The sequence below is a fragment of the Mycobacterium sp. GA-1199 genome (assembly GCF_001500045.1).
Taxonomy (GTDB): Bacteria; Actinomycetota; Actinomycetes; order Mycobacteriales; family Mycobacteriaceae; genus Mycobacterium.
The window spans coordinates 115,344-343,263 of sequence record NZ_LQIX01000001.1 but is presented as its reverse complement, the minus strand read 5'-3'; the positions used below and the strand labels follow the sequence as shown (position 1 = coordinate 343,263).

General features: G+C 67.0%; 227 protein-coding genes, 1 tRNA gene and 1 pseudogene (1 of these 229 running past the window's edge). 65 read left to right on the top strand and 164 right to left on the bottom strand.

The features are described 5' to 3' along the window. Positions 1-69: 69 nt before the first annotated feature. Positions 70-2,679 carry an FHA domain-containing protein gene (locus AU198_RS01660; RefSeq protein WP_064345709.1) on the top strand — a complete coding sequence of 870 codons (2,610 nt, stop codon included), beginning with the start codon at positions 70-72 and terminating at the stop codon, positions 2,677-2,679. 13 nt (positions 2,680-2,692) lie between these two features. On the opposite strand, the gene AU198_RS01655 is transcribed toward AU198_RS01660, so the two are convergent. The 9 genes from AU198_RS01655 to AU198_RS01615 all read right to left on the bottom strand — a co-directional run bounded on the left by AU198_RS01655 (position 2,693) and on the right by AU198_RS01615 (position 10,183). Beyond that, positions 2,693-3,067 carry a nuclear transport factor 2 family protein gene (locus tag AU198_RS01655; RefSeq protein ID WP_064345708.1) on the bottom strand — a complete coding sequence of 125 codons (375 nt, stop codon included), beginning with the start codon at positions 3,065-3,067 and terminating at the stop codon, positions 2,693-2,695. Positions 3,068-3,120: 53 nt separating this feature from the next. Then, positions 3,121-4,344 carry a globin domain-containing protein gene (locus AU198_RS01650; protein WP_064345707.1) on the bottom strand — a complete coding sequence of 408 codons (1,224 nt, stop codon included), beginning with the start codon at positions 4,342-4,344 and terminating at the stop codon, positions 3,121-3,123. Next, positions 4,341-4,826, bottom strand: a complete 486-nt coding sequence (locus tag AU198_RS01645) for an RrF2 family transcriptional regulator (protein WP_064345706.1) — start codon at positions 4,824-4,826, stop codon at positions 4,341-4,343. The genes AU198_RS01650 and AU198_RS01645 overlap by 4 nt, the downstream gene beginning before the upstream one ends. A 99-nt stretch (positions 4,827-4,925) precedes the next feature. Further along, complete coding sequence (locus AU198_RS01640) at positions 4,926-5,489, bottom strand: pentapeptide repeat-containing protein (protein ID WP_064345705.1); 564 nt, start codon at positions 5,487-5,489, stop codon at positions 4,926-4,928. A 4-nt stretch (positions 5,490-5,493) separates the two neighbouring features. Beyond that, on the bottom strand, positions 5,494-6,060 hold the full coding sequence (locus tag AU198_RS01635) for a GTP-binding protein (protein WP_064345704.1): 567 nt from the start codon (positions 6,058-6,060) through the stop codon (positions 5,494-5,496). Beyond that, a complete protein-coding gene (locus tag AU198_RS01630; RefSeq protein WP_064345703.1) occupies positions 6,041-6,412 on the bottom strand; it encodes a DUF742 domain-containing protein in 372 nt (123 codons plus the stop codon). Before AU198_RS01630 ends, AU198_RS01635 begins: the two co-directional genes overlap by 20 nt. Positions 6,413-6,419: 7 nt before the next feature. Continuing rightward, on the bottom strand, positions 6,420-6,839 hold the full coding sequence (locus tag AU198_RS01625) for a roadblock/LC7 domain-containing protein (protein WP_064345702.1): 420 nt from the start codon (positions 6,837-6,839) through the stop codon (positions 6,420-6,422). Next, on the bottom strand, positions 6,836-9,364 hold the full coding sequence (locus AU198_RS01620) for a HAMP domain-containing sensor histidine kinase (RefSeq protein ID WP_064346004.1): 2,529 nt from the start codon (positions 9,362-9,364) through the stop codon (positions 6,836-6,838). The genes AU198_RS01625 and AU198_RS01620 overlap by 4 nt, the downstream gene beginning before the upstream one ends. Positions 9,365-9,577: 213 nt before the next feature. Further along, entirely contained in the window at positions 9,578-10,183 is a 606-nt protein-coding gene (locus AU198_RS01615; RefSeq protein ID WP_064345701.1) for a class I SAM-dependent methyltransferase, read from the bottom strand. Positions 10,184-10,232: 49 nt separating this feature from the next. Between AU198_RS01615 and AU198_RS01610 the strand changes: the two genes are divergently transcribed. Next, positions 10,233-10,697: a tRNA (cytidine(34)-2'-O)-methyltransferase gene (locus AU198_RS01610; protein WP_064345700.1), complete on the top strand. Its 465-nt coding sequence runs from the start codon at positions 10,233-10,235 to the stop codon at positions 10,695-10,697. On the opposite strand, the gene AU198_RS01605 is transcribed toward AU198_RS01610, so the two are convergent. Further along, on the bottom strand, positions 10,698-11,345 hold the full coding sequence (locus tag AU198_RS01605) for a nitroreductase family protein (protein WP_064345699.1): 648 nt from the start codon (positions 11,343-11,345) through the stop codon (positions 10,698-10,700). Between the two features lie 22 nt (positions 11,346-11,367). Between AU198_RS01605 and AU198_RS01600 the strand changes: the two are divergent. Next, positions 11,368-11,784, top strand: a pseudogene (locus AU198_RS01600) (TIGR03667 family PPOX class F420-dependent oxidoreductase). Positions 11,785-11,791: 7 nt separating this feature from the next. Here AU198_RS01600 and AU198_RS01595 read toward each other — a convergent pair. Both AU198_RS01595 and AU198_RS01590 read right to left on the bottom strand, forming a co-directional pair. Beyond that, positions 11,792-12,940 carry an MFS transporter gene (locus tag AU198_RS01595; RefSeq protein ID WP_064345698.1) on the bottom strand — a complete coding sequence of 383 codons (1,149 nt, stop codon included), beginning with the start codon at positions 12,938-12,940 and terminating at the stop codon, positions 11,792-11,794. A gap of 17 nt (positions 12,941-12,957) precedes the next feature. After that, the gene (locus tag AU198_RS01590) at positions 12,958-16,254 is read right to left on the bottom strand and encodes an error-prone DNA polymerase (protein WP_064345697.1); all 3,297 of its coding nucleotides are present in this window, start codon (positions 16,252-16,254) and stop codon (positions 12,958-12,960) included. A gap of 155 nt (positions 16,255-16,409) precedes the next feature. Here AU198_RS01590 and AU198_RS01585 point away from each other — a divergent pair, with 155 nt between their 5' ends. Both AU198_RS01585 and AU198_RS01580 read left to right on the top strand, forming a co-directional pair. Further along, complete coding sequence (locus AU198_RS01585) at positions 16,410-17,780, top strand: HNH endonuclease signature motif containing protein (protein ID WP_231744536.1); 1,371 nt, start codon at positions 16,410-16,412, stop codon at positions 17,778-17,780. A 226-nt stretch (positions 17,781-18,006) separates the two neighbouring features. Continuing rightward, on the top strand, positions 18,007-18,801 hold the full coding sequence (locus tag AU198_RS01580; protein ID WP_082690811.1) for an SDR family NAD(P)-dependent oxidoreductase: 795 nt from the start codon (positions 18,007-18,009) through the stop codon (positions 18,799-18,801). Between the two features lie 130 nt (positions 18,802-18,931). On the opposite strand, the gene AU198_RS01575 is transcribed toward AU198_RS01580, so the two are convergent. The 3 genes from AU198_RS01575 to AU198_RS01565 are packed head-to-tail and all read right to left on the bottom strand — an operon-like array spanning position 18,932 to position 22,074. Next, on the bottom strand, positions 18,932-20,251 hold the full coding sequence (locus tag AU198_RS01575; RefSeq protein ID WP_064345696.1) for an adenylate/guanylate cyclase domain-containing protein: 1,320 nt from the start codon (positions 20,249-20,251) through the stop codon (positions 18,932-18,934). A gap of 11 nt (positions 20,252-20,262) precedes the next feature. After that, positions 20,263-21,147 (bottom strand): universal stress protein, encoded by an 885-nt coding sequence (locus AU198_RS01570; protein ID WP_064345695.1) that lies wholly within the window; start codon positions 21,145-21,147, stop codon positions 20,263-20,265. A 57-nt stretch (positions 21,148-21,204) separates the two neighbouring features. Further along, positions 21,205-22,074, bottom strand: a complete 870-nt coding sequence (locus AU198_RS01565) for a MaoC family dehydratase (RefSeq protein ID WP_064346003.1) — start codon at positions 22,072-22,074, stop codon at positions 21,205-21,207. Positions 22,075-22,129: 55 nt separating this feature from the next. Between AU198_RS01565 and AU198_RS01560 the strand changes: the two genes are divergently transcribed. Further along, positions 22,130-24,124 (top strand): SDR family oxidoreductase, encoded by a 1,995-nt coding sequence (locus AU198_RS01560; protein WP_064345694.1) that lies wholly within the window; start codon positions 22,130-22,132, stop codon positions 24,122-24,124. A 14-nt stretch (positions 24,125-24,138) separates the two neighbouring features. After that, positions 24,139-25,176 (top strand): nucleoside hydrolase, encoded by a 1,038-nt coding sequence (locus AU198_RS01555; RefSeq protein WP_064345693.1) that lies wholly within the window; start codon positions 24,139-24,141, stop codon positions 25,174-25,176. On the opposite strand, the gene AU198_RS01550 is transcribed toward AU198_RS01555, so the two are convergent. The 6 genes from AU198_RS01550 to AU198_RS01525 all read right to left on the bottom strand — a co-directional run bounded on the left by AU198_RS01550 (position 25,169) and on the right by AU198_RS01525 (position 30,150). Beyond that, positions 25,169-25,399 carry a DUF6480 family protein gene (locus tag AU198_RS01550; RefSeq protein ID WP_064345692.1) on the bottom strand — a complete coding sequence of 77 codons (231 nt, stop codon included), beginning with the start codon at positions 25,397-25,399 and terminating at the stop codon, positions 25,169-25,171. The two genes, AU198_RS01555 and AU198_RS01550, sit on opposite strands and share 8 nt — an antisense overlap. Positions 25,400-25,429: 30 nt before the next feature. Beyond that, positions 25,430-26,995: a DNA polymerase Y family protein gene (locus tag AU198_RS01545; RefSeq protein WP_064346002.1), complete on the bottom strand. Its 1,566-nt coding sequence runs from the start codon at positions 26,993-26,995 to the stop codon at positions 25,430-25,432. Between the two features lie 27 nt (positions 26,996-27,022). Continuing rightward, a complete protein-coding gene (gene imuA', locus AU198_RS01540; RefSeq protein WP_064346001.1) occupies positions 27,023-27,706 on the bottom strand; it encodes a DnaE2-dependent mutagenesis accessory factor ImuA' in 684 nt (227 codons plus the stop codon). 128 nt (positions 27,707-27,834) lie between these two features. Continuing rightward, complete coding sequence (gene guaA, locus AU198_RS01535) at positions 27,835-29,394, bottom strand: glutamine-hydrolyzing GMP synthase (RefSeq protein ID WP_064345691.1); 1,560 nt, start codon at positions 29,392-29,394, stop codon at positions 27,835-27,837. Positions 29,395-29,422: 28 nt separating this feature from the next. Then, positions 29,423-29,830 (bottom strand): DUF2752 domain-containing protein, encoded by a 408-nt coding sequence (locus tag AU198_RS01530; protein ID WP_064345690.1) that lies wholly within the window; start codon positions 29,828-29,830, stop codon positions 29,423-29,425. Then, positions 29,830-30,150: a CD225/dispanin family protein gene (locus AU198_RS01525; protein WP_064345689.1), complete on the bottom strand. Its 321-nt coding sequence runs from the start codon at positions 30,148-30,150 to the stop codon at positions 29,830-29,832. Before AU198_RS01525 ends, AU198_RS01530 begins: the two co-directional genes overlap by 1 nt. Before the next feature lie 151 nt (positions 30,151-30,301). Between AU198_RS01525 and AU198_RS01520 the strand changes: the two genes are divergently transcribed. Next, entirely contained in the window at positions 30,302-31,054 is a 753-nt protein-coding gene (locus AU198_RS01520; protein ID WP_231744535.1) for a beta-phosphoglucomutase family hydrolase, read from the top strand. After that, on the top strand, positions 31,051-33,408 hold the full coding sequence (locus AU198_RS01515; RefSeq protein ID WP_064345687.1) for a glycoside hydrolase family 65 protein: 2,358 nt from the start codon (positions 31,051-31,053) through the stop codon (positions 33,406-33,408). Before AU198_RS01520 ends, AU198_RS01515 begins: the two co-directional genes overlap by 4 nt. Before the next feature lie 10 nt (positions 33,409-33,418). On the opposite strand, the gene phoU is transcribed toward AU198_RS01515, so the two are convergent. Genes phoU through guaB form a run of 5 tightly spaced genes read right to left on the bottom strand, consistent with a single transcriptional unit; the run spans position 33,419 to position 38,853 of the window. Next, positions 33,419-34,078, bottom strand: coding sequence for a phosphate signaling complex protein PhoU (phoU, locus tag AU198_RS01510; protein ID WP_064345686.1), 660 nt, complete (start codon positions 34,076-34,078; stop codon positions 33,419-33,421). Between the two features lie 29 nt (positions 34,079-34,107). Further along, positions 34,108-35,844 (bottom strand): GMC oxidoreductase, encoded by a 1,737-nt coding sequence (locus AU198_RS01505; protein WP_064345685.1) that lies wholly within the window; start codon positions 35,842-35,844, stop codon positions 34,108-34,110. A 41-nt stretch (positions 35,845-35,885) separates the two neighbouring features. Then, positions 35,886-36,092, bottom strand: coding sequence for a zinc-ribbon domain-containing protein (locus AU198_RS01500; protein ID WP_064345684.1), 207 nt, complete (start codon positions 36,090-36,092; stop codon positions 35,886-35,888). A 24-nt stretch (positions 36,093-36,116) separates the two neighbouring features. Beyond that, entirely contained in the window at positions 36,117-37,244 is a 1,128-nt protein-coding gene (locus AU198_RS01495; RefSeq protein WP_197416007.1) for a GuaB3 family IMP dehydrogenase-related protein, read from the bottom strand. A 55-nt stretch (positions 37,245-37,299) separates the two neighbouring features. After that, positions 37,300-38,853, bottom strand: coding sequence for an IMP dehydrogenase (gene guaB / locus AU198_RS01490; protein WP_064346000.1), 1,554 nt, complete (start codon positions 38,851-38,853; stop codon positions 37,300-37,302). Between the two features lie 177 nt (positions 38,854-39,030). Here guaB and AU198_RS01485 point away from each other — a divergent pair, with 177 nt between their 5' ends. After that, positions 39,031-39,435 carry a DUF5319 domain-containing protein gene (locus AU198_RS01485; protein ID WP_064345682.1) on the top strand — a complete coding sequence of 135 codons (405 nt, stop codon included), beginning with the start codon at positions 39,031-39,033 and terminating at the stop codon, positions 39,433-39,435. On the opposite strand, the gene AU198_RS01480 is transcribed toward AU198_RS01485, so the two are convergent. From AU198_RS01480 to AU198_RS01470, 3 genes are all read right to left on the bottom strand, one after another. Further along, positions 39,436-40,572, bottom strand: a complete 1,137-nt coding sequence (locus AU198_RS01480) for an anti-sigma-D factor RsdA (protein WP_064345681.1) — start codon at positions 40,570-40,572, stop codon at positions 39,436-39,438. Further along, on the bottom strand, positions 40,565-41,143 hold the full coding sequence (locus AU198_RS01475; protein ID WP_064345680.1) for a sigma-70 family RNA polymerase sigma factor: 579 nt from the start codon (positions 41,141-41,143) through the stop codon (positions 40,565-40,567). Before AU198_RS01475 ends, AU198_RS01480 begins: the two co-directional genes overlap by 8 nt. Positions 41,144-41,231: 88 nt before the next feature. Next, positions 41,232-42,014 carry a hypothetical protein gene (locus tag AU198_RS01470; RefSeq protein ID WP_064345679.1) on the bottom strand — a complete coding sequence of 261 codons (783 nt, stop codon included), beginning with the start codon at positions 42,012-42,014 and terminating at the stop codon, positions 41,232-41,234. 367 nt (positions 42,015-42,381) lie between these two features. Here AU198_RS01470 and AU198_RS01465 point away from each other — a divergent pair, with 367 nt between their 5' ends. After that, complete coding sequence (locus tag AU198_RS01465; protein ID WP_064345678.1) at positions 42,382-42,672, top strand: WhiB family transcriptional regulator; 291 nt, start codon at positions 42,382-42,384, stop codon at positions 42,670-42,672. Positions 42,673-42,685: 13 nt separating this feature from the next. Here the strand turns inward: AU198_RS01465 and AU198_RS01460 are convergent, their stop codons facing one another. The 16 genes from AU198_RS01460 to glmS all read right to left on the bottom strand — a co-directional run bounded on the left by AU198_RS01460 (position 42,686) and on the right by glmS (position 60,722). Next, positions 42,686-43,741 carry a 3-deoxy-7-phosphoheptulonate synthase gene (locus AU198_RS01460; RefSeq protein WP_064345677.1) on the bottom strand — a complete coding sequence of 352 codons (1,056 nt, stop codon included), beginning with the start codon at positions 43,739-43,741 and terminating at the stop codon, positions 42,686-42,688. A gap of 232 nt (positions 43,742-43,973) precedes the next feature. Further along, the gene (locus AU198_RS01455; RefSeq protein ID WP_064345676.1) at positions 43,974-44,333 is read right to left on the bottom strand and encodes an Rv1352/Rv1906c domain-containing protein; all 360 of its coding nucleotides are present in this window, start codon (positions 44,331-44,333) and stop codon (positions 43,974-43,976) included. Between the two features lie 232 nt (positions 44,334-44,565). Continuing rightward, positions 44,566-45,708, bottom strand: a complete 1,143-nt coding sequence (gene nagA / locus AU198_RS01450; protein ID WP_064345675.1) for an N-acetylglucosamine-6-phosphate deacetylase — start codon at positions 45,706-45,708, stop codon at positions 44,566-44,568. A 43-nt stretch (positions 45,709-45,751) separates the two neighbouring features. Beyond that, positions 45,752-47,152, bottom strand: a complete 1,401-nt coding sequence (locus tag AU198_RS01445) for a sugar porter family MFS transporter (RefSeq protein WP_064345999.1) — start codon at positions 47,150-47,152, stop codon at positions 45,752-45,754. A gap of 100 nt (positions 47,153-47,252) precedes the next feature. After that, the gene (locus tag AU198_RS01440) at positions 47,253-48,773 is read right to left on the bottom strand and encodes an adenylate/guanylate cyclase domain-containing protein (RefSeq protein ID WP_064345674.1); all 1,521 of its coding nucleotides are present in this window, start codon (positions 48,771-48,773) and stop codon (positions 47,253-47,255) included. A 53-nt stretch (positions 48,774-48,826) separates the two neighbouring features. Further along, positions 48,827-50,455: a chaperonin GroEL gene (gene groL / locus AU198_RS01435; protein WP_064345673.1), complete on the bottom strand. Its 1,629-nt coding sequence runs from the start codon at positions 50,453-50,455 to the stop codon at positions 48,827-48,829. Between the two features lie 94 nt (positions 50,456-50,549). Continuing rightward, positions 50,550-50,852 (bottom strand): co-chaperone GroES, encoded by a 303-nt coding sequence (gene groES / locus AU198_RS01430; RefSeq protein ID WP_041310041.1) that lies wholly within the window; start codon positions 50,850-50,852, stop codon positions 50,550-50,552. A gap of 181 nt (positions 50,853-51,033) precedes the next feature. Next, entirely contained in the window at positions 51,034-52,059 is a 1,026-nt protein-coding gene (gene tsaD, locus AU198_RS01425) for a tRNA (adenosine(37)-N6)-threonylcarbamoyltransferase complex transferase subunit TsaD (RefSeq protein WP_064345672.1), read from the bottom strand. Continuing rightward, positions 52,056-52,508, bottom strand: a complete 453-nt coding sequence (gene rimI, locus AU198_RS01420) for a ribosomal protein S18-alanine N-acetyltransferase (RefSeq protein WP_064345671.1) — start codon at positions 52,506-52,508, stop codon at positions 52,056-52,058. The genes tsaD and rimI overlap by 4 nt, the downstream gene beginning before the upstream one ends. After that, on the bottom strand, positions 52,505-53,140 hold the full coding sequence (tsaB, locus tag AU198_RS01415; protein WP_197415985.1) for a tRNA (adenosine(37)-N6)-threonylcarbamoyltransferase complex dimerization subunit type 1 TsaB: 636 nt from the start codon (positions 53,138-53,140) through the stop codon (positions 52,505-52,507). Before tsaB ends, rimI begins: the two co-directional genes overlap by 4 nt. Next, on the bottom strand, positions 53,119-53,586 hold the full coding sequence (gene tsaE, locus AU198_RS01410) for a tRNA (adenosine(37)-N6)-threonylcarbamoyltransferase complex ATPase subunit type 1 TsaE (protein WP_064345670.1): 468 nt from the start codon (positions 53,584-53,586) through the stop codon (positions 53,119-53,121). The genes tsaB and tsaE overlap by 22 nt, the downstream gene beginning before the upstream one ends. Further along, positions 53,579-54,700 (bottom strand): alpha/beta fold hydrolase, encoded by a 1,122-nt coding sequence (locus tag AU198_RS01405; RefSeq protein ID WP_156431444.1) that lies wholly within the window; start codon positions 54,698-54,700, stop codon positions 53,579-53,581. Before AU198_RS01405 ends, tsaE begins: the two co-directional genes overlap by 8 nt. Further along, the gene (gene alr, locus AU198_RS01400) at positions 54,700-55,887 is read right to left on the bottom strand and encodes an alanine racemase (RefSeq protein WP_502689257.1); all 1,188 of its coding nucleotides are present in this window, start codon (positions 55,885-55,887) and stop codon (positions 54,700-54,702) included. The genes AU198_RS01405 and alr overlap by 1 nt, the downstream gene beginning before the upstream one ends. Before the next feature lie 30 nt (positions 55,888-55,917). Next, the gene (gene gad, locus AU198_RS01395) at positions 55,918-57,300 is read right to left on the bottom strand and encodes a glutamate decarboxylase (RefSeq protein ID WP_064345668.1); all 1,383 of its coding nucleotides are present in this window, start codon (positions 57,298-57,300) and stop codon (positions 55,918-55,920) included. A gap of 26 nt (positions 57,301-57,326) precedes the next feature. After that, complete coding sequence (locus AU198_RS01390) at positions 57,327-58,748, bottom strand: NAD(P)H-hydrate dehydratase (RefSeq protein ID WP_064345667.1); 1,422 nt, start codon at positions 58,746-58,748, stop codon at positions 57,327-57,329. Positions 58,749-58,853: 105 nt separating this feature from the next. Next, entirely contained in the window at positions 58,854-60,722 is a 1,869-nt protein-coding gene (glmS, locus tag AU198_RS01385; RefSeq protein ID WP_064345666.1) for a glutamine--fructose-6-phosphate transaminase (isomerizing), read from the bottom strand. Between the two features lie 55 nt (positions 60,723-60,777). Here glmS and AU198_RS01380 point away from each other — a divergent pair, with 55 nt between their 5' ends. The 3 genes from AU198_RS01380 (at position 60,778) to AU198_RS01370 (ending at position 64,199) form a co-directional block, all read left to right on the top strand. Next, the gene (locus AU198_RS01380) at positions 60,778-61,623 is read left to right on the top strand and encodes a dienelactone hydrolase family protein (protein WP_064345665.1); all 846 of its coding nucleotides are present in this window, start codon (positions 60,778-60,780) and stop codon (positions 61,621-61,623) included. A 36-nt stretch (positions 61,624-61,659) separates the two neighbouring features. Further along, the gene (locus tag AU198_RS01375; protein WP_064345664.1) at positions 61,660-62,712 is read left to right on the top strand and encodes an LLM class F420-dependent oxidoreductase; all 1,053 of its coding nucleotides are present in this window, start codon (positions 61,660-61,662) and stop codon (positions 62,710-62,712) included. 200 nt (positions 62,713-62,912) lie between these two features. Then, on the top strand, positions 62,913-64,199 hold the full coding sequence (locus tag AU198_RS01370) for a DEAD/DEAH box helicase (RefSeq protein ID WP_064345663.1): 1,287 nt from the start codon (positions 62,913-62,915) through the stop codon (positions 64,197-64,199). A gap of 247 nt (positions 64,200-64,446) precedes the next feature. Here the strand turns inward: AU198_RS01370 and AU198_RS26040 are convergent, their stop codons facing one another. From AU198_RS26040 to rplM, 8 genes are all read right to left on the bottom strand, one after another. Then, positions 64,447-64,587, bottom strand: a complete 141-nt coding sequence (locus AU198_RS26040) for a hypothetical protein (RefSeq protein ID WP_156431442.1) — start codon at positions 64,585-64,587, stop codon at positions 64,447-64,449. Further along, positions 64,584-65,978 (bottom strand): hypothetical protein, encoded by a 1,395-nt coding sequence (locus tag AU198_RS01360; RefSeq protein WP_064345661.1) that lies wholly within the window; start codon positions 65,976-65,978, stop codon positions 64,584-64,586. Before AU198_RS01360 ends, AU198_RS26040 begins: the two co-directional genes overlap by 4 nt. Before the next feature lies 1 nt (position 65,979). After that, complete coding sequence (locus tag AU198_RS01355; RefSeq protein WP_064345660.1) at positions 65,980-66,276, bottom strand: DUF7162 family protein; 297 nt, start codon at positions 66,274-66,276, stop codon at positions 65,980-65,982. A 40-nt stretch (positions 66,277-66,316) separates the two neighbouring features. Beyond that, the gene (gene glmM, locus AU198_RS01350) at positions 66,317-67,654 is read right to left on the bottom strand and encodes a phosphoglucosamine mutase (RefSeq protein ID WP_064345659.1); all 1,338 of its coding nucleotides are present in this window, start codon (positions 67,652-67,654) and stop codon (positions 66,317-66,319) included. 145 nt (positions 67,655-67,799) lie between these two features. Further along, on the bottom strand, positions 67,800-68,447 hold the full coding sequence (locus AU198_RS01345; protein WP_156431441.1) for a hypothetical protein: 648 nt from the start codon (positions 68,445-68,447) through the stop codon (positions 67,800-67,802). Positions 68,448-68,850: 403 nt separating this feature from the next. Then, positions 68,851-69,267, bottom strand: a complete 417-nt coding sequence (locus AU198_RS01340; protein WP_064345657.1) for a hypothetical protein — start codon at positions 69,265-69,267, stop codon at positions 68,851-68,853. A gap of 237 nt (positions 69,268-69,504) precedes the next feature. Then, positions 69,505-69,984, bottom strand: coding sequence for a 30S ribosomal protein S9 (gene rpsI / locus AU198_RS01335; protein WP_082690808.1), 480 nt, complete (start codon positions 69,982-69,984; stop codon positions 69,505-69,507). Next, the gene (rplM, locus tag AU198_RS01330) at positions 69,981-70,424 is read right to left on the bottom strand and encodes a 50S ribosomal protein L13 (protein WP_064345656.1); all 444 of its coding nucleotides are present in this window, start codon (positions 70,422-70,424) and stop codon (positions 69,981-69,983) included. The genes rpsI and rplM overlap by 4 nt, the downstream gene beginning before the upstream one ends. Before the next feature lie 308 nt (positions 70,425-70,732). Here rplM and AU198_RS01325 point away from each other — a divergent pair, with 308 nt between their 5' ends. After that, a complete protein-coding gene (locus AU198_RS01325) occupies positions 70,733-70,924 on the top strand; it encodes an excalibur calcium-binding domain-containing protein (protein ID WP_064345995.1) in 192 nt (63 codons plus the stop codon). A 104-nt stretch (positions 70,925-71,028) separates the two neighbouring features. On the opposite strand, the gene AU198_RS01320 is transcribed toward AU198_RS01325, so the two are convergent. The 4 genes from AU198_RS01320 to eccCa form a co-directional block, all read right to left on the bottom strand. Further along, a complete protein-coding gene (locus AU198_RS01320) occupies positions 71,029-71,325 on the bottom strand; it encodes a WXG100 family type VII secretion target (protein ID WP_064345655.1) in 297 nt (98 codons plus the stop codon). 10 nt (positions 71,326-71,335) lie between these two features. Next, a complete protein-coding gene (locus tag AU198_RS01315) occupies positions 71,336-71,659 on the bottom strand; it encodes a WXG100 family type VII secretion target (RefSeq protein ID WP_064345654.1) in 324 nt (107 codons plus the stop codon). A gap of 67 nt (positions 71,660-71,726) precedes the next feature. Beyond that, positions 71,727-72,857: a type VII secretion-associated protein gene (locus tag AU198_RS01310; protein WP_064345653.1), complete on the bottom strand. Its 1,131-nt coding sequence runs from the start codon at positions 72,855-72,857 to the stop codon at positions 71,727-71,729. After that, complete coding sequence (gene eccCa / locus AU198_RS01305; protein ID WP_064345994.1) at positions 72,854-76,561, bottom strand: type VII secretion protein EccCa; 3,708 nt, start codon at positions 76,559-76,561, stop codon at positions 72,854-72,856. The genes AU198_RS01310 and eccCa overlap by 4 nt, the downstream gene beginning before the upstream one ends. 116 nt (positions 76,562-76,677) lie before the next feature. On the opposite strand from eccCa, the gene eccD reads away from it, so the two are divergent. Further along, on the top strand, positions 76,678-78,021 hold the full coding sequence (gene eccD, locus AU198_RS01300) for a type VII secretion integral membrane protein EccD (protein WP_082690807.1): 1,344 nt from the start codon (positions 76,678-76,680) through the stop codon (positions 78,019-78,021). After that, a complete protein-coding gene (mycP, locus tag AU198_RS01295; protein WP_082690806.1) occupies positions 78,018-79,370 on the top strand; it encodes a type VII secretion-associated serine protease mycosin in 1,353 nt (450 codons plus the stop codon). The genes eccD and mycP overlap by 4 nt, the downstream gene beginning before the upstream one ends. Here mycP and eccB read toward each other — a convergent pair. Continuing rightward, positions 79,338-80,729, bottom strand: coding sequence for a type VII secretion protein EccB (gene eccB / locus AU198_RS01290; RefSeq protein ID WP_064345651.1), 1,392 nt, complete (start codon positions 80,727-80,729; stop codon positions 79,338-79,340). The genes mycP and eccB overlap by 33 nt on opposite strands. A 44-nt stretch (positions 80,730-80,773) precedes the next feature. Then, positions 80,774-81,331 carry a CGNR zinc finger domain-containing protein gene (locus tag AU198_RS01285; RefSeq protein ID WP_064345650.1) on the bottom strand — a complete coding sequence of 186 codons (558 nt, stop codon included), beginning with the start codon at positions 81,329-81,331 and terminating at the stop codon, positions 80,774-80,776. A 78-nt stretch (positions 81,332-81,409) separates the two neighbouring features. Between AU198_RS01285 and AU198_RS01280 the strand changes: the two genes are divergently transcribed. From AU198_RS01280 to AU198_RS01265, 4 genes are all read left to right on the top strand, one after another. Beyond that, positions 81,410-82,426: an EamA family transporter gene (locus tag AU198_RS01280; RefSeq protein ID WP_064345649.1), complete on the top strand. Its 1,017-nt coding sequence runs from the start codon at positions 81,410-81,412 to the stop codon at positions 82,424-82,426. A 33-nt stretch (positions 82,427-82,459) separates the two neighbouring features. Continuing rightward, positions 82,460-83,209, top strand: a complete 750-nt coding sequence (locus AU198_RS01275) for a cutinase family protein (RefSeq protein WP_064345648.1) — start codon at positions 82,460-82,462, stop codon at positions 83,207-83,209. A gap of 27 nt (positions 83,210-83,236) precedes the next feature. Beyond that, positions 83,237-83,896: a cutinase family protein gene (locus AU198_RS01270; RefSeq protein WP_064345647.1), complete on the top strand. Its 660-nt coding sequence runs from the start codon at positions 83,237-83,239 to the stop codon at positions 83,894-83,896. Positions 83,897-83,959: 63 nt separating this feature from the next. After that, on the top strand, positions 83,960-84,655 hold the full coding sequence (locus tag AU198_RS01265; RefSeq protein WP_064345646.1) for a cutinase family protein: 696 nt from the start codon (positions 83,960-83,962) through the stop codon (positions 84,653-84,655). Here the strand turns inward: AU198_RS01265 and truA are convergent. The 9 genes from truA to AU198_RS01225 form a co-directional block, all read right to left on the bottom strand. Continuing rightward, complete coding sequence (gene truA, locus AU198_RS01260; RefSeq protein ID WP_064345645.1) at positions 84,652-85,521, bottom strand: tRNA pseudouridine(38-40) synthase TruA; 870 nt, start codon at positions 85,519-85,521, stop codon at positions 84,652-84,654. The genes AU198_RS01265 and truA overlap by 4 nt on opposite strands. A gap of 7 nt (positions 85,522-85,528) precedes the next feature. Then, complete coding sequence (gene rplQ / locus AU198_RS01255; protein ID WP_064345644.1) at positions 85,529-86,128, bottom strand: 50S ribosomal protein L17; 600 nt, start codon at positions 86,126-86,128, stop codon at positions 85,529-85,531. A gap of 63 nt (positions 86,129-86,191) precedes the next feature. Then, the gene (locus tag AU198_RS01250; protein ID WP_064345643.1) at positions 86,192-87,244 is read right to left on the bottom strand and encodes a DNA-directed RNA polymerase subunit alpha; all 1,053 of its coding nucleotides are present in this window, start codon (positions 87,242-87,244) and stop codon (positions 86,192-86,194) included. A gap of 75 nt (positions 87,245-87,319) precedes the next feature. Further along, positions 87,320-87,925, bottom strand: coding sequence for a 30S ribosomal protein S4 (gene rpsD, locus AU198_RS01245; protein ID WP_064345642.1), 606 nt, complete (start codon positions 87,923-87,925; stop codon positions 87,320-87,322). Between the two features lie 21 nt (positions 87,926-87,946). Beyond that, a complete protein-coding gene (gene rpsK, locus AU198_RS01240; protein WP_064345641.1) occupies positions 87,947-88,363 on the bottom strand; it encodes a 30S ribosomal protein S11 in 417 nt (138 codons plus the stop codon). A 6-nt stretch (positions 88,364-88,369) separates the two neighbouring features. Then, entirely contained in the window at positions 88,370-88,744 is a 375-nt protein-coding gene (gene rpsM, locus AU198_RS01235; RefSeq protein ID WP_064345640.1) for a 30S ribosomal protein S13, read from the bottom strand. A 142-nt stretch (positions 88,745-88,886) separates the two neighbouring features. Beyond that, a complete protein-coding gene (gene rpmJ, locus AU198_RS25635; RefSeq protein ID WP_003879483.1) occupies positions 88,887-89,000 on the bottom strand; it encodes a 50S ribosomal protein L36 in 114 nt (37 codons plus the stop codon). Between the two features lie 36 nt (positions 89,001-89,036). Next, the gene (infA, locus tag AU198_RS01230; protein ID WP_003418601.1) at positions 89,037-89,258 is read right to left on the bottom strand and encodes a translation initiation factor IF-1; all 222 of its coding nucleotides are present in this window, start codon (positions 89,256-89,258) and stop codon (positions 89,037-89,039) included. 218 nt (positions 89,259-89,476) lie between these two features. After that, positions 89,477-90,751: an alpha/beta hydrolase family protein gene (locus tag AU198_RS01225; protein WP_502689250.1), complete on the bottom strand. Its 1,275-nt coding sequence runs from the start codon at positions 90,749-90,751 to the stop codon at positions 89,477-89,479. A 301-nt stretch (positions 90,752-91,052) separates the two neighbouring features. On the opposite strand from AU198_RS01225, the gene AU198_RS01220 reads away from it, so the two are divergent. The 8 genes from AU198_RS01220 to mmsB all read left to right on the top strand — a co-directional run bounded on the left by AU198_RS01220 (position 91,053) and on the right by mmsB (position 100,329). Beyond that, on the top strand, positions 91,053-91,769 hold the full coding sequence (locus AU198_RS01220; RefSeq protein ID WP_231744534.1) for a hypothetical protein: 717 nt from the start codon (positions 91,053-91,055) through the stop codon (positions 91,767-91,769). Further along, a complete protein-coding gene (locus AU198_RS01215) occupies positions 91,741-93,408 on the top strand; it encodes an NAD(P)/FAD-dependent oxidoreductase (RefSeq protein ID WP_064345639.1) in 1,668 nt (555 codons plus the stop codon). Before AU198_RS01220 ends, AU198_RS01215 begins: the two co-directional genes overlap by 29 nt. Further along, the gene (locus AU198_RS01210; RefSeq protein ID WP_064345638.1) at positions 93,408-94,901 is read left to right on the top strand and encodes an ATP-binding protein; all 1,494 of its coding nucleotides are present in this window, start codon (positions 93,408-93,410) and stop codon (positions 94,899-94,901) included. Before AU198_RS01215 ends, AU198_RS01210 begins: the two co-directional genes overlap by 1 nt. A gap of 38 nt (positions 94,902-94,939) precedes the next feature. After that, positions 94,940-95,785, top strand: a complete 846-nt coding sequence (locus AU198_RS01205) for an LLM class F420-dependent oxidoreductase (RefSeq protein WP_064345637.1) — start codon at positions 94,940-94,942, stop codon at positions 95,783-95,785. A gap of 22 nt (positions 95,786-95,807) precedes the next feature. After that, complete coding sequence (locus tag AU198_RS01200; RefSeq protein WP_064345636.1) at positions 95,808-96,650, top strand: LLM class F420-dependent oxidoreductase; 843 nt, start codon at positions 95,808-95,810, stop codon at positions 96,648-96,650. Between the two features lie 83 nt (positions 96,651-96,733). Further along, positions 96,734-98,254 (top strand): CoA-acylating methylmalonate-semialdehyde dehydrogenase, encoded by a 1,521-nt coding sequence (locus AU198_RS01195; protein WP_064345635.1) that lies wholly within the window; start codon positions 96,734-96,736, stop codon positions 98,252-98,254. A 20-nt stretch (positions 98,255-98,274) separates the two neighbouring features. Further along, complete coding sequence (locus tag AU198_RS01190; RefSeq protein ID WP_064345634.1) at positions 98,275-99,441, top strand: isobutyryl-CoA dehydrogenase; 1,167 nt, start codon at positions 98,275-98,277, stop codon at positions 99,439-99,441. A gap of 12 nt (positions 99,442-99,453) precedes the next feature. Next, positions 99,454-100,329: a 3-hydroxyisobutyrate dehydrogenase gene (gene mmsB, locus AU198_RS01185; protein WP_064345633.1), complete on the top strand. Its 876-nt coding sequence runs from the start codon at positions 99,454-99,456 to the stop codon at positions 100,327-100,329. 7 nt (positions 100,330-100,336) lie between these two features. Here mmsB and AU198_RS01180 read toward each other — a convergent pair whose 3' ends face one another. Further along, positions 100,337-101,032, bottom strand: coding sequence for a nitroreductase family protein (locus AU198_RS01180; RefSeq protein WP_064345632.1), 696 nt, complete (start codon positions 101,030-101,032; stop codon positions 100,337-100,339). Between the two features lie 44 nt (positions 101,033-101,076). Continuing rightward, on the bottom strand, positions 101,077-101,889 hold the full coding sequence (locus AU198_RS01175; RefSeq protein ID WP_064345631.1) for an HAD family hydrolase: 813 nt from the start codon (positions 101,887-101,889) through the stop codon (positions 101,077-101,079). 126 nt (positions 101,890-102,015) lie between these two features. Between AU198_RS01175 and AU198_RS01170 the strand changes: the two genes are divergently transcribed. Both AU198_RS01170 and AU198_RS01165 read left to right on the top strand, forming a co-directional pair. After that, on the top strand, positions 102,016-102,678 hold the full coding sequence (locus tag AU198_RS01170; protein ID WP_064345630.1) for a response regulator: 663 nt from the start codon (positions 102,016-102,018) through the stop codon (positions 102,676-102,678). Next, positions 102,675-103,913 (top strand): GAF domain-containing sensor histidine kinase, encoded by a 1,239-nt coding sequence (locus tag AU198_RS01165; RefSeq protein WP_064345629.1) that lies wholly within the window; start codon positions 102,675-102,677, stop codon positions 103,911-103,913. Before AU198_RS01170 ends, AU198_RS01165 begins: the two co-directional genes overlap by 4 nt. A 6-nt stretch (positions 103,914-103,919) precedes the next feature. Here the strand turns inward: AU198_RS01165 and AU198_RS01160 are convergent, their stop codons facing one another. Beyond that, positions 103,920-104,396: a MarR family winged helix-turn-helix transcriptional regulator gene (locus AU198_RS01160; RefSeq protein ID WP_064345628.1), complete on the bottom strand. Its 477-nt coding sequence runs from the start codon at positions 104,394-104,396 to the stop codon at positions 103,920-103,922. Positions 104,397-104,484: 88 nt separating this feature from the next. On the opposite strand from AU198_RS01160, the gene AU198_RS01155 reads away from it, so the two are divergent. Beyond that, on the top strand, positions 104,485-105,441 hold the full coding sequence (locus AU198_RS01155) for an NmrA/HSCARG family protein (RefSeq protein ID WP_231744533.1): 957 nt from the start codon (positions 104,485-104,487) through the stop codon (positions 105,439-105,441). Between the two features lie 16 nt (positions 105,442-105,457). Here the strand turns inward: AU198_RS01155 and AU198_RS01150 are convergent, their stop codons facing one another. Continuing rightward, entirely contained in the window at positions 105,458-106,366 is a 909-nt protein-coding gene (locus tag AU198_RS01150) for a manganese catalase (protein WP_064345626.1), read from the bottom strand. 179 nt (positions 106,367-106,545) lie between these two features. Between AU198_RS01150 and AU198_RS01145 the strand changes: the two genes are divergently transcribed. Continuing rightward, positions 106,546-107,262 (top strand): hemerythrin domain-containing protein, encoded by a 717-nt coding sequence (locus AU198_RS01145; RefSeq protein ID WP_353612074.1) that lies wholly within the window; start codon positions 106,546-106,548, stop codon positions 107,260-107,262. On the opposite strand, the gene AU198_RS01140 is transcribed toward AU198_RS01145, so the two are convergent. The 8 genes from AU198_RS01140 to AU198_RS26520 form a co-directional block, all read right to left on the bottom strand. Further along, positions 107,259-107,771, bottom strand: a complete 513-nt coding sequence (locus AU198_RS01140) for a MarR family winged helix-turn-helix transcriptional regulator (RefSeq protein WP_064345624.1) — start codon at positions 107,769-107,771, stop codon at positions 107,259-107,261. The genes AU198_RS01145 and AU198_RS01140 overlap by 4 nt on opposite strands. Positions 107,772-107,810: 39 nt before the next feature. Next, positions 107,811-108,845 carry a pyridoxal phosphate-dependent aminotransferase gene (locus tag AU198_RS01135; protein WP_064345991.1) on the bottom strand — a complete coding sequence of 345 codons (1,035 nt, stop codon included), beginning with the start codon at positions 108,843-108,845 and terminating at the stop codon, positions 107,811-107,813. Continuing rightward, complete coding sequence (locus AU198_RS01130; RefSeq protein ID WP_064345623.1) at positions 108,845-109,855, bottom strand: 3-oxoacyl-ACP synthase III family protein; 1,011 nt, start codon at positions 109,853-109,855, stop codon at positions 108,845-108,847. The genes AU198_RS01135 and AU198_RS01130 overlap by 1 nt, the downstream gene beginning before the upstream one ends. Before the next feature lie 7 nt (positions 109,856-109,862). After that, a complete protein-coding gene (locus tag AU198_RS01125) occupies positions 109,863-110,528 on the bottom strand; it encodes a DUF8713 domain-containing protein (RefSeq protein ID WP_064345622.1) in 666 nt (221 codons plus the stop codon). Then, on the bottom strand, positions 110,509-112,215 hold the full coding sequence (locus tag AU198_RS01120; RefSeq protein ID WP_064345621.1) for a thiamine pyrophosphate-binding protein: 1,707 nt from the start codon (positions 112,213-112,215) through the stop codon (positions 110,509-110,511). The genes AU198_RS01125 and AU198_RS01120 overlap by 20 nt, the downstream gene beginning before the upstream one ends. 70 nt (positions 112,216-112,285) lie before the next feature. Beyond that, positions 112,286-113,011, bottom strand: a complete 726-nt coding sequence (locus AU198_RS01115; protein WP_064345620.1) for an anti-sigma factor family protein — start codon at positions 113,009-113,011, stop codon at positions 112,286-112,288. Continuing rightward, on the bottom strand, positions 113,008-113,523 hold the full coding sequence (locus tag AU198_RS01110) for a sigma-70 family RNA polymerase sigma factor (RefSeq protein WP_064345619.1): 516 nt from the start codon (positions 113,521-113,523) through the stop codon (positions 113,008-113,010). The genes AU198_RS01115 and AU198_RS01110 overlap by 4 nt, the downstream gene beginning before the upstream one ends. Positions 113,524-113,585: 62 nt before the next feature. Beyond that, positions 113,586-114,047, bottom strand: coding sequence for a MarR family winged helix-turn-helix transcriptional regulator (locus AU198_RS26520; protein ID WP_064345990.1), 462 nt, complete (start codon positions 114,045-114,047; stop codon positions 113,586-113,588). Between the two features lie 156 nt (positions 114,048-114,203). On the opposite strand from AU198_RS26520, the gene AU198_RS01100 reads away from it, so the two are divergent. Both AU198_RS01100 and AU198_RS01095 read left to right on the top strand, forming a co-directional pair. Continuing rightward, a complete protein-coding gene (locus AU198_RS01100; protein WP_064345989.1) occupies positions 114,204-114,635 on the top strand; it encodes a Fur family transcriptional regulator in 432 nt (143 codons plus the stop codon). 12 nt (positions 114,636-114,647) lie between these two features. Next, complete coding sequence (locus tag AU198_RS01095; protein WP_156431439.1) at positions 114,648-116,138, top strand: catalase; 1,491 nt, start codon at positions 114,648-114,650, stop codon at positions 116,136-116,138. Between the two features lie 15 nt (positions 116,139-116,153). Here AU198_RS01095 and map read toward each other — a convergent pair whose 3' ends face one another. Genes map through secY form a run of 3 tightly spaced genes read right to left on the bottom strand, consistent with a single transcriptional unit; the run spans position 116,154 to position 118,839 of the window. Beyond that, the gene (gene map, locus AU198_RS01090) at positions 116,154-116,948 is read right to left on the bottom strand and encodes a type I methionyl aminopeptidase (RefSeq protein WP_064345618.1); all 795 of its coding nucleotides are present in this window, start codon (positions 116,946-116,948) and stop codon (positions 116,154-116,156) included. A gap of 5 nt (positions 116,949-116,953) precedes the next feature. Then, entirely contained in the window at positions 116,954-117,502 is a 549-nt protein-coding gene (locus AU198_RS01085; RefSeq protein WP_064345617.1) for an adenylate kinase, read from the bottom strand. Further along, positions 117,499-118,839: a preprotein translocase subunit SecY gene (gene secY / locus AU198_RS01080; RefSeq protein WP_064345616.1), complete on the bottom strand. Its 1,341-nt coding sequence runs from the start codon at positions 118,837-118,839 to the stop codon at positions 117,499-117,501. Before secY ends, AU198_RS01085 begins: the two co-directional genes overlap by 4 nt. Positions 118,840-119,102: 263 nt before the next feature. Here secY and AU198_RS01075 point away from each other — a divergent pair, with 263 nt between their 5' ends. Genes AU198_RS01075 through AU198_RS01065 form a run of 3 tightly spaced genes read left to right on the top strand, consistent with a single transcriptional unit; the run spans position 119,103 to position 121,867 of the window. After that, positions 119,103-120,059 carry a class I SAM-dependent methyltransferase gene (locus AU198_RS01075; RefSeq protein WP_064345615.1) on the top strand — a complete coding sequence of 319 codons (957 nt, stop codon included), beginning with the start codon at positions 119,103-119,105 and terminating at the stop codon, positions 120,057-120,059. Next, positions 120,056-120,958 carry a class I SAM-dependent methyltransferase gene (locus AU198_RS01070; protein WP_064345614.1) on the top strand — a complete coding sequence of 301 codons (903 nt, stop codon included), beginning with the start codon at positions 120,056-120,058 and terminating at the stop codon, positions 120,956-120,958. Before AU198_RS01075 ends, AU198_RS01070 begins: the two co-directional genes overlap by 4 nt. 9 nt (positions 120,959-120,967) lie before the next feature. Then, positions 120,968-121,867 carry a class I SAM-dependent methyltransferase gene (locus AU198_RS01065; protein WP_064345613.1) on the top strand — a complete coding sequence of 300 codons (900 nt, stop codon included), beginning with the start codon at positions 120,968-120,970 and terminating at the stop codon, positions 121,865-121,867. Between the two features lie 71 nt (positions 121,868-121,938). Here the strand turns inward: AU198_RS01065 and sppA are convergent, their stop codons facing one another. From sppA to AU198_RS00990, 15 genes are all read right to left on the bottom strand, one after another. Beyond that, complete coding sequence (sppA, locus tag AU198_RS01060; protein WP_064345612.1) at positions 121,939-123,735, bottom strand: signal peptide peptidase SppA; 1,797 nt, start codon at positions 123,733-123,735, stop codon at positions 121,939-121,941. Between the two features lie 170 nt (positions 123,736-123,905). After that, a complete protein-coding gene (locus AU198_RS01055; protein ID WP_064345611.1) occupies positions 123,906-124,247 on the bottom strand; it encodes a DUF732 domain-containing protein in 342 nt (113 codons plus the stop codon). Positions 124,248-124,363: 116 nt separating this feature from the next. Further along, positions 124,364-124,807 carry a 50S ribosomal protein L15 gene (gene rplO, locus AU198_RS01050; protein ID WP_064345610.1) on the bottom strand — a complete coding sequence of 148 codons (444 nt, stop codon included), beginning with the start codon at positions 124,805-124,807 and terminating at the stop codon, positions 124,364-124,366. Beyond that, entirely contained in the window at positions 124,804-124,986 is a 183-nt protein-coding gene (gene rpmD / locus AU198_RS01045; protein WP_064345987.1) for a 50S ribosomal protein L30, read from the bottom strand. The genes rplO and rpmD overlap by 4 nt, the downstream gene beginning before the upstream one ends. Positions 124,987-124,991: 5 nt before the next feature. After that, positions 124,992-125,654 carry a 30S ribosomal protein S5 gene (rpsE, locus tag AU198_RS01040; RefSeq protein ID WP_064345986.1) on the bottom strand — a complete coding sequence of 221 codons (663 nt, stop codon included), beginning with the start codon at positions 125,652-125,654 and terminating at the stop codon, positions 124,992-124,994. A gap of 34 nt (positions 125,655-125,688) precedes the next feature. Then, complete coding sequence (gene rplR, locus AU198_RS01035; RefSeq protein WP_064345609.1) at positions 125,689-126,099, bottom strand: 50S ribosomal protein L18; 411 nt, start codon at positions 126,097-126,099, stop codon at positions 125,689-125,691. Further along, positions 126,100-126,639 (bottom strand): 50S ribosomal protein L6, encoded by a 540-nt coding sequence (gene rplF, locus AU198_RS01030; RefSeq protein ID WP_064345608.1) that lies wholly within the window; start codon positions 126,637-126,639, stop codon positions 126,100-126,102. It abuts the gene before it with no gap. A 21-nt stretch (positions 126,640-126,660) separates the two neighbouring features. Further along, a complete protein-coding gene (gene rpsH, locus AU198_RS01025) occupies positions 126,661-127,059 on the bottom strand; it encodes a 30S ribosomal protein S8 (protein WP_064345607.1) in 399 nt (132 codons plus the stop codon). A gap of 167 nt (positions 127,060-127,226) precedes the next feature. Beyond that, the gene (locus AU198_RS01020; RefSeq protein WP_059101363.1) at positions 127,227-127,412 is read right to left on the bottom strand and encodes a type Z 30S ribosomal protein S14; all 186 of its coding nucleotides are present in this window, start codon (positions 127,410-127,412) and stop codon (positions 127,227-127,229) included. A 3-nt stretch (positions 127,413-127,415) separates the two neighbouring features. Then, entirely contained in the window at positions 127,416-127,988 is a 573-nt protein-coding gene (rplE, locus tag AU198_RS01015; RefSeq protein ID WP_064345606.1) for a 50S ribosomal protein L5, read from the bottom strand. 1 nt (position 127,989) lies between these two features. After that, positions 127,990-128,310, bottom strand: coding sequence for a 50S ribosomal protein L24 (rplX, locus tag AU198_RS01010; RefSeq protein WP_064345605.1), 321 nt, complete (start codon positions 128,308-128,310; stop codon positions 127,990-127,992). Beyond that, positions 128,311-128,679, bottom strand: coding sequence for a 50S ribosomal protein L14 (gene rplN / locus AU198_RS01005; RefSeq protein WP_064345604.1), 369 nt, complete (start codon positions 128,677-128,679; stop codon positions 128,311-128,313). It lies immediately after the preceding gene. A gap of 308 nt (positions 128,680-128,987) precedes the next feature. Beyond that, on the bottom strand, positions 128,988-129,680 hold the full coding sequence (locus AU198_RS01000) for a hypothetical protein (protein WP_064345603.1): 693 nt from the start codon (positions 129,678-129,680) through the stop codon (positions 128,988-128,990). 46 nt (positions 129,681-129,726) lie between these two features. Further along, a complete protein-coding gene (locus AU198_RS00995) occupies positions 129,727-132,078 on the bottom strand; it encodes an arylsulfatase (RefSeq protein WP_064345602.1) in 2,352 nt (783 codons plus the stop codon). Between the two features lie 41 nt (positions 132,079-132,119). Continuing rightward, positions 132,120-132,803, bottom strand: coding sequence for a DUF2306 domain-containing protein (locus AU198_RS00990; RefSeq protein WP_064345601.1), 684 nt, complete (start codon positions 132,801-132,803; stop codon positions 132,120-132,122). 55 nt (positions 132,804-132,858) lie between these two features. On the opposite strand from AU198_RS00990, the gene AU198_RS00985 reads away from it, so the two are divergent. The 3 genes from AU198_RS00985 to AU198_RS00975 all read left to right on the top strand — a co-directional run bounded on the left by AU198_RS00985 (position 132,859) and on the right by AU198_RS00975 (position 136,025). Beyond that, the gene (locus AU198_RS00985) at positions 132,859-133,548 is read left to right on the top strand and encodes a TetR/AcrR family transcriptional regulator (RefSeq protein ID WP_064345600.1); all 690 of its coding nucleotides are present in this window, start codon (positions 132,859-132,861) and stop codon (positions 133,546-133,548) included. A gap of 89 nt (positions 133,549-133,637) precedes the next feature. Further along, a complete protein-coding gene (locus AU198_RS00980) occupies positions 133,638-134,354 on the top strand; it encodes a GAF domain-containing protein (protein WP_064345985.1) in 717 nt (238 codons plus the stop codon). Positions 134,355-134,561: 207 nt separating this feature from the next. Next, positions 134,562-136,025, top strand: a complete 1,464-nt coding sequence (locus AU198_RS00975) for a sugar transferase (protein WP_353612073.1) — start codon at positions 134,562-134,564, stop codon at positions 136,023-136,025. A gap of 59 nt (positions 136,026-136,084) precedes the next feature. Here the strand turns inward: AU198_RS00975 and rpsQ are convergent, their stop codons facing one another. From rpsQ to AU198_RS00915, 12 genes are all read right to left on the bottom strand, one after another. Next, positions 136,085-136,387 carry a 30S ribosomal protein S17 gene (rpsQ, locus tag AU198_RS00970; RefSeq protein WP_064345598.1) on the bottom strand — a complete coding sequence of 101 codons (303 nt, stop codon included), beginning with the start codon at positions 136,385-136,387 and terminating at the stop codon, positions 136,085-136,087. A gap of 2 nt (positions 136,388-136,389) precedes the next feature. Then, positions 136,390-136,623, bottom strand: coding sequence for a 50S ribosomal protein L29 (gene rpmC / locus AU198_RS00965; RefSeq protein ID WP_064345597.1), 234 nt, complete (start codon positions 136,621-136,623; stop codon positions 136,390-136,392). Continuing rightward, entirely contained in the window at positions 136,623-137,039 is a 417-nt protein-coding gene (gene rplP, locus AU198_RS00960) for a 50S ribosomal protein L16 (RefSeq protein ID WP_059101353.1), read from the bottom strand. The genes rpmC and rplP overlap by 1 nt, the downstream gene beginning before the upstream one ends. 3 nt (positions 137,040-137,042) lie before the next feature. Continuing rightward, positions 137,043-137,915, bottom strand: coding sequence for a 30S ribosomal protein S3 (gene rpsC, locus AU198_RS00955; protein ID WP_064345596.1), 873 nt, complete (start codon positions 137,913-137,915; stop codon positions 137,043-137,045). Beyond that, positions 137,915-138,505, bottom strand: a complete 591-nt coding sequence (gene rplV / locus AU198_RS00950) for a 50S ribosomal protein L22 (protein ID WP_064345595.1) — start codon at positions 138,503-138,505, stop codon at positions 137,915-137,917. Before rplV ends, rpsC begins: the two co-directional genes overlap by 1 nt. Next, on the bottom strand, positions 138,505-138,786 hold the full coding sequence (gene rpsS, locus AU198_RS00945; protein ID WP_007167837.1) for a 30S ribosomal protein S19: 282 nt from the start codon (positions 138,784-138,786) through the stop codon (positions 138,505-138,507). The genes rplV and rpsS overlap by 1 nt, the downstream gene beginning before the upstream one ends. Before the next feature lie 21 nt (positions 138,787-138,807). After that, on the bottom strand, positions 138,808-139,644 hold the full coding sequence (gene rplB, locus AU198_RS00940; protein WP_064345594.1) for a 50S ribosomal protein L2: 837 nt from the start codon (positions 139,642-139,644) through the stop codon (positions 138,808-138,810). 38 nt (positions 139,645-139,682) lie between these two features. Further along, positions 139,683-139,985: a 50S ribosomal protein L23 gene (gene rplW, locus AU198_RS00935; RefSeq protein ID WP_064345593.1), complete on the bottom strand. Its 303-nt coding sequence runs from the start codon at positions 139,983-139,985 to the stop codon at positions 139,683-139,685. After that, positions 139,985-140,653: a 50S ribosomal protein L4 gene (gene rplD / locus AU198_RS00930; protein WP_064345592.1), complete on the bottom strand. Its 669-nt coding sequence runs from the start codon at positions 140,651-140,653 to the stop codon at positions 139,985-139,987. Before rplD ends, rplW begins: the two co-directional genes overlap by 1 nt. Further along, complete coding sequence (gene rplC / locus AU198_RS00925) at positions 140,653-141,306, bottom strand: 50S ribosomal protein L3 (RefSeq protein ID WP_064345591.1); 654 nt, start codon at positions 141,304-141,306, stop codon at positions 140,653-140,655. Before rplC ends, rplD begins: the two co-directional genes overlap by 1 nt. An 11-nt stretch (positions 141,307-141,317) precedes the next feature. Next, a complete protein-coding gene (rpsJ, locus tag AU198_RS00920) occupies positions 141,318-141,623 on the bottom strand; it encodes a 30S ribosomal protein S10 (protein ID WP_003883485.1) in 306 nt (101 codons plus the stop codon). Between the two features lie 359 nt (positions 141,624-141,982). Next, positions 141,983-143,623: a carboxylesterase/lipase family protein gene (locus AU198_RS00915; protein WP_064345590.1), complete on the bottom strand. Its 1,641-nt coding sequence runs from the start codon at positions 143,621-143,623 to the stop codon at positions 141,983-141,985. 54 nt (positions 143,624-143,677) lie between these two features. On the opposite strand from AU198_RS00915, the gene AU198_RS00910 reads away from it, so the two are divergent. Together AU198_RS00910 and AU198_RS00905 are read left to right on the top strand one after the other, a co-directional pair. Further along, positions 143,678-144,928 (top strand): cytochrome P450, encoded by a 1,251-nt coding sequence (locus AU198_RS00910; protein ID WP_064345589.1) that lies wholly within the window; start codon positions 143,678-143,680, stop codon positions 144,926-144,928. Between the two features lie 113 nt (positions 144,929-145,041). Next, positions 145,042-146,304, top strand: a complete 1,263-nt coding sequence (locus AU198_RS00905; protein WP_064345588.1) for a cytochrome P450 — start codon at positions 145,042-145,044, stop codon at positions 146,302-146,304. Here the strand turns inward: AU198_RS00905 and AU198_RS00900 are convergent. Next, complete coding sequence (locus AU198_RS00900) at positions 146,270-146,923, bottom strand: TetR/AcrR family transcriptional regulator (RefSeq protein ID WP_064345587.1); 654 nt, start codon at positions 146,921-146,923, stop codon at positions 146,270-146,272. The two genes, AU198_RS00905 and AU198_RS00900, sit on opposite strands and share 35 nt — an antisense overlap. A 90-nt stretch (positions 146,924-147,013) precedes the next feature. On the opposite strand from AU198_RS00900, the gene AU198_RS00895 reads away from it, so the two are divergent. Then, entirely contained in the window at positions 147,014-148,663 is a 1,650-nt protein-coding gene (locus AU198_RS00895) for an MFS transporter (RefSeq protein ID WP_064345586.1), read from the top strand. Here the strand turns inward: AU198_RS00895 and mftG are convergent. From mftG to mftA, 7 genes are all read right to left on the bottom strand, one after another. Continuing rightward, the gene (gene mftG / locus AU198_RS00890; RefSeq protein WP_064345585.1) at positions 148,586-150,034 is read right to left on the bottom strand and encodes a mycofactocin dehydrogenase MftG; all 1,449 of its coding nucleotides are present in this window, start codon (positions 150,032-150,034) and stop codon (positions 148,586-148,588) included. The genes AU198_RS00895 and mftG overlap by 78 nt on opposite strands. After that, positions 150,031-151,443, bottom strand: coding sequence for a mycofactocin biosynthesis glycosyltransferase MftF (gene mftF, locus AU198_RS00885; RefSeq protein ID WP_064345584.1), 1,413 nt, complete (start codon positions 151,441-151,443; stop codon positions 150,031-150,033). Before mftF ends, mftG begins: the two co-directional genes overlap by 4 nt. Further along, positions 151,440-152,183: a mycofactocin biosynthesis peptidyl-dipeptidase MftE gene (mftE, locus tag AU198_RS00880; protein ID WP_064345583.1), complete on the bottom strand. Its 744-nt coding sequence runs from the start codon at positions 152,181-152,183 to the stop codon at positions 151,440-151,442. The genes mftF and mftE overlap by 4 nt, the downstream gene beginning before the upstream one ends. A 130-nt stretch (positions 152,184-152,313) precedes the next feature. Further along, the gene (mftD, locus tag AU198_RS00875; protein ID WP_064345984.1) at positions 152,314-153,504 is read right to left on the bottom strand and encodes a pre-mycofactocin synthase MftD; all 1,191 of its coding nucleotides are present in this window, start codon (positions 153,502-153,504) and stop codon (positions 152,314-152,316) included. Between the two features lie 2 nt (positions 153,505-153,506). After that, a complete protein-coding gene (gene mftC / locus AU198_RS00870; protein WP_082690804.1) occupies positions 153,507-154,772 on the bottom strand; it encodes a mycofactocin radical SAM maturase in 1,266 nt (421 codons plus the stop codon). Further along, complete coding sequence (gene mftB, locus AU198_RS00865) at positions 154,769-155,086, bottom strand: mycofactocin biosynthesis chaperone MftB (protein ID WP_197415984.1); 318 nt, start codon at positions 155,084-155,086, stop codon at positions 154,769-154,771. Before mftB ends, mftC begins: the two co-directional genes overlap by 4 nt. Continuing rightward, a complete protein-coding gene (gene mftA, locus AU198_RS25625) occupies positions 155,071-155,175 on the bottom strand; it encodes a mycofactocin precursor MftA (RefSeq protein ID WP_502689249.1) in 105 nt (34 codons plus the stop codon). Before mftA ends, mftB begins: the two co-directional genes overlap by 16 nt. Before the next feature lie 93 nt (positions 155,176-155,268). Between mftA and mftR the strand changes: the two genes are divergently transcribed. From mftR to AU198_RS00845, 4 genes are all read left to right on the top strand, one after another. Then, positions 155,269-155,868 carry a mycofactocin system transcriptional regulator MftR gene (gene mftR / locus AU198_RS00860; protein ID WP_064345581.1) on the top strand — a complete coding sequence of 200 codons (600 nt, stop codon included), beginning with the start codon at positions 155,269-155,271 and terminating at the stop codon, positions 155,866-155,868. Between the two features lie 59 nt (positions 155,869-155,927). Then, complete coding sequence (locus tag AU198_RS00855) at positions 155,928-157,586, top strand: NAD-dependent malic enzyme (RefSeq protein WP_064345983.1); 1,659 nt, start codon at positions 155,928-155,930, stop codon at positions 157,584-157,586. Between the two features lie 135 nt (positions 157,587-157,721). Then, positions 157,722-158,246 (top strand): RNA polymerase sigma factor, encoded by a 525-nt coding sequence (locus AU198_RS00850; RefSeq protein ID WP_064345982.1) that lies wholly within the window; start codon positions 157,722-157,724, stop codon positions 158,244-158,246. Continuing rightward, positions 158,243-159,523: a VOC family protein gene (locus AU198_RS00845; RefSeq protein WP_064345580.1), complete on the top strand. Its 1,281-nt coding sequence runs from the start codon at positions 158,243-158,245 to the stop codon at positions 159,521-159,523. Before AU198_RS00850 ends, AU198_RS00845 begins: the two co-directional genes overlap by 4 nt. Positions 159,524-159,575: 52 nt before the next feature. Here the strand turns inward: AU198_RS00845 and AU198_RS00840 are convergent, their stop codons facing one another. Beyond that, complete coding sequence (locus AU198_RS00840) at positions 159,576-160,754, bottom strand: FAD-dependent oxidoreductase (RefSeq protein ID WP_064345579.1); 1,179 nt, start codon at positions 160,752-160,754, stop codon at positions 159,576-159,578. A gap of 57 nt (positions 160,755-160,811) precedes the next feature. Then, the gene (locus AU198_RS00835) at positions 160,812-161,258 is read right to left on the bottom strand and encodes an Rv2324 family transcriptional regulator (RefSeq protein ID WP_064345981.1); all 447 of its coding nucleotides are present in this window, start codon (positions 161,256-161,258) and stop codon (positions 160,812-160,814) included. A 115-nt stretch (positions 161,259-161,373) separates the two neighbouring features. On the opposite strand from AU198_RS00835, the gene ddaH reads away from it, so the two are divergent. Together ddaH and rocD are read left to right on the top strand one after the other, a co-directional pair. Continuing rightward, complete coding sequence (gene ddaH, locus AU198_RS00830) at positions 161,374-162,225, top strand: dimethylargininase (RefSeq protein ID WP_064345578.1); 852 nt, start codon at positions 161,374-161,376, stop codon at positions 162,223-162,225. Further along, positions 162,198-163,433, top strand: a complete 1,236-nt coding sequence (gene rocD / locus AU198_RS00825; protein ID WP_064345577.1) for an ornithine--oxo-acid transaminase — start codon at positions 162,198-162,200, stop codon at positions 163,431-163,433. Before ddaH ends, rocD begins: the two co-directional genes overlap by 28 nt. A gap of 18 nt (positions 163,434-163,451) precedes the next feature. Here the strand turns inward: rocD and AU198_RS00820 are convergent, their stop codons facing one another. Continuing rightward, on the bottom strand, positions 163,452-164,303 hold the full coding sequence (locus AU198_RS00820; RefSeq protein ID WP_197415983.1) for a mycofactocin-coupled SDR family oxidoreductase: 852 nt from the start codon (positions 164,301-164,303) through the stop codon (positions 163,452-163,454). 157 nt (positions 164,304-164,460) lie between these two features. Next, entirely contained in the window at positions 164,461-165,300 is an 840-nt protein-coding gene (locus AU198_RS00815; RefSeq protein ID WP_064345576.1) for an SHOCT domain-containing protein, read from the bottom strand. Positions 165,301-165,380: 80 nt separating this feature from the next. Between AU198_RS00815 and AU198_RS00810 the strand changes: the two genes are divergently transcribed. Next, positions 165,381-166,790, top strand: coding sequence for an MFS transporter (locus AU198_RS00810; protein WP_231744532.1), 1,410 nt, complete (start codon positions 165,381-165,383; stop codon positions 166,788-166,790). Here AU198_RS00810 and AU198_RS00805 read toward each other — a convergent pair. From AU198_RS00805 to AU198_RS00770, 8 genes are all read right to left on the bottom strand, one after another. Further along, a complete protein-coding gene (locus tag AU198_RS00805) occupies positions 166,738-167,610 on the bottom strand; it encodes a cutinase family protein (RefSeq protein ID WP_064345575.1) in 873 nt (290 codons plus the stop codon). The two genes, AU198_RS00810 and AU198_RS00805, sit on opposite strands and share 53 nt — an antisense overlap. Before the next feature lie 204 nt (positions 167,611-167,814). Continuing rightward, positions 167,815-169,005 (bottom strand): elongation factor Tu, encoded by a 1,191-nt coding sequence (gene tuf, locus AU198_RS00800; RefSeq protein WP_064345574.1) that lies wholly within the window; start codon positions 169,003-169,005, stop codon positions 167,815-167,817. A gap of 82 nt (positions 169,006-169,087) precedes the next feature. After that, on the bottom strand, positions 169,088-171,193 hold the full coding sequence (fusA, locus tag AU198_RS00795; RefSeq protein ID WP_082690832.1) for an elongation factor G: 2,106 nt from the start codon (positions 171,191-171,193) through the stop codon (positions 169,088-169,090). 96 nt (positions 171,194-171,289) lie between these two features. Next, positions 171,290-171,760, bottom strand: coding sequence for a 30S ribosomal protein S7 (gene rpsG, locus AU198_RS00790; RefSeq protein WP_064345573.1), 471 nt, complete (start codon positions 171,758-171,760; stop codon positions 171,290-171,292). Then, positions 171,760-172,134 (bottom strand): 30S ribosomal protein S12, encoded by a 375-nt coding sequence (rpsL, locus tag AU198_RS00785; RefSeq protein WP_064345572.1) that lies wholly within the window; start codon positions 172,132-172,134, stop codon positions 171,760-171,762. Before rpsL ends, rpsG begins: the two co-directional genes overlap by 1 nt. A gap of 343 nt (positions 172,135-172,477) precedes the next feature. Next, positions 172,478-173,065 (bottom strand): TetR/AcrR family transcriptional regulator, encoded by a 588-nt coding sequence (locus AU198_RS00780; RefSeq protein WP_064345571.1) that lies wholly within the window; start codon positions 173,063-173,065, stop codon positions 172,478-172,480. A gap of 77 nt (positions 173,066-173,142) precedes the next feature. Continuing rightward, positions 173,143-173,670 carry a DUF3558 domain-containing protein gene (locus AU198_RS00775; protein ID WP_064345977.1) on the bottom strand — a complete coding sequence of 176 codons (528 nt, stop codon included), beginning with the start codon at positions 173,668-173,670 and terminating at the stop codon, positions 173,143-173,145. Positions 173,671-173,672: 2 nt separating this feature from the next. Next, positions 173,673-174,203, bottom strand: coding sequence for a DUF3558 domain-containing protein (locus AU198_RS00770; RefSeq protein ID WP_064345570.1), 531 nt, complete (start codon positions 174,201-174,203; stop codon positions 173,673-173,675). 86 nt (positions 174,204-174,289) lie between these two features. Between AU198_RS00770 and AU198_RS00765 the strand changes: the two genes are divergently transcribed. Next, complete coding sequence (locus tag AU198_RS00765) at positions 174,290-174,724, top strand: DUF3060 domain-containing protein (protein ID WP_064345569.1); 435 nt, start codon at positions 174,290-174,292, stop codon at positions 174,722-174,724. Between the two features lie 2 nt (positions 174,725-174,726). Beyond that, positions 174,727-175,134 (top strand): DUF3060 domain-containing protein, encoded by a 408-nt coding sequence (locus tag AU198_RS00760; RefSeq protein ID WP_064345568.1) that lies wholly within the window; start codon positions 174,727-174,729, stop codon positions 175,132-175,134. A 136-nt stretch (positions 175,135-175,270) separates the two neighbouring features. Here the strand turns inward: AU198_RS00760 and AU198_RS00755 are convergent, their stop codons facing one another. From AU198_RS00755 to AU198_RS00730, 6 genes are all read right to left on the bottom strand, one after another. Further along, on the bottom strand, positions 175,271-176,035 hold the full coding sequence (locus tag AU198_RS00755; RefSeq protein ID WP_197415982.1) for a crotonase/enoyl-CoA hydratase family protein: 765 nt from the start codon (positions 176,033-176,035) through the stop codon (positions 175,271-175,273). Then, positions 176,032-176,769, bottom strand: a complete 738-nt coding sequence (locus tag AU198_RS00750) for a PaaX family transcriptional regulator C-terminal domain-containing protein (RefSeq protein ID WP_502689248.1) — start codon at positions 176,767-176,769, stop codon at positions 176,032-176,034. The genes AU198_RS00755 and AU198_RS00750 overlap by 4 nt, the downstream gene beginning before the upstream one ends. Before the next feature lie 20 nt (positions 176,770-176,789). Next, positions 176,790-177,728 (bottom strand): crotonase/enoyl-CoA hydratase family protein, encoded by a 939-nt coding sequence (locus AU198_RS00745; protein WP_064345566.1) that lies wholly within the window; start codon positions 177,726-177,728, stop codon positions 176,790-176,792. Further along, entirely contained in the window at positions 177,725-179,380 is a 1,656-nt protein-coding gene (locus tag AU198_RS00740) for an acyl-CoA dehydrogenase family protein (RefSeq protein WP_064345565.1), read from the bottom strand. The genes AU198_RS00745 and AU198_RS00740 overlap by 4 nt, the downstream gene beginning before the upstream one ends. A 62-nt stretch (positions 179,381-179,442) precedes the next feature. After that, the gene (locus AU198_RS00735; RefSeq protein ID WP_064345564.1) at positions 179,443-180,672 is read right to left on the bottom strand and encodes a phosphatase PAP2 family protein; all 1,230 of its coding nucleotides are present in this window, start codon (positions 180,670-180,672) and stop codon (positions 179,443-179,445) included. A gap of 55 nt (positions 180,673-180,727) precedes the next feature. Beyond that, positions 180,728-181,483, bottom strand: coding sequence for a deoxyribonuclease IV (locus AU198_RS00730; protein WP_064345563.1), 756 nt, complete (start codon positions 181,481-181,483; stop codon positions 180,728-180,730). 80 nt (positions 181,484-181,563) lie between these two features. Here AU198_RS00730 and AU198_RS00725 point away from each other — a divergent pair, with 80 nt between their 5' ends. Next, positions 181,564-182,664 (top strand): YihY/virulence factor BrkB family protein, encoded by a 1,101-nt coding sequence (locus AU198_RS00725; RefSeq protein WP_231744531.1) that lies wholly within the window; start codon positions 181,564-181,566, stop codon positions 182,662-182,664. On the opposite strand, the gene AU198_RS00720 is transcribed toward AU198_RS00725, so the two are convergent. From AU198_RS00720 to AU198_RS00680, 9 genes are all read right to left on the bottom strand, one after another. Beyond that, positions 182,588-183,583, bottom strand: coding sequence for a calcium/sodium antiporter (locus tag AU198_RS00720; RefSeq protein WP_064345562.1), 996 nt, complete (start codon positions 183,581-183,583; stop codon positions 182,588-182,590). The two genes, AU198_RS00725 and AU198_RS00720, sit on opposite strands and share 77 nt — an antisense overlap. Positions 183,584-183,717: 134 nt before the next feature. Next, the gene (locus AU198_RS00715; protein WP_064345561.1) at positions 183,718-187,674 is read right to left on the bottom strand and encodes a DNA-directed RNA polymerase subunit beta'; all 3,957 of its coding nucleotides are present in this window, start codon (positions 187,672-187,674) and stop codon (positions 183,718-183,720) included. Between the two features lie 35 nt (positions 187,675-187,709). Next, positions 187,710-191,195, bottom strand: a complete 3,486-nt coding sequence (gene rpoB, locus AU198_RS00710) for a DNA-directed RNA polymerase subunit beta (RefSeq protein ID WP_082690831.1) — start codon at positions 191,193-191,195, stop codon at positions 187,710-187,712. A 400-nt stretch (positions 191,196-191,595) separates the two neighbouring features. Further along, the gene (locus tag AU198_RS00705) at positions 191,596-193,518 is read right to left on the bottom strand and encodes an alpha/beta hydrolase (RefSeq protein ID WP_064345559.1); all 1,923 of its coding nucleotides are present in this window, start codon (positions 193,516-193,518) and stop codon (positions 191,596-191,598) included. A 58-nt stretch (positions 193,519-193,576) separates the two neighbouring features. Next, positions 193,577-195,856 carry a molybdopterin-dependent oxidoreductase gene (locus tag AU198_RS00700; RefSeq protein WP_064345558.1) on the bottom strand — a complete coding sequence of 760 codons (2,280 nt, stop codon included), beginning with the start codon at positions 195,854-195,856 and terminating at the stop codon, positions 193,577-193,579. Positions 195,857-195,895: 39 nt separating this feature from the next. Next, positions 195,896-196,975: an ABC transporter ATP-binding protein gene (locus tag AU198_RS00695; protein WP_064345557.1), complete on the bottom strand. Its 1,080-nt coding sequence runs from the start codon at positions 196,973-196,975 to the stop codon at positions 195,896-195,898. Between the two features lie 216 nt (positions 196,976-197,191). Then, a complete protein-coding gene (gene rplL, locus AU198_RS00690; RefSeq protein ID WP_064345556.1) occupies positions 197,192-197,584 on the bottom strand; it encodes a 50S ribosomal protein L7/L12 in 393 nt (130 codons plus the stop codon). A 98-nt stretch (positions 197,585-197,682) separates the two neighbouring features. After that, positions 197,683-198,216, bottom strand: coding sequence for a 50S ribosomal protein L10 (gene rplJ / locus AU198_RS00685; protein WP_064345555.1), 534 nt, complete (start codon positions 198,214-198,216; stop codon positions 197,683-197,685). 350 nt (positions 198,217-198,566) lie between these two features. Further along, positions 198,567-199,004, bottom strand: a complete 438-nt coding sequence (locus AU198_RS00680; RefSeq protein ID WP_064345554.1) for an anthrone oxygenase family protein — start codon at positions 199,002-199,004, stop codon at positions 198,567-198,569. Positions 199,005-199,092: 88 nt separating this feature from the next. Here AU198_RS00680 and AU198_RS00675 point away from each other — a divergent pair, with 88 nt between their 5' ends. Then, complete coding sequence (locus AU198_RS00675) at positions 199,093-199,293, top strand: winged helix-turn-helix transcriptional regulator (RefSeq protein WP_231744530.1); 201 nt, start codon at positions 199,093-199,095, stop codon at positions 199,291-199,293. 1 nt (position 199,294) lies between these two features. Here AU198_RS00675 and AU198_RS00670 read toward each other — a convergent pair whose 3' ends face one another. From AU198_RS00670 to AU198_RS00655, 4 genes are read right to left on the bottom strand one after another with little or no spacing between them, the layout of a single operon-like run. Continuing rightward, positions 199,295-200,215, bottom strand: coding sequence for an ROK family protein (locus AU198_RS00670; RefSeq protein ID WP_064345553.1), 921 nt, complete (start codon positions 200,213-200,215; stop codon positions 199,295-199,297). After that, on the bottom strand, positions 200,215-200,871 hold the full coding sequence (locus AU198_RS00665) for a DUF7158 domain-containing protein (protein WP_082690799.1): 657 nt from the start codon (positions 200,869-200,871) through the stop codon (positions 200,215-200,217). Before AU198_RS00665 ends, AU198_RS00670 begins: the two co-directional genes overlap by 1 nt. Continuing rightward, a complete protein-coding gene (locus AU198_RS00660) occupies positions 200,778-204,953 on the bottom strand; it encodes a glycoside hydrolase family 38 N-terminal domain-containing protein (protein WP_064345551.1) in 4,176 nt (1,391 codons plus the stop codon). Before AU198_RS00660 ends, AU198_RS00665 begins: the two co-directional genes overlap by 94 nt. A gap of 42 nt (positions 204,954-204,995) precedes the next feature. Then, positions 204,996-205,763, bottom strand: a complete 768-nt coding sequence (locus AU198_RS00655) for an endonuclease/exonuclease/phosphatase family protein (protein WP_064345975.1) — start codon at positions 205,761-205,763, stop codon at positions 204,996-204,998. Positions 205,764-205,823: 60 nt separating this feature from the next. On the opposite strand from AU198_RS00655, the gene AU198_RS00650 reads away from it, so the two are divergent. After that, positions 205,824-206,375: a nucleotidyltransferase family protein gene (locus tag AU198_RS00650; RefSeq protein ID WP_156431435.1), complete on the top strand. Its 552-nt coding sequence runs from the start codon at positions 205,824-205,826 to the stop codon at positions 206,373-206,375. Here the strand turns inward: AU198_RS00650 and AU198_RS00645 are convergent. Next, entirely contained in the window at positions 206,365-207,321 is a 957-nt protein-coding gene (locus tag AU198_RS00645) for a helix-turn-helix transcriptional regulator (RefSeq protein ID WP_064345974.1), read from the bottom strand. The two genes, AU198_RS00650 and AU198_RS00645, sit on opposite strands and share 11 nt — an antisense overlap. A gap of 61 nt (positions 207,322-207,382) precedes the next feature. On the opposite strand from AU198_RS00645, the gene AU198_RS00640 reads away from it, so the two are divergent. Continuing rightward, positions 207,383-207,913 (top strand): DinB family protein, encoded by a 531-nt coding sequence (locus AU198_RS00640; RefSeq protein ID WP_064345549.1) that lies wholly within the window; start codon positions 207,383-207,385, stop codon positions 207,911-207,913. Between the two features lie 2 nt (positions 207,914-207,915). Then, positions 207,916-208,518, top strand: a complete 603-nt coding sequence (locus AU198_RS00635) for a DinB family protein (RefSeq protein WP_064345548.1) — start codon at positions 207,916-207,918, stop codon at positions 208,516-208,518. Here AU198_RS00635 and AU198_RS00630 read toward each other — a convergent pair. Together AU198_RS00630 and AU198_RS00625 are read right to left on the bottom strand one after the other, a co-directional pair. Continuing rightward, on the bottom strand, positions 208,513-208,863 hold the full coding sequence (locus tag AU198_RS00630; protein WP_064345547.1) for a hypothetical protein: 351 nt from the start codon (positions 208,861-208,863) through the stop codon (positions 208,513-208,515). The two genes, AU198_RS00635 and AU198_RS00630, sit on opposite strands and share 6 nt — an antisense overlap. 190 nt (positions 208,864-209,053) lie before the next feature. Beyond that, positions 209,054-209,650: a TetR/AcrR family transcriptional regulator gene (locus tag AU198_RS00625; RefSeq protein ID WP_064345973.1), complete on the bottom strand. Its 597-nt coding sequence runs from the start codon at positions 209,648-209,650 to the stop codon at positions 209,054-209,056. A 102-nt stretch (positions 209,651-209,752) separates the two neighbouring features. On the opposite strand from AU198_RS00625, the gene AU198_RS00620 reads away from it, so the two are divergent. The 7 genes from AU198_RS00620 to AU198_RS00590 all read left to right on the top strand — a co-directional run bounded on the left by AU198_RS00620 (position 209,753) and on the right by AU198_RS00590 (position 218,468). Beyond that, positions 209,753-210,751 carry an oxygenase MpaB family protein gene (locus AU198_RS00620; protein ID WP_064345972.1) on the top strand — a complete coding sequence of 333 codons (999 nt, stop codon included), beginning with the start codon at positions 209,753-209,755 and terminating at the stop codon, positions 210,749-210,751. A 151-nt stretch (positions 210,752-210,902) separates the two neighbouring features. Then, on the top strand, positions 210,903-212,270 hold the full coding sequence (locus AU198_RS00615; RefSeq protein ID WP_064345546.1) for an ABC1 kinase family protein: 1,368 nt from the start codon (positions 210,903-210,905) through the stop codon (positions 212,268-212,270). Next, the gene (locus tag AU198_RS00610) at positions 212,271-213,188 is read left to right on the top strand and encodes an alpha/beta fold hydrolase (protein WP_064345545.1); all 918 of its coding nucleotides are present in this window, start codon (positions 212,271-212,273) and stop codon (positions 213,186-213,188) included. 123 nt (positions 213,189-213,311) lie between these two features. Then, positions 213,312-214,181, top strand: a complete 870-nt coding sequence (locus AU198_RS00605; protein WP_064345544.1) for a cyclopropane mycolic acid synthase family methyltransferase — start codon at positions 213,312-213,314, stop codon at positions 214,179-214,181. Positions 214,182-214,326: 145 nt separating this feature from the next. Continuing rightward, positions 214,327-215,223: a cyclopropane mycolic acid synthase family methyltransferase gene (locus AU198_RS00600; protein ID WP_064345543.1), complete on the top strand. Its 897-nt coding sequence runs from the start codon at positions 214,327-214,329 to the stop codon at positions 215,221-215,223. 60 nt (positions 215,224-215,283) lie between these two features. Next, the gene (locus AU198_RS00595; RefSeq protein WP_064345542.1) at positions 215,284-215,583 is read left to right on the top strand and encodes a hypothetical protein; all 300 of its coding nucleotides are present in this window, start codon (positions 215,284-215,286) and stop codon (positions 215,581-215,583) included. Between the two features lie 119 nt (positions 215,584-215,702). Further along, positions 215,703-218,468: a helix-turn-helix transcriptional regulator gene (locus tag AU198_RS00590; RefSeq protein WP_064345541.1), complete on the top strand. Its 2,766-nt coding sequence runs from the start codon at positions 215,703-215,705 to the stop codon at positions 218,466-218,468. 3 nt (positions 218,469-218,471) lie between these two features. Here AU198_RS00590 and AU198_RS00585 read toward each other — a convergent pair whose 3' ends face one another. From AU198_RS00585 to hadA, 12 genes are all read right to left on the bottom strand, one after another. Next, positions 218,472-219,899, bottom strand: a complete 1,428-nt coding sequence (locus AU198_RS00585) for a sugar nucleotide-binding protein (protein ID WP_064345540.1) — start codon at positions 219,897-219,899, stop codon at positions 218,472-218,474. Positions 219,900-219,912: 13 nt separating this feature from the next. Then, on the bottom strand, positions 219,913-220,911 hold the full coding sequence (gene rfbB, locus AU198_RS00580; protein ID WP_064345539.1) for a dTDP-glucose 4,6-dehydratase: 999 nt from the start codon (positions 220,909-220,911) through the stop codon (positions 219,913-219,915). After that, positions 220,911-221,780 (bottom strand): glucose-1-phosphate thymidylyltransferase RfbA, encoded by an 870-nt coding sequence (rfbA, locus tag AU198_RS00575; protein ID WP_064345538.1) that lies wholly within the window; start codon positions 221,778-221,780, stop codon positions 220,911-220,913. The genes rfbB and rfbA overlap by 1 nt, the downstream gene beginning before the upstream one ends. A gap of 67 nt (positions 221,781-221,847) precedes the next feature. After that, positions 221,848-223,638, bottom strand: coding sequence for a PE-PPE domain-containing protein (locus AU198_RS00570; RefSeq protein ID WP_064345537.1), 1,791 nt, complete (start codon positions 223,636-223,638; stop codon positions 221,848-221,850). A 344-nt stretch (positions 223,639-223,982) separates the two neighbouring features. Then, on the bottom strand, positions 223,983-224,690 hold the full coding sequence (rplA, locus tag AU198_RS00565; RefSeq protein WP_064345536.1) for a 50S ribosomal protein L1: 708 nt from the start codon (positions 224,688-224,690) through the stop codon (positions 223,983-223,985). A 100-nt stretch (positions 224,691-224,790) separates the two neighbouring features. Further along, positions 224,791-225,219, bottom strand: a complete 429-nt coding sequence (rplK, locus tag AU198_RS00560; RefSeq protein ID WP_064345535.1) for a 50S ribosomal protein L11 — start codon at positions 225,217-225,219, stop codon at positions 224,791-224,793. 84 nt (positions 225,220-225,303) lie between these two features. After that, on the bottom strand, positions 225,304-226,128 hold the full coding sequence (nusG, locus tag AU198_RS00555; protein ID WP_064345534.1) for a transcription termination/antitermination protein NusG: 825 nt from the start codon (positions 226,126-226,128) through the stop codon (positions 225,304-225,306). A 42-nt stretch (positions 226,129-226,170) separates the two neighbouring features. Continuing rightward, positions 226,171-226,584, bottom strand: coding sequence for a preprotein translocase subunit SecE (secE, locus tag AU198_RS00550; RefSeq protein ID WP_064345533.1), 414 nt, complete (start codon positions 226,582-226,584; stop codon positions 226,171-226,173). Positions 226,585-226,660: 76 nt separating this feature from the next. Next, a tRNA-Trp gene (locus AU198_RS00545) sits at positions 226,661-226,733 on the bottom strand. A gap of 164 nt (positions 226,734-226,897) precedes the next feature. After that, entirely contained in the window at positions 226,898-227,464 is a 567-nt protein-coding gene (hadC, locus tag AU198_RS00540; RefSeq protein ID WP_064345532.1) for a (3R)-hydroxyacyl-ACP dehydratase subunit HadC, read from the bottom strand. 2 nt (positions 227,465-227,466) lie between these two features. After that, positions 227,467-227,895 (bottom strand): (3R)-hydroxyacyl-ACP dehydratase subunit HadB, encoded by a 429-nt coding sequence (hadB, locus tag AU198_RS00535; RefSeq protein WP_064345531.1) that lies wholly within the window; start codon positions 227,893-227,895, stop codon positions 227,467-227,469. Further along, positions 227,882-227,920, bottom strand: the 3' portion of a protein-coding gene (gene hadA / locus AU198_RS00530; RefSeq protein ID WP_064345530.1) for a (3R)-hydroxyacyl-ACP dehydratase subunit HadA. The gene runs 438 nt beyond the window's last position; the window shows 39 of its 477 coding nt (coding positions 439-477); its start codon lies off the right edge, out of view; it ends in the stop codon at positions 227,882-227,884. Before hadA ends, hadB begins: the two co-directional genes overlap by 14 nt.

Below are 227,920 nucleotides of genomic sequence, written 5' to 3'. Positions count from 1 at the left end.
CCGGACGACCGGCAAACTTTCACGGTCGGACCACCGGGCCCGCCGTGCCTACCGTTAGAGTTGGCGTCGATGAGCCGACCCGCCCCACCCGCGCTGACCGTTCGGTACGACGGATCGACCCGGACCTTTGCGGCGGGGAACGACGTCGTCATCGGCCGCGATCTCCGCGCCGACGTTCGCATTGCCCACCCCCTGATCTCCCGTGCGCATCTGGTGGTGCGCTTCGATCAGGGCCGGTGGGTCGCGATCGACAACGGCAGCCTGAACGGGATGTTCGTCAACAACCGCAGGGTTCCCGCGGTCGACATCCACGACGGGCAGACCGTCAACATCGGCAACCCGGACGGTCCGCGGCTGACTTTCGAGATCGGGCGTCACCAGGGCGCGGTGGGCCGCACACCGACGGTGGCGGTGCCGATCGCCAACCAGCGACCGGCGGGCAACTACCCGTCGGGTCCGCCCTCGGGTCCGCACACCGCGCGGCCATACGGGCCGCCGCCGGGACAATCGCGTCCGCAAGCGACCTATCCGAGCGCGCCTCCCCCGCCGCGGTATCCCAGCACGCCGCAGCCCGCGGCCTATACGAGCCCGCAGCAGCCGGTGCGCCAGCCGATATCGTCACCGGCGCTCGAATCGGCGACGATGATGGGACCGACCGCGGCTCCGCGCTCCAGCGAGGGCAACCTCGCCACGAGCATGCTCAAGATCCTGCGGCCGGGAAGCAGGCCCGCGGACAACGCTCCCGGCGCGGTCAAGATCGGTCGAGCCACCGACAACGACATCGTGGTACCCGACGTGCTGGCGTCGCGCCACCACGCCACCCTGGTGCCGACACCGGCCGGTACTGAGATCGTCGACAACCGCAGCATCAACGGCACGTTCGTCAACGGTGCGCGTGTGGAGTCCGCGCTGCTTCGCGACGGCGACAGGGTCACGATCGGCAACATCGACCTCGTCTTCTCCGGTGGGACGCTGGTCCGCGGCACCGAGACCGAGGCCGCCACCCGCACCGGCGGGCTGGAGGTGCACGGCGTCACGTGGACCATCGAGAACAACAAGACGCTGCTGGACAACATCTCGATCGCCGCGCGGCCGGGGACGCTGACCGCCGTCATCGGCCCGTCGGGCGCCGGTAAGTCGACGTTCGCGCGGTTGGTCGCCGGCTACACCCATCCGACGACGGGCACGGTCACCTTCGAGGGACACAACGTGCACGCCGAATACGCGTCGCTGCGCTCCCGGATCGGGATGGTTCCGCAGGACGACGTCGTCCATGGACAGCTGACCGTGCGTCAGGCGCTGATGTACGCCGCCGAACTGCGCCTGCCGCCCGACACCACGAAGGCCGACCGGGAACAGGTCGTCATGCAGGTGCTCGAGGAACTCGAGATGACCAAGCATCTGGAGACCCGCGTCGACAAGCTCTCCGGCGGCCAGCGCAAACGCGCCTCGGTGGCACTCGAGCTGTTGACCGGCCCGTCGCTGCTGATCCTCGACGAGCCGACCTCGGGCCTGGATCCTGCGCTGGACCGCCAGGTCATGACGATGCTGCGGCAACTGGCCGACGCCGGGCGCGTGGTGCTGGTGGTCACGCACTCGCTGACCTATCTCGACGTCTGCGATCAGGTGCTGCTGCTGGCGCCGGGCGGCAAGACCGCGTTCTACGGCCCGCCCAGCCAGATCGGCCCGTCGATGGGCACGACCAACTGGGCCGACATCTTCAGCTCGGTGGCCAGCGATCCCGAGGCGGCCAACGAGCGCTTCCGTTCCCAGCACGGACCGCCGTCACCGCCACCGCCGACCGAACAGCCGTCCGATCTGGGCAGCCCGACGAGTACGAGCGTGCGGCGGCAGTTCTCGACGATCGCACGCCGTCAGGTGCGGTTGGTGATCTCCGACCGCGGCTACTTCGCGTTCCTGATGCTGCTGCCGTTCATCATGGGCGTGCTGTCGCTGTCGGTTCCCGGCGACGTCGGGTTCGGTGTACCGGTGCCCGCCATGCAGGGCGGCGCGGCACCCAACGAACCGGGTCAAATCCTGGTCATGCTCAACGTCGGCGCCATCTTCATGGGCACCGCGCTGACCATCCGGGCGCTGATCGGTGAGCGGGCGATCTTCCGACGCGAGCAGGCCGTCGGATTGTCCACGACCGCATACCTTTTGGCGAAGGTATTCGTGTTCACGCTGTTCGCGATCATCCAGTCGGCGATCGTGACGGCGATCGCGATCATCGGTAAGGGCTGGGGCCCAGGCGCCGTGGACAGCGGTGCATTCATCGGTAACCGCAGTATCGAGTTGTTCGTCGACATCGCGGTGACGACGGTGGCCGCGGCGATGGTGGGTCTGGCGCTGTCGGCGTTGGCCAGGTCCAACGAGCAGATCATGCCGCTGCTGGTGGTGGCGATCATGTCGCAGCTGGTGTTCTCGGGCGGCATGATCCCGGTGACGGACCGGATCGTGCTCGATCAGATGTCGTGGTTCACGCCTGCGCGTTGGGGTTTCGCGGCTTCGGCCTCGACGATCGACCTGATCCGGTTGGTGCCCGGCCCGTTGACGCCCAACGACCGCCACTGGGAACACAGCGCTGGCACATGGCTGTTCGACATGGCCATGCTGGCACTGATCTGCATCGGCTACACCGCGTTCGTGCGCTGGCGGATCCGGCTCGCCAGCAGCTGACGGGCGCCAGCCCCTAGCGCACCTTGGGATGGACCGCGTTCAACTGCGCGCTGTCCCAATAACCGCGCTGGTGCGTGATCTTGCCATCACGCACCAGGAAGAATCCGCAGCCGCGGAACCCATCGGGATCGGTCCATTCGAGCGCGCCCCACTCGCCGTCGACGACCAGGTTTACAGGGGTGCAGGTCAAGGGGCCCGCCTCGAAAGTGTCGCGATGGAACCGCTCGATTGCCGCGCGGCCGACGACTGGTTGCAACGCGATCTGATGGTTGACCGCATCCTCGGCGTACAACTCCGAGATATCCGAAGCGTCACCGGCATTGAAGAGTTCGACCCATCGTTCGATGGTGCGCCGCGTCGTCCCGTGGCTTTCCCGTGTGGCGGCCATCTGCCTATTCTTTCTCCGGGCAGACGGCCGCGCGCGGTTTCAGCGCTACCGGCTCACGACAGCAGCCAGTCGTTGGGCGAGAACAGCTCGCTGTGCACTTGCGCGGCGGTCACGCCCCGGGCCAACAATTGGGTGCGCACCGCCTGCACGAACCCGTTGTTGCCGCACAGATAGACCTCCGCGGTCGGGGGCAACTCGATTCCGTCAAGCGTGAGCAGGCCCGGATGCACGCCGGTCTGCCCACCGGTCAGGCCGTCCTCGTACCAGACGTCCAGCGAGCCGTTCGTCAGTTGGGCCATCAGCTCGTGCTGCCGCTCCCGCAGCGGGTGGCTGGCATCGCTGCGGTCGGCGTGCAACACCTGCACCGGGGTGTCGGGCGCCTCGGCCGCGAGGTACTCCAGGATTCCGACCATCGGGGTGATGCCGATTCCGGCCGAGATGAGCACCAGCGGTTGATCGCCCGTGGGCGCGGGCAGATCACCGAACGGCACGGTGACGTCGAGGATGTCGCCGACGCAGACGTTCGCCGTGATCCAGGTGGACACCTCGCCGGCGGGCTGATCGCCATTCACGCCGACCGGCCTGACCGCGAACGTCAGCTCCTCTCCCGGCGCATTGACGAGGCTGTACTGGCGCAACTGACGCGCACCATCGTGCAACGTGACGCCGACCGAAACATACTGTCCGGGACGGAATTCCGGGAACTTCCCACCGTCTGGGCGGACGGTCAGCAGCACCGCGCCCGACGGATCGTCGACCCGGGAAACGACACGGGCGCGTCGGTAGACGTCACCGTCGGCGACTTCCACCTCCGAGTAGAGCTCGTGCTCGATCTCGATCAAGGTCTGCGCCATGATCCAGTAGACCCGATCCCAGGCGGCGGCCACCTCCTCGGTCACCGTGTCGGCGCCCAGGACCGCGACGATCGCGGCGAAGAGGTGCTCGTGCACGATCGGGTACTGATCTGCGGTGATGCCCAGTGACGCGTGCTTGTGCCCGATGCGGGAAAGCAGTTCGGCCGGGTGCGGAAGCTCCGGGTCGACGAGGTGGGCGGCGAAGGTCGCGATGGACGCCGCCAGGGCGCGCTGCTGGGCACCCTGGGCCTGGTTGCCGCGGTTGAACAAATTGCGCAACAGTTCGGGGTGGTTGGCGAACAGACCGCGGTAGAACTCAGTGGTGATCTCGTCGATGTGCGCACCGATCAGAGGGAGCGTGGCCGACACGATCTCGGCGTGCTGCGGGTCGAGGTCGGCGGCTGCGGGGGCAAAGGCGGTCATCGGGGGGCCCTTTCGGCGGGTTGGGTTGGAGGTTGCGAGTCGACGCCTCTGAGCGGCGGCCCATGAATCAGGAGAAGCCCTGCGTCCCTTGTCAAGTCCGCGATGGTGTGGCGGTCGAGCTCGCGGTAGAACGCTTCCTTGGCGTCGGCGAGCGCGCGGCGCAACCGGCATGCCGACACCAGCGGGCACGGGTCGGCGCCGTCGCAATCGATGACCTCCCGGTCACCCTCGAGGCGACGGATCAGCCAGCCCAGTGACGCCTCGCGCCCGGCCGCGGTCAGGGTCAGTCCGCCGACCCTGCCGCGCTGAGTGCTCACCACACCGAGTTCGGCCAACCGGGCGACCGCCTTGGCGACGTGGTTCTCCGAGGCGTGCGCACCGACTGCGATGGAGCGTGTGGTGACCCGTCGCTCCTCTGCTTCGCCGGCGGCGAGCAGCATCATCGTCCGAAGACCGAGGTCGGTGAACCGGGTGAGCTGCATACGACAGAACGTAGTAATTCGGTATTGCAGATGCGAGTTTCCCGATGTGGGCTTAAACACCACATACGCTGCGGTTTTTTGATCAGGCGATTCCTGAGCTCATTCCCCGTGAATGTTCAGTCCGTGCGCGGCGGCGAAGGCCAGCGCCTGATCGACGTCAATCCTCACGCCGGTGAGGCTGGCGGTGGTCCACAGTGACGCGTCGGTCCGGGCGCCGCGGAGGTCGGCCCCGTCCAGTCGCAGGTTCTGCACCCGCGCGCCGGTCAGGTCCGCGCCACGCAGCACCGCCTTGCGCAGGTCGGCGTCGACCAGACTGGTCTCGCGCATCCGGCATCCGGTGAGATCCACACCCCGCAGATCGCACCCGCCCAGGACGGCCAGCGTCATGTCGACGTCGACGAGCGTCAGCGGCCGCAACCGGCTTTCGGTGAACACCGATCCGAGCATGCTGCACTGCCGGAATATGCTGTGGTGCAGGGTCGCCCGCTCGAACCTGCAGTTCCGGAACGCCGAACCGGCATGCTCGGATTCGGTGAGGTCGACGCCGCGGAAATCACACTCGTCGAAGACGACGCGTTCGGTGCGCAGCCTGCTGAGGTCGTCATCGCGAAAGTCGCGACCACTGTAATGCTCGTCGCACCACAGTCTTTCGTCGGGACGCACTCGGTCAACCAGGCAGGCTCGCCAGAGCGTACTCGGTGATCGCGATCAACGCCGCCTTGGCCGACTGCCGGTCACGCGCGTCGACCGTGATCACCGGAACGTGCTCGCCCAGCGCCAACGCCTTACGCACCGCGGCGACGGGATGACTTGGTGCGCCGTCGAATTGATTGATCGCGATGAGGAAGGGCACGTTGCGCGCCTCGAAGAAGTCGACCGCGGCGAAGCTGTCCTGCAGACGCCGCACGTCGACGAGGATGATGGCGCCGATCGCGCCGCGGACGAGGTCGTCCCACATGAACCAGAACCGGCGCTGCCCGGGGGTGCCGAACAGGTACAACACCAGGTCGTCGGCCAGGGTGATGCGACCGAAGTCCATCGCCACCGTCGTGGTGTTCTTCTGCGGTGTGGCTTCCAGACCGTCGACGCCCGCCGAGGCGGTGGTCACCAAGGCCTCGGTCCGCAGCGGCATGATCTCGGAGACCGCGCCGACGAACGTCGTCTTCCCGGCGCCGAAGCCACCGGAGATGACGATCTTCGTGGAGGCGGTCTCCTCAAAGTGCCTTGAGACCACGCAGTGTCCTTCCTATCAGCGCACGTCTTTCGTCGACGTCGGCCGACTCGCCCAGGGTGCTGCCGACCGCCACATAACCCTGCGTCACGAGATCCCCGATGAGCACCCGCGCCACGCCGAGCGGCAACGACAACTTCACCGCGATCTCGGCAACCGACGGGTGCTCGACGCACATCGCCACGATCTGCCCGCGCACGTCGTTACCCGGCCACCGCGGCGGCTTGGCCGAGTCGACCGTCTCGATCGGTGCTTCCAGCGGTAACGAGACGCGGGAGTCGGTGCGTCCCGCGGTCAGGATGTACGGCCGGACCAGGCTCGGCTCGGCCGTAACGTCGCCCTCCCACTGGTCCATCGGCGGCTCACGAATGCTGGGGTGCGCGTCGTCGCGCGGACTGGACGACGGTGCCGACCCGCTCGACCAATACCGCCATCTCGTAACCGATCTGGCCGATGTCGCAGTTGCGTGCGGCCAGGGTGGCCAGGTTCGAGCCGTCGCCGACCCGCATCAAGAGCAGGTAGCCGTTCTCCATTTCGACCACCGACTGCAGCACGTGGCCCCCGTCGAAGAGTTGCGCCGCGCCCGTGGACAGGCTCGCCAGTCCGGAGGCCACCGCCGCGAGTTGGTCGGCCCGCTCGGTGGGGATGTGCTCGCTGGCCGCCATCAGCAGCCCGTCGGCCGAGACCAGCACCGCGTGGGTCACCCCCGACACTTCGCGCGCGAATTTGGAGACCAGCCAGTCCAGCGAGTCGCGCTGCGTCGAACGAGCCGGATAAGTCATTCGGTATCGGTTCCTCTGGTCTCTCGTGCGTGCGAGCGCCCGGCGTGCACCCCGCCGAAGTGGCTGCTGATGCTGGCGCGGACGGCTTCCGGATCGCGTTGCGAGGCTCCCGGTGGCGCGTCGAACTCAGCCGCCGATGCTACCTCGCCGATCCGCGCGGCTCCCGGCACGAGGCGGGCACCCGGCGTGCGCACCGGAAGACCCTCGTCGGTGACTTCGGTGACCGGGGCCTCGTCGGCGGCGGCCGCGACCGACCAGCCGTGGTCCCACACCGACTCCCAGTTCAGGTCCTCGCTGTTGGCGAGCTCGGTCGGGTCGACCAGCCATTCCGACAGCATGCTCTGGTAAATCGAGTCGTCGGCATCGGCCGTCTGCGTCCGCGCCGCAAAGAAACTCGACGTGTCCGTCGGCCGGTCGGCCGGTTCCGGCTCTCGGTCTTCCTCGGCCTGCGGGGTCGGCACGGCCGCGATTCCGCTGGCGCCGGGATTGCGCTGCGGCAAAACCGACTCACCGTCGTACTCGGGTTCGGCGTGATCCTCGTCGAGCGCCAACGCCGTCACGACCCCCGCATGGGCGTCGGCGGGCGTGGCGTACTCGGGCGCACTGAACTGGTGCGGCTCGCCCGGTCGCCGGAGCAGTTCCGCCGGCACGTACACACCCGCGGTGGTGCCCGAATCCGGCTCGCCGCCGATGGTGGACCGCAGCCGGACCACCAGCCCGTGTTGCGCGGCGAGGCGACCGACTACGAACAGCCCCATGTGCCGCGCGGTGTACGGGTCGACCTGTCCACCCGATTGCAGGCGGGTGTTGGCAACCCGCAGATCCGACTCGGTCATCCCGAGCCCGATGTCACTCACCTCGATGACCAGTCCGCCGTTGGCGGTATGCACGGCCGACACCCGAACCTGCGAAATCGGCGGCGAGTAGCGCAGCGCGTTGTCGAGCAGTTCGGCCAATAGGTGCACCAGGTCACCGGCTACCGCGCCGACGACCTCACTGTCGGGGACGGTAGCGGTGACGACCCGCGTGTAGTCCTCGACCTCGGAGGCCGCGGCGTTGATCACCGCGGACACCGGAACCGGCTCGGCCTGCTCGCGAGGCACTCTCGCGCCGGACAGCACCAGCAGGTTCGCGCCGTTACGTCGCATCCGGGCGGCCAGGTGGTCCAGCCGGAACAGGCTTTCCAGCCGCTCGGGATCCTCCTCGTTGCGCTCCAGCCGGTCGATCAATGCCAACTGCTGGTCGACCAGCGAGCGGCTGCGCCGCGAGAGCGTTTCGAACATGTCGGAGATCTGCAACTGCAACCGCGACTGTTCGGCCGCGAGGAAGACGGCCTGCTCGTGCAGTTCGTCGACGGCATGCGCGACCTGGCCGACCTCCTCGGTCGTGTGCACCGGGATCGGCCTGATCTGCGAGGCGTCACCACCGGCACGCACCCGCTCGATCTCCGCGCCGAGGTCTTCGTGGGCGACCTTGAGCGCACTGTCGCGCAGGCGCCGCAGCGGTCGCACCAGCGTCCGCGCCACCAGCACCACGATGATCAGCGCGAGCAGCATCGACACACCGACGATCACCGCGTCGCGGATCAGGGTGGTGCGCTGAGCATCGGCTCGGTCCCGCACGGCCGAGGTGACGGCTTCGGTGGTCCGCTCGATGATCTGGCGGGCGATCTGGTCGGTCGCGGTCACCGACCCCAGCAGTTCGGGGTTGTTGACCAGCGGCACCGCCGGGTCGGTCATCAGCGCCATCCGCTTGACGAACTCGGCCTGCAGCTTCTTCGCGTCGGGGGATCCGACCCCGAGCACCTGGTTCATGCCGAACAGCGTCGACGGCTCGGTGCCGGCAAGTGCGATCACCGCGGTGCGCAACTCCGGCTCGGGCAGTTCCGCACCGCGCGTGAGGGCGAGCGTCTGCATCGTCATCTGTCCGCGCGCCCCGATCGCCCGGGCCAGACCGACCGTTTCGGCGCGGATTCGTTCGTCGTCGACGCGCACCGATCCGGTCACCGCATCCTCGGCGGGCAACAGCAGCAGCGCATACGCCTGGATACTTTCCCGCAACCCGACGCTGTTCGAGGTGACCTTGTCCATCAACGCCTGACCGTCGTTGACCATCGTGGTGATGCCCTGGCGGACGTCGGGCGCGACGTCGGTGGCCTCCATCCGGAGCTCGAGCTCACGACGGCTGGTGTCGAAGCGGCTCAGCGCGGTCTGCATGTCGCCGTTGGAAGAGGTGGCCAGCATCGCCGCTTCCAACGCCTCCATGTAGCCCTCGATCGCGGGCACCATTTCGGCGCGCTCGGCGGCGCGACGCAGATCGGCCTCCGCGGCCACGTCGCCGTAGATGCGTAAGCCGCCGAACGTTGCGGCCACGATCAACGGCACCAGGACGATCGCGAGCACTTTCCACCGGACCGGCCAGTTGGACAAGGCCCACCGCGACGGCCGTTTGACCGGTGGCTGCGGTTCGCGTTCGAAGTCGATCAGCGTGCCGTCGGACTGCTTGAGTTGGGAGAACACGCTCATCGGCATACGTCCGTTCGGATACTTCCCACTGATTTCTACTGATATGCCCACCCGGCGGGCGCGTTCCGGCCCTGGCAATTGGACGAGTATGCCAGCGATGTGCGGCCGAATCCACCATTCTTACTGAACAGACAGAGTTCATAACCGCAGGTGGAAGGCGGTGTGAGGATACCGAGCAAATACCGGGACCCGATCGTGATACGGCCCGGCCGACTACGCCCGGCGGAGGATCGCGACGAGGAAGTCGGAGTCGTCGGTGAACGGCCGCAGGTCCCACGTGGACAACAGCAGATCCGGTGAGAGACCGGCGTTCGAGGCGTCGTCGAAGAAGTCGGCGAACGCGTAGTCGCGGCCGGCGCCGAAGCCGATCACGGCCCGCCCGTCGTCCTTCAGATGGGCGCGCAGCCGGGTGAGCACCTCGCCCCTGGTGCTCGGCGCCAAGAAGGTCATGACGTTGCCCGCCGACACGATGACGTCGAACCTCTCGGTGATGCCCCGTGCGGGCAGGTCGAGTTCGGCGAGGTCGCCGACGAGCCACTGCGGGCCGGGATGGTCCTGTTCGGCCGCCTCGATCAACGCGGGGTCGACGTCGACGCCGACGACGCGGTGACCGGCGGCGGCCAGGTAGCCACCCAGCCGGCCGGGTCCGCAGCCCGCATCCAGGATGTGGGCGCCGCGGGGAACCATCGCGTCGATCAGGCGCGCCTCGCCCACCAGATCGTCACCGGCTCGCGCCATCGCCCGGAAACGCTCGATGTACCAGTGGGAATGGCCGGGGTCGGCGGCCACCTTCTGCATCCAGAGGCTCTGCGCGACCATGCGAGCATTATCCCCTGGCCCGAAGCGCTGCCCCACCGAGAGGTCGTCGTTGTTCCATCTCTTGTTCTACTCACCGCGCATCGCGCCCAATACGGGCAACGCGATCCGGATGGTGGCGGCCACCGGCTGCGAACTGCATCTGGTGGAACCGATGGGCTTCGACCTGTCCGAGCCGAAGTTGCGGCGGGCCGGCCTGGACTATCACGACCTGGCGTCGGTCACCGTCCACGAAGATCTGGCCGCGGCGTGGGCCACCATCGCGCCCGAGCGGGTTTATGCGTTCACCGCGCACGCGTCGACGCCGTTCACCGATATCGAGTACCGGCTGGGTGACGTGCTGATGTTCGGGCCCGAACCGACCGGTCTGGACGAGGCGACGCTGGCCGATCCCCACATCACCGCGCAGGTCCGGATACCGATGCTGGCGGGTCGGCGCTCACTGAACCTGTCGAACGCGGCCGCGGTCGCGGTGTACGAGGCGTGGCGTCAGCACGGGTTCAGCGGCGCGCTCTGATCACCACGTGTTGAAGTGGGCGATCTGCTCGACGGGCAGCCGCTTAGCCGGGCGGAAGTCGGTGCCCTTGGTGTAGGCGATGGGGAAGAGCCCACCCTGGCTGTACTGGTCGTGCGGGATTCCGAGGATGTCGGCGGCCTGCTTCTCGCCCTCGCCCAGCAGGTGCAGCGTGGTCCACGCCGAACCCAGACCGCGCGAGCGCAACGCCAGCATGTAGCTCCACGCCGCGGGCAGCAGCGAACCCCAGAAGCTGGCGCTGACGGCGCCGGGCACACCGTCGCACCGCCCCTCGAGGCACGGGATCAGCAGCCAGGGCGCCTTTTCCATGTTCTCGGCGAGGTATTCGGCCGACGACACCACGGCCTGGCGTCGCTCGCCGCGGCTGTCACCCTCGGCGTACTCGGGCTCGGGCATCGTGCGGTAGAGCTTCCAGCTGGTGCGGTAGATCTCGGCGAGCGCCGTCTTCTTCTCGGGGTCGTCGACGAACATCCACTGCCAGGCCTGGCTGTTCGATCCGGTCGGCGCCTGGACGGCGAGTTCGAGACACTCCAGCAGCACCTCACGCGGCACCGGCTTGTCGAAATCGAGCCGCTTGCGCACCGAACGGGTGGTGGTCAGAACTTCGTCGGCGGACAGGTTCAAAGTCATTTTTCGAGACTACATTCGCGTCATGGCAGTCAATTTCACCCAGGAGGTAACCGACCGGCTCTCGTCGGACAAACACGGCTGGTTGACCACCGTGGCCAAATCGGGACAACCCGTGCCGCGCTTGGTGTGGTTTTACTTCGACGGCACCGACGTGCTCGTCTATACCGAACCGAACGCCGCCAAGGTCAGGCACATCCGTGCGCATCCGCGGGTCAGCCTCAACCTGGACTCCGATGGAAACGGCAGCGGGATCATCGCCGTCGGCGGAACCGCAACCGTCGACGCCGAGGACGCGAACCCGCTGCACGACGAGCGGTATCGCGCGAAATACGGCGAATAGGCGGCCGGCCTCGGTTTCAGCGACGAGTTTCTCGCCGCCTACGACACGCGGCTGAAGATCAGCGTCGACAAGGTCTGGACCACACCGACCGAGGGTTAGGGCTGGGCTAGGGCTGGGTCGCCGCCGGCACCGTCGCGGTCCGAATCGGCCGCACCGCAAGCGCACACAGGCCGACCGCGGCGATCGCACCGAACGCGGTCCGTCCACCGGCCAGGTCGATGAGCGCACCGGCCGCCGGCGCGCCCAGGGCTTGACCGGCCGCGAGCGTGAAGAACGACAGCCCGACACCCGTGGAGGTGCTGTCGGGATACAGCCGTGCGCCCCATAGCAACGCCAGTCCCGTCAACGCGATGTAGGACCCGCCGAACAGCGTAGCGGCCGCGACGATCACGCCGAGGTTCCACGGGGCGACCGCCAACAGCGCCGTCGCCGAGGCCATCGTGACGGTCGCGGCCACCCAGGCCCACTGCAATCCGATCCGCTGCACCGCATCGCCCGCGAGCGCCCCGGCGATGCCGGCTGCGCCGATGAGGATCCACAGCAACGACGAGCGGGTGGCGCCGGCCCCGCCGACCGTGGTGATCAGGTCGCGGCCGAAAGTCCACACCGCGACACTGCCGATGCCCGTCAGCAGGGATGCCAGCAGCAAGCCGAATGTGCCTGGGCGCCAGAGCCGATCGACCCGTTTCGCGGCGCGCTGCGTTGAGGCGGGGACGGCGTAGAACACCCAGATCGTCACCGCCGCCGACACCAGCGCGTACACCACCCACGCGGCGCGCCAGTGGCTCAGCAACAACAGTGCGATCGGCGCCGACAGCACGACCCCGATCCCGGTGCCCCCGTTGACCACGGTCTGCGCGCGGTCCGCCGTGTTCGGCGGCACGTGTTCGGCGACCGCCGCGGCCAGTGGAGGCGAGACGATGCCGGTGCTGCAGCCCGCGACCAGCACACCGACCGCGAGCACCCACGCCGAGGGCGCCAGCGCGATGAGGGAGATCCCCAGTGTGGCAACGACTCCGGCGGCGACCGCGACACGTCGCGGGCCGATGCGGTCGGTCAGCAGCAGGCTGGCGGTGATGGCCGCGCAGTAGCCGATGTAGCTGCCGGCGCCGATGACGCCGGTGATGGTGGAGCTCAGTGCGAAGGTCTCGCCGAACACCGGGGCGAACAGTCCGTAGGAGAACCGGCCGAAGCCGTAGCAGCAGGCGATCAGTGCGGTCCCCGCACCGACGAGGAGGTAGACGGGTCGCCGCACCGCTCAACCGTAGCGGGCTAGCGGAAGTCGCGAGATTTGGAGCCGATCGCCAAGGTGAGCTTGCCCATCCGCTCGGCGACGACGGTGACGGCGCCGGTGGCGTTCTGCACCTGACCGCGGATCAGCAGGGCCGGAGCCGTCTGCGCCAGCTTGCGGTACCGCGCCCACACCCCGCGCGAGCAGATGATGTTGACCATTCCGGTCTCGTCCTCGAGGTTGAGGAAGGTCGCCCCCTGCGCGGTTGCGGGCCGCTGTCGGTGCGTCACAGCCCCGGCCACCAACACCCTCGAGCCGTCGGGCACGTCCAGTAGCTTGCCCGCCGGGATGACACCGAGGTCATCGAGATCTCCACGGAGGAACTGCGTCGGATAGCTGTCGGGTGAGACCCCGGTCGCCCACACGTCGGCGGCGGCCAGCTCGAGTTCGGTCATCCCCGGCAGCGAGGGAACGTGCGACGACGCGCCCACACCCGGCAGTCGGTCGGGTCGCTGGCCGGCGGCCGCACCCGCCGCCCACAACCCTTCGCGCCGGGTGATGCCGAAGCAGCCCAGCGCCCCCGCGGTGGCCAGCGCCTCGGTCTGCGGCACGGACAGCTGCACTCGCTGCGTCAGGTCCAACAGAGAAGTGAACGCGCCGTTGGCCTTTCGCTCCTCGACGAGCTGCTCGGCCAGTTCGTCGCCGATGTGCCGGACCGCCCCCAGACCCAACCGCACTTCGGTGCCCGCGTTCTCCAGAGTCGCGTGCGCCAGGCTGGCGTTGACGTCCGGCCCGTGCACGGTGACACCGTGCCGGCGGGCATCGGCCACCAGGGTTTGCGGTGAGTAGAAGCCCATCGGCTGGGCCCGCAGCAGCGCGGCGCAGAACGCGGCGGGGTGATGCAATTTGAACCACGAGGAGTAGAACACCAGCGATGCGAAGCTCAACGAATGACTCTCGGGGAAACCGAAATTCGCGAAAGCTTCAAGCTTCTCGTAGATGCGGTCGGCGACTTCGCCAGTGATGCCGTGACGCTGGCGCATACCGTCGTAGAACCTGCTCCGCAGCCGGCGCATCCGTTCGGTCGACCGCTTAGATCCCATCGCGCGGCGCAGCTGGTCGGCCTCGGCGGCGGAGAAACCCGCGCAGTCCACCGCGAGCTGCATGAGTTGCTCCTGGAACAGCGGCACCCCCAGCGTCTTGTGCAACGCGGGCTCCATCGACGGGTGGTCGTAGGTGACGGCTTCTTCTCCGTTGCGTCGCTTGATGTACGGATGCACCGACCCGCCCTGGATGGGGCCGGGCCGGATCAGCGCCACCTCGACGACCAGGTCGTAGAACACGCGGGGTTTGAGCCGCGGCAGGGTCGCCATCTGGGCGCGCGACTCCACCTGGAACACCCCGACGGAGTCCGCTTTCTGTAGCATCTCGTACACGGCGGGCTCGGACAGGTCCAGTTTCGCCAGGTCGACGTCGATGCCCTTGTGCTCGCGCACCAGGTCGATGCAGTAGTGCAGCGCCGAGAGCATGCCGAGGCCGAGCATGTCGAACTTCACCAAACCGATTGCCGCGCAATCGTCTTTGTCCCACTGCAGCACACTGCGGTTCTCCATCCGGGCCCATTCGACCGGGCACACGTCGGCGATGGGCCGGTCGCAGATGACCATGCCGCCGGAGTGGATGCCCATGTGCCGGGGCAGGTTGGAGATTTGTTTGGCCAGGTCGACCACCGCTTCGGGAATGTCCTCGGTGTGCGGTGCCTCGGCGAGGTTGCCCCACTGACCAAGCTGCTTGCTCCACGCGTCTTGCTGGCCCTGTGAGAAGCCGAGCGCGCGGGCCATATCGCGCACCGCGCTGCGGCCGCGGTAGGTGATGACGTTGGCGACCTGCGCGGCGTAGTCGCGGCCGTAGTGGTCATAGACGTACTGAATGGCCTTCTCCCGCAGGTCCGATTCGATGTCGATGTCGATGTCGGGTGGGCCGTCGCGCGCCGGGGACAGGAACCGTTCGAACAGCAACTCGTTGGCGACGGGGTCGACGTTGGTGACACCGAGCGCGTAGCAGACCGCGGAATTGGCCGCCGATCCCCTGCCCTGAGCCAGGATGCCGTTCTCTTTGCAGAACCGGGTGATGTCGTGGACCACCAGGAAGTACCCGGGGAAGGTCAGCTGCTCAATGACTTTCAGCTCATGTTCGATCTGCGCGTATGCGCGCGGCGCCCGCTGCGGTGGGCCATACCTGTTACGGGCCCCCGCCATGACCAGGTGGCGCAGCCAGCTGTCCTCGGTGTGACCCTCGGGGACGTCGAATGGCGGCAACTGGGGTGCGATCAGGGCGAGCCCGAACGCGCATTGCTCACCGAGGTCGGCCGCGGCGGTCACCACCTCGGGCCGGTCGGCGAACAGTCGCGCCATCTCCGCGCCGGACCGCAGATGCGAACCGCCCAGCGGGGCAAGGTAGCCCGCGGCCTCGTCCATCGAGTGGCGGGCGCGGATCGCACCCATCGCCATGGCCAGGCGACCGCGTGACGGTTCGGCGAAATGGGCGGCGGTGGTCGCGACCACGCTCAGGCCGAACCGGGGTGCCAGCTCGGCAAGAATGTCGTTGCGTTCGTCGTCGCAGGGGTGCCCGTGGTGGGTCAGTTCGACGCTGACCCGGTCGCGGCCGAAGCGGTCGACGAGGTCGGCGAGCGCACGGCTCGCCGCCTTCGGTCCGTCCGCGGAAAGAGCTTGTCTGACATCGCCTTTGCGGCATCCGGTGAGGATGTGCCAGTGGCCGCCGGCCGCTTCGGTCAATGCGTCGTAGTCGTATTGCAGTTTGCCCTTCTCACCGCCGGCCAGGTGCGCCTTGGCGAGTTCGCGCGACAGCCGCCGGTAGCCCTCGGGGCCGCGCGCAAGCACCAGTAGGTGCGGGCCGGGTGGGTCGGGGTCTTCGGTCCGGTTCCCCCCGCCCAGCGACAGTTCGGCGCCGAACACCGTCGACATATCGAGTTCCTTGGCGGCTTCGGCGAAGCGCACCACACCGTAGAGGCCATCGTGGTCGGTCAGCGCGATCGCCCGCAGATCCAGTCGGGCCGCCTCCTCGACCAGTTCCTCCGGTGTGCTGGCGCCGTCGAGGAAGCTGTACGCCGAATGCGCGTGCAGTTCGGCATACGGGACCGAGGACCTGGGCCGCTGGAGGTCGAGCGGTTGGTACTCGCCGCGCTTGCTGGACCAGGCGGGGCTGTCACCGCCGTCGCCGATCTGCTCATCGATCGGCCAAGCGCCGGCGCGGCGCGGTTTGCCGTTGAGCACGCGCTCCATTTCCACCCAGCTCGGCGGCCCGGTATGCCAGCCCATGCCGGCAGTCTATCGAATATGTGTTCGATAGCTGGATTGACACCGCTTTGCCACAGAAGTCCTGGTTATCCCCAAGGCGAGGTTCATCCACAGCCGGTGCGACGGAGTGCGCCAGCGGCCGATCCGCGTCTGTCCGCGACACTAAATTCGCTTGTATGTTCGATCAGTTGGTACAGGCGGCCGACGGGGCGCGCGGCGCTGGGGCGGCCGGCGCGTGGGCGCGCATCGAGAACGCCGCCTGCGCGCGACGGCTCTCGGCGGCGGCCGATGTCTTGGATCGGATGTACGCCACCGACGGTTCGGCCGAGCGCGACCAATGGATCCTCGACAACTACGCCGCGGTCGCCGCCGAGATCGCCCCCGCCCAGCAGGTGTCGCTGGGAATCGCGGCGTCCCAGTTGGAGATCGCGATCGCCCTGCGCGACCGGTTACCTAGAACGAACGCGGTATTCCTGACCGGCGCCATCACCTACCGCGTTGTCGCTGCCATCGTGTTCCGCGCCTACCTGATTCAGGATGGCGACGCGCTGGCCGGCGTCGATTCCGCTATCGCCGCGCATGTCCAGGGATGGACCGCGCTGTCATTGAACAAGTTGCACAGCGCGATCGACTACTGGGTCGACCGCTTCGATCCCGCTGCTGTGCGCCGCGCCGAGAACAGTTCACGCAGCCGCTATATCGAGGTCAAGGACAGCGGAGACGGCTCCGGTGTCGCCCATGTCGAAGCTACGGTGTTCGCCCACCACGGCGAGTTCATCGACCAAAGACTTGACGCGTTGGCCGCCACGGTGTGCGAAAACGACCCCCGAACCCAGGAGCAGCGCCGGGCCGACGCCGTCGCTGCGGCCATGAGCGGGGCCCAATCACTTACGTGCGAATGCGGGTCTGGCGAATGCCCGTCCGCGGGTGTCACCGTGGGCGATGTGATGGTGCACGTCGTGGCCGGCGAAGACTCGCTGAATGATGCGACCTCGGCCGAATTGGACGGCGACAAGCCCGTCGAGCCGATCGAGGCCGACGATCCCACGCTGGGTGGGCCGGCCGCGGCGGGGCCGGGCTATGTGATCGGTCGCGGAGTGGTGCCGGCACCGATCGTGGCCGCCAAGCTGGCGGTCGCCAAGCGTCGACCCGTCAAGCATCCCGGGGATGCGCCGCCGGAGAAGAGTCGGGTTCCCTCGGCGGCGCTGGCGTGGTTCATTCGCTGCCGCGATCTGTCGTGCCGCTTCCCGAATTGCGACAAGCCGGCCACTCAGTGCGACCTCGACCACACGGTCCCCTACCCACGAGGCGCCACGCAGGCATCAAACCTCAAGTGCCTGTGCCGAACCCACCATCTCTACAAGACGTTTCTGGGCTGGCGTGATCGACAACATCCCGACGGCACCGTGGAGTGGCTCTCACCGGCTGGGCAGAAGTACACGACCCATCCGGTAGCAAGCTGCTGTTCCCGTCGCTGTGCCGACCGACTGCGCCCGCGGTCATCGACACCGACGTCGACCTCCTCGATGACGCGGTTCGTTGCTTGAAGATGCCGCGGCGCAAGCGAACCCGCGAACAGAACCGCGCGGCGGCCATCGAAGCGGAGCGTCAGCGCAACCAGCCCTACGCCGACGAGCGCAATAAGCCACCGCCGTTCTAGATGGCGACGGCCCGTGACTATTTGGTGTCACCACCTGCGGCAGGTTCTTCAGAAAGAGCCCTCGCCGATCGACCAAGGTCTACCGTCCTTCTTCGAAGGACGAGGAGGCGGGTATGGAGATCAAGGGTTCGGAAGCGGTGGTGACAGGAGCTGCCGGCGGCCTCGGTGCTGCGATCGCCCGCGCCCTGCACGCCCGTGGCGCTCGTCTATTCCTTACCGACAGGCGAAAAGAAGACCTCGAGTCTCTGGCGTCGCAGTTGAACGGTGCCGAGGCCTTCGTTTGCGATCTGGCCGACAGCGGTCAGGTTGCGGACCTGGCCGCTCGCTTGACCAGCACCGACATCGTGGTCGCAAACGCCGCGTTACCCGCCACGGGGAAGCTTGAGGACTTCACGCCAGAACAACTGAACCGCGCAGTCGACGTAAACCTGCGAGTGCCTATGCTGATGACAAAGCAGCTGCTGCCCGGGATGCTGCAACACGGGCGTGGGCATTTCGTATACATCTCATCGATCGCCGGTAAGCTGCCGAGCGCCCGCGTACCCATCTACTCAGCCACAAAGGCTGGGCTGCGCGGGTTTTGCGGGTCTCTCCGCCAGGATCTCCACGGATCTGGAGTAGGCGCATCGGTCGTGTTCCCGGGAACGATGACGGACGCTGGCCTCCTGGCCGATGCGGGCCTTCCATCCACGCCCGGCACAAAAGGCACTTCGTGCGACTTCGTCGCCCGGCGCGTCATCGCCGCCATCGAGAAGAACCTGGGCGAAGTAAACGCCGCCGAATTGCCGATTCGCATCATGGCGAGGTTCGGTGGCGTGGCGCCAGAACTAGCAGCCCGCCTCGCACGGAGGAAGGATTCCATTGCGTGGGGTGACCAGGTGACCGAAGGGCTGCGTCACCTCCGCTGAGCTGCAGTCTAGCCGCCCGAGCGTCGGATCTACACCACCCAACCGGGCAGCAAGCTGCCGTTTCCCGGATGGCTCGCCTCGCCCCGCGGCGCGCACCGGAAATGAGCAGGATGGATTGAGCGGCAGGCGTTTACGCCCTTGCGGCAAGCAGGTGCCATTCGCCGGGAACACCTTTGAGTTGATGCGTACCGCGATCCTCGAAATCGAGCCCTGACCCGATCACGAGGTCGCGCAGTGTGCTGGACACCAGAACCTCGTTAGCCACAGCCAAAGCGCTCACGCGCGCACCGATGTGCACGGCGATACCACCGATGTCATCGCCACGGATCTCGCACTCGCCGGTATGCAGACCGGCGCGCACTTCCACGCCGAGCGCCTGCACCGCATCGCGAATCGCCATGGCGCAGCGGATCGCCCGCTGCGGACCGTCGAATATCGCCACGAAGCCGTCCCCCGTGGTGGTTACCTCGCGGCCACGAAAACGGGCCAACTGCGCGCGGACCACAGCGTCATGAGCATCCAGCAAAGCGCGCCACTCGCGGTCACCCATCTCCGCCGCGCGGCGCGTCGAGTCCACGATGTCGGTGAACAGCACCGTCGCCAGCACGCGATCATCGGTCACTTCAACTTGGTCGCCGGTCAAAAACTCTGCGAGCGCCCGAAAGGACTCACGCCAATCCGGTTCATAGAAGTGTGTGACGTTACGTCCCTGAAGCTCAGAGTATTTCGCGCCCGGTATGCGATCGGCGATCTCTTTACCCCACTCGGGCAGAATGATCGGATCGTCGGCGTGATGGAGGACGAGTGTCGGCACGCGGACCGTCGGAAGCAACGCCCGCACGTCCATTTCGGCCACCAAAGGCATCATGAGTGCGACGGTCCCTGGACTGGCTGCGCCACGTTCCCAGCGTGCCGTCGCCGCCCGGATCTCCTCATTCCACGGCATATCCGGGTTCATCAGATGCAGATGCTCGCCGGTTCCCCAGATGGCGACCATGGCGGATGTGATCTGCTCGGGTGTCGGCCCGTCGGTGCGCTCAGTCATCGGATTCGCGTAGCCCTCTAGCACAACGAGAGCAGTGGTTCGCGACGGATGTGTCGCCGCATACAGCGCACCCGTCGCGACCGCGCCGACCTGTGCGAGCAGGACCGCTTCGCGACTCCCCAGAGCATCGAGGACTGCCGTGATGCTGTCGGCCCATAGCTCCATGGTGGGCAGCGCGCCGCCGTTGATGGGATCGGACGCTCCGGTGCCGGGTTGGTCGAAGATGATCAGGCGACCGAGCGACGTGATTGCTTGGAGCCATCCTTGAAGGACTGGTTGTTCGGAGACCTCCTCACAGTTACTGAACCAAGCGGGGACAAGCACTATGTCGCGAGCGCCGGGGGGCGACGCGCGATAGGCGACCCGCAGGCCACCGTTCATTGCATAACGCGTCTCCGAGAACATTGCCCGGAGGTTCAGGGAAGGTCTTCGGGTCCGAATTGCTCGCGCGGTACCACCACCATCGGCACGTCGAGCACCCGCAGCATCTTGGCCGCCTTCGAGCCGAGGAACAGTCGCCGCGGCGCGCCGAGCCGACTCGACCCGACCATGATCAAGTCTCCGTCGCGCCACTCCAGCTTGCCCACCGCCTCCTCGATCGTCGCACCCTCCACAATCGTCGACGTCACCGGAAAGCCCTCCGGCAGCTCTGATTTCGCCAACTCAAGAACGTGATGGGCGTGGGCGAGGGCATGCTCCCGCACCGCATCGCCGTCGCCGCGGAGCACTCCGAAGGTCGGATCCAGTGCCACCAGCGACACCAACCGTAGCGGTGATCCTGCTGCCTGGCTGAAGCGAACAGCTATGTCTAACAACGCATCTGCGCCTTCACGCTCACCGATCGCACACGTCGTCTCCCGCACACGGTCGACGGGTGAATTCCTGGTACCCCGAGGCGCTACAGCTACCGGCAACGGCGCCGAGTGCAACAGCCCGTTGACCACCGACCCCAGCGAAAAGCTGCCCGCCAGGCCGCCCGAGCCGCCGACGATGATCATGTCTGCCTCGACCCGCGCGGCTTCCTGGATCAGCCCCTCGGCCGCCGAGTCATCGACGCGGACGTGGTTGCGCGCCACGATCTCGGCCGGCACCGACGCGCGGGCCTCCTCCAACCACTGCTCGGCCTGCGCGACGAGATGCTTCTCGAAATCCCCGACCGGCTTGATGGACGGCACCACCCGGTCCGGCGGCAGCACCATGCACAGGTCGAGTTCGGCACCCAGCGTGCGCGCAAGCCGCACACCGAGCGCCAGCGCATCTGCACCGCCGGGAGTGGCCAGATATCCAACGACAAGCCTCATGGTCGATCATCCTTCCAACCTGAAGTGACGCACGCCCGTGGATCGACCAAATGCGCGTCAGTCGCGATACTCGGCGGCACCGTCCTCGAGGACGAGCCGTGAGTTCGACCCGTCGGGTTCGGCCGCTTCCGTACGGAACACCGCGCGACCCGCCTCGGTCCGCCAGATCGAGGTGCTCAGTGTCTCCCCCGGGAACACCGGCGAGGTGAACCTGGCGTCGATGGCGCTGACCTTCGTCGCGTCACCGCCACCGAGTTCGGCGACCAGCGCGCGACCCGCCACGCCGTAGCTGCACAGACCGTGCAGAATCGGCTTCGGGAAGCCGGCCAACTCCCGCGCGAACCATGGATCGCTGTGCAGCGGGTTCCGATCACCCGACAGCCGGTAGATCAACGCTTGATCTTCACGCGTGGACAAGGCAATTCGCGCGTCGGGCTCGCGGTCGGGTATCTCCGGAGCGGCAGGGCGCTGCCCCGGTTGCCCGCCGAATCCGCCCTCACCGCGGATGACCGCGGTGGTGAAGGTCTCGGCGACGACCTTCGATGTGTCGGGGTCGGTGCCCGTCGCCTTGAGCATGACGATCGCGTTCTTGCCCTCACCCTTGTCCTGGATGTCGGCGACCTCGGCCACGACGCTGAGCTTGCCCGCCGGCTTCAGCGGCTCATACAGCCGGATCCCCTGTGACCCGTGCAGCAGCATCGCGAAATTGAATGAGCCGATCAGGCCCGCCGCCGCGAACGGCAGGCAGGCGATCACCGCGTAGGTGGGTAGCACCTGCTGCTCGATGCCGTGACTGTTTTCGGTGGTGAACGCCAGATCAGCGGTGCCCGCGCCGACGCCCAGTGCGTACAGCAGCGTGTCGCGGTCGGTCCATTCGAACAGTTGTGGGTCGGTCTTGGCGCCGATGGCGTTGGGGTCGAGAGGCATACCCCGCACGATATCTGCATTGACGTCTCGGCCGCGGCGGTCCACGATGGCTCGCATGCGCTATGTCGTTACCGGCGGTACCGGGTTCATCGGCCGACGGGTCGTGACGCGTTTGTTGGCCCGCAGCAGCGACGCCGAGGTGCTGGTGCTCGTCAGGCGCGCCTCGCTGTCGCGGTTCGAGCAATTGGCCACGACCTGGGGTGACCGGGCGAAACCCCTGGTCGGCGACCTCGGCGAACCGGACCTCGGACTCACGCCTGACGACCTCACCGACATCGGCGCCGTCGACCATGTCGTGCATTGCGGCGCGGTCTACAACATCACCGCCTCCGACGCCGACCAGCGCGCAGCCAACGTCGACGGGACCCGCGCGGTGGTCGACCTGACGTTGCGGCTCGACGCGACGCTGCACCATGTGTCGTCGATCGCGGTCGCAGGCACTTTCCGCGGTGAGTTCACCGAGGACGACTTCGACGTCGGCCAGGACCTGCCCACCCCGTATCACCGCACCAAGTTCGAGGCCGAGGAGATTGTCCGGAGCACCCCTGAGTTGCGGTACCGGGTCTACCGCCCCGCCGTCGTCGTCGGCGATTCGCGCACCGGCGAGATGGACAAGATCGACGGCCCGTACTACTTCTTCCCGATGCTCGCGAAGCTTGCCAAGCTGCCATCGATCACGCCGATCGCCCTTCCTGACACCGGCCAAACCAACCTCGTTCCAGTCGACTATGTGGCTGACGCGTCCGTCGCACTGATGCACCTGCCCGACCGTGACGGCCAAACCTTCCACCTCACGGCACCGAGAACGATTGGGCTGCGCGGCATCTACCGCGCCGTGACCAAGCCCGCCGGGCTTCCACCGCTGCGCGCCTCCTTGCCCCGTTCCACCGCCACGCCCCTGCTGAAGGCCACCGGCCGTGCCAAGGTGGTGCGCAACGTGGTTGCCGCCCAACTCGGACTGCCCGCCGAGATCCTCGACGTGGTCGGCCTGATGCCGACGTTCACCGCCGAACGGACCTCAGAAGCCTTGCGGGGCACGGGGATCGCGGTCCCTGAGTTTGCCGAGTACGCCCCGGCGCTGTGGCGCTATTGGGCCGACCATCTCGACCCCGACCGGGCACGGCGCGACGACCCGGCCGGTCCGCTCGTTGGCAAGCACGTGATCGTCACCGGCGCATCGAGCGGGATCGGCCGGGCTTCGGCCATCACGATCGCCGAACGCGGCGCGACCGTATTCGCGTTGGCGCGCAACGCCGATGCGCTCGACGACCTGGTCGCCGAGATCCGGGCCAGCGGCGGACAAGCCCACGCGTTCACCTGCGACGTCACCGACTCCACATCGGTCGAGAGCACCGTCAAGGACATCCTCGGCCGGTTCGACCACGTCGACTATCTGGTGAACAACGCCGGCCGCTCGATCCGTCGCTCGGTGATCGCCTCGACCGACCGGCTACACGACTACGAGCGCGTGATGGCGGTCAACTACTTCGGCGCGGTGCGGATGGTCCTTGCGCTGCTGCCGCATTGGCGCGAACGGCGGTTTGGCCACGTGGTCAACGTGTCGAGCGCCGGTGTGCAGGCGCGCAATCCGAAGTACAGCTCATACCTCCCGACGAAGGCTGCGCTCGACGCGTTCGCCGATGTGGTCGCGACCGAGACGCTGTCCGACCACATCACGTTCACCACGATCCACATGCCGTTGGTACGCACGCCGATGATCGTGCCGTCGCGCCGGCTCAACCCCGTGCCCCCGATCAGCGCCGAACACGCCGCGGCCATGGTGGTGCGCGGGCTGATCGAGAAGCCGGCGCGTATCGACACACCGCTGGGCACGCTCGCCGACTTCGGCAACTACCTCACGCCGAAGCTCTCCCGGCGGGTGCTTCACCAGCTTTACCTCGGATATCCCGATTCTGCTGCGGCCCGCGGCATGCCGAGTCCCGCGTCGACCGCGCGGACACCGCGTCGCCCGAAGAAGCCCACGCGGCCTCTGCGCGTCCCGCGGCCGGTGAAGTCCGCGGCGCGCCTCGTCCCGGGTGTGCACTGGTAGCTATCGTTGGCAAGGTGACCCAGCCTGTCTTCGTCGACGTGGACACCGGCGTCGACGATGCGATGGCCCTGGCCTACCTTTTCGCCAGCGACGATGCCGAGGTGGTCGGCATCGCATCAACGGCAGGAAACGTTCCGGTACAACAGGTTTGCTGCAACAACCTCGGCCTGTTGGACCTGTGCCGAATGCCCGACATTCCCGTGTCCAAAGGATCCGAGCAGCCCGTCAGCTCTCCGTTGCGCACCGCAGAGGACACCCACGGGCCCGAGGGGATGGGGTATGCACAGTTGCCCGCCTCCGAGCGGGAGCTCACCGAGTACGACGCCGCCGAGGCGTGGGTGCGCGCCGCCCACGAACATCCCGGTGAACTGGTCGCGATCGCCGTCGGCCCGCTGACCAACCTAGCGCTGGCACTTCGCGCCGAGCCCACCCTTCCCACGCTGCTACGCCGGCTGGTCATCATGGGCGGCGCGTTCGACTACCGCGGCAACACGACCCCGGTCGCCGAATGGAACATCAGCGTGGATCCGGAAGCCGCCGCCGAGGTGTTCACCGGATGGACGGCGGCGTGGGGAGCCAAGAAGCCCATCCACCTGCCAATTGTGTTGGGCCTGAACCTGACCGAACACATCGCGATGACGCCGGCCCTGTTGAACCGGCTCGCGGAGGAGGCCGGCACGGGATCGGTGGCGATGAGCGTGTCCGACGACCGCGGTACCCGATCGACGTCAGGCAATCCGCTGATCGCGGTGCTTCAGGACGCGATGCGGTTCTACTTCGAGTTCCATTTCGACCAGGGCGAGGGCTATCTGGCCCATCTGCACGATCCGCTGGCCGCTGCCGTGGCGCTGGACCCCGACCTCGTCACCTACCGGCCCACCACCGTCGACGTCGAGTTGACGGGCACGTTGACCCGCGGCATGACCATCGCCGATTGGAGCAACCGGTGGGGCCGGGAACCCAACGCGCTCATCGGTGTTGACGTCGACCCGGGAGCATTTTTCGACCGGTTCATTGCGCGCGTCGGTGCATTGGCCGCAAAGCTCAGCTGACGAACACCCCGATCACGACGGCCAGGAACAACAGCAGGAAAATCGCGATCGCGATGACGCTGACGACGGCTGTCGGTGTCCACCGGTGCCGCGGCCGCGACTCGACGGCGCCCACACCGGAGATCTGGTCGGAGTCGGGCGGCGTTGACCCCGGCGGCACTCCACCACCGGGTTCGAGGTCCGGCGTATTGGACGGTTCTGGATCGGGCGGTATGGCGGTCATCGACGATACGGGTACCCCCTCACGCGGTCGTCATTCATAAATCCCTTCGACGTACCACCGCCGCTGCCGGTAACACAGCAGCAAGGCCTGCCCCGGCCGGGCATCGCGCGAGGACCCGTCGTCGAGCAACACCTGTGCGCGGGCGGTGCGGCCGGCTTTGCGGCCTTCCGGATCCCACCACCGTTCGTCGACCGGCCACGGCCCCGCCCACCAAGCCAATCTGCCCGCCTTGACGGCCTTGCCCGGCGCGTCCAACCGCGCCGGGTCGGTGGAGAACAGGCCCCGGGCGGTCACCCGCACCGGACGGCCGTCGGCGTCGAACAACTCGACCGGATCGTCGAGCAGCACGGTCGGCGACGGTTCGGGTAGCTGGCCGGGCCACGGCTGATGCGGATCGGCCCGCGGCACCTGCTCATCCCCCAGCGGTGTGAACGTGATGCGCTCGGCCGGGCCCCGACCACCGCTGAGCACCGGAACCTGCACCGCCTCCGGTCCGAGCAGACCCTGCACGCGCACCAGCGCGCGGCGGGCGCGCAGGCGATCCTCCTCACCGACCTCGCCCCACAGCGGCAGCTGCAGCGCCTCGGCCGAGACCACCTCCACCGGGCGCAACCGGATCACCGTGATGGGTGCGGTGGGCCGGTCGTTGGGGTTGCGCCTGTTCAGCCAGCCGTCGAGCTGCCAACGCACCCGGTCGGCGGTGGCGTCCTCGGTCAGCGGTTCGGCGCAACGCCAAACGCGTTCCAGCTCTTCACCATTGGCGGTGCAGGCGCGGATGGCCAGCCGGGTGCACCCTACACCGGACGCGGCCAGGGTGCGGTGCAGGTCGGCGGCCAGCGACCGGCCGGCGAAAGCGGCGGCGTCCACCCGGTCGATCGGCGGATCACAGTCCATGACGGCGTCGAGTTCGGGATCGGGGGCCCGGCCGGACGGACCGCGGGTGGGCTCGCCGCGGGCGAATTGGTGTGCGGCCACCGCGTCGACCCCGAACCGCGAGGCCACGTCGCTGCGGGACAGCACGGCGAACTGCCCGATATTACGAATTCCCATGCGCCACAGCAGATCCACCAGGTCTTCCCGACCCGGGGCGGCCAGGCTGGGCTCGGTGGCCAACTGGCGGATCGACAGCGCCGACAGGAACAGCGCATCTTGTCCGGGCTCTACGATCCGCCCCGCCCGCGCGGCGAAGACCGCAGTCGGCAACTGGTCGGCGACCCCCACCTGACATTCGGCTCCGGCGGCGGCCACCGCGTCGACCAACCGCTCAGCGGCGGTTTGTTCGGATCCGAAGTAGCGGGCCGCGCCCCGGACCGGCAGCACCAGCAGGCCCGGCCGCAACACCTCGGCACGCGGCACCAAGTCGTCCACCGCGATCGTGACGTTTTCGAAGTGGCGGGCATCGCGCGCCGGATCGGCGGTGGCCACATGCAGTTCCGGGCACCGCGCTTGGGCTTCCCGGCGACGTAACCCGCGTCGCACTCCCGCCGATCGGGCCGAGGCCGAGCAGGCGATGACCCGATTGGCCAGCGTGACCGCGACCGGGGCGGTCGGCGGCAGGTCGGCCGCGGCCGCCGCTGCGACGGCCGGCCAGTCCATGCACCAGATGGCCAAAACGCGCGACACTCATCCGCCTACCGCGCGGACGGAACCGAACGACCGCCCCCAGGCCCGGGTGGCCAGCCGTACCCGGCTGATCCGGCCGAACCCCGGACGGCCCCGCCCGGTGATCTCATAGCCGCGCACCGCGGCCTCCAACCGGGCCGACGCACCCTGCCAGTCGCCACCGGCGACCAGCAGCGTGCAGCCCTTCTGGCGGGCCCGGGCCACCACCGCCCGCGCGCGGGTGGCCGGCACCGACCGGCCGCCCAGGCCGAGCACCACCAGATCCATACCGTCCATCAGCACGGCGGCGACCTCGACCGGATCGGCGCCCGGTTCGGGGATGACCGCGATCCGGCTCAGGTCGGCGCCCATCTCCACGGCCGCCAGCAGGCCGACGTCGGGTTGGCCCACGATCGCGGCGTGCCCGCCCTCCGCCGTCACCGCCGCGACCATGCTCAGTGGCAGCGACCGGGCACCCGAGACCACCGCCACCGTCCCGCGCGGCAACGGCGCCGGAAGCAGCCCATCCAGCGATTCGGGCATCGGCAGCAAAGTTTCCGAGGCCGGAAGCGCCTCGCTCGTCGGCAACGTTCCACGACGGCTGCCGCCCACCTTGCTGGATACCGCCGCAATCTTGCGACGCAGGTGTTCTACCTGCTCAGCGCGGGTAAGCTGACGCTGATCCAGGTTCACGGCAGCTGTCACAACAGCACCTCCGGCATCGTCTGTCACATCAGTTTTTCGAACGCTTGTTCGATACTCCGAGTAAACACCCACCCACCGACAGCGTCAAGCGGGTTCAGTCGGTCACAGGATGGAAAGCAGAGGGAGAACTACTCCCACTCGATGGTGCCGGGCGGTTTGCTCGTCACGTCCAGCACCACCCGGTTGACCTCGGCCACCTCGTTGGTGATGCGGGTCGAGATGCGTTCGAGGACTTCGTACGGCACGCGGGTCCAGTCGGCGGTCATCGCGTCCTCACTGGAAACCGGGCGCAGCACGATCGGATGTCCATAGGTTCGGCCATCACCCTGCACCCCCACCGAACGGATGTCGGCGAGCAGGACGACGGGACACTGCCAGATCTGGTTGTCGAGCCCGGCGGAGGTCAGCTCCTCACGAGCGATCGCATCGGCGCGACGCAGCGTCTCCAGCCGCGCGGCAGTGACCTCGCCGACGATCCGAATGCCCAGCCCCGGACCCGGAAACGGTTGGCGCGCAACGATTTCCTCGGGAAGACCGAGCTCGCGACCCACCGCACGGACCTCGTCCTTGAACAACAGCCTCAGCGGCTCGACCAGTGTGAACTTCAGGTCGTCTGGCAGGCCCCCGACGTTGTGGTGGCTCTTGATGTTCGCGGTGCCCGACCCTCCGCCAGACTCCACGACGTCGGGATACAGCGTGCCCTGCACCAGGAATTCGACGTCAGGCCCACCCCCCTCGACAAGGCCCCGCACCGCCCCTTCGAACGCCCGGATGAACTCCCGTCCGATGATCTTGCGCTTGCCCTCGGGGTTGGTCACCCCGGTCAACGCCTCGAGGAACCGGTCGGCGACGTCGACGGTGACCAGGTTGGCGTGCGTGGCGGCGACGAAGTCGCGCTGCACCTGGGCCCGCTCCCCAGCCCGCAGCAGGCCGTGGTCGACGAACACGCACGTCAACCGGTCGCCGATGGCCCGCTGCACCAGTGCCGCGGCGACCGCGGAGTCCACGCCGCCCGACAGTCCGCAGATGGCCCGCCCCTCACCGATCTGCTCGCGGACCTGTTCGACGAGCGCGTCGGCGATGTTGGCCGGCGTCCAGGTCGAGTCGATCCCCGCGAACTCGTGCAGGAAACGGCTCAGCACCTGCTGGCCGTGCGGGGTGTGCATCACCTCGGGGTGGTACTGCACGCCTGCCAACCGACGGCCGCGATGCTCGAACGCCGCGACCGGGGCACCGCTGCTGGCGGCCACCACCTCGAAGCCGTCGGGCGCCTCGGTCACCGCGTCGCCGTGACTCATCCACACCGGCTGGGTGGACGGCAGATCCGAATGAAGCTCTCCGCCAGTGACTTTCAGCTCTGTGCGACCGTACTCGCGGGTTCCGGTCCGCGCGACGGTGCCGCCGAGCACCTGCGCCATCGCCTGAAAGCCGTAGCAGATTCCGAACACCGGTACGTCGAGATCGAACAGTTCCGGGTTCAGTTGCGGGGCGCCGTCCTCATAGACACTGGCCGGCCCTCCGGAGAGCACGATGGCCTGCGGGTCGCGCGCCTTGATCTCCTCGACACTGGCGGTGTGCGGAATCACCTCCGAATACACCCGCGCCTCGCGGACCCGTCGGGCGATCAGCTGCGCATACTGCGCTCCGAAGTCGACAACCAGTACGGGCCGGGGAGATCCTGATGTCACTCGGTCAGTCTAGTTGGCGGCGACGACGTCACACGTGCAGCGCGGTGAACGGCTCAAACGGCAAGTTGCGCACAACGAACCACGCCATTGTCAGCACCAACGCCACCGGCGCCGACCACCGAAGGTGCTGCCAACTGCGCACCGGTCTGCCTGCCAAGGACCCGTAGAGCCAGCTCCCGTACGCCCACAGCAAGAAGGCCAACCCGAGCGCGCCGAGCGCGTTGAACCGGACCGCCGCGGCGACGTCGAGATGCAGCAGCGAGTAGATCATCCGCAGGCTCCCGCACCCGGGGCAGTCGATGCCGAGCAGCGCCTTGGTCGGGCAAACCGGGAGTATCCCGCCGGGAACGGTCGGATCCGCCAACCAGATCGCCGCGCACCCGCCCACCGCGGCGGTGGCGACCGCCAACGGCGCGGCGAGCGAGCGCACGTGCATCACATGTAGGCCAGTCCGCCGCCCGCCACCCCGATGATGAGATAGATGACGATGACGATCGCGCCGGCGATCGCGCCCCAGATCGCCCACTTCTTGGCATCATCGGACGCCTTCTGCGCCTGGGCGTACTGGCCCTGCGCCCACAACCCGTTCACCTTGGCGGCGTTGATGATCGACACGATGCCAAACGGTAAGCAGCACAACACCGTAACGAGGATGCCCCACACGAGGTTGCTGTCGGGCTGCTGTGCCGGGTAGCCACCGGGCGGTGGACCATAACCCTGCGGCGGTGGTGGCGGAGGCTGAGGCGGATAGGTCATGGGGTCCCTTTTCTCGAGTAGCACCCTGTCGAACCGACAAGCTCGCTCAATATAAGGCAATTGTTTGCTGAGTGCGTCGATTTCAAATCGCTGCAGTAGGTTCATCGGTGCGCAGGTATGTCTGCGCGCAATAACGGGAATGGGTGTCTTTGTGCCTGAAACCGAAAGACTGGGTCTACCTCCTGGGATTCGCGCCGCACTGTTCGATCTCGACGGCGTGTTGACCGACACCGCCAGCGTGCACAAGAAGGCGTGGAAGGCGATGTTCGACGACTTTCTGCGGGACCGCGCCGAGCGGACCGGCGAGCCGTTCACCCCGTTCGACATCGAGGCCGACTATCTGACCTACGTGGACGGGAAGAAGCGCGAAGACGGGGTGCGGTCGTTTCTGTCCAGCCGGGGCATCGAGTTGCCCGAAGGCGATCCCGACGATCGGCCACCGCAAGCGACGGTTCACGGGCTGGGTAACGCGAAGAACGACTTGTTCCAACAGATCCTGCGCACCGACGGCGTCGAGGTGTTCGAGGGCTCACGCCGCTATCTGGAGGCGGCCTCGGCAGCGGGCCTGGGCATCGCGGTGGTGTCGTCCAGCGCCAACACCCGCGAGGTGCTCGAAATGACTGGGCTTGCGCGTTTCGTCCAGCACCGGGTGGACGGTGTCGTGCTGCGTGAGGAGAACATCGCGGGAAAACCCGCACCCGATTCGTTTCTGCGCGCGGCGCAGCTCCTCGGCGTGAAGCCCGAAGAGGGCGCCGTGTACGAAGACGCACTCTCCGGGGTGGCGGCAGGACGGGCCGGAGGATTCGGCCTGGTGGTCGGCGTCGACCGGGTAGGCCACGCAGACGCGTTGCGGCACAACGGGGCTGACATCGTGGTCACCGACCTTGCGGAAATGCTCACATGAGCCTGCACGACGACATCTACCCCGTGGAACCGTGGCAGGTGCGGGAGCGATCCCTCGATCTCGACGTGCTCGCACAATCGGAGTCGTTGTTCGCGCTGTCGAACGGCCACATCGGCTTGCGTGGGAATCTCGACGAAGGCGAACCGCACGCCTTGCCCGGCACTTACCTCAATTCGTTTTACGAATGTCGCCCCCTTCCGTACGCCGAGGCGGGATACGGCTGGCCCGAGGACGGGCAGACAATCGTCAACGTCACCAACGGCAAGTTGATGCGCCTGCTGGTCGACGACGAACCGTTCGACGTGCGTTACGGGGAGCTGCTCGACCACGAACGCATTCTGGATTTTCGGGCCGGCACGCTCACACGAACCGCGTGCTGGCGTTCTCCGGCGGGCAAGAAGATCAAAGTCGCTTCCACGCGAATCGTTTCGCTTACGCAGCGCAGTGTCGCGGCCATCGAGTACATCGTCGAGGCGCATGACGAATTCGCCCGTGTCACGGTGCAATCGGAACTGGTGGCCAACGAGGAGTTGCCGCCGTCGACGAATGACCCGCGGGTATCGGCCGTCCTGGAAAGGCCGTTGGAGCCGGTGCAGCACGAGCACAGCGAACATGGCGCGATCCTGTTGCACCGCACCCGTGGGAGCAACCTGATGATGGCGGCGGCGATGGACCACGACATCGAGGTTCCCGGTCGTGTCGAGGTGGACACCGGCGCGGGGCACGACTGGGCCAACACGACGGTCATCTGCGGTCTTCGCCCCGGACAGCGGCTCCGCATCGTCAAGTACCTCGCCTACGGATGGTCCAGCCTGCGGTCGCGACCGGCACTGCGCGACCAGGCGGCGGCCGCGCTCAGCAGCGCGCGCTACACCGGCTGGCAGGGGTTGCTGGATGCCCAGCGGGCCTACCTCGACGATTTCTGGGACGGTGCGGACGTCGAGGTGGAGGGCGACCCCGACTGTCAGCAGGCGGTGCGGTTCGCCCTCTTCCACATCCTGCAGGCCAGCGCGCGCGCCGAGCGCCGGGCGATTCCCGGTAAGGGTCTGACCGGGACGGGCTATGACGGCCACGCGTTTTGGGACACCGAGGGTTTCGTCCTGCCGGTCCTGACCTACACCCATCCCTCGGCGGCGGCCGACGCGTTGCGCTGGCGCGCCTCGATTCTTCCGCTGGCCAAGGAGCGAGCGACGCTGCTGGACCTCGGCGGCGCCGCATACCCGTGGCGCACCATCCGCGGCGAGGAGTGCTCGGCCTACTGGCCGGCAGGGACCGCGGCCTTTCACGTCAACGCCGCCATCGCCATGGCGTTCGAGCGCTACCGCATTGTCACAGGCGACCATTCGCTGGAAGTCGAGTGCGGGCTCAAGGTCCTCATCGAGACCGCGCGGCTGTGGGCGTCGCTCGGTCATCACGATCGTCATGGGGTGTGGCACGTCGACGGGGTGACGGGCCCGGACGAGTACACGGCCATCGTGCGCGACAACGTATTCACCAACCTGATGGCGGCAGCCAATCTTCGGGCAGCTGCCGACGCGTGTGCGCGCAACGTCGACGCCGCCCAGGCGGCCGGCGTCACCACCGAAGAGATGGCTGCCTGGCGCCACGCCGCCGACGCTGTCCACATCCCGTTCGACGAAGAACTGGGCGTGCATCCGCAGTGCGAGGGTTTCACGACGCTGCGCGAGTGGGACTTCACCGCCAACACGGTCTACCCCCTGCTGATGCACGAACCCTACGTCCGGCTCTACCCGGCCCAGGTGATCAAACAGGCGGACCTGGTATTGGCGATGCATTGGCAGGGCCATGCGTTCACCGCAGAACAAAAGGCCCACAACGTCGACTACTACGAACGGCGCACCACTCGGGATTCGTCGCTGTCGGCGTGTACGCAGGCGGTGATGTGCGCAGACGTCGGTCATCTCGAGCTCGCCCACGACTACGCCTACGAGGCGGCGATGATCGACCTGCGCGATCTCCACCACAACACCCGCGACGGCCTGCACATGGCATCGCTCGGCGGCGCGTGGGCGGCGATGGTGGCGGGATTTGGCGGGCTACGTGACGACGAAGGGGTGCTCGAACTCAACCCGCGGCTTCCCGACGGGATCTCTCGACTCCGATTCCGGTTGCGATGGAGGAACTTTCGTCTCACAGTCGATGCCGATCACGACGAGGTCACCTATACGCTGCGCGACGGCCCGCAGGGCGAGCTGTTGATCCGCCACGCCGGCGAGGACCTGCAGCTGGAATCACGGCAACCCACGACCGTTCCGGTCAACCACTGCCGGCCGCTGCTGCCGACTCCTGCGCAGCCGCCCGGGCGGGAGCCGTTGCGTCGGCGACCGACCTAGCCGGTGCGCTTCATGCCATCTGTTTGTGACCTGGCAGCCCGCCGGTCGCCTCGAACACCACGCGCTTGCCGATCTCGACGGCGTGGTCGGCGAACCGTTCGTAGTAGCGGCCGAGCAGCGCGACGTCGACGGCCGAACACACCCCGTCCTGCCACTTGTGGTCGATCAGCAGCGTGAACAGGTGCCGGTGCTCGGCGTCGACGGCGTCGTCCTCGTCGCGCAGCCGAGCGGCCTTGTCCGGGTCCCGCGACAGCAGCACCTCCTGCGCCGTCTTCGCCAGCTGCACCGCGCGCGAACCCATTTCGGCGAAGCTCGCGCGTACGTCGGACGGCAGCGCGCAATCGGGGTGGCGCAACCGCGAGATGCCGGCCACGTGGGCCGCCAGCGCACCCATCCGGTCGATGTCCGCGGCGATGTGAATGGAGCCGACCACGGTGCGCAGGTCACTGGCGACGGGCTGTTGCAGCGCAAGAATCCGCAGCGCGGCCTCCTCGGCCCGCCGGTTGAGCGCGATGATGTGCTCATGGTCGGCGATGACCTGCTCCGCGAGCGAGAGATCCGCATCGAGCAGGGCCTGCGTAGCGCGCTCGAGCGCGCTGACCGCCAGCCCGCACATGTCGCCGAGCTGAGCACTCAGCGCGGCCAATTGCTCCTGATACGCGGTCCGCACCGGCTTTAGTTACCCGGATCGGTCGATTCTCAACCGGCCGAGGTGACCGGTTGGATCGGCAACCAGCGCAGCGCCGCCGGCGCATGGGCCGGAACGACGGGGTTCTGCGGCGCAACCGGTTCCAACCGACGGTACGGCTGCCCCTGCTCCGGTCGCAGGTCCTGCTCACCCTTGTTCGGCCACAGCGACGCCGCGCGTTCGGCCTGGGCGGTGATCGAAAGTGACGGATTCACACCGAGATTCGCCGAGATCGACGCACCGTCGTGCACCGAGAGCGTCGGATAGCCGTACACCCGGTGATACGGGTCGATGACACCGTGCTGCGGATCGTCGCCGATGGCGGCGCCGCCGAGGAAGTGCGCGGTGAGCGGGATGTTGAACAACTCGCCCCAGGTGCCGCCCGCGACGCCGTCGATCTTCTCGGCGATTCGGCGGGTGACCCGATTGCCGACCGGGATCCACGTGGGGTTGGGCGCCCCGTGGCCCTGTTTGCTCAGATAGCGCCTGATCCCCAGTTTGTTTCGCTTGGTGAACGTGGTGATCGAATTGTCGAGGTGCTGCATGACCAGAGCGATCAACGTGCGTTCGCTCCACCGCCGGACGTTGAGCAACCGGATGGTGCCGCGAGGATCCTTGCGCGCGTTGATGAACAGCTGTTTCCACCGCGGCGTGTCCGAGCCTTCGGGTCCGTCACCGTCGGTCATCAGCGTCTGCAACAGGCCCATGGCGTTGGAGCCCTTGCCGTAGCGCACGGGCTCGATGTGGGTGTCCGAGGTGGGGTGGAACGACGAGGTGATCGCCACCCCGTGCGTCAGGTTCAGGTCGTCGGACACCTCGAAACGTCCAGCGCCGACGATGGATTCGGAGTTGGTGCGGGTCAGCACACCGAGCTTGTCGGACAGGTTGGGCAGCTTGCCCTTGTCGCGCATCTTGAACAGCAGCCGCTGCGTGCCCCAGGTGCCGGCCGCCAGCACCAAGTGCGATGCGGTGAAGGTGCGCTTCTGCTTGCGGACCCAGCGACCTGTCCGGACGGTGTGCACATTCCACAGCCCGTCGGGACGCTGCTCGAAACCGGTCACCGTGGTCATCGGGTGGATCTCTGTCCCGAACTTCTCGGCCAGGTACAGATAGTTCTTGACCAGCGTGTTCTTCGCGTTGTGCCGGCAGCCGGTCATACATTCGCCCACCTCGATGCATCCCCTGCGCGCGGGCCCGGCACCGCCGAAGTACGGATCGGGCACGGTTTCGCCGGGCGCTTTGGTGCCGTCGGGGCCGAAGAAGACGCCGACGGGCGTCGGCACGAACGTATCGCCGACGCCCATCTCCTCGGCGACCTCCTTGACCACGCGGTCGGCGTCGGTGAACGTCGGGTTGGTGACGACGCCGAGCATGCGCTGCGCCTGGTCGTAGTGCGGCATCAGCTCCGCGCGCCAGTCGGTGATGTTCTTCCACTGCGGGTCGTTGAAGAACGGGTCCGGCGGTACGTAGAGCGTGTTGGCGTAGTTGAGCGATCCGCCCCCGACGCCCGCACCGGCCAAGATCATCACGTTGCGCAGCAGGTGGATTCGCTGGATGCCGTACATGCCGAGTTGCGGCGCCCACAGGAACTTGCGCAGATTCCACGAGGTCTTGGCGAAGTCCTCGTCGGCGAAGCGCCTGCCGGCTTCGAGCACCCCGACGCGGTAGCCCTTTTCGGTGAGCCGCAGCGCCGTGACGCTGCCGCCGAACCCCGAACCGATCACCAGGACGTCGTAGTCAGGTTTCATGCGTCCAGTATGGCGTTACCGAGGGGTAACTTCCTAGCCGATCAGATCGCGACGGCGGTACCGCAGATGCCGCAGACCTCGAATTGGCGACGGTTCCAGCGCGCCACCGGGATGAAGAACAGCGAGAACTGCTTGAACTCGCGGACCCGCGACCATTGCGTGGTGTTGTGACAGCGTGGGCAGGTTCTGACCTCTCCCGCACCGAGGTGCTTCTGCTTGGTGCCGTAACTGAAGAGGAAGAAGAACACCTCGTCCAGCGTAGGCGCAAAAACTCAGCTCCCTACCGTCAGGCCGACCTTCTGGAATTCCTTGAGATCGCAGTACCCGGCCTTGGCCATCGAACGTCGCAGCCCACCGACCAGGTTCAGCGAGCCGAACGGATCGTCCGACGGTCCGGTCAGCACCTGCTCCAGCGACGGGCGTTCACCCATCGCGACCTGCAGCAACGCGCCCCGCGGCAGCGACGGATGCGCGGCGGCGGCGGGCCAGTACCAGCCCTCGCCCAGCGCTTCGGCCGACGTGGCCAGCGGCGTTCCGAGCACCACCGCATCGGCGCCGCAGGCGATGGCTTTGGCCAGATCACCGGAGGTGTGCATGTCGCCGTCGGCCAGGACGTGGACGTAGCGCCCGCCGGTCTCGTCGAGGTACTCGCGGCGTGCGGCGGCGGCGTCGGCGATCGCGGTGGCCATCGGAACGCTGATCCCGAGAACCTCGTCGCTGGTGGTGACACCGCTGGTCGAGCCGTAGCCGACGATGACGCCGGCCGCACCGGTCCTCATCAGGTGCAGCGCGGTGCGGTGGTCGAGGACGCCGCCCGCCACCACGGGCACGTCGAGTTCGGAGATGAAGGTCTTGAGGTTCAGCGGTTCACCGTCCGAGGCCACCCGCTCGGCGGAGATGATCGTGCCCAGGATGACGAGCAGGTCGATCCCCGCGGCGAGCAGTGTCGGCGTCAATGCGCGGGCGTTCTGCGGGCTGACCCGCACCGCCGTCGTCACACCGGCCTCGCGGATGCGGGCCACGGAGGCGCCCAGTAGATCCGGGTCCAGCGGGGCGGCGTGGAACTGCTGTAGAAGCCGGATCGCGGCCGACGGTTCCAGCTCTTTTTCGGCCGCCTCGATCACCTGCGCGATCTTGGCTTCGACATCCGCGTGCCGACCGATCAGCCCCTCGCCGTTGAGCACACCGAGCCCGCCCAGCCGACTCATCTCGATGGCGAACTCCGGGGACACCAGCGCGTCGGTGGGGTGGGCCACCACCGGGATCTCGAACCGGTAGGCGTCCAGCTGCCAGGCCGTCGAAACGTCCTGCGACGACCGGGTGCGCCGCGACGGCACGATGTTGACGTCGTCGAGTTCGTAGGTGCGGCGGGCGGTTCTGCCCATGCCGAGCTCAACCATGTCTCGCATGGCCAGTTTCTCCTGTCAGTACGTTCTGTCCTCGCGCAAGCGCTCGTCAGCGGGTGTAGTAGTTCGGCGCCTCGACCGTCATGGTGATGTCGTGCGGGTGGCTCTCCTTGAGACCCGCCGCAGTGATCTGAACGAACTGGGCCAGCTGCAACTGCTCGATCGTCGCCGACCCGGTGTACCCCATCGCCGCGCGCAGCCCGCCGGTGAGTTGGTGGATCACCGTCGCCAGCGGACCGCGGAACGGCACCCGGCCTTCGATCCCCTCGGGCACGAGCTTGTCCTCGCTGAGCACGTCGTCCTGGAAGTAGCGGTCCTTGGAGTAGGACCCGCGCAACGCCCCCGCAGCGCCGCGGCCCTGCATGGCGCCGAGCGACCCCATACCGCGATAGCTCTTGAACTGCTTGCCGTTGACGAAGATCAACTCGCCGGGCGACTCGGCGGTGCCCGCGAGCAGCGAACCCAGCATCGTCGTCGACGCGCCGGCGGCCAGGGCCTTGGCGATGTCGCCGGAATACTGCAGTCCACCGTCGGCGATGACCGGCACACCCGACGGTGCGCAGGCCGCGACGGCTTCCATGATCGCGGTGATCTGCGGCGCGCCGACGCCGGCCACCACGCGGGTGGTGCAGATCGAACCGGGCCCCACTCCGACCTTCACCGCGTCGGCACCGGCCTGCACCAGCGCGGCCGCCGCGGCACGTGTGGCGACGTTGCCGCCGATCACCTCGACCCGGTCGCCGACGGCGGCCTTGACCCGGCTCACCATGTCCAGCACACCGCGGTTGTGCGCGTGCGCGGTGTCCACCACCAGCACGTCGACACCCGCGTCCACCAGCGTCATCGCCCGCGTCCAGGCGTCGTCGCCGACACCGACGGCAGCCCCGACGAGCAGCCTGCCGTCCTTGTCCTTGGTCGACAACGGGAACTGTTCGGTCTTGACGAAGTCCTTGACGGTGATCAACCCGGTGAGCTTGCCGTGTCCGTCGACGATGGGGAGCTTCTCGATCTTGTTGCGGCGCAACAGACCTAGCGCCGCCTCCGCCGAAACGCCCTCGCGGGCGGTGATGAGCGGGGCCTTGGTCATGACCTCGGAGACCGGCTTGGACTGGTCCACCTCGAAGCGCATGTCGCGGTTGGTGATGATGCCGACCAGCTCGCCGGTGTCGTCGACGACGGGCAACCCGGAGATCCGGAACCGCGCGCACATCGCGTCGACCTCGGCCAGCGTGTTGTCCGGCGAGCAGGTGACCGGGTCGGTGACCATCCCCGCCTCGGAACGTTTGACCGTCTCGACCTGACCGGCCTGCTCGGCCACCGGAAGGTTGCGGTGCAGCACGCCCATGCCCCCGGCCCGGGCCATCGCGATCGCCATGCGCGACTCGGTGACGGTGTCCATCGCGGAACTCACCAGCGGCACCTTGAGGCGGATCTTCCTCGTCAACTGGCTCGAGGTGTCGGCGGTCGCGGGTACCACGTCGGAGGCGGCGGGCAGCAGAAGCACGTCGTCGAAGGTCAGGCCGAGCATGGCGACTTTCGTCGGGTCATCCCCGCCGGTGGGCACCGGCACCGCGATGGGGATGCTGCTTTCGGCGATCGACATGGCGGGGGCCTCCAGATACAAACGCAGCCGAACACTGTCGTCGAGCTGAGAAACCATCCTATCGGCTGTGGGCCGGCATCCCGGTCTCACGTGCCATGACGCACATAACTATTCATAGGTCGACGACGTGGGCGCGACGGCTAGCGTTATCCCCGCTCCGCTGCGTAGTGTGGACTCGTGCGTGACCACCTGCCCCCGGGTTTGCCACCGGACCCGTTCGCCGATGACCCGTGCGACCCTTCGGCTGCCCTCGACGCGCTCGAGCCAGGCCAGCCGCTGGACCCGCAGGAGCGGACGGCGGTCGAGGCCGATCTCGCCGATCTGGCGGTGTACGAGGCGCTTCTGGCGCACAGGGGCATCCGCGGACTGGTCGTGTGCTGTGACGAATGCCAGCAGGATCACTATCACGACTGGGACATGCTGCGCGCCAACCTGCTGCAACTGCTGGTCGATGGCACGGTGCGCCCGCACGAGCCGGCCTATGATCCCGAACCCGATGCCTACGTGACGTGGGATTACTGCCGCGGCTACGCCGACGCCTCCCTCAACGAGGCGACGTCGGAGTCCGACGGCTACCGCTGACTAGCTGGGATCCTCGACTGCGTCCGGCACGGTCACCGTCGTGACGGCCGTCCTCGGTGCCGGTGCCTCCACAGTTGGTTGCTGCGACGTCGGCGCGGCCGACGGCAACTCATCCTCCTGCTGCTCGAACACCGACGGTGGAGACGACGGTGTCGGAAGCTGAACTCGAGTGCTCGGAGTCGGTAGCGGCGCATCCGCCGTCGCGGTCGGCTGCGCTGTCGGCGTCGGTTGCGCCGTCGGTGTGGGCAGCGCAGTCGGCGAGTCCGGAACCCTCGTCGGTTGCGGGGTGGCGCTCACTGTCGGCAACGGGGTGCCCGGCAGAGCCGTCGTCGACGGTGATGGTGTCGGCGAGTCCGAGGGCGAGGGTGCCCCGGATGGTGACGTGGACGGAGGCGTCGGTGACGTCGACGGTGTGGTCGGCGCGGACGTCTCAGAGGTGTCCGTCGGCGCAGTGGTCTCCGATGAGGTCGCGCCGTCACTGGGGGTGAGCACGACGACCTCGGGGAAGGTCGGCGGCGGCGCATTCGGGGGCAGGGTCGCCGCCGCGTCCTGGGACTCGACCTTGACCGTCAGCTCCTGCCACTGCGTGACCAACTCTTCTTTGCGCACGGTGTCGTTCACGGTCGCCACGGTCGTCGTCAGCGTCTCGAGCTTGTCCTGGGCCGCTTGCCACTGACCCTGATCGATCAGCTGCTGCACCTCGGCCATCTGCGTCTGCGCGGCCAGCACGACCGCGTCGTCGCGGGTGTCCTGTTGCTCGCCGAAGAGCATGGTGCGCAGGCCGTAGAGCGAGTCGCCCGGCCCGGAGCCGGCGACCACCGCACCGAAGCCGCCGATGCACAACACCGCGGCCGCGGCGGACCCCACGACCGCCAGGGACGTGCGCGTGCGGCGGCGCGATGCCGCGGCCCGGTCGAGCGCCAGCACCGCGTCGCGCGGCGTGACCGTTGCGGTCAGAGGTGCATCACGGACCTCGTCGCGCCAGCCCGCCAGCAGCTGAGCAAGTTCGGCCTCACTGGGATCAGTCGAGTACACCGGCTGCTGGGTGGCCAGCGCATCGAGGAACCGGTCGGTGCGGTTGACCTCGTTGAGCGAGGGGTCTCCCCCGTTGGATGTCCAGCGTCCGAAGTCAGGCATAGTCACGCCCCGTCGCCACGATTTCGGACTTCAGTCGCGCCAGCGCGCGGTGCTGCGCGACGCGGACGGCGCCGGGCGTGCTGCCGACGGCCTCTGCGGTCTCCTCGGCGCTCATTCCGACGACGATGCGCAGGATCAGGATCTCGCGCTGCTTCTCGGGCAGCACCTCCAAAAGCTTCTTCATCCGCGCCGACGCCTCGGCGTCGAGTGCCATCTGCTCGGGTCCGGCGTCCAGCGAGAACCGCTCCGGCACGACATCGGTCGGGTCGGATCGATTCCTGGCTGCTGCGCGATGCGCGTCAGCAACCTTGTGGGCGGCAATGCCGTACACGAAGGCCAGGAACGGTCGTCCCTGATCCTTGTAACGCGGCAGCGCCGTGATGGCGGCCAAGCAAACCTCCTGCGCAACGTCGTCGGCTGAGAGGCCACTGCGCTCTGTCGCCCCCACCCTCGCCCGGCAGTACCGAACAACGATCGGACGAATGGTCTCCAGCACCTCCCGGAGCGCGTCCCGGTTTCCTGCCACAGCCTCAGCAACGACAGCATCGAGACGTTCTCCCGAAAATGTCATCGTGGGCGATCTCTCCAACGTTACGAACAGGACCGGATCCGGTAGGCCGGTCAGCTAAACAATAACTTTCACTTCCGTGTGGACCCGGTTACCGCACCGACCACACACCGCCCCGCCGACGCACTGTATCGGCACAACCACCGCGGATCGCCACCATGTCGAGGGTCGGATGCGCGGCGCTGCCGATATCGGCCAGCAAGCAGGCCAACGCCCATTGCAGCGGAACCATTCCAAAGCGCCGCGTTTCGTCGAACGCCGCGTCGGCCACCGATCGGGCGGCGGTCAGGTCGCCCGCGCTGCACAACGCGGCGGCGAGCACAACCGACGACTTCACCCCGTGGCGGACCGAACCGAAGGCCGCGGCATCGTCGACGGCGCGTTTCGCGTGCCCGACCGCGGCCTCGCCCCAGCCGCGCGCCATCGCCAGTTCGGCCGACACCCAACCCAGCCGAACCCGCAGCCTCGGCGACGCCGTATCAGCCATCAGGTCGGCGGCACGGCCCAGCGCCCGCGCCGACGCCTCGAACCGGCCGACTCCCAACGCGTCGGCGGCCAGACCGATCAACGCATCCGCGGCCGCTTCGGTATCCGATCCTGCCAACGCCAGCGCCCACCCGTCCCATCGCCGCGCCTTGGCGTGCCACCCGAGCTGACGCAGAAACGACGCCTCGGTGCTGTGGGCCAACGACCGCTCGGGTCCGGCGCACCGGACCAGTGACGCCAGGTCGACGCGAGCGCTGGCATAGCGGCCCTGCCCGCCGGCGGCGACGGCGCGCAACCACAACTCGTGTGGGGTGGCGGCGACGGGCAACGGCCAACGGCCGGGGTCGCCACCGAATGCGGCTCTGGCCAGAGCGGTCTCTGCGGACATCGAGTGGCGACCGTATCAATTGCGGCGAGGTATTGGTTAACAGTTGGTGGTCACAATGTTACTTGCATGTAAGCGGGCGGAATTTGCTCACGAACGACTATTTGACGCGAACTGGAAGAATGCGTCCATCGGTTCACCGCTTGGGCCCGAGTAGCACCGTTCTCGTTGCCTGTGCGTCGCAATGATGAACGTGAGGTAAATTCTTGGCCTGCGGTTATGTCAATAAGCACATGTGCGAGCTATTGACGAGATTTCGTGAGCGCCCATACTTTGTCTCCACGAGTGGTCATCGGCGACCTGAGCTCGAATCGGTTTGAACTCACTCATCCGTTCGTTTCCGAAATGGGTGTGCAGAGAGGGGTTTCCAATGCCACAACCGCAGCAACTGCCCGGACCCAACGCCGACATTTGGGATTGGCAGATGGCCGGGCTCTGTCGAGGCGTCGATTCCTCCATGTTCTTTCACCCCGACGGTGAACGCGGCCGCGCCCGCGCGCAACGCGAGATGCGCGCCAAGGAAATGTGCCGCAAGTGCCCGGTGGTCGCACAGTGCCGCGCACACGCCCTCGCCGTCGGCGAGCCCTACGGCATCTGGGGCGGGCTGTCCGAGTCCGAGCGCGAGCTTTTGCTCAAACGCGGCATCCGGCGCGCCTCGTGACGGCTGCGGGCACCTACCCGCGGTCGGCGAGCGTGTGCAGCACCGAATCGGTTGTCGGCCAGTCCATGCACTTGTCGGTCACCGACTGCCCGTAGGTCAGGGGACGGGATTCGGGGGCCTGCGCACCGGCGACGAGGAAGCTCTCGAGCATCACCCCGCTGACCGGTAAACCGTAGCGCACCAGCTGCGCCACCTCCGCGGCAACCTGCGCCTGCCGGACATGATCCTTCCCGGAATTGGCGTGGCTGCAGTCGATTACGACGCGCCCGGGCAGTCCGGCCGCGGTCAGCTTGGCTGCTGTCGTCTGGATGGCTTCGGCGTCGCAGTTCGGCCCGTGGGTGCCACCACGCAGGATGACGTGACAGTCCTCGTTGCCCGCGGTGTTGACCAACGCGCCGCGGCCGAGATCGTCCATGCCGAAGAAGACATGCGGCGCGGCGGCGGCCTTGACCCCGTCGACGGCGACCTGGATGTTGCCGTCGGTGCCGTTCTTGAAGCCGACGGGCATCGACAACCCGGATGCCAGTTGACGGTGCACCTGGGATTCGGTGGTCCTGGCGCCGATCGCACCCCATGCGACGGCGTCGGCGATGTACTGCGGGCTCGTCGGTTCGAGGAACTCGCATCCGACCGGCAAGCCGATGTCGACGATGTCGAGCAGCAGGTGGCGCGCGATGCGCAGCCCGCGCGCGACGTCGAAGGTGCCGTCCATGCCCGGATCGTTGATCAGGCCCTTCCACCCGATCGTGGTGCGCGGCTTCTCGAAGTAGACCCGCATCACGATCTTGAGGCGATCGCTGAGTTCGTCGGCCACCTTGGCCAGGCGGCTGGCGTAGTCGAGCGCCGCCGACGGGTCGTGCACCGAGCACGGTCCCACGACCACCAGCAGCCGATCGTCGCGGCCCGCAAGGATGTCGGCGATCTCCTCCCGGTCACGCACCACTCGCTCTGCACGCCGGGCGCCCAGCGGGAACTCGGTGAGCACCTCGTGCGGGCTGGGGATCTCGCTGAAACCGCGGACCCGCCGGTCCGAGGTGGCGGGCGGGGTGGCGGTCTGCGCCAGGTTCATGTTCGGGTGCCTTTCTCAGATTTTGTCGGCGCCCGGTGAAAGCCCCGGGCCCTTGAATGACGAAAGGCAGCGACCTGGTGGTCACTGCCTGGGCTCCGGGTGGATGCGTCGCTTAGCGCTGCGCCTTATCGGCTCCGCCCGGAGCCTCGATAAAGCGCCAATAGCCGGCGCGCGTCGCGATGTTCACGCCGACCAGGTTATACCGGGCCCGGAGGTTTGCCAAAAATCGGGGTCAGGTCAGCCGGGTCCAGGGCTGGCAGTTCCTCGACTCGAAGGCCTCCACCGAAGAATTGATGTTGGCGTTCATCGGACCGATCGACATGTTCGTCGCAACGACGTTGTCCTTGTTGGTATCCGCTGTGCTGTAGGTGAACCAGACGCACATCGAGTCCTGCGTCGGTACATCGTTGATCCACACGCCCCAGGGCGACGCGGAGCCGGCCGTGTTGTAGACCCCCGGCGCGATGTCGCGGCCGACGAGGAAGAACCCGTTGCCGGGGATCGAGTTCATCGGGTCAGCGGCTACCGGTGGCGCAGCCGCGATCGCGGTCGTGCCCGCGATCACCGCGGCCGCTCGGAACAGATGCGGCATACGTCCTCACCACCTCGTTTCAGGTGTTCGAAGCGTAGACCCCAGGATCGCGATGCACGCGGAGTTCTGACGGCCCAGCGCGCACCCTTGCCGCCAAATCACCGAAGGCGAGCGTCGCGGCGTTGAAGCGTTGTCCCGCAGGTGATTCCGCGATCTCATTCACCGCGACATCGGGCTGGCGTGGGTGGCGATCCAGTACAGCGCGAACCGAGCGCGGAGAGCACCTGGACTGCTAACGGTGAAGTAGCCACGAACCGTTACGCATCACCTGCTGAACACGTAGATCCTCTTCTAGCACAACACAATTGGCATCCATACCGACGCGTAGGCTGCCGACGCGGTCGAGCTTCAACGCGCGGGCCGGGGTGGTAGCCGTCATCCGCGCCGCCTTCACCAGCGCCTCATCCGACCCACCGAGTTGGCCGACCGCTGTCCGGAAAAGTTTGTCCATGGTCGTCGTACTGCCGGCTATCGTCGACGTCCCGCGCACGCGCGCGACGCCTTCAGTGACCTCCACCTCGACGGCCCCCATTCGAAATGAGCCGTCCGGCAGTCCGGCGGCCGCCATCGCGTCGGTGACCAGCGCGACGCGATCGGGCCCGACCGTCTCGATGACCTGCCGCACGAGCGCGGGATGGAGGTGCACGCCGTCGGCAATGAGCTCCACTGTGATCCGCGGGTCTTCCAGCAGCGCCAACGCCGGACCCGGGTCGCGATGATGTAATGGCCGCATCGCGTTGAACACATGGGTACCGACGGTCGCGCCCGATTCGATCGCACGCTGCGCGTCGTCGTAGCTCGCATCTGTATGGCCGATGGCGACGACCACATCCGCGTCCGCAAGGCGGGTGATGGCGTCCTGACTGCCCGGCAGTTCGGGCGCCAGCGTGACCATCCGGATGGTGCCGTCCGCGGCAGTGAGCAGAGCGTCGATCTCGGCGGGGTCCGGGTTCCGCATCAGTGTTGCGTCGTGTGCACCGCAGCGCACCGCACTCAGCCAGGGGCCTTCCAGGTGCACGCCGGCGATGGTTTTATGCCGAGTCATGCTGGTGAGCACGCGCACTTGGCGCAAGACGTCCTCGGGTGATGCGGTGACCAGGCTGGCCACTGTCGTGGTGGTGCCGTGGCGCAGGTGGAACTCGGCTGTCTGTTCGATCTGTGAGCCGATGCCGTCGGCGTAGGACGCACCGCCGCCTCCGTGCACGTGCATATCGACGAAACCGGGCACCACTACGTGATCCGCGAAGTCATGGTCGGGCGGTCGCGGTGGCGGGCCGGGCGCGCAGTCGATAATTCGGCCCCGGGAGGTAGCCAACCAACCCGGCTTGCAGACCCGGTCCTCCAGGACAATGGTTCCCGCGGCGATGAGCGTCACCGCATCTCCATGAACCTGTGCAGCCCGCGCGGCTTGTCCGCCGTCATTGTTTCAACGCGTTGAGATCCTCGGACGCGCCGTCGGCTTCATCAGGCCAGCGCCCGCCGTTTTCCCAGAAGTGCCGGATCTCCTCGAGCTGGCGGCCCTTCGTTTCCGGCGCGAATCGGTAGACGAATACAAGCGCGGCCAGCGCGAAGGCACCGAACAGCGCAAATGTCCCGCCACCGCCCAGCGAATTGAGCATCGTCAGGAAGAAGGCAGCGATGATGGCATTGGCCACCAGATCGGAGGTGAGCATCGCACTCGAGCCCATCGACCGCAGCCGGGTGGGAAAGCTCTCACCGGCGTAAACCCAGACCAACGCGCCGAAGCCGAAGGTGAACCCGATCGTGAACAGCAGCACGCCGACGAACCCGATCGTGGTGAGCGCACCACCGAACTCCGTTCCGACCACGAAGACGCCGATCAGCACCGCGTTGGCGGCGACCATCATCGCGATGCCGCCGAGCAGGACCGGTCGTCGACCTACTCGGTCGACCAGCATCAGTGAAACGAACACCGCTGCCAGGGCCGCTACCTGAATCAGCGCTGGAAGTATCAGCAGTGCGAAGTTTCCCTTGAAGCCCATGGCCTCGAACAGTCGGGGGCTGTAATAGACGATCGCGTTGATGCCGGTGATCTGAATGAAGAAGCCGAGCACCACCACGAATACCGTGGCGCGAAGGTAGGGCCGCCGGAGCATCTCGCGCACGGCGCCCCCGGTTTCCTCCTTGAGCGCGCGGCTGATTTCGGCGAGTTCGGCCTCGACGTCGGCGCTCGCCTCGACCCGGCGCAGCGTTTGGCGGGCTTCGTCGACCCGACCCTTGAGCATGTACCACCGCGCGGTGTCCGGCATCCACAGCAGCAGCAATGTGACGAGCACCGCCGGTATCGCTGCCAGGCCCAGCATCCACCGCCAACTCCCCGAGCCGGCCAGGAAGTAAGCGGCCAGGTAGCCGATGATGATGCCGACGACCGTGGCCACCTGATAGGCGACCAACAGCGAACCGCGGGACTTCGCCGGTGCTGATTCGGCGACGAACACCGGCACGACCACCACCGACACACCGATGGTGAGGCCCAGCAGAAAGCGCGACACCAGCAGCATGGGCACCGACACCGACAACGCGCTCAGGAGCGCGAAGGCCGCGTACGCGACGGCGACGAGCACCATCGACTTCTTGCGCCCAATGGCGTTGGCGAGCATCCCGCCGCCGACCGCCCCGGCGATCTGGCCGATGACTATCGCTGTGGTCACCAATTCCTGCTGCCGGGTGGTCAACCCGAACTCGTCGGTGATGAACAGAAGCGCACCGGCAATGTTGGAGAGGTCGTAGCCGTAGATGACGCCGACACTGGCCGCCGCGATGGCCACCAGCAGTCCCAGGCGGGGGGACCGCCGGATAGCGGTGTTGCCCACGGTTGATCCTTTCGCCGGTGAACGAAAAGTTTAAGGAAATGGCCGGATCGGCACTGACAGACGCGCCGCCGTACTCGGGTCGAACTCACCCGTCAGGCGCTCTCACCGCTGGGTCGAGCCCGAACACCTTTACAGCGGCGGCCTTACCCTTCACCGCCTGCGATCTCCGGTCGGTCAGTCCGAGTGGTAGAGATTCCAGCGCGTCGACAGTCTGCTGAGTCAGCAGGATCGCGTCACCGGTGGTCTTGGTGAGTTGCTCGATGCGGGCAGCGACGTTGACGGTGTCACCGATGAGCGTGAACTCCAGCTTGCTTCCGCCACCGATGGTTCCGGCGATAACCACACCCGTGTTGATCCCGATCCCGATTCGAAGCTCCCCGCCGAACCGATCCGCGACGAGGCGGTGAATTAGCAACGCGGCGGTCAAGGCAGCGTCGCCGTGACGGGTCAATTCGTTGGGTGCCCCGAACACGGCCAGCGCGCCGTCGCCGAGGAACTTGTTGACATGCCCGCCGGCGTCGACGACGGCAGGCACGACGATCTCGAACAACGCATTGAGACGCGCGACGACGTCCTCGGCGGGGTTGGTTTCTGCGAACGGTGTGAAGTCGCGAATGTCGATAAACATCACCGTCACCTCGCGGCGCTCACCGGAAAATATGTCGTCGCCCTGTTCAAGTAGCCGACTCGCTAGGGCAGGATCGACGTAGGTGCCGAAGGCCGCCTGGAGTCGTCGCCGCTCAGCCAGTCCCGTCTGCATGCGATTGAACGACGCCGCAAGCGCTCCCAAGTCGTCATCCTGGACCACGGGAAGGCGCTGACTGTAGTCCCCGGCGGCGACCCGCTCGGTGCCGCTGGCGAGGTCGCGAATCGGTCGCAAAGACGGTAGAACGATGCCGCTGACGGTGATCGGCCAGTAGAGACCGATTGCCACACAACCGATTAAGACGAGAAGCGCCGGGAACTTTGCGGCAGCATCCCACACGATGCCCAGCATCGCACCTATGACTGTGGAAGCGAACAGAGAGCCCAGCATCGCGACGTTGAGCCACGCCGCGAAGGTCGGATGTGAGCGGGGCAGCTCGTCACCGACTACGGTATCGGCGGCAAGTGCGGCTCGAACCGGCCGCATAGCTCCTTGCACAGAGGTGTGCATACCGAGCAGCGCCATGGCGATGCCCAATGCGGCACCCAAGACTCCGTACTGGGCCAGCCGCCATCCCCTCGCTTCCGCCACCGCGCCGACGGACACCGTGAAGAGTGCGGTCCAAACAGGCAGGAACCAGATCGCTCGGGCCCTAGCAGCACGAGCCCAGGCGTAGGTGTCTGTCAGCGCCTGCATCCGGTCGACCTCGCGACCAGCCGCCCACTGATGCGCTCGACGAAACATCCGGCTGGCGGGAAGTATCGACACCGACGCATTCACCAGAACGGCGATTCCTGTGACCACCGCCGCCGCGAGGTAGCGATTCGAGTTCTCGAAAGCGACGAGAAGCTGTGACCACAGGATGTAGACCACCAGCATCGCGGCGAACGTCAATCCCCAGATCATCCACGAGTACCTCGCTCCATACCCGTCCCACGCCCACTGCCAGATACGGTCCATGTCAGAACGAAACACCCCCGGCCATGTGACCGGGGGTGCTTCGTTCAATTCACTCAGTGATGGTGGTGATGGCCGTGCCCGTGGCCATGACCGTCGTCCTCCGGCTCCTCGGGCTTGTCGACGACGGCGGTCTCGGTCGTCAGCACCATGCGGGCCACCGAGGCCGCGTTCAGCACCGCCAACCGCGTGACCTTGACCGGGTCGACGACACCGTCGGCCGCCAGATCACCGTAGGAGAGCGTCGCCGCGTTGAAGCCTTGTCCGGCAGGCAACTCGGCCACCTTGTTCACCACGACCGCGCCGTCGAGCCCGGCGTTGGTGGCGATCCAGTACAGCGGGGAACCGACCGCGGCGGCGAACAACTCGACACCGAGACGCTCGTCGCCGGAAAGGCTGTCGCGCAGCTTCTCCAGTGCGCCGCGGGTCTGGAGCAGAGCCGCACCCCCACCGGCGATGACGCCCTCTTCTACGGCGGCCTTGGCCGCCGCGACGGCGTCCTCGACTGCCTCCTTGCGCTTCTTCAGATCGGTCTCGGTCGCGGCGCCCACCTGGATGACGGCGACGCCGCCGGCCAGCTTGGCCAGCCGCTCCTCGAGCTTCTCGCGATCCCATTCGGAATCGGAGACCTCGATCTCGGACCGCAGCTGCGCCTTTCGCGCCTCGATCGCCTCCTTGGTGCCGCCACCTTCAACGATGGTGGTGCTGTCCTTGTCCACCACGACGCGCCGGGCGGTGCCCAGCACCTCGAGGCCCACCTCGCGCAGCACCAGCCCGACATCCGGATTGACGACCTGGCCGCCGGTGACGACGGCGAGGTCGTCGAGGAACGCCTTGCGGCGGTCGCCGAAGAACGGAGCCTTGACCGCCACGGCCTTCAGCGTCTTACGGATGGCGTTGACCACCAGCGTCGAGAGTGCTTCGCCCTCAACATCTTCGGCGACGATCAGCAGCGGCTTACCGGCCTCGGCAACCTTCTCCAGGAGCGGAAGCAGGTCGGGCAGCGAGCTGATCTTCTCCCGGTGCAGCAGCACCAGCGCGTCCTCGAGCACCGCCTCCTGGGCGTCGAAGTCGGTGACGAAATACGCCGAGAGGTAGCCCTTGTCGAAGCCGACGCCGTCGGTCATCTCCAAGTAGGTCTCCAGCGTCGAGGACTCCTCGACGGAGACGACGCCGTCGGCGCCGACCTTCGTCATGGCCTCACCGACCAGCTCGCCGACCTTCTCGTCGCGAGACGAGACCGTCGCAACCTGGGCGATGGCGTTCTTCTCCGACACCGGCGTCGCCGCGGCCAGCAAGGCCTCCGACACCGCGTCGGCGGCCTTGGCGATGCCCGCGCCGAGCGCGATCGGGTTGGCGCCGGCCGCGACGTTGCGCAGCCCGCCCTTGACCAATGCCTGCGCCAGCACGGTCGCGGTGGTGGTGCCGTCGCCGGTGACGTCGTTGGTCTTGGTGGCGACCGACTTGAGCAGCTGCGCACCGAGGTTCTCGAACGGGTCTTCCAGGTCGATCTCGCGGGCGATCGTCACACCGTCGTTGGTGATGGTCGGTCCGCCCCATGACTTGGCCAGCACGACGTTCTTGCCGCGCGGCCCAAGGGTCACCCGCACCGCGTCGGCCAGCTTGTCCACGCCGGCTTCCATTGCGCGGCGCGCGGTTTCGTTGAACTCAATCTGCTTACTCATAAGTGTCTTTCTTTGAGTCGCAATTCGCTATATACGCATGCCGCCCCGGAAATCACCCGTGTGGACGGGGATTCCCGGGGCGGAACACGGGTGCTTACTTGTTGACGACGGCCAGCACGTCGCGTGCCGAGAGGATCAGGTACTCCTCGCCGTTGTACTTGATCTCGGTGCCGCCGTACTTGCTGTAGATGACGGTGTCGCCCTCGGAGACGTCCAGCGGGATGCGCTTTTCGCCCTCGTCATCCCAGCGGCCCGGGCCGACAGCGACGACGGTGCCTTCCTGCGGCTTTTCCTTGGCGGTGTCGGGGATGACCAGACCGGATGCGGTCGTGGTCTCGGCCTCGTTGGCCTGAACGAGGATCTTGTCCTCGAGTGGCTTGATGTTCACGCTCGCCACGATGGAGCCCTCCACTAGTTCGGGTGTCGATCCGGGTTCCCGGATCTCTCAGTTACCAGGTGTTCGGCATGCGTCCGTGCCCACGCACCGTCGTCGCGGGTGCCGGCGCAGGGATTGGCCGCGTGCCACCTAGCACTCTATACACGAGAGTGCTAGCACTCAAGGCCGGGTATCGACAAGATCAAGCCACTTGTGCCTGTACGACGGGCAGACCCGGATCGCTTACGGCATCCAGCGGGGACGGCCGCGCCCCCGCCGCAATCAGGTGCGCCGCGAACGAGGCGATCATGGCGCCGTTGTCGGTGCACAGGCGTGGTCGCGGCACCCGCAGCGTCAGCCCGTTGGCGGCGCACCGCTCCTCGGCCAGCTCGCGCAGCCGCGAGTTCGCCGCCACGCCGCCGGCGATCAGCAGCGTCGAGACGTCGAGGGCCTTGGCGGCCCGCACCGCCTTTAGCGTCAGCACGTCGGCAACCGCCTCCTGGAACCCGGCCGCCACATCCGCCGTCGACGCCTCCGGGTGGCTTTCGACGTACCGGGCGACCGCCGTCTTGAGCCCCGAGAAGCTGAACGCGTACGGATCGTCGCGCGGGCCGGTCATACCCCTCGGGAACACGATCGCGTCCCTGTCGCCCTCGCAGGCCAACTCGTCGAGCACCCTGCCGCCGGGATAGCCCAGGCCCAGCAGGCGTGCCACCTTGTCGTAGGCCTCTCCTGCGGCGTCGTCGACGGTGCTGCCGAGTTCGACGATCGGCTCGCCCAGCGACCGCACGTACAGCAGGTTGGTGTGCCCGCCCGAGACCAACAGACCGATGCTCTCCGGCAGCGGGCCGTGGTCGTAGACATCGGCGGCCAGATGCCCACCCAAGTGGTTGACGGCGTAGAACGGCACCTGCCACGCCGCCGAATAGGCCTTGGCCGCGGCCACTCCCACCAGCAGCGCGCCCGCCAGGCCCGGCCCGATCGTCGCGGCGACGACATCGGGTTTGGCCACCCCGGCCGCCTGCAGGGCGCGGCGCATCGTCGGACCCAACGCCTCCAGGTGCGCCCGGGACGCGATCTCGGGAACCACCCCACCGAACCGGGCGTGTTCATCGACGCTGGACGCGACCTCGTCGGCGAGCAGTCGCACCGATCCGTCGGGACCCAATTCAGCGATGCCGACGCCGGTTTCGTCGCAGGAGCTCTCGATGGCCAGGATGATCGTCATGTCGGGTCTCGCCGCATCGTATAGGCGTCGGCGCCGCTGGCCCGGTAATACCGTTTGCGCAGCCCCACATTCGTGAAACCGAAGCTTTCGTACATCTTGATCGCCGCTTCGTTGTCGGTGCGAACCTCGAGGAACACGCAGCCACCCGAGGCGTGGTCGAGCAACTCGGCCAGCATGCGCTTGCCGATCCCCTGGCCCTGATAGGCGGGGTCGACCCCGATGGTGTGGATCTCGTACTCGTAGGGCTTCTTTCGGCCCAGCCGGGCGATGCCCGCGTAGCCGACGAGCTTGTCGTGATCGCGTGCGGCGACGTAGCGGATGTGCTTGGCGGCGAGTTCGGCGAGGAAGGCGCGCTCGGGCCACGGATCGTCGCCGTCGAACAGCTGAGCCTCCAGCTCGGCGCACCTGGCCGCGTCGGACGGCTTGAGCGGCCCGTACTGGATGCTCATCGCCTGGCCACCGAGGGTTTGGCGTCGGGCCGGCGCAGGTACAGCGGGACGAGCGGCGCCGGCTCGGCGTCCCAGTCCGCCACCGCGCGCACCAGTCCCGAAGCGGTCGGATACATCGGAGCCTGGCGCGGCAGGTCGAACAGCGCCGCGTGCTCGGGCGAGCCGGCGACCGCTGTGGCACCTGCGGGCACGTCCGCGGCTGCGCAGACGGCGGGTCCATCGGTGCGCACCCCGTCGCGGTAACGCGCCCAGTAGACCTCACGACGACGCGCATCCGTCACCACGAGCACATCGCCGACGGTGTCCACCCCGATGGCATCGAGGCTGCAGACGCCGTGGACCGGGATGCCCAGCGCATGCCCATAGGCCGCGGCGGTGGCCATTCCGACGCGCAGGCCGGTGAACGGTCCCGGGCCACAGCCGACCACCACCGCGGCCAGCTCGTCGACGCCGATTCCCGCGCCGGCCAGCGCCTGCACCGCGTTCGGGGTGAGCTGTTCGGCGTGCGCCCGCGCGTCGACCGTCACCCGCTCGGCGAGCACCTGCAGTCCGTGAAGGCGAACCACGCCCGCCGTCACCGCGGGCGTCGCGGTGTCGATGGCCAGTACGTTCACGCCGTGCTCCACTCCCACACCGCGGTGCGCACCTCGGTGTCGCGGGCACGCTCGAGCCGCACGTCGAGGTGGCTGTCGGAGAGCCGTTCGGCCAGCCCCTCACCCCATTCGACGACCACGACGGCGTCGTCGAGATCGGTGTCCAGGTCCAGCGAGTCGAGTTCCGCGAGCAGGTCGACCGACGGGTGGTCGAGGAGGCGATACATGTCGACGTGGATCATGGCCGGCGCATCCGATCGGCGGGCCCGGTGTACCCGCGCCAGTACGAAGGTCGGCGAGATCACCGGGCCCTGGACATCCATCGCTTGCGCAATACCCTTGGCGAGCACGGTCTTTCCCGCGCCGAGCGGTCCGGACAGCACGACGACGTCACCGGCGTGCAGTTGTCCACCGAGTTCGGCGCCGAGCGCGACGGTGTCCTCTGCGGTCGGCAGTTCGGCCGTGCCCGAGCGGCGTTCACCCATTGTTGCGGACCTTCTCGCGCACCCGCCTCGTCAACGCGACGAGCTTGGACGGTGTCGCACGTTCGACGAGTCGGACCAGCGCTTCGTTGATCGCCTCGGGTTGTTCGAGTTGGACGAGATGTCCTGCGCCACCGACGATCACCAGCTGCGCCTTCGGGAGAACCGCGGCCATGGCTTGCGAGTACTCCATCGGGGTCAGCAGGTCGCGGTCACCGCACGCGATCAGGGTCGGCACCTTGGCCAGCGTGGTCAGCCCGTCGATCTCGTTGTGCACCTCGAGCGCGTGCAGGAACTCGACGAGCGTCGCGATCGGTGTGCCGTGCATCATCCTCTCGGAGAACGCCACGACACTCGGACTGATCTTTTCGTCGCCGTAGGAGCCCGCGCGCAGGATCGGCGCGATCACCGACTTCGCCGCGCCGCGGGTGCGGTGCACCATCTTGGGTGCGTACCGCACCGCGAAGCGGACCGCCTCCAGTGCGGGGTTCTTCAAGATCTCCCCCACCGGTGATCGCGAAACCCCTTCGGCCGCAGAGGCGATGATCGCGGCACCGACGATCCGCTTCGGATAGTGCTGCGGGAACTGTCGCGCGTGTGACAGCACGGTCATCCCGCCCATCGAGTGCCCGACCAGCACCACGGGACCGCGCGGGACCACCACCGTCAACACGGCTTCCAGATCCTGTCCGAGTTGGGTGACGGTATAGGTCTCGGGAGGCGCTTCGTCGGACTGGCCGTGGCCGCGCTGATCGTAGAACACCATCCGGACCTGGGGTCCCCACTGCTCGGTCAGCCTGACGCGCTGAAAGTAGAAGGCGCCCATGCGTAGACAGAATCCGTGCGCGAACACCACGGTCAGCGGCGCGTCCTGCGGGCCGACCTCGCGGACCGCCAGCGAGACGCCGTCGGGCGTGGTGACGACGGAACTGCGGTCGGCGTCGAGTAGTTCGAAATCCTCGTCCTTGTAGTGATCCACGGTGTCGAGTCGACGCCGCAGCGAGCGTGCGGCCGACATTCCCGCTGCACTACCGACCGCGGTCAGGCCTGCCGCGCCCGCGAGCCAGCGCCCGTTCGAGTTGCGGCGGCGGCGCGGGATCGGAATCTCGTTGTCCATCAGAGCGTCTGGTCCGTTGTTGCGGTATAGGTCCGCACAAAGCGGCCACGCGGACTGGTCACGATCTCGTAGTTGATGGTGCCCAGCAGGTCGGCCCACTCCTGAGTCGTCGGCTCGCCGTGCGTGCCCGGTCCGAACAGGATCGCCTCGTCACCCTCTGTGACTCCGCTCGCCGGTCCGAGGTCCACGACGAACTGGTCCATGCAGATCCGGCCGACGTTGCGGCACCGTCGGCCGTTGATCAGTACATCGAAGCGGTTGCTCAACGGACGGAACACCCCGTCGGCGTAACCGACCGGCAACAGCGCCACGGTGGTGTCGCGATCGGCGACCCAGGTGTGCCCGTAGGACACTCCGTCGCCCGCCCGTATCGACCGCACCAGTGCCACAGGGCATTTCAGGGTCATCGCCGGACGCAAGCCCATGTTCCCGCGCTCGGGTATCGGGGTCTGACCGTACACCGCGATACCGGCGCGCACGAGGTCGAAGGCCAGGTCTGGCCGCGTCATCGCGGCCGGGCTGTTGCTCAGGTGCGTGATCTCGAACTGCACGCCCTGTTCGGCCGCATAGGTCCGCATCTCGCTGAGTCGCTGCGCCTGTACGTCGTTGAGCGGATCGTCGGGTTGGTCGCCGTGCACGAGGTGCGACATCAGCCCGCGTACGCTGATCGCTTCGTCGGCCTGCGCCCGCTTGAGCGCGGCGACCATCGCCGGGTAGTCGGCACGACCGACGCCGTTGCGGCTGAGCCCGGTGTCGACCTTCACGGTGACCAAGGCGCCGCGCCCGGCCCGTGCGACGCCGTCGAGCAATTCATCGAGCTGGCGCACCGACGACACCGCGATCTGGACGTCGGCGGCCACGGCCGGCGCGAAATCGGTGCCCGGCGGGTGCAGCCAGGCCAGCAGCGGAGCGGTGATGCCGTCACCGCGCAGCGCCAACGCCTCGGCGACGGTCGCCACCCCGAGTTCGGTGGCTCCCGCGGCGAGCGCGACCCGGCTGACCTGGGTGGCGCCGTGACCGTATCCGTCGGCTTTGACGACGGCCATCACCTGCGCGGTGCCCGCGAGGTCGCGCAGCAGCCGCACGTTGTGGGCGATCGCGTCGACGTCGACCACCGCCTGGGGGGCCGCGGTCGCGGTCGGCGTCGTCAGCTCGGTCGTGTGCATCGTCGTTTCACCACGGCCGATTGTCCCAGACGGGCGAGCAGCGGCCCGACGCTAGTGCGCGAAGGGCTGCAACTGGTTGAAGTGGCCTCGGGGTTTGAGCTCATCGAGGTGAGAGAGCACGGTGACCATGTCGTCGTGCAGCGCCCGCGCCAGGTCCGCGGAGAATCCCTCCCGCACCACGATGCGCAACATCGTGACGTCGGTGGCGCCCTCCGGCATGGTGTAGGCGGGCACCTGCCAGCCGAACGCGCGCAGCCCCTGCGAGATGTCGAACTCCGTATAACCGAAATCGCCGGCGAGCTTGAAACTCACCACCGGGATCGCCGATCCGTCGGCGACGACCTCGAAGTGTTCGCTTTCACGCAATTGGTCACCCAGCCACCGCGCGGTCTGCGAGAGAGACTGCATCACTTGTACATAGCCCCCGCGGCCGAGCCGGAGGAAGTTGTAGTACTGCCCGACGACCTGGTTTCCGGGTCGGGAGAAGTTCAATGTGAAGGTCGGCATGTCGCCGCCGAGATAGTTGACGTGAAAGACCAGGCCCTCGGGCAGGTACTCCGCGCTGCGCCAGACCACGAAGCCGATTCCGGGGTAGGTCAGGCCGTACTTGTGCCCGCTGACGTTGATGGACACCACGCGCGGGAGCCGGAAATCCCATTCCAGGTCCGGATGCAGGAACGGCACCACGAAGCCACCACTGGCCGCATCGACGTGGACCGGGATGTCGAGGCCACCGCCGTCCGCGAGTTTGTCGAGCGCGGCACAGATCTCACCGATGGGTTCCAGTTCCCCGGTGTAGGTGGTGCCCAGGATCGCCACCACGCCGATGGTGTTCTCGTCGATGTTGTCGAGCACCTGCTCGGAGGTGATGACGTAGCGGTCCTCCGCCATCGGCAGGTATCGCGCCTCGACGTCGAAGTAGCGGCAGAACTTCTCCCAGACCACCTGAACGTTGGCGCCCATCACCAGGTTCGGTGTGCGGCCCTTCCATTTGTCGCCGACGCGTTCTCGCCACCGCCACTTCATGGCGAGCCCGGCCAGCATCACGGCCTCGCTGGAACCGATCGTCGAGACACCGATCGCGCTGGACGGGTCGTCGTCGCGCAGGTCTTCGGCGTGGAACAGATCGGCCACCATGCACACGCAGCGCTGCTCGATCGCGGCGGTCGCTGGATATTCGTCCTTGTCGATCATGTTCTTGTCGAACGTCTCGGCCATCAGCCGTTCGGCCTGCGGGTCCATCCACGTCGTGACGAACGTGGCCAGGTTCAGCCGGGAACTGCCGTCGAGCATCAGTTCGTCGTGGATGAACCGGTACGCGGCGTCGGGGTCCATCGCATCGTCGGGCAACCGCAGCGACGGCACCGGCGCCATCGCCAGCCGTCCGGTGTAGGCGGGGGCGACCTGCGGTGCGTGAGGACGCGTGGGCGACATGGAATTTCCTCTCGTTACAGACTGGCTTACAAGCTGGCTATGGCGGTTCGGACGTGCGCGAGGATGCGGGACGCCGAAGTCGGGGCGGGATGCGGCCCCGGATCGGAGGCGGCCAGGTTCGCGGCGCGCGCGTGGACGAACGCCGCCGCGGCGGCCGCCTCGCCGGCGGGCAGGCCCGCGGCCAGCAGGGCCCCGGTGATCCCGGCCAGCACGTCACCGGAACCCGCTGTGGCGGCCCAGGATTGGCCCGCGGGGTTGAGGTACACCGGGCCGCCCGGTTCGGCGATGACTGTCACGTTGCCCTTCAGCAGCACGGTGACGCCCAGCCGGTCGGCGAGCCTGCGGGTGGCACCGACGCGATCGTCGCCTGGCGCAGACCCGGCCAGGCGGGCGAACTCCCCGGCGTGCGGCGTCAACACCGTCGGTGCCTTTCGGCCGTCGACCAGATCGGGGTGGGCGGCCAGGATCGTCAACCCGTCGGCGTCGACGACCACCGGCAGTCCGCTTTCCAACGCGAACCACAGTGCCGCCGCACCCGTGTCGTCGGTACCCAGCCCGGGCCCCACGGCCCAGGCCTGCACCCGTCCCGATGCTCCGGCACTGGGCGCGGCGATCACCTCTGGCCACTGCGAGAGAACCTGTGGTCCGGCGGTTCCGGCGTACCGGACCATGCCCGAGGTCGCCGCGACCGCCGCACCGGTGCACAGCACCGCGGCACCGGGGTAGGTCGCCGAGCCGGCGAGGATGCCGGTCACCCCCTGCGTGTACTTGTCGTCGGTCGGCCCGGGCACCGGCCAGCGAGCGGCCACGTCGGCGGCGTCGAACGACACCATGTCGGACACCGGCAGGTCCAGCCCGATGTCGATCAACTCGACGTGACCACATTCCCCCAGGGCGTGAACGGGTTTGAGACCGCCGAACGTCACGGTCAACGCCGCCCGGACATGGGGCCCGTCGGCGACCCCGGTCTGCACATCGACCCCGCTGGGGATGTCGACGGCCACCACCGGAATACCCGCCTCGTCGACGGCGGCGAACACGTCGGCGGCATTCGGCCGAAGCGGCCCGGATCCGGAGATCCCCACCACGCCGTCGATCACGAGATCGGTGCCGGCCGGAACCGATCCGACGATCCGTCCGCCGGCAGCGGTGAACGCCGCGAGCGCCTTGCGGTGGGTGCGCTCCGGGTTGAGCAGGATGGCGGCGGCCGCGGCTCCGCGCCGGCGCAGGAACGTCGCGGCCCACAGCGCGTCACCGCCGTTGTCGCCCGAACCGACCACGGCGCAGATGCGCCGCCCGTAGATTCCGCCGGTGCGCAGCACCAGTTCCCGCACGATCACGACGGCAAGGCCGTTGGCGGCGCGGCGCATCAGGGCACCGTCGGGCAGGGACGCCAATAGCGGCGCTTCAGCCTCGCGAATCTGATCCGCGGTGTAGTAGTGCCGCATCGCTGCCCACGTTACGTCGTTGCTCGGCTACGAGACGCCGAAACTGAAGATATCCACGACAAACCGGCGAAAAGTCGTGCAGAACTTCAGATTCGACGGCAGAAACTACTCGACGGTGACGGACTTGGCCAGATTGCGGGGCTTGTCGACGTCATAGCCGCGAGCCTGCGCCACGCCCGCGGCGAACACCTGTAGCGGGATCGTCGACAGCAGCGGCTGGAAAAGCGTTGACACGGCCGGGATCTCGATCAGGTGGTCGGCGTAGGGGCGGACCGTCTCGTCGCCCTCCTCGGCGATCACGATGGTGACCGCGCCGCGCGCCTGGATCTCGCGGATGTTCGAGAGCAGCTTGGCGTGCAGCATCGGCGCGTTCTTCGGTGACGGCATCACGACGATGACGGGGAGGTCGTCCTCGATCAGCGCGATCGGACCGTGTTTGAGCTCACCCGCCGCGAAGCCCTCGGCGTGCATGTACGCCAGCTCCTTGAGCTTGAGCGCACCTTCGAGCGCGACGGGGTAGCCGACGTGCCTGCCAAGGAAGAGCACCGTCTGCGATTGAGCGAAGCGGTGCGCCAGCGCCCTGACCGGTTCGACGATTTCGAGCACCCGGGCGACGAGTTCGGGCATGGCCTCCAGCTCGCGGTATTCGCGCTCCACCTCGTCGGGGTACTTCGTGCCGCGAGCCTGTGCGAGCGCAAGGCCGACAAGGTAATTGGCCGCGATCTGGGCGAGGAAGGTCTTCGTCGACGCCACCCCGATCTCGGGTCCGGCGCGGGTGTAGAGCACCGCATCGCATTCGCGCGGGATCTGGCTGCCGTTGGTGTTGCAGATCGCCAGCACCTTGGCCTTCTGCTCCTTGGCGTGCCGCACCGCCTCGAGGGTGTCGGCGGTCTCGCCGGACTGCGAGATCGCCACCACCAGGGTGTGACTGTCCAGAACCGGGTCGCGGTAACGGAATTCGCTGGCCAGCTCCGCCTCGACGGGCAGCCTCGTCCAGTGCTCGATCGCATACTTGGCCAACAGCCCGGAGTGGTAGGCGGTCCCGCATGCCACCACGAAGACCTTGTCCACCTCACGCAGCTCCTGATCGGACAGCCGCTGTTCGTCGAGCACGATGCGGTTGTCGACGAAGTGGCCCAGCAGCGTGTCGGAAACCGCCGCGGGCTGCTCGGCGATCTCTTTGAGCATGAAGTACTCATAGCCACCCTTTTCGGCGGCCGACATGTCCCAGTCGATATGGAACGAGCGGGCACTCGCACCGTCGTCCACGCCGTCGAAGTCGGTGATGCGGTATCCGTCGGCGGTCACGACCACCGCCTGATCCTGGCCGAGTTCGACCGCGTCGCGGGTGTGCTCGATGAACGCGGCGACGTCCGAGCCGACGAACATCTCGCCGTCACCGACGCCGACCACCAGGGGCGTGGAGCGGCGCGCCGCCACGATGGTGCCCGGGTCGTCGGCGTTGGCGAACACCAGCGTGAAGTGCCCTTCGAGGCGCCGCAGCACTGCGAGCACGGACGCCGGGAAGTCTCCGGCGGTGGGACCGTGGTGAAACTGCCAGGAGACCAGGTGCACCGCGACCTCGGTGTCGGTGTCGCTGGCGAACTCCACGCCGGTCTTCTCGAGTTCGGCCCGCAACGCGGCGTAGTTCTCGATGATCCCGTTGTGGACGACGGCGATCTTGCCTGCGGCGTCGCGGTGCGGATGGGCGTTGCGGTCGGTGGGCCTGCCGTGGGTGGCCCACCGGGTGTGGCCGAGGCCGGTGCTGCCGGCAAGGCTGGACGCTTCGGTGTCGGCCAGCGCGGCTTCCAGGTTGGCCAGCCGCCCGGCCCGGCGCCGGACCGTGAGCCCGCCGTGTCCGTCGAGCAGAGCGACGCCCGACGAGTCGTAGCCTCGGTACTCCATCCGGCGCAGCGCGTCGACGACGATGTCGCAGGCAGGACGCTGCCCGACGTAGCCGACGATTCCGCACATAGGCATTCAGGGTAGTGCAAGAGCGGCTCAGAACCCCGTCGGCTACGGTCGTCTGGTGGCCAGCACGAAGAAGCTCTTCAAGGCCCTGACCCGCCGCGGCCCGCACCGCGTTTTGCGAGGTGACCTGGCCTTCGCCGGGCTTCCCGGTGTCGTATTCACCCCCGATTCCGGCTTCAGCCTGCCCGGCGTGGCGTTCGGCCACGATTGGCTTGCGGCGGCCGACCGCTATTCCGGCACGCTGGAGCATCTGGCGTCCTGGGGCGTCGTCGCCGCGGCGCCGGCGACCGAGACGGGATTGGCCCCGTCGGCGCTCAACTTCGCCTATGACCTGGGCACGACGCTCGACATCATCACCGGTGTCCGGCTGGGACCGGGAGAGATCAGCGTGCATCCCAACAAGCTCGGCGTCATCGGCCACGGGTTCGGCGGGTCTGCTGCGGTGTTCACCGCGGCGGGGATGCCGGTCAAGCCGAAATCCGTCGTTGCGATCTTCCCCACAGTCACCGCACCGCCCGCCGAGGAGCCCGCGGCAACGCTGCAGGTACCCAGCCTGGTTCTCAGCGGGCCGGGCGATCCGATGACGCTGCGGTCCAACGCGGTCGAGCTGGCCCGGGCGTGGGACAAAGCCACGCTGCGCACGGTCAGCAAGGCCAAGCCGGGCGGGCTGATCGAGGGCCGTCGGCTGGCCCGCGCCGTCGGGTTGCCGGGAGCCGACCGCAGCACCCAGAAGGTGGTGCGGGCGCTGATCACCGGCTACCTGCTGCACACCCTGACCGGTGACAAGACCTACCGCGACTTCGCTGATCCCGACATCGCTCTGCCCAAGGCCCCGAACGTCGACCCGTTCGCCGAAGACCCGGTCGACCTGGAGAACAAGGTTGTAGCGCTGCTGAAGCCCTGACGTGACCAACCAACCGGTTGGGTGTATAACTCGATGATGCGCACCGGGATCTTCCTCAACTACACCGACGGCTTTCTGCAGGCCGTCGATCAGGTCGTCGAGCTCGAGAAGGTCGGCGTCGATCTCGCCCTGGTGGCCGAGGCGTACTCCTACGACGCGATCAGCCAGCTCGGATTCCTCGCGGCCAAGACGACGCGCATGGAACTCGGGACCGGCGTCGTGCCGATCTACATCCGTACGCCGACGTTGTTGGGGATGACCGCCGCGGGCCTCGACTACGTCTCCGGCGGCCGGTTCCGGCTCGGCATCGGCACGTCCGGCCCTCAGGTGATGGAGGGTTTTCATGGCGTGCCGTTCGACGCGCCGCTGGGACGCACCCGGGAAGTGGTCGAGATCTGCAGGCAGGTGTGGCGCCGCGAGCGCGTGCAGTTCGACGGCAAGCACTATCAGATTCCGCTGCCCAGCGAGGGACCCGGGGCCCGGGGCACGGGCCTGGGTAAGCCGTTGCACTTGATCAATCACCCTGTGCGCGACCGTATTCCAATCACAATCGCCGCATTGGGGCCGAAGAACGTCGAACTCACCGCAGAGATCGCCGAGGGTTGGCAGCCGGTGTTCTTCTTCCCCGAGCAGGCCGACGCCGTGTGGGGTGAGGCGCTGCGTGCCGGGTTCGCCAAACGCGACCCCTCGTTGGGGCCACTCGATGTCATGGTCAGCGCCCCCCTGGCCATCGGCGAAGACCTCGACGACCGGTTGTCGTGGGTGAAGCCGCAATTGGCGTTGTACATCGGCGGGATGGGCGCGCGCGGCCGCAATTTCTACCACAACCTGGCCACCCGCTACGGATACGGCGAGGTCGCCGACACCATCCAGGACCTGTACCTTGCCGGCAAGAAGGCTGAGGCGATCGCGGCGGTACCGGATGACCTGGTCCGCAGCGTGTCGCTGGTCGGGCCGCGCGGGTTCGTCAAGGAGCGACTGGCCGCGTTCGCCGAAGCCGGTGCGACGACGCTTCTGCTGCAGCCACTTTCCGTCGACCGGCGTGAAATCCTCGATTTCGTCGAGGAACTGCACGGCTTGCTGCCGTAGCCGATTACGCCGAACGGCGATGCCCCTGTACTGTGGGCACAGCGGCATCTTCTGTTCTGCCTTTTGCCGCATCGCCAAAGGCGATAATCGACCCAGTTCGATCGTCACACCGAGCGCCGCGGATCATCCGCGCCGGGCAGGACGACCACCCTGAACTTTCGGAGTTTTACTTGTCTGTGCAAATCCCCTGTGGCACAACCGTGCCCACTTTCGCCGACCTCGGTCTGCCGAAGGCCGTCGTTGCCACTCTTGCCGCCGACGGCGTCGAGTCACCCTTCCCGATCCAGGCGGCGACGCTGCCCGACTCGCTGGCCGGTCGCGATGTCCTCGGCCGCGGTCGCACCGGATCCGGGAAGACATACGCCTTCCTGCTGCCCGTGGTGACGAGACTCACTGCGAGTCCGGCCAAACGCGTTCCCGGCCGCCCGCGCGCACTCATCCTCGCGCCGACACGCGAACTGGCCGCCCAGATCAGCGCGTCGCTCGCACCGCTGGCCGCGGCCACCGACCTGCGCACGGTGACGATCATCGGCGGCGTCGGACCCAACCCCCAGATCCAGGCGTTGCGGCAAGGCGTCGACATCGTCATCGCCTGCCCGGGCAGGCTCGAAGATCACGTCAAATCACGCCATGCCGACCTGTCGGGCGTCGAGATCACCGTGCTGGACGAGGCCGACCACATGGCCGATCTCGGCTTCCTTCCCCCGGTGAAGCGCCTACTGGACAAGACCCCTCGCAACGGGCAGCGCATGCTGTTCTCCGCAACCCTCGACGGCGGCGTCGACGTGCTCGTGAAGCGATACCTCACCGATCCGGTTGTGCACAGCGTCGATTCGGAGCAGTCACCGGTGACGGCGATGGAACACCACGTGCTGCATGTCGACAAGGCGGCCCGCCTCGGCGTGCTGGCCGACCTGGCAGCGTCACCGGGCCGGACCATCGTGTTCGCGCGCACCAAGCACGGCGCCAAGAACCTTGCGCGACAGCTGAACTCGCGTGGTGTGTCGGCAGTGCAGTTGCACGGCAACCTGTCCCAGAATGCGCGCACCCGCAACCTCGCCGCGTTCTCCGACGGCTCGGCGACCGTGCTGGTCGCGACCGACATCGCCGCGCGAGGCATCCACGTCGACGACGTGAGCCTCGTCGTGCACGCGGACCCGCCCGTCGAACACAAGGCCTACCTGCATCGATCCGGACGCACGGCGCGCGCCGGAGCCGACGGCACGGTGGTGACGTTGATGCTCGACGAGCAGGTATCCGACGTGCGACAGCTGACCCGTAAGGCCGGCGTGAAGCCGACGATCACCCGACTCAGCGGCGCGTCGCATCCGGTCCTGAGTCAAATCGCCCCGGGCGAGCGGACGTTCGGTGATCCAATCGTCGCCAGCAGGCCCGAACCTGCGCGGCCGCAGCAGCCGTCGACGGCCAGGGCTCGCCAGCAACGGCGTCGGCGCCCTGCGCGGTCGCGGCGTCCGGCGAGGGCCTAGCACGGCGCGCGTTGAAGTTGCTCGCGCAACAAACTTTCGACAGTAGCTGGCTCACGTTTCGATTGCGGCAACGCCGATTCGTCATCAATTTGGTTACTCAAACGTGACCACAGATGTGGTGATCCTCGTGCAGCCTTGGGTATCCGGGTGTCACTCCTGAAGGGGGTGGGGCAATGGGAACGATCACCTATCCACCGCGCATCACGTGCGAGCGCAGTGTGCGAACCTCCGTGTCGCCCCGCGTGCGTCACGAGATCGACAGCAGGGCCGTCCATTTCTGGTGCGACCACTGCGGTACCAACCACCGGAGTCGGTTGATTGCCGCCGAGTGCGTCCGGCTGCTGATCAACGGCCCCGATCCGGGCTCGGATTCGTAGCTGTCGCTCATTCGCCGACCTGCGGTAGCTCATCGGCGGCGATCTCGCACGGCGTACCGGCGTCCGGTGGCTCCGGCGACATCGCCAGCGGCTCGGGCTTCACTTCCGGCGGCTCGGCAGGCACCGCCGGTGGTTCTGGAGGCAGCGTCGCTGTGGGCTGTGGTTCCGGTTGACACATCGGCTCGGCGACCGCGGGATCAGTGGCCTCGTCGGGCCCGGCCGCCCCATCGGTGATGTCGTCGCCCGCATCAGTTGTCTCTGACGCGTCGTCAGCCTCTGTCGTTTCACTGTCGTCGATTTCGTCGAGATCGGGTTCCGGCAGGCCGTTCGGCTCACCATCGTCGAACGCGTCGTCGAGCGCACCGTCGTCCAGCAATCCGCCGAGCATGTCGCCCAGTTGCTGGCCGAAACTCGTGAGGCCGCCTCCAAAGTCGGGTATTCCTCCGCCGAGCGAAGGCAACGACGGAGCGGTCGCCGGCTGTGGGACCGAAGGTTCGGTCGGGAGCGCCGGCGCGGGTGGCGTCGGCGCTGCGACGGGTACGGCAGCGGCAGGCGATGCGAGCGGCGGAGGGGCCGCTGATGCGCCCCATCCGGCCGGTATGACGGGAGCCGGTACAGCCGGGTTTGCCGCGGCGCCTGAGGCTGGGATTGCCGGGGCGCCCACCGCCGGGGTCGCGGGGACACCCGCCGACGACGGCGTCCATGCCGGTCCGAGCTCGCCGGGAATGTCGAACGTGGCTTCGGCCTCGGATGCGAGTTCGGTGGTCGTCGCCTCATATGCGGCGTTGATCGCGTCGGCGGCCTCCCTCATCGCCGAAAGCCACTGGCCGCCGATCACCGTGTCCACGAACGGCTTCACCTCGTGGTCCACCAACTCACTGGCGACCGCCCGGTCGCCGGCGCCCGTGGTGACGGTGTGTGCGGCCGCCAACCAGTCCGCGCGTCTGGTCTGCACGCCCTCGTCGATGGCCACCACCTTCGCCACTTTTCCGTCCACCGCTCGCCACAGCCGCTCGCGCAGATCGGTCAGCGCGACTGCGGCGGTCCGGACGGCCCCCGCAGCGATGGTCGCCGCCTCGTCGTGGCGGCGCAGAAAATCCCGAGATGCGTTCGCGCCCAGGCCCTGCCACGCGTCTGTCAGCGCGGTCAGCTGAGCTTTCTGGCGCGCGAGTGCATCCTCGGCCACCGTCGCGGCCGCTTGCAGTGCAGCACAGTCAGCTTCGAGAGCGCCCAGGTCCAAACCGTTCTCGGCGGCGTACCAATCGTGTATCTGTCCGGGGTGTGCCGTCAGATCCGGATGTCGGTAGCCCAGGCTCTGGCATGCCAGGACGTACTGAGCGACATCGCCGACACCGGGCGCCCCGTCGGCCAATCGCGCTGCAGCATCCAAGCTTTCGCTCATGTCAGGCCAACCGGTCGGCAGCCCGTGCGTCGGCCTCGGCGTACCGGTCGACGGACGCGCGAAGCGTGACGGCGATCTCGGCCGAGGCACGTGACCATCGTCGCAACTGATTTACCACGTCGTCGACAGTCGACCGCACCGCGTCACCACCCGCGGCATAGGACCGCCCCGCGCAGGCCCCGTCGAACGCCAAACCGTTCAGATGCGTTCGCACGGCGGCGTCGACTGCGTCGGCCACCCCCTGGTACTGCCGCGCGACACTCAACAAAGCGGCGGGATCGACACGTGATGCGTCCATATAGGAGTTGGACGCGCGGCGACCGCGACCGGTTCCACTCTCAGCGTTGCGCGCTGACCTGCTCGGCCACCCGAACGGCCAACTGCCGCGCGGTGTCCTCGTCGGCCGCCTCCACCATCACCCGCACGACTTGCTCGGTTCCCGACGGGCGCAGCAGGATTCGACCGGTGTCGCCGAGTTCGGCCTCCACCTCGGCGACCGCGGTGCGGACCGATGGCGCGTCGGCGACGGTCGCCTTGTCCGCCACCTCGACGTTGATCAGGACCTGAGGCAGCGTTTGCATCGGCTCCGCGAGCGCGGCGAGCGGGGTGCGTGTCTGCGCCATGCGCGACATCAACCGCAACCCGGTGACGATGCCGTCGCCCGTCGTGCCCCACGCCGGCATCACGATGTGGCCCGACTGCTCACCTCCGAGCGAATACCCCCCGGCGCGCAGTTCCTCGAGGACGTAACGATCCCCCACGCTCGTGGTGCAGACTTCGATCCCGGCCGCCCGCATGGCCAGGTGCAGGCCGAGGTTGCTCATCACGGTCGTCACCAAGGTGTTCGACGCCAGTTCGCCACTCTCCTGCATCGCGAGGGCGAGGATGACCATGATCGCGTCCCCGTCGATCACGCGCCCGTGGGCGTCGACAGCGAGGCAACGATCAGCGTCGCCGTCGTGCGCGAGGCCCAGGTCGGCTCCGTACGACACCACCGCGGACCGCAGCGTCTCCATGTGCGTCGAGCCGCAGCGCTCGTTGATGTTCAATCCGTCGGGCTGGGCATTGATCGTGATGACGTTGGCGCCCGCGGCGCGGTAGGCCTGCGGCGCGGCAGCCCAGGCGGCGCCGTTGGCACAGTCGACGACGAGTGTGAGTTGGTCCAGCCTGGTCGTGACGGCCTTGCCGACATGTCGCAGATACCGGTCAAGGGCGTCCGCGGCGTCCACCACCCGACCGATCCGGGCGCCCGTGGGCCGGTTTCCGGGACCCTGATGGACCAGTTCTTCGATCCGGTTCTCGGCGGCGTCGTCGAGTTTGTGGCCACCGGGACCGAAGATCTTGATGCCGTTGTCGGGCATCGGGTTGTGCGAGGCGCTGATCATCACGCCGAAGTCCGCGTCGTAGGCGCTGGTCAAGTAGGCGACGGCCGGGGTCGGCAGTATCCCCACGCGCAAGGCGTCGACGCCTTCGCTGGTCAGGCCGGCGATGACCGCTGCCTCGAGCATTTCGCCGCTGGCCCGGGGGTCGCGGCCGACGACGGCCACCCGCCTGGCGTGGCCACCGGCGGAGGCCAACCGGCGCGCCGCCGCCGAACCAAGGGCTAGAGCCAGTTCGGCGGTCAGATCCTGGTTGGCGACGCCGCGCACCCCGTCGGTGCCGAACAGTCGAGCCATGCCGACAAATTTCTCATATCTGGCCGCCGGAGAGCCAACCGCGCGTGTCGGGGGCCGTGCCGTCGCCGAATCGGTACCCAGACGCGACTCACCGCCCGCATCCCGATGGATGTGGGCGGTGAGCCTCGATCTCAGTGGTTGAAAGTCAGCCTCCAAGGATGGCGAGGATCTGATTCAGCAACTCGATGATCGGCCGCAATGGGTTGGGCGGCACGGGAAGGCCACCTGCCAACGAACACAGCAGCGAACCGAGCAAACCGCCGGCCGGATCTGCGGTGATATTGAGCACGACCTGATTCAGGTCGACGATCAGGCCGAGCAACTCCAGATGCAGCGGCCCCAGCACCAGATTGAGAACATCACACACTGCCTGCTGACTGGCGAAACGGACCTGCTCATCCTGGCCGGTCGTTGCGGAGGACGGCTGAGCTTCTCCACCCGGAACCGAGATGTCGTTGACCGGCATCGAGAAATTCGAGATGTTGACGTCCTGGGCAGCGCCCCGGTCACCAGGTTGGTTTCCCTGTTGCGGCTGACCCGGCGAGACCAGCTTTCCGGTCAGCTGACCGGTCAGTGCGATGCCGGTGTTCGAGGAGGTGGCACCGTTGGCGTCGGCCATGGCGGGTCCAGCCCGCTGGGCGACATCCTTTGCGGCGGTTGCGGTGAATTGACCGTTGAACTTGACTCCGTTCGGGCCGGTTCCCTGCACCTGGACGACATTCTTCTTGCCGACACCCGGTGGCTGGGCCGCTGCGGTTCCAAGGCCGGTCACACCGCCGACGAGGGCCAGCATCGCGGCGCTCACCACAACGGTGAGCAGTCGCATCAGATGGGTTTTCATGATCACTCCATTCTTGATTTCAGGAAGCAGCGACCCGGCCCCCCGACTGCTCCTGACGTCACGCCGGTGGCGGTATGGACCGCCATGCGCGCAGCATCCGTGCTCCCACGACGGTGGTTCCTTCTGGGCGGAGACCTAAACGGCATTTGCCACAAAAATTTTCGTAACCGTAAGTAAATGGAACAGGTCTAATTAGCTGTGAAGTCAATAGTTGTCTGCGTCATCAGTGAACAGGCGCCATTTAGGTGGTCGCACAAAGGTTGACCGGAGCGGGCAAAAAACTCTGCGCCCCAATTAGACCCGGAAACGACTCACCGCCCGCATCCGGACGGATGCGGGCGGTGAGGTTGCTTTGTTAGCTGCCGCCGTTCTCGGCGGTCGGGGCCGTCGGCGAGGTCGTCGGCGCCTCGGACGTCGGCGTTGCCTCATGCTGCTCGGCCTGGCCCGGCGCGTTCTCCGAGTGGCCGGGGCCGTTCTGCTGGATCGCGACGGTGCCGAGGTTGTTCGTGCAGACCGTCTTCTCGGTGCCCTCGGTGTCGGCGGCCTGCACCAAGGCGGTCACCGAGCTCACGTCGGTGTGGCACACGTCGGCGGCGATCTGCGCCGCGGCGGTTACGTCGACGTCCTGCAGGACACCGGCGTCACCGATCGAGACGTTGACGCGGTTGTCCGCCGCCGTGTCCGGCTGTGCCATGGCCATGCCCAGACCGGCGGTGAAGAGCAGCGAGCCGCCCAACACGGCGCCCGCGGTCAGTGTCTTCGCGTTCTTCATCAATTGCTCCTTCTCAGTCAGGAGACGACGATCCGATCCCCCAACGAGGTGACTGGCTCGTTACCGGTGGCAGTTGCGGTCTGCCGCGCGTGCAGCGCCGCCGCCTCCAACCCCGGTGCATTCACAACGGGCCGCTCGACGAAACCGGAAACGCGCGATTGTGAGAAAGACCGCAGCGCCACGTTTGATGCAAAAACCGCCGGTGTGCGGTGCACATCGGCGGTTTTCGCGGATCGATCAGCGCTTGCTGTACTGAGGCGCCTTGCGGGCCTTCTTCAGGCCGTACTTCTTGCGCTCGATGGCCCGCGGGTCGCGGGTCAGGAAGCCGGCCTTCTTCAGTGCGGGCCGGTCCTCGGGCTGCACCAGGATCAGGGCCCGGGCGATGGCCAGACGCAGCGCACCCGCCTGACCGGACGGGCCGCCACCGTCGAGGTGGGCGTAGATGTCGAAGCTCTCCACCCGATCGACGGTGACCAGCGGAGCCTTGATGAGCTGCTGGTGGACCTTGTTCGGGAAGTAGTCCTCGAGGCTACGGCCGTCGAGGTTGAACTGGCCCGTTCCGGGAACCAGCCGAACCCGGACGACGGCCTCTTTGCGGCGGCCGACGGTCTGGATGGGGCGGTCGATGAAGACCGGCTCACGGGGCGTCGCCTCGGCGGCGGCCTCGGTCACGGCATCAGTTTTGTCAACGGTCTCGGTCCCAGTCGTCTCTGTCATTGCGCCACCTGCTTGATCTCGTACGGAATCGGCTGCTGGGCGGCGTGCGGATGATCCGGCCCGACATAGACGCGCAGCTTCTTCTTCACCTGACGGCCCAGCTTGGTGTGGGGAATCATGCCGAGGATCGCCCTCTCGACGACCCGGTCGGCGTGCTTCTCCATCTCCTCCCCGAGCGAGCGCTTGCGCAGACCACCGGGGTAACCCGAGTGGCGGTAGAAAAACGTGCGGTCCGCCTTGTTACCGGCGATCGCGATCTTCTCGGCGTTGACGATGATGACGAAATCGCCACCGTCGACATTCGGCGTGTATGTCGGCTTGTGCTTGCCGCGCAGCAGATTCGCTGCTGCAACGGCGAGCCGGCCGAGCACCACGTCGGTGGCGTCGATGACGTACCACGAACGTGTGGTGTCACCCGCCTTCGGCGTGTACGTAGGCACAGCGCTACCTCTCCTCTATCGGGTTTCCTGTCCCGGTGGTCCGGGTGCCGGTCAGGCGCATCCGGTGGGGTGATCTCGGCGACCGACGTTGACCCGAGGACCCGTGCTTACCGCACGCCAACGAGGCAGCTTACCTGGGCGCGTCGCCGCAGGTCAAAACGGTGCATCGGCCCGAAGTCCGAGGGTGAGACCAAAGCATAGGGAAACTCCTGATTCGTTTTCGATTCCGTCCGCTTACCGTGGTCGCGGGGGGTGGCAGCAAACCGGCCGTCTCGCATCCGAAAGTTCAAGATCCCAATGGAGTGAAAATGATTCGTGGCTTGATCGTTGCCGCATTCGTCGTCGCGGCAACCGCCGCCGGGGCCGCCACCGCGTCCGCGGACACGTACTACAAGAACTGCTCCGCAGCCCGCGAGGCCGGCGTGGCGCCGATCATGCAGGGCGAGGACGGGTACGCAGAGCACCTGGACCGCGACGGCGACGGCATCGCCTGCGAGTAATCGACGGTGATGCGCCACCGTGGCCGCTCTCCTCGACCACGGTGGCGCTTACCGTGCGGCCCCTTTGGCTCCCCTCCAGTTGGACCGCACAAGCCTCCTCCCGGTCAGGCACCCCATGCGCCTGCGGCGCTGCGGTCGGTCGCGGCCACGTCGTCGGCGCCGTCGCGAACCGCGTTGCCCAGGCTGAACAGGATTTCGTTGAGGGCGCCGGCCGCCTGTTCCCATCGCGCCTGCTCGAGTCGGTACGCCTCGGCCGCCTGGCGGGTCCACACCTGTTGGAGCGGCGCGATCTGTACACGCAACTCTTCGAGGGCGCCGTTCAGCCGGGCCGCGGTGGCGTGGATCTCCTGCCTGACGGTGTATTCGATCTCGTCGAAGTTGTACGACAACACGTGGTCCATCACGACTCCTCTACAGGTTGTTGGCCACCGCGCCGATGCGGTGCGAATGGCTCTCGTTGGCTTCCCGAAGGGTCTGCTGGTTGAGCCGGATGGTCTCGGCGATCCGCTGCAGTGAGGCATGCAGTTTCAGCGACTCCGCGTTCCATCGGTCGACGACGTCGCGGAAGCGGGTCGCCGCGACGCCGCCCCAGACCGACGGTGGCACGGCGGTCATGCGCCCGATGAACGACTGCAGCATCGCGCGAATCTCCTCGTTGCGCGCGTCAGTCTGGCCGGCGACCGCGGTCATCAAGTCGAAATCGGTGTTGAGCGAACCGCCTTGCGGTGTCGTCATGGGGATCCTCTCCTCTAGGTCTTGACTGGTACGACGCAGCACACGCCGGTCCGGTTCCACCCGATTTCTAAGAAATCGCGTGCGCGGACCTGATCGCCTGATCGCAGACCTCGCGGACCGTGGATTCGCGACCCGGTGCGCTCTGGCAGCCGATGGCGATGCGGACACCGTGATCGACGAGAACGGTCCATGCGACGTGATGGTGCGGGCGCAATTCCCGGTAGGTGACGCCGGTCCTGCCCGCCGGGGTGCCGGCGGCGTTGAAGTCGACGAAGACATCACCGGGCTCACCGGCCAGAGCGCTTCGCAACGCGGCCGCAGTCTCGGCAAGGTCCGCCCGCGGCGCGCCCACCGACTGGGTCAGGTGCAGCGCTACGTCGGTGTCGGACGGCGAGGTGATCTGCGCACGGGCCGAGCCCGGCCCTGACGTGATGTGCTCGACCGGCCACGACGCAGGGACCATCACCTGAACTCGCCCCTCCACCAACAGGGTTGACGCGACGGTCGGTTGCCGGTCACCACCGCGCAGGACAAACCCACCGCACACCGCCACCATCGTCGCGAGAGCGGCCGTGAGCACCGCCGCGCGTCGCGGTTGGCTCGAAACGCGCGCGGCGGTGCCGCCATCGGGCACGGAAGGTTCGGCTTCAGGCCGACGAACGGCGCCCTCGTCGGCGAAGCGGACCCCGATGCCCTTGCCGCGCAACCCTTCAGCGATCGCCTCGCCCAGCGACCCGAAGACACCTGGCGCGTCGATCAACACCGGCTCCGCCAACCCGACCGCTGCGACCACCCCCTTCACCACTTCGTCGTCGATGTTGGCGATGACCACGGGGCGGGTGCCGACACGAGTGACAACGACCACCTCCGCGGCGATCTCGACGACGGTTGCGCGTGTCTGCCGTTGGAGCAGCGCGGTACGGCCGATCACCTCGACGGTGGTCGCCGTCGTCGCTCCGCGAACGCGGTCGATCCGTGCACCCGACCACCACGTCGGGCAGACGAGGACGACGTCTTCGGCGCCACCCACCGCGACTTCCATCAGCCGGGACCACAGTTCAGACACCGGCGCGAGATCCTCGCCGACGAGTACGAGGTCCTCGTCGATGGCCTCCAGCGCCAACGAGACCAGTCCGGCGTCAAGCGGATTGGCCCCGTGCACCGTAACCGGCCCGACCTCGACGACGGTGTGGCTCACGGCGGATCCACCCAGCCGACCTGGACGAGGCGCTCGCCCTCGCCGCGGGTGATCAGCGTGGCGCGCCCCGGCGGCAACGACGAGGGCCGCACCGAGCCCATCAGGACACCATCGTCCGCGCCTGCGCTCATCATCGCGCCGAGGCACCCGATCTCCCGCATTCCGGCAAGAAGTGGGTCGAACATCGCCCGCGCGGCGCCACCCGATCGGCGCGCGACAATTACATGCAGACCGAGGTCGGCGGCGTGGGGCAGGAAGTCGGCAAGCGGGGCCAACGGGTTGCCCGTCGATCCGGCCACCAGATCGTAATCGTCAACCACGAGGAAGATCTCGGGCCCGGACCACCACGATCGCTCACGCAACTGCTGTTGTGTCACGTCCTCGCCGGGCATGCGGACTTCGAGCATCGCAAGGAGCTTGGGAATTCTCGCCGCCGCGGCGACCGGTGACGCCGCGTATCCGGCGAGGTGGTCGGATTCCACGACGCCCAGCAGGGAGCGCCGGAAATCCACGATCTCCAGCCGCGCCTGCTCGACGCGGTGAGTCCGGACGATCTCGTGACACACCACGCGCAGCAAAGAGGTCTTGCCGCAGCCACCCTCCCCGAGGACCAGCATGTGCATCTGCTCGGTGAAATCGACAGTCACAGGCGCCAACTCTCGCTCTTCGAGGCCGAGCACCATCGCCCCGGCCGATCCCAGGCTGCACCCGACCAACTCGGGATGCCGGACGAGCGCCGGAAGCAGTTCGATGCGCGGGGCGCAGCGGCCGCGCCACCGCTGTCGATGCCGCTCGACGGTGGTGGCCAACGCCTCGCCGAGTCCCGCGATGCTGGGCACGCCGTCAAAGCGCGGCAGCGCGATCACCATCTCGCGCCCCTCGGCGGTGATACCCCGGCCCGGTGGGCAGTTGGTCAGCGAGCGTGCGCGGCGGCGGTCCATCTCCGACTCGGCCGGGTCGCCGAGTCGCAGTTCTATTCGGGTCGCGATCTGGTCCTTCAACGCTGGCCGCAGTTCGGGCCACCGCGAGGCGGTGATCACCACGTGCACGCCGAACGCGAGTCCCTGCGCAGCGATGGCGCTGATCGGCGCCTCCAACTGCTCGAGCTCGCGACGCAGGTGAGCCCACCCGTCGACGACGAGGAACACGTCGCCGTGCGGGTCGCCGGCCGCGGCGGGATCCTGCGCGGCGCGGCGCGCGCGATACTCGGCCATCGACCCGATTCCCATTGTCCGGAACAGCTTTTCCCGCGACCGGATCAGTGATTCGATGACAGCGACCGTGCGACGGCACAGGTCCGTATCGGCTCGACCCGATACGGTGCCGATGTGCGGCAGTTGCGTGAGGCGCGTGAGCGCACCACCGCCGAAATCCAGGACGTACAGGGAGATCTCGTCGGGGCCGTGCGCCTCCGCGAGGGCCAGCATCAGCGTTTGCAGGGCCGTCGACTTCCCCGATTGAGGGGCGCCGACGATGGCGGCGTTCCCCGCGGCCATCTGCGCGACGAGTAGGTCGCGGCGTTGTTCGAACGGAATGTCCACCAGACCGATCGGGGCACTGAGCGGGTGTCGGGTACCTGTCGACGTGATCGAGTCGAGCGTCGGTGGTGCGCCGAGCGGCGGCAGCCACACGGGGTGTGCGGCCGTCCCTCGTCCCCCGACGCGGTCCAGCACTGCGTCGAGAACGGCCGGTCCAGCTTCCTCGTGCTCATCGACCCGGGCCGACGCGGACGTGGCGGTGAACATCATCGGCGCCCGAACCTCGCTGTTGTCCTCGGGGTCCGGTCGAGGACAGGAGCCGGAGACGAACGCGGTCTGGAACCGGATCAGGTCCCCTGAGGCCGTTTTCAGCAGGGCCGCGCCCGGGGTGCCGGGCAGAGCGTACGCGTCGGGCACACCCAGGACGGCCCGGGATTCACCGGCGGAGAACGTCTTCAGGCAGATCCGATACGACAGGTGGGTGTCCAATCCGCGGAGCCTGCCCTCGTCGAGCCGTTGACTGGCCAACAGCAGGTGGATTCCCAGCGACCGGCCCAGCCTGCCGATCGCGACGAACAGCTCGGCGAAGTCGGGGTGCTGGGCGAGCAGCTCGGAGAACTCGTCGACGACGATGAACAACGCGGGCAGCGGCGGCAGCAAAGCGCCGGCTGACCGAGCCCTGGCGTAGTCCGCGGCGTTGGCGAAATTGCCTGCCGCCCGCAGCAACTCCTGCCTGCGGTGGACCTCTCCGGCCAGCGCGTCGCTCATCCTGGCCACGAGGTGGGCTTCGCCTGCCAGGTTGGTGATCACGGCCGCCACGTGCCGCGAGCGCTCCAAACCGAGAAACGTCGCTCCGCCTTTGAAGTCGACGAGGACGAGGTTCAGGACGTCCGGCGGATGGATCGTGATCATGCCCAGCACCAGTGTGCGCAGCAGCTCGGACTTGCCGGATCCCGTGGCGCCGACGCACAGCCCGTGCGGGCCGATGCCGTTGCGGGCAGCCTCGTTGATATCGATGCAGACCGGTGTTCCGTCGTCCGCTACGCCGATGGGTACCGGGCGCACCTGTTCGCTTTGTGTCCAGAGCTTTTCGGGCGTCAACCGGTTCGGTCGGTCGATGCCCATCAGGTCGAGCCAGCCGCGCACCGTCGACGTGCCACCGGGCGTCGCGGCCTCGAACCTGTGAGCCGCCAGCTGCCGCGCACACATCGTGGCCTGCGTCAGGGTCAGCGAGTCGGGCTCGCAATCCGACTCGGGGCGCCCACCGATGCGCACGGTCAGGCGCTCGCCGTCAACACGCAGACACGACACCGGTTCGACCGGGTCGGCTCCGATCGTGACGATCGAGGCACCGTTCGCCTCCGTCAGCATCTCAACGGGTGCCGGGCTCTCATCCGCGATGACCACGAGGTGCCGGCCGAGCCCGCCGCTCAGGGTATGGGGTGAATGTTCGTAGTGGGGTAGCCATTTGAGCCACTCCCACTCGTGAGACGTCTCGCGGCTGGCGACCACCGCGATCGCTACCTGGTGGGGTTCGTGATGCGCCGCCAGTTGGCACACTATCGCACGCACCAATCCGCGCGCGGGCTCGTCATCGCCACACACCGCGATGACGCCGGGTTGCCGGAGCGAGACCGCGACCGGTGATAGCGGCACAACCGACCGCTGCCGAATCAGAGCGTGCATCGCCGACACCGTCACCGGATCGCGGTCCTCGGGAACCCCTAGGTCGGGTGCCGCCAACGGTGTGCACGGCGTCTGATCGCCCACACCCACCCGCACGCAGCAGAAGTCGTCGCGGTCGGGGCCGGGTCGCACGATTCGCCGGGCGCCCACGAGCGCCCACAACGACTCGGGTGCCGGGTGGCGCGAATACTGTTGGCGACGTTGTTCATCGGCCGTCGCCACGGCCTCGTCGTCGAGATCATCGAGATAGCGCAGATAGCTGCGCCGGTCGCGATCGATCTCGGCAAATCGGTCCGCCCCGCCGCGCGCTCCGTACAGCATCGTGCCGAGCACCGAGACGGCCATCATCACCGGGAAGAACGCGAACATCGGTGTGCGGTTCGCGCCGGCACCGGAGGTGAAGTACACGGCCATCATGCCGACCGCTGCGACGAGCATGGCCAGCGGCAGCAGGCGCGCGACAGGATTGGTGGAAGCCGCTTTGGGCAGCGCCGGTGGTGATTTCACCACGACACCGCATGCCGGCCGGGAGGACTCCATCGAGAGATGAGACGCGGCGGGGACCGATTCGGTTCCATCCACAGCCGACGAAAGAAGTGTCTTCTCCCCGTCGTCGGCGGCGTTACGGTGACCCCACGGCGTCATAGGGGGAGGCGATGGCTGGTTCAGGCTGCCGAGTCAGCATTCACGTCGACGGGGCGAACGCGACCCAGAGTGTGGATCTGGCGTTGCCACGCCGGGCCTGCCTGGGCGACATGCTCCCGTCGATCCTCGAGCTGGTTCATCCCGACCACCGCGAGGTGGTCACCGGTGCGCGGTGGCGGCTGCACCGAATCGACGGTTCGTCGCTGGACGAGTCACTCACATTGCCGGACAACCAGGTTCGCAACGGCGACGTCCTGTGGCTCAGCACCGATGACGTCTGCGAGCCCGTCTTCGCCGACTGGGATGCCACCCGCACGGTGGTCAGGCGGCAACCTGCGCCCGGCGGGATTCCGCGCATGCTGTGCGTCGCCGCCAGCGTGGTTTGCGCGGCCATCGGCGGTACCGCGCTGCTGTGGTCCACAGGCTCGACTGGTCGCACGGTTCTCATCGGCGGTGCGCTGACCTGCGCGGCTTTGACCGCCGCCGTCGTCAACGGGCGTACGCACTCAGAACCGTTGCTGTGCACCACCTTCAGCGTGATCTCCGTGGTGATGGCGGCGGTGACGGGTGCCGCCGCGGTACCCGGCGGTCCCCTCGCCGCCCATCTGCTCCTTGCCTCATCGGCGGGGCTGGCCACCACGGTGGTGTCCTTGCGCCTCACCGGCCGCGGTCTTGTGCCGCTGGTCTCCATCGCCACGACAGCGCTGCTGTGCACCGCTGCCTGCGCGGCATCGGTCGCATGGCACCTCGGCGGGCCGGCCTCGGGCTCACTCCTCGCGGCGATTGCACTGGCGACGATGAGTTCGGCTCCACGGCTGGCCATTGCGCTCACCCGAATCAGCCCCACACCGCCGGACGACGACATGCACCGTCCACCCGACCCCCTCGAGGACAGCGAGGCGACGCGCGCCCACGAGGTGCTGACAGCGATGATCGCCGGCGCGTCCATCGCCGCGGCCATCGCGGCCGTGTCCGCTGGTTACGGTTCCCTCGGTCGCGAGTTCTCCCTCCTGGCAGCAGCATTCGACGCTGCCGTCGGAGCCGCGCTGTTATTGCGCACCCGCACTCATATCGGGACCGTTCGTCGCGCCGCGTTGGCGATGAGCGGCTTCGTTGCGCTCACAGCAGCATTCGTGATCCTCGCCGCAGCGTTACGTCAGCACGCCCACTGGTTCGGGGTTCTGGCCGCTGTCGCCGGGACCGGATTCCTGATACCGCTCCTGCGCTTCACACCCGGCCTGGCCGCGCGCCGCGCCGCCGAACTGGCCGAATACGCGGCCTTGGCCGCGGTCATACCGCTGGGCTGCTGGATCGCCGGGCTGTTCGGTCTCGTCCGCAACCTGGCGCTGACGTGACGCGCTTGCTTCGCGTCGTCCTCGCCGTCGCGTTCGCGGCGGCTCCGGTGACCGGTATCCCCACGGCGGCCGCGGTGGTGCCGCCGGGTGTCGACGATTCGCTACTACCCCACCCGCATTCGCCGGCGCCGCCGCAGCCCACCGAGCAGACAGGGCAGTGCACGACCGTTCAGAAGGTCACCCTGGGCGGGGACGTCGGCGGCCAACTGCGCGACCTGGACCTGCGGTCGGTGTGGCCGCTCACCCGCGGAGGAGGTCAGACCGTCGCGGTGATCGACACCGGGGTGTCACGCCATCGCCTGCTGCCTCGCCTGATTCCCGGCGGCGACTACGTGTCCAGCGGTGACGGCACCGACGACTGCGACGGCCACGGCACGATCGTCGCCGGCATCGTGGCCGCCACAGCGGATTCGGACGCCCCCGATGCGTTCAGCGGTATCGCACCCGAGGCCACGATCGTCGGCATCCGGCAGTCGAGCACGAAGTTCAGCGCCGAAGATGGCGGCGGCGGACCCGGTTTCGGAGATGTCGACACCCTCGCCCGCGCGGTGCGCCACGCGGCCGACATGGGCGCAACCGTGATCAACATCTCCACCGTCGCCTGCGTCGCCGCAGGCACGGAGATGGACGACGGACCTTTGGGCGCCGCCTTGGCGTATGCGGTCGACGCGAAGAACGTCGTCGTGGTCGCCGCTGCGGGCAATGCCGGCGCACCGGGCCAGTGCGAGCATCAGAACCCCGCAAGTCCGGGCCGACCGGACTGGGACGGCGTCAAAGCGGTCGTGAGCCCGGCCTGGTACGACGACTATGTCTTGACGGTCGGATCGATCGGCCCGGACGGTGGCCCCTCGGAGTTCACGTTGGCGGGGCCCTGGGTCGACGTCGCCGCTCCCGGCGAGCAGGTGGTGTCGTTGGACCGCGACGGCGACGGATTCGTCGCCGCGCTGCCCACCCCAACCGGCGAGAAGCCGCTCGCGGGAACCAGTTACGCCGCGCCCGTGGTCACCGGCATCGTCGCGTTGTTGCGGTCACGCTCGCCGCAGTTGACCGCCCGGGAGGTCATGCGCCGAATCGAAGACACCGCGCGGCACCCGGGCGGCGGCTGGAATCCGCTTGCCGGTCATGGCGTTGTCGACGTCCTGGCCGCGGTCACCGGTGGCGCGACAGCTCCCGCGGATCCGGGCCGCCCGACGGTGGTGTCACCGTCGCGGCAGCAACCACCCGACGGCCACGCAGCGCGTATCGCCACCCGTGGAGCCGCCATCTGCTTGGCAGTGGCCGGGGTTGTCGTCGCAATGACGGTATCGCTCAGCCGGTTACGGCGTTCCCGTCAAGTCGTGCGCGACTGACGCGGCCTCGACACTCAGCTCCGGCCCGTGTGGCAGCCGCGCCAGCAGGGGCCACGGTGCGGGCAGCGGATCACCGGTCAGCCCGAGCCGCTCGGCCGTTTCCCGATCCCGGATGCCGAAGACCACCCCAACGTCGTTCACCAGGAACAGCGTTCCGGTTCGTGCGCCGTCACCACTGGCCCCCGCCGCTCGCACGTAGGCGCTGCGGCCCCCGCGCATCGCGAAGGCATCGATTCGGGCGCCTGCGGCGTCGGCGTGCGCCAGGCCCACCGGTCGCACCTCGGCGTTGCCGGGTATCGCGTCGCCCGTGACGGTTCTCGTGGTGACGGACCCCGAGTCCTGTGCCCACTGCCACTGTGCGCATACGACCGGATCGACTGCGGCACCGGCACGTTCGGGGAACTTCGCAACCGGGAGCTCGTCGACCACCGGGACGGCGCCGATCGCACCGGGCTCGACGGTGACGATGTGGTGCGCGTCCTGCGGCTGGGTGAACCGGATGAGGTCGGCCGCCACCATGCCGATTCGCTGCACTCCCGTCCTCAGCACCGCGTAGTGCTGCGACGACTCGGCCTGCGGCACGCGGATCACGGCGCCAACCCGCAACCCGTGCAGCGGCGGTGGTGCGGGCGCTCCGGCGTCGCGGATGGCGGGTGCCGCGAGCTCGGGCACCTCCGGCACGATGTCGAGCAAGGTGCGCGTGACCGGGCGCGGCGCAACGCCGTCGAGCGCGAGCGCACGGACCACGGCCGGATTGCGCAGATCCACCTTCGCACGCCGCCCGTCGAAGAGCAGATACGTTGTCGCCGCACCTTCGCCCGCCGCGCTCACCAGGATGTTGGCCGCTACGGCGTGCGTCCTGCCGACAGACCCCACCAGCACCGTCGAGGCAGACGAATCATCCTCGCACACATGCCATTCCGACTCGCCTTGCGTCAGCGGCGCGCCGATCATGTCAGGGGCGCCAGGGATGCCGAGCATCGCCCCCCTTGGCGCCCGGTCGACGGCCGAGGAACTGACGAGCCGAGGTTTGGCCGCCGAAGCGGTGATCAGCCGGGCCGACGCGAGGTTCGGGACAGGGTGCAGATTCTGGTCGATCCGCACATAGAGGGCACCGGTGTCGCGCACCATCACGATCGGGGCGTCGCCGAGCGCACCGCGTGGCTGCAGAAACGCCAGGACCGCGGCCACCCCGAGTCCGATGACCGCCAGAAGCGAGCCGACCGACAACGCAAGTGCCTGCGCGCGCATCGGATCGTCGAGCATCTTCGCGTCGCCGCGCACGAGGGCGTGCTGCATGCGCCGTAACCCGAAGCGGTGCCCGCTGATCTGCAGTTTGGTGGTCGATCGCCCCGTCATCACTCCCCCGCCGAAAGCCTAAGGCCTGGCGGGAGTCCCGAGTGTCACCGCTTTCCCATGGCCCTGCGCTCGCGATAGGCCGCCACGTGCTGGCGGTTGCCGCAGTTGCCGGTGTCGCAGAACTTTCCCGACCGGTTGCGCGACAAGTCGACCAACACCGCCTCGCAGTCCGACGCCGCGCACGTCTTGAGGCGGCGCAGCTCGCCGATGCGGATCAGGTCGGCCAGCGCCATCGCCATCTCCGCGCCCATCCGCTGCCACAGCGGGTCGTTCACCGACGCCAGGTGCAGATGCCACTCCGGCATCTCCGGATGCCGGGTCAGCCACGGCGAGGCGTTGGTATCGCGAAGTAAGGCATTGACCTGATCCACCGTGCGTTGCTCATCGTCGGCGACGGCCCAGATCCGGCTCAGCCGGTCGCGGAGCCGCTGCACCGACGCGAGTTCGTCGGCGTCGCGGTCACGGCGGCCCGTCCAGCCGAAGCTGTCGAGGTAGGCGTTCAACGCCGCCATGTCGCCCAACCGCTCACCGTCGACGCGGTCGCTGTTGATGAGCTCACACGCCGCCCGCAAGGTGAGTTCGGTGTCATGACTGAAAAGCATTTGACCCATGACGCCTCTCGTCGCTACTGTCAGGAGCGTAGTTCATTTTACTCATTACACTTTCCTCGGAGGTCGACCATGGCCGTGACGGCATCCGGCACGCGGCCCGCCGCCGACCACTTCCGGCTCGGGCTGATGCTGGCGGTCGGTTCGGCGGTCGCGTTCGGCTCCTCGGGCCCGTTCGCGAAGGCACTGATGACAGCGGGCTGGAGCCCGACCGCCGCGGTCGTCGCCCGGCTGGCGGGCGGCGCGCTGGTGATGGCGATCTTCGCCACCATCGTCAGGCGCGGGTGGATTCGCGAGGCCCTGCGCCACCCCACGACCGTGCTTGCCTACGGGGTGGTCCCGATCGCGGGCGCGCAGCTGTTCTACTACAACGCCGTCGCGCACCTATCGATCGGCGTCGCACTGCTGCTGGAGTACACCGCACCGATCATCGTCGTCGCCTGGGTCTGGGCCACCACACGGCGACGCCCGACCACCTTGACCCTGGCCGGCGTCGGGCTGGCGATCGCCGGGATCATGCTGGTGCTCGACGTGTTCTCGGGCGCGCACATCAACCTGGTCGGCGTGGGCTGGGGACTGGCGGCCGCCCTCTGCGCCGCCGGGTACTTCCTGATGTCGGCCCACGCCGGCTATACGGCCGACGGGGACGGGATCAGTCCCGTCACGCTGGCCGCGGCGGGGCTGATCGTCGGCTCGGGTGCGGTCACGCTCCTGGGCCTGACCGGGATCATGCCGTTGACCTTCACCACCGCCGACACCGTCATCGCCGGTCACACCACCTCGTGGATCGTGCCGGTCATCGCCCTGGGCGTCATCGCCACCGCGGTGGCCTACACGCTGGGCATCATGGGCATCGCCCGGCTGCGGCCACGTTTCGCGTCGCTGGTCGGCCTGTCCGAGGTGATGTTCGCGGTGCTGGCGGCCTGGATTCTGCTGGGTGAGGCGATCACGCCCACGCAGGCTGTCGGCGGCGCCATCGTCTTGGCCGGCCTGGCGCTGGCGCGCGCAGGCGACCGTTCCGAAGCGGTTGCCGAGGCGACGTGGCCGGACGGCCCGCTCGAGGAGTCGCCCGTGCGAGCGAACCGTTAGCCCCCAGACCCCTCGGTGTGTGAATATGTCCGCGTGACTTTGCTGCGCGAGACGGCCCGACTGGCGGCCGCGACGGCCGCGGTCGCCGCGCTCGTCGGCGGCGTGGCCCCGCCGGCGGTGGCCCAGCCCGGCCCGCCCCCCGGACCCGTCAGTCCCGGATACGGTTCGGGCACCGCGCCCGGACCGGCGGCCACCTCCCCCGGATACGGCTCCTCGACATCCGCGTGCAGCGATATCGAGGTGATCTTCGCCCGCGGCACCGACGACACCCCCGGCCTCGGCACACCGGGCACCGCGTTCGTCAACGCGCTGCGGGGCCTGAAGAGCGGCCAGACGATCAGCACGTACGCGGTCGACTACCCCGCTTCCTACGACTTCCTGGCCGCCGCCGACGGCGCGAGCGACGCCACCAACCGCATCGCGATGCTGTCGCAGCAGTGCCCGAACACCCGCATCGTGCTCGGCGGGTACTCGCAGGGGGCAGCGGTCGTCGACATGCTGGCGGGGGTGCCGCCGCTCGGCGACAAGATCGGATCCATCGGGTCGGCTCCGCCATTGCCCGGAAGCCTGGTGCCAAACGTCGCCGCCGTCGCGGTGTTCGGCAACCCGGCCACCAAGTTCAGCAACCCGATCACCAAATCGGTGTTCGCCGGCCGCGCGATCGACCTGTGCAAGGACGGCGACCCGATCTGCTCCAAAGGGCGTAACCCGTTCGCGCACAACGACTACGTGAGCGCCGGACTGGTCCAGGAGGCGGCGAACTTCGTCGCAGGTCTGGTCTGATTCCGCGCGGCGATATCATCTCGTCCCGTGGATTTCGCTCGCCTTCGTCGTCGGGTCGCCGGCACCGCCGTCATCGCGGCCGTCGGACTGATCCCTTGGCTCCTGGCGCCGACGGTTGCCTCGGCACAGGGCTGCTCCGATGTGACAGTGGTGTTCGCCCGCGGCACCGGTGAACCCCCGGGCATCGGCCGTGTCGGCCAGGCGTTCGTCGAGGCACTGCGCCCGCAGCTGGGGGACCGCACGCTGTCGGCTTACGGGGTGGCCTACCCGGCCACCTACGACTTCATGATGGCGGCCGACGGCGCCGCCGACGCGGCGGCGTTCGTCACCACCACCGCACAGTCGTGTCCGAACTCGCGCATCGTGCTGGGCGGGTTCTCTCAGGGCGCGGCGGTCGTCGACATGCTCGCCGGCATCCCGCCGCTGGGCAACCGGATCGGCGCGCTGGGCCCGGTGCTGCCACCCAACGTCGCACCCAATGTCGCCGCCGTGGCCGTCTTCGGCAACCCGGCGACCAAGTTCGGAAACCCGATCACCACGGCGCCGATCTTCGGTGGGCGCGCGATCGACCTCTGCACCGATGGAGACCCGATCTGTTCCCGCGGCCGCAATCCGTTCGCCCACAGCGACTACGTCGGGCGCGGAATGGCGAACCAGGCTGCGGATTTCGTGGCGCGGCTGGTCTGAGGTCGCGGCGACCGCTGTCGATTACCTTCGTCGGCGTTGATTAGTTCCTATAGGATCGGCGGAGTGCAAAACGATCTTGTTCGCTGCTTGGGGCGCCGGGGGACGCTGCTCATCGGGGCGGTCGTGCTCGCGGTGGCAGGGCTGATCGCGCCCGTCACCCAGGCCACCCCGGGCCTCCTGTCCGTCGCCGCTGCGCAGTCATGCCCACAGGCGGAGCTCATCTTCGCGCGGGGTCGCACCGAGTCGCCCGGTGCCGGTGTGATCGGCAACGCGCTCATCAGTGCGCTGCGCAGCAAGAGCGGAAAGAACGTCAACCTCTACTCCGTGAACTATCCGGCCGATTACGAGATCGACATCGGCGCCAACGACATGAGCTCACGGATTCAGGACATGGCGGCACGGTGCCCCGACACCCGACTGGTGCTCGGCGGATACTCGTTGGGCGCCGCGGTGACCGACGTCGTGCTAGCCGCACCCATCGCCGCGTTCGGGTTCGACAAGCCGCTGCCTCCCGGGATGGACCGCCACATCGCCGCCGTCGCGCTGTTCGGCAACGGGATCGCATGGGCCGGCCCGATCACCAACTTCAGCCCGCTCTACGGCGAGCGCACGATCGAGCTGTGCCACGGCGCCGACCCGATCTGCAACCCCGCCGAGCCCAAGACCTGGGAGGGCAACTGGCCCGACCATGCGGCGCGCGCGTATGTGAATGCGGGGATGGTCAACCAGGCGGCCGACTTCGTCGCCGCTCGGATCTAGTCGACCACCCGTAGGTCGCGGGTGACCTTGGTCCGTGCTTCGAGCTGATCGTCGGGCGGATAGTCCACGCCCACGAGGGTCAACCCCTGCGGCGGTGCGGCCACGAACTCGCTGGACCTTCGATCGGCCGCCAACAGGCCTGCGCACCAATCGGGTTCGCGACGGTGTTCACCGACCGCCAACAACGCGCCGACCAGCGAGCGAACCATCGACCAGCAGAAGGCGTCGGCGCTGACATGGGCGGTGACCCGCGTCCCCTCGCGCGACCAGTCGAGGCGCTGAAGGTCACGGATGGTGGTGGCACCCTCACGGTGCCGGCAGAAGGCCGCGAAGTCGTGCAGTCCCAGCAGCGTGCGTGACGCCTCGGCCATCGCGTCCACGTCAAGCGGGCGGGGCCAGGCGGTGACATAACGCGCCTCGTGCGGCTCGACACCATATGGCGCCATCGACAGTCGATACACGTAGTGGCGGCGCAGCGCGGAGAAGCGGGCGTCGAAACCCGGGGCGGCACGCCCGACGTCGAGCACGCGGACGTCTCGGGGCAGGAACCGGCCGAGCCGTCGCACCAGCGGCAGGAACTCGCTGTCGCCGGGGCGCGGCGTACGCGGATAGGCGTGCGCCAGAGCCTCTTCGGGCACGTCGACATGGGCGACCTGACCGGTGGCGTGCACTCCGGCGTCGGTGCGACCCGCCGCACGCGCCACCACTGCGGTGCGGAACACCGTCGACAGCGCCTCTTCGAGGACACCGGCCACGGTGCGCTGTCCCGCCTGCACTGCCCACCCCGCGAACTCGGTTCCGTCGTAGGCGATGTCGAGCCGGAGACGAACGAGCCCGCCACCGGATTCGATGGCGGGCTCGCTCATGACGTCCTCAGGACTTGTCGTCATCCTTGTCGGCCTCGTCAGCCGGGGCCTCGTCAGCCTTGTCGGCCTCGTCAGCCGGGGCCTCGACCTCGCTCGACTCGGCCTTGGCCTCTTCGACCGATTCCTCCTCGGTGGGACCTTCGGCCGCTTCCGGCTCGACCGCGGCCTGCGGAGCCGATGCGGCGGCGACGGACTGCTCGGTCTTGGAGCCCGCGGCCCTGCGAGCACGGTTGGCCTCCGAGGTCACCGTCTTCTCCCGCACCAGCTCGATGACCGCCATCGGGGCGTTGTCGCCCTTGCGGTTCTCGACCTTGATGATGCGGGTGTAGCCGCCCTCGCGGTCGGCGTAGAACGGGCCGATCTCGGCGAACAGCGTGTGCACGATGTCCTTGTCGCGGATCTTCTTCATCACCTCACGCCGGTTGTGCAGCGTGCCCTTCTTGGCGTGCGTGATGAGCTTTTCCGCATAGGGCCGCAACGCCCGCGCCTTCGGCTCGGTCGTCTTGATCCGGCCGTGCTCGAAGAGCGACGTGGCCAGGTTGGCCAGCAGCGCCTTCTGGTGGGCGGACCCGCCGCCGAGACGAGGTCCCTTGGTGGGCTTGGGCATTGCGACTATCTCCTATGTGGGGCCGACCCCCGTATCAGGTAGGGCCGGGACGGACTGGCTTCTTTAGAGCTGTTCGGTTTCGGCGTAGTCCTGGTTGTCGTCCAGGTCGTAGCCCGCATCGCTGTTCCAGGTGCCGGTGGCGACGTCGTAGCCGGCGACCTCGGACGGATCGAAGCTGGCCGGGCTGTCCTTGAGCGACAGACCCAGCTGATGCAGCTTGATCTTCACCTCGTCGATGGACTTCTGACCGAAGTTGCGGATGTCCAGCAGGTCGGACTCCGTGCGGGCGACCAATTCGCCCACCGTGTGCACACCCTCGCGCTTGAGGCAGTTGTACGACCGCACCGTCAGGTCCAGATCGTCGATCGGCAGCGCGAAGCTCGCGATGTGATCGGCCTCGGCCGGCGACGGTCCGATCTCGATGCCCTCGGCCTCGACATTGAGTTCCCTTGCCAGACCAAACAATTCGACCAGCGTCTTGCCCGCCGAAGCGAGCGCGTCACGCGGCGTGATCGAGTTCTTGGTCTCCACGTCGAGGATCAGCTTGTCGAAGTCGGTGCGCTGCTCGACGCGGGTGGCCTCCACCTTGTAGGTGACCTTGAGCACCGGCGAGTAGATCGAATCGACCGGGATGCGGCCGATTTCGGCGCCCGAGGCCTTGTTCTGGACGGCCGGGACGTAACCGCGACCGCGCTCGACGACGAGCTCGACCTCGAGCTTGCCCTTGTCGTTGAGGGTGGCGATGTGCATCTCGGGGTTGTGCACCGTCACGCCGGCGGGCGGAACGATGTCGCCTGCGGTGACCTCACCCGGCCCCTGCTTGCGCAGGTACATGGTGACCGGCTCGTCCTCTTCCGACGAGACGACCAGCCCCTTGAGGTTCAGGATGATGTCGGTGACGTCTTCCTTGACTCCGGGCACCGTGGTGAACTCGTGCAGCACTCCGTCGATACGGATGCTGGTGACTGCCGCGCCCGGGATGGACGACAGCAGCGTGCGCCGAAGCGAATTGCCAAGGGTGTAACCGAAACCGGGCTCCAGCGGCTCGATGACGAACTGGGAGCGGTTGTCGGCCTTGACGTCTTCGGACAGTGTGGGGCGCTGAGAGATCAGCATGTGTTTCTTTCCTCCTTCACGGCACCCGCTATTTGATGCCGCGTACTCCAGCCGCCATCCGGGCGGCGGGAAGCCTTACTTCGAGTACAGCTCGACGATCAGCTGCTCGGTGAGCGGGACGTCGATCTGCGCACGCTCCGGCAGCTGATGCACCAGGATGCGTTGCCGCTCACCGACGACCTGAAGCCACGACGGGATCGGCCGCTCGCCCGCGGTCTCCCGGGCGATCACGAACGGATCGGTGTTCAGCGACTTTTCCTTCACGTCGATGATGTCGTACTGCGACACCCGGTAGCTCGGGATGTCGACCTTGACACCGTTGACCAGGAAGTGGCCGTGGCTGACCAGCTGCCGCGCCATCCGGCGGGTGCGGGCCAGGCCTGCGCGGTAGATGACGTTGTCCAGCCGGCTCTCCAGGATGCGCAGCAGGTTGTCACCGGTCTTGCCGGGCAGCCGGTTGGCCTCCTCGTAGTAGCGACGGAACTGCTTTTCCATCACGCCGTAGGAGAAGCGGGCCTTCTGCTTCTCCTGCAGCTGCAGGCGGTATTCGCTTTCCTTGATCCGCGCGCGGCCGTGCTGGCCGGGCGGGTAGGGGCGCTTCTCGAACGACTGATCGCCGCCGACCAGGTCCACGCCGAGGCGGCGTGACTTGCGGGTCGCGGGTCCGGTGTAACGAGCCATAGTCTGTTTCTCCTCGTCCTACTAGACCCGGCGCCGCTTCGGCGGGCGGCAGCCGTTGTGCGGCTGTGGCGTGACATCGGCGATCGCGCCGACCTCGAGGCCGGCGGCCTGCAGCGACCGGATCGCGGTCTCGCGGCCCGAGCCCGGGCCCTTGACGAACACGTCGACCTTCTTCACGCCGTGTTCCTGCGCCTTGCGGGCGGCGTTCTCGGCGGCCAGCTGCGCGGCGAACGGTGTGGACTTACGCGAGCCCTTGAAGCCCACGTGCCCCGACGACGCCCAGGCGATGACGTTGCCCTGCGGGTCGGTGATCGTCACGATCGTGTTGTTGAACGTGCTCTTGATGTGCGCGGCGCCGTGCGGGACGTTCTTCTTTTCCCGGCGACGGGTCTTCTGCCCCTTCTTGGGGCCGGCCGCGGTCTTTTTGGCGGGTGGCATCGTCGATTACCTGGCCTTCTTCTTGCCGGCGATGGTGCGCTTGGGGCCCTTGCGGGTGCGCGCGTTGGTCTTGGTCCGCTGGCCGCGCACCGGAAGCCCACGGCGGTGCCGCAGACCCTGGTAGCAGCCGATCTCGATTTTGCGGCGGATGTCGGCCTGCACCTCGCGGCGCAGATCGCCTTCCACCTTGAGGTTGGCTTCGATGTAGTCGCGCAGCTGGGTGACCTGATCATCGGTCAGGTCCTTCGTGCGCAGATCCCGGCTGATGCCGGTGGCGTCCAGGATCTCCTGGGAGCGGGTACGGCCGACGCCGTAGATATAGGTAAGGGCGATCTCCATGCGCTTATCGCGCGGGAGGTCGACGCCCACGAGACGTGCCATCAGGCAGTGTTCCTTCTTCTATGCGGAGGTCTTGTCCCAGTCCGTTCCCTCAAATGGGGTCCGGCCTCCGTGCCGGACGTTGGTGAGCGGCGCATCCGCTCAGTGGTACTGGGAGTTCGTCATTCAGTTGTGTTGCGGGGTTCTAACCCTGCCGCTGCTTGTGGCGTGGATCAGAGCAGATCACCATGACCCGCCCATGCCGGCGGATCACCCTGCACTTATCGCAAATGGGCTTGACGCTCGGGTTCACCTTCACGGCTCGTTCGATCCTGTTCTTCTGAAGTGTCTGTTTTTACTTGTACCGGTAAACGATGCGGCCCCGGGACAGGTCGTAGGGAGACAGCTCCACCACGACGCGGTCCTCGGGCAGGATGCGGATGTAGTGCTGCCGCATCTTGCCGCTGATGTGGGCAAGGACCTTGTGTCCGTTCTCCAGCTCAATGCGGAACATCGCATTGGGCAGGGGTTCGACCACGCGACCCTCGACCTCTATGGCACCGTCTTTCTTGGCCATTGTCTTTCGGAGATCCTCCGTGTCCTGATCGTTGGCGCCTTCCCGCCGCGGGCGGCGGATACTGCTGCGGCGCGGCAAACGCTTCCGACCACAGAACGTGAGCCAGTAGCCAGAAATTCCTGAACAGGGCACGCAAAGAGTCGGCGCGATCGTCGCACCGTTGATCTATGGTACTCGCCCACGGGCCGGGCCCAAAATCGCGACGGAACGGCCTCCCGTCACCCCGTCGCCGTCTCGGGCTGGTCCCGTCCTGCGTCGATACCGCGGACGAGACCCGATTGCACCAGCGCGGCCGTGACGAACCGGTGCACCGGCCGGGAGCGGAAGAAGCCGGTGTGGCCACCGCGGTACCACTGGATGTCGGGTTGTCCCCAGTGGTCCCACAGCCGGTCGATCTGCTCGCGCGGGTGAACCACCTGGTCGGCGATGCCCGCGTAGATGAAGCGGCCGCCCATCGGGACCTGTGGCGGCAATGCCAGCGGCGAGATCATCCGGCCGAGCGGGGCGGCCAGCCTGATCGTCTCCATCCGCGGGTCGTCGCTGCCCATGCCGGAGTGCCGCGCCAAGAGGCCGACCAGATCTGCCACCGGAACGCCCAGCACCGCGCATTCCAGGGCGTCGTCGAGGCTCGCCACCAAGGCCGCGATGAAGCCGCCCAACGACAGGCCGTACACGCCGATCGGCGCTCCCGGCTGCTGCCGGCGGATCCACGACAGCAAGCTGCGGACGTCCCACACCGCCTGCGCGGTGGCGTGAATGTCGTCGAGGACGTCCTCACCGGGGAACACCGCACCCTTGGGCAGCCCCTTGGCCCGCGGGCCGTGCATCGGCAGCACCGGCATCACGACGTTGAGACCCAACTCGTCGTGCAGGTACCAGGCCCGGAAGATCGCCAGGTCGATCGCCGCGCGCCCCATCTCGGTGCCGTGGACACATACCAGCCACGGCCGCGGCTCGGGGTGGCGCAGCAGCAGACCGTAGCCGCGGGAGACGGCGTCATAGCCCAGCCAGCGGTCGGCACCGGGTTCATCCGGGTCCGGCCGGTACCCGCTGGTCCAGCGCAACCGGTGATAGGAGCGGTTGCGGCGACGCACCGGCGAGATGTCCAGATCGCTCGGGGGCCCCGGCGCGGCGAAGAACACCGCCGGATCGTCGAGGCTGCCACGTTGTCCGTAGAAGTCCAGCGCAGCCACCACTTCACCGTGGATCCGGTCGAACGCCCTCGGATCGCTGAGCGGACGCCGCGCTCGCAACCCGAGCAGCACCACCTCGTCGCGGAACGCCTCGGCGGCCAACGCGACCGTCGGCCGCACGGTGGGCGTCTGATCACGGCCGTCGTGGAGGTAGTCACGCCACGAGCGCGCGTAGTAGCCGCCGGTTTTCGTCAGCGGTTGCACCACATTGCGCAGGGGCGCCTGTATCCGCGGCACGGTGGAGCGGTGCGGAGTCGGTGCGCCGGCCTCGGCGCCGATACCGATGTCGTCTGTTCCCACACCTCCGACAGTAGCCACGCGCTGTCGTGCCAGTAGAGCCATTGGTCACCTGTACCCGTAGGATCCCGCGACACAGACGCTCCAGGTCGTGCGATCGTGCTGGTGCGCAGCCGGTTTCGGCACCGATTGACCGGCGCAGAGTGGCGCCCACCACTCTGCACGGCCGAATGTGGCGGCCCCGATACATGGCCTAAGTCGTTTTGCTGCTCGAGGTGACTTCGGTCCCTAGTCATCGCCTGCGGCCGGTGGTCCGATGAGAAGTGGCAATCCCGCCGCGCACACCACCTGCTAGGAGAAAACGATGGGTAAGCAAAGACCAATCCTGGCAGACGTCATGGCAGCGGTCGGCATCGCCGCCCTCTACAAAGCCCACGTACAGCCGTGGATATACACCTGGGGCGCCCGTGAGGAAGAGGTCACCGCAACACTGCCGGGTGACGATCTGGTCGATCCGGACACGCCCCGCACGACGCGGGCGGTGTCCATCGACGCGACACGCGACGACGTGTGGCCCTGGCTGGCTCAGATCGGCGAGAACCGCGGCGGCTTCTACAGCTACTCGGTGTTGGAACGTGCGGTAGGGGCCGACATACGCAATGCCGAGGTCATCCATCCCGAGTGGCAGGAGCTGCAGGTCGGTGACACGATTTGGCTGGCCCGCCGATACGGTCCCGGGGCCCGGCAGATCGTGGCGGCGGTGAAACCCCGATCACATCTCGTGCTGGTGTCGCCGGCTGACTTCGAGCGGCTCCAGCGGGGCGAAAAAGCCTCGGGCTGCTGGTCTTTCGTGCTCCGAAGAGAACTGGGGCGGACCCGGCTGGTGGTGCGCGGCAGTGGCGGCGCGGTGGGCCATTCCTGGTTCGACATACCGCATTTCGTGATGGAGCAGAAAATGATGCGGGGCATAACACAGCGGACCCAGCGGACCCGCCGGCGGTCGCGGCCGTCACCCGGATATCGGCTGGACGATGGGCGCATACTTGTACGCGATGACCGGCCCCTCGCCCCAGTCCCGTAAACCCGTCATATTGAGCGTCGATGACGATCCGGCGGTGTCGCGCGCGGTCGCCCGCGATCTGCGCCGCCACTACGGCGAGGGGTTTCGCATCGTGCGCGCCGAGAACGGCCCCGATGCGCTCGAGACGCTCAACGAACTCAAACTGCGCGGCGAGACCGTCGCAGTGTTCGTCGCCGACTACCGGATGCCGCAGATGAGCGGGATCGAGTTCCTCGAAGAGGCGATGGACATCTTCCCGATGGCCCGCCGCGTGCTGCTGACCGCGTATGCCGACACGCACGCCGCGATCGACGCGATCAACGTCGTCGACCTCGATCATTACCTGCTCAAACCGTGGGACCCGCCGCAGGAGAAGCTCTATCCGGTGATCGACGCGCTGATCGAGGCCTGGCGCGAGACCGGCGACCGTGCGATCCCGCACACCAAGATCATCGGGCACCCGTGGAACGCGCGATCCTCGGAGGTTCGCGAGTTCCTCGCGCGCAACCGGCTCTACTACACCTGGTTCCGCGCCGACGAACCCAAGGGCAGGCAGCTGCTGGACGCCGCGGGTCTCGACGGGCTGATGCTTCCGGTGGTGGTCACCGAACAGGGCGAGACGCTCGTCGCGCCGGACGACGCCGAACTCGGCGCGACGCTCGGTCTGTCGATCACACCCTCGGAGGACTTCTACGATCTGGTCGTCATCGGCGGCGGCCCCGCGGGTCTGGCCGCGGCGGTCTACGGCGCCTCCGAGGGCCTCAAGACGGTGCTCATCGAGCGCACGGCCACGGGTGGGCAGGCCGGGCAGAGCTCGCGGATCGAGAACTACCTCGGCTTTCCCGACGGCGTCTCGGGCTCTCAACTCGCCGACCGGGCCCGCAGACAAGCCGAGAAGTTCGAGGCCGAGCTCATCACGGCGGCCGAGGTCACCGCGCTCGAGATCGACGGCAACGCGCGCACCGTCCATCTGTCCGACGGCCGATCGATCGGGACGCGGGCCGTGATCCTGGCGATGGGGGTGGAGTATCGCCAGCTGCCTGCCGAGGGCTGCGCGGATCTCACCGGCGCCGGCGTCTACTACGGAGCCACCTCGTCGGTGGCCGCCGAATGCGAGGACGAGGAGGTCTTCGTCATCGGCGGCGCGAACTCCGCGGGACAGGCCGCGATGTTCCTGTCACGAACCGCGAAGAAGGTGAGCATCGTCTGCCGCCGCACCCTCGACGAGTCGATGTCCCACTACCTGATCCAGCAGATCAGGGCGACCGACAACATCCGCGAACTGCCGCACACCGCCGTGCACAAGGTCGAAGGCAACGGCCACCTCGAACGAATCTGCCTGCAGGATCTGCGAACCGGTGTGCGCGAGGACCACACCTGTGGACGCATGTTCATCTTCATCGGGGCCCAACCACGCACGGACTGGGTGGAACAGGCGGGCATCGCCCGCGACGACCACGGGTTCATCCTCGCCGGGCCCGATCTGCGCGACGTCGCCGGCTGGACGCTGGACCGTCCGCCGCACCACCTGGAAACAAGCGTGCCCGGCGTGTTTGTTGCAGGAGATGTGCGTTCCGAATCCGCCAAGAGGGTGGCGGCCGCCGTCGGCGAAGGATCGATGGCGGTGATGTTGGTGCACCGATACCTGGCGGAGGCGTGATGAGCGACGAAGAACCCCGCTGCCTGCCCCACGAACTGCGGACGCTGTTCCTGTTCGAGGCCCTCTCTGACCGCCAATTGCAGGTTCTGTGCGACAACGGGCATATCGCCACGTTCGAACCCGGTCCGGTGTGCACCGAGGGCGACCCGGCGACGTGCTTCTACGTGCTGCTCGACGGTGAACTGGTGATGTCCAAACGCTCGGGCGGGGTCGACATCGAGACCAATCGCACGTCCCAGCGCGGGGTGTACTGCGGCGCGTGGTCGGCTTATGTTCCCGGCGAGGAGCACCTCTACGAGGCGTCGGTCCGCGTGACGAGGCCGTCCCGGTTCTTCGTGCTCGACGCCGACGCGTTCGCGAAGTTCATGCAGTCGGAGTTCCCGATGGCCGTGCACCTGCTCGAGGGCCACCGCGTCGGCGGCCGTCGCCAGAGCCAGATCCTCGGCCAGCGCGAGAAGCTGCTGGCGCTGGGCACCATCACCGCGGGACTGACCCATCAGCTCAACAATCCCGCGGCTGCCGCGGCCCGCGCCGTCGCCGACCTGCGCGAGGGCGTCGGCAAGATGCGGCACAAGCTCGCGATGTTGGCCGACGGCCAGTTCACCCCGGAAGCGCTGCGGGTGTTGGTGCGGATTCAGGACGAGGTCGCCGAGCAGGTCGCCAAGTCCAAGGCGCAGGAGCTCACCGCGCTGGAGCTGTCCGACTGCGAAGAGCAGATCGGGGACTGGCTCGAGAGCCGCGGCATCGCCAGCGCGTGGGATTACGCACCGACGTTCGTGGAGGCGGGCCTCGACCTGGACTGGCTCGAACGCGTGCAGGCCTCCATCGACGACGTCGACTGCTCGGCGACGCTGCAGAGCGCGCTGGGTTGGTTGAAGTACACGATCGACGCCGAGCTGCGGATGAACGAGATCGCCGACGCCAGCAAGCGGATCTCGGCGCTGCTGGCCGGTGCCAAGCAGTACTCTCAGATGGACCGCAGCGAGTATCAGGCCGCCAACGTCCACGAGCTGATCCACAGCACGATCAAGACCATCTTCGGCGGCAAGGTGGGCAAGGACAAGCCGGTGGCACTGGTGTGGGAGAAGGACACCACGCTACCTCAATTGTTGTGCTACCCAGGCGATCTGAACGAGGTCTGGTCGAACATCATCGACAACGCGATCCAGGCGATGAACTACGAGGGCACGTTGACGATCCGCACCTCGCGCAAGAACGACGACATGGTCCGCGTCGAGATCTGCGATGACGGCCAGGGCATCGCCGCGGAGAACATCGACCGCATCTTCACACCCTTCTTCACCACCAAGCCGTTCGGCCAGGGCACCGGCCTGGGTCTGGATCTCGCCCGGCGCATCATCGTCGAGAAACACCACGGCGACATCCAGGTCAAGTCCGCTCCCGGCGACACCCGGTTCATCGTCGACCTGCCGTTGGTCGCGCCCGCCCCCGAGGCGCCGAGGCCGACGGAACTTTCCGTCACAGCCGGATAACCGGAATATCCCCAGGGCACCGAGAGGTTGGAGCGGAAATGACGAAACCCGATCTCGGTAGGTACGGCGCGTTCGGCCACTACTCCATGTGGCAACGGCTGAGCCCGGAGCAACTGCGGGCCATCGAAGACCTCGGTTACGGCGCGATCTGGGCCGGAGGTTCGCCGGCGGCCGAATTATCTTGGGTGGAACCGATTCTCGAGGCGACGAACACCCTCAAGCTGGCGACGGGCATCGTCAACATCTGGACCGCGGACGCCGGGCCCGTCAGCGAGTCCTTCCACCGCATCGAGAAGGCCTATCCGGGACGCTTTGTGCTGGGCATCGGCGTTGGGCATCCCGAAGCCCACACCGAGTACCAGAAGCCGTACGACGCTCTCGTCGCCTACCTCGACAAGCTCGATGAGTACGGGGTTCCGAAGGATCGACGGGTGGTCGCCGCGCTGGGTCCGAGGGTGCTCAAGCTGTCCGCCGAGCGCTCCGCCGGGCCACATCCGTACCTGACGACGCCCGAACACACCGCCGAGGCGCGCAAGCTCATCGGGCCGGATGCGTTCATCGCTCCCGAACACAAGGTGGTGCCGACCACGGATGTCGACAAGGCTCGCGCGGTCGGCCGCCAGGCGCTCGAAATCTACCTCAATCTCACGAACTATCTGAACAACTGGAAGCGTCTGGGATTCACCGACGACGAGGTCGCGAGGCCGGGCGGCGACCGGCTTGTCGACGCGGTGGTGGCGTATGGCACCGTCGACGCCATAGCAGCACGGCTCGAGGAGCATCACGCTGCGGGCGCCGACCACGTGCCCGTACAGGTGCTCACCAAACCGGACAAGCTGGTGGACGCGTTGGCTCAACTGGCGGGTCCGCTCGGCCTGAAGTGATGTCACCACCGAAGGGATCCGCATGACTGAGCTCAAGCCCGACCTCGGCCGCTACGGCGTATGGACGTTCGGCGTTCCGAAGCCCGAACAGGCCGTGGAGATCGAAAAGCTCGGCTACGGCGCGGTGTGGATCGGCGGATCGCCGGCCGGCAACCTCGAGTACGTCGAGCCCATCCTCGAGCGCACCGAGAACCTTGTGGTCGCCACCGGCATCATCAACGTGTGGACGGCGCCCGCCGACGAGGTCGCCGACGCGTATCACCGCGTGGAGGACGCCTATCCGGGCCGGTTCCTGCTGGGCATCGGTATCGGTCATCCCGAGCACACCGAGGAGTACCGCAAACCGTACGACGTGCTCGTCGAGTACCTCGACGCGCTGGATGCCAAGAAGGTGCCCACGAGCCGGCGGGTGATCGCGGCGCTCGGGCCCAAAGTGCTCAAGCTGTCGGCGCAGCGCAGTGCGGGGGCGCATCCGTACCTGACCACTCCGCAGCACACCGGTGAGGCGCGAAATCAGCTGGGACCCACGGTGTTCATCGCGCCCGAGCACAAGGTCGTGTTGGCCAGGGACGCCGAGGCGTCACGCGAGATCGGTAGGCAGACAGTCGATTTCTATCTGGGTCTGTCGAATTACCTGAACAACTGGAAGCGCCTGGGCTTCACCGAGGACGACGTCGCCAAGCCCGGCAGCGACCGGTTGATCGACGCACTGGTCGCCCACGGCACCCCCGAGGCGATCGCGGCGCGACTCAACGAACACCTGGAGTCGGGCGCCGATCACGTCGCGATCCAGGTGCTGGGCGGATGGGACGTCTTGATCCCCACGCTGACCGAGTTGGCCGGGCCGCTCGGGTTGAAGGGCTGACCGCACCGCATCGGAGGGACCCTTGCGTCGCGTGCCACCGCATTACTAGGATATCCAACTATCTAGTAGTGAGGGGCACGCTCATGACCACCCAGGTTCCGCATTTCATCGACGGCAAGCGCACCAATGGCCAGTCGGGCCGCACCGCCGACGTCTTCAACCCCAGCACGGGTGAGGTGCAGGCGCAGGTCGTGATGGCGTCGGCCGCCGACGTCGACGCAGCGGTGGCGGGTGCGGCCGAGGCGCAGAAGTCGTGGGCGGCATTCAACCCGCAGCGCCGGGCTCGCGTGCTGATGAAGTTCATCGAGCTGGTCAACCAGAACGCCGACGAGCTCGCTCAACTGCTGTCGCTCGAGCACGGCAAGACCCATGCCGATTCCCTCGGCGACATCCAGCGCGGCCTCGAGGTCATCGAGTTCAGCGTCGGCATCCCGCACCTGCTCAAGGGTGAGTACACCGAGGGCGCCGGTCCGGGTATCGACGTGTACTCGCTGCGCCAGCCGCTCGGGGTCGTCGCGGGCATCACCCCGTTCAACTTCCCCGCCATGATCCCTCTGTGGAAAGCCGGCCCCGCGTTGGCGTGCGGCAACGCGTTCATCCTCAAGCCGTCCGAACGGGACCCGTCGGTGCCGGTCCGGCTGGCCGAACTGTTCCTCGAGGCGGGTCTGCCCCCCGGCGTCTTCCAGGTCGTGCAGGGCGACAAGGAAGCCGTCGACGCGATCCTCGAACATCCGGCCATCCAGGCGGTCGGCTTCGTCGGCAGCTCCGACATCGCGCAGTACATCTATTCGGGCGCGACCGCAAACGGCAAGCGCGCGCAGTGCTTCGGCGGCGCGAAGAACCACATGATCGTGATGCCCGATGCCGACCTCGACCAGGCCGTCGACGCGCTGATCGGCGCCGGCTACGGCAGTGCCGGCGAGCGCTGCATGGCGATCAGCGTCGCGGTACCTGTCGGCGACGAGACCGCAGATCGCTTGCGCGCCAGGCTCATCGAGCGAATCAACAATCTGCGGGTGGGCCACAGTCTGGACCCGAAGGCCGATTACGGGCCGCTGGTGACCGAGGCGGCGCTTCAGCGGGTGCGCGGCTACATCGACGCCGGCGTCGAGGCGGGCGCCGAGATCGTCGTCGACGGCCGCGAACGCGCCAGCGACGAACTGCAATTCGGTGACGACAGCCTGGAGAACGGCTGGTTCATCGGCCCCACCCTGTTCGACCACGTCACCACCGACATGTCGATCTACACCGATGAGATCTTCGGGCCGGTGCTGTGCATCGTGCGCGCGAAGGACTACGAAGAGGCGCTGGCGCTGCCCTCCGAGCACGAGTACGGCAACGGCGTCGCGATCTTCACCCGCGACGGCGACGCGGCCCGCGACTTCGTGTCACGCGTGCAGGTCGGCATGGTCGGGGTCAACGTGCCGATCCCGGTGCCGGTGGCCTACCACACCTTCGGCGGCTGGAAGCGGTCCGGTTTCGGGGACCTCAACCAGCACGGTCCGCATTCGATCCTGTTCTACACCAAGACGAAAACCGTCACGCAGCGGTGGCCGTCGGGCATCAAGGACGGCGCGGAGTTCGTCCTGCCGACCATGAAGTAGCGCACGAGAACACCGGCAGCATGGACTATTTCGGGCTCGACGACGACGAGCGCGTGATCGCCGAGACGGCGGCCGCATTCGCCGAGAAGCGGCTCGCGCCGTTCGCGCTGGAGTGGGACAAGACGCACCACTTCCCCACCGACGTGCTACGTGCGGCCGCCGAGCTCGGAATGGCCGCGGTCTATTGCAACGAAGACGTCGGTGGCAGTGGGCTGCGCAGGCTCGACGGCGTGCGGATCTTCGAGCAACTCGCGGCGGCGGATCCGACGGTGGCGGCGTTTTTGTCCATCCACAACATGTGCACGTGGATGGTCGACACCTACGGCACCCCCGAACAACGCAAGAGCTGGGTGCCGCGGCTGGCGTCGATGGAACTGATTGCCAGCTACTGCCTGACCGAACCCGGCGCGGGCTCCGACGCGAGCGCGTTGCGCACCAGGGCCGTTCGCGAAGGCGACCACTACGTCCTCGACGGGGTCAAACAGTTCATCTCCGGCGCCGGGTCGTCCGACGTGTACGTGGTGATGGCGCGCACCGGCGGTGAGGGGCCGCGGGGCATCTCGACGTTCATCGTCGAAAAGGACACGCCCGGACTCACTTTTGGGGCGGACGAGGAGAAGATGGGCTGGCACGCCCAACCCACCGCCCAGGTGATCTTCGAGGGGGTGCGGGTCCCGGCCGATGCGATGTTGGGCGGCGCCGACGGCGAGGGCACGGGCTTCGGGATCGCGATGAACGGGCTCAACGGCGGGCGGATCAACATCGCCGCGTGCTCGCTCGGCGGTGCGCAGGCCGCATACGACAAGGCCATCGCCTATGTGCGAGACCGCGAAGCATTCGGCGGCCCACTCCTCGACGAGCCCACCATCCGGTTCACCCTGGCCGAGATGGCCACCGCGCTGGAGACGTCGCGAAACCTGTTGTGGCGAGCCGCGAATGCGCTGGACAACGACCACCCGGACAAGGTGGAGCTGTGCGCGATGGCCAAGCTCTATGTCACCGATGCCTGCTATACGGTCGCCGACCAGGCGCTGCAGTTGCACGGGGGCTACGGCTACCTCGACGAGTACGGGTTGGAGAAGATCGTCCGGGACCTGCGGGTACACCGGATCCTCGAGGGCACCAACGAAATCATGCGCGTGGTCATCGGGCGGTCGCAGGCCGCCAAGGTGCGGGCGTCCGCTTAGGAGAGGTCATCAATGACGACGATCGCGTTCTTGGGCCTGGGCAACATGGGCGGGCCGATGGCGGCGAACCTGGCGGCCGCCGGCCAGACGGTTCACGGCTTCGACCCCCAGCCCGCGCTCAAATCGGCCGCCGCCGAGCGGGGCGTGTCGGTATTCGACAGCGGCGCCGAAGCGGTCGGCGACGCCGAGGTCGTAATCACCTCGCTGCCCAACGGCGACATCGTGAAAGCCTGCTACGCCGAAGTGCTTCCCGCAGCCAAGGGCGACGCGCTGTTCATCGACACCTCCACCATCTCCGTCGACGACGCGCGCACCATCCACCAGCAGGCCCTCGAGCGCGGCTTCGCGCAGCTCGACGCCCCGGTGTCGGGCGGGGTGAAGGGCGCCACCGCGGGCACGCTGGCATTCATGGTCGGCGGTGAGGACGCCGCAGTTGAACGCGCCCGGCCTGTACTCGAACCGTTGGCGGGCAAGATCATTCACTGCGGCGCCTCCGGCACCGGCCAGGCCGCAAAGCTCTGCAACAACATGGTGCTCGCGGTGCAGCAGATCGCGATCGGCGAGGCATTCGTCCTCGCCGAGAAGCTGGGCCTGTCGGCGCAGTCCCTATTCGACGTGATCACCGGAGCCACCGGCAACTGCTGGGCTGTTCACACTAATTGCCCTGTGCCAGGACCGGTTCCGGCCTCGCCTGCCAACAACGACTTCAAACCCGGCTTCGCGACCGCGTTGATGAACAAGGACCTCGGCCTGGCCATGACCGCGGTCGAGTCGACGGGTTCGAATGCGCCGCTGGGCAGCCACGCCGCGGAGATCTACAAGACCTTCGCCGCCGACCATGCCGAGAAGGACTTCAGCGCGGTGATCGAGTTCCTGCGCGGCAGCTGACCCGACGTCACCGAGCGTCGGCGTCGACCCAGGCGCGCTCGCCGTACTTGTCGAGGTGGGCCACCTGTTCGACCGGCTTGCGCGTCGTCGGCCCGTACCGGCCACGCGGCCAGCCCAGGGGCACGACGCAGATGGGTGTCACGGTCAGCGGCAGGCCCAGGGTTCGCCGGGCCGATGTCACGCTCCACAGCGGCAGGGTGATCAGCGACGCACCCAGCCCCATTGCCCGCGCAGCGAGCAGCAGGTTCTGCACGCTGGGATAGATCGACCCGAAGAACGACGACTCGCCGACGAACGGCGACGGCATGTACGGCACCCGCCCACCTCCGCGCAGGCACGGCACGACGAGGACCGGAATCTCACTGAAATGGTCGACCTGCCACTGCACGGCCCGCAGGATCTTCTGCATCGATTCGTCGCCGGCGGTGAGACGCCGGCCGATCCCGCCGTACAGCGACCAGGCTTGGCGATAACGCTTGCCGAGCTGATCCTTGACGGCCTGGTCCTTCACCACGATGAACTCCCAGTTCTGCCCGTTCGACCCCGTGGGGGCCCGCAGCGCCAGCTCGATGCATTTCAGGACGACGGCGTCGTCGACCGGGTCGGGAAGGACGCGGCGCACGGCACGCTGGGTCATCATCGCGTCGATCAGCGGCATGTCGAGCCGGGCGAGCGCTTCTTCGGTGCTGGGAATCTCGGCCATGAGTCGAAGCTACCGCCGGCCGGCGCGGGCCGGGCCAGCCGCTACTACGCGGCCGTCGGCTTACGGCTACGCGACCAGCCGGCGTGCAGGCGCTGGCAATCGACGAGGCGCAGCGGGTTGGTGCCGCCGTAGTCGGGGCGCACCGCCACCGCGGCCGGGATGTCGGGGGTGCCCTCCCCCGTGATCACCAGCGTCGGCATCCCGGCGGCGTTGGCCGCGCGCAGCCCCGAGGCCGAACCGGTGACGGCGAACGCGTCGTCGGCCGACAGGCCGAGTTCCCACAGCGCGTGCCGGTGTGCCTCCGGATCGGGCATCGGCTTGACGATGTCCTCGGCGGCGACCACGACCTCGACGAGGCCCTCGCCGACGAGTTGGCGCACCAGCGGCTCGGCCCAGCCGCGTTGACCGTTCACCACGACGGCGACCTGCACGCCGGCACCGACGGCATCCATCACGAAGTCGACCAGCCCGGCGCGCGGCGTCAGGTCGCGCTCGAGGATCAACTCGTCGAACAGCATGGTCTTGGTGGTGTAGATCTCGTCTGCCAGCAGTTTGGTGAGCACGTCGGCCTCGGTGGCCACGCACCGCTTGCGAAGCTCGGCGGCGACCCTCTGGCGCTCGTCGGTAAGCGCGAGCAACTGCCGATACCGCGGCACCGACCACTGGAAATCCAGGCCGTGCGTCGTGAAGGCCGCGTTGTAGGCGACCCGGTGACCGTCACATTCGATGTCGGTCAGTGCGTCGAGGTCGAACACCAGACCCCGTACTGCACAGCCCGAACCCGGCCCGGGACCCGCAGGGGCACCCTCCCACCAGAACCGGCCCGCGCGCCACGTCGTCTCCTGCGTTGTCGGCATATGTAGAGGGTGGCCCTCATCACAGCCTCGGGCCTCCCCCAATCGGGGGATCGTCGGTGCCGATTCGGACCCGCCGGGCCCCGCCGACATGCCTTACCTGGGAAATGGCACCTCTAAGGTAGGTGCATGCCGAGCAGCCCACCGGTGCGTCTTGTGCTGGTCGACGACCACGAGATGGTCATCGAGGGCCTCAAGGCCATGCTGGCGGCGTTCGCCGACCGCGTCCAGGTCGTCGGGCAGGCCGTCGGCGCCGAGCGCGCGGTCGCGGTCATCGACGATCTCGATCCCGACATCGTGCTGTGCGACGTGCGGATGCAGGGCGCGAGCGGCCTGGACCTGTGCGCCGAACTGCGCGAACGCAACGCCTCCCGCAAGATCGTCATGCTGTCGGTCTACGACGACGAGCAGTACCTGTTTCAGGCCCTTCGCGTCGGGGCTTCCGGATATCTGCTCAAGAGCATCAGCAGCGACGAACTGGTGCGGCAGTTGGAGTTCGTCCATCGCGGCGAGACCGCGATCGACCCGGGCATGGCCGCGCGGGCCGTCGACACCGCGGCGCGGCTTCAGCGCGACGAGTTCTGGCCGGGTGCGCGCCAGGGTTTGACCCAGCGCGAGAGTGAGATCCTCTCGCTCGTCGTCAACGGGCTGTCCAACCGGGCGATCGCGGCCAAGCTGGTGATCGGCGACGAGACGGTCAAAACCCACCTCAGCTCGATCTACCGCAAGCTCGGTGTCAGCGACCGCACCGGCGCCGTCGCGACGGCCCTGCGTGAGGGAATCTTCAAGTGACCACGGAATCGGGTCCGTCGGACGCGGTACGGGAGCTGAGCCAGTACGCGCTGGCCGCCGACCGCGAACTGGCACTGCTGCGCGAACTGATCCAGGCCGCGTCCAAGGGCCCGGGTGTCGAACCCCTGGCCGCCGCGGCCGCGCGGATGATCACCGCGGCCACCGCCAGCGACGTGTGCTTCGTCCACGTCCTCGACGACAGCGACCGGTCGCTGACGCTGGCGGGCGCCACACCACCCTTCGACGCCGCGATCGGCAAGATCAGACTTCCTTTGGGACAAGGCATCTCGGGCTGGGTCGCCAGCCACCGCGAGCCGGTGGTGATCACCCAGGACAAGGAATCCGATCCGCGCTACATGCCGTTCCAGTCGCTGCGGGGCAGCGATTTCACATCGATGGTGTCGGTGCCGATGGAGACCGATCCCGGCGGCCTGGTCGGCGTGCTCAACGTGCACACCGTCGAGCGCCGCGAGTTCACCGAGCGCGACGTCGAGCTGCTGGTGGTGATCGGGCGGCTGATCGCAGGGGCCATGCACCAGGCCCGGCTGCACCGGCAGCTCGTGGCGCGCGAGCGGGCGCACGAGAACTTCGTCGAGCAGGTGATCGAGGCCCAGGAACTCGAACGGCGAAGGCTGGCAGGCGACATCCACGACGGTATCTCGCAGCGGCTGGTGACGTTGTCCTACCGACTGGACGCCGCGACCCGATCCGACGACCCCGCGATCGTCGCCGAACAGCTCGGTAAGGCACGCGAGTTGGTCGACCTGACACTGCAGGAGGCCCGCGCGGCGATCAGCGGGCTGCGCCCGCCGGTCCTCGACGACCTCGGGCTGGCCGGCGGACTGGCCAGCCTCGCCAGGTCGATACCGCAGATCGGCATTGAGGTGGATCTGGTCGAGCGCCGCCTGCCCGACCACATCGAGCTCGCGCTGTACCGCATCGCCCAGGAGTGCCTGCAGAACGTCGTCAAACACGCCAAGGCCACCTCGGCCCGGCTGATGTTCGCCGTCGACCCCGGCGACAGCGGCGACGTCGCGCGTCTCGAAATCATCGACGACGGAGTCGGTTTCGACACCTTCGAGCATCCGTTGGGCGGTGACGACATGGGCGGCTACGGCCTGCTGTCGATGGCCGAGCGCGCCGAGATCGTCGGCGGCCGGCTCAACATCCGCTCGCGCCCGGGAGCGGGGACCGCGGTGACGGCGACCATCCCGTTGCCGTCGGTACCGGAGTAGGGCCGATCACTTCAGGGTGCAATCCGTCGCCAGATGTTCCTCGATCGCGGCGATCACGTCTTCGGACACTTCGCGAATCGCTGCCAGGCGTTTCGGGCCGAGCACGTCGATGAACAACTCCCGCACCCGCGCGGCATTGGCGGGTGCCGACGCCTTGATCGCGTCACGCCCGGTCTCGGTCAGCACGATGTCCGGATAACGGGCCCCTGAGTCTTCGCGGCGGATCATTCCGCGCTTCTCCATCCGCCGCAGGTGGTGCGACAAACGGGTCTTCTCCCAGTGGGTGGCCCTGCCCAGTTCATAGGCGCGCATCCGGCCCTTCGGCGCCTCGGACAGGTTGACCAGGATCTCGAAATCGGAGTCCGACAGCCCGAATTCCCGCTGCAGGTGGGCTACCAGGTGACGCTCCAGCCCGTGCCGCATCGCCACGAATGCGCGCCACGCATCCAGTTCTTCCTGCGACAGCCGCCCTTTTCCAGCCATGTCGCCGATCCTAGCGCATTAGGTTGACATATCAACCCGCTGCGCTACCGTAGGTTGGGTTGACGTATCAACCTAGAAGGAGATGACCATGTCGCAGCAAGTGATCACCGTTGTGGGAGCCACCGGTAAGCAGGGCGGTGGGCTCGCACGAGCGATCCTCACCGATCCGGACCGGCAATTCCGGGTGCGCGCGATCACGCGCAACCCGCAGTCGGCGCAGGCCAGGCACCTGGCCGACGCCGGCGCGGAAGTGGTCGAGGCCGACCTCTACGACTCCGCCAGCCTGGAGCGCGCATTCGACGGCGCCTCAGCGGCGTTCGTCGTCACGAATTACTGGGCGGACCGGACCGCAGAAGAACAAGCCCGACGCACCCGCGCGGAATCCGAGTTGTACCAGGCCGAAACGGCGGCGCGCGCGGCCAAGTCGGCGGGTGTGGCACACGTCGTCTGGTCGACGCTCGAGGACACCCGGGACCACTTCGGTGACGACGACCGGGTGCCGACCGTCGAGGGACGGTACAAGGTGCCGCACTTCGACGCCAAGGCAGAAGCGGACGGCTTCTTCACCGATTCCGCTGTGCCGACGACGTTTCTGCGCACCGCTGGGTTCTACGAGGGGTTCACCGCCGACCTGCAACCGGTGCGCGTCGACAGCGGCGAACTCGTGCTGACCCTGCCGATGGCGGACCGGCCGATGGCCGCGATCGCTGTGGAGGACATCGGCCGCACCGCGCTGGGCATCTTCAAGCGCGGTACGGAATTCATCGGCAAGACGGTGAGCATCGCCGGTGACCACTTGACCGGCGACCAGTTCGCCGCGGAACTCTCGACGCTGCACGGAGAACCGGTGCTCTATCGGCCGCAGGCCTGGGACGAGTTGCGCGCGCTGGGCTTCCCCGGCGCCGTCGAGATAGCCAACATGTTCCAGTACTACGCCGAAGACTGCGAACGGTTCATCGCGGTGCGCGACCTGGACTTCGTGCGGACGCTCAATCCCGATCTGCAGTCATTCGGCGAATGGGTGGCGCGGCAGAAAGCGGCATGACAGGTACCACGAACGGTTACGTCTTGTCCGGGTCGACCGCGTCCTTGAGCTTGCCCATCAGACCTTTCTCGGTGCCGAACGACGGCGTGCGGGGCTCGCCCCACGAACCGTCGTAGGTGACATAGAGCTTCGGGTCCGGTGGCGGGCCATGTTGCAAGTCGCCCAACGGTTGTGGATCGGCCAGGAACTGACCGGTGTGACGGCCGTCGGGCAGCGGGCCGATCCAGCGACCCTTGTCGGAGTCGGCGCCGTCGGACAGGTGCCACAGCGTGCTGGCGTGCTCCTCGAACTCCTCGTCGAACAGGTCGTTGGGGGCCACCACACCCTCCAATCCATCGGATTGCAGTTCCTCGATCGCGGCCAGCCACATGTTCTGGTGGTAGGTGTCGCGGGCGAGGTTGAACTTCAGCATCGCCTTGACGCCGGGATCGTCGGTCATATGCCACAGCCGCGCCGTCTGCACCCGCCCCTGCGCCTCGGCCGCCACATTGGCGTGGAAGTCGGCGAGCAGATTACCCGACGCCACAACATATTTGCCGTTCCACGGAGCACCCTGGCTGTCCGACAGCGTCGGCGCGCCGCCGGAGACGATCGCTTGTTGGGGATCCATACCGCCCATCACGGCAGCCACCACCGGATCCCCGAGCGCATTCTCGGTGGCGTCGGTGGCCGGCGCGCTCTCCAAGAGGCGGGCGATCATGGTGGCGATCATCTCGACGTGACCGATCTCCTCGGTCGCGATATCCATGATCAGGTCCTTGTATTTGCCCTTCATGCGACAGTTCCAGCCCTGCATCAGGTACTGCATGGTCACCGTCATCTCGCCGAACGCGCCACCGAGGAGTTCCTGAAGTTTCTTGGCGTACACGGGGTCGGGCTTTTCGGGTTTCACATCGAATTGCATGTAGTCGGTATGTCGGAACATCGATACTCCGAATCAGTGGCTGGAACCGGCCTCAGCGGCCGCGGTCGCCGCACGATGGCTATACGGTCCCGTCGCCATACCCCGGCAGAAGTGCGGGAAACACATCTGCGGAGACGAATTTGAGAGGTTTGGCCCTCACGTCGTCGGGCATCACGTGGGCCCATGAAGGGAGAACCATGATGCAGTCGCTGGCAGAGCAGACCGTCGCACAACTCGGCGGCCCGCACAGTGTGTTGGCCCGCCAGAAGCGCGACCACATCGAACTCGACCGATTGATCGAAAGTGCCGATACGGCAACCGGAAATGACCGCGCCGAGTACCTCACGCGGCTTTGCCGGCTGGTGTTCCCGCACGCGTTCGCCGAGGAGTCGGTGCTTTGGCCGGCGATCCGGCGATGGGTGCCCGAAGGCGAGCAGTTGACGCTGGAGATCGAACGCGAACACCAGGAGATCAACGAGCTGTTCGCCGAGCTGGAGAAGCTCGACGTGGACAGCCCCGAGCATCGTCAGTTGTGGCACCGCATCGTCGCGTTGCTGCGCGAGGACGTCCGCGACGAAGAGGACCGGCTGCTGCCGATGCTGCAGCAGCGCATGTCGCCTCGCGCGCTGGTGGCGCTGGGCTGGGTGTGGGAGGCGACACGTCGCACCTCGCCGACACGCCCCCACCCTGTCGTTGCCCGCCGCCCGCCCGGCAACGTCGCGGCCGCCGCACCGCTCACGGTGCTGGACCGGGCCCGCGACCGGCTCGACCGGATGAGCCGCGGCTCCGCCGGCCAACTCGGCGGCGTGAGCACCTCGCTGAGCGCGGCGCTGGCCCGCGTCGGCGGCATGATCGAACGCGTCCCCCCGCTGACCCGTGGTGAGGACCCGAGCACCCACAGCGGCCGGACGCGTTAGAAGTCCCCGGAGTTGCGGCGCAGCGTCTGGATCGAGTTCGCCAGGGCCCGTGACTCGGCGCTCGACATCCCGATGTCGGCGAAGACCTCGTTGTTCAGCGTCACCGTGGCGTCCTCGACGGTCGAGCGGCCGAGGTCGGTGATCCGCACCAGCGTGGTACGCCCGTCGGTCGGATGGGGAATCCGCTCGACCAGGCCATCGCCCTCCAACCGCCGGATTGCGTGCGTGACGCTGGTGACGTGCACCTGCAGCCGGTCGGAGGCCTTGGTGATCGGTAGCGCACCGTCGCGGCTGAACGCCAGCAGCCTGAGCAACTCGAACCGCGAGAAGCTCAGGTCGTAGGGCCGAAGGGCGCTTTCGACGCGGGCCAGCAGGATCTGGTGGGCCCGCATCACCGACGTGACCGCGACCATGCCGTCGGCGACCTCACCCCACCCGGAGCGCACCCAGTTGGCCCGCGCGAGCGCGATCGGGTCGCGGTCGTCCTGCCGCGGCGGTTGGGAGGCCACGCCCCTTCATACCGCATCGGCCGACGCGGTCAGCAGATTTCAGCGCATGGCCTGGGCTACCGCCGCCACCACGGCGCGGGTGGATCTGCGGTCTCCCACGGTGATGCGCACGCCGCCGTCGGCGTAGTGGCGGACACGCACCCCGCTCGCCTCGAAGAACTGTCCCCAGCCCGTCCCGCAGTCCGGCACGTAGACGAAGTTGGCGTGACTTTCGGTGCTGTAGACACCCATCGACCGCAAGCGCATGCGCAGGTACCGACGCTCGCTGGTGATCATCCGGATGCGTTGACACAGTTCGGCTTCCGCATCGAACGATGCCGCCACCGCGACGAGCGCGGTGATCGCGACGCCGAACGGCAGTTGCATGCTCCACAGTCGGCGAGCCAGCCGAGGCGCGCAGAAGCCGTATCCGATGCGGAGCCCGGCCAACCCGTAGGCCTTCGAAAACGTCCGCAACACCACCACATTGGGGTATCGCGCCACCAATCCGACGGCGTCGATCCGGCACTCCGGCGCCAGGAACTCCGCGTAGGCCTCGTCGAGCAGGACCACTGTCTCGGGCGACAGGTGCCGAATGAACCGCTCGAGGTCGGCCGCATGCTCGATGGTGCCGGTCGGGTTGTGCGGACGGCACACCACCACGACCCTCGCATCCACCGCGGCCGACGCCATCGCGTCGAGATCATGGTGACCGTGTGCGTCCAATGGAACCGGAACGGATTCCAGCCGCGCCATCTGCGCGAAGATCGGATATCCGTCGAACGTCGGCGAGGCCATGGCGATTCGGTCGCCGGGATCTGTCACCGCATGCAGCACCTGCATGATCACCCCGGTCGCACCGGCCCCCACCACCACCTGCTCGTCGCCCAGACCCGTGTGTGCGGCGATCAGGGAGCGCAGCCGCTCGGGAAGATACTCCGGATACCGGTTGGCCACCTCGATCGAGGCGCTCAGCGCCGAACGCACGGACGGCAGCGGCGGAAAGGGATTCTCGTTGAGCGACAGCGCCATCGGGTTCAACGCGGTGGGTAACGCACCGACTGCCTCGGTTCCGCTGCGCCTCGGTTCGGTCATCAGCCGCGACCGCCCCACCGCACCGCGGCCGCCCCCGCGAAATCACCGGCATGGGCGAACGCCGCCATCAACACAACGCCACCCGCTTCGAGCCTGCCGCGCTCGATCGCACGATCCAGGTTGACCGGAATACCCGCGGCGAACAAGTTGCCACACGCGTCGAAGGTGTCGACGTGACGCTCGGGCGGGAGTTCGAGCGCTTCGCGCCAGTTGCGCAGGAACACCCGGTTCGGCTGGTTGGTGACGAACAGGTCCAGATCGGGGGGTTTGACGCCGATGCGGTCGCAGACGGCGTACGACACCTCGGGAACCTGCCGGTTGCCCCGCGCCAGCACCTTGGTGATCTTGCTCTCGGTGAAACCGATGTAACCCTCACCGGGCCCCGGCTGCCACCACTTGCGCGGTGGGTCGGAGGCGACGGTCATATCGCCCGCGAACTCGCCGTAGGTGCGGCATTCGACGTCGAGGATCGGTGACTGGTCGGAGACCGCCACCAGGCCGACGGCCGCACCGTCGCCGGGTACCGCCGCCTGCGCCTTGCGCCGCACCCCGGGCTGGTCGAACGCCTGGCCCGCAGCGTTCTGCGCGACGGCGACCAGCGCCGTGCGCCCCGCGCCCGACGACAGCAGTTGCCGCGCCACCTGCAGACCCAATACGAACGCCGCGCAGCCGCCGTTGTGCAGATCGAGCACCCATGTGGGCTTCATGCCGAGTCGGTGCGCCATGGCACCGCCGCCACCGTAGAACGGCACGTCGGGCATCTGGGTGTGGGTGATCAGTACGTCGGCGCCGGCGACGGCGTCCTGGCCGTGACGTTCGATCAGGCCGACGGCCGCGCGCTCGACCATGTCGACGGCGGTCTCGTCGGGCGCGACGTGGTGACGGAACCTGGGCGCGCGAAACATCATGTTGTCCCGCAGATCGTCGGATTCGGCGAACTGCGCATAGTATTCGGCGCCGATCGGCTCACCCGGCAGGTATGTCGAGACGTCGAGAAGGCTGACGGTCATACCGAACTCACCTCATCCAACCGGGCGTCACGGCAAGGCCGTTGCGATGCCGGTACTCGGCGATCGCCTTGAGATTGCGCAACTCGAGCAGATGGCCTGGACCGAACATGTCCCAGAAATCGCCCACCCATACGGGTCGCTCGGGCGGGGCCGACTCCGGATACGGATTGCGGTCGTAGAACGGGTGATGACAGTTGGTCCACAACACCACCGAACCGGGCTTGTCGAACACGACCTGCGCATCGACGACACGCATCAGGTAGATCATCCACAGGTGCCTGCCCTGATCCCACGCACAGTGGTAATCCACTGTCATGGCTGCCTCGTTGGCGACCGTGCGAGTGAAGATCTGCGTCTGCGAACCCAGCCGGTCATAGGCCACCCACAGTCCTGGTTCCTCGGTGGGGGTGAAACCGCGCAAGCTGTATGTCCATTCCTCCAGACACCGCGTGTCCGACAGGTATTCGAACAATTCGTCTGGCGGACAGTCGATGTAGTCGTTGACGGTGCAGTACTCGCCGTAGACGTAGTCGTGCGGATAGACCGACCGCATCATCTCCATGATGACCGGTGTGGCCTTCTCGCGAGGCGACGTCTCGATGCGAATGAGGCCGTCCAGCGGCTCCACAGTGCCGCGATGGGCGGTGATGTCGTCAAGGGCGGGCAGGGACATGGGTCCGGATCTCCTCTACGGCAGGCGGTTTGGCGTTGGTTCGGTCGAGGAACGCCGCGAACGGGGGTATCTCGTCGGCAGAACACTCGATGCCGATGACGGCGGGGCCGTCGGTCTCGAGTGCGTCAGTGAGCGCGGCGGGCAGCTTCTCGATGTCCTCGATGTCGGCCGTGGGCAGTCCCGGGAACATCGCGCTCAGCCCGGCCCCCAACCGGCTCGGCCCGAACCGGTTGTAGCTGTAGCGATCGCCGTAGAACATCTGCTCGCGGGTCAGACACATCGCATGCGCGTGGTTGTCGAACAGGAGGAAGGTCACCGGCAGCCCGTACTCCCGCGCGGTGTGAATCTCCATACCGTGCATCAGGAAGCTGCCATCGCCTGCTATCACCAGTGTCCGTCTGCCCCGGCCGAAGGCCATTCCGATTCCGGCACCGAAGCTGTAGCCCATGCCCCCCATGCCGAGCGCGACGACGAAGCGGCCGTCGCGCCGCGCCGGCAGGTGATGAATCGCCGCCGCCCCGATGTTGCCCGCGTCGACCACGATGTCCACTCCGTCGGGCAACGTCGCGTCGAGCGCGGTCATCGCGTCGCGATAGCGGACGCCGGGTCCGTGATGGGGCGGCGGCTGTAACTCGTGACGCGTGACCGCGTCGGGAACCCGCACGTGCGCAGGCCGGCCCGCCCCCGACAGCGCGTCGGTGAGCGCCCGCAGCGAGGTCCGGAGATCGTCGGTGTGCGCGTGTGTGCACGCAAAATACGGTGGAGCGGAACCGATCGAGACCACGGGCACCGAAGCCAGGGCATCCTCGAGGCCGGCCCGCGCCGTGACCGTCATCCTGGTTCCCACCAGCAGGCACAAGCCGCTGTCGGCGAGGGCCGAGGCGATGGTCGGATGACCCATGACTCCCGTCACGCCCAGCGCTGACGACGATCCCATCCCCGGTGTGCCCGCCACGTCTTTGGCGTCGGGCGCGGTGGCCACCCGGGCGCGCAGCAGCGCCCGCAGCGCCTCGAGTTCGGCGCGTGCCTCGTCGCGGGCAACCTGTTCTCCCGCGATGATCGTGACGGGGCCCGCGACCCGGCGAAGCGCCCGCGCGATCACCTGCGGGGCAGGCGGTTGCACGCCGGTGCGCTCGCCGACCACCACACCGCCGTTGACGGGCAGCTCAGCTTGTTGAATGTCCTTGGGCAGCAACAGCACCGAGGGCCCTCGCCGGGCCCGCGCGGCCTCGATCGCGGTGGGAAGTGCGGTCACGATGTCCGCGGGCGCGAGTACCCGCCGACAGTGCACCGACACCGTCGAGAACAGCGCGTGCGCATCGAGTGCCCCGTTGCGGCCGCTGGTGTCCTGGAACGCACCCCGCCCGTCGAGCGCGGTCGGCGACTGCCCGATCAGCGCCAGCACCGGCACGCGGCTGGCGAGTGCCTCCCCCAGCGCGGGAACGGTGTTCAAGCAGCCGCCCCCCGATGTCGCCGCCACCACGCCGAGGCCGCAGCCGCCGCGGCTGTAGCCGTCGGCCATGGTGGCCGCGGAGAACTCGTGTTTGGCGAGCACGGTGTCGATGTCGGAACGGAAGTGCGCCGCGTCGTAGAGGTCTTCGATGTTGGCGCCGTCGACACCGAAGACGAAGCGCACGCCGATCGCCGCAAGGTACTCGACGATGTGGTCGACGACCCGATGGCCCATTGCTCACCTGCTTTCGGACTTCACGAGTGACACGGCGCCCGGGCACGTGAGGTTCATCGACTCAGCACATTCACAGCGAACGTTCGAGAAGCACTTCACCGGAGTCGGGTGAAACCAGTTGCACGGCAGCGATTTCGTTCATCTGCATCGGCGTGGTGGCGCTCGGCAGTGCGGTGGCGCCCGACACCCCCAGCCATGTCGCCACCTGGTTGCGGCTGCCGTCATGTCCCACGACGACCATCCCCAGGTTCTGCGGCGGCGCATCGCGTCGGCCCCAGTCGCCGTAGGTGCACGCCATGTCGATTCGGGTGCCCCAGCCGTATCCCGTCATCGAGATGGTCGCGTTGATCGGCGTCTCCGAAACCTTCGTCATCTCCAGTTGCTGTCCCGTCGCCTGAGGCGGTGCGCCGGTCTGCAACCCGAACGTCTCCGGTCGGACCGCGACCACGATGCCGATCGCCAACAGCGCGGCGGCCACACCGATCGCGGCCGAGGCCATCCACCGCGACCGCCTGCGTCGTGCACGCACCGTGTCCAACAGCCCGCCCAGCAGCTCCGGCGGAGGCTCGGCCTGCGCCGGCGTCAGGCCGTCGAACTCGGCGGCTTCCACCCCGCTCAGCAGGGGGGGAATGTCGCGCAGTTCGGCAACAGCGGCCGTGCAGCGCTCACACGTTGCAAGATGTGCCTCGAACTCGCGGCGCTCCTGTTCCGGTAGCGAACCCAGGACGTAGGCGGCGTCCCACGTCGCGTACCGGTCGTCGTCCACGCGGCCGAGGACTGGTTCGAATGCCGTCACCGCGTCACCCCCATCTCCTCCAGCCTGAGCTTGAGCGCACGTACCCCGTAGTGCAGCCGTGACTTCACGGTGCCTTCGGCGATGTGGAGGTCGGCGGCGATCTGCGCCGTGGTCCAGCCCTGGTAATACGCGCGACGGATGACCGCGCGGTGGTCCTCGGACAGCTCACCGATGGCTTCGCCGAGCATCATTCGGTTCAACGCAGCCTCCACCTCGTCGGGCCCGGCCCGGTCCGCGGTCGTCTCCATGTCGGCGGTGCCGGATTCGCTGCGAAAGCGTGCACTGCGCGTCTCGTCGATGATCAGGTTGCGGGCGACGGTGAACAGCCATGCCCGCGCTGACCTCGAGGCGTCGGCAGTCACCTCGGGGTGTCGCCACGCCCGCAGTAGCGTCTCCTGCACCACATCCTCCGCCCGGGCCGTATCGCCGGTCAGCCGGACCGCATAGCGCCAGATTGCGGCGGCGTGCTCGGCATAGAGCACCCGCATGACGGTCGCTTCCGGGTCGTCCAATATCAACCTCCGCTGTAGACACGAGGTTGGCGGTCATCCGGTTCAGTATCGGCGCTGCGCCCTCACAACGGGACGGAGTTGCGCCGGGCGCCGGCTTGGCCGTCGGCGAACCGCTCATGCAGGGTGCGCAGCACTGCCGCACACGCCGCACGCTCGGCCGGATCGATGTGGTCCAGCACCCGGGCGAGTTCGCGGCGACGACGAGCAGTCACCTGTCGCACCAGTTTGCGCCCCTGGGCGGTCAGTTCCAGCGTGACGACGCTACGGTTGGACGGATCCGAGCCGCGCACCAGGTGACCCGACGCATGTAGCCGGTCGGCCAATCGTGTCACCGTGGACCCGACCACGCCGAGCGCCTTGGCGCATTCCGTCGACGTCGACCGGCCATGCTGCTGCAACACCGCCAGCAACCGGAACTGTGGCAGCGAGACGTCGACCTCTTCGACACTGCGCAGCGCCAGACCCACCAGGTCCCGGGCCGCGGCCTCGAACGCCGTCAACTCTTCTTTCGGTGTCTTGGTCACATCGGTATTCCGCGCGCGTGCATGCCGGAAGTATCGCACGCAGCCGCGCTCGATCAGCACAGCCGACCTCCAGGTATTGCGTTTCGCAAGCCTTGCATAATGCAAATGTTTGAGGCACACTGGATTCTTGACTGGTTCAAGAATTCGGAGGGCGGCATGTCCGTGACTCGCTGGCACGAGGAGCTGCGGGCCGCCGGGCTGCGTGTCACCAAACCGCGACTCGCGGTGCTCACCGAGGTGCAGAAGCATCCGCACGCCGACGTCGAAGAGATCGCCGCCGGCGCACGCCGGCGCATCGGATCCCTGTCGACACAAGCGGTTTACGACGTGCTCTACGCCCTTACCGGCGCGGGCCTGTTACGCCGCGTCGAGCCGGCCGGCTCACGCGCCCGCTTCGAACTGCAGACCGGCGACAACCATCACCACGTCGTCTGTCGATCCTGCGGCGCCATCGACGACATCGACTGCGCCACTGGGCGAGCCCCGTGCCTACATGCCGACGGCGCCACCGGCTACGTGATCGACGAGGCCGAAGTGACTTTCTGGGGCCTGTGCCCCGACTGCAACGGCAGCACACAACCCACCTGAATGGAGATTCCCATGACCGCTTCGAAATTCGGCTCTACGACCGGTACCGGCGCACCGGCCGCCAGTGACCGCAACACGCTCAGCGTCGGCTCCAACGGACCACTCGTCCTGCACGACGTGCATTTCCTGGAGCAGATGGCGCATTTCAACCGCGAACGGGTGCCCGAACGCAGCCCGCACGCCAAGGGGTCGGGCGCCTTCGGCGTTTTCACGGCCACCGAGGACGTCTCGCAGTTCACGAAGGCCGCGCTGTTCCAGAAGGGCGCGAAAACCGATCTGCTGATCCGGTTTTCGACCGTGGCCGGCGAGCAGGGCAGCCCGGACACATGGCGCGACGTACGCGGCTACTCGCTGAAGTTCTACACCTCTGAAGGCAACTACGACCTGGTCGGCAACAACACACCGATCTTCTTCGTGCGCGACCCGATGAAGTTCCCCCACTTCATCCGTAGCCAGAAGCGGCTGCCGGACTCTGGTCTGCGGTCGTCGCAGATGCAGTGGGATTTCTGGAGTTTGAACCCCGAGTCCGCCCACCAGGTGACCTACTTGATGGGTGAGCGCGGCCTGCCGCGGACCTGGCGCCACATGAACGGCTACGGCTCGCACACCTACATGTGGGTCAACGCCGCCGGCGAGAAGTTCTGGGTGAAGTACCACTTCCACACCGACCAGGGTCTGGAGTTCCTCACCAACGCCGAGGCCGCCGCGCTGGCCGGTGAGGACAGCGACTTTCACCGCCGGGACCTCTTCGATGCGATCAACCGCGGCGAGCACCCGAGCTGGCGGCTCTCGGTGCAGGTGATGCCCTACGCCGAGGCGGCCGACTACCGGTTCAACCCCTTCGACCTGACCAAGGTGTGGCCGCACGCGGACTACCCGCTCATTCCGGTCGGCACCTACACGCTCAACCGCAACCCGGAGAACTTCTTCGCCCAGATCGAACAGGCGGCGTTCTCCCCCGGCAACACCGTGCCGGGTATCGGGCTGTCACCGGACAAGATGCTGCTCGGTCGCGCGTTCGCCTACAGCGACGCACAGCGCAACCGCATCGGCACCAACTTCCACCAGCTGCCGGTGAACCAGCCGCGCGACGGCGTTCCGATGAACTCCTACATGTTCGACGGCCAGATGGCCTACCACCACTCGGGCGCGGCACCGGTGTACGCGCCCAACAGCGGCGGCCGGCCGTGGTCGGACACCACCGGCCCGGCCGAGGACGGCTGGGAGGCAGACGCCGAACTGGTCCGCTCGGCCTACTCACTGCACGCCGAGGACGACGACTTCGGGCAGGCCGGGACGATGGTGCGCAAGGTGTGGAACGACGCGCAACGCACCGCGGCGGTCGAAACCATCGCGGGCAGCCTCGAGGGGGTCACCGGCGAGGTGCTCGACCGGTCGCTGGACTACTGGCGCAATGTCGACGACGACCTCGGGGCCCGCATCGAGAAGGCCGTGCGGGCCGACGCCGTGAGCCAGCCGGTCCAGGGCATGGGTGAGGGCTGAGACTCGGCAGGCGGCTTACTGAGTGAGGATACGTGGCCCGTCCTCGGTGACGGCCACGGTGTGCTCCCAGTGGGCCGCCCGTGAGCCGTCGGCGGTGACGACGGTCCACTCGTCCTCGAGAACCACCGTCTTGGTGGTGCCCAACGTCAGCATCGGCTCGATGGCCAACACCGACCCGACCGCCAGATGGGGACCGCGGCCGGGAGCGCCCTCGTTGGGCAGGAACGGGTCCATGTGCATCTGCCGACCGATGCCGTGACCGCCGTAGCCGTCGACGATGCCGAATTTACGGCCGTACCGCTTCTCGGCGGCGCGCGTCGCGGTCTCGATGGCGTGAGAGACATCGGTGAGCCGGTTTCCGGCCACCATCGCCGAAGCGCCGGCCTCCATGGCCTCCTTGGTGGCCTGCGACAACGCCTCGTCGATCGGGATCAGCGTCCCGACACCGAACGTGATCGCCGAGTCGCCGTGCCAGCCGTCGACGATCGCCCCACAGTCGATGGACACCAGGTCCCCGGGCGCCAAGATCTCTTCTGCAGACGGAATGCCGTGCACGACACGGTCATTGACCGAAGCGCAGATGCTCGCCGGGTAGCCGTGATAGCCGAGGAAGGACGGCACGCCTCCGCCGTCGCGAATCACCGATTCGGCGACCTCGTCGAGTGCCGATGTGGACACTCCGGGGGCGGCGGCCTGACGGACCGCGGCGAGGGCAGACGCCACCAGGGCTCCCGCGACGGCCATCGCGTCGAGTTCACCGGGGGTGCGCTGCGGGACGACCTTGCGTCCGCGCAGGCCCATCAGGCCCATATCCGCTACTTACCGAGGGCCTGCAGAGCGCGCGCGAAAACCTCGTCGAGGGCGCCGACCGCGTCGACCTGCTGCAGGTTGTTGCTGCTGTAGTACTCGAGCAGCGGGTAGGTCTCGTCGCGATAGACCTGCATGCGGTTGCGGATCACGTCTTCGGTGTCGTCTTCGCGGCCGCGGGACTTGAGGCGTTTGAACAGCTCGTCCTCGGAGACCTTGAACTCCAGCACCGCGTCGAGCTTGGTGTCGTGGCGCTTGAGCATGTCGTCCAGGGCCTTGGCCTGCTCCACGGAGCGGGGGTAGCCGTCGAGAATGAACCCGTCGACCGCGTCCGGCTGTTCGATGCGGTCCTCGACCAGCTTGTTCGTCAGCTCGGAGGGCACCAGGTCGCCCGCGTCGAGATACCTCTTGGCTTCCAGCCCCAACGGCGTGCCGTCGCCGATGTTCTTGCGGAACAGGTCGCCCGTCGAGATCTGCGGAATGCCGAGCTTCTCGGAGAGCTTCTGGGCCTGTGTCCCCTTGCCGGCGCCGGGCGGTCCGAGCAGAACGACTCTCACTTCAGGAACCCTTCGTAATTGCGCTGCATCAGCTGGCTCTCGATCTGTTTGACGGTATCCAAGCCAACCCCGACCAGGATCAGGACGCCCACACCACCGAACGGCAGGTTCTGCACGGGCCCGCTGCTCCCGACGGAGAGGAACAGGTTCGGCAACACGGCGATCAGACCCAGGTAGATCGAACCCGGAAGGGTGATCCGGCTCAGCACGTAACGCAGGTAGTCCGCGGTCGGCTTACCCGGCCGGATGCCGGGGATGAAGCCGCCGAACTTCTTCATCTCGTCGGCCCGCTCATCCGGATTGAACGTGATGGAGACGTAGAAGTAGGTGAAGAACACGATCAACGCGAAGTAGACCGCGATATAGGCCAGGCTGCTGGGATCTGTGAGGTAGTTCGCGACGAACGTGTTCCACCAGTTGGTGCTGTTCGGGTTGGAACTGCCGCTCTGGATGAGCTGCGTGATGAGCTGCGGGATGTAGATCAGCGACGAGGCGAAGATCACCGGGATGACGCCCGCCTGGTTCACCTTCAACGGCAGGTACGTCGACGTGCCGCCGTACATCTTGCGGCCGACCATTCGCTTGGCGTACTGGACCGGGATCCGGCGCTGGCCCTGCTCGACGAACACCACGCCGACGATGATCGCCAGCGCACCGGCGCAGACCAGTGCGAACACCAGGCCGCCGCGGCTCTCGAGGATGGTCTGACCCTCACCGGGAATCGCCGAGGCGATGCTCGCGAAGATGATCAGCGACATGCCGTTGCCGATGCCGCGCTCGGTGACCAGCTCACCCATCCACATCACCAGCGCCGCGCCGGCGGTCATCACGAGCACCATGACGACGAGGGTGAAGATGTTCAACCCCTCGCTCTGGCCCTGGATGATGTCCAGCGAGCAGCCTTGAAGCAGGCCCCCGTTGGCCGCCAGCGCCACGATGCTGGTGCTCTGCAGGATGGCCAGCGCGATCGCCAGATAGCGGGTGTACTGCGTCATCTTGGCCTGGCCGGACTGGCCTTCTTTACGCAGCTGCTCGAACCGCGGGATCACCACGGTCAGCAACTGCACGATGATGCTCGCGGTGATGTAGGGCATCACACCGACGGCGAACACCGACAACTGCAGCAAAGCGCCGCCGGAGAACAGGTTGATCAGCGAGTAGATCTGGCCGGACTCACCCCCGGTGACCTCCGCGATGCACTCCTGCACGTTCGGGTAGTTCACTCCCGGAGACGGGATGGCGGCGCCGACCCGGTAAAGGATCACGATGCCCAGGGTGAACAGGATCTTTCGCCTCAGGTCGACCGTCCTGAGTGAAGAGATGAAAGCCGAAAGCACTCTTCCTCCTGCGCAGCCGGCCTGTTGATCGCGGCGTGCGGATGGGGCTGGATTCGACCAGCGTCTTGGTTAAGTCGTGTGCGGACCCCCGTCAAGCGCGCAGCCTGCAGAGTTACCCGTCAAACAGTCTACGAGAGTAACAGTTGGGGCCCCGTTGGCCCGCATCCCGCTGATCGTCCCGCCTCACAGCGACCTCTCAGGCCGGGAACATACCGTGAAACCGATCTCGTTATATCCACTAATCAATAGCGTCAGGAGTTGAAATGGTACGTACCGGCCCGCGATATGAGGGAGACACCTGGGATCTCGCGTCGAGCGTCGGCGCGACCGCGACGATGGTCGCGGCGGCGCGGGCCATCGCCAGCACGGGTGACGGCGCGCTGATCTCCGATCCGTACGCCGAGCCGTTGGTGCGCGCCGTGGGCGTGGACTTCTTCACTCGACTCGCCAGCGGCGAGCTCACGCTCGAGGAGCTCGACGGCGACACCTCGGACGGGGCCACGGTCGGAATGGCCCGGATGACCGACAACATGGCGGTGCGGACGAAGTTCTTCGACGAGTTCTTCGAAGCCGCGGGTGTCGCGGGCGTCCGGCAGGCGGTGATCCTGGCGTCGGGGCTCGATGCGCGCGCATACCGGTTGGCCTGGCCGGCCGGCACGACGGTCTTCGAGATCGACCAGCCCGACGTCATCGCGTTCAAGAGCCAGGCAATGGCCGATCTCGGCGCCGAACTGACCGCACAGCGCAGGGCGGTGGCAATCGACCTTCGCTTCGACTGGCCGGCGGCGCTGCGGGCCGCCGGTTTCGACCCGGCCCTGCCGACCGCATGGAGCGCCGAGGGCCTGCTCGGCTATCTGCCGCCGGAAGCACAGGACACGCTGCTCGACACCATCACCCAATTGAGCGCTCCCGGTAGCTGGGTGGCCGTCGAGAGCGGCCCCGCCGGCAGCCACCCGGACGATCGCGAGAAGGTCCTGGCCCGAATGCGGGAATCCGCGGAGCGGTGGCGCGAACACGGCTTCGAGCTCGACTTCTCCGAACTCGTCTACATCGGTGACCGCAACGAGGCCGGCTCCTATCTCGAGCAGCGGGGTTGGCGCCTGACCCGCCGTACCGTCGGCGATCTGCTGACCGAAAACGGTCTGCCGCCGCTGCCCGAGGACGACGAGGTCGGCGGGTTCGGTGAGATGCAGTACATCAGCGGCATACTCGAGAAATGAGCCGAACGGATTCAGACAGCTGGGACCCGGCATCGAGCGTGGGAACCACGGCCACAATGGTCGCAGCCGCCCGCGCGATCGCCAGCCGCGAGGATGACCCGCTCTTCGACGATCCGTACGCCGCACCGTTGGTGCGCGCGGTCGGCATCGACTTCTTCACCAGCCTTGTCGACGGCGGCATCGAGGGCGACGACATCGACGGCGCAGGAGCCGACTTCATGGCGAGGATGATCGCGGTGCGCACGCGGTTCTTCGATGACTTCTTCCTCACCTCCACCGGAGGCGGCATTCGGCAGGCGGTGATCCTGGCGTCGGGTTTGGACTCCCGGTCCTACCGGCTGCCGTGGCCCGATGGGACCGTGGTCTACGAGCTCGACCAGCCGCAGGTGATCGAGTTCAAGACCGCGACGATGTCCTCGCTGGGGGCGGCCCCTTCGGCCCAGCTGCGCACCATCGGTGTCGATCTGCGCGAGGACTGGCCGAAAGCGCTGCGCGACAACGGTTTCGATCCGACGCAACCGACGGCGTGGAGTGCGGAAGGACTGCTCGTCTACTTGCCGCCCGAAGCGCAGGACAAGCTGTTCGACGACATCGGCACGCAGAGCGCACCGGGCAGCAGACTCGCCACCGAGTACCATCCCGACGCCGCGGCGACAATCGGTGAACGCAGTAAGGCGATCAGCAAGCAGTGGGGTGAGAACGGCGTCCACCTCGACATCTCGCACCTGTTCTACGAGGGCGAGCGCCGCCATGTCGTGGAGTATCTGACCGAACACGGGTGGGCGGTGTCCGCCAAGAGCCGTCCCGAGGTGTTCGCCGAATACGGCCGGGTATTTCCCGACACGGAAGTGCTTGCCCCGATGCGTGATTCGCTCGCGCTCATCGCAACCCGCAACTGAGGAGCACGGATGGCCCGCACCGACAACGACACCTGGGATCTTGCATCGAGCGTCGGCTCGACCGCGACGATGGTCGCCGCGCAGCGCGTCCTGAGCCACCGCGAGGGCCTGATCGTCGACCCGTACGCCGAACCCCTGGTGCGCGCGGTCGGCCTCGACTTCTTCATCCGGGCGCTGGACGGCGAGATATCACTGGACGCCATCGACCCTCGTTTCAACACCCGCCGCGCCGCCGAGGGAATGGCTGTGCGCACGCGCCATTTCGACCGGCTGTTCACCGACGCCGCGGCGGCGGGTGTCCGCCAGGCGGTGATCCTGGCCGCCGGGCTCGACGTCCGCGCCTACCGTCTGGGGTGGCCGACGGGCACCACCGTCTTCGAACTCGACCAGCCGGAGGTGATCGCCTTCAAGAGCGACACCCTGGCGGCTTTGGGGGCCGAACCGACCGCGGAGCGGCGCGTGGTGGCCATCGATCTGCGCGACGACTGGCCGAAGGCGCTGCGCAACAACGGTTTCGATCCAGGGCAGCCGACCGCGTGGATCGCCGAGGGGCTGCTGATCTACCTACCGCCCGCGGCTCAGGACCTGCTGTTCGACCGGATCGATGACCTGAGTGCGCCCGGTAGCCGGGTGGCCACCGAGCACATCCCCGACGTCAGCATGTTCTCCGACGAGCGGTCCCGGGAGATCGCCGAGAAGCTTCAGGCGTACGGACAGAGCATCGAGATGGGCGAGCTCATCTACCACGGTGAGCGCAACGACGTGGTCGGCTATCTGACCGACCGCGGATGGGACGTCACGACGCAGAAGATGCCGGATGCGTACGCCGCCAACGGTTTCACGTTCGACGAGAACAGCACGATCGGCTTGTTCAGCGATATGAGCTACCTGTCGGCGATCAAGCGCTGACCCAAAGCTGCGCGAGCGTGCGTGTCTGCGCACGACGCGCCGCGAAAATCCCTACAAATGTGCACGTTCGCTCAGAACCGGTAATCGCCGAACAACAGCGCGCTGACGCCACTGAGCGACCGCTCCGTCTGGTCGGCCAACTGCACCATCGACCGTCCCAGCAACCCGACGACAGCGTCCGGTAGCGATGCCGCCGGCTGCGAGGACGCCTTGGGCCGCAGCCGGTCCAGCAGCGACGAACCGGGATACGAGACGATGCGCACGTCGGCGTCGGCGTCCATCCCCGCCAGCACCTTGGCCCTCGTGATCGCGGCGCGTAGGCCGCCGAGGTGATCGACCAACCCGCGCTCGTGCGCGTCCGCGCCGGTCCACACCCGGCCGCGCGCAACGGCGTCGACGGCCTCGACGCTCATCCTGCGGCCCACGGCGACCCGCTCGATGAAATCGGTGTAGAGCAGGTCTGTTTCGGCCTCCACCTGTGCGCGCTGCTCGTCGGTGAACGGCTCGTTGAGCGACCACGCGTCGGCGTTACGGTTGGTACGTACAGATCCGGAGCCGACACCCAGACGCCCCTTGAGTTCACGGGCCACCAGCTTGCCCGCCAATACGCCGATCGACCCGGTGATGGTGGCCGGATTGGCGACGATCTCATCGGCGGCCATCGCAGCGTAGTAGCCTCCCGATGCCGCGACCGCACCCATCGACGCGACCACCGGTTTGCCCTTGTCCCGGCTGCGATGCACTTCGCGCCATATGGTTTCCGATCCGGTCACCGAACCGCCGGGGCTGTCGACCCGCAGCACGATCGCCGAAACGTCGTCGTCGGCGGCGGCTTCGCGAAGCGCCGCGGCGATCGTGTCGCCGCCCGCACTCGAACTGCCCAGCGGCAACGGCTGCGTGCCGCCGCGACCACTCACGATCGGCCCGTGCAAGGTCACCACGGCGATCTTCGCCTTCTTGCGTCCCGGGATGGACGGCATCGACAGAGGCGGGCGTTCCACGGTCGCACGCGCATAACGCGACAGGAACAGCCGCGGCGGCGCATCGTCGGCGTCCGGGTCCGCCCCCGGCTCGAAGCCCGGTGTGCCGACAAGTTCAGCCATGCGCGCATAGGCCTCATCGCGGAAGCCGACGTAGTCGATCAGACTTGCGGCGAGGGCATTGTCGCGCAGCAACGGCGCCTTGTCGGCGAGGGCATCGATCTCCGCAGGATCGAGGTGACGCGACTGCGCGACCGCCTCGAGCACCTGGGCGTGCAGGCTCCGGATCAACCGCTCGTCGGCCTCTCGATGAGCCTCGGTATAGCCGTCCTCGGTGAAACGATTTGCCGCAGACTTGTATTCACCGCGCGCGACGACCTGCGCCTCGACCCCGATCTTGTCAAGGGCGCCGCGCAAAAACAGCGCGTTCGTCGCGAACCCCACCAAACCCACCGTGCCCGCGGGCTGCATCCAAACCTCGCGGAACGCCGACGCCAGGTAGTACGACAGCGTGCCGGGATAGGTCTCGGCCCATGCCAGTGAAGGCTTGACGTCGCTGAACGCCGCGATGGCCGAACGCAGTTCCTGCACCGGGCCCGGCGACGCGGCAGGCAGCTGCACCCGGGCGACCAGCCCGGCGACCCGGTCGTCCTCGGCCGCCCGGTGAATCGCCGCGACGGCCTCGCCCAGTAACAGCGGGCGGCCCGTCCCGGAGATCAACGCGAACGGGTCGAACCCACCGGTCTCATTCGGCACCGACGTCAGGTCGAGTTCGAGCACGCATCCGTTCGGGACACCGTTGTGGCGGACGGTGTCGATGCGCCGTGCCAGCGCGCGCACGTCGTCGAGACCGGGAAGTCCGGACATGCCGGGCAGGAAAGCGGACATGGTTCGAGCGTACCGACGCCCGTGGCACCCGTGAGTTCGCGGCCTTCGGCGTCGAACGGCCGGTCTCGTCGCATCGAGGGGCGGTGCGCCACGAAGTCACCGAACCGCGAAGGGCACAGATGATTTCACTGATGAGCCGGTGCCGCTGCGTCGACTCGAATGAAACCCGGTCAGCGGCCCACGAAGCGGCCGTGCTGTGGACAGTAGACGGTGACGGCCGCACGCATCAGCCCCGCGGCCTGCCCTCGATCCATACCGCTGCCGGCAAGGCGGTTGACCACACCGCGTACGACGGGAACCGGGTTGGCGCTGCCGTCGAGCCCCGCGGTGAGCATGTCGCAGATACCCCGGCCCAACGCCGGCAGGTCGGTTTCGCCGAGCGGGATCTGCAGCGCGGCGACCCGATCGGCGAATTTCGCGTCGTCATCCTGGGCATGGGCCGTCGCCGTGGCGCCGAACAACGCGATGCCGGCGGCCCCAGCGACGGCGATGAGCCGACCGAGGTAGGTCATATCTGCTCCTGGTGTGTCACGCCTACGCACCATATCGGCGGGCAGCGGGTGGCGTTACCACCGCCCAACACAGAAGCCCCCACCTTCACGGCAGGGGCTCCCGGTCGATTGGGTGTTTACAGCTCGGTCGCCGAGCCGCCCGCGGAGGCGATCTTCTCGCGGGCACTGCCGCTGAACTTGTGCGCGGTGACGTTCACCTTCACGGTGAGCTTGCCGTCGCCGAGCACCTTGACCAGCGTGTTCTTGCGCACCGCACCCGCAGCCACCAGTTCGTCCACACCGACGTCGCCGCCCTCGGGGAACAGCTTGTTGATGTCGCCGACGTTGACGACCTCGTACTCGGTGCGGAACCGGTTGCGGAAGCCCTTGAGCTTCGGCAGCCGCATGTGGATCGGCATCTGACCGCCCTCGAACGTCGCAGGGACGTTCTTACGGGCCTTCGTGCCCTTGGTGCCGCGACCCGCGGTCTTACCCTTCGAACCCTCGCCGCGACCGACACGGGTCTTGGCCGTCTTCGAACCCGGCGCCGGTTTCAGGTCATGCAGTTTGATAACGCTCATCTGACTTCCTCCACCTCTACGAGGTGATGCACGGTCTTGATCAACCCGCGCGTTTGCGCGTTGTCCTCACGGACGACCGACTGGCGAATCTTGCGCAGCCCCAACGACCGCAGGCTCTCCCGCTGCTTCCAGCGCGCACCGATGGTGCTGCGCACCTGGGTGATCTTCAGCTCTGCCATGGTGTTCACGCCGACCCTTCACGCGCAGCCGACGCGGCAAGCGCCTCGGCCTCCCGGCGCGCCCGCAGCATGCCCGCAGGCGCCACGTCCTCGATGGGCAGCCCGCGTCGGGCCGCGACCTCTTCGGGACGCTGCAGCAGCTTGAGCGCGGCAACAGTGGCATGCACCACGTTGATCGCGTTGTCGCTGCCCAGCGACTTGGCCAGGATGTCGTGCACGCCGGCGCATTCCAGCACCGCGCGAGCCGCACCGCCGGCGATCACACCGGTACCGGGGCTGGCCGGACGCAGCATCACCACACCGGCGGCGGCTTCACCCTGCACCGGGTGGGTGATGGTGCCGCCGATCAGCGGAACCCGGAAGAAGTTCTTGCGTGCCTCTTCGACGCCCTTGGCGATGGCGGCGGGAACTTCCTTGGCCTTGCCGTATCCGACGCCGACCATGCCCTTGCCGTCACCGACGATCACCAGCGCGGTGAAGCTGAACCGGCGGCCGCCCTTGACCACCTTGGAGACACGGTTGATCGAGACGACGCGCTCGAGGTAGTTGCTCTTGTCGCCGCCGTCACGCCCACGACCGCCACGGTCGTCGCGGCGGCCACGTCCGTCGCGGTCGCCCCGCGACCCGCGGCCGTCCTGGGGGCCGCCGGCTGTTGCCTGTTCGGCCATCATGCAGTCCTTCCCATTGTGTTGAGGTCAGTCATCAGAATTCCAGCCCGCCTTCGCGCGCCGCATCGGCCAGCGCCGCGATCCGTCCGCCGTAGGTGTACCCACCGCGGTCGAACACGACCTTGTCGATCCCTGCGGCCTTCGCGCGCTCGGCGATCAGCTGACCGACCCGCACGCTGTGGGCTTTCTTGTCACCGTCGACCGCCCGCACGTCGGCCTCGATGGACGATGCCGCCGCGAGCGTCGTCCCTTCCAGATCGTTCACCAGCTGCACGTGGATGTGCCGCGAGGAACGGTTGACCACCAACCGCGGCACCTCAGCCGTGCCGGAGATCTTCTTACGCAACCGAGCGTGCCGACGCAGTCGCGCCACCCGCCGGGTCTGCGAGATGTTCTGGCCCACGGGCTTGCGCGTCGGCGCAGCCGAATTTGTTGTCGAAGCCATTTACTTACCTGTCTTTCCGACCTTGCGGCGGATCTGCTCGCCCTCGTAGCGGATGCCCTTGCCCTTGTAGGGATCGCTCTTGCGCAGGCGGCGGATGTTCGCCGCGACCTGGCCGACCTTCTGCTTGTCGATGCCGGAGATCGAGAACTTCGTCGGTGTCTCCACCGCGAACGTCACCCCATCGGGGGCGGTGATCGTCACCGGGTGGCTGTAGCCCAACGCGAACTCGAGGTTGGAACCCTTCAGCTGCACGCGGTAACCGACACCGAAGATCTCCATCTTGGTGGTGTAACCCTCGGTGACGCCGGTGATCAGGTTCGCCACCAGCGTGCGTGACAGACCGTGCAGCGAACGGCTGCGCCGATCGTCGTCGGGGCGCGTCACCACGATGGCGCCGTCGTCGTCACGGACGATTCGGATCGGGTCGGCCACGGCCAGTTCCAGAGTGCCCTTGGGCCCCTTGACGGACACGTTCTGCCCGTCGATCGACACATCGACCCCGCTGGGGACCGGCACCGGCTGCTTTCCAATACGCGACATTTGAGCTCTACTCCTTCTCGGCTACCACACGTACGCGAGGACTTCGCCGCCCACGCCCTCTTGGGCTGCCTGGCGGTCGGTCCGCAGGCCCGACGACGTGGAGATGATCGCCACGCCGAGGCCGCCGAGAACCCGCGGCAGGTTGGTGGATTTCGCGTACACCCGCAGACCGGGCTTGGACACGCGGCGCAGACCGGCGATGCTTCGCTCCCGGCTTGGGCCGTACTTCAGTTGCACGACGAGCGACTTGCCGACCCGCGCATCCTCGGTGCGGTAGTCGGCGATGTAGCCCTCTTTCTTCAAGATCTCGGCGATGTTGGCCTTGAGCTTGGAGTGGGGCAGTGTCACCTCGTCGTGGTACGCCGAATTGGCGTTGCGCAGACGTGTCAAGAAGTCTGCGATCGGGTCCGTCATAGTCATCGAGCGCTGCTCCTCTTCGTCGCTGCGTCCCCCTCGCAGCTGCGCGGCTGGGGGTACCCCCACCGCATCGTCGTCATCGCGGTCATGACAGCGGGTTCACCTTTCTCGCGGTGGTTCCCGGTATTCGGGCCTGCCGCAACCTGTTTGGTTGGACTGGTCGGGCTGGATTACCAGCTGCTCTTCTGCACACCGGGCAGTTCGCCGGCGTGTGCCATCTCGCGCAGGCAGATCCGGCACAGACCGAACTTGCGGAAGACGGCGTGCGGCCGCCCGCAGCGTTGGCAGCGGGTGTAGGCGCGCACCTTGAACTTCGGCTTCTTGTTGGCCTTGTTGACCAGTGCCTTCTTTGCCATTACTCAGTTCTCCTTGAACGGAAAGCCCAGCGCCCGCAGCAGCGCTCGTCCTTCGTCGTCGTTCGTCGCCGAGGTGACGACGGTGATGTCCATGCCACGCGGGCGGTCGATGGAGTCCACATCGATCTCGTGGAACACCGACTGCTCGGTGAGCCCGAAGGTGTAGTTGCCGGTGCCGTCGAACTGCTTGGGCGACAGGCCGCGGAAGTCGCGGATACGCGGCAGCGCGATCGAGATCAATCGGTCGAGGAACTCCCACATCCGGTCGCCGCGCAGCGTGACGCGAGCGCCGATCGGCATGCCCTCGCGAAGCTTGAACTGCGCGATGGACTTACGCGCCCGGCGGATCTCCGGCTTCTGGCCGGTGATCAGTGCGAGATCGTTGACCGCGCCGTTGATCAGCTTCGCGTCACGAGCGGCGTCGCCGACGCCCATGTTGACGACGACCTTGACCACGCCCGGGATCTGCATGACGTTTGCATAGCCGAACTCCTTGGACAGCGCGTCGCGGATCTCTTCGCGGTAACGCTGCTTGAGGCGCGGCAGGGTCTTTGCGGTGTTTTCGACGGTGGTCATGTCAGTTGATGTCCTTGCCGTTGGTCTTGGCGATGCGGACCTTCTTGCCGGTCTCCTCGTCAACCCGGTAGGTGATGCGGGTGGGCTTGCCGTCGGAGTCGACGACCATCACGTTGGAGACGTCGATCGGCGCCTCCTGGGTGACGATGCCGCCGGACTGTGCGCCGCGCTCGTTGCTCGACACCGCCGTGTGCTTCTTGATCCTGTTGACGCCCTCGACGAGCACCTTGTTGCGGGCCGGGTAGGCGACCAGCACCTTGCCCTTGGCGCCCTTGTCCTTGCCGGAGATGACCAGCACGGTGTCGCCCTTGTGGACCTTCATCTACAACACCTCCGGAGCAAGCGAGACGATCTTCATGAAGCGCTTCTCGCGCAGTTCACGGCCGACGGGGCCGAAGATGCGGGTACCACGCGGGTCGTTGTCGGGCTTGATGATGACGGCAGCGTTCTCGTCGAACTTGATGTAGCTGCCGTCGGCGCGACGGCGCTCCTTGACGGTCCGCACGATGACGGCCTTCACGATCTCGCCACGCTTGACGTTGCCGCCGGGAATGGCTTCCTTGACGGTCGCCACGATGACATCGCCGATGCCGGCATAGCGCCGCGACGAGCCGCCGAGCACGCGGATGCACAGGATCTCCCTGGCGCCCGTGTTGTCGGCGACCTTGAGCCGCGATTCCTGCTGAATCACTCGATCTCCTCGACCTGGTTTTTGTATGCACGCCAGATACCGACCTGGACGTGCGCGGTCTTGCTGTCACCGAAGGGCACGCGGGGTTTTCTCGAAGAGAACCGAGGTCTGCCCAAGGCAACCGCCTGATTCTATGGGAGGACCTGCAGGAAGCCAAATCGTCGCTGATCACGCACCCCCCGTGCACCCCCCTGCACTGCGAGCGGGCGTGTCTGTCGACGACACGCCGCGGATTCTCGACACTTCATGCACGCTCGCCGGGCTCCGAGCGTCCGCAAAACCCAGGAACCTCGCCCGCAGGTGAGCGATCAGGGAATGACGATGCCGAACTCGCCCAGCAGCGGCGAGGCCAGCGGGTCGAAGCCGACCGTCTGAGCAGGAGCTTGGACATGGACCGCCACCAGGTAGTCGCCGGTGCTCGTGGCGATATGGGCGATCCTGTCACCGAACTCCACCGCCGGCCCCGGAGAGTCCGCCCACGACCCGAGCAGCCTCTGACCGCTGTAGCCGCACAATTCGGCCGGAAGCACGCTCAGCGTGCTGATGTCGGACGCCGCCACGGCGTCGTCGGCATAGCGTTCGAACGCTTCGGCCGGCGGCAGCGTCGTCTTGGCAATGGTGACCGTCGCCCACATCCCGTCCGGTCCGGTCAGCCGCAGCCCGACATCCCCCTGCCCTGCCGTCGTTGACCAGCCCGCCGGTAGCGCCATTGTGATCGTGGGCGCCCCCGGATCGGGCACCGCGGCCGAGACCTGCTCGCGAGGCGGACCCGGTAGGTTGCAACCGCCGCCGGTCGCCGACGGTGGCGGGGTCGGCACGATGCCGGGCTGGGCGGAATCGACATTCGGGTCCATCGGCACGGTCGACGACGGCGTCGAGGTGGCGGTGACCGTCGTGTCGGTGACGACGGCCTCTTCTGCGATGGGTACGCCTTCACTGTTGTCGACACACGCGGTCAGCAGGCACGTCAGCGCGATCGCCTGTCCCACGGCGTACTTCATGAATCCCGTCCCGCCTCGACCCCTCGGCGCTTGTCGTCCCTTGTACTCAGTCTTTCGCGAAGGCTCGCGCGAACTCGCTTTCCAGGTCCAGATACGGCTTGCCCGAGACGTCGATGTTCACCGCAACGATGGTGCCACCGGTGAACACGAACGGCGGCTTGTACGAACGGGAAACCGGCGAGCCGGCGTTCCTGCCGATGCTCAGACTCGCACCGGCGAGCCCGAACGTGCCTGGGTGGACGAGCATTCCGCTGAATGTCGCGACCTGCTGGTCGTCGATGTACAAAGCGGCGTCTCCGATAGGGGTATGGCTGCCTTCGGCAGTCCCGGTCCGCACATACGCGATCCCGAACGAGTGCCGCCCCGACGGGACCGCGTCCGGTGACGACATTCGCTGTTCCTCTTCGCCGAGGAAGTTGTATACGTAGTGCAGTCGCCCGTCCTGGACGAACATCGCGTGGCCGCCGTGCGCGCCACCGTGCTTGAAGATCACGCCTTCAGCCCCTGACGTATCGATCACCATCTCGGCCATGGCGGCGAAGGACCGGCCTTGTATCTCGACCGCAGCTCCCATGCCGACGTCGGCTGTGCCCGGGTAGTAGCGGTACGACTCGCGCCGGCCCGCCAGGGTCGGCCGCCACCGGGAGATCGTGTCGAAGATGTTCAGGTCGCCGAGCGGCAACCCGTTGTACTTGTCGGCCTCGGCGAACCACAGCTTTTTGAGTTCTTCGAGTTTGTCGGGGTTTTCGGCAGTCAGATCGTGGCACTGACTGCGGTCGGCTTCGATGTGGAACAACTCCCAGCGGTCGCTGTCGAAATGCGACCAACCAGCCGGGGATGCGGCGTGCACCGTGTTGGCGAACCAGCCGTCGTGCCAGATCCCCCGGGTTCCGAGCATCGTGTAGAACTGCGAGTGCTTGTCGGTTGTCGCCGACGAATCCCTCAGCACCGCTTCGAAACTCACCCCGTCCAGCGGCTTCTGCGGCACTCCCCTGACCGTCTCGGGCGGGGTGATTCCGAGGAGCTGATAGATCGTCGGTGTGACGTCGCAGACGTTGATGTAGCCGTCTCGCACCTCCCCGTGTGCGGCTATCCCCTTGGGCCAGGAGATGATTGCGGGGTCCGCGATCCCGCCTTCGTGCGACGCATACCGCTTGAAGAGTTTGTACGGCGCGTTGAACGCCATCGCCCAGCCCGTCGGATAGTGGTTGTAAGTCTCCGGGCCACCGAGGTTGTCGAGAAGACGCAGTCCGTCCTCGACGGTGTCGATGTATCCGTTGAAGAACTTGACCTCGTTCACCGAACCGTTCGGGCCGCCTTCGCCGCTCGCGCCGTTGTCGGAGATGACGACGATGATCGTGTTGTCGAGCTGACCCGACTCCTCCAGATAGTCGAGGATGCGACCGATCTGTGCGTCGGTGTAGGACAGAAATCCGGCGAACACTTCGGCCATGCGCGAGAACAGGCGCTTCTCGTCGTCCCCGAGCTCATCCCACGGCCGCACCGTGTCCTGCGTCGGCCACGGTTCACCGTTGGGGCCCTTGACGTCTGCATACGGATTCATCGGCGACAGTTCGGTGTCGGGGGGGACGATGCCGAGCTTCTTCTGGTTCTCCAGGACGATCTCGCGGTAGCGCTCGTAGCCCATGTCGAACTTGCCGGCGTAGCGGTCGGCCCATTCGGCGAAGATGTGATGTGGGGCGTGTCCGGCTCCTGGGCAAACGTAGGAGAACCACGGCTTGTCTGGCGCGATGACCTTCGCATCGCGGATGAACTCGATGGTCTTGTCCGCCAGATCCTTTGACAGGTGATAGCCCTCTTCGGGCGCCGCGGGCGGCGCGACGGGGTGGTTGTCGTAGATCAACTCCGGATACCACTGGTCGGTTTCGCCACCCATGAATCCGTAGAACCGCTCGAAACCGCGCGACAAAGGCCAATGCCGTTTGGTGGAGGCCAGATTGGATTCCTCGAGCGGCGTCAGATGCCATTTGCCGACGCAGTAGGTGTTGTATCCGTGTTCGGCCAGCACCTCGGACAACAGCGCGGTGTCGAACGGGATCCGCCCGTTGCAGCCCGGAAAGCCCTCGGTGAACTCCTCGATGGTCGCCATGCCGACCGTCGTCGGATTGCGGCCGGTCAACAGCGAGGCCCTGGTCGGCGAGCAGAGCGCGGTGGTGTGGAACTGCGACAGCCGAACACCGCGTTCGGCGATACGGCTCATCGTGGGCATCTCGACGAGGCCGCCGAAGCAGTCCCATGTGGCGATACCGATGTCGTCCCAGACGAGGTAGAGCACATTGGGGGCGCCTTCGGGGGCGGTCGGTGCGGCGTACGGGCCCCAGTCCGGTTCGGAGTCTCGGATGTCGAGTTCGATCTTGCCGTTGAATTCGGTTGCCATGCCCCGCCTGTCCGGTGTCGCGTCGCAGTTTGGCCCGGAGATTACACCCGGGGTATCTCGGTTGGCTGACGATTCGACGACGACGTCGTCACCGGTCGCCTGGTCAGCCGCCACTGAACGATTGCGAGAGGAACCGTCCACCCCAGCCATCCACCCACTCCCGCGGCGAACCACTGGAGGTGTTCGTCGCTACCGCGAAAAACGCTGTCCTGTAAGGGGTGAAGGGACAGATAGATGACCGGCGTCCAGATCCGGTTGGTGATGACCGACAGCGCCAGCACCGCGCTGCGCACCATGTCGCGCCGGTGATCCGAGATGCGCCGCCTCCGGGCCGCGGCGTAGCCCCTCGCGGTGAACCACAGCCACACTGCACCCAACGTCACGTTGCTGACCGCGAGGAGCGGCCCGAAGGGAGTGAGCGCCCCGATCACTATCGCCGATGCGGCGGCCGGAAGCGCAGAGACGACGTAGACGCGACCGCAGCGGCGGTGCAACGCGGGGTGGCGGATACGAAGCCGGGGCCAAATCTGTACCACTGCCGTGACCATGGCGACGCTCGCGAACATCACATGGGACACCAACAACGGGTAGTGCAACGGAAATGTCGCGGGCACCCGTGTGCCACCGGCGAGATACGGCGGCACCGAGACGCCCAGGAAAATCGCAACGACGACCGCGAGTGCGAGCGCAGGCCGCGGAGAAGACCGGCGTGATGCGTATGTCATACGCATACAGCGTACGGCATACGCATTCGATGTCCAGTGGCTAGGCTGAGGACCGATGAGCGAATCCCTCCAGCGCGCCCTGGAGCTCCTGTGGCACGAGCCGAGCGAGCCGGCACGGTCGAGTGGGCTGAACCGGGAGCGCATCGTGCGGGCAGCCGTCGAACTGGCCGACGCCGAAGGGCTGGCCGCACTGTCCATGGCCCGGCTGGCCGAGCGTCTGGGCTGCGGCACGATGTCGCTGTACCGGCATGTCGCCAACAAAGATGAGCTCGTGGTATTCATGTCGGCCGCCGCCGTCGGCCGCCCACCAACCGGTGAAACGACCAATTGGGCTGATGCACTTACCGGTTGGGCGGACGGGCTGTGGGAGGTCTACCACCGCCATCCATGGGTGTTGCAAGCCGTGTCCGCCGGGCCGCCGGCCGATCCGGGCCAGGTGGCTTGGCTGGACGCGGGGCTGGCCGCGCTGGCCGGCACCGGGCTCGCCGAGCGCGAAAAACTCGCGGCGGTCATGGCGGTTCTGCACTTCGTTCGCGGCGCAGCGGCAGTGGACATCGAGGCGCATCGTTTCGGTTGGTCGGATTATCCGGCGCTTCTCCGCGGGCTGCTCGACCCGGAAAGGTTCCCCGCGCTCGCCGCGGCGTTACGAGAGGGTGTCTTCGACCGCACCGACAACGACCCGTACTCCGACTTCCGTTCCGGGTTGAGTCAACTGCTCGACGGCATCGCCACGCGGATCGGTTGACGCACCGGTCGGCGATCAAGGACGCGTCGCGCCTCGGTGAATATGAGACCCAGACGTGCGGATCAGCCGTTTCGTATACCGTTCGCCTCGTGACTCGTTCGTTTCGGCGTTTCGATGAGTGGCTCAACCGCCAGCTCGAAGAGTGCGCGCGCAATGCCGGCACGGACGTGGACACCTACGTCGCGCGTGCTGTCGCAGCACAGATGGTCGCCGACCAGATGCGCACCAAGGTCTCCGCGAAAGAACTGCTCTCCCACCTGTCCGAATCAGGGGTGCTCGTCAGCGATTTCATGCCGGATGTGTCGACTATTGTCACCGACCCCGATCGACTGAACTCACTGCGTTCCACCGGCTTGCTCGACTCGCCCCCGGAACCGGCCTACGACCGGATCACTCGAGCGGCCGCAGAGGCGCTGGGGACCCCGTTCGCGGCGGTGAGCCTGGTCGATGCCGACCGTACGTTCTACAAGAGCACCGCCGGGATGGGGAAGCTCTCCGTCGAGGAACGATCGATGCCGTTCGACCAATCCATCTGTCAGTACACCGTGGCCGATGGAGCCGCGCTGGTCATCGAGGATGCGCGAACCGACCCCGTGTTCATGAACCACCCGGTGGTGGGTGGCGGCGCGATGGCCGCGTACCTCGGCATCCCCTTGATCGATCAGGACGGCCACGCCATCGGCACGCTGTGCGTGTCGGACAGCAAGCCGAGACAGTGGAGTACCGGTCACGTCCAGATTCTGAGCGATTTGGCGCAACTGACCGTGGAGCGGATTTTCGCCACCCCTCCCACTTCAAACGCTTGACAGTAGACCTTCAGCAAACCCGAGTTTCACACGCTCGCAAGCGCGCATTGTCAACAGGTGCCCTAAGTGCGCTTTTTGACATTGAGGTCGGTAGAGTGCATCTAACATAGTTGCCAGTTTTGTCCCAGAGAGTGATAAATGCAGCTTACGGCGGATACCTCGGAGCACGAGCCTAGTAGCCGTCCGACGGTGCCGCGGTTGCAGGTCGTGCCGGCTCCGTCCCCGAATCCGGCGCCGCGCTGGGTCGAAGTTCTCCGCGTCGATCCGTGGTATTCGGCGATCACCGTGGCGATCGACGCCGTCCTGGCCGCGGCCGCGGTGGCACTGGCCCAGTGGTGGATTCCCGGCGAGATGGAGCACGAACGCAACATCGCCCTGTTCTCGTGGCTGTTCGTCCCGATGCTGCTGTTGGTGATGGCCACCCGGTCGATGTATCGACAGAAGCTGAATGAGGGGTTCCTGGACCAGTTCGAGCCCGTGGCAACGTCGATCGCGGTGGCCGCCCTGGCGACGTTGACCCTGATGGTGATCCTGGTGCCTCGTCTCCCGGTCGGAGAGGTCCTCACACCCTACGTTCGCCCGAGCGAGCTCGTCCTGAAGATCTGGGTGTTCGCCGCCATTCTCATTCCCGTGGTCCGCCTGGCCCGGTCGTTGGTGAACCGCTGGCTGCGTAGGAGATTCGAAGTCGGCAGGCCGGCATTGGTCGTAGGCGCCGGCCCGGTCGCCAATCAGCTCATTTCCCGCATGCGTCAGATCCGGGACTACGGCATGTGTCCGGTCGGCATATTGGACGACATGCGGCCCAACGATGCGGAGATGTTCGACATCCCGTACCTGGGCCGTACAAGCGATCTCGAGAGCGCCGCGCGCGCCACGCGGGCCGAGGAGCTCATCATCGCTCCCTCGCCGTTACCCGACGAACAGCTCGCGCGCACCGCGCAATTGGCTCAGGAACTCGGGCTGCGTGTGCGCGTGGTGCCGCGCTTGATGGACTCGGTCGGTAGCGGCACCCGGATCGAGCACATGGGCGGCGTACCGCTCATGGTGCTGACCCGCGTCAATCCGAAAGGCTGGCAATTCGCCGTCAAGCATGGCGGTGACCGCGTCGCTGCGCTGGTCGGACTTGTGCTCATCTCGCCGTTGCTGGTCGTGCTCGCGATGGCGGTGAAGTTCAGCTCGCCGGGCCCGATCTTCTTCACTCAAGAGCGAATCGGACGCGACGGAAAGGTCTTCGGGTGCTTGAAGTTCCGCACCATGCGCCTCCCCGACAGAGCCGGTGCGAGCTTTGAACCCGAGAAGGGCAGCGCGCCGGGCGGGGTCGAGGGCGAGGATCGCCGTACCCGGATCGGCCGCATCATGCGCAAGGCATCGCTGGACGAACTGCCTCAACTGATCAACGTGCTGCGCGGTGAGATGAGCCTGGTGGGTCCGCGCCCCGAGCGTCCCGAGTTCGTGGAACTGTTCGAAATGCACGTCCGCCGCTACGGCCAGCGCCACCGGGTGAAGGCAGGTATGACGGGCTGGGCCCAGGTGCACGGATTCCGGGGGCAGACGTCGATCGCCGACCGTGCCGAATGGGACAACTACTACATCGACAACTGGTCCCTGCTCTTGGATATCAAAATCTTGATCCTCACTGTGCTGGCGGTCCTGCGGCCGGCAGAAGACTGAGCGCGAAAAGCAAGAACCCCCGACACATTCGTGTTCGGGGGTTTTCCTTGCGGTGCGGCCTATTTGGCCTTCTCGAGAATCTCAACGAGCCGCCAGCGCTTGGTCGCCGACAGCGGACGCGTCTCCATCAGCGACACCCGGTCGCCAATGCCTGCGATGTCGTCCTCGTCGTGTGCCTTGACCTTCTTGGTGGTGCGGATGATCTTGCCGTAGAGCGGGTGGCTCTTACGATCTTCCAACTCGACCACGATGGTCTTCTGCATCTTGTCCGAAACCACGTACCCGATGGCCGTCTTGCGACGGCCACGCTCCTCGTCCTTGCGCGGGGTGTACTTGGGCCCTTTTGCAGTGTTCTCAGCCATTTTCACGAATCCTCACCCACGGGTCCGGAGGCCAGACCCAACTCACGTTCGCGCAGCACGGTGTACACGCGCGCGATTTCCTGACGCACCGTGCGAAGCCGGCGGTTGTTCGACAACTGGCCGGTCGCCATCTGGAAGCGCAGGTTGAACAACTCTTCCTTGGACTCGCGCAGCCGTTCCTTCAGTTCGTCGTCGGTCAGCTCGCGCAGTTCGCCCGGCGTCACTCCCACTGCCATCAGAAGTGCTCCTCTCGGGTAACGATGCGTGCCTTGATCGGCAGCTTGTGGATCGCACGGGTCAGCGCGGCCCGGGCGGTCGCCTCATCGGGGTAGCTCAACTCGAACAGCACGCGGCCAGGTTTGACGTTGGCCACCCACCACTCGGGTGAACCCTTACCCGAACCCATGCGGGTTTCGGCCGGCTTCTTGGTCAGCGGGCGGTCCGGGAAGATGTTGATCCACACCTTGCCGCCACGCTTGATGTGCCGGTTGATCGCGATACGAGCGGACTCGATCTGCCGGTTGGTGATGTAGGCGTGCTCGAGCGCCTGGATGCCGTAGTCACCGAAGCTGACCGTCGTACCGCCGCTGGCGATGCCACGCTGCCTCGGGTGGTGTTGCTTACGGTGCTTGACCTTGCGAGGAATCAACATGATTCAGCTCTCCGTCTTTTCTGTGGGCGTCTCGACCGCCGCTGCGGCCTGCGAAGCCGCGGCGTTGTCTGCCACGCTGCCGGCCGGAGCCGTGCCGCTCTCGGAACCGCCGGTGGCAGCACGGCCGGCTTCGGTGCTCGTCGCGGTGGTGCCCGATGCGCCGCTGCGACGGGGCCGGGTGCCCGAAGGACGCTCGCGACGCGGACGATCCGCACCGGCGGGCACGGCAGCGGCGAGCTCACGCTTGCCACCGACGATGTCGCCCTTGTAGATCCACACCTTCACGCCGATGCGGCCGAAGGTTGTCTTGGCCTCGTACAGGCCGTAATCGATGTCGGCGCGCAGCGTGTGCAACGGCACGCGGCCTTCGCGGTAGAACTCCGAGCGGCTCATCTCGGCGCCACCGAGGCGACCCGAGCACTGCACGCGGATTCCCTTGACGTTGGGCTGACGCATCGCGGACTGGATCGCCTTGCGCATGGCGCGGCGGAAGGCCACGCGGTTGGACAGCTGCTCGGCCACACCTTGCGCCACCAGCTGCGCCTGTGACTCGGGATTCTTCACCTCGAGGATGTTCAGCTGCACCTGTTTGCCCGTCAGCTTCTCCAAGTCGGCGCGAATACGGTCGGCTTCCGTACCGCGGCGGCCGATCACGATGCCCGGCCGCGCGGTGTGGATGTCTACGCGCACGCGGTCACGGGTGCGCTCGATCTCCACGTCGGCGATGCCGGCGCGCTCCAGACCGGTGGCCAGCAGCCGCCGGATTGCGACGTCTTCCTTGACGTAATCCTTGTACTGCTTGTCGGCGTACCACCGGGACTTCCAGTCGGTGGTGATACCGAGCCGGAAGCCGTGGGGATTGATTTTCTGGCCCACTACTCGGAGCCCTCCTTCGAATCGGACGCTTCAGCAGTCGATTTCTCAGCCTTGGTGCCGGCTTTCGCCTCGGCCGACTTCTTGGGCGCCGCCTTCTTGGCGGGCGTCTTCTTGGCCGGCGCCTGCTCTGCGGCCTTGTTGGCGGGCGCCTTCTTGGCCGCCGCTGCCTTACTGCCCTGTGCGCGACGCGCTCGAGCCGCGCTGGCCGACTGACCGCCGCCACGCTGCTCCTGGCTCACCCTGCTCTCCACGATCACCGTGATGTGGCTGGTGCGCTTGCGAATCCGGAACGCACGGCCCTGTGCCCGTGGCCGGATGCGCTTGGCGGTCGGCCCCTCGTCGGCGTAGACGGTCGCGACCACGAGGGTCGACGGATCCAGGCCCTCGTTGTTCTGCGCGTTGGCCGCCGCGCTCGCGATGACCTTGGCGACCGGCTCGCTGGCCGCCTGCGGAGCCCACCGCAGGATGTCCAGCGCTTCGGCCACCGACTTGCCGCGCACCAGGTCGATGACGCGGCGGGCCTTCGTCGGCGATACGCGCACAAAGCGCGCCTTCGCCGTCGCGGACGGATATTCAATCGCTGTAGTCATTAGCGCCTCTTCGCCTTCCGGTCATCCTTGATGTGACCCTTGAAGGTGCGGGTGGGGGCGAACTCGCCGAGCTTGTGCCCGACCATCGCCTCGGTGACGAACACCGGGACATGCTTGCGGCCGTCATGCACCGCGAAGGTGTGCCCGATGAAGTCGGGGATGATGGTCGACCGACGCGACCAGGTCTTGATGACCTGCTTGGTGTTCTTCTCGTTCTGCGCGTCGACCTTCTTCAATAGATGGTCGTCGACGAACGGACCCTTCTTCAGGCTGCGTGGCATATTCCTTGTACCTGCCTAGTCTCAGCGCTTCTTGCCGGTGCGCCGGCGACGGACGATGAGCTTGTTGCTCGCTTTGTTCGGCTTACGGGTGCGGCCTTCCGGCTTGCCCCACGGGCTCACCGGGTGACGACCACCGGAGGTCTTACCCTCACCACCGCCGTGCGGGTGGTCGACCGGGTTCATCACGACGCCACGGACGGTGGGACGCTTGCCCTTCCACCGCATGCGGCCGGCCTTGCCCCAGTTGATGTTCGCCTGCTCGGCGTTGCCGACCTCGCCGACGGTGGCGCGGCAGCGCACGTCGACGCGGCGGATCTCGCCGGAGGGCATACGCAACGACGCGTAGGTGCCTTCCTTGCCCAGCAACTGGATGCTGGAGCCGGCCGAGCGCGCGAGCTTGGCACCGCCACCTGGCCGCAGTTCCACGGCGTGCACCAGCGTGCCCGCGGGGATGTTGCGCAGCGGCAGGTTGTTGCCCGGTTTGATGTCGGCGTTGGGACCCGACTCGATGATGGTGCCCTGCTTCACCCCTTCGGGGGCGATGATGTAGCGCTTCTCCCCGTCGAAGTAGTGCAGCAGTGCGATGTTCGCCGTGCGGTTCGGGTCGTACTCGATGTGCGCGACCTTGGCGTTGACGCCGTCTTTGTCGTGGCGACGGAAGTCGATCACCCGGTAAGCGCGCTTGTGCCCACCGCCCTTGTGCCGGGTGGTGATGCGGCCGTGCGCGTTTCGGCCACCCTTGCCGTGCAGCGGTCGAACCAGCGACTTCTCGGGGTGGTCGCGGGTGATCTCAGCGAAGTCGGAGACGCTGGCACCGCGGCGACCGGGGGTCGTCGGCTTGTACTTGCGAATTGCCATGATTCTCTAGGTCTTCCTCCGTCGCCGGCCTGACGAAATCAAGCCGGTGCTCCGAACAGGTCGATGGGCTTGCTACCCGCGGCCAGCGTGACGATGGCGCGCTTGGTGCTCTTGCGCTTCCCGTATCCGGTGCGGGTGCGCTTGCGCTTGCCCTGCCGGTTGGCGGTGTTCACCGAGTCGACCTTGACACCGAAGATCTTCTCGACGGCGATCTTGATCTGTGTCTTGTTCGAGTCGGGATGCACGATGAACGTGTAGACGTTGTCCTCGATCAGCCCGTACGACTTCTCGGAGATGACCGGCGACAGAATGATGTCGCGCGGGTCAGTGACGGTCGCCATCAGGCCGACACCTCCTCTTTCGCAGTCTGGTTGGCGCTGATGTAGGCGTTGAGCGCCTCGACGCTGAAGATCACGTCGTCAGCATTGAGCACGTCATAGGTGTTGAGCTGATCGGGCGAAAGCACGTGCACGCCCGGGAGATTGCGCACGCTCTTGGCGCTGACCTCGTCGGCGCGCCCGATCACCACGAGCACCTTGTTCTTCTCGAGCTTGCGGTCGGCGACAAGTGTGGCAAGAAATGCCTTGGCGCTCTTGGTCGACGGCGCCTGGCCCTCGACGAGCTCGGTGACCGCGTGGATCCGATCATTGCGGGCCCGGTCGGACAGCGCACCGCGCAGGGCGGCCCGGATCATCTTCTTCGGAGTCCGCTCGCTGTAGTCGCGCGGCTTGGGACCGTGCACGGTGCCACCGCCGGTGAACTGCGGCGCCCGGATCGAGCCCTGGCGCGCACGGCCGGTGCCCTTCTGCCGGTACGGCTTCTTACCGCCGCCACGGACTTCACCGCGTGTCTTGGTGGAATGCGTGCCCTGCCGCGCCGCGGCCAGCTGCGCGGTGACCACCTGGTGCATCAACGCGATGTTCACCTCGACGTCGAACAGCTCGGCGGGCAGCTCGACGGAACCGTCTTTCGTCCCCGCAGGCGTGTGGACATCAACTTTGAGAGCCATTACTTCTCGCTCCTCTTGATTGCACTGCGGACCATCACGAGCCCGCCGTTACGGCCGGGGATTGCGCCCTTGATCAAGAGCACGCCGTTCTCGGCATCGACCTTGTGCACCAACAGGTTCAGCGTCGTCACGCGGTCGTTGCCCATGCGGCCAGACATGCGCGTGCCCTTGAACACCCGGCCGGGCGTGGCGCAGCCACCGATGGAACCGGGGCGGCGGTGCACCGCCTGTGCGCCGTGGCTGGCGCCCTGGCCGCGGAAACCGTGCCGCTTCATCGTGCCGGCGAAACCCTTGCCCTTGCTGGTGCCGGTCACGTCGACGTAGGTGCCGTCGGCGAAGATCTCGGCGGTCAACTCCTGACCGACCTCGTATTCGGCGGCCGCGGACTCGTCATCGAGCCGCAGCTCGGCCAGATGCCGACGCGGGTTGACCCCAGCCGCCGAATACTGGCCCGTGACAGGCTTATTGACCTTGCGCGGGCTGATCTCGCCGTATGCCAGCTGCACCGCGCTGTAGCCGTCGCGCTCCGGCGTACGGATGCGCGTCACCACATTGGGCCCGGCCTTGACGACCGTCACCGGCACGACCCGGTTGTTCTCGTCGAACACCTGCGTCATGCCCAGCTTGGTGCCCAGAATGCCTCTTCTAGCCATGTCCTGGTCTCCTACTGGATGTTGACGTCGACGCTGGCCGGCAGATCGATGCGCATCAAGGCGTCAACGGTCTTGGGCGTCGGGTCGAGGATGTCGATCAGCCGCTTGTGGGTGCGCATCTCGAAGTGCTCCCGCGAGTCCTTGTACTTGTGCGGGGACCGGATGACGCAGTACACGTTCTTCTCGGTCGGCAGCGGCACAGGACCAACCACGCTGGCGCCGGTTCTGGTGACCGTTTCCACGATCTTGCGCGCCGAGGCGTCGATCGCCTCGTGGTCGTAGGCCTTGAGCCTGATGCGGATCTTCTGTCCCGCCACGCTTCTCCTACCTCACTCATACTGGGCCCGGAAATGGGCCGCTCTCACCGGCGCAGTCACGCTGCTATGCCGCCGCTGTTCTTCTGTCTGTGGTCCACCGGTACCCGCGGTCGGGTGTGTCGCCCGCACACGCTCGTCCGCTCCGAAAATCTTCGCGATCGAGATTGGCACCGGATGCGCCCGGTTGGGCGCCGGTCGTATGCCCCGGCCACGCGGTCCGAACAGGCACCGTCCCGGCTCAAGGCAACCCGAACAGTATGCCCTAGAAAACGGCACGCTCCAAATCCCTGGCCACGGGATACCCGGTTGCCCGGCGCTGAGCCTGCGGGCCCACCCTACCCGTGACGGTCGCGGTGCCGTCAGTCGCTGAAACCGGCCCAAAACGCACATTGGTGTTGCTGCTCGAAATCGGTGACGACGCGGTTGCCATCGGCTTCCAGCCACATCCGCTCACCCGCCGGTCCGCTGGTCAACTCCGGCCACCCGATGCCTGGTGATCCGGTCGCGACGAACCGCGCCCAGTAGTCGACCATCTCCTCGGACAGCCGTTGTTGGGCGGGATCCAGCGGTGGCGCGCCGCCGACGTCGAACAGGTAGCGCAACTCCAGGGAATGCGCCGCGCCGACCGGAAACGGCGCACCGCGCAACGGTTCGGGCGCGGGCGCGCCGCGGTCGGCGAACTCGTAGGCATAGACGGGTTGGTCGACAAGGGCGTCGGCCATCCGGTCGGCCACGCAGGCGTATTCGGAGGCCGTCACCGCCGCCGAATACGCCAGCGCAACGCTTCCGCCGTACCGCTCGGGCGGATACCGCGCCGCCACGGCCGACCCGTGCGACCCGAAGGCCTCGGCCAGCAGTTCGGGGTAGCTCCCGGCATCGAATGGCCGCCCGCGCAACGCCTGCAGCGCCGCGAACAGCGTGTGTTCGTCTCGTGTGGTGCCGATCAGCACCGGCACCCGGGCAGCCTTCCCACCGGTGATCGCGGTGAACGTGTTCTCGGGCAGCGCCTCGGTGCCCGCCACCGGGCCGCTCAGGCGTTCGGCCCCGAACCGCGAGTACATCAGCGGGGCCTGCAACCGATCGGCGGGCACAGACCGTAGGCAGTCCGCGGCGAGGTGAGGATCCGCGCATCCGACATCAGCCGCGTACGCCGTGCTGGCCTGCTGGGCGGCCGGCAGGTCGTACTGCGCCTGACATGGCGCACTCTGGATGATCGCCGCGCTGAACAGTCCCCGGGACCCGGGCGCGACGAGGTGGTCGCACACTGCCGTCCCGCCTGCCGACTCGCCCGCGATCGTGACCTTGGCGGGGTCCCCGCCGAATCCGGCGATGTTGTCGCGAACCCATCGCAGCGCGGCCTGCTGGTCGGCGAGGCCGTAGTTGCCGACGTCGCCGCCCGAACCGAGCGCCGGGTGGGCCAGGAAGCCCAGCGCCCCGAGGCGATAGTTGATCGTGACGACGACTACGCCGCGGCCGGCCAATCGCCGCGCGGGGTAGATGTCGCCGCTGCCGTTCAGGAAGCTCCCGCCGTGGATCCACACCATCACCGGCCGCGGTTCGTCCGACGGCGGCGGGGTCCAGACGTTGAGGGTCAGGCAGTCCTCGCTGGGCTGGCGCCGGTCGACGTCGGAGCTGGTGTCCTGAATGCAGCGCGCACCGGGGCGAGTCGCGTCCCGGAACCCCGTCCACGCCGCGACCGGCGCGGGTGGTTGCCAGCGCAACGCACCGAGAGGCGGTGCGGCGTAAGGGATTCCAGCGAAGTACCGATGGTCGTCGGCGACGGTCCCGCGGACGGCGCCCGCGGCGGTCCGCACGACCCCGGGGTCGGCTGGCACATCCACCGCTGCGGTCTCGCCCTGGGCGCAGCCGGACAGTGCGGCCGCAAGCAGTGCGAGCGCCGCCGCCGCGCGACATACGCCGCGCCGCACAATCGGCCCGCCCCTTGCACTCGCCACCTCGCGAGCGTACTGACGCGGCCCGGATCCCCCGGCTCGGAGCATCGCTTAGAGTGCGTAGTTGACAGCTGTCAAGTATGACCCTGAGCGAGGGAACCTATGAGCACGCCGATCATCGATGACGCCGCCAAGGTGCTGGCCGATCCGAAGGCCTACACCGACGAGGCGGGCCTGCACGCCGCATTGACCCACCTGCGTAAGAACGCCCCGGTGTCCTATGTCGACGTGCCGGACTATCGGCCGTTCTGGGCCGTCGCCAGACACGCCGACATCATGGCGATCGAGCGCGACAACGAGCTCTGGATCAATGCACCACGCCCGATGCTCGTCACGGCCGCGACCGATGATCTGTCGCAGGCCAACCTCGCCGCCGGTGGCGGACTGCGCACTCTGATCCACATGGACGACCCGCTGCACCGCGACATCCGCAAGATCGGCGCGGACTGGTTCCGGCCCAAGGCGATGCGCGCCCTGAAGGCCCGCGTCGACGAGCTGGCCAAGATTTACGTGGACAAGATGGTCGAAAAAGGTCCCGAATGCGACTTCGTCCAAGAGGTCGCGGTGAACTTCCCGCTCTATGTGATCCTGTCGCTGCTCGGCCTGCCCGAATCCGACTTCGGCCGCATGCTCAAGCTCACCCAGGAGATGTTCGGCGGCGACGACGACGAGTTCACCCGCGGAAAGAGCGCGCAGGAACTGCACGAGGTCATCACCGACTTCTTCCGCTACTTCACCGCGCTGACCGCCGAACGCCGGGCCAACCCCACCGACGACCTGGCCTCGGCGATCGCCAACGCCAAGATCGACGGCGAGTACCTCAACGACGTCGACTGCCTGTCCTACTACGTCATCGTTGCCAGCGCGGGCCACGACACCACGAGCGCGGCGATCTCGGGTGGCCTGCTGGCGCTGATCGAGAACCAGGACCAGCTCGCTCGACTGAAAGCCCACCCGGAGCTGATGGGCACCGCGGTCGAGGAGATGATCCGCTGGACCACCCCGGTCAAGGAGTTCATGCGCACCGCCACGGCCGACACCGAGGTGCGCGGTGTGCCGATCAAGGAGGGCGAGTCGGTGCTGCTGTCCTACGTCTCGGCCAACCGCGACGAGGACATCTTCGACGAGCCGTTCCGCTTCGACGTCGGCCGAGACCCGAACAAGCACCTCTCATTCGGCTACGGCGTGCACTTCTGTCTCGGCGCCGCCCTGGCACGCATGGAGATCAACAGCTTCTTCACCGAGCTGGTGCCTCGGCTCGATGCGATCGATTTGGCCGGCGACCCGGAGTTCATCGCGACGATCTTTGTCGGCGGGCTCAAGCACCTGCCGATCAGATACTCGCTGCGCTGAGAATCGGCGCCATCGCGGTGACATCGCGGTGATGAAGCCACCCTCGCGGCGCGAAGTGGCGTCGGTCACATAGACTGCACTTGACACCCGTCAAGTCGTTCCCGAGGAGCTTCATGAGCACGCCGACGATGGACCAGGAATCACAGGAAGCCGCGAAGGTCTTCGCCGACCCCAAGGCGTATGCCGACGACGATCGGCTGCACGCCGCGCTGACTCATCTGCGGGCCCACAACCCGGTCCCCTATGTGGACCACCCGCCGTATCGGCCGTTCTACGCCATCACCAAGCACGCCGACATCATGGCGATCGAGCGCGACAACAACCTGTGGCTGAGCGAGCCGCGGCCGCTGCTCGCGACCGCCGAGGCCGACGACCTGGCCAGGGCGCAGCTGGAAGCCGGCATGGGCCTGCGAACACTGATCCACATGGACGACCCGCACCACCGCGATGTCCGCAAGATCGGCGCGGATTGGTTCCGCCCCAAGGCGATGCGCGAACTGAAGGTTCGGGTCGACGAGCTGGCCAAGCGCTACGTCGACAAGATGCGCGACATCGGGCCCGAATGCGACTTCGTCGAGGACATCGCGGTGCACTATCCGCTCTATGTGATCCTCTCGCTGCTCGGGCTGCCCGAGGAGGACTTCCCGCGCATGCTCAAGCTCACCCAGGAGATCTTCGGCGGTGACGACGAGGAGTACCAGCGCGGCACCACCCCTGAGGAGAAGCTGCAGACGGTGCTCGAGTTCTTCGCCTACTTCGGCGAACTGACCGCTTCACGCCGGGCGAACCCGACCGATGACCTCGCTTCGGCGATCGCCAACGGAACCATCAACGGTGAGCCGTTGTCGGAGGTCGACACCGCGTCGTACTACGTGATCGTGGCCACCGCGGGCCACGACACCACCAAGGACGCGATCTCCGGTGGTCTGCGCGCGCTGATCGACAATCCCGACCAACTCGCACGGCTACAGGCCCAACCGGAATTGATGGGGACCGGGGTGGAGGAGATGATCCGCTGGACCACCCCGGTCAAAGAGTTCATGCGCACCGCAGCCGAAGACACCGAGGTCCGGGGCGTACCGATCGCCAAGGGCGAATCCGCCTATCTCGCTTACGTATCCGCCAACCGTGACGAAGACGTTTTCGACGAGCCGTTCAAGTTCGACGTGGGCCGCGATCCCAACAAGCATCTCTCGTTCGGCTACGGAGTGCACTTCTGTCTCGGGGCCGCGTTGGCGCGCATGGAGATGAACAGCCTGTTCACCGAACTGCTCCCAAGGCTGGACTCGATCGAACTGGCCGGCGAACCCGAACTAGCCGCGACGGTCTTCGTCGGGGGCCTCAAGCATCTTCCGATTCGCTACTCGCTGAGGTGATCTCGGTCGGCTTCTTCGCGTGGGTGGCCAGGAAACCGTCCACCGAAGCCTCCGCGCACGCGCGGTAGTCGAAGTCGGCCACGGTCGACAGCTTCCCGAGAATCAACGGGCCGATCAGAAGTGCGATGGTCTGGATCCGGTCCACCTCGTCGAGTTCCTCGGCCGCCTGGGCACCGTCGAGGATCGCGTCGAAGGGCGCCGAGTACAGCGCGATGATGCGTGACCTCAGGGTGCCGACGGCATCGGAATCCGGCTGCTGCACTTCGGAGTACGTCCCCACGTCGGGACCGGACGCCATCCACGTCATGGCGGTGATCATCGCGGACGCCTCGGCGATCGACTCCGCCCACCCGACCACGACCGCGATCAGCCGCTCGCGCAGGCCGCCCTCTGACGGCGGCATAGGCGCGGGGTTGAGCAGGCTCAAGAACGCCGCCGCCATCAAGTCGTTGGCGCTCGGGAAGTGGCGATACAGCGTGGCCCGCGCGACGTTGGCGGTTCGGGTGACCGCGTCGATGGTGACCGCGCTCGGGCCGCCCGCCCGCAGCAGCGTTGTCGCCGCCTCGAGCAGGCGGGCACGCGACCGGGCCGGCCTCGGGTCGGTACTCGCCCCGCTCATCGTTTAACCCACCTCCTCGCCGGGAACAAGACTATCGGTCTCACAACAAGACTGTTAGTCTCGAAAATCTCCTCAGAAAGAGAGCGACGCATGGTCGACACCCTCAGCCGGTCTGAACAGGATATCGGCGCGAGCGTCGCCCACCTGTCCCATCGGGCGCGCGTCTGGTTACTGACCGTGGCCTGCATGGGTGTCGCGCTGGTCATCAGTTCGATGGTGGCTCTCAACGCCGCGCTGCCTGACATCGCGATCGAAACCACGGCCACACAAGCACAGTTGACGTGGGTGGTCGACGGTTACACCTTGGTGCTGGCGTGTCTGTTGTTGCCTGCCGGTGCGATCGGCGACCGGTACGGTCGCCGCGGCGCTCTGCTCGCCGGTCTCGGAATCTTCACGCTGGCCTCGGCCGCGCCGCTGATCTTCGACGGTCCAGTCGCGTTGATCATCGCTCGCGCCGTGGCCGGCGTCGGTGCGGCGTTCGTCATGCCGGCCACACTGTCGCTGTTGACGGCCGCGTACCCGAAGGCCGAACGCAACAAGGCCGTCGGCATCTGGGCGGGTGTCGCGGGTTCGAGTGCAGTGGTCGGCTTCCTGGGATCCGGTGTGCTGCTGCACTTCTGGTCGTGGCAATCGATCTTCTGGGCATTCGCGATCTCGGGTGCGGGGTTGTTCGGCCTCGCGTGCACGGTGGCCTCGTCTCGCGATCAGCAAGCCACACCGCTGGACTGGCCAGGAGCGGTATTGGTTGGCGGGGCCGTCGCGGTCTTCGTCTACGGCGTGCTCGAGGCGCCCGCCCACGGCTGGACGCATCCCCTCGTATACGGGTGCATGGCCGGCGGGATTGTCATGGCGGCCACCTTCGCGGTGTGGGAACTGCGCAGCGCGCACCCATTACTCGACGTCCGCTTGTTCGCCAAGGCCGACTTCACCACCGGTTCCGTCGTGGTGACGTTCTTCTTCCTCGCCAACTTCGGATTCTTCTTCGTTTCGATGCAGTACATGCAGCTGTTGCTCGGCTACACGCCTCTGCAAACGGCGTTCGCGTTGGCGCCCCTGGTCGCCCCCCTGCTGGTCCTGAGCCTCACAACACCGTGGTATCTGCCGCGACTGGGTCTGCGGATCGTCTTGTCCACCGGCCTGACACTGATCGCGGTAGGGCTGTTCTACATGCAGACACTGGAGGTCGACTCGCCGTACTTGGACCTGGCGCTGCCGCTGCTCATCATGTCGACGGGTATCGGGTTGTGCACAGCGCCGGCGACTTCGGCGATCATGGGGGCGGTGCCGGACGAGAAGCAGGGCGTCGCGTCGGCGGTCAACGACACCACCCGCGAGGTGGGAGCCGCCCTTGGCATCGCAGTCGCGGGCTCCGTGTTGGCCGCCCAGTACGGCGACAGGCTGCAGCCGCATCTGGGCGCACTACCCGAATCGCTCCGCACCGCCGCCTCGAATTCGTTGGCCGAGGCACTCGAGGTGGCCGCGCGGCTGGGGCCGCAGGGCGCAAGCCTGTCGGAGGCCGCGCAGGTGGCGTTCCTGGAGGCCATGCACACCTCGCTGATCGCCCTCGGTGTCCTGTGCGCTGTAGCGGCGGGATTCATCGCACTATGGGCGCCGGGCCGCGACGGCAGGCAGCTCCGCTTCATCGAGCGAATGGTCTCGCGGTCAGACGATGAACTCGGCCGCCCGGTGCCCGACCATGACGATGGTGGCGTGCGGGCCCCGGCTCGGGATGACCGGTAACACCGACCCGTCGATTACCCACAGCCCCTCGACCCCGCGCACCCGACACCGCGGGTCCACCACAGCGAGGTCGTCGTCATCGCCACCCATCGGCGCGGTCCCCGAGAGATGCTGCGACGTCGACCATGACGCCGGACCGACCTTGGCCGCCCCGCCGACGAGTTCACGGGACAACGCCATTCCGGCACGCAGCTTTTCGACATCGTCGGGCTCACTGTCGTAACGATGCTCGATGACCGGAGGGACATCGGGGTCGGCGCTGACGACCGTGACGACCCCTCGCGACTTCGGGCGCATCAACGTCACGCCGATATGGGGGTGGTCAGCCGGATCGTCGCGCCGCCCACTCACCATGGCCCCGAAACCCGCTGTATACGGCCGGATCTCGAGCGCGTTGCCGGTAGTGAGCACGGCCTCGAGAGGTGGGAGCCCGTGCGTTTCCGTCCAGTTCACCGGTAGCACCCATTCGGGATGGTCCGACATCACGGCTCCCACCGGAGCGCTCGCTGTCACCGGTATCCCCGCGCGCTCGAGGGCGTCAGGTGGGCCCACACCGGAGAGCATCAGAAGGTGCGCCGAGCCGATTGCACCGGCGCACAACACGATCCGGTCCGCCTCGAGATAGACGGCACCGTCTGGGCCCGCGCACTCCGCGCCGACCGCGCGTCCGGCGACGATCCGGACGCGGCGGACCCGGGTGCTGGTGAGCACCGTGAGGTTCGCGCGGCCCGAGGCAGGTTGCAGGTACGCCCCACCGGGACCCATCCGGGCGCCCTGGTAGATGTTCAGCGGCACCGCCCCCACTCCGGCGCCGACCGGCGCCTCGGCCGTCGACCCGTTCAGATCCGCTATCCACGGATACCCGGCCTGGGTGGCTGCTCTCACGAATGATGCTGTGCAGCCGTCGAATTCGGATACCCGCTGAATCCGTATCGGCCCTTCTGAGCCGTGTACCGCATTGTCGAAGTCGAGGTCGGTTTCGATGGCCCGGAAGTGCGGAAGCACTTCCGGCCATGTCCAGCCGGGCAGTCCCCAGTCGTCGAAGTCCGACGGTAACCCACGGCAGAAGTAGCCTCCGTTGACGGCGCCCGATCCTCCGACCACCTCGCCGCGCATGAGCGTCGCGTGACGAAGAGGGGCGACGGTCAGTGTGGTCGGGTACCGCCGCACCACCGAACTCGCGGTGCCGATCGGCAGTCGCAGTCCGTCGTTGATCTGTGCCGAGACCCGCGGGTCGGACGGTCCGAGGCCTGATTCGACGACGGTGACGGTGCATGCGGGGTCGGCGGAGAGCCGCTCGGCCAGAACGGATCCGGCGCTGCCGGCACCGACGATCAGGACGTCACTGCGGACGAACCAGGGTGGCCTCAAGTCCGGATCTGGGGTTTGAGCGCACCGAGATGCCGCTCACGGACAACCCCTGTCCACAGACCTGCCCCGTAGGCGATGTCGTCGAGGCGCTTGAGGACGATGTAGGTGAGCAGGCCGACCCGCTGGTTGTCGTCCTCGGTGTTCCGGCTCCGGGTCAGCCAGTCGACGACCCCCTCCACCACCGCGGCCACGAGCACGACCTGTCGGCATCGTCGGGACAGGAGCGCGGCGACGAGCGCGAGCGGCCAGTAGTGCCGGCAGATCGCCGACGCCAACTGCATGGCCGCCGACCACAGTCCGTGTGCGGCCACCACCGCGACGTCTTTGGGTTCGGGCTCGACGCTTGACAGGGATTTGGCGATGCGCCGGCCGGTGATGGTTGCGACCACGATCGAGGCCAGATACCCGATCGACGACCCTGTCGCCATCAGCATCCACGCCACCAGCGTCCAGCCCGAGATCACCAGCGGAGCGGTCTTGCCGGGGTGGCGGACCGACAGCGGTGCGGCGGCTTCACCGTAGAAAGACCTGCGCGAGAACCACTCTCGCAGTTGCGTCCGATGATCGTGCGCCACCAAAGCAATGGGCTCGTAACGCAGTCGCGCACCGGATTCGATGAGTCGCCAGCACAGATCGACATCCTCACCGGACGTCAGCGTCTCGTCGAAGCCACCGACCTCGCCCAATATCGCCCGCCGCCCGATGATCGCGGCACTGGGTACATAGGACACCGTTCCGTACGGCATCACCGGGGCCTCCCGCAGCCCGAGGTCCAGCGACGAGCGCACCGCCTCGTAGCGGGCGACCACATTGTCGGGTTCACGGAGACCGACGATGCGCGGTGCGACCAGGCCCACGGCGGGGTCGCAGAAGTGGCCCAGCAGCGCCTCCAGCCATCCGCGCCGCGGCACGACGTCGCTGTCCAGGAAGGCCACGAAGTCGGTGGTGCACGCTGCCAGACCGGTATTGCGGGCCGCCGCGGGCCCGCGGCTGCGCTCGTGTCGCAGCACCTGTACCCCCGCGTGGACGTCGGCGAAGTCGGCAGCGTCCAGTGGTGTCTCGGAGCCGTCGTCGACCACGATCACCCGCAGCCCGCGCACGGCGGTGAGCAGCCGGCGCACCCCAGAAGAGTTGTCGCGCACCGGTATAACCACCGTCACGTCGCGGTGCGAAGGGCCGCTGGCGGGGCGGGGATGCGCGACCGTGGCGTCGAGCAGGGTCCGGGCCAACTGGGCGCTGACGGCGTCGTGCACCTCGAGCCGGCCGCCGCTGAGCATCGTCTGCGCCACCGGAGCCAGGCGAAGGAGGCGGGTCGGGGAACCGCCGAGCAGGGCCGAGCCGTCGCCGAGCACCTTCACCCGGCGGTCCACCTGCACGGCGAAACCGTCGGGCAGTCGCGGTCCGGTCATGTCAGCATCCCGTCGCGATCGGGTGCCCATCGCGTGAGCCGCCGAAGGCAGGTCTCGACCATATCGGGAAAGATACGGGCGCCGTCCTCCACGGTGGCGGTGGTCGGATCGCCGAGCACGCCGACCTCGCTGACCGCGGCCACCCCACCTCGACGCATTTCGGGGATCAGCTCGCGAAGGGGCGCCATGTTGCCGGGCACCCGCTCGTCGATGCGGACGTCTTGGGGCGAAATATGTAGCAATACAGACGTTTCGGTATGGCCCGCGTGCGCGTCGGCGCCCGCGACCGTGCACGAGCACCAGCCCGCATCGCGACCCTCGTACCGTAGCAAAGCGGTCGCCGCGGCCAGCGCTTCGATGTTGCCGCCATGACCGTTGACGAAGACCAGCCTCGACGCCCACCGCGACGCCGACCGGCCGTACTCCACCAGCAACAGCCTCAGCGCGGACGTCCCGATCGAAACGGTGCCGCTGAACTCCTCGTGCTCGCCGCTGGCGCCGTAGCCGATGGCCGGCGCGACCATCCAGTTGACACCATCGGTGCCGACCAGGCGGTCAGCAACCGCCCGACAGACGGCGGTCGCGATCCGGGTGTCGGTGTCCAGCGGAAGATGGGGGCCGTGCTGCTCGGTGGATCCGACGGGCACGAGGAGTGCTGACGGCTTGCTCTGCAACTGCTTCGACGTCGCATTCGCGAGCTCGCTGACAGATGGCACCCGCCGATGGTAGGCCGAATTCACCTGTCGTGCGCCAATTGTTGAAGCATGCGCAGCAATTGATTCACCGAATTTCTCGCCGCCGGCACCTGCGCCGCCCCCTCAGTCCCCTGCGCCCCGCCCGTACCAGCACGTTCCCGGGCAGGGCCGGCTGTCAGGTGGTCGAACCTCCGGGCACGCCGAGCGCCCGGACGAACCCGGGAGGGACCAGCACGTCGGCGGGCCCGAGATCGTGCACCGATGCGCGCCCAAGGCCCATCAATGCAGAATCGATGCCTCCCCGCAGAACGTCGAGCACGTTCTCGACACCGGCCTGCCCGTTGGCCGCCAGCCCCCAGAGATACGCCCGCCCGATCATGACCGCGCGGGCACCGAGCGCGACCGCCTTGACCACGTCACTGCCCCGTCGGATGCCGCCGTCGAGCACCACCTCGATGTCATCCCCCACGGCCTCGACGATCGGGGGCAGCGCGCGGATCGACGCGGGTGTGCCGTCCAGGTTGTTGCCGCCGTGGTTGGACACCGAGATCGCTGAGACACCCGCGTCCACAGCACGTTTCGCGTCGTCGACACGCATCACACCCTTGAGCATGAAAGGACCGCCCCACAGCTCACGAAGCCAGGCGATGTCCTCCCAGGTTGGCGGTGGGGTGCCCATCCACTCGCCGTACGCGGCGAAGAACGGCGGACCCGCCTCGCCTCGCGCGGCCTGATTGGGGACCCGCAGGTTAGGCGGCCGCAGGGTCTTACCCCACTGCCACATCCAGCGCGGTTTGGTCAGACCGGTCGGCAGCATCCGCACGGTCGTGCGCAGGTCCATCTGCTCGGGGATCTTCGGGCTGCCCCAGTCGCGGCCGTGCGAGAAGCTCCAGTCCGTGGTGACGATCAGGCCGACCGCACCCGCCTGCCGAGCACGCTCGACCCGGGCCGCGATCGCGTCCCGCCCGCCCAGCCAGTAGACCTGGAAGAAGAGCTTGGGGTTGACCGCGATGACCTCTTCGATCGGCTTGCTGGCGAACGACGACAGACCCATCGCGGTGCCGCGGGCGGCGGCCGCGCGCGCGACCGCGACCTCGCCGTCCGGGTGGACGGCCTGCACCCCGGTCGGTGAGATCAGCACCGGCAGCGAAATCTCTTGTCCCATCACGGTGGTGGCCAGATCGCGCTTCTCGGTCGCACCGACGACGTGCGGCGCGAAGCCCAACTCGGCGAACGCCTCGACGTTGTCGGAGACCGTCACGCCCTTCTCGCTGGCGGCGATGAGCGCCGAGTACACCGGCTTGGGGAGCCGGCGCCTCGCCCGCTCCTGAGCGGCGGCGACCGTTTCGAACCAGGTGTCGGCCATGATCACACCGGACTTTCGTTGCAGAGGCGTTTCGGAGGCGCTCCGGCGCCGACATCGGACCGGCGAGGCGCTCCGGCGCCGACATCAGACCGGCGAGGCGCTCCGGCGCCGACATCAGATCGGGGAGGCGTCGTGAGCAGCTTGAGCATCACCGGACCCGATCGCGAGTGGTCGACGCTGGACTTCGGCTTGACCCGCTCTTGAGCCAGGGCCGGAGCGCCGTAGCCCTGGACGCACTCGGGGTCCGGGCCGTCCATCGGCAGCCCGGTGAAGAACTTGGCGGCCATGCACCCGCCGCGGCAGCTGTCATAGTGCCCACAGCTGCCGCACGCGCCGGCCGACTGCGGTTCGCGCAGCTCACGGAAGAGCGGCGCGTTCTGCCAGACATTCTGAAAACCACCGTCGGACAGGATGTTTCCGGCATGGAACCGGTCGTGAATGGCGAACGGGCACGCGTAGACGTCACCGACAGGATCGATGAGGCACACGACGCGACCGGCCCCGCACAGGTTCAGCCCGGCGAGCGCACCCGGTTCACCCAACCCGGCGAGGTGAAAGAACGAGTCCCCGGTCAGCACCCGCTCACCCTTGGCGACCAACCAGTTGTAGAGCTGGACCTGCTGGTCGGCGGTTGGGTGCAGGTCGTCCCAGACATCGGCGCCCCGACCCGACGGCCGCAACCGCGTGATGCGCAGTGTTGCACCGTATTGCGCTGCCAGAGCGGCGAAGTCGTCGAGCTGGTCGACGTTGTGGCGGGTCACGACCACCGAGATCTTGGCGTCCTTGAATCCGGCGTCGGCCAGGTTCTGCAGTGCCCTGGTCGCCATCGCGAAGGAGCCCGCCCCGCGGACGGCGTCGTTGATCTCCGCCGTGGCGCCGTCGAGGGAGATCTGCACGTCGACGTAGTCGCTGGCAGCCAGCCGGGCCGCGACCTCGGGCGTGATGCGCACACCGTTGGTGGAGAACTTCACGCCGACGTGGTGGGCGGTGGCATAGTCGACGAGCTCCCAGAAGTCCGAACGCACGGTCGGCTCGCCGCCGCCGATGTTGACGTAGAAGACCTGCATGCGCTCGAGCTCGTCGATGATGTCCTTGCACTGCTGCGTGGTCAGTTCGCGCGGGTCGCGCTTACCCGACGACGACAGGCAGTGCACGCACGCGAGGTTGCAGGCGTAGGTCAGTTCCCAGGTCAGGCAGATCGGCGCGTCGAGGCCGTGCTCGAACTGCTCGACCAGCCGGGGGACACGGACGGCTTCGGTTGATGTCATTGCGGCACCAGCATTTTCGATCGAGCAAGCACACCGAGTGCTTGCAGGTACGGCGCCTGCTGCGTGTCGTCGATACCGGCGGCACGGCAGGCGGATCGGACGTCGGGATGGTCGGACAAGGTGTTGACGACGTCGACGATGGTCCGGTTCTTCAGGAACGACAGCTTGCGCGTCCCGAAGTGGTAGAGCAGCGCCCCGAACGGCTCCGGCCGCACCGCCACCTGGTGGTGCAGCCGCCAGCCGAGCTCCGGGTCGAATGCGGTGCCTTCCTCGGGCGCCGCCGACAACGAGGTCACGGTCAGTAGACCCCGCACATCCCGTCGATCGACACCTCTTCGACGAGCGTCTCGGAAACCAGCTCGTCGTTCTCCACCTGCTGCTTCGGTTCCATTTGGCCCTCCATTGACTTCTGCTTCCGATATCACCGGTTCTCGACAACTGTGATCGAGGTCGCAATAATATGGCATCGAGTGCCTAAATGGAAAGGGGACCCCCTATGGGGCCGGACCAGCACCGGGTGGGCCGCCGGCGCTCGACGACGTGGGACCACATCAGCGATGTGGCCATCGACCTGTTTGCCGCGCACGGCTTCGACGACGTCAGCGTGAACGACATCGCCGAAGCCGCGGGGATCGCGAGGCGCACGCTGTTCCGCTACTACCCTTCCAAGAACGCTCTGCCCTGGGGGGATTTCGACGCTCATCTGGCCCACATGCGAGATCTGCTGGCCGATCTCGATCCCGAGGTGCCGATCGGCGATGCGCTGCGCACCGCGTTGCTGGCGTTCAACAGCTTCGATGCCGCCGAGACGGCGCGCCACCGGATGCGCATGCGCGTCATCCTGGAGACCGCCGCGCTGCAGGCCTACTCGATGACCATGTACGCCGGCTGGCGCGGCGTGGTCGCCGAGTTCGTCGCCAAACGGCTCAACACCACCGCAACAGACCTGGTACCGCAGACGGTCGCGTGGACGATGCTCGGGGTTGCGCTGTCCGCGTACGAACACTGGCTGGCCGACGAGACGGTCCCGCTGGCCGCGGCGCTCGGCGCGGCGTTCGACACCGTCGCCGACGGGCTGTGGGCCCTCGATCGCTGAATCACCTCGGCGCTCTGGACGACCGCGATAGCTTGGTGCGGTCGCCCGAAAGGAAGCCGATGGCCGAGCAAAGCGCTGAGCAGAAGACGGGTCATGATCTGCTCTACGACTCGCTGTGGACGAAGGGCACCGCTTTCACCCACTCCGAGCGTCGCCAATTCGGTCTCCTGGGACTGCTTCCTGCCGTCGAGAAGAGCCTCGAGCAGCAGACCGAACATTCGTGGCGCGAGTTCAGCAGGCGTCGTGAGCCGCTGGACAGACACATCTATCTGCGAAACCTGCAGGACCGCAACGAGACACTCTTCTACCGCGTGCTGCGCGACCATATCGCCGAAACCATGCCGATCGTCTACACACCGACCGTCGGCGAGGCGTGCCAGCGCTTCAGCGAGATCTACCGGCGCCCGCGCGGTCTGTTCGTCTCCTACCCTGACCGCGAGTTCCTGCGCGAGATGCTGCGCAACCGCCCGCGCCGGGAGGTCGACGTCATCGTCGTCACCGACGGCCAGCGCATCCTGGGCCTGGGTGATCAGGGCATCGGCGGCATGGGTATCCCCATCGGCAAGCTCTCGCTGTACACACTGATCGGCGGAATCGACCCGGCCCGGACGCTTCCCGTCGTGCTCGACGTCGGTACCGACAACGTCGAACTGCTCGAAGACCCGCAATACCTCGGCTGGCGCCACCGCCGCATCGGTGAGGACGAGTATTACTCGTTCATCGACGATTTCGTCACCACGGTGCACGACGAGCTGCCCGACGTCCTTCTGCAGTGGGAGGATTTCGCCACCGCGCACGCGCTGCCGATCCTTCAGCGCTATCGCGACAAACTGCTGACCTTCAACGACGACATCCAAGGCACCGCCGCGGTGACGTTGGGAGCGCTGCACGGCGCGGCCAAGGTGGCGGGGCGCCCACTGTCCGAGCAGCAGGTGGTGATGCTGGGGGCCGGCTCTGCGGGCATCGGGGTGCTCGAGATGGTGCACCGCCAGATGATGAGCGAGGGCTTGTCGGCTCAGCAGGCGTCGGCGCAGATCTGGGTGGTCGACGTCAACGGTCTGCTCACTGACGACCGCACGGACCTGTCCCCCGGTCAGCGGACATTCGCCCAGCCCGCCCAGCGCGTGGCGAGCTGGGGCTTGTCCGGGCCGGCTCAGCTGGCCGACGTCATCCATCGCATCGAGGCCGGTGTACTCCTCGGATTGTCAACCGCAACAGGGGCTTTCACCGAGGCCATCGTGCGCGAGATGGCCGCCAAGGTCGATCGTCCGATCATATTTCCGCTGTCGAATCCCACCAGCCGGGCCGAGGCACATCCTGCCGAACTCGACGCGTGGACCGGCGGACGGGCCTTGGTGGCGACAGGGTCGCCGTTCGCGCCGCTTCAGCGCGACGGGGTGGAGCAACCGATCGCGCAATGCAACAACGCCTACATCTTCCCCGCGATGGGCCTGGCCGTCACGGCGGCGCAGGCGACCCGGGTGACCGACGAGATGATGCGGGCCGCGGCCGCGGCGCTCGGCGACGCGTCTCCCGCCCTGGCCGATCCCGGGGCACCGCTGCTGCCCGCGTGGTCGGAAATACCCGATGTGGCCGGACGCATTGCGCAGGCGGTCGCGACGCAAGCCGTCGACGACGGTGTGGCGCCCACCCGCACCCCCGACGAGTTGGCGCAGCGGATCGTCGACGTGCGGTGGACTCCCCAATACCGGGACTGAACTGTCTGCCCCTGTCCGCGAGCGCTCATCCTTATACGGATCCAGCCCGCCGAAATCTGTACAGAAGTGAGCGCTCGCCGAAAAAAGTTGCGGCAAGACCGTCGGAGTTCGGCGCGCGACGGCGACGATATGGATGTGAGCGCCGAACCGAACGGCACCGACGCTCCACGGGAGCTGCTGGCGTTGTACGACGAATCCTTGCCGGTGGTGTACGGATACTTCGTCCGACGCTGTGGTGACCGTGGAACCGCCGAAGATTTGACGTCGGAAACCTTCTTGGCGGCGATGGACGCCGCGAGAAAGGCCGCTCCGCCACCGATGACCGTGCCGTGGTTGCTCGGCGTGGCGCGCCACAAGTTGGCCGACCACTACCGACGCCGCCACGACCGGTTCACCACCCCGGTCGCCGATCTGCCCGAACCCGTCGAGCCGCCCGACGACTGGGACGCCGAACTGGATCGCATCGTCGCCGAAAGCGTGCTCGCCAAGCTGCCCGAGCAGCACCGCACGGTTCTGGCGCTGCGCTACATGGACGACTGCTCGGTGCCCGAGTGCGCCGAGCTCATCGGCCGCACGGTGCACGCGACGGAGGCGCTGCTGGTGCGGGCCCGCAGGGCTTTTCGCGCTCACTACCCGGAACCGGAAGGGAGGCAGTCGTGAACAACAGCCACGATCCGCTGGCCGTGCTGCGCGGCGACGAGCTTCCGGTCACCCCCGACCCGGCTTTCGCCGCCGGGCTGCGCGCACGACTGGAGTCGGCGCTTTCGCTACCCAATCGAACCGAGGAGGTCGTCATGAGTGGAACCGATACCGCGATCGCCGAACTGTCCGAGCCGAGCGTTGAGTCGACGCTCCCCCGGTCGGCGGCACTTCCGTATCTGACGGTGCGCAATGCTCGCGATGCGATCGCGTGGTATGTCGAAGCGCTCGGCGCCACGGTGGTCGGGGAACCCTTCGAGATGGACGACGGCCGGATCGGTCACGCCGAGTTGGCGATCGGCGACGGCGTGCTCTACCTCGCCGACGAGTATCCCGAGATCGGGCTGAGAGCTCCTGTGAGGCAGTCTGTTTCGGTGAGCTTGATGCTGCGTGTGGCCGATACGGACGCTTCGCTGGAACGGGCGCGCAGGCACGGGGCGGAGGTGCAACGCGAGCCGTACGAGAACTACGGCGCGCGCAGCGCCGCAATCGTCGATCCGTTCGGCCACCGCTGGATGCTCACCGGGCCCGTGACGGCTACGGCCGTACCGATCCAGCACGGCGACGTCGGCTACGTGTCGGTGTGGGTGCCCGACGCCGACCGGGCCGCCGCGTTCTACGGCCACGTGCTCGGGTGGCGCTACGACCCGTCGACGCACCAGGTGACCAACACCGACCAGCGGATCGGCATCTTCAGTTCCGCCAAGCCCCAGGGCATGCTGTGCTGCTATGCGGTCACCGATCTCGATGGGGCACGACAGTCGATCATCGACGGCGGCGGTACTGTGGAACAGTCCCGGGAGTTCGACTTCGGCACCGTCCTGGACGCCACCGACCCCGCCGGGACGGCCTTCGCGGTCTTCCGACCGGTCCCCGGCATACCGCGTCCAGCGCTCAATGGCACTGGGCCGGGCGAACTTTCGTATATCACCTATCAAGTCCCGAGCTCCGGTGCGTTCAAGGAGTTCTACAGCAGGTTCCTTTTCTGGACGTTCGAGCCCGGACGCATCGACGACGGCTGGGGGGTGCGTGAGACGCATCCGATGTCTGGCGTCGCCGGGGGAAACGCCGATGCGGTGACCGTGCCGATGTGGACCGTCGCCGACATCGACACCGCGGTGGCGCGGGTGCGCGAGGCGGGTGGCACCGTGATCGAGCCGCCGTCGCAGCAGTCCTACGGGAAGTCCGCGCTGTGCACCGACGACCAAGGCACCCGTTTCTACCTCGGCGAGCTCTGATCGGCGGTTTCGGTGTCCGGACGGTCGCTCAGCGACTGTTCGGACACCCGAATCACTTGGTTAGAAGGTCGGTGATGGGTGCGCGCGCCGCGATCTTGGCGCGCACCTTCATCACCTTGCCCGGCATGCCGCCACCGACGACGCCGGCCACCACGCCGTCACGCTCGTAGTAGGCGAGGAACTTGCGGCCGTCGTCCTCGACGACGTGGACGACGTCGTCGGCCTCCGGTTCGCCGAGGCACTGGATCTTCACGTCGTACTGGTCGCTCCAGAAGTACGGCACCGAGACCGCCGTCGGCGGTTCCTGCCCCAGCATCGTCGGCACCAGCACACGGGCTTGGTCGGCGACATTGCTCCAATGCTCAACGCGCACTTGGTGACCGAGGTTGTGCCGCCATGACGCGACGTCCCCGATGGCCCACACATGCGGCGCGCTGGCGCGGCCATGATCGTCGCAGACCACCCCGTTGTCGAGCTTGAGGCCGCTGCCTTCGAGCCAGTCGGTCGCCGGACGCGATCCGATACCGACGACCACCAGATCCGCCTCGAGTTCGGTGCCGTCGCTGAGCACCACTGTGTCCACGCGATCCGAACCCCGCACTTCCGAAACGCCGACGCCGCAGCGCACGTCGACACCCTCGGCTCGATGCACACGGGCCACGAGCTCACCGATCTGCTCACCGAGCACCGACGCCAAGGGTGCTGGTTGCGGCTCCACCAACGCGACCTCGACGCCGAGCTTGCGCAGGCTCGCCGCCACCTCGCAGCCGATGAACCCGGCACCGATCACGACGGCGCGGCGAGCCGAATCGGCCTCCTGTCGAAGGGCCACGCTCTCGTCGTAATTGCGGAGCACGTGGATGCCCGCAAGGTCGGGAAACGACGGAATGCGCTTGGGCACCAGGCCCGTAGCGATGATGAGTTCGTCGTAGGGCAACTCGGTGCCGTCGGCGAGCGTCAGCGTCTGGGCGGCCGTGTCGACAGAGCGCGCTCCGTTGCCCAGCAGCACGGCGATGTCGTTCTCCTCGTAAAACTCCGCGGGCTTGAGCGTGACGTCGTCGGTCTCGGCGCGCAGCACCTCCTTCGACAGCGGAGGCCGGTCGTATGGCAGATGCTCCTCGTCGCTGACGATCGTGACCGGACCGGTGCACTCCGATCGGCGCAACTGTTCGGCGGTACGGGCGGCCGCGAGTCCGCCGCCGACGATGACGATGCCCGCTGGTGTGGTCATGGGCAGTTTCTTACACGATCCCTATGGCGATTTGTCCGCCACCCCGGGCAATGGTGCTCAGCCTCGATCACGGTCGATCACATTGGTCAGCACGACGATGCTCTCGCTGCGCTCGACCTGGGCAGCCGAGCGGATGCGTTCCAACGCCTCCTCCAGGTGACGCATATCGCGCGCGACGACGTGCAGGATCGCGTCGGCGGTGCCGGTGACGGTGGCCGCGCTGATGACTTCAGGGATGTCGATCCATGCCGCCCGCAGTCGTTCTGGGGCAATGGTTCCGCGACGGAACACTTGCACGTACGCCTCTGTGGTCCAGCCGAGCGCCGTCCGATCGACAACGGTCGTGAAGCCGCGGATGACGCCGTTGTCGAGCAAGCGGTCGACTCGGCGTTTCACCGCGGGGGCGGACAGGTGGACCCGCTCCCCGATCTCGGCGTAGGTCGCGCGGGCGTCATCGGTGAGTGCGGCGAGAATCTGCTCGTCGGTCGCGTCGAGGCGGTCCATGGTCACCTCCACACGCAATAGATCATTGCTTTCGGGCACTGTACACAACAAACCGCTGCCAGACACGCAACAAACAGAAATTGTTTGCAGCAGATACCGTCTCTACCGTTGATTCATGACGTTCCTCGGTGTCGCTGCGACCTCCCGGGCCGGTCGCCGCCGCCGGCGTGACGCCCGAGTGCGCCACTACGTCATGACACCGCCGACGTACTTCGCCGTCGAGTACTCGATCAACCCGTGGATGGACATCGAGGCGCCCGTCGACACCGCTCTGGCCCTGGCTCAGTGGGAGAGATTGCGGCGCACATATCAGGAACTCGGGCACGTCGTCGACCTCGTCGAGCCCATCCCGGGTCTGCCTGACATGGTGTACGCCGCCAACGGCGGCCTGATGGTCGGCAGTACAGCGGTGGCCGCGAAATTCGCCTACCCTCAGCGCGCGGGCGAAGCAGCCGCGTACGGCGCTTGGATGGGCAGTCACGGATACGAACCCGTGCAGACGCGCCACACCAACGAAGGCCAGGGCGACCTGCTCGCCGCGGGTGCGATCCTGTTGGCCGGATACGGGTTTCGGACCGATCGCCGTGCGCACGGAGAGATCGCGCAGTTGGTCGGCCGGCCGACCTACAGCTTCGAATTGGTCGACCCGCGGTTCTACCATCTCGACACCGCCCTTGCGGTGCTCGACGACACGACGGTCGCGTATTACCCGCCGGCGTTCAGCAACGCCTCGCGGGTGAGCCTGCGGACGCTGTTCCCCGACGCGATCGAGGTGGCGAGCTCCGATGCCTACGTCTTCGGCCTCAACGTGGCGTCCGACGGGTGCAATGTCGTGCTGCCGGCCGCGGCGACCGGCTTCGCCGCCCAACTGCGCGACGCGGGATTCAACCCCGTCGGCGTCGACCTCTCCGAGCTGCTCAAGGGCGGCGGTTCCGTCAAATGCTGCACGTTGGAGGTACATTCGTGACCACGCTGGAAGCGGCGGGTGCCGCAATCGCGATCGACGACCACTGTGTGGCGCACAACTATGCACCGCTTCCCGTCGTCGCAGCGAGCGCCGAGGGCGCGTGGATCACCGATGTTCAGGGCCGCCGCTACCTGGACTGCCTGGCCGCATACTCGGCGGTCAACTTCGGCCACCGCAATCCCGAGATCACCGCGGCCGCGCACACCCAACTGGACACCGTGACGTTGGTCAGCCGCGCGTTCCACTCCGACCGGCTCGCGCCGTTCTGCGCGGCGCTGACCGAGCTCTGCGGCAAGGACATGGTGCTGCCGATGAACAGCGGTGCCGAAGCGGTCGAGACCGCGATCAAGGTGGCCCGCAAATGGGGTACCGATGTCAAGGGCGTTCCCACCGGTGCCGCGAATATCGTCGTGGCGCACAACAACTTTCACGGTCGTACGACGACGATCGTCAGCTTCTCCGACGACGAGACCGCCCGCCGCGGTTTCGGACCCTACACCCCCGGATTTCGCGCTGCGCCGTTCGGTGATGCCGACGCCTTCGCCGAGGCGATCGACGACAACACCGTCGCGGTATTGGTCGAACCGATCCAGGGTGAGGCGGGAATCATCGTTCCGCCCGACGACTTCCTGCCGCGGCTTCGCGCGTTGTGCACGCAGCACAACGTGTTGTTGATCGTCGACGAGATTCAGTCCGGGCTCGCCCGAACCGGGAAGACGTTCGCCTGCGAGCACTGGGGCGTTGTTCCCGATGTCTACCTACTCGGAAAGGCTCTCGGCGGAGGGGTGATGCCGTTGTCGGCGGTGGTGGCCGACTCCGGGATCCTCGGCGTGCTGCATCCGGGCGAACACGGATCCACCTTCGGCGGGAATCCGCTGGCTGCCGCCATCGGCTCGACCGTGGTGGCGATGCTACAGCGTGGCGAATTCCAATGCCGCTCAGCTCAACTCGGTGGGCACATGCACCGACGGCTGGGGTCGCTCGTAGGTCACGGCGTCGTGGCGGTCCGCGGCAAGGGGCTGTGGGCCGGCGTCGACATCGATCCGGCGTTGGGCACCGCCAAACAGGTCAGCCTGCGCCTGGCGCGGCGCGGGGTCCTCGTCAAGGACACCCACGGTTCGACCCTGAGATTCGCTCCCCCGCTGGTGATCACCGAGCACGAGATCGACTGGGCCATCGATCAGTTCGCCGCAGTCCTGGCCGGCTAGCCTTCCGCGCGCGAAAGGTCAGTGTTTCATCGCGCCGCGGTCGACGGCGATCTGGCTGCCGGAGAGCGTCTTCGAGCCGTCACCGGCGAGCCACGCGACGACGTCGGCCACTTCCTCGGGTTCCATGAACCCCTGCAGACCCTTGTTCTCCTCATCCAGCGGGTTATAGGGCATCGGCGCGAAGCTGTGCAGATAACTCGGGTGCTTGGCGAAGATCGCCATCATCGCGTCTTTCTCGACCATCGGCGTCTCGATGGAGTAGGGATGGATCGAGTTCACTCGGATTCCGAACTCACCGGCCTCGATGGCAAGCGAGTTGGTGAGCGCGGTCAGACCATGCTTGGACGCCGCGTAATGCGCGTTGCCGGGTGTCGCCTTCAGCCCGGCCGACGAGCTGACGATGATGACCGATCCGCCGTGACCCGCGGCGATCATCGCGGGCAGCGCCGCTCGGATGGTGCGCCACGTCCCGTTCAGGTTGACGTCGATGACGGTGTCCCACTGCTCTTCCGACATCTCCCAGATGCGGCCCCAGCTGAGCACACCGGCGTTGGCGACCAGGATGTCGAGCCGGCCAAACTGCTCGACGCCGTCGGCCACCACTTGTTGCAGCGCGGCCAGGTCCCGGATGTCGACCTCGCGGGCAAGCACTTTGCGCCCCGTCGCCTCGACCGCGCGCACCGTCTCGGCCAGTTCCTCAGATGTCGCCATCGGGTAGGTGATGGTCTCCGATATCGGGGCACAGATGTCGATCGCGATGATGTCGGCGCCCTCGCCGGCAAGTCGGACCGCGTGCGCCCGACCCTGGCCGCGCGCGGCTCCGGTGATGAATGCCACTCGGCCTTCCAGTGGTCGGTTGATCGCCGTCACCGCTGCTCCTTCCGGGGAACCCGCCCCACCGCGAGCGACCGTGTCTGTACACGACACACCGCCCCGGCGCGGACATCCGCGGTCGCTCGCCGGAGGTGAGAGCCTGCGGACAGGCTAACAGCCCAGTTGAAACGTGTTCTTGAGCGGTTGGGTGCGGTCAGAGGTCAGCGATTATCTGCTGACGCTTCTTCGTGTATTCGTCTTCGGAGATGGACCCCATCGCGCGCAACGTCTCGAGTTCCTGCAGGCGCTGCGCGGTCGACGGTTGAGGCGGTGCGATGGAGGCGGCCGCCGTCGGCGCGGCCGGAGGGGGCGACGGCACCGCGCCGGCCGGTGCCTGGTGAGCGGCTGCGCGGCGTACTACTTCCTGAACCTGTTGGCGGGCAGCGGGATTCGATCTCAGGTCGATCATGTTGTTGAGGGCGATGTTATTGGCCTTGAGAATCTGCAGTATTTCCATCAGCGGCTCGGCCTGGCCCGTCAGGTCGTATGTTCTGTTGTCCTCGGCGATGGTGAAGGTCGCGGGCATCATCCCGCTGACCAAGCCGCTTCGCTCCCAATCGATCTGATACTCGCTTGTCATCGGGTCGACCAGCGCGACCAGCTTTCGGTTGGTGATCATCGGCAGCCTCGAAATCGAGGCGATGACGCGGTCCTGGCTGGCGAACGGCGCGATACCGGGTCCGGAGATCTGCAGGTCCAGCTTCACCAACGGTTGTTCGTTGATACGCGTTCCGGTTTCGTGAATACCGGTGACTTGGGCTAGCGCCAGCACTCCGGTCTGCTCGAGCGCGGCGGTCCTGGCAGCCGACCGGGCTCCTCCCGCGGTGATCGCCAGCGCGATCAGCACATCAGCGGCGGTGATCAGCAGCCCCGTCCAGAACATCCACTTCAGCAGCGGGTCGCCACCCGTGGCGAAGTAGACCACCAGGAAGATCGGTCCGACGATCCCGCACAGCAGCACGAAGGCTTGGACCTTGATGTAACGCCACAACATCGCCTGCCACGCTCCCGTCGTCCGTGATCTGCGTGTCAGATTAACGCCAAATCACCGCTTGCGAGCCGTATCGTCGGGCGATGGCGTCGGGAGCAGACACCCGGTCGCGATGGACCATGGCCGCGGTCGCGATGGCGCTGTTCTGTGTGCAGATCGACTATTTCGCGATGAATCTCGCCCTCCCCAGAATGGCCGTCGAGTTCGGCACCGACACAGCGGAACTGCAATGGATCATCAGTGTGTACATGCTCGCGCTGGGTGCCTTCATGGTGCCCGCGGGGCGTATCGGTGACATCTTCGGCCGCCGCCGGGCGCTGCTGGCAGGCGTGGCGTTGTTTGGCGCGGCTTCCGTGGCCTGCGCGCTGGCACCGTCGCCGGGCGTGCTGATCGCCTTCAGGGCGGTGCAAGGAATCGGCGCAGCCTTGATCTTTCCCGCGTCGATCAGCGTGCTGACCAACGCCTACGAGACTGCCAGGGCCGGCAGAGCTATCGGATTGGCCTATGGCATAGCGGCTTTGGGGAATGCCGCGGGTCCACTCATCGGCGGGGTGTTCACCGACACCGTCGGCTGGCGGTGGATCTTCTGGCTGAATCTGCCGCTGACGCTGGTGTCGCTCGTGATCGGGGCGAGGGTCATCACCGAATCATTCGATGAGTCGGCGCCACGGCGCATCGACGTGGCGGGACTGGCGCTCATCAGCACCGGAATCGGATTGTTCACGTTGACGTTTGACCGCGCGCCCGGCTGGGGCTGGCTTTCGGTGACGACGATGATCGCGCTCGCCGGATCACTGCTTGCGCTCGCCGCGTTCGTCGTCGTCGAAAACAGAGTTCGGTGGCCGCTGGTGGATCTGTCGCTCGCGCGCAACGCAAAATTCACGATCCTGGTGATGGCCGGCGCTGTCGCGAACATCGCGTACGCGGTAACCATCTTCTTGTCCACGCTGTCCCTACAGGAGGTCCGTGGACTCGATCCGTTGACCGCGGGACTGATCTTCCTCGGCCCGTCGGCGGGTGCGGCCATCGGCGGTGTGCTGGCCGGCCGGCTCGCCGCCCGTCGTGCACCGGTATTGGTGATGGGTGCGACGACGATCGTCGCCGCCCTGAGCCTCTGTGCACTCGCTGGACTCCGCGGGTGGACGCTGAACCTGCTCGCGCTCAGCGCATGTGGCCTGACGCTCGGTCTGGTCTATGCCTTCACGACTGTCGCGACGCAGGCGGTGGTGCGTCCTGAGCGGGCCGGAGAGGCGGCCGGGGTCACATTGACGGTGTTGGTGTCGCTGGCCGGTGTCGGCGTGGCGGTATCGTCGACCGTACTGGAAGTGCTGCAGCGCAACGGGATACCAACTGCGCGTGCCATCGACACCATAATTGCCGTGCTCGGCGTGCTTCTCCTGGCGGCGGGCACGGTCGTGTTGTGGACCGCCCGGCGATCGGTTACTCGCTCGGCGCCGTCGCCGCCATCGGCGTCGCAGCGGCCAGCGGGATGACCGGAAGCGCCTCGGCCACCTCGGGGGTGACGGGGCCGGGGCCGATGAGTTGATACAGCGGCGAAGTCCAGCGGTATCCACCCGAGGACTTCGTGTAGCTGGTGTGGATGATTGTCGAGGCCGTCGACACTTCTTCGGCGTCGGGGTCGTAGTCGCAGACCGCATCGCCGAGCTCACACACGCTGATCGTGCGTGCGCCGATGGCCGGCGGGAGCGGCTTGGGTGCGTGCGCGAGAATCGGCCAGTCCTGTGCAACCCCCTTGCCGGCGCCCGGGACGCTGGTGACCGAGCCGATGTTGATGGTCGGGTCGGCGGGCAGGCGGTCGCCATCGGCGATCAGCAACGCGGCCACCACGTTCGGATTCGTGCCGGCGGCGTGCAGATTGCGGTGCACCACCATCGCGCCCTGCGAATACCCGGCGAGCACCACCTTCGACTCGGGGCAACGTTGAGTGAACGCCGTGTACTGCGACTCGAGTGCGGCTGCGCCGGTGTCGACGCTGCCCATGAAGCCCATCCATTCCCCGACACCGCCGTCGTCATCGGGCACCGGCACAGCGGGATATTCGACAGCCTCGGCCGTCATCGTGCGGCCGTCGGCGGTCACCAGCTGCTGCACGTCGAGGTAGGACTGGTAGATGTCGTCGCCCATTCCGGCGTTCGAGCTCAGGTCGCCGTCCCGCTGTCCCGACCCCGCGGCGCCGAACCAGTGCACATCGGGGCAGCCGGGTGCGGCCTGAGCCGAAGCGGTGGAAAGCCCCGCGAATGCGGCACCCGCGATCGCGGCGGCGCTGGCGAACGTGGTGAGACGACCGAACATGAACCCTTACCCTTCTCCGCCCCGACCAGGGCATACGCGAAATACATCGTCGAGGCGTCCACCGGCGTTACTCCCCACATTCGCGAGATGTACACCAGGGTCGCGGTCGTCGAAGAATCGCAGCCCTCTTGTACGTCTCGCGAAGCACACAGACGAAAGCGGCGCCCACCGGAAAGGTGAGCGCCGCTTCGCAGCAGTCGAAAACTACTTGACGATCTTGGTGACCCGGCCGGCGCCGACGGTACGACCGCCCTCGCGAATTGCGAAGCGCAGACCCTCGTCCATGGCGACGGGCTGAATCAGCTTGACGGAGATGTCGGTGTTGTCACCGGGCATCACCATCTCGGTGCCCTCCGGCAACGTCACCACGCCGGTCACGTCCGTGGTACGGAAGTAGAACTGCGGACGGTAGTTGTTGAAGAACGGCGTGTGACGACCGCCCTCGTCCTTGGACAGGATGTAGACCTGGCCCTCGAACTCGGTGTGCGGCGTCGTGGTGCCGGGCTTCACGACGACCTGACCGCGCTCGACGTCCTCACGCTTGATGCCGCGCAGCAGCAGACCGACGTTGTCGCCGGCCTGGCCCTGGTCGAGCAGCTTGCGGAACATCTCGACACCGGTGACCGTGGTCTTGGTGGTGTCGGGGCGGATGCCGACGATCTCGACTTCCTCGTTCACGTTGATCACACCACGCTCGACGCGACCGGTGACCACGGTGCCGCGGCCGGTGATGGTGAAGACGTCCTCGACGGGCATCAGGAACGGCTTGTCGGTCTCGCGGACGGGGTCCGGGATCGACTCGTCGACGGCCTCCATGAGCTCCTCGACCGACTTGACCCACTTCTCGTCGCCCTCGAGGGCCTTGAGCGCCGACACGCGGATGACCGGGGCGTCCTCGTCGAAGTCCTGGGCGGCCAGCAGTTCGCGGACCTCCATCTCGACGAGCTCGATGAGCTCCTCGTCGTCGACCGCGTCGGCCTTGTTCAGCGCAACCAGGATGTAGGGCACGCCAACCTGACGGGCGAGCAGCACGTGCTCACGCGTCTGCGGCATCGGGCCGTCGGTCGCCGCGACCACCAGGATCGCGCCGTCCATCTGGGCGGCGCCGGTGATCATGTTCTTGATGTAGTCGGCGTGACCGGGGGCGTCGACGTGCGCGTAGTGGCGCTTGTCGGTCTGGTACTCCACGTGGGAGATGTTGATCGTGATGCCGCGCTGACGCTCCTCAGGCGCATTGTCGATCTGGTCGAATGCGCGCGACTCGTTCAACTCCGGGAACTTGTCGTGCAGCACCTTGGTGATTGCTGCGGTCAGCGTCGTCTTGCCGTGGTCAACGTGACCGATGGTCCCGATGTTGACGTGCGGCTTCGTCCGCTCGAACTTCGCCTTCGCCACTGTGTGGTCCTCCTGGACTGTTAGTGCTTGTCTAAAGCAGTGTTGATCTTTGCAGTTGTTTCTCGCCGCGGAGCAACCGGGGTTACTGCCCGGTCGCCTTCGCGATGATCTCCTTCGACACGGCCGCCGGAACTTCGGCGTACGAGTCGAACACCATGGAGTAGTTAGCCCGGCCCTGGGTCTTCGACCGAAGGTCACCGACGTAGCCGAACATCTCCGACAGCGGTACCAGCGCCTTGACGACGCGGGCACCCGATCGCTCCTCCATGGCCTGGATCTGACCACGGCGGGAGTTCAGGTCACCGATCACGTCACCCATGTAGTCCTCGGGTGTGGTCACTTCGACCGCCATGATCGGCTCGAGGATCACCGGCTGCGCAGCCTGTGCCGCTTTCTTCAGCACCTGCGAGCCAGCGACCTTGAAGGCCATTTCCGACGAGTCCACCTCGTGGTAGGCGCCGTCGAGCAGCGTCACCTTGAGGTTGACCAGCGGGTAGCCGGCCAGCACGCCGTACTGCATGGCGTCCTGGGCGCCGGCGTCGACCGACGGAATGTACTCGCGAGGGATACGGCCACCGGTGACCTTGTTCTCGAACTCGTAGGTCGCCCCGTCCTCGCCGGTGAACGGCTCGAGGTCGATGATGACCTTCGCGAACTGGCCCGAACCACCCGTCTGCTTCTTGTGGGTGAACTCGACCTTCTCGACCTTGCGCTTGATGGTCTCGCGGTAGGCCACCTGGGGCTTGCCCACATTGGCCTCGACCTTGAACTCGCGCTTCATCCGGTCGACGAGGATGTCGAGGTGAAGCTCGCCCATACCGCCGATGACGGTCTGGCCGGTCTCCTGGTCCAGGTGGACCTTGAACGTCGGATCCTCTTCGGCCAGCTTCTGGATCGCCGTGCCGAGCTTCTCCTGGTCGCTCTTGGTCTTGGGCTCGATGGCCACCTCGATGACCGGGTCCGGGAACGTCATGGACTCGAGCACGATCTGCTCGTTGGCGTCGGACAGGGTGTCCCCGGTCGTGGTGTCCTTCAGGCCGATGACCGCGTAGATGTGGCCCGCACTCGCCCTTTCTACGGGGTTCTCCTTGTTGGCGTGCATCTGGAACAGCTTGCCCAGCCGCTCCTTCTTGCCCTTGGTGGAGTTGATGACCTGCGAACCGGACTCGACGGTCCCGGAGTAGACGCGGACGTAGGTCAGCTTGCCGAAGAACGGGTGCACCGCGATCTTGAACGCCAGGGCCGAGAACGGCTCGTCTGTCGACGGCTTGCGGCTGATGGCCTCGTCCTCTTTGCCCGGCACGTGACCCTGCACGGACTCCACGTCCAGCGGGGACGGCAGGTAGTCGATGACCGCGTCGAGCATGGGCTGCACGCCCTTGTTCTTGAACGCGCTGCCACACAGGACCGGGTACAGCTCCGAGCTGACGGTCAGCTTGCGGATCGCCGCCTTGATCTCGGCGACCGAGAGCTCCTCGCCGCCGACGTACTTGTCCAGCAGCGCCTCGTCTGTCTCGGCGACGGCCTCGAGCAGCTTGGTGCGGTACTCCTCGGCCTTCTCGGCGAGCTCGGCCGGAATGTCTTCGACCTCGTACTTCTCGCCGAGGGCGGTTTCACCGCGCCACACCTTGGCCTTCATCTCGACCAGGTCGACGACGCCGATGAAGTCGTTCTCGGCGCCGATCGGCAACTGGATCACCAGCGGCGTCGCCCCGAGGCGCTCCTCGATGGTGCGCACCGTGAAGTAGAAGTCGGCGCCCAGCTTGTCCATCTTGTTGACGAAGCAGATGCGCGGAACGTCGTACTTGTCGGCCTGCCGCCAGACCTGCTCGGACTGCGGCTCCACGCCTTCTTTACCGTCGAACACCGCAACGGCACCGTCGAGCACACGCAGGCTGCGCTCCACCTCGACGGTGAAGTCGACGTGGCCCGGGGTGTCGATGATGTTGATCTGGTTGTCATTCCAGAAACAGGTGACAGCCGCGGAGGTGATGGTGATACCGCGCTCCTGCTCCTGTTCCATCCAGTCGGTGGTTGAAGCGCCGTCGTGCGTCTCACCGATCTTGTAGTTGACACCGGTGTAGTACAGGATGCGTTCGGTCGTCGTGGTCTTACCGGCATCGATGTGCGCCATGATGCCGATGTTGCGGACCTTGTTCAGGTCGGTTAGCACGTCCTTCTGTGCCACAGAAGTCTTCTCTTTCGCTTGGTAGTTGCTGTTGTCATTTCGCCCCGGCGACACCGCTCTGTGCCATTTCGTCGCTCGCGACTCCGGGGCGTCACATCACCAGCGGTAGTGCGCGAACGCGCGGTTTGCCTCGGCCATCTTGTGGGTGTCCTCACGCCGCTTCACGGCGGCACCCAGACCATTGCTGGCGTCGAGGATCTCGTTGGCCAGGCGCTCGACCATGGTCTTCTCACGACGGGCCTTGGAGAAGCTGACCAGCCAGCGAAGTGCCAGTGTGACCGAGCGATCCGGACGCACCTCCACGGGAACCTGATAGGTGGCGCCACCGACGCGACGGCTGCGAACCTCGAGTGCCGGCTTGACGTTGTCCAGAGCGCGCTTGAGGGTGACCACCGGATCGGTGCCGGTCTTGTCGCGGGCCTGTTCGAGCGCACCATAGACAATGCGCTCGGCCAACGATTTCTTCCCGTCCATCAGAACCTTGTTGACCAGCTGGGTCACCAGCTGCGACCCGTACACCGGATCGTTGACCAACGGACGCTTGGGCGCCGGTCCCTTGCGCGGCATCAGCTCTTCTCCTTCTTGGCGCCGTAGCGGCTGCGCGCCTGCTTGCGGTTCTTCACGCCCTGGGTGTCCAGCGAGCCGCGAATGATCTTGTAGCGCACGCCGGGCAGGTCCTTCACACGGCCGCCGCGCACCAGCACCATCGAGTGCTCCTGCAGGTTGTGTCCCTCGCCCGGGATGTAGGCGGTGACCTCGACCGCGCTGGTCAGCTTGACGCGCGCGACCTTCCGAAGCGCCGAGTTCGGCTTCTTCGGGGTGGTCGTGTACACGCGGGTGCACACTCCGCGGCGCTGCGGGCTGCCCTTGAGGGCCGCGGTCTTCGCCTTGGCGGGCTTGTCGTGGCGACCCTTGCGGACCAGCTGCTGGATGGTTGGCATCTACCGGCTTTCTGTGTTGCTGCTTTTTAGTTCTGGTCAAGTCTGTGTACTGCGCTTTTGTCCCGGACACGTACCCCGCGACCGGGTGTGTCGCACGCGCCCGCCCGAAGCAAGTCGAAGGCAACTTGAAGGCATTGCCTCAATTCTCGGAGCATGGCGACATGCGAATTGGCCCGGCGTGCAGGCACGCTTAGCAGGTCCATTTCGTCCACGCACCCGCGAAGCGCCTTATCTGCCAGGCACGATCGTCCACAATACCAGCACAGGGGCAGCGCTCCAAACCCGCGCTCCGCGCCCTAACCGCAGGTCAGATCGCCTTCTCCGAAGGCCGCGGAGTGTATGGCTAACGACGGTCCATCCCGGAGGCCAGCCGCATCACCATGTCGCTGTATACCGCGTCGGTGTCGATACCGTCCATCGCCCCGGTCATCTCCAGCAGGACGAAACCGTGCATGGCCGACCAGAACTCCAACGCCGCATAGAACGCGTTCTCACCCTCGAGTCCGTAGGAACCCAGGACCGCGATGACCGGCGCGGCGGCGGCCCGGGTGGCTTCGGTGAACTCGGGGTCATCACCACCCAGCGGCATCCGGGTGAAAGCCGAATACCGTCCCGGATGGTGATGCGCATAACTGCGGTAGGCGCTGGCCATCGCGGTGACCGCGTCGTCGCGGGTGCGGCCCTCTGCGACGTTGGTGAGCATTCCGATGATGTCGCCGACGACGCGCATCCGCACTGTTCGGCGCAGGTCCTCGAGGCTGTTGACGTGGTTGTACAGCGAGGGACCCTTGGTGCCGAGCTGGGTGGCGAGCGCGTTGATGGTCAGCGCGTCCCAGCCTTCGCGATCCAGGAATGTCAGCGCGGCGTTGACGATCGTCTCGCGGCTGAGCCGGGGGACTCTCCTGGCCGAGGTACCCGGGGGTTGTGCCATGCGCGCTTCGCCCCCCTGCCGTCTCGTCTGCCCTTGTTGATACCCGGAGAAAACTAACACCTCTAGTTCACCCGCAGTCAGTTGACGCGCTCCTGACTGAGCTCGGCGAGTTGTTCGGTGATCGAGCACAGATCGGGCAGCGTCGCGGGGTTCATCGTCTGGATGGACCACGTGATGACGTCGCCGCCCTTGGCCACATAGAAACTGCACGCATTTCCGTCGAACGCCTTGAAGCCTTTGTTGCCGTCGACGGACAGTTCGGTCAAGGTGCGGCCGGCCTGCTGTTCCAGCGACCGCTCGGTGTCCATATCGCTGCCGCGGTACCACCAGGTCGAGATCCCCATTCCCGCCCCGACGGTGCCGAACATCGTGTTCTCCTGCCAGAAGCAGCCTGCGTCGCTGACGACAGCCCTGGTGAACTCGTCTGACCCGGCGGCCGCCGCGATGTCGGTGTCGGTGATGCCGTTGCAGTCCCCGCTGCGGAACCCGGCGCCCGGGTTTGCGGTCGCCGGAGAGGTCGGCGCCTCGTCGGTCGATCCGCACGCTGTGAGCGCCGCGGCGCAAGCGGCGAGCGCGACGAACCGCCGATTCCAGCGGGCAAACACGGTCACATCTCCGACTTCAGGGTGGCCGAAAGGAGCTTCTGCGCTTCCTGGCACGGATCACCGGTGCGTTGATCGCGGAACTGCACCCACCAACTCAGCACCCCGGTGCCCGCGGCGGCGGTGACCGAGCAGGCCGCGCCGGTGATGTCCCGGCGGGCGACGAACGCCGGGTGGCGCTCGACCACGGTTTCGGTGATCGTTGCGCCGCGCCCGACGGCAAGCGCGCGTTCGCGATCGAGGCTTCCGGTCTGGAACCAGGAGAAGGTCGCGTCGATGATCACGTCGCCGCGGAACGACACGTACTGGCAGACCGCTCCGCTGTAGGGCCGCACGACGCTGTCGGCGCCCAAGATCTGCTGGACGGTGTCGTCGTCGAGCAGGGCGCAGCGGTCGTCGACGTAACCGTAGTTGCGTTCGGGATCGGGTACCGCGGGTGTGGCCCGCTGCGCGGTTCCGCTGACGGTCTCAGCACACCCCGCCACCGTCACCACCGCCACGACCGCCGCGACAGCAATCGGAAACCGCCAACGCATCGCTGCTCACGCTACCCAGCGCCACCGTTAATAGCGACTCGGGTGAACGTCTGTGGATCTCACCGGTCGCGTCGTACGCTTCCTCCATGATGTGGACAGCTGTGAGTCGGTCGCTTGCGGCATCGGCCGTGGCGTTTCCGCTGATTCTCGCCGCCCCCGTGGCGCAGGCGGAACCGGTGGTCTGCAATCCGTTGGCGCGTGAGTGCGCCGATAACAGTGTCGTGGGTCGCCATCAGGGAACCGACACCACCATCACGGGTATCGGCGTCGTCGAGACGATCGACTGCGCCAACTCCACGCTGCTCGTCAACGGCGCCAACAACCAGATCACCACGCTGGGGACCTGTTGGGCAGTCACGATGCAGGGCAACGGCAATGTCGTCGTCGCCGACAACGTGATCAACGACATCACGGTCTACGGCTGGGATCAGACCGTGCTGTACAAGAACGGCAACCCGATCGTCTTGGACCGCGGCCGTGAATTGGGGATGACCAACCGCATCAACCGGGTACCCGCGTGAGCATGCGCGCCACATCCATCGCCTATCCGCTCATCGGTGCCACCGCCGCCGCGTTTCTGCTCGCGGGGTGCGGATCGGAAAGTTCGGACACCAACACCCCCACCGCGACCGCGGGCACGTCGGGCGCCCAGGTCGAGGTCGGCAACACGATCAACTACGGGTCCTTCGGCACGACCGCCGACATCGACTGCGCCGACGGCAAATCACTGAACATCGGCGGGTCGAACAACACCCTGACGGTGAAGGGCACCTGCGCGAACGTCAACATCGGCGGCGCCGACAACAAGGTCACCTTCGAGCGGGTCGACAAGGAGATCAGCGTCGTCGGCCTCAACAACACGGTGACGTACAGAGACGGCGATCCGAAGATCAACGACACCGGCAACAACAACAAGATCACCAAGGGCTGAAAACCCTTTCCCTCATTGGCGCGAGCCCTTGTTGCCACCCTCATTGGCGCGAGCGTCCGCGTTTGCTCCACGACACGCCGCGAATTCCCGGCACTTTGCGGTCGCTCGCGCCAGAGCGAGGGTCCGCAGACTGCCGCTAGGCGTTGGCGCCGTGCCTGCCCGCACCGGCCGCGAAACGGGCTGCCCCCTCCAGGGATTCGGCGGCGACGCGCGACATGCTGCCGAACTCGAAGTCCATCGCCTCGGGCTCCGAGCGGCCCCACTGGTTGAGCGCCGACAGGCGATCCGCGCGCATGCACTGCGGCGGCAGCGCGGCCAGTTCCGCGGCGAGTTCCTCGGCCCGCTGACGCGCTTCGCCCGTGGGCACCACCCGGTTGGCCAGACCCATCGCAAGGGCTTCGGTGGCATCGACGGCGCGACCAGTGAGGATGAGGTCCATCGCCCGGCTGTGCCCGATCAACCGCGGCAACCGAACGGTTCCACCATCGATGAGCGGCACCCCCCAGCGCCGGCAGAACACCCCCATGATCGCGTCCTCTTCGACGACCCGCAGATCGCACCACAACGCCAATTCCAGACCGCCGGCCACGGCGTAGCCGCTGACCGCCGCGATCACCGGTTTGGACAACACCATTCGACTGGGCCCCATCGGGCCGGGGCCGGCGCGGTGCACCGGGTTGGCATCGGGAGTCCCGAACGCCTTCAAATCGGCTCCGGCGCAGAAGGTTCCGTTGTCGCCCCACAACACCGCGACGGCGGCCGACTCGTCCTTGTCGAACTCGTCGAAGGCGGCGTACAACTCCGCGGCGGCCGGGCCGTTGACGGCGTTGCGCGCCTCCGGACGATTCATGATCACCGTCGTCACGGCACCGTTCTTCTCGACCCGCACTCCGCCCGTCATCTCGCCTCCATCAATTGGTCACGTCGCGTTTGCGACAATCCGGTGCTGTCGCGCCGCGCAGACAACTCCGCGGCGAAGTCGTTGTAGGCCTGGCGAAGCGCAGTGCCCGGCCAGTCGTCGGGCAGCAGTTCCTCCGGCAGCACCGGATCGGTGAGCAGGTGGCGCACGATGGCGGCCGCTGCGACGAATCGATCGGGAACGTCTGGCGCCGAACCGATTTCGTCGAGCAACAACCCTCCCTCCCGCGCCCACGCCGACAGGTCCCACAGCAGGGAGACCAACGAGGCGGGTTCAGCGTCACGGGAAACCAACACCCGCACGCGACGCAATACCTCGGATGGCAGCGCCGTTTCCAGATTGTCCGGCCGAAGCCACACCCCCTCGCGCAGTTCGGCGAACCGGTTGTTCTGCAATATGTTTCGCATCCCGGCTCGCGAGCGGGGGTCGGAGCCGACGCTGGTGATCACCACCGTGGTCCAGTCGCCCCGCCACGGCCGCAGCCGGGGATTGATGGCCTCGTCCTGCCGTCGCTGCCGTGCCAGCAGGCGGTCGGACAACCGGTAGCCGTCCTCGGAACGAACCAGGTCACCGGCGCCGACCATCCGGGTCAGAGCGACCCGCACCGTCGACTCCCTGAGGCCGAAATCGGCTGTGAGCTTGACCAGTTCGCTCGCGGTGGCCCACGCCGGGTGCGCCCCGAGCAGGACGCTCAGCACGACGGAACGGGCCGTCATCCGAGACAGCGACTTCGGCATCAGACCTCGGACGCCCTGCGGCCGTGATCGCCGAACGGTTCGTCACGTTGGCGGACCGCTTCCCGGAATCCGTGTTCGCGCGACTGCGCGACGAATGCGTGCCCCTCGGGTGTGTGGCGGGCGATGCCGTCGAACACGGTCGAGACCATCGCGCTGTTGGCCGTCCCCTGTGAATACAGCGCGGAGTTCATCGCGAGCTTGACCATGATCAGCTGGTTGACCGGCACGCGGGCGATCCGCTCCACCAACCGTTCCGTGCGCGCGTCCAGGTCTTCGGGTGACGGCGCCTCGACCGCCAGACCCCACTCGGCGGCCTGTGCGCCGGTGATCGAATCACCGGTCAGCAGAAGGCGTTTGGCACGCTGATCGCCGAGGCGGTGTGCCCACATCCCGGCGGCGGGCACCCCCCACACGCGGGTCGGCGGGTAGCCGATCTTGGCGTCCGACGCGGCGATCACCTGATCGGCATGCAGCGCGATGTCGGTGCCGCCGGCCACGCAGTAGCCGTGGATCTTCACCACTGTCGGCTTGTCGCAGTGCATCAGGCTGGAGAAGCCGCGGACGAACCGGCTCATCATTTGGTAGTCGATCATCGGATCCCATGGCTGATTCGGCAGGTGGTTGACAGCCTGCGTTCTGCCCGACAGCACGGTGTCGCGATAGGGGCTACCGCCACCGGCCGATGACGATCCCTCGGCATAGGCGGACAGATCGAATCCGGCGCAGAAACCTTCGCCCCGACCGGAAACCAGGATCACGTGCACGTTCGGGTCGAGGTCGGCACGTTCGACGAGCGCGGACAATTCCAGCGGCGTGTCCGCGACGATGGCGTTGCCCTTCTCCGGCCGGTTGAACGTGATGCGGGCAACCCGGTCGGTGACCTCGTAGGTCATCGTTGTGAGGTTGTCGAAGTCGACCGGCCTGATCGCGTGGGTCATCCGTTGTCGGTCCTGCCCGCGTCCGGAGCCTTGACCAACGCGCGTTCGATGATCGGCGCGAGATCGAGTCCGGTGGGCAGGGTTCCGAACGCGCCGCCCCAGGCGCCGCCCATGCGGGTGGCCAGGAACGCCTCGGCGACGGCGGGATGCCCGTGGCGCACCAACAGCGAACCCTGCAGCGCGAGGCTGATGTCCTCGGCGACCTTGCGGGCGCGGTACCGGATGGTCTCGAGGTCACCCAGGGCGGGCCGCAACGCGCCCACAAACGCATCCAGTCGCGCATCTACACCCGCAGTCCGAGCGAGTTCGTCGAACAGCACGTCGACGCACTCGGGGCGAGTCGCCATGGCCCGCAACGTGTCCAATGCGCTGACGTTGCCCGACCCCTCCCAGATGCCCATCAGCGGCGCTTCCCGGTACAGCCGCGGCATGCCCGATTCCTCGACGTAGCCGTTGCCGCCCAGGCACTCCATCGCCTCGGCCGCGTGCGGGGTGGCGCGTTTGCACACCCAGTACTTACCGGCCGCCAGGCCGATGCGCCGCAGCAGGGTCTCGCGGGTGTCGCCGCGCACCGCAGCATCGGTCGCGCCGGCCATGCGCATAGCGAGGATCGTGGCCGCCTCGGCCTCGACCGCGAGATCGGCCAGCACGTTGCGCATCAGCGGCTGATCGATCAGATACTCGCCGAACGCCTTTCGGTGCTGGGTGTGATGGATGGCGCGGGCGAGCCCGTTGCGCATGCTGGTCGCACTGCCGAGTGTGCAGTCCAACCGTGTCAAGTTGACCATCTCGATGATGGTCGGGACGCCGCGGCCTTCTTCGCCGACGAGCCACGCGACGGCGCCGTCGTATTCCACCTCAGACGACGCGTTGGCGTGGTTGCCGAGCTTGTCCTTCAGCCGCTGCAGGAACATTCGGTTGCGGCTGCCGTCGGGCAGAACTCGCGGCAGCAGGAAACACGACAGCCCGCCGGGCGCCTGCGCGAGCACCAGGAAGATGTCGCACATCGGCGCCGAGGTGAACCACTTGTGGCCGCGCAGTGAGTAACTGCCGTCGCCGTTGGGGGTCGCCTCGGTCGTGCCCGCGCGCACATCGGACCCGCCCTGCTTCTCGGTCATCGACATGCCTGCGGTGATGCCGGCCTTGCTGGTGGGCACCTTCAGCTCGGGGTCGTACTCGCGACTGACCAGCAGCGGCTCGTACACCGCCGCCAGTTCGGGGTTGTGCCGCAGTGCCGGCACCACGGCGTAGGTCATCGAGATCGGACACATGTGACCGGGTTCGGGGGTCCACACCGAGGTCTTCGCGGCGCGCACGACGTGGGCGCCGGGCCGGTCGTCAGCCCACGGCGCAGCATGCAGGCCGTGCTTGACGGCCACCGTCATCAGCGCGTGGTAGGCGGGGTCGTACTCGACCTCGTCGACGCGGTGGCCGTAGCGGTCGTGGGTGCGCAGGATCGGCCGGTTGCGGTCGGCCAACTCACCCCATCGCTGGGCCTGCCGCGAACCCGACAGCGCCCCCAGCTCGGTGACCTCGTCGAGGCCCCATTCACCGCCCTCGCGGATCAGCGCCTCGGTGAGTACGGGCGAGGTCGACGGGTTGTAGTCCTCCAGCGGCGGGACCTGGTTGGTGACGACATGCGTATCGGCCATGCGACCACTATTACACTTTCACGAACAGCTGCACAACAGTCGTAACAACGGCGCGGAGTGGGTCAGCGGCTCTCTACTTCAGCGACGACGTCTCGCCGGCGCGGCTCAGGTTCGTCAACGGGTTCCGGCTCGGCGACAGGCTGGTATTCAACGGTCGGATTCGGCTCGGCCGCCACCGCGGGATCGTCCCGCCGGTCGTAGAGCGGAACCATCTCGCCCGAGCGGTCCGCCGAGCGCGACGCCCTCGCGCGACACCACCCCTCGTAGCGGTGGAGAACGACGATGACTGCGGCCGCCAGCGCCCAGCCGAGCAGGATGTCGATGACGTAGTGCTCGGCGGTGTACACCAGCGTGAAGGCCATCAGGAGCACATAGGCCACGAGCAGTGGACGCCACGCTTTGTGCACGCGACGCCAGAGGAAGGCCGCGATCGCCGCGGTCATGCCGGCGTGCAGGGACGGTATCGCCGCCACCAGGTTGACACTGGCCTGACCCGCATCGAGCAGTGCGCTGGCGGTGTGCATGTTCAGGTTGCCCCAGCCGCGGCCGACGATTCGCTCGATCCACGGGTTCGCCCCGTCCTGGCTGGATTGCATCGCCCCGAGCACACCACCGTCGGGAACTCCGCGCGCCGAGCGGAACATGCAGCGCGCGTAGGCCGGTCCGCCTTCGACGTCGGCCGGGGTGCAGCGAGCCGCGGCCCACGGCGGCGCGGCAGGCACCAGGGCGTAGATGACCAAGCCCGTGAAGTTCAAGCCGACGAACAGACGCACGAACGCCTTCCACTCCGCGCGGTCACGCAGCCACAGCACCGCGGCCACCACGTACGGCAGGATGAAAAACGACATGTAGACGCAGCTCAAGACCACTTCCCACCACGGAGGATGTCCCTGTTTGAGCTGCTCCTGAAGCCACACGGTCGGCACGGTGCCGAAGAAGAGCCAACGATCGGCCTCGACGGGCCACTCCCACAGCGTCGGTCGCCCGATCATGTCGGCGGCGCCACGGCTCAGGTCGTAGGCGATCAGTATCAACGCAAAAGGAAGCCAGTCGCGGATGACGTAGAGCATGCGGCGGACCTGACCGATGCTCGCGGCCAGCAGACCGGTGGCGATGTAGAGCAGCACGAGCTCGCGGTTGAACGCAAAACCTTCGGTGACCGTGCGAAACACGATGACCACAGCCCATATCGCGACGGCGGTCCGGCGCACGTACATGAGCCGGCGTTCCCGCGTCCGGGCTTCTTCGGGGGAGCGCTGCGACGCAACTGACGACTCGCCGACCGCAGACACTCCGTTGAATCTAGTTCACCCCACAGTTGCCGACCGTTCGACCGCGGTTCGGTTATCAGGTCGTGATGTGCTCGCGCAGGAAGGCGATGTCGTCTTTGCGGCCCTCGTCGGCGGTTTCGCAGATGACGGGTGCGCCGGCGGCCTGCACCACCGCGACCAGCAGCTGAGGATCGATCTGGCCGGTGCCGAAGTTGGCGTGCCGGTCGGCGCCCGAACCGGCGGCGTCGCGTGAGTCGTTGCAGTGCACCAGGTCGATGCGCCCGGTGATGGCCTTGATCCGGTCGACGGCGTCGATCAGCTTCTCCCCCGCGGCCCACGCGTGGCAGGTGTCCAGGCAGAAGCCGATGCCCTTGTCGCCGATGTGCTCCCACAACCGGGCGATGACGTCGAAGTGGCGCGCCATCGCGTGGTCGCCGCCCGCGGTGTTCTCCAGGTAGACGGGCACATCGGTTTCGAGGTAGTCCAGCGCCTTGACCCAGCGTTCGAAGCCGGCTTCCCAGTCCTTGTCGTCGGCGTGCCCACCGTGCACGATGACCGCCGTCGCGTTGATCTCCGACGCGGCGTCACAGGTGTCCTGCAGGATCTTGCGCGACGGGATTCGCACCCGGTTGTTGGCCGATGCGACATTGATCAGATACGGGGCATGCACGTACAGCGGGACGCTCGAAGCTTTGAGTACATCGGCGTCCTCGCGCGGTTTGGGTTTCTTCCAGCTCTGCGGATTGCCGAGGAAGAACTGCACCACGTCGGCGCCGTCTGCCTCCGCGGCGGCCAGGGGGTCGTCTCCGTGGACGTGCGAACCGATCAGCACGACGCCCAGTCTAGGCAGGGCCGCCGACATGGCCACCGCACCGGGGCCGCATGCGCGAGTGCGCCGCCTAGGCTCGGAGCGTGGGACCTGGAAGCGACCCGTCTCCGTTCTCGTCGTTGTCCGACGCCGTCGCCTCCGCCCGTTCGACTCTGCAACGACGCGCCCTTTCGATGTTGTCTCGTGCGCCCCGGCCGGTGCGGCAGGCGGGCCGGCTGATCGTCCGAACCGTCAACGACACGCTTCGAGACCGCGTCCCCGGTCTGGCGGCCGAGGTCGCGCTGTTCTCCTTGATCTCGCTGCCGTCGCTCCTGATCGCCGTGCTCGGCTCGCTCGGTTTCATCGCCGAAGCGCTCGGCCCTGAAGGCACGGCGCGACTGCATCGGCTGCTGCTCGAGGTGCCCAGCTCCTTCCTTGCCGAGCGGACCTTCGAGTCATACCGTCGCATGGTCGAGGCCGGGCTCACGCAATCGCGTGGAAGCGTGGTCTCCATCGGAATCGTGCTCAGCCTGTGGTCGGGTTCGCGGGCGGTGAACCGGTACCTGGAGACAATCACCATCGCCTACGGTGTCGAGCCCCGGCCTGCCTGGCGACGACGGCTGCTGGCGTTGGGACTGACCGCGGGCGGACTCCTCGGTGCCGTGGCGATTCTGCCGCCGCTCGTCCTCGGGCCCGACCTGGTGGCGTGGGTGACGCCCGACCCGTTGACCGAAAGCACCTTGCGCGCACTGGATCTGCTGTTCTGGCCCGGGTTGGCGCTGCTGATCCTGGTCGGATTGGTCACGCTGTATCACCTGGGTGTGCCCTGGCGACTGCCTTGGCGCCGCGACATTCCGGGGGCGGTGTTGGCGATGGTGCTGTGGTTGGTGGCATCGGCGGGGCTGCGCGCCTATCTGTCGGTCAGCGCGCGTGACGACGCCGTGTACAGCCAGCTCGCCGTGCCGATCGCCGTCGTCGGGTGGCTTTACATCACGGCCTTCGCGGTGCTGCTGGGTGCGGAGTTCAACGCCGAGATCGAAAAGATGTGGCCGCATGAGAAGTATCCGTGGCGAGTGCGCCGACGTCGACGCGCCAGCGAGCACCTCCCCACCCCGCCTACACGTTCCGTCAGGTCCGGACGGTCAGCAGCAAGATCAGGTACGCCGCATAGGCCGCAACCATCAGCGCGCCTTCGACGCGGGTGACGCGCCGACCCGAGATGAAGATCGGGATACAGAGCAACGCGACCGCCACCATGACCGGCAGGTCGATCGTCACCAGGCCGGACGGCAGGTTCAGTCCCTGAGCCGGCACCAAACAGGTCACGCCGAGGATGAGCAGAATGTTGTAGATGCTGCTGCCGATCAGGTTGCCGATCGCGATGTCGCGGTCGCCGCGGATGGTGGAGATGATGGTGGTCACCAACTCCGGCGCCGAGGTGCCGATCGCGACGATGGTCAGACCGATCAGCGCGTCGGACACCCCGAACTGTCTAGCCATGCCGACCGCACCGTCGACAAGCCAGTCGGCGCCCAGCACGACGACGGCGATACCGCCCAGCGTCATCGCGACGTTGATCGAGGTGCGATGCCCCTTGGTGGCCACCGCGCCCACCTCTTCGGTGGCGTACTCAGCGACCAGCTCGGCTGCGAATTCCTCGACGACAGCGTGGGATTCGCGACGTGCAGACCAGATCACCGCGACGGTGTAGACGAACGCGCAGCCGACCAGGATGGCGCCGTCCAGACGCGTCAGCACACCATCGGCCGCCAGCGTCCACAGCAGCAGCGCCGCAGCGGCCATGATCGGAAGTTCGAAACGGATGGTGCGCGACTGCAATGTCAACGGCACCAGCGCGGCGCTCAGACCGAGGATGAGCAGGACGTTGACCACATTGGTGCCCGCGATGTTGCCGACCGCCAGCGCGCCGCTGCCCTCCCCGGCGGCCACCACACCGACCGCCAGTTCCGGCATGCTGGTGCCGATCGACACGATGGTCAGCCCGATGACGATCGGGCTGATTCCCAGTCGCACAGCGACTTCCGCGCCACCGCGGACCATGACCTCGGCGCCGACGATCAACGCGCCCAGTCCGAACAGGAACCACGCGGTGTTCGCCAGCATCAGATCCTCACCGCCGAGTGTGGGCTCGTGTCACGCAGAACCCGCGCAGGACGTGCGGGTAACCCACGTTCGGCGCAACCCTCGGGGCACGAAAAAGCCCCCGGGTCGAAACCCGGAGGCCTTTCCGTGGACTGCTAGCGGTAATCGCTGTAGCCGTAATCGTCCAACGGCACCGCGGCACCGGTGGCCTGGCCGAAGTCCGGGCTGTAGTACTGATCCTCGTAGGACGGGATCGTGTACGCCGCAGCGCGGGCTTCTTCGGTCGGCTGCACCTGGATGTTGCGGTAGCGGTTGATACCGGTACCGGCCGGGATCAGCTTGCCGATGATCACGTTCTCCTTCAGACCCTGCAGCTTGTCGCTGCGGCAGTTGATCGCCGCATCGGTGAGCACGCGGGTGGTCTCCTGGAACGACGCAGCCGACAGCCACGAGTCGGTGGCCAGCGACGCCTTCGTGATACCCATCAGCACCGGACGACCGGCCGCGGGCTCTCCGCCCTCGGCGACCACCCGACGGTTCTCGGTCTCGAACTCGCCGCGCTCGGTCAGCGAGCCGGGCAGGAACTCCGTCGAGCCCGAGTCGATGATCGTGACGCGACGCAGCATCTGCCGGACGATGACCTCGATGTGCTTGTCGTGGATCGACACGCCCTGAGCCCGGTAGACCTCCTGGACCTCCTTGACGAGGTGGATCTGCACCTCGCGGGGGCCCTGGACACGCAGCACCTCGTGCGGGTCGGCCGCACCTTCCATCAGCTGCTGGCCCACCTCGACGTGGTCGCCGTCGGCGAGCAGACGCTCGGTGCCGTCGTCGTGCTTGAACACCTTCAGGCGCTGACGACGAGAGAGCTTGTCGTACACCACTTCTTCGCCTCCATCGTCGGGAACGATGGTGATCTTGTAGAAGCGTTCGCCCTCTTCGAGCTGCACCCGGCCGGTGACATCGGCGATCGGCGCCTTGTTCCGCGGGATGCGGGCCTCGAACAGCTCCTGCACACGGGGCAGACCACCGGTGATGTCCTCACCCACGCCGCCCTGGTGGAACGTGCGCATGGTCAGCTGCGTGCCGGGCTCACCGATCGACTGCGCGGCGACGATGCCGACCGCCTCGCCGATGTCGACGAGCTTGCCGGTCGCCATCGAACGGCCGTAGCACATCGCGCACACGCCGGTGCCCGTGGCGCAGGTCAGCACGGAGCGGACCTTCACCTCGGTGATGCCGGCGGCCAGCAGCGCCTCGATCGCGGGGTCGCCAAGGTCGTGGCCGCGCTCGACGACGACGTTGCCGTCCTTGTCGACGGCATCGGTGGCCAGCGTCCGGGCATAGGCCGACGTCTCGATGTGCTGATCGCGCACCAACGCCACATCCTTGCCACTACCCTGCAGCTCGGCCAGCGTTACGTTGATGCCTCGCTCGGTCTCACAGTCGGTCTCGCGCACGATGACGTCCTGCGAAACGTCGACCAGACGACGGGTCAGGTAGCCCGAGTCGGCCGTACGAAGAGCGGTGTCCGCCAGACCCTTTCGGGCGCCGTGGGTGTTGATGAAGTACTCCAGCACCGTCAGGCCCTCACGGAACGAGGACTTGATCGGACGCGGGATGAACTCACCCTTCGGGTTGGTCACCAGACCCTTCATGCCGGCCAGCGTCCTGGTCTGCGTGAAGTTACCCGTGGCACCCGAGTCGACGATCGTGATGATCGGGTTGTCCTTCGGATAGTGCGCCCGCAGCGCCTCGCCGACCTCTTCGGTGGCGTCCTGCCAGATCTTGACCAGTGCGTCGTTGCGCTCGTCGTGGTTGAGAGCACCGCGCTGGTACTTCTTCTCGATCTGGTCGGCTTCCTTCTCGTAGCGGTCCAGGATCTCCTGCTTCTGCGGCGGCACCAACACGTCGGCCATCGACACGGTGACACCCGAACGGGTGGCCCAGTAGAAGCCGGCGTCCTTGAGCTTGTCAACGGTCTGCGCGACCACGATCATCGGGTAGCGCTCGGCGAGATCGTTGACGATCCGCGCCTGAACCTTCTTGTGCATCTGCTCGTTGACGAACGGATAGCCATGCGGCAGAAGCTCGTTGAACATCACCCGGCCCAGAGTGGTCTCCGCGGTCCAGGCGTCGCCCGGCTTCCAGCCCTCCGGGAACAACTCGGCTTCCAGATCGGCGGACGGACGCAGCTGCGTCAACCGCACGCGGATCTTGGCCCGCACCGACAGCGCACCGCGGTCCATCGCCATGATCGCCTCGGCGGGCGAGCTGTACACACCGGTCTCCGGCTGATCCTTGGCGGCCGGCGTGTACTCGCCGGTGTCGCCCTCGATCATCGTCGTCAGGTAGTACAGGCCGGTCACCATGTCCAGACGCGGCATGGCCAACGGCCGACCCGACGCCGGGGACAGGATGTTGTTCGACGACAGCATCAGGATGCGCGCCTCGGCCTGCGCCTCCGCACTCAGCGGCAGGTGCACGGCCATCTGGTCGCCGTCGAAGTCGGCGTTGAACGCCTCACAGACCAGCGGGTGCAGCTGAATGGCCTTGCCCTCCACCAGCTGCGGCTCGAACGCCTGGATACCGAGGCGGTGCAGCGTCGGTGCGCGGTTCAGCAGCACCGGGTGCTCGGCGATGACCTCTTCGAGGACGTCCCACACCTGCGGACGCTGACGCTCGACCATGCGCTTGGCGCTCTTGATGTTCTGCGCGTGGTTCAGGTCCACCAGACGCTTCATCACGAACGGCTTGAACAGCTCGAGAGCCATCAGCTTGGGCAGACCGCACTGATGCAGCTTGAGCTGCGGGCCGACGACGATGACCGAACGGCCGGAGTAGTCGACACGCTTACCGAGCAGGTTCTGACGGAACCGACCCTGCTTGCCCTTCAACAGATCCGACAGCGACTTGAGCGGACGGTTGCCCGGTCCGGTGACCGGACGGCCGCGGCGGCCGTTGTCGAACAGCGCGTCCACCGACTCCTGAAGCATGCGCTTCTCGTTGTTGACGATGATCTCCGGCGCGCCGAGATCGATCAGTCGCTTCAACCGGTTGTTGCGGTTGATCACGCGGCGGTACAGGTCGTTGAGGTCTGACGTCGCGAACCGGCCACCGTCGAGCTGCACCATCGGGCGAAGCTCCGGCGGGATCACCGGAACGGCGTCGAGCACCATGCCCATCGGCGAGTTGGAAGACTGCTGGAACGCCGCGACCACCTTGAGCCGCTTCAGTGCCCGAAGCTTCTTCTGCCCCTTGCCACTTCGGATGACCTCACGCAGCTCCTCGGCCTCGGCCTCGATGTCGAAGTTCTCGATGAGCTTCTTGATCGCCTCGGCACCCATCGCACCGGTGAAGTACTCGCCGTAGCGGTCCTGCAGTTCCCGGTAGAGCACCTCGTCGACGACGAGCTGCTTGGGCGCCAGCTTGGTGAAGGTGTTCCAGATCTCCTCGAGCCGGTCCAGCTCCCGCTGGGCCCGGTCGCGGATCTGGCGCATCTCGCGCTCGCCACCGTCGCGCACCTTGCGGCGCACGTCGCTCTTGGCGCCTTCCTTCTCCAGCTCGGCCAGGTCGGCCTCGAGCTTCTGGGACCGCTCGGCCAGATCGAGATCGCGCTGATCCTCAACGGCCTTGCGCTCCACGGCCATTTCGGCTTCGAGCGTGGACAGCTCGTTGTGGCGCATCTCGTCGTCGACGGCGGTGATCACGTAGGCGGCGAAGTAGATGATCTTCTCGAGATCCTTCGGCGCCAGATCGAGCAGATAGCCCAGCCGCGAGGGCACACCCTTGAAGTACCAGATGTGCGTGACCGGCGCGGCCAGCTCGATGTGGCCCATCCGCTCACGACGCACCTTGGCGCGAGTGACCTCGACGCCGCAGCGCTCACAGATGATGCCCTTGAAGCGGACGCGCTTGTACTTGCCGCAGTAGCACTCCCAGTCGCGAGTCGGTCCGAAGATCTTCTCGCAGAACAGGCCGTCCTTCTCCGGCTTCAGCGTGCGGTAGTTGATGGTCTCCGGCTTCTTGACCTCGCCGTAGGACCACTGACGGATGTCGTCGGCGGTAGCGAGACCGATGCGGAGCTCATCGAAGAAGTTGACGTCTAACACGTAACTCCCTTTCCCCTTTCGGGACTAGAAAACTATTAGGCCAGATCCTCGACAGAGGCAGATTCGTTGCGCGACAGGTTGATTCCCAGGTTCGCCGCTGCGCGCTCCAGGTCCTCGTCGTCGCCGTCACGCATCTCGATCGCCGCACCGTCGCTAGACAGCACCTCGACGTTCAGGCACAGCGACTGAAGTTCCTTGAGCAACACCTTGAACGACTCCGGAATGCCCGGCTCGGGGATGTTCTCGCCCTTGACGATCGCCTCGTACACCTTGACCCGGCCGACGGTGTCGTCGGACTTGATGGTCAACAGCTCCTGCAGCGTGTATGCCGCGCCGTAGGCCTGCATGGCCCAACATTCCATCTCGCCGAACCGCTGGCCACCGAACTGCGCCTTACCGCCCAGCGGTTGCTGGGTGATCATCGAGTACGGACCGGTGGAGCGCGCGTGAATCTTGTCGTCCACCAAGTGATGCAGCTTGAGGATGTACATGTAGCCCACCGTCACCGGGTACGGGAACGGCTCGCCACTGCGACCGTCGAACAGCATCGCCTTGCCGTCCTCGTCGACGAGCGTCTCGCCGTCGCGGTTGGGCAACGTCGACCCGAGCAGACCCTGCAGCTCCGCTTCGCGGGCACCGTCGAACACCGGTGTCGAGACGATGCTTCCCGGCTCGGACTCGAGCAGCTCCTTGGGCAACGCGCTCGCCCAGTCCGGCGAACCGTTGATCTTCCAGCCGCTCTTGGCCACCCACCCGAGGTGGGTCTCCAGAATCTGACCGATGTTCATACGACGCGGCACACCGTGGGTGTTCAAGATGATGTCCACGGGGGTGCCGTCGGGCAGGAACGGCATGTCCTCGACGGGCAGGATCTTGCCGATGACGCCCTTGTTGCCGTGGCGCCCGGCCAGCTTGTCGCCGTCGGAGATCTTGCGCTTCTGCGCGACGTAGACGCGGACCAACTCGTTGACGCCGGCGGGCAGCTCGTCGTCATCCTCGCGGGAGAACACGCGGATGCCGATGACCTTGCCGGACTCACCGTGGGGCACCTTCAGCGACGTGTCGCGGACCTCGCGCGCCTTCTCACCGAAGATCGCACGCAGCAGCCGCTCCTCCGGGGTCAGCTCGGTCTCACCCTTCGGGGTGACCTTGCCGACCAGGATGTCGCCGTCGCGGACCTCGGCGCCGATGCGGACGATGCCGCGCTCGTCGAGGTCGGCCAGCACCTCATCGGAGACGTTCGGGATGTCCCGGGTGATCTCCTCGGCGCCCAGCTTGGTGTCGCGGGCGTCGATCTCGTGCTCCTCGATGTGAATCGAGGTGAGCACGTCCTCTTCCACCAGGCGGTTGGAGAGGATGATCGCGTCCTCGTAGTTGTGCCCCTCCCACGGCATGATCGCCACGAGCAGGTTCTTGCCCAGCGCCATCTCACCGTTCTCGGTGCACGGCCCGTCGGCGATGACCTGACCGGCCTCGACCCGCTGGCCGGCGTCCACGATCGGACGCTGGTTGGCGCAGGTGCCGTGGTTGGACCGCGCGAACTTGCGCATCCGGTAGGTGTGCCGGGTGCCGTCGTCGGCCATCACGGTGACGTAGTCGGCCGAGACCTCCTCGATGACGCCGGCCTTGTCGGCGACGACGACGTCACCGGCGTCGATCGCGGCACGCAACTCCATACCGGTGCCGACCAGCGGGGCCTCGCTGCGCACCAGCGGAACCGCCTGGCGCTGCATGTTGGCGCCCATCAGGGCGCGGTTGGCGTCGTCGTGCTCGAGGAACGGGATCATGGCCGTCGCGACCGACACCATCTGGCGCGGCGAGACGTCCATGTAATCCACCTCGCTCGACGAGATCTGCTCGACCTCGCCGCCCTTGCGGCGGACCAGGACGCGCTCCTCCAGGAAGCGGCCGTTGTCATCGATCGGCGAGTTGGCCTGCGCCACGACGTGGCGGTCCTCCTCGTCGGCGGTCAGGTACTCGATGTCATCGGTGACGACACCGTCGATGACCTTGCGGTACGGCGTCTCGATGAAGCCGAACGGGTTGACCCGCGCGTACACCGACAGCGAGCCGATCAGGCCGATGTTCGGACCCTCCGGGGTCTCGATCGGGCACATGCGGCCGTAGTGCGATGCGTGCACGTCGCGGACCTCGAGGCCGGCGCGCTCACGGGACAGACCGCCGGGGCCCAGCGCCGACAGGCGGCGCTTGTGGGTCAGGCCCGAGAGCGGGTTGTTCTGGTCCATGAACTGCGACAGCTGGCTGGTGCCGAAGAACTCCTTGATCGCCGCCACGACGGGACGGATGTTGATCAGGGTCTGCGGCGTGATCGCCTCGACGTCCTGAGTGGTCATGCGCTCACGCACGACGCGCTCCATGCGCGACAGGCCGACCCGGATCTGGTTCTGGATCAGCTCGCCGACGGTGCGCAGCCGACGGTTGCCGAAGTGGTCGATGTCGTCGACCTCGACGGGAACCTCGACACCACCCGGGACGGTCATCGTCTTGTCGCCCTGATGCAGCCGCACCAGGTACTCGATGGTGGCGACGACGTCCTCTTCGGTCAGCGTGGTCGACGTGGTCTGGGCCGGGTTCTCGGTGATGCCCAGCTTCTTGTTGACCTTGTAGCGACCGACGCGGGCCAGGTCGTAGCGCTTCTCCTTGAAGAACAGGTTCTCCAGCAGGGTCTGCGCGGACTCCTTGGTCGGCGGCTCGCCCGGGCGCAGCTTGCGGTAGATGTCCAGCAGCGCCTCATCGGTTCCGGCGGTGTTGTCCTTCTCCAGCGTGCTCATCATGATCTCGGAGAAGCCGAACCGCTCGGTGATCTGCTCGTTGGTCCACCCGAGCGCCTTGAGCAGCACGGTGACCGGCTGACGGCGCTTGCGGTCGATGCGCACGCCGACGGTGTCGCGCTTGTCGACGTCGAACTCCAGCCACGCACCGCGACCGGGGATCACCTTGACGCTGTGCAGCGTCTTCTCGGTGGACTTGTCGATGCTCTCGTCGAAGTAGACACCCGGCGACCGGACCAGCTGGCTCACCACGACACGCTCGGTGCCGTTGATGATGAACGTGCCCTTCTCGGTCATCATCGGGAAATCGCCCATGAAGACCGTCTGGCTCTTGATCTCACCGGTGTTGTTGTTGATGAACTCGGCCGTGACGAACAGCGGAGCCGCGTACGTCATGTCCTTGTCTTTGCACTCGTCGACGGGGGCCTTGACCTCGTCGAAGCGCGGATCGGAGAAGGACAGCGACATCGAGCCGGAGAAGTCCTCGATCGGGCTCAGCTCGGAAAGCACCTCTTCGAGGCCACCAACGGGGTTTTCCTCACCGCGCTCCTTGGCCTTTTCACGCCAGGCGTCGGAGCCGATCAGCCATTCGAAGGACTCGGTTTGAACGTCGAGAAGCCCGGGAACCTCGAGGGGCTCACGGAGCTTTGCAAAGGAAATTCGGTTTGGTGCTCCTGGGACGGAGTTTTTAGTAGCTTCTGCTGTCTTGCTTGGGCGGGACCCTGCCAAGATGCATCCTTCCAGCACCTCATGCGACTATCGTCCCGGTAGACCACCGGTCCGTTTGGTCGCGATATCTGCGTCGGTTCGGCTGGCCACTCACGACCACAAACTTCCCGAACGCACGGCACGCGACTAGGTCACTGAGCTGGGCTCAGGCTAGGACATCGGTGTCAGGTGCGGGTTTAGGTGGGCAGGATGCAGCCAGCGCAACGTCCAACAGTACCGCAGGACGGCGTATTCCTCAACATCCGCAGAACATCCACAACCCAACCGCACGTATGGCACGCATCGGGGCGCTGGCTGGCGACTCGATCCTTCTCATACGTCCATACATTGCTGCAGAACAGATTGGCCCCTCTACGGCCTCCCGTCAAGAGATAACACGGGGTTGTTGTGGAGTTTTGCGTCAGGCGGCGATCGTGTTGCTGCAGTGTCCGGACCCGGCCGAGCCGACCGATTCGCGCACACACACCGGGCCCATGGAGAACAACCCGTCGGCCAACGGCATGAACGGCTTCAGGAAGTTCAGCAGGTACGGCTTGGTCAACGTATTGGGCAGTGCGACCACGGTGGCCTGCCCGGCCGGGGTGTCGAAGCTGAACTGCTCGCCGCGCTCGAGGTAGACGCCCTGGTCGCTCGTGGGGTCGAACATGTCGTTGACCCAGCCGACCATCAGCATCTGCGCTGCGGCGGCGTTCTCGGGCCGCGAGAAGCCGGCCACCAACTCCTGGGCGAACTGGATGAGCGGATTGCCGCCGCGCATGGCGTCGACGTGTGAGCCGTTGACCAATGTCACGCCGATGAACCCGGTCGGTCGCGCGGCGGCCAGAGCGTCGAGGCCGGCGCCGAAGTTGTTCCACATGTAGACCGGTGCGGCGAGCTGGTAGATCGGGATGTCGACGGGGACCTTCCTCAGCGATTCCGTCATCCGCGCCGGGTCGCCCAGCGCCACGCCGTCGAGCAGCACGACCCCGGCCAGCCTGTCGATGCGCTCGTCGTCGGCCAGGTAGCCGGCCATCCCCGACACCGCGCCGCCGCCGAGCGAGTGGCCCATCAGCACGACGCGGTCGGGGATGTCCCCGGCGTACCCGGCGGCTCGCGCACTGTCCTCCAGCGCGGTGTTTCCGTCGTCGAACAGTCCCGCCATCGCCTCGTGCATCGGTGCCCCGCCGAGCCAGCATCCGTCGACGGCAAAGAAGTTGGAGCTGATCGACGGTGCGACCACGATGCTCTGGGTCCGCTCGGCCAACGCGGCGGCGGTGTGGCTGTACCACGGGGCGCTGGCCAGAAAGCCGTGCTGCAGGTAGATCAGGCGCTCGGGCGGCTCGCCGGTCGCCGTCTCGGGGATGTACCAGTCCGCGGGCACTTCCTTGCCTTCACCTTCGGCACAGGCGCAGTCGATCCGCAGCGTCGACGAGCGCACGCTGACCGTGCTGTTGGGCGGCAGGATCGGTGGGCCGCCCAGCAGTCGGGTCGCGACGGCGTACAGGTCGAACACGATCGTGCCGATCACCCGCAGGATGAGGGGCACTTGGGGTGCGGTCGCGGTGGTCACCGCCGGTGGCGCCGACGCGAAGGCCACCGCTCGCACACCGACTTGCTCGGCGTCCTCGACGACGCTGGCGACGGGCTGTTCGAGGACGACCGCCGTCCGTTGCTCGGGAGCGGACGGGGCGACGGTGTCGCCGGTCTCCGCGACGAGCGCGGCCTTCTGCTCGGCCCGGTTTGGCTCCATTCGGCCGGTGGTGTCCTTTTCCGAGGTGACCGTGGGGGCGTTCGGAGAGACCAGGGCCGCCGTCTGCTGGACCGTGTGGTCACGGTCCGAACGGGGCTTCGCGACGACCTCCTCGATCACCTCGGCGTGGGTCACGGGCTGTTCGACCACGGCGTCGACCACCGGTTGTTCGACCACGGCGTCGTCGGCAGTCCCCTCGTCCTTTGCCTGATCTGTGGCGGCGTCGGTGTCCGTCGGGTTCGAAGCGGGCTTTTCCCGCTTCTCGCTTCGGTCGGGCTTCTTCGTGGCCTCGGACCCCTTCGCATCCTTTGTCTCGTCGGGCGCCTTCGCGCCGACGCGGGTGCGCGGGGCGTCGCCGGTCGTGCGGGTGGTGCTCGCGTTCGAGGCCCGCCCACCGGCCCCGACCGACGACTCGCCGACCACCGAATTCTTTGCGCTCTCACCTGAATTCGACGACTCCGAGGCCGTGGACCCGCCGCCATCCGACGACGAACCGTCGTCGGCGATCGCCGCACCCGCACCGGCGAGCACTGCGGCCGACAGTCCCGCGGTCACGACACCCGCTCTCACCCACATCAGAAACCGGTCGACCATGACCTCTCCCGCTCGACGACGGGAGAAAGATAACGGGTTTGCTGGCCGCGAACCGGCCTTATGCGAAAGTTTGCGCCGACGCGACCTTCTCGACGCGCACCGGGACACCGGTCAACCGGGCCATCCCGGCCAGGCTCTCGATATCGGCCGGATCGCTGGACATCAATCGGTTGACGTTCGCGCCGCCGGCGTCGTTGGCGACGCGCCATCCGGCCGTGCCCTTGTGTCCCCAACCGTGCGGGACCGCGATCACGCCGACGACGATGTCCTTGGTGGCGACGACCGGAATCTCGATCTGGCCGTGGGGCGAGGTGATCCGCACGGTGTCACCGTCGGCGATGTGGGCGGCGGCCGCGTCGTCGACGTGCATGAGCGCCCGGTGCGAACGCTCGCCTCGCATCAGCAGCGGCGAGTTGTGCATCCACGAGTTCTCCGACCGCGCCTCGCGCATGCCGATCAGCCGCATCGGATAGTCGTCGGCGACGCGGCGGCGCGACAGCTTGTCCACTTCGGCGGCGACCTCGTCGTGGCGCAGACGCACCCGGCCACCGCGGTAGACGACGATGTCCCGCAGCACGCCGGCCCGCAGATGGTCCGCCAGCACGGTGCCGTGCGGATGGTTCGTGGTGAGTTTCGAGAAACTCAGGCCGCGCCGCAGGCCGAACCGGTCGCCGCCCGCGGCCAACCGGATCACCGCATCGGCGAGCATCCGCGGGCCGAGCCGAACACCAAACGCCGACAACGCTTTTCGCACACCGGCGAGCATCGCGAGGCCGGGCGTCGCCCGCCACATCCTGGCCGTGAGGTCGTCTATGATCTCCCACTCGGCGCGGGCCTGCCCCACCGGCGCGATGGCGGCCTCGGTGGCCTGCCGGAACGGCGTGGGTTGCAGCGTCTGGAACGGCAGCGGAAAGTCGTCGCGTTCGTACATCGACGTCGCCGGCAGCACATAGTCGCAGTGCGCCAGCGTCTCGTTGAGGTAGAGGTCGATGCCGACCATCAGCTCCAGGGAGTCCAGCGCGGCCTCGAGTTCGTCACCGTTGGGCACGGAAAGCACCGGGTTGCCCGCGCCGACGAACAGGGCCCTGACCTGCCCGCGTCCCGGCGTGACGATCTCCTTGGCCATCACCCCCGCGGGTTCGGAACCGAGGACGGAGGGGAAACCGCCGATGCGCGACCGTTTGCGCGTGTAAACGGCGCGCAGCAGTGCACCGCCGGCCTTGTTGAGCCACCGCTCGCCCGGCAGCCCCAGCCGGCCGAACATGCTGCCGCCCGGCACGTCGAGGTTGCCGGCCACCAGGTTGACCGCGTCCAGCAGATACGTCGTCAGCGTTCCGTTCTCGCCGATGCTGGTGCCGACACGGCCGTACACCGCGGCCCGTTCGGTACCAACCAGGTCGCGGGCCAGCGCGCGGACGGTCTCGGGGTCGATCCCGGTGCGCGCCTCGGTGACTTCGGGGCTGAACGGTCTGGCCAGCCGCTCGAGCCAGTCCGCGCCGTCGGCCTGCTCTGCGAGTCGTCGACGGTCGGCCAGGTCCTGACCGAACATCACATGCAGCAGGGACAGCAGCAGATAGGCGTCGCCGTCGGGGACGATGCCCAGCCACTCGAACTGCGCCGCGGTCTCGGTCCTGCGGGGGTCGATGACCAGCACGCGGCCACCGCGCTTGACGATGTCGTGCATGCGGTCCCGAATCCGCGGCGCGGTGAGCACGCTGCCATGCGAAACGACCGGGTTGGCGCCGATGACCACGAGGAAATCGGTGCGCAGCACATCAGGGACGGGCAGCGCGAGCGGCGACCCGTAGAGCAACTGGCTGGCGACGAAGCGGTTGTTGACGTCCTGCGAGCCCGCGGTGAACACGTGCAGGCCCCGGCCGGGACCACCGAAAAGACCGAGTCCGAATCCGCCCATCAACATGCTCAAGCTCAGCGTGTAGGAGTAGCTGAACGCGCCCGGGTTGCCGAAATACCAGCCGATCGCCCCGGCGCCGCGCCTGCGGTGGATGTCGGTGAGCCGGGCGGCGATGTCGGCCATCGCCTCGTCCCACCCGACGGGTTCGAAACCGCCTTCGGATGTGGGGGCACCTCCCGCTTGCGGGGGACCGCTTGCGCGAAGACCGTCAGCGCGAGCGCGTCGCCGCAGTGGCGTGGTGACCCGGTCGGGGTCGTTGACCACCTCGGTGAAGGCGATGCCCTTCTGGCAGGCGAAGCCCGACGAGAGCGGATGGTCTTTGTCGGGGCGCAGTTCGACCAGTCGGCCGTCTTCGACGGTCGCGATCATGCCGCACAGCGGCTCGCAGATCCGGCAGAACGTCGGCTGGTGTTCGCGCGTCATCTCTCAGCGCGAGCGTTCACGACGTTCACATCGGGCGGCCTACTGCTGGGCGCGCGGGATGGCGCCGGTCGGCGCTTCTTCGTCGACCGTGCGATGCCGTCGGGTCGGGGCGTCACCGAACTGGTTCGAGGCGTTCTGGTTACTGCCCTCGAGGTCGGCACGGATGGCTTCCTGCGCCTTGGGCGGCAGGGTGTGCATGATCTCGCGCACCCGGGCCTGCCGACGGTAGACGGCCTGGCGCTCCGGCATACCGGGCGTCGCCTGGATCTGCGGCGGCACACCCTCGATCTCCTCGACACCGCCGTCGTGGTGACCGGCGTCGATCATGGCCTGCTCTTCGGCCATCGTCGACTCGTCCTTCTCCTCGGACATACCGATCGGCCCGATACGGCGACCGTTGAGGAACTGCCGCACCACCGGCTCGTCACTGGTCAACAGCACCTCGCGCGGACCGAACATCACCAGGTGCTTGCGGAAGAGCATGCCCATGTTGTCGGGCACCGTCCGGGCGATGTTGATGTTGTGCGTCACGATCAGGATCGTGCAGTCGATCTGCGCGTTGATGTCGATCAACAACTGGCTCAGGTAGGCGGTACGAACCGGGTCCAGGCCAGAGTCAGGCTCGTCGCAGAGGATGATCTGCGGATCGAGCACCAGGGAGCGGGCCAGGCCGGCACGCTTGCGCATACCGCCGGAGATCTCGCCGGGGAACTTGTTCTCGTCACCGGCCAGACCCACCAGCTCGAGCTTCTCCATGACGATCTGGCGGATTTCGCTTTCCTTCTTCTTGGTGTGCTCACGCAAGGGGAAAGCGGTGTTGTCGTACAGGCTCATCGAGCCGAACAGCGCGCCGTCCTGGAACATCACGCCGAACAGCGTGCGGATCTCGTAGAGCTCCTTGGCGGTGCACTGAATCACGTCGGTGCCGTCGACGATGATCTTGCCGCGCTCCGGGCGCAGCAGCCCGATCAGCGACTTCAAGAACACGGACTTACCCGTACCGGAGGGGCCGAGCAGAACGCTCACCTCACCCGGCGGCAAGTCGAAAGTGACGTCCTCCCAGATTCGCTGGGGGCCGAAGGACTTGGTCAGTCCTTCAATCTGGATACCAATGCCCACGCGAGATCCTTCCGCCAATATTCGTCACGCCACACGCCTCACCGCTTGTGGCTTGAGTCACTGTAGCCTACCGCTCCTGGCCAAAACAGGAGTCTGGGGTCGATTGTGACCCATCGAGAACACGACTGTGGGGCCGACCCGTTTTGCTGGATCGACCCCACAGTGTGATATTGCCGGCTCGCCGGCGTGTGATATTGCCGGCACGCCGGCACGGTGCTACTTGACGGTGACCGTCGCGCCCGCGGCCTCGAGCTTGGCCTTGGCGTCGTCGGCGGCAGCCTTGTCGACCTTCTCGAGCAGCGGCTTGGGAGCGCCGTCGACGAGGTCCTTGGCCTCCTTGAGGCCCAGGCCCGAGACGATCTCGCGGACGACCTTGATGACGCCGATCTTCTTGTCGCCGGCACCCTCGAGGATGACGTCGAACTCAGACTGCTCCTCGGCGGCCTCGGCGGGCGCACCACCGGCGGCGGGGCCGGCGGCCGCGACGGCGACCGGGGCAGCGGCGGTGACCTCGAAGGTCTCCTCGAACTTCTTGACGAACTCGGAGAGCTCCAGCAGCGTCAATTCCTTGAACGCGTCGAGCAGCTCGTCGGTGGACAGCTTGGCCATGAGTGGTCCTTTCTGATTCTTACTTTCAATGCGATTTGTGGAGTGTTACCGGCGGTCAGCGCCGGTGCGGCTCCACAAACCGCGGGGATGGTGGGTGGTTATGCGGCTTCTTCGCCTTCGCCGGCCTTCTTCTCTTGCAGAGCGGCGGCCAGCCGTGCGACCTGCGACGCCGGGGCGTTGAACAGACCGGCGGCCTTGGACAGGTTCGCCTTCATCGCGCCGGCCATCTTGGCCAGCAGCACCTCGCGCGACTCCAGGTCGGCGATGCGCTCGACCTCGGACACGCTCAGCGGGCGGCCGTCCATGTAGCCGCCCTTGATGACGAGGGCCTTGTTGTCCTTGGCGAACTTCTTGATCGCCTTGGCGGCGTCGACGGCCTCGCCCTTGACGAACGCGATCGCGGTGGGGCCGACGAACAACTCGTCGAGCCCCTCGATGCCCGCCTCCGCCGCGGCACGCTTGACCAGCGTGTTCTTGGCGACTGTGTAGGTGGCGGAATCACCGAGCGAACGGCGCAGGTCCTTGAGGTTGGCCACCGTCAGCCCGCGGTACTCGGTGACGAGCGTCGCCGAGGCCTCCTTGAACTGCTCGGCGATGTCGGCAACCGCGGTGGCCTTGTCAGCCTTGGCCATGCATGCCTCCTCGTGGATGGGAACCGTGGGCCGAGTAAGGGTTGCGGGGCCGGAAACGACGAACGCCCCGACGCAGACAGGTCGGGGCGCGCAATAGCTGTAGCCTCGTCCTCCTGCGTGGGCCGCCCGGGTGGTCCGGGACCTTCAACCGATTGCTCGGTGACCGACGGTCTTCGGTGGAACGCGGTCAAGAATAGCCGACCACCTGCTCATCAGCCAAAACGCACCCCATCCCCGCGACGCGCGCACCTTCCCCACTTTTTGCGCGACCGTGCGCGTCTGCCCACGACACACCGCGATTTTCCAGCAGCTCGCGCACCCTCGCCCGGTCGCGAGCGTGCACAAAGCGCCTAAACCCCCGCCACCGCGACGACCACCAGCCCGAACACCACCACAAGTAAGGCCACTCGCCGCCAGTGCAGCCGGTCCCACTGCCGCGCCAGCCCGCGGTCGACATCGGCGCCGGAGGACCAGCGCCCGATGCGGTTGTTGATCGGCACCATCAGTGCCACGGTCGCCACCACTGCCAGCGCCATGGTCAGGGCCGCGGTGATGAACAGCCAATCCGTCCGCAACAGCACGGCCGCCGCGATCAGAACCACGAGCGCCGCGGCGTACCAGAACGGCATCACCGTTCCCAGTACCCGCCCGCTGTCGCTGCGGGCCTGTGCGAACGCTTCGTCGGGCAGCCGGCCCAGCATCGGGTTAAGGAACACTGCGACCGCGAGTTCGACCCCGACCAACGGTCCGACGATCAGCAGGGCCAGCACGTGAACAATTGCGTCCATACCTCGACCGTGCCCATCACGCTGACACAAAACAAGGTACTGACACATTTGGCAGCTTGAGAGGACCGGCATCACCGAGCGCATGCTCATGGGCCATCTGCACGAGTTGGTCGCCGACGGCATCATCGACCGCCACGATGCCCGCACCGTGCCCCCGTGTGTGCACTACTCGATCTCGGAATACGGCATAACGCTTGCTCCGGTGTTGCAGAGCCTGCGCGACTGGGGCCGAAACCACATGGCCCGCAAACACTCCCGGCAGGCACAAGAGGACTCGCACCCGGTTTAGGTCAGCCGTCCCCCGTGTGCTCCCACAGCAGGGCGGCCGCACCGACCAGGCCGGCGTCGCCGCCGAGTTCGGCCGGCACCACTTCGATGCCACGGATGAAGTCCAGCCCGGCGTGGGACGCGAGCGCCTCCCGGACGGGGTCGAACAGCAACGCCCCGGACTTGGCCACGCCACCGCCGATCACGACCCGGTCCAGGTCGCAGACCGCGCCGACCGACGCGATCATCGCACCCACAGCCACCGCACCGCGACGAAATGCGCTCAGCGCCACCGCATCTCCGGCATTGGCGGCATCGGCCAGCTCCTTGGCGTCGGCATGGGCAGGGCCCACCCACCCGTGCTCGCGGGCCCACTGCGCCATGCGCGGGCCACCGGCGATGGTCTCGACGCAGCCGCGCCCGCCACACGTGCACGGTGCGCCGTCCGGATCGACGACGATGTGCCCGACGTGCCCCGCGTTGCCGGTCCGGCCGTCGTAGGGGGCGCCGTCGAGCACCAGCCCGCCGCCGACACCGGTCGAGACCACCATTCCGAGCAGGAAGTCGGCGCCGCGGCCGGCGCCGCGCCAATGCTCCCCCATCGCCATGCACAAACCGTCGCCGGCGAGTCGCACCGGTGCGCCGACGGTCATCGCCACCCGCTCGACGATCGGAAACCGTTGCCAGGAGCCGATGTTGATCGGACTGACGGTGCCCGCCGACAGATCGATCGGTCCGGCCGAGGCGATCCCGGCGCCGCGGACCCGTCCGCCCGCGGTGGCCAAGGCCTCGGTGAGCAGCGAATCCGTCACGGCCCAGATCGTTTCCGCATCACCGTCCGGTGTCGGCAATGTGGCTCTGTGCACCAGCGTGCCCGCATCGTCGACGAGACCGACGGCGATCTTCGTGCCGCCGATGTCGAGCGCGAGAACGAGGTCGGTCATCAGTGCCGATGGGTGTTGTCGGGTTGCCGGGGATCGCCGGGATGTTCGTAGCCGGGGGCGAGCTCGACGACCGCCGCACACCGGGCGTCCAGCCAGAGCCGGAAGGCCCGGCGCCGTGCGGCGGCACACAGATGCGCGGCGGCCGAAGCTGTATCGCTGAAGCGCAACGGGTTCCGGTCCCGGTACGACGCCACCTCGTCGTCGGTTACGTCGATACCGGCCGTCACCTCGGCGAACACCGCGCGGGCCAGCGGGTCGGCGAGCACCGATGCAGCCACACTGCCGATCTCCATCCGCACGGTCATGTCCGGCAGCACTTCGGCCTCGGCCGGCGTGTCATCGACGTTCAATCCGCGTGCCGCGGCCTCGGTCGTCACGACGCGCTCGGCAACCAAGAGCTGGGTCAGCCAACGCCGCAGCTGTCGACCTTCGCTGGTGCCCGGGCGCGGCAGCGAGGAGGCGATCCGCGAGGCGCGCAGGCAGGCTTCGCGCGCATCGACCTCGTCGAGTGACACCGGCACACCGTCCACTGTCGCCGCGACGCCGGACCACGCGGACTCGCTCACCGCACCGTCACCTTCACCGCGGGTGAATAGACGAGGCGTCCGGCGGCGGCCAATCGGATGAGCGCCCACCACTCCCCCGGTTCGACCCATTCCGGCGGGGCGACGTCGAAGTCGATCTCGGCCGTGCCCCGAGCGGTCAGCTCGACGCCGGATGCCGCCGGGCCCAACCACTCCCATGTACCCCACGGGCTGATCAGGTGCGCTTCGACCGCAACGTCTGCCCACGCGTCGGTGCCGACGGTGACCCCGACACGGGCCGTGTCACCGGCCACCACGTCGACCGGCTTCGGTCCAGCGACGAGGCGCAACAAGGCGTCGTCCGAAGGCGCGTCGACCGCGACGACACATACGTCCTCGACCACCTGGCGCCACGACGGCGGGATCGAGACGTGTGCACCGGTCAACGCGAGTTCGGCGCGTATGGGATACAGCCCGGGTGACACGGCATTCGACGGGGTCACGCTCACGGTGGTGTCCAGGTATTCGCCGGGCGGCAGCATGAACGGCAACACATCGGGTTCTGCCGCCCAGCCATCCGGACACAGCAGCCGTACCCGGCCATGCAGAATCTCGTCGCAACAATCGCTGGCCACAGTGAGACGTAGCTGCAGCGGGGAATCCGATGCCACCACGTGTTGCGGGTGCAGATGGGCGACGGCGGGCAGGCCGCCAAGCGGGGCCGGACCACGGTTGTGCAGCCAGTACCTGGCATACAGCGGCTGGGCCTGCTCCGCCTCTGGTGCGAGGGCGACATGATCGGCCTGTAGAACCTCCGGCAGATTGAACCGGGCCAGAACGGTGGCGACCTCGAAACCGTGCAACGACAGGCCTTCGGGCGTCACCTCTCGCACCCGCGGTTGCTCGAGCAGATCCACCCGGACCGCGGCGGACACCCGGCGCAAACCCGAAGTGACGGTGACTTCGGTTGTGCTCCCGGTGGTTTCGGCCAGCCTCATCGCGACACCGTCAGCGGGGTGGACCGGCCGCGCACTACCGCTCGCCAGTGGGTTGCCCGCGGCCTTCAGCGCTGCCAGCCGCACCGAGCCCGCCGGCTGGATCTCCAACAGCGAACCCGACGGCGGCAAACCGCCCACCGTTCCCCACTTCTCCGTCACCGCCACGAGCGGATTCGATAACTCGGTGCTGCGAGCCGGGACACCGGCCCGGCGCCAGTCACCGTCCTCGCAGACCAGCGCGTAGTCGAACGTGTGTGTCCAGTGCTGCAGTTGGAAGTTGGACCCGTCCGGTGCGGTGCGCCGCGGCGGATCGATCCACGTGCCCGAGGGCCAACCGGTACATGACCGCATCAACGAAAGGTTCAGCGTTCCATCGGATTCGACGGCAAAGCCGGGCACACCGCGGTTGAGCAGCGCAACCGTCCGGTCTTCGAACGGTTCCATCTCGGCCGGCGCCGCCTGCTCGACGACGATCTCCCAACCGCGCAAGTCGTCGACAACCCCCTGCACCACATGGTCCAGCGCAGACCCGGCCAGAATCAGCACCGGCAGCGCCCGCACATCGCGCAGATCCGCGCTCGGCACCCACGCGTCTTCCAGGCGGCAGGCCGCCGGTACCCATACCCTGGCCGCGCCGGTCGCGTCGAGCTGTCGCCTCATCTCCTCGGCGTACGACGAATCGACGGCGTCGAGAACGGTTGCGGTGAAGCCGTTCTGGTCTGGGCCACCAAGTGCGATCCGCACGTCGGGAAGGTTCGAGTCGACGGTGAGATCGCCGTAGCGCGGCCTGTCGGAGCCGCTGCACGTCGCGGTGACGCCGGCGCGCGCGAGCGCGACCATCAACGGTCGCGCCACCGCGGAGTCGCTTTGGGTCGGTGTGATCACCTCGGCAACCGAGACCGCCCGACACGCCGTGCCGACCCGGACCCGCATCGTCGACGACAGCCCGAACCAGCCGTATGCGGGGTTGTCCAGCGTCCACGGATGCGTCGCGACGTCGAGCGCTGTGTCCCGGCCGCGTTCGTGCAGCAGCGCGAACCCGCGTCCGATCACCGCGTCACCGACCTCGCTGACCGGCATCGCCCCGGGCACCGGGCATGGCCAGCGCAGCCGCAAAAGCCGGTCGGCGCCGGTGAACTCGTTGATCGTGGTCCGGCAGTCGACGCGCGCCACGCCGTGCCACAGCGTCAGAATCTGCGTATAGCGCAATACACCACCGATGGCACCGTCGACGACCAGGCGGTCTCCGAGCGCTCCGCGATAAGCCTGCACCGTGGCGGGCGATGACGAAGAGCCGATCATCGGGCCCTTCGGCAGGAGGTGCCATGGCCCCTCGCCCGCTTCGGGATGCGCGGGATACTCGTCGTACACCACCAACTCGTTGCCGACCTGGCCGGGAGCGATCAAGGACCGGCCCGAACCACATTCGACCAACGACTCGACCGCACCGCCCCGTGACGGATCGACCCGCAGCCGGTAATAGTCGTTGCCGATCTCGTTCCCGCTCACCGGTTTCCAGCCCGCCGCCGAGCCGTCCGACCGCTCGATTCGGTAGGACTGCCACCCCATCGAAGGCACGTCACCGGCGAGCCAGGTGACCGTTCGTCCGCCGTGCTCGACGTGAGCGGGTATCTCCTCACCCGCGGAACCGACAACCCGCACCGCTCCGGCAGCCTGCGGGATGCGGGCGGTGACGACGTCGGTGCGCTTGTGCGCGACGGGATTCCACACGACGACCGATTCGTCGACCGCCCCGGACAACACGGCCAGCGCATGGTCGCGGGCGGTCCTGCCCAGCTCCCATGCGTCTCGCCAGCTTGTCAGCAGGTCGAGGTACACCTGGTCGGATTCCGAGCCGGTGATCGCATCGTGGTGCGCACCATAGGCCAATTGGACCCACGCCTTGGCCAGCGCGGCCTGCGGGTACGTCGCACCAACGAGAAGCCCGGCGAAGACCGCGAACTTCTCGGCGTCGAGGACGACGTCTTCGGCCGCCCGGTTGGCCTGCTTGGTGTCGATGTAGGAGACGTCTTTGCCGGTGTAGATCGGGTTCATGTCCCGGGTCTGCGGCGACGCCTCGACACCGTGCTCGGCCAGTTCGGCGCGGACCGCGGCGAAGAACTCCTTGGGCACCGCACAGACGAACCGCGGCCAGGTGTATCGGGCGTTCCAGTCCCGGTGAATCTCGGTGACCCACTTGTTCGGTGGTGTGTAATCGGTGCCGACCGGTAGGAGGACGTTGCGAGTCAACGCCACCTTCTTCAGCGACGTGAACAGTCCATAGGTCTCGGCTTCGGCCGCCTCCAACGTCGGTGCCGAATCCATCCACCAGCCGGCCGCGTAGTGCGCGGGCATGTAGTGCGTCAGCAGTCCGCGCCCGGACGGGGAGAGCCACTCGAATTCGCTGCTGAACTGCATGCGCTCCGGGTCGCCGCCGCCGGCCATCGGGCCCCACTGATGGTGTGGGCCACGGGCCCACGAACTCGACGTCAGCCCGGCATCGGCGGCCATACCCGGAAACTGCGGGTCATGGCCGAACGCGTCGAGCTGCCAGGCCGTGGCCGGGTCGGCGCCGAGCACATCGCGCTGAAACCCGATGCCGTGCACGAAATTCCGGATCGTGGTCTCGGGACCGGTGAGGTTGGTGTTCGGCTCGTTGTACGTTCCGCCCATGATCTCGACGCGGCCCTCGGCGACGAAGCGGCGCAGATCGTCGCGATCCTCGGGGTGGGTGTCCCAGAACGGTTTGAGGTAGTCGACCTCGGCCAACACGAACTTGTATTCCGGTTCCCGGCGGGCCATTTCGAGATGGGCGCTGACCAGATCGAAGCCGTTGGTCTGCCGGCACCGGCCCGGCGGGTCCTCGCTCCACAGACTGGTGTACGCCGCCTGGGTGTTCCACCACACCGGGTCGTAGTGGAAGTGGCTGATCATGTACATCGTCCAGCCGGGTTCGGCGACGGTGAACACGAACGGTGTGATGCAGTCACCCGTGACAACCCGCGCCCGCCGCTGCTCACCGGGAACGGCGTCGGTGACCATGACCGCCACCTCGACGCTGCCGTCCCCGGCCGCCGCTTGCGCGTGGCCCACCAGCCCGTCACCGTCGACCCGCACCTCGCCCGTGCCATCGGTATAGGTGACCCGCACGATCTGCGACGGCGCGTCCGCGGGCCCGACGAACAGATCCGTCGACTCCGCCGAAATGACCCGCACAGCCAAACCCTACGTGCGGTCACCCCCGCATCGCGGTGGAAATCAGGCTCGGGAGATGTCGACGACGAGGGCGCGGTGATCCGAGATGGGAAGCGATGGCGCGCAGCACCGCTCCACCCGCAGGCCGGGGTCGTCGGTGACGATGTGGTCGAGTTGGCGGTCGGGCCCTTCGGCCGGAAACGTGGCCGCCGAGCCGAGCGGTCGCAGCCGGGTCCAGCGATGGATCGTTGGCGGCACCATGTTCAGATCGCCCATCAGCACTCGCGGCGACGGGAAGCCACGCAGGTCGCGCAGCAATCGGCGCAATTGCATCCGATTCCACCCCGGCACAAACGACAGATGCGTGTTGGCGACGGTCAGCGGTCCCAGCGCAGTGTTCAATTGGCCGACCACCGCCGCCCGAGGCTCCTCGTTGACGATTTGCACCCGATTCGGTCCCGGCAGATACATCGGAAACGGCACCGGGATCCGCGGTAGGCGCAGGACCTGCCACGACTCGGCGGGAAACCGCGACAGCAGCGCGATGCCGTAGGCGGCGGTTCCTGGCTGCTCGTCGCCGGTGGCCGCCATCCAGGTGGCTCCGGGCGTGCCGGAGATCGCCGCCACGAACCGGTGGCTCACCGCGCCCATCGCTTCGGCGGCGACCGCGGTCAGGTCGGCCATCCCCGACCGCGGCTGGTCGAGGTCGACTTCCTGCAGCGCCAGGATGTCGGCGTCGAGATCCCGGACGGCCTCCACGAGGCGGTCTCGGTGGACGAGCCCGTCGTGCACGCTGCGTCCGTGCAAGATGTTGAAGGTGGCCATCCGCATCTGCATGGGTACTAGCTACCCACAATGGCTGCCAGCCGATCAGTCGGCCCCAGGAGAGTAGTGCCCCAGAGAAACGATGATCTGCGCGACGCACTCAAACGTGCGGCGTCGGCGTTGCGCGCACAGGGCCCCGATTTCGCGCTGGGTGGCAGCTACGCGCTCTGGGTGTTCGGGGGCCCAGAACCCGTGCACGACGTCGATTTCGTGGTCGCCGAGCCCGACACCGAGAAGGCCGCGGCGACGCTGGAGGAGGCGGGTTTCCGGGTCGAGCGCACGCCGGAGGACTGGTTGTTCAAGGCGTGCGTCGAAGACGACTTCGTCATCGACGTCCTGCACCGGCTCAACGGCGTTCCGGTCGACAAGGAGAGCATCCTGGCGGCCGAGGAGTACGACGTGCTCGCGGTCCGGATGCGTGTGCTGGCGCCGACCGAGGTCATGCGCGAGAAGCTGAACTCCCTCAACGAACACCATTGCGACTTCGCCGCACTGCTGCCCGCGGTGCGTGCGGTCCGCGAACAGCTGGACTGGGAGCAACTGCGCGTCGAGACCGCCGACAACCCGTTCGCCTCGGCGTTTCTGATGCTGGCCGACCGCCTGGGGCTCACCGGCTGACGCTTCGTCGCAGACGCTTCCAGACCGCCTCCGCCGCCTGTATCACCTCCGGCGGTGAGAGCACTCGGAAATCGCATCCGACCGCCGCGAAGTAGAGCACCATGCGTTCGGGGTCGTCGGCGCCGGCCGTGACGAGGCATGCGTCCGGTCCGTCAGGCTCGATCATTGCCGATGACGGTGAGAAGTGCTGTGCGACAACGCTTTCCGGTGCGCTGAAGTGGACGCGCGCGACGTATCGGTACGGTGAGCTGCTGATCGATCGCCGCACGTAGGCCGCCGCGTCGGGCGCCTCGCGCGGCACGAAGGTGCTGCCCTGCGCGCGCACGTCGTTCATCCGGTCCAGTCGCAGGCTGCGCCAATCCTGCTTGTCGCGGTCGTAGGCCAGCAGATACCAGCGCCGCCCGGTGGTGACCAACTGATAGGGCTCGATCCGACGCTGGGTGGCATTGCCGCGGATGTCGACGTAGCCGGTCGCCACGTGCTCGTGGTCGCGGCAGGCCCGCGCCAGGGTCATCAAGACGTCGGGTTCGACCGGCGTATCGGAGGTCGGGGCCATCAGCGTGACGGTCGATTCGTGCACCGCGGCCACCTGCGACCGGAGCTTGGACGGCATCACCTGATCGAGCTTGGTCAGCGCCCGCAGCGCCGATTCGCCGACGCCCGCCACCGTTCCGCCGGCGGCCAGGCGCAGGCATACCGCCATTGCGACGGCCTCGTCGGGGTCGAGCAGCAACGGCGGCAACGCCGCACCGGCGCCGAGTTGATATCCGCCGCCGTGGCCCTTGCTGGCGTGGACGGGATAGCCGAGGTCGCGGAGCCGTTCGATGTCGCGACGCACGCTGCGGGTGGTCACCGCCAACCGCTCGGCGAGCTCCTCACCCGTCCACACCCGCCGCGACTGCAGCAGGCCCAAGAGCTGCAGTATCCGGCTCGTCGTCTCCGACATGAACGCAGCCTGCCTCATTCAGAGGACTGAAACTGTCCTATAACCCTGTCAGAGTGATCCTATGCCGACGAGGATCTCCCACGAGCTGGCCGAACAGGCCGACTTCCACTGGACCAACTTCCTGCGACCCCGGTTCGAGGGGCTCACCGACGACGAATACTTCTGGCAGCCGGTCCCCGACTGCTGGACCGTGCACCCGGACGGGTCGATCGACTTCGACTACCCCGAACCGCTCCCACCACCGTTCACGACCATCGCCTGGCGCCTCGCACACGTGATCGTCGGCGTGTTCGCGATGCGCAACCACGGCCATTTCGGCGCCCCGTCCGCCGACTACCAGTCCTGGCTGTACGCCACCGACGCCGCGACGGCGCTGCGGCAGCTCGACGAGCAGTTCCAAACCTGGATCGACGGTGTGCGCGGGCTGTCCGACGAAGACCTGAACCGACCGTGCGGTCCGGCAGAAGGTCCGTACGCCGAGTATCCGATCATCGCGCTCGTCCTCCACATCAATCGCGAGTTCATCCACCATGGCGCCGAAATCGCTTGTATCCGAGACCTGTACGTTCACACCGATCGAAAGGGAAATTAGCCATGCCAGGAATGCCGCCGCCCGCCGCAAACCAACGCCAGACGCTGGTGCACTTCCTCGCCTTCCAGCAGAACGCGTTCTTCTCGGTGGCATACGGACTGACAGACGAGCAGGCACGGTCGACGCCGTCGGTCAGCACGCTGTCGATCGGCGGTTTGGTGAAACATGCCGCCGGTGTGCAAAAGGGCTGGACGGAGCGGATCCTCGCGGCGCCGCACTTCCCGCCGAAGGACGACCGTCCGATGGACGAGATCATGGCCGAGTACGCCGACCAGTACGTGATGCGCGACGACGAGACACTCGTCGGCCTGCTCGACACGCTGCGGGCACAGAACGAGTTGACGCTGCAGGTCCTTCGTGAAGCCGATTTGTCGGCACCGGTTCCCATTCCGCACGAGGTGCCATGGTTTCCGCACGACATCGACCACTGGGACGTGCGCTGGGTCGCGCTGCACCTCATCGAGGAGCTGTCCCGACACGCCGGCCACGCCGACATCATCCGCGAATCGATCGACGGCGCAACGATGTACGAGCTGATGGCCGCCAATGAGGAGTGGCCGGAGACCGACTTCGTCAAGCGGTGGCGTCCCGCCGTGGCGTCATAGCTCATCGCCGCGCAGCCGGTTCCAGAAACTGTCGGACTCGTCGTCGGTCGCGAGCGCGGCGGCCTCCTCGCGCAGCGCCATCACACGCTGGTGGATGTAGTGCTCGGTGGAGCGCGGCATCGCGCCGGGGCCGTAGTGGCCGCGTCGGAGCCGACGGACGCGGCCACGCCGGACCTCCCACCGCAGCGCGTCGGACACCGTTTTGGAGGGCCGCCCGTCGACCGTGAAGAAGTGGTGGTCGAGTAACCGGATCAACGCGTCGACGCTGGTCGCCCCGTGCACCGCGAGATACATCGTCAACACGTGACGTAGCTCGGTGCCGCGCAACACTTTCCGTCGCGTCATACCTCGACGGTGGCATCGGCCACCGACACAAAACCGCCGTCGTGGCCGGCCCTGTGGATAACCAGCGCCCTGCGGGAGTATGTGCCTCTCTGCCAGCCTCGGAGCGACAATGTCGCTCATCTACTATCGGCCGTCATCATTTCAGCGACAAAGTCGCTCAGAGGCTGGCAGAGAAACAGGTGTACCCCGCCTAGCGCAGCACCTGGCTGACGGCGTGCTCGACGACCGCGTCCAGGTCGGTCCCCAGCCTGCCCGCCAGCCACTGTTGCGCCAGCTCGGCCATCGCACCGGTGTACATCGCCGCGCCCACCTGGGCGGCCACCGAGTCGGTGTCCGGCTGCAGCCGCCAGGCCTCGGTGAGCACGCCTTCGCGCAACAAATCCTGTGTCGCCGCACGCCGAGCCGCCAGCACCGGATTCGATCGCGCATCGGTGAACAACACGCGCCCGCGTCGCGGATCCTCGGAGCTGAACCCGAGCACCGCGGCGATCCCCGCGCGCGTCCTGGACCGCAGCGATTCGCCGGCCTGCGACATGGCCCCTTCAATCGCATCGGTCAGTTGGGCGCTCACCTCGTCGTAGACGGCCCCGAGGAGGTCATCGATATCGGCGAAGCTCTCGTAGAAATACCGCGTGTTCAGCCCGCATTCGCGGCACACCGACCGCACCGACACGGCGGTCTCGCCGCCATCGCCGAACAGCCGGAAGGCGGCGTCGATCAGCTGTGCTCGGCGCTCGGCGCGGCGGTCCGTCAGCGGCACGCCCGCCCATCGGGTCGGACTGGACACCATCCCAGCCTAGGCGGCATCGCGCCAACTCTGGTCACATACGTGACCAAAATGTATTCTGGCTACAGCCGTGACCAGAGTTTGGATTTAGGAGCCGACGTGATTCTGCTGCCGCACCAGTTCCTCGGAGAGGCCCTCAACCAGCGTTTCGACAAGGACATCCGGCGCAACTACTTCCGCGGTATGGAGTTCGCCGCGCCGGTGGGCGATCCGGGCTGGTTCGGCCCCGGCAGCGCGGTCTGGCATGTGCACTCGCACATGCAGGCGCTGATCTTCGGCCTGCAGTGCGCGGCGTTCATGGAGCGGCTCGATCCGTCGATCTACTGGATGGGCATGCACCACTCACGGCTGGTCAAGCGCGACCCGAAAACAGGGGTCGCCGTTCCCGAGATCGACCCCAGGGGCGCGGCGGTACGTCTGGGCCACTCGATCGCGTTCTTCATCGGCACCGCCTACGGCTCAACCGAGACGGCCGAGCGCCTGGCGAAGGCCGTCCGCTCGATGCACCACACCATCAAAGGCACGCGTCCTGACGGCGCCCGCTACGACGCCGACGACCCGGACTGGTTGCGGTGGAACTACGCCACCGTGGTGTGGGGCCTGGCGACCGCGCACGAGCTCTACCATCCGAACCCGTTGCGAGGCAACAAGATCGACCGCTACTACCGAGAGTTCGTGCGGGTCGGCCACGCACTGGGCGGCACCGACCTGCCCGAGACCAAGGCCGAGGTCGCCGACTGCCTCGAGTCCTACCTACCGCGGTTGGCCGTCACGCACGGCACGGCGCTCGCCACAGGACCGGGCCTGCCGCTGGCGCAGAGCGCGATCAACTGGGCCATCCGCGACACGATGCCGCGCTGGGCCAAGCAATTGATCCAGCACAAGGACCCCAACATCCTCGAGCGCACCGCGCGCCGGGCGACCGTCTGGTCGGTGATCAACGGGCTGCACGTCGCGCAGGGCCCGATACCGGAGTTCCGCCAGGCGCAGGCCAGGGTGGCGTCGGGCACCGATGTGCCGCACACCCTGCCGACATACCGGTTGGGCGACGACCAGGTCCTCAGTCGCGACGAGGTCGAGCGCAGTTTCGCCGAGGCATGAAGACCGCCGCGAATTGGCATTCCAGCAGGAAAAGTACGGGTAGCGGCCTGCTGGAATGCAATTTCGGCGCCACAGGGCCCCGCAGAAGGCCGATTGTGAGCCCGTCCACAGGTTTTTACGTGCCACCGCGGATTTTGAGACACTGGCTCCCATGAGTGCCACGCGAAAGACGCAGCACCGCGATGTAGCCAAACTGGATAGGGTCCCCCTGCCGATCGAGGCTGCCCGCGTCGGTGCCACGGGTTGGCAGATCACCCGAACCGGTGCGCGGGTCGTTTCGAAGATCACCGGCCGCGGTTCGCTGCAGCAGAAGATCATCAAGCAGGTCCCGCAGACGTTCGCCGACCTCGGACCCACCTACGTGAAGTTCGGCCAGATCATCGCCTCGAGCCCCGGCGCGTTCGGCGAGCCGCTGTCCAAGGAGTTCCGCAGCCTGCTCGACCGGGTTCCGCCTGCGGACCCCCAAGAGGTGCACAAGCTGTTCGTCGAGGACCTCGGTGACGAACCCGCGAACCTGTTCAAGAGCTTCGACGAGAAGCCGTTCGCATCCGCGTCGATCGCCCAGGTGCACTATGCGACGCTGCACAGCGGAGAAGAGGTCGTCGTCAAGATCCAGCGGCCCGGCATCCGCAGGCGGGTCGCCGCCGATCTGCAGATCCTCAAGCGCGGGGCGCGGCTGGTCGAATTCGCCAAGCTGGGTCAGCGCCTGAGCGCCCAGGATGTCGTCGCCGACTTCGCCGACAACCTGGCCGAGGAACTCGATTTCCGGCTCGAAGCGCAGTCGATGGACGCGTGGGTCGCGCACATGCACGCCTCGCCGCTGGGCAAGAACATCCGTGTGCCCCAGGTGTATTGGGACCTGACCAGTGAACGGGTGCTGACGATGGAACGCATCCAGGGCACCCGTATCGACGACGTGAAAGCCATCCGCGAGAAGGGTTTCGACGGAACCGAACTGGTCAAGGCCCTGCTGTTCAGCGTCTTCGAGGGCGGCCTGCGGCACGGCCTGTTCCACGGCGATCTGCATGCGGGCAACCTCTACGTCGACGACGACGGCAAAATCGTGTTCTTCGACTTCGGCATCATGGGCCGCATCGATCCGCGCACCCGTTGGCTGCTGCGGGAACTGGTGTATGCGCTGCTGGTCAAGAAGGACCACGCCGCGGCAGGCAAGATCGTCGTGCTGATGGGCGCCGTCGGCACCATGAAGCCCGAGGCGCAGGCGGCCAAGGACCTGGAGAAGTTCGCGACACCGCTGACCATGTCGACGCTGGGCGACATGAGCTACGCCGAGATCGGCAAGCAACTGTCGACCCTCGCCGAGGCCTACGACGTCAAGCTGCCGCGCGAACTGGTGCTGATCGGCAAGCAGTTCCTCTACGTCGAGCGCTACATGAAACTGCTCGCGCCGAAGTGGCAGATGATGTCGGATCCGCAGCTGACCGGCTACTTCGCCAACTTCATGGTCGAGGTCAGCCGAGAGCATGACGCGGAACTCGACAGCGAGGTTCGGAACTGAATGCAGGTCCGAACCGGCATCGCCACGTCGAGAGATGCCAAGTCCGGCGATCTCGACATCCATTACGAGGACATGGGCGACCCGAACGATCCCGCGGTGCTGCTCATCATGGGACTCGGCGCGCAGCTTGTCATGTGGCGCAAGGATTTCTGTGAGCGGCTCATCAACCAGGGCCTGCGGGTCATCCGGTTCGACAATCGCGACGTCGGCCTCTCGTCGAAACTGCGCGGGCTGAACACCGACGCACCGCTGGTGCCGCGGATGCTGCGCTCGCTGCTCGGGCTGAGCAGCCCGGCCGCCTACACACTCGAAGACATGTCCGATGATGCGGCCGCCCTGCTGGACCATCTCGAGATCGAGCGCGCCCACATCGTCGGCGCGTCGATGGGCGGGATGATCGCCCAGGTGTTCGCCGCCCGGCACAAACCGCGCACCCAGTCGTTGGCGATCATCTTCTCGAGCAACAACCAAGCGCTGCTGCCGCCACCCGGTCCGCGGCAGCTGCTCGCCATTCTGCGCCGGCCCAGGGGCAACACGCGCGAGGCGGTCATCGAGAACGCCATCAGGGTCAGCAGGACCATCGGCAGCCCGGGTTTCCCCGCGTCCGAGGATCGGCTGCGCGCCGACGCGATCGAGGACTATGACCGCTGCTACTACCCGGCCGGGATCGGCAGGCATTTCGCAGCGATCCTAGGCAGCGGCAGCCTGTTGCCCTACGACCGCGAGATCACGGCGCCCACATTGGTGCTGCACGGCAAGGCCGACAAATTGATGCGACCGTCCGGCGGGCGAGCGATCGCCAAAGCCATCGAGAACGCCCGGCTGGTGCTGTTCGACGGCATGGGTCACGAACTGCCCGAACCGCTGTGGGATGACATCATCGGTGAACTGAAAGCCATTTTCGCCGCGACTTTTTGACGTCGGCGCAAGCGTTCCACGATTGGCCTGCCGGCACGGCTGCGCGTACATTCGTGCCGAGTGCTTCGGGCTTGAACTGTCACAGGCGACGCGAGCTCTGATTCCGCCCAGAAAGGCACCATCGTGGCCGCAACACGCAACTTGACACCGCACTTCGCCGACGTGCAGGCGCACTACGACCTCTCGGACGAGTTCTTCCGGCTGTGGCTGGATCCGACACAGACCTACAGCTGCGCCTATTTCGAGCGCGAGGACATGACGCTCGAGGAAGCTCAGCGCGCCAAAGTCGACCTCGCGTTGGGCAAATTGGGCCTCGAGCCGGGGATGACACTGCTCGACGTCGGCTGCGGCTGGGGGTCGACGATGATGAGGGCCCTCGAGAAGTACGACGTCAACGTCGTCGGACTCACCTTGAGCGAGAACCAGCACGCCTATGTCGAGAAGGTCTTCGCGGCGTCCGACAGCCCGAGGTCCAAGCGGGTGCTGCTTCAAGGCTGGGAACAGTTCGACGAACCTGTTGACCGAATCGTGTCGATCGGCGCATTCGAGCACTTCGGCAGGGACCGATGGGATGACTTCTTCGCCATGGCTCACCGCGTACTGCCCGACGACGGGGTGATGCTGTTGCACACCATCACCGCGCTCACGCTTCCGCAGATGGCCGAGCGGGGTATGCCGCTGACGTTCTCGGTGGCCCGGTTTGTGAAGTTCATCCTCACCGAGATATTCCCGGGCGGCTATCTGCCGACCATCGAACTGGTCGGCGAGCACGCCGAAAAGGCCGGCTTCGAATTGACCCGGCGCCAGAGCCTGCAGCCTCACTACGCGCGCACCCTCGACTGCTGGACAGCGGCGCTACAAGCCCACGAGGACGAAGCGATCGCCATCCAATCCCGAGAGGTCTACGACCGCTACATGCACTACCTGACCGGCTGCGCGCACGGCTTCCGCGTCGGATACATCGACGTCAACCAGTTCACGCTCCAGAAATAGCCCCGGCCCCCACAAATCGCCGCCCACGTGGCGGCAAGCCGAATTAGGGTCTGGCAAGCGCCGAACGATATGGTGTCGACCAGATCATCGCGTGACGGCGTGCAGGCCCGCGTCACGTCATTGAGAAAGGCCAAGCAGGGGAAATATGTCTGACAACTCAACTGGCACGAAGGACATGCGGCCTCATTTCGAGGACATCCAGGCGCACTACGACCTGTCGGACGACTTCTTCGGCGTGTTCCAGGATCCGACGCGCAAGTACAGCTGCGCATACTTCACCGGCCCGAACGTCACGCTGTCGGAGGCGCAGATAGCCAACGTCGACCAGCACCTCGACAAGCTGGACCTCAAGCCCGGTATGACCCTGCTGGAGGTCGGCTGCGGGTGGGGTCTCACGCTGCAGCGTGCGATGGAGAAGTACGACGTCAACGTGATCGGGCTGACCCTGTCGAAGAACCAGCAGGCCTACTGCAACCAGCTGTTGAGCAAGCTGGACACCAAGCGCACCTATGACGTCCGGCTGGAGGGCTGGGAGCAGTTCCACTCCCCGGTCGACCGCATCGTCTCCATCGAGGCGTTCGAGCACTTCGGGTTCGAGCGCTACGACGACTTCTTCAAGACGTGCTTCGACATCCTGCCCGACGACGGCCGGATGACCATCCAGAGCAGCGTTGGCTATCACCCCTACGACCTGGCGGCACGCGGTAAGAAGCTGACCTTCGAGATGGCCCGCTTCATCAAGTTCATGATCACCGAGATCTTCCCGGGCGGGCGCCTGCCGACGACGCAGATGATGATCGAGCACGGCGAGAAGGCCGGCTTTCAGGTTCCCGAGGCGATCTCGCTGCGCAACCACTACATCAAGACGCTGGGCATCTGGGCCGACCGCCTTGAGCGCAACAAGGACGCCGCGATCGCGGCCGCCGGCGAGGAGAACTACGACCGCTACATGCGCTACCTCAAGGGCTGCCAGTGGTACTTCATCGACGAGGGCATCGACGTCAGCCTGGTCACCTACCTCAAGTCCGGCGCAGCCGCGTAGGGACAGAACGTAGGGAAATACCTGATTCGCCCGGTGTGAGGAATCGCTACCGTTCGACAGATGAGCGGGAGTCGGGAGTCCGCGTGTTACCTGGCGGAGTGGTACCTGCCCGAGTTGAGTGAGCAATCCGTCGAGGATCTCGTCGCGCGTCTTGACGCCGCGGCGGCCGCCGCCACGGGCGAGGGGACGCCCGTCGAGCTGTTGATCACGCTGGCCGTCCCCAGCGACGAGGTGCTCTACGGCGTCTTCGGCGCCGGCTCCCGAGAGGTCGTCTCCCGGACCTGCCTCGCGGCGGGTGCGCCACACCAGCGGCTGTCCGCTCCGGTGGGCACCCGGATTCGGCGCCATAACCGCACATGACGTTGCCGTACTTCGCGCCCTTCCCGGCTCCCGCCAATTAAGCACACCTCTTAGCTGCATATCCCCGGACCTACGACTTCTGCGCTCATACGTCAGCGGATATCCTCAATTTGCTGTCGATGAGGGGTGTGGTTCTGGTGTCCGGCGTAATCGAGCGTCCGGCCGAATTTCGGGCGGTGGGCGATTTCCTGGAATCCGCCGGCAGCGGGCCCTGTGCACTTGTCATCGAGGGCGATGCCGGAGCCGGCAAGACCACCCTGTGGCTGACGGGTATATCGGCGGCCCGCGAACGCGGCTTCCGCGTGCTGACGGCGCGAGCCGGACAGGCGGAGACCACCCTCGCATATGCCGCCGTCGCCGACCTTTTCGGCGACATACCCTCTGAAGTCTTCGCCGACCTGCCGGACCTGCAGTGCCTCGCTGTGGATCGCGTGCTGCTTCGCGCTGACGGCGACGGCCCGCCGACTGACCAGGGAGCGGTGGCGGCCGCCTTCACCGCCGCCGTCGAGCAACTCTGCGGGGACGTGCCGGTGCTCATCGCCCTCGACGACGTGCAGTGGCTGGACCCGTCCAGCCGAGCCGTGGTGGCCTTCGCCGCGCGGCGGTTCAGCGGCCGCGTGGGCATGCTGGTCACCGAACGCACCGAACACGAGGGACCCGGCGCGGCGCATTGGCTGCAGGTGGGCGACGAATCCGGTGTGCGCCGGGTACACGTGGGTCCCTTGAGTCTCGGCGGATTACACGCCCTGATCTCGACGCGGCTCGGCCGGACCTTTCCTCGCCCGACGATGGTCCGGATTGCCGAGATCTCGGGCGGCAACCCGTTCTACGCCCTCGAGCTGGCACGGGCGATCGACGCGGGCGGTTCCCAGTCGGTGTTGCCCGCGACGCTCGCGGAGTTGATGCGCCGACGCATCGGCCGTCTGGAACCCGAGACCCAGGTCCTGCTGCTGGCCGCCGCGTGCGAGGCCGCCCCGACCGTCGACCTGCTGGCGCGGGTCACCCGCGGCACGCGTGATCGCACCGCCGAACTGCTGACCGAAGCCAGAAACAAGGGCATTCTGACCATCGACGGCGACGCCGTGGCGTTTTCGCACCCGCTGTTGGCACGCAGCGTCTACACCGATGCCAAACCGAGTGAGCGACGCGCCATGCACCGGTCACTGGCTGATGCAGTGGTACTCGAAGAGTCGAGAGCCAGGCATATGGCTCTGGCAGCTGCCAGCGCCGACCCGGCCACCTTGGCGGCGCTCGACATCGCGGCCGATACGGCGGTTGCACGCGGCGCGCCTGCCGCGGCCGGCGAATTACTCGAGCTGGCAATCGGTCTCGGCGGTGATACGCCGGCGCGGCGGATTCGCGCGGCTGACCACTACCTGCATGCCGGCGATCTGGAGCGCACGCGTTCACTGCTGGACGGGTTGACAGAGCGCGTAACGGGTGGCGTGCACCGGGCGATGGCGTTGAACTTGTTGGCCAGCATGCACATTCAGCACAACAACTTCACCGATGCCGTCGTTCTCCTGGAACAGGCGCTGGACCATGACGAGGGCGACCGCGAGGTTCGCGTCCGCACGCTGCTGCTCTTGGCATATGCACGGCTCAACGCCGGCGAGTTCGGGGCAGCGCTGCAGAGCGCGGAACGGGCGGCCGCGTACGCGGAAGACGTGGGGATCGCCGACCTCACGAGTCAGGTTCTGGCGGTACGCACCAACATCGCCTGCATGTGCGGTCGCGGTGTCGACTGGGCGGGCATCGGCCGAGCCTTGGCCCTGCAGGATCTGACCAGCGAGGCGCCGATCGCTTTCCGCGCCAGACCCAATCACGCCCTGCTGCTGGCGTTCGCGGGACGGTTGGATGAGGCGATCGATCAGATGGCCTTCGTGCGCCGGCGTTGCGTCGAGCGGGGGGCCGAAACCGATCTGATCTTCGTCGCGGTGTTCAGTGCGCTGATCGAGATCTGGCGAGGAAACTACGAGGAGGCGACCCGCATCGCCGAGGAGACCGTCGAGCGGGCACAACAACTCGGCGGCGAACACATGCAAGTGGTCGCCAAGAGCATCCAGTCCGCGGTCGCGGCGTATGCCGGCAGGCAGGACGAGACCCGGGCCGTCGCGCGGAAGGCGATCGACCTCGCCGAGCGTTGCCGTTCGCCCCGACTAGCGGATTGGGCCTCGGTCAACCTGGCATTCCTCGAGGTGTCGTTGGGAAATTACGAGCAGGCGCTGCAGATATTGCAGCCGTTGGTCGACCGGCTCCCGTTCCTGCCCGGCACGGAAATCATCACCGCGGGCTTCGTCCCCGACGCGGTTGAGGCGTTGGTCGCGCTCGGCCGCGCCTCCGAAGCCCAGCCGATGATCGACGCGCTGGAAGCCAACGGGCACCTGCTGGACAGGCCGTGGATGCTGGCCATGGCCGCACGGTGCCGCAGTCTCTGGCTTGCCGCCCGCGGTGAGGTCGACGATGCGGCCGACATGGCGAGACGCGCGCTGACCCACCACGACCGCCTGCCGATGCCCTTCGAGCGCGCTCGAACCCTGTTGCTGCTCGGCCAGTTACAGCGGCGTCAGCGGCAGAAGGAAGCGTCGCGCACGACCATGACCGAGGCCTTGCGCGTGTTCGAGAGCTTGGGCACTCCGCTGTGGGCGCAGCGGGCGCGCGCCGAACTCGCGCGAGCCGGCGCATCGAGCAACGGACACTTGGGCCTGACGCCGTCGGAGCACCGCGTCGCTGAACTGGCCGCGTCGGGTATGACAACCAAGGACGTGGCCACCGCGCTGTTCATCAGCCCCAAGACGGTCGAGACGAACCTGTCTCGCATCTACCGGAAACTCGGAATCCGATCAAGGGCCGAACTGGGGCGCGTCTTTGGCGAGAACCATTGAGCCTCAGGAGTTTCCTGAGGACTCCCGTCGAACGTAGTTGACCAGAGACGCGTCCGCGTCTCCGGGCTCGAAACCGGCCGACTGGATCTTGGCGAGATCGAGGACGCTGTTAGCCGGCCGAGGCGCAACGAGTTTCGATGTGTCGGCGAAGTACTGCTCGGTCGTGACATCGGTGATCCGGCCCGGGTCGTGACCGGCCAGTTCGAACGTCCGCCTCGCGACGTCGGCCCACGAGCTCACGGGCCCGGAACCGGTGACGTTGTACGTGCCGTATGGCGCCCGTGTGTCGATCAAATACCTTATTGCCCTCGCAATTTCGGAGGTTAACGTCAGGCGGCCGTGTTGATCGTTGACTACTGATGGGTTGACCCCACGGTCGGCGAGCGAGAGCATCGTGCGCACGAAATTGTTCCCGTCTCCGATCACCCATGAGGTCCGGACGATGTAGTGCCGGTCGACCGTTGCCACGACGAGGTCACCGGCGGCCTTGGTCTGGCCGTACACACTCAGTGGTGACACCGGATCGTCCTCGCGGTAGGCCTCGGAGGCGTTGCCGTCGAAGACGTAGTCGCTGGAGATGTGCACCAGCGTGATGTTGTTGTCGGCAGCGGTACGTGCGAGGGCGGCGACACCGGCGACATTGGTGGACCACGCCGACGCACGACCTTCGGGCGTCTCGGCCGCGTCCACACCCGTGAAGGCAGCGGCGTTGATGATCGTCTCGTATTCGCGCCAGCGGCGCGCGGATTCGATACCGGGGGTAGTGAGATCGATATCAGCGCGTTCGGCGAATTCAACGCTGGGAGTGTCGGCGAACACCTCGCGAAGCGCCCGACCCAGTTGACCACCGGCGCCGAGGACCAGAGTCTTGCGTGGCGGGATGGGCTTGACGTCAGCTAGCCTGGGATTTTCACGATCCTTCGCCGACAGCTCCGCGCGTTCCAGTGGGATCGGCCACTCGATGGCGACTGTCTCGTCGGCCAGATTCACCGAGGTGTACTGGGCATCGGGCGAGTAGTGATCGTTCACCAGGTAGATATAGGCGGTGCTGTCCTCCAGGGTCTGGAACGCATTGCCGACACCGTGAGGTACGAAAACCGCTCTGGATGGGTCGATTTCGGTGGTGAAGGTGACGCCGAACGTGGGGCCGTCACGCAGGTCGACCCACGCCCCGAAGATCCGGCCGGTCGCGACGGAGATGAATTTGTCCCACGGCTCGGCATGAATCCCGCGTGTGGTGCCCGCACTCTCGTTGAGCGACACGTTGTTCTGGACCGGCTTGAAATCGGGTAGACCGAGCGCGACCATCTTCTCGCGCTGCCAGTTCTCTTTGAACCATCCACGGTTGTCTCCGTGTACGGGCAGTTCCCACACGACCAGCCCCGGTATGGGAGTCGTGATGGCGCGCAGGGGTTTACCGAACTCAGTCACAAATGGGCCTTCTTCACTGACCCATCCGGGCGTAAAAGCTCTCGGTGGCGTCTTTGGCGGAGGCCCACCAGTCTTCGTGGTCGCGGTACCACTGGATCGTTGCGGTCAGACCTCTTTCGAAGTCCTGGTATTGCGGTTGCCAGCCAAGTTCGTCCCGCAACTTGGTGGAATCGATGGCGTACCGCAAGTCGTGGCCGGTTCGATCGGTGACGTGGTCGTACGCGTCGGCCGGCTGACCCATGAGGGTCAGGATCAACTCGATGACGGTCTTGTTGTCCTTTTCACCATCGGCGCCGATCAGGTATGTCTCGCCGATACGGCCTTTGTCGAGGACGGTCAGCACCGCCGAGGAGTGGTCGTCGGCGTGGATCCAGTCCCGCACGTTGCGGCCCTCGCCGTAGAGCTTGGGACGAATCCCGCGCAGCACGTTGGTGATCTGTCGCGGGATGAACTTCTCCACGTGCTGATAGGGACCGTAGTTGTTGGAGCAGTTCGAGATCGTCGCGGCCACACCGAAGGATCGAACCCAGGCCCGTACCAGCAGATCGCTTCCCGCCTTCGTTGACGAGTACGGAGACGACGGGTTGTACGGTGTCTGCTCGGTGAACCGGCGCGGGTCGTCGAGTTCCAGGTCCCCGTACACCTCGTCGGTCGAAATGTGATGGAAGCGCGTGCCGTGCTTGCGCGCGGCCTCGAGCAAGGTGAAGGTGCCTACGAGGTTGGTGTGCAGGAACGGCTCCGGGTTGTCCAGCGAGTTGTCGTTGTGTGATTCGGCGGCGTAGTGCACGACCGCGTCGGCATCGGCGAACAACTCGTCCACGAGGGGGGCGTCCGCGATGTCGCCGTGCACGAAAGTCATTCGATCTTCGGGTAATCCGGCGAGTGAGGCGCGATTGCCGGCATAGGTGAGTTTGTCGAGCACCGTGACGTGATGGTCGGTGCGGTCGATGACGTACCGCACGAAATTCGAGCCGATGAATCCCGCTCCACCGGTGACGAGAAGTCGCGACATCAGCGTCCTCGCTCCAGGAGATCCAACAGATAGTTGCCATAGCCGGACTTCACCAAAGGCGTGGCACGATCCCGTAATTCGTCGTCGCTGATCCAGCCCTGCCGCCAGGCGATCTCCTCGGGAGCGCCGATCTTCAGCCCGGTGCGCCGTTCCATGGTGCGTACGTACTCGGCGGCGTCGGTCATCTGGTCGAAGGTGCCGGTGTCCAGCCACGCGGTTCCGCGGGGCAGCACGTGCACCTGAAGCCGCTCTCGCTCGAGATAGCAGCGGTTGACGTCGGTGATCTCGTATTCGCCGCGGGCACTGGGCTTCAAGCCCTTTGAGATCTCGACGACGTCGTTATCGTAGAAATACAGGCCCGGCACGACATAGTTGCTCTTGGGACGTTCGGGCTTTTCCTCCAAGGATATGGCCAAGCCCCTGTCGTCGAACTCGATCACGCCGTATGCGGACGGGTCTGCCACCCAGTAGGCGAAGATCGCGCCGCCGTCGATGGTGGTGAAGCGCTTGAGCTGGCTGCCCAGCCCGGGACCGTAGAGCAGGTTGTCGCCGAGCACGAGGGACACGTTGTCGGTGCCGATGAACGTCTCACCGATCGTGAAAGCTTGTGCCAGTCCGTCCGGGGACGGTTGCCGCGCGTATGTGATCGACACGCCGAAGCGCGAGCCGTCACCGAGGAGCCGTTCGAAACCGTCCGCGTCGTGAGGTGTCGTGATCACCAGGATGTCGCGGATGCCGGCCAGCATCAGCGTCGAGAGCGGGTAGTACACCATCGGCTTGTCGTAAACGGGCATCAATTGCTTCGATACACCCAGGGTTATCGGATGCAGACGCGTGCCGCTCCCGCCCGCCAAGATGATGCCCCTCACGCGCCCAATCGTGACACACAGCGAACTGGCGCTCGCGCAGACTGGTCCGGAGGGTGAGCTCGCCGGGTCAGGCCGCCGCCGGTGCCGAGTCCTTCGCGTCTTGCGAGCCGTCGGCGCCCGCGGGGGTCGCGGGATTCTCGGGGCCGTCGGCCGGCTCCGGGTTCTTCGTGAGGTTCTCGGACGGTTCGGCGCCCTCGCCGCCAGTCGTCGCGCCTCCGGGGGTGTTGCCCGGCGAGAAGCTCAGCGACACGCTGCCACCGTTGGCGTCGACCCTGTTCTGGGCCGGGTTGGTGTTCTCCTCCGGATCCTTGCTTTCGTCAAGCTTGTCGACCGCAACGACGGTGCCGTCCGCGTTAACCTGGGCCCCTTCTGAACCGCCCCCCGCGGCGATCTCCGGATCGGTCTGCTCGACCACGGTCTCCTGCTGCTTGTCTGCGTTCTCGACGACCGGTGTCTCGGTACCTTCCGGCTGCGTGAAAACCCCGCCGGTCCCGGTGTTGGTGGCCACCATCTGCCCGTCACCGGCCGGCTCCTGCTTGACGTCACCATTGCCCTGGACCAACGTCAGCTTGCCCGTCGTCGACCCATCGAAATCGTTGCTCATCAACCTCGCCAGTTCGGGCTCGTCGGATTGCTGGGCGTTCGTCAGCGGTGGCGCCGGCACCGGCGTCGTGGGAGAAAGCGGGATCTCCGTTGCCAGCCCGAAATTGGCGAGGAAGTTGTTGATGCCCTGGAAGATAGCCGGAATCAGCTTCAGAACAAGCGTGATCGGATTGAAGAACGGGATCAGCCCGGTCGGGCTGAACTGGCCGAACGGGATGTCGCGGTTGTATCCGGTCTCTTCGATGATCACGCGCAGCGCGGGCTCGATGAGGTCCGCGATCGGTTTGCCGATGAACGGAAGCGAATGCAGCGGCCTCACCAGCGGCAACACCTTCGGCGTGACGGTGTAATAAGTGGTGTCGCCGTACGTTTGAATATCGACGATCCCGGGATAGAGCTCGGGATTCGAAGTGATCTCCCGCCAGGTGTCGACGTCGTAACCGGCGGGGAGTTCACCGGGATCGCTGCCCTCGTTGATCGCCAGGTAGGTGCCGTGGTCGTAGGTGAAACCGAGGATCGAGTTGAGCACCGCCAGCGGATTGAACAGATACTGCGGCCAATCCGCGATGCCCTCCCACCGTATTGCCCAGTCTTCGGTGGGGAAGTCTCTCGGATAGTCAGGCAGTCCGGTGGGAGTGGGTTGACCAGTCGTTACGTCGAGAATCGGGATGTGCCGTAAAAAGGCGAACCGCGACAGGATGCCGCCGTTGGGACGGTTCGGGTTGCCGATGAACACGAACGACACCTGGTCCGCCAGGTCCGGGAACGCGCCGTTGACCATGTTGTACTTCTGGATGGTGGCGACGCGGGCACCCTGAGAGTAGCCGGCAATCACGATGTCGCCCTCATATCCGAGGTTTTGCAGGGCCTGAAGCGCGGCCTCGAGATTGTCGGCGCCCTTACCCACTGATACGTCGAATTTGTCGCATGACAGGTTCGGACACCAGCCGGGCAACGGAATCGGCCAGAACGTTGCGGGATAGTTGATGCCGAGCATGCCTTCGTTCGCGGGATTGCCCGTGTTGTTGGGTGCGCAGTTGGTGTCGTCGGTGCACGGAGTGTCTTGCATGTAGTAATCGCGGAAGTTCTCCCGGTAGTCCCCGACCACGTTCGCGTTCGGTGTTCCGGTGCCCGGCACGATCAGCGCGGTGGCCGCCAGACTCACCGCCGCCATCAAGGCGGTCAGGGCACCGAGCATGGCGGTGCTCAGCAAGCCCAGCAAAGAGAAAACGATGACCCGAATGCACTTACGCATGGGTCAACTTTCACACAGATTCGACGGCTGCCATGCCCAAACAGCGAACTTCGCAGCAGGAGTTCTTCCGATTGACGCCTGTGCGCGGAACGAGTCGGCAACCGGATGGTCGGTGACTCGGACTCGGCTTAACTCGCGTCCCACCAGCCTCAATCACCGCAGGGACAGATCCTGAAGCGCGAAGCTGGACCAGCCCGGCTGCAGACTAGATCTGCGCACTACTGTCCGCAGACCGTCCGCCAGCTACGGCCTCGCCCCGCTCAGCGGCCGCCCGAGGACCCCGGCTCGGGCGCGACCGCGCCCCTCGCCGAGGACTGCCGCAAATCTTTCCTGGGCTCCTACGTTCAGGCCTCGGCGAAGTTGCGCGTCACCGACGGATCGACCGGTATGCCCGGACCGGTCGTGGTCGAGATGACAATCTTCTTGAGGTAACGGCCCTTCGACGACGACGGCTTGGCCCGCAGGATCTCGTCGATCGCGGCGCCATAGTTCTCCGCCAGTGCCTTCTCGTCGAACGAGGCCTTACCGATCACGAAGTGCAGGTTGGCCTGCTTGTCGACCCGGAAATTGATCTTGCCGCCCTTGATGTCGGACACGGCCTTCGCCACGTCTGGCGTCACGGTGCCGGTCTTCGGGTTCGGCATCAAGCCACGCGGGCCGAGGATGCGCGCGATGCGGCCGACCTTGGCCATCTGGTCGGGCGTCGCGATCGCCGCGTCGAAGTCCAGCCAACCGCCCTGGATCCGCTCGATCAGGTCGTCGCTGCCGACGGCGTCGGCGCCCGCGGCCTCCGCGGCCTCGGCCTTGTCACCGACCGCGAACACCACAACGCGGGCGGTCTTACCGGTGCCGTTCGGCAGGTTGACGGTGCCGCGCACCATCTGATCGGCCTTCCGCGGGTCGACGCCCAGCCTGATCGCCACCTCGACGGTCGCGTCCTGCTTCTTCGATCCCGTCTCCTTGGCCAGCTTCGCCGCCTCCAGCGGCGTGTACAGCCGGCTGCGGTCCACCTTCTCGGCGGCTTCGCGGTATGCCTTGCTCGTCTTGCTCATTGGTTTCTCCTAGTTGCTGAGTTGTGGTCTGTGATGAACGCTCTTCGCGTGAGCGCTCATCGCCGGGCCGCAGCTGGCCCTCCCACGAGGATCGGTCGAGCTATTCGACCGTGATCCCCATCGACCGGGCGGTGCCGGCGATGATCTTGGCGGCCTGATCGATGTCGTTGGCGTTCAGGTCATCCTTCTTGGTCTCGGCGATCTCGCGCACCTGATCCCAGGACACCTTGGCGACCTTGGTCTTGTGCGGCTCGCCCGAGCCCTTCTGCACACCGGCGGCCTTCAGCAGCAGCTTGGCCGCGGGCGGTGTCTTGAGATTGAAGGTGAAGCTGCGGTCCTCGTAGACGGTGATCTCCACGGGGATGACGTTGCCGCGCTGGTTCTCCGTCGCGGCGTTGTACGCCTTGCAGAACTCCATGATGTTGACGCCGTGCTGGCCGAGCGCCGGACCGACCGGCGGGGCGGGGTTGGCCTGCCCGGCCTGAATCTGCAGCTTGATCAGCCCGACGACTTTCTTCTTCGGGGCCATGGGTGTGGTGTTTCCTCTCTCGTTACTCAGCGATTTGTGTTCGCTTTCGAGCGCTCAGCGCTCCTCAACGCACGCAGATCGCAGCTAGATCTTGGCGACCTGATTGAAGGTCAGTTCGACAGGTGTTTCGCGACCGAAGATCGACACCAGCACCTTGAGCTTCTGCTGCTCGGCGTTGACCTCGCTGATCGAGGCGGGCAGCGTCGCGAACGGGCCGTCCATGACGGTGACCGACTCGCCAACCTCGAAATCCACCTCGATCGGCGCGCGCTCGATGCCCCCGGCCTCCGCGGCGGTCGCACCTGCGGCGGCGGCGGCCTTCCCGGGCTTCTTCGCCGCGGCGGGCGGCAGCAGGAACTTCACCACGTCGTCCAGCGAAAGCGGCGACGGCCGCGACGTCGCGCCGACGAAGCCCGTCACTCCCGGCGTGTTGCGCACCGCGCCCCACGACTCGTCATTGAGCTCCATGCGCACCAGGATGTAGCCGGGCAGCACTTTGCGATTGACCTGCTTGCGCTGGCCGTTCTTGATCTCGGTGACCTCTTCGGTCGGCACCTCGACCTGGAAGATGTAGTCGCCGACGTCGAGGTTCTGCACGCGGGTCTCGAGGTTGGCCTTCACCTTGTTCTCGTAACCGGCGTAGGAGTGGATGACGTACCAGTCGCCCGGCTTGGTCCGCAGCTCCTTCTTGAGCGCGACCGCCGGATCCTCTTCCTCGGGCTCGGCTTCAGCGGCGGGCGCTTCACCGGCCGCGTCCTCCGTGGTGGCCGCCTCCTCGCTCACGGCATCACCGGCGACGTCGGCGTCCTCGGTCGCCGGGTCGGTGGTCGCGCCGGTCGTCGCCCCCGTCGTCTCGTCGATCAGGTCAACGCTCTCGGCCGAAGGCGTGTCGCCCTCGAAGCTAGTCACTTGTCAGTCCTCTCGAAAGTTCTCATCCGTCGCGCGTACTGGTCAGCCGAACACCAACGAGACCAGCTTGGCAAGGCCGAAGTCGACGCCGCCGATCATCGCCAACATGAAGGCCAGGAACAGCAGCACCACGCCGGTGTAGGTGGCCATCTGCTTGCGGTTCGGCCAGATCACCTTGCGCAGCTCGGCCACGACCTGCTTCAGGTAGTTCCAGACGAACAGGAACGGGTTCCGCGACGGTCCGTCGGCGCGCTTCTTGGCGGCCTTCTTCGCGGTGCCCGACCCGTTCTTGGTGGGTGAGGCTGCGGTGCCGGTGGACAGGTCGACGGCTTCGCTGGCGTCTTCGCCGGCGGCTGCCCGACGGGTCCGCTTGCCCGACGGTCGGGTGGGTCGGGTCACGACGGCGCCGCGGCCGTTCTCGGTGTCGGAGCCGGCATCGTCGTGCTCGTCGCTCACCGCATGCTCCCTTGTCTGGTCATCTGGTCTTGTGGGTCACCTTCCAGTGTCCACACTTGTCGAGTATTCAGTTGAGCAGGGGCGACAGGACTTGAACCTGCAACCTGCGGTTTTGGAGACCGCTGCTCTGCCAGTTGAGCTACGCCCCTTCAGAGTGGCACTGCGAGAGGCCACCCGTTCGGGGCTCACACAATTCGCGCGCTCCCCGATCGGTCGATCTTCAAACCGACGGACAGCGCGCTGGACTGGGAAAACCCCGAGGACCGAGTGTAGCGCGCCACCCGTCCGAGTTACTAATCCACCGGCGAGCCGATCAGCCGACAGACGCCTCGCCGTTCACGGTATCGCCGCCATCGGGATCCTCGGCGGGATCGTGGACGACGGGCTTGCGCACGACCTGTCCGGTCTCCGGATCCCAGCCGGCCGAGATCGAGTTGTCGCCCTCGTGGCCCATCAGCGTGGTGAACGATTCCATCACGAGCTCGCCGTGTTGGTCCACCAGCTTGTTGCGGGTGGTGACGATGTCGGCGCCGAACCGTTCGTCAACGGTCAGGATTTCCATCGTGCCGGTCAGTTCGTCACCGACCTTGATCGGTCGATGGAACTTGAATTTCTGGTCGACCTGCACGATCTGCATGGTCTCGAAGCCGACATCGTTGTGCTGGAAGAAATGCCGCTGGATCATGACCGCGAAGATCGACATGAACGTCGGGGGCGCGATCAGCGCATCGTGGCCCGAGGCCCGGGCTGCCTCCAGGCTGTGGCTCTGCGGATCATGGGCCTTGACGGCGTTCGCGTACTGGCGGATCTGCTCATGTCCCACGACATAGGGCTCGGGGTACTTCCAGACCATTCCCTTGATATCGATTTTGAGTGCCACGGCTACGCCAGCTTCGCGACGGCCACCGCGCGGCCGAAGATCTTCTTGCCCCCGGTGGTGGCCGAGAGCGCGATGGTTACCGATTTCGTCTCGGGTTCAACGGATTTCACGCGTCCGTTGAAGACGATCTCCGCCCCGATGCCGTCGTTGGGCACCGGCACCACAGCGGTGAACCGCACGTTGTACTCGGTGACCGCCGCCGGGTCGCCGACCCACTCGGTGACGTATCCGCCTCCCAGGCCCATGGTGAGCATGCCGTGCGCGATCGCGGTGTCCAGGCCGACCTGCTTGGCGATGTCGTCGTCCCAGTGAATCGGGTTGAGGTCACCCGACACCCCGGCGTAGTTGACGAGGTCCTGCCGCGTCAGCGGAATCACCTTCTCGGGAAGCTCGTCACCCTTCTTCACCGAGGCGAACTCACGCAGTGGCATCTGAAAAACCCTCTTCTCCATCACC

Bases quoted from the DNA above. Each gene is read 5' to 3' on its own strand.
- AU198_RS01615 (WP_064345701.1), bottom strand. From the start codon at position 10,183: ATGGTCGCGCAGAGCCTCTGGATGCAGAAGGTGGCCGCCGACCCCGGC.
- AU198_RS00595 (WP_064345542.1), top strand. From the start codon at position 215,284: ATGAGCGGGAGTCGGGAGTCCGCGTGTTACCTGGCGGAGTGGTACCTG.
- AU198_RS01070 (WP_064345614.1), top strand. From the start codon at position 120,056: ATGAGCCGAACGGATTCAGACAGCTGGGACCCGGCATCGAGCGTGGGA.
- AU198_RS01545 (WP_064346002.1), bottom strand. From the start codon at position 26,995: ATGGACTGGCCGGCCGTCGCAGCGGCGGCCGCGGCCGACCTGCCGCCG.
- AU198_RS01585 (WP_231744536.1), top strand. From the start codon at position 16,410: ATGTTCGATCAGTTGGTACAGGCGGCCGACGGGGCGCGCGGCGCTGGG.
- rplO (WP_064345610.1), bottom strand. From the start codon at position 124,807: ATGAGCGTTATCAAACTGCATGACCTGAAACCGGCGCCGGGTTCGAAG.
- AU198_RS01390 (WP_064345667.1), bottom strand. From the start codon at position 58,748: ATGCGGCACTACTACACCGCGGATCAGATTCGCGAGGCTGAAGCGCCG.
- rplA (WP_064345536.1), bottom strand. From the start codon at position 224,690: ATGAGCAAGACGAGCAAGGCATACCGCGAAGCCGCCGAGAAGGTGGAC.
- AU198_RS01280 (WP_064345649.1), top strand. From the start codon at position 81,410: ATGGCCGTGACGGCATCCGGCACGCGGCCCGCCGCCGACCACTTCCGG.
- AU198_RS00910 (WP_064345589.1), top strand. From the start codon at position 143,678: ATGAGCACGCCGATCATCGATGACGCCGCCAAGGTGCTGGCCGATCCG.
- rplB (WP_064345594.1), bottom strand. From the start codon at position 139,644: ATGGCAATTCGCAAGTACAAGCCGACGACCCCCGGTCGCCGCGGTGCC.
- rpsH (WP_064345607.1), bottom strand. From the start codon at position 127,059: ATGACTATGACGGACCCGATCGCAGACTTCTTGACACGTCTGCGCAAC.
- tsaD (WP_064345672.1), bottom strand. From the start codon at position 52,059: ATGACGATCATCCTGGCCATCGAGAGCTCCTGCGACGAAACCGGCGTC.
- AU198_RS00835 (WP_064345981.1), bottom strand. From the start codon at position 161,258: ATGGACCGCCTCGACGCGACCGACGAGCAGATTCTCGCCGCACTCACC.
- AU198_RS01505 (WP_064345685.1), bottom strand. From the start codon at position 35,844: ATGAAACCTGACTACGACGTCCTGGTGATCGGTTCGGGGTTCGGCGGC.
- AU198_RS01590 (WP_064345697.1), bottom strand. From the start codon at position 16,254: ATGGGCTGGCATACCGGGCCGCCGAGCTGGGTGGAAATGGAGCGCGTG.
- AU198_RS01620 (WP_064346004.1), bottom strand. From the start codon at position 9,364: ATGAGCGTGTTCTCCCAACTCAAGCAGTCCGACGGCACGCTGATCGAC.
- truA (WP_064345645.1), bottom strand. From the start codon at position 85,521: ATGAGCGAGCCCGCCATCGAATCCGGTGGCGGGCTCGTTCGTCTCCGG.
- AU198_RS00840 (WP_064345579.1), bottom strand. From the start codon at position 160,754: ATGACCACACCAGCGGGCATCGTCATCGTCGGCGGCGGACTCGCGGCC.
- AU198_RS01355 (WP_064345660.1), bottom strand. From the start codon at position 66,276: ATGGACGCATCACGTGTCGATCCCGCCGCTTTGTTGAGTGTCGCGCGG.
- rpsI (WP_082690808.1), bottom strand. From the start codon at position 69,984: ATGACAGAGACGACTGGGACCGAGACCGTTGACAAAACTGATGCCGTG.
- AU198_RS26040 (WP_156431442.1), bottom strand. From the start codon at position 64,587: ATGAGCGACAGCTACGAATCCGAGCCCGGATCGGGGCCGTTGATCAGC.
- AU198_RS00805 (WP_064345575.1), bottom strand. From the start codon at position 167,610: ATGTTCGGTCGTCTCACCACGTTCGCCAGCGCCGCCGCGATCGCGGGT.
- AU198_RS00985 (WP_064345600.1), top strand. From the start codon at position 132,859: ATGAGCGAATCCCTCCAGCGCGCCCTGGAGCTCCTGTGGCACGAGCCG.
- rocD (WP_064345577.1), top strand. From the start codon at position 162,198: ATGCTGCACGTTGGAGGTACATTCGTGACCACGCTGGAAGCGGCGGGT.
- rpsS (WP_007167837.1), bottom strand. From the start codon at position 138,786: ATGCCACGCAGCCTGAAGAAGGGTCCGTTCGTCGACGACCATCTATTG.
- rplW (WP_064345593.1), bottom strand. From the start codon at position 139,985: ATGGCGACCGTCACTGACCCGCGCGACATCATTCTGTCGCCGGTCATC.
- rplC (WP_064345591.1), bottom strand. From the start codon at position 141,306: ATGGCTAGAAGAGGCATTCTGGGCACCAAGCTGGGCATGACGCAGGTG.
- AU198_RS00750 (WP_502689248.1), bottom strand. From the start codon at position 176,769: ATGACGGCCCGTTCCGTCGTGCTGAGCGTCCTGCTCGGGGCGCACCCG.
- AU198_RS01250 (WP_064345643.1), bottom strand. From the start codon at position 87,244: ATGCTGATCTCTCAGCGCCCCACACTGTCCGAAGACGTCAAGGCCGAC.
- rplX (WP_064345605.1), bottom strand. From the start codon at position 128,310: ATGAAGGTCCACAAGGGCGACACCGTGCTGGTCATCTCCGGCAAGGAC.
- AU198_RS01020 (WP_059101363.1), bottom strand. From the start codon at position 127,412: ATGGCAAAGAAGGCACTGGTCAACAAGGCCAACAAGAAGCCGAAGTTC.
- rfbB (WP_064345539.1), bottom strand. From the start codon at position 220,911: ATGTCGCGACTTCTCGTCACCGGTGGAGCGGGATTCATCGGCTCGAAT.
- AU198_RS01215 (WP_064345639.1), top strand. From the start codon at position 91,741: ATGACCGGCCCCTCGCCCCAGTCCCGTAAACCCGTCATATTGAGCGTC.
- AU198_RS00590 (WP_064345541.1), top strand. From the start codon at position 215,703: ATGAGGGGTGTGGTTCTGGTGTCCGGCGTAATCGAGCGTCCGGCCGAA.
- tsaE (WP_064345670.1), bottom strand. From the start codon at position 53,586: ATGGGTGAACGCCGCTCGGGCACGGCCGAACTGCCGACCGCAGAGGAC.
- rpsE (WP_064345986.1), bottom strand. From the start codon at position 125,654: ATGGCCGAACAGGCAACAGCCGGCGGCCCCCAGGACGGCCGCGGGTCG.
- AU198_RS00615 (WP_064345546.1), top strand. From the start codon at position 210,903: ATGAGTGCCACGCGAAAGACGCAGCACCGCGATGTAGCCAAACTGGAT.
- AU198_RS01630 (WP_064345703.1), bottom strand. From the start codon at position 6,412: ATGGACCAGTGGGAGGGCGACGTTACGGCCGAGCCGAGCCTGGTCCGG.
- rplE (WP_064345606.1), bottom strand. From the start codon at position 127,988: ATGACCACCGTCGAAAACACCGCAAAGACCCTGCCGCGCCTCAAGCAG.
- infA (WP_003418601.1), bottom strand. From the start codon at position 89,258: ATGGCCAAGAAAGACGGTGCCATAGAGGTCGAGGGTCGCGTGGTCGAA.
- AU198_RS01495 (WP_197416007.1), bottom strand. From the start codon at position 37,244: ATGGTTGAGCTCGGCATGGGCAGAACCGCCCGCCGCACCTACGAACTC.
- rpmD (WP_064345987.1), bottom strand. From the start codon at position 124,986: ATGGCAGAGCTGAAGATCACCCAGGTGCGCAGCACCATCGGTGCGCGC.
- AU198_RS00630 (WP_064345547.1), bottom strand. From the start codon at position 208,863: ATGACGCGACGGAAAGTGTTGCGCGGCACCGAGCTACGTCACGTGTTG.
- AU198_RS01465 (WP_064345678.1), top strand. From the start codon at position 42,382: ATGCCACAACCGCAGCAACTGCCCGGACCCAACGCCGACATTTGGGAT.
- AU198_RS01145 (WP_353612074.1), top strand. From the start codon at position 106,546: ATGCAGTCGCTGGCAGAGCAGACCGTCGCACAACTCGGCGGCCCGCAC.
- AU198_RS01175 (WP_064345631.1), bottom strand. From the start codon at position 101,889: ATGCCGACAACGCAGGAGACGACGTGGCGCGCGGGCCGGTTCTGGTGG.
- AU198_RS01575 (WP_064345696.1), bottom strand. From the start codon at position 20,251: ATGTTCTCGGAGACGCGTTATGCAATGAACGGTGGCCTGCGGGTCGCC.
- AU198_RS00635 (WP_064345548.1), top strand. From the start codon at position 207,916: ATGCCAGGAATGCCGCCGCCCGCCGCAAACCAACGCCAGACGCTGGTG.
- AU198_RS01315 (WP_064345654.1), bottom strand. From the start codon at position 71,659: ATGACGACACCGCAAGGCGGTTCGCTCAACACCGATTTCGACTTGATG.
- AU198_RS01325 (WP_064345995.1), top strand. From the start codon at position 70,733: ATGATTCGTGGCTTGATCGTTGCCGCATTCGTCGTCGCGGCAACCGCC.
- AU198_RS01180 (WP_064345632.1), bottom strand. From the start codon at position 101,032: ATGGCCGAGATTCCCAGCACCGAAGAAGCGCTCGCCCGGCTCGACATG.
- AU198_RS01075 (WP_064345615.1), top strand. From the start codon at position 119,103: ATGGTACGTACCGGCCCGCGATATGAGGGAGACACCTGGGATCTCGCG.
- AU198_RS00645 (WP_064345974.1), bottom strand. From the start codon at position 207,321: ATGTCGGAGACGACGAGCCGGATACTGCAGCTCTTGGGCCTGCTGCAG.
- AU198_RS01515 (WP_064345687.1), top strand. From the start codon at position 31,051: ATGAGCCTGCACGACGACATCTACCCCGTGGAACCGTGGCAGGTGCGG.
- AU198_RS00675 (WP_231744530.1), top strand. From the start codon at position 199,093: ATGGGCCATCTGCACGAGTTGGTCGCCGACGGCATCATCGACCGCCAC.
- glmM (WP_064345659.1), bottom strand. From the start codon at position 67,654: ATGGCTCGACTGTTCGGCACCGACGGGGTGCGCGGCGTCGCCAACCAG.
- AU198_RS01470 (WP_064345679.1), bottom strand. From the start codon at position 42,014: ATGTCCGCAGAGACCGCTCTGGCCAGAGCCGCATTCGGTGGCGACCCC.
- AU198_RS00780 (WP_064345571.1), bottom strand. From the start codon at position 173,065: ATGGCACAACCCCCGGGTACCTCGGCCAGGAGAGTCCCCCGGCTCAGC.
- AU198_RS00600 (WP_064345543.1), top strand. From the start codon at position 214,327: ATGTCTGACAACTCAACTGGCACGAAGGACATGCGGCCTCATTTCGAG.
- AU198_RS01645 (WP_064345706.1), bottom strand. From the start codon at position 4,826: ATGCAGCTCACCCGGTTCACCGACCTCGGTCTTCGGACGATGATGCTG.
- AU198_RS00900 (WP_064345587.1), bottom strand. From the start codon at position 146,923: ATGAGCGGGGCGAGTACCGACCCGAGGCCGGCCCGGTCGCGTGCCCGC.
- AU198_RS01055 (WP_064345611.1), bottom strand. From the start codon at position 124,247: ATGACCTACCTCGGTCGGCTCATCGCCGTCGCTGGGGCCGCCGGCATC.
- AU198_RS00655 (WP_064345975.1), bottom strand. From the start codon at position 205,763: ATGCGGATGGCCACCTTCAACATCTTGCACGGACGCAGCGTGCACGAC.
- AU198_RS01455 (WP_064345676.1), bottom strand. From the start codon at position 44,333: ATGCCGCATCTGTTCCGAGCGGCCGCGGTGATCGCGGGCACGACCGCG.
- map (WP_064345618.1), bottom strand. From the start codon at position 116,948: ATGGGCCTGATGGGCCTGCGCGGACGCAAGGTCGTCCCGCAGCGCACC.
- AU198_RS01340 (WP_064345657.1), bottom strand. From the start codon at position 69,267: ATGAAGAACGCGAAGACACTGACCGCGGGCGCCGTGTTGGGCGGCTCG.
- AU198_RS00990 (WP_064345601.1), bottom strand. From the start codon at position 132,803: ATGACATACGCATCACGCCGGTCTTCTCCGCGGCCTGCGCTCGCACTC.
- AU198_RS01460 (WP_064345677.1), bottom strand. From the start codon at position 43,741: ATGAACCTGGCGCAGACCGCCACCCCGCCCGCCACCTCGGACCGGCGG.
- rplP (WP_059101353.1), bottom strand. From the start codon at position 137,039: ATGTTGATTCCTCGCAAGGTCAAGCACCGTAAGCAACACCACCCGAGG.
- AU198_RS00705 (WP_064345559.1), bottom strand. From the start codon at position 193,518: ATGGTCGACCGGTTTCTGATGTGGGTGAGAGCGGGTGTCGTGACCGCG.
- AU198_RS00570 (WP_064345537.1), bottom strand. From the start codon at position 223,638: ATGCGTAAGTGCATTCGGGTCATCGTTTTCTCTTTGCTGGGCTTGCTG.
- AU198_RS01345 (WP_156431441.1), bottom strand. From the start codon at position 68,447: ATGCTGGCCCTCGTCGGCGGTGTGACCGGCCTTGGAACCGCAGCGGCC.
- AU198_RS01320 (WP_064345655.1), bottom strand. From the start codon at position 71,325: ATGGACCACGTGTTGTCGTACAACTTCGACGAGATCGAATACACCGTC.
- AU198_RS01285 (WP_064345650.1), bottom strand. From the start codon at position 81,331: ATGCTTTTCAGTCATGACACCGAACTCACCTTGCGGGCGGCGTGTGAG.
- rplJ (WP_064345555.1), bottom strand. From the start codon at position 198,216: ATGGCCAAGGCTGACAAGGCCACCGCGGTTGCCGACATCGCCGAGCAG.
- gad (WP_064345668.1), bottom strand. From the start codon at position 57,300: ATGTCGCCCACGCGTCCTCACGCACCGCAGGTCGCCCCCGCCTACACC.
- AU198_RS01210 (WP_064345638.1), top strand. From the start codon at position 93,408: ATGAGCGACGAAGAACCCCGCTGCCTGCCCCACGAACTGCGGACGCTG.
- AU198_RS01570 (WP_064345695.1), bottom strand. From the start codon at position 21,147: ATGAGGCTTGTCGTTGGATATCTGGCCACTCCCGGCGGTGCAGATGCG.
- AU198_RS01195 (WP_064345635.1), top strand. From the start codon at position 96,734: ATGACCACCCAGGTTCCGCATTTCATCGACGGCAAGCGCACCAATGGC.
- AU198_RS00915 (WP_064345590.1), bottom strand. From the start codon at position 143,623: ATGCTCCGAGCCGGGGGATCCGGGCCGCGTCAGTACGCTCGCGAGGTG.
- rplK (WP_064345535.1), bottom strand. From the start codon at position 225,219: ATGGCCCCGAAGAAGAAAGTCGTCGGGCTGATCAAGCTGCAGATTCAG.
- AU198_RS00610 (WP_064345545.1), top strand. From the start codon at position 212,271: ATGCAGGTCCGAACCGGCATCGCCACGTCGAGAGATGCCAAGTCCGGC.
- AU198_RS01605 (WP_064345699.1), bottom strand. From the start codon at position 11,345: ATGACTTTGAACCTGTCCGCCGACGAAGTTCTGACCACCACCCGTTCG.
- ddaH (WP_064345578.1), top strand. From the start codon at position 161,374: ATGACGTTCCTCGGTGTCGCTGCGACCTCCCGGGCCGGTCGCCGCCGC.
- AU198_RS01440 (WP_064345674.1), bottom strand. From the start codon at position 48,773: ATGGACCGTATCTGGCAGTGGGCGTGGGACGGGTATGGAGCGAGGTAC.
- rplF (WP_064345608.1), bottom strand. From the start codon at position 126,639: ATGTCGCGTATTGGAAAGCAGCCGGTGCCGGTCCCCAGCGGGGTCGAT.
- AU198_RS01580 (WP_082690811.1), top strand. From the start codon at position 18,007: ATGGAGATCAAGGGTTCGGAAGCGGTGGTGACAGGAGCTGCCGGCGGC.
- AU198_RS01220 (WP_231744534.1), top strand. From the start codon at position 91,053: ATGGGTAAGCAAAGACCAATCCTGGCAGACGTCATGGCAGCGGTCGGC.
- AU198_RS01125 (WP_064345622.1), bottom strand. From the start codon at position 110,528: ATGTCCCTGCCCGCCCTTGACGACATCACCGCCCATCGCGGCACTGTG.
- AU198_RS01650 (WP_064345707.1), bottom strand. From the start codon at position 4,344: ATGACCGCCTTTGCCCCCGCAGCCGCCGACCTCGACCCGCAGCACGCC.
- AU198_RS01130 (WP_064345623.1), bottom strand. From the start codon at position 109,855: ATGACCGTCAGCCTTCTCGACGTCTCGACATACCTGCCGGGTGAGCCG.
- sppA (WP_064345612.1), bottom strand. From the start codon at position 123,735: ATGTCCGCTTTCCTGCCCGGCATGTCCGGACTTCCCGGTCTCGACGAC.
- rpsD (WP_064345642.1), bottom strand. From the start codon at position 87,925: ATGGCTCGTTACACCGGACCCGCGACCCGCAAGTCACGCCGCCTCGGC.
- mmsB (WP_064345633.1), top strand. From the start codon at position 99,454: ATGACGACGATCGCGTTCTTGGGCCTGGGCAACATGGGCGGGCCGATG.
- AU198_RS01360 (WP_064345661.1), bottom strand. From the start codon at position 65,978: ATGAGCGAAAGCTTGGATGCTGCAGCGCGATTGGCCGACGGGGCGCCC.
- AU198_RS01100 (WP_064345989.1), top strand. From the start codon at position 114,204: ATGTCCGTGACTCGCTGGCACGAGGAGCTGCGGGCCGCCGGGCTGCGT.
- eccB (WP_064345651.1), bottom strand. From the start codon at position 80,729: ATGACGGGGCGATCGACCACCAAACTGCAGATCAGCGGGCACCGCTTC.
- AU198_RS01160 (WP_064345628.1), bottom strand. From the start codon at position 104,396: ATGGCTGGAAAAGGGCGGCTGTCGCAGGAAGAACTGGATGCGTGGCGC.
- AU198_RS01190 (WP_064345634.1), top strand. From the start codon at position 98,275: ATGGACTATTTCGGGCTCGACGACGACGAGCGCGTGATCGCCGAGACG.
- eccCa (WP_064345994.1), bottom strand. From the start codon at position 76,561: ATGGAGTCCTCCCGGCCGGCATGCGGTGTCGTGGTGAAATCACCACCG.
- AU198_RS01405 (WP_156431444.1), bottom strand. From the start codon at position 54,700: ATGGACAACGAGATTCCGATCCCGCGCCGCCGCCGCAACTCGAACGGG.
- AU198_RS00895 (WP_064345586.1), top strand. From the start codon at position 147,014: ATGGTCGACACCCTCAGCCGGTCTGAACAGGATATCGGCGCGAGCGTC.
- AU198_RS01095 (WP_156431439.1), top strand. From the start codon at position 114,648: ATGACCGCTTCGAAATTCGGCTCTACGACCGGTACCGGCGCACCGGCC.
- rplR (WP_064345609.1), bottom strand. From the start codon at position 126,099: ATGGCTTCGACAACAAATTCGGCTGCGCCGACGCGCAAGCCCGTGGGC.
- AU198_RS01135 (WP_064345991.1), bottom strand. From the start codon at position 108,845: ATGACCGAACCGAGGCGCAGCGGAACCGAGGCAGTCGGTGCGTTACCC.
- AU198_RS00770 (WP_064345570.1), bottom strand. From the start codon at position 174,203: ATGCGTTGGCGGTTTCCGATTGCTGTCGCGGCGGTCGTGGCGGTGGTG.
- AU198_RS01000 (WP_064345603.1), bottom strand. From the start codon at position 129,680: ATGAAGTACGCCGTGGGACAGGCGATCGCGCTGACGTGCCTGCTGACC.
- AU198_RS01660 (WP_064345709.1), top strand. From the start codon at position 70: ATGAGCCGACCCGCCCCACCCGCGCTGACCGTTCGGTACGACGGATCG.
- rplD (WP_064345592.1), bottom strand. From the start codon at position 140,653: ATGGCTCTCAAAGTTGATGTCCACACGCCTGCGGGGACGAAAGACGGT.
- AU198_RS01065 (WP_064345613.1), top strand. From the start codon at position 120,968: ATGGCCCGCACCGACAACGACACCTGGGATCTTGCATCGAGCGTCGGC.
- AU198_RS00815 (WP_064345576.1), bottom strand. From the start codon at position 165,300: ATGTTGTGGCGTTACATCAAGGTCCAAGCCTTCGTGCTGCTGTGCGGG.
- AU198_RS01150 (WP_064345626.1), bottom strand. From the start codon at position 106,366: ATGTTCCGACATACCGACTACATGCAATTCGATGTGAAACCCGAAAAG.
- AU198_RS00640 (WP_064345549.1), top strand. From the start codon at position 207,383: ATGCCGACGAGGATCTCCCACGAGCTGGCCGAACAGGCCGACTTCCAC.
- AU198_RS01525 (WP_064345689.1), bottom strand. From the start codon at position 30,150: ATGACCTATCCGCCTCAGCCTCCGCCACCACCGCCGCAGGGTTATGGT.
- AU198_RS01200 (WP_064345636.1), top strand. From the start codon at position 95,808: ATGACTGAGCTCAAGCCCGACCTCGGCCGCTACGGCGTATGGACGTTC.
- AU198_RS00670 (WP_064345553.1), bottom strand. From the start codon at position 200,215: ATGACCGACCTCGTTCTCGCGCTCGACATCGGCGGCACGAAGATCGCC.
- AU198_RS01475 (WP_064345680.1), bottom strand. From the start codon at position 41,143: ATGACATTTTCGGGAGAACGTCTCGATGCTGTCGTTGCTGAGGCTGTG.
- AU198_RS01550 (WP_064345692.1), bottom strand. From the start codon at position 25,399: ATGACCGCCATACCGCCCGATCCAGAACCGTCCAATACGCCGGACCTC.
- rpsG (WP_064345573.1), bottom strand. From the start codon at position 171,760: ATGCCGCGCAAGGGACCGGCGCCCAAGCGTCCGTTGGTCAACGATCCG.
- rplQ (WP_064345644.1), bottom strand. From the start codon at position 86,128: ATGCCCAAGCCCACCAAGGGACCTCGTCTCGGCGGCGGGTCCGCCCAC.
- AU198_RS01530 (WP_064345690.1), bottom strand. From the start codon at position 29,830: ATGCACGTGCGCTCGCTCGCCGCGCCGTTGGCGGTCGCCACCGCCGCG.
- glmS (WP_064345666.1), bottom strand. From the start codon at position 60,722: ATGTGCGGAATCGTCGGCTACGTCGGGCAGCGTCCTGCCTGCGACATC.
- rimI (WP_064345671.1), bottom strand. From the start codon at position 52,508: ATGAGCATCCAGTACGGGCCGCTCAAGCCGTCCGACGCGGCCAGGTGC.
- mftC (WP_082690804.1), bottom strand. From the start codon at position 154,772: ATGACATCAACCGAAGCCGTCCGTGTCCCCCGGCTGGTCGAGCAGTTC.
- AU198_RS00700 (WP_064345558.1), bottom strand. From the start codon at position 195,856: ATGACGCGCGAACACCAGCCGACGTTCTGCCGGATCTGCGAGCCGCTG.
- rpsQ (WP_064345598.1), bottom strand. From the start codon at position 136,387: ATGGCTGAGAACACTGCAAAAGGGCCCAAGTACACCCCGCGCAAGGAC.
- AU198_RS00680 (WP_064345554.1), bottom strand. From the start codon at position 199,004: ATGGACGCAATTGTTCACGTGCTGGCCCTGCTGATCGTCGGACCGTTG.
- AU198_RS00740 (WP_064345565.1), bottom strand. From the start codon at position 179,380: ATGGCCGATACGCATGTCGTCACCAACCAGGTCCCGCCGCTGGAGGAC.
- AU198_RS01655 (WP_064345708.1), bottom strand. From the start codon at position 3,067: ATGGCCGCCACACGGGAAAGCCACGGGACGACGCGGCGCACCATCGAA.
- rplV (WP_064345595.1), bottom strand. From the start codon at position 138,505: ATGACTACAGCGATTGAATATCCGTCCGCGACGGCGAAGGCGCGCTTT.
- guaB (WP_064346000.1), bottom strand. From the start codon at position 38,853: ATGTCGATCGCCGAAAGCAGCATCCCCATCGCGGTGCCGGTGCCCACC.
- AU198_RS01565 (WP_064346003.1), bottom strand. From the start codon at position 22,074: ATGCCTCTCGACCCCAACGCCATCGGCGCCAAGACCGACCCACAACTG.
- mftD (WP_064345984.1), bottom strand. From the start codon at position 153,504: ATGGCCGACACCTGGTTCGAAACGGTCGCCGCCGCTCAGGAGCGGGCG.
- AU198_RS01625 (WP_064345702.1), bottom strand. From the start codon at position 6,839: ATGACTTATCCGGCTCGTTCGACGCAGCGCGACTCGCTGGACTGGCTG.
- rpsM (WP_064345640.1), bottom strand. From the start codon at position 88,744: ATGGCACGTCTCGTGGGCGTCGACCTCCCGCGCGATAAGCGCATGGAG.
- rpsK (WP_064345641.1), bottom strand. From the start codon at position 88,363: ATGCCACCCGCCAAAAAGACCGCGGCCGGCCCCAAGAAGGGGCAGAAG.
- AU198_RS00855 (WP_064345983.1), top strand. From the start codon at position 155,928: ATGGCCGAGCAAAGCGCTGAGCAGAAGACGGGTCATGATCTGCTCTAC.
- AU198_RS01205 (WP_064345637.1), top strand. From the start codon at position 94,940: ATGACGAAACCCGATCTCGGTAGGTACGGCGCGTTCGGCCACTACTCC.
- AU198_RS01560 (WP_064345694.1), top strand. From the start codon at position 22,130: ATGCGCTATGTCGTTACCGGCGGTACCGGGTTCATCGGCCGACGGGTC.
- AU198_RS00720 (WP_064345562.1), bottom strand. From the start codon at position 183,583: ATGCTGGCGAACACCGCGTGGTTCCTGTTCGGACTGGGCGCGTTGATC.
- hadB (WP_064345531.1), bottom strand. From the start codon at position 227,895: ATGCCACTGCGTGAGTTCGCCTCGGTGAAGAAGGGTGACGAGCTTCCC.
- AU198_RS01170 (WP_064345630.1), top strand. From the start codon at position 102,016: ATGCCGAGCAGCCCACCGGTGCGTCTTGTGCTGGTCGACGACCACGAG.
- AU198_RS01375 (WP_064345664.1), top strand. From the start codon at position 61,660: ATGCGCACCGGGATCTTCCTCAACTACACCGACGGCTTTCTGCAGGCC.
- AU198_RS00760 (WP_064345568.1), top strand. From the start codon at position 174,727: ATGCGCGCCACATCCATCGCCTATCCGCTCATCGGTGCCACCGCCGCC.
- rpsL (WP_064345572.1), bottom strand. From the start codon at position 172,134: ATGCCAACCATCCAGCAGCTGGTCCGCAAGGGTCGCCACGACAAGCCC.
- AU198_RS01480 (WP_064345681.1), bottom strand. From the start codon at position 40,572: ATGCCTGACTTCGGACGCTGGACATCCAACGGGGGAGACCCCTCGCTC.
- rplL (WP_064345556.1), bottom strand. From the start codon at position 197,584: ATGGCCAAGCTGTCCACCGACGAGCTGCTCGACGCGTTCAAGGAATTG.
- AU198_RS00755 (WP_197415982.1), bottom strand. From the start codon at position 176,035: ATGACGGGCGGAGTGCGGGTCGAGAAGAACGGTGCCGTGACGACGGTG.
- AU198_RS00905 (WP_064345588.1), top strand. From the start codon at position 145,042: ATGAGCACGCCGACGATGGACCAGGAATCACAGGAAGCCGCGAAGGTC.
- AU198_RS00995 (WP_064345602.1), bottom strand. From the start codon at position 132,078: ATGGCAACCGAATTCAACGGCAAGATCGAACTCGACATCCGAGACTCC.
- mftF (WP_064345584.1), bottom strand. From the start codon at position 151,443: ATGACCGGACCGCGACTGCCCGACGGTTTCGCCGTGCAGGTGGACCGC.
- AU198_RS00745 (WP_064345566.1), bottom strand. From the start codon at position 177,728: ATGACCCACGCGATCAGGCCGGTCGACTTCGACAACCTCACAACGATG.
- groL (WP_064345673.1), bottom strand. From the start codon at position 50,455: ATGAGTAAGCAGATTGAGTTCAACGAAACCGCGCGCCGCGCAATGGAA.
- mftR (WP_064345581.1), top strand. From the start codon at position 155,269: ATGGGGCCGGACCAGCACCGGGTGGGCCGCCGGCGCTCGACGACGTGG.
- mftA (WP_502689249.1), bottom strand. From the start codon at position 155,175: ATGGAGGGCCAAATGGAACCGAAGCAGCAGGTGGAGAACGACGAGCTG.
- AU198_RS01155 (WP_231744533.1), top strand. From the start codon at position 104,485: ATGTCGCAGCAAGTGATCACCGTTGTGGGAGCCACCGGTAAGCAGGGC.
- AU198_RS00765 (WP_064345569.1), top strand. From the start codon at position 174,290: ATGATGTGGACAGCTGTGAGTCGGTCGCTTGCGGCATCGGCCGTGGCG.
- eccD (WP_082690807.1), top strand. From the start codon at position 76,678: ATGGCTGGTTCAGGCTGCCGAGTCAGCATTCACGTCGACGGGGCGAAC.
- AU198_RS00810 (WP_231744532.1), top strand. From the start codon at position 165,381: ATGGCGTCGGGAGCAGACACCCGGTCGCGATGGACCATGGCCGCGGTC.
- rpmC (WP_064345597.1), bottom strand. From the start codon at position 136,623: ATGGCAGTGGGAGTGACGCCGGGCGAACTGCGCGAGCTGACCGACGAC.
- AU198_RS00665 (WP_082690799.1), bottom strand. From the start codon at position 200,871: ATGGGTCGAACCGGGGGAGTGGTGGGCGCTCATCCGATTGGCCGCCGC.
- AU198_RS01120 (WP_064345621.1), bottom strand. From the start codon at position 112,215: ATGGGCCATCGGGTCGTCGACCACATCGTCGAGTACCTTGCGGCGATC.